Raw genomic sequence first — 226,182 nt, forward strand, 5'->3', positions numbered from 1 at the left:
CCGCCGCACGGTGAGGATCTGCACGAGGTTGCCCATGTGCATGCTCGGCGCGGTGGGGTCGAAGCCGCAGTAGAGCGTGATCGGCCCGGCGGCCGCGTCTGCGCGCAGCGCCTCGAGGTCGGTCGAGGTCGCGATGAGGCCGCGCCAGGCGAGGTCGTCGAGGACGGCGACGCGTCGGGCGGCGGCGGGGTCGAGATCGGTCAGCTCGGTCACGGGCCACATCCTCGCGCACGGGAGCACGGCGGCTCGAACCGGTTGCGGCTCACGGGCGCGGGGCGCTGACCGTGGGCTCGCCCGGGATGGTGAACCGCCAGGGGACGTCGACCGCACGCGTGATGCCCACGCGCGGACCAGCCGAGACCTCGAGCGGCGGTGTCCCGGCTCGGACGCGGAGCCGCCCTGCGGCGCGGGTGACGTCGGCGCCGTGCCATGCGCCGTCGAGGCCGAGCGCCCGCGCCAGGTTGGCCGGGCCCGACGCCAGGCGGCGCCCCGGCGGCTTCGCGCCCCGGCGCTCGCGGGCCAGCGGCTCGCCCACCACGACCTCCCCCGCACGCAGGAGCACCGCGGCGGCGACGCCGTCGGACGCGCACACGAGGTTGGCGCACCAGTGCATGCCGTAGGTGAAGTAGACGTAGACGTGCCCGGGCGGGCCGAACATCACCTCGGTGCGCGGAGTGGGTCCGCGCCAGGCGTGCGATGCGGCGTCGTCCTCCCCCGCGTACGCCTCGACCTCGGTGAGCCGCACGGAGACAAGGCCTTCCGCGGTCTCGGCCTCGACGACGCAGCCCAGCAGCTCGGGTGCGACGACGTCCGCCGGGCGCGCGTAGAACGAGCGCGGCAGCACCCCGGCCACGGTGCCTACTCGTGGGCGCCGCGGGCGCCGGGTGCGGTGGCGGCCCAGACGGCGGCGACCTCGACCACGCGCGTGACGTCGGCCAGCTGCTCGCGCACCCGCGCGGGCGCGGTGCCGCCGTACGCCGACCGCGAGTCGAGCGCGCCGCGCACGGACAGCACTCCGCGCACCGCCGGGGTGAGGTGGTCGCTGATGTCGCGCATCTCGTCGTCGCTGAGGTCCCAGAGCTCGACCCCGCGCGCCTCGGCCCGGCGGACGCAGCCACCGGCGACCTCGTGCGCCTCGCGGAACGGCACGCCCTGGCGCACCAGCCACTCGGCGATGTCGGTGGCGAGCGCGAAGCCCTGCGGTGCGGAAGCCGCCATCCGGTCGGCGTCGAAGCGCAAGGTGGCGACGCAGCCCGTCATCGCGGGCAGCACCAGGAGCAGCGTGTCGATCGCGTCGAACACCGACTCCTTGTCCTCCTGCAGGTCGCGGTTGTAGGCGAACGGCAGGCCCTTCAGGACCGTGAGGACGGCCATGAGGTCGCCGATGAGCCGACCGGCCTTGCCGCGCGCGAGCTCGGCGACGTCCGGGTTCTTCTTCTGCGGCATGATCGACGAGCCCGTCGACCACGCGTCGTCGAGCTGCGCCCAGCCGAACTCGCGCGAGGTCCACAGGCAGATCTCCTCGCCGAGCCGCGAGAGGTGCACGCCGACCATCGCGAGCACGAAGCAGAGCTCGGCCACGAAGTCGCGGTCGCTCACGGCGTCGATGGAGTTGGCCACGGCGCCGCGGAAACCGAGCTCTGCGGCCACGGCCTGCGGGTCGAGCGGCAGGGAGGAACCGGCGAGAGCGCCTGCGCCCATGGGCGAGAGCGCCGCACGGTGGTCCCAGTCCATGACCCGGTCGACGTCGCGCGCGAGGGCGTGCACGTGCTTGGCGAGCTCGTGCCCGAACGACACAGGCTGCGCGTGCTGCAGGTGCGTGAAGCCCGGGGCTGCCGTGTCGACATGCCGTTGGGCCTGCGCGAGCAGGGCGCGCTGCAGGTCGGCCACGGCCAGGGCGACGAACCGGGCGTGGTCGCGCAGGAAGAGCCGGAGATCGGTCGCCACCTGGTCGTTGCGCGACCGGCCGGCCCGGAGCTTCCCGCCGAGGACGCCGAGCCTCTCGGTCAGGCCCCGCTCGAGCGCCGTGTGCACGTCCTCGTCGGCGGGCTGCGGCAGGAACTCGCCGGAGGCGACGTCGGCCTCGAGCGAGTCGAGCGCACCCAGCATCTCGGCGAGCTCGTCGTCGGTCAGGAGCCCCGCGCGGTTGAGCACGCGCGCGTGGGCGCGGGACTGCGCGAGGTCGTACGGTGCGAGCCTCCAGTCGAAGTGCACCGACAGGCTGAGGGCCGCCATCGCGTCGGAGGGGCCGCTGCCGAAGCGTCCGCCCCACAGTCGCTGTCCGCCTGCGGGCTGCTGCTCGGTCACGCTGGTCCTTCTCTCGGTGCTGGTGGTGCCTGACGGGCGGGCGTGCAGGTGCAGCCTGTCATCGACCGTTCTCGGCGAGGCTCAGCATCGCAGCGGCGACGTCCGCGCCGCCGTCGGGGTCCCGGGCCACGAGGAGCACGGTGTCGTCGCCCGCGACGGTGCCGATGACGGTCGGGAGCACGCTGTGGTCGATCACCGAGGCGAGGTACTGCGCCGCCCCCGGGGGCGTCCGGAGGACGACCAGGTTGGCCGACGCCTCGGCCGACACGAGCACCTCGCCCGCGACGCGCGCGAGCCGTGCGACGGCGGCGTCCTCGCCGAGCGCCGCGACGGGGCTCGGGTCTCCGCCCTCACCGGGCACCGCATAGACGGACCGGCCGTCCGCGGTGACGACCTTCACCGCGCCGAGCTCGTCGAGGTCGCGCGAGAGCGTGGCCTGGGTGACGGCGACGCCCTCCATCTCGAGCAGCTCGGCCAGGCGCGCCTGGTTCGGGACGGCGTTGTGCTCGAGGAGGTCGGCGATGCGCGCGAGGCGCGCAGCCTTGGTGTTGGGCGCCGTCACGGCGCACCTGCCGCGGCGTCGAGCAGCGCAGGGAGCGCGTCGCTGAACATGTCGGCCTGCTCGTCCGTGAGGATCAGCGGTGGTGCGAGCCGGATGGTGGTGGGGCGCACGGCGTTCACGAGGAAGCCGGCGTCGCGGGCGGCGACCTCGAACGCCCCCGCGACCGGCTGCAACAGCTCGAGCGCACGCCACAGCCCGACGCCGCGGTGCGACGCGAGCAGCGGGTGGTCGATCCGGTCGAACGACGCCGCCCACCGGTCGCCGAGCCGGGTCACGTGCTCGAGCAGGCCGTCGGACTCGATGGTGTCGAGCACGGCGAGGGCCGCAGCGCAGGAGACGGGGTTGCCGCCGAAGGTGGTGCCGTGGTCGCCGGGCACCAGCACGTCGCAGGCCTCACCGGTCGCGATCACCGCGCCGATCGGCATCCCCGAGGCCAGCCCCTTGGCGAGGGTGACGACGTCGGGCACGACGCCCTGCTGCACCGACATGAGCCAGGTGCCGGCTCGGCCGATGCCCGACTGCACCTCGTCGCAGACCATGAGGGCACCCACCTCGTCGCAGAGCGCCCGGACAGCTGCGAGGTAGCCCGGCGGCGGGAGGACGACGCCGCCCTCGCCCTGCACCGGCTCGACGATGACGGCCGCGGTGCGCGGACCCACCGCGGCCCGGAGCGCCTCGACGTCGCCGAAATCGACGAACACGACCCCGCCGGGCAGCGGCTCGAACGGCGTCCGCTTGGCGGGGGTGCCGGTGACCGCGAGCGCACCCGCGGTGCGTCCGTGGAAACCGCCGTGGGTCGACACGATCTCGTCGCGGCCCTGCAGGTTCCCGCGCTTGCGCGCGATCTTCAGGGCTGCCTCGTTGGCGGTCGCGCCGTCCTGGCACAGGAAGACCCGCGCTCGCGCCGGCACGAGCGAGGCGAGCCGCTCGGCCAGCGCGATGCCGGGCACGTGCATCGCGAGGTTGCTCGTGTGCACGAGGATCGACACCTGGCGGCTGACCGCCTCGACCACGGCGGGATGGGCGTGGCCGAGCGACGACACCGCGATGCCGCCGAGCAGGTCGAGGTAGCGGGTGCCGTCGACGTCCCACACCCAGGCGCCCTCGCCCCGCGCGAGCGCGACCGGCGGCACGCCGTAGTTGCCGAGCATGACCTCGGACCAGCGGGCCTGCAGCGCAGCGGTCGCGGCCCCGGTGGTGGTCGGCGCGGTCACGACGACGGCTCCTCGTCGAAGAGCTCGGCGTCGTCGGGCAGCACCATCGTGCCGACGCCGGACGACGTGACGATCTCGAGCAGGACGCCGTGCGGCAGCCGACCGTCGATCACGTGCGCCCGGGGCACCCCGCCGCGGACGGCGTGCACGCACGCCGCCATCTTCGGGACCATCCCGCTCGACAGCGCGGGGAGCATCCGCTCGAGCTCGCCGACGGCGATCGTGCGGATGACCTCGTCGCTGGTGGGCCAGTCGGCGTACAGCCCCTCGACGTCCGTGAGCACCACGAGCTTGTCGGCGCCGAGCGCGACTGCGAGCGCGGCGGCGGCGGTGTCGGCGTTCACGTTGTAGACGTTGCCGTCCTCGCCCCGCGCGACCGACGAGACGACCGGCACGAGACCGTCGTCGAGCAGCTGCTTCACGAAGTCCGGGCGGACGTCGACGACCTCGCCGACCAGGCCGACGTCGACAGGCTCGCCGTCGACGAGCACGTCGCGACGCTCCGCGGTGAAGAGGTGCGCATCCTCGCCCGACAGCCCGACGGCGTACGGGCCGTGCGCGTTGATCAGGCCGACGACCTCGCGCTGCACCTGGCCGGTGAGCACCATGCGGACGACGTCCATCGCCTCGGGGCTGGTGACGCGGTAGCCGCCACGGAACTCCCCCGGGATGCCGAGCCTCTCGAGCATCGACGAGATCTGCGGACCGCCTCCGTGGACGACGACGGGCCGGAGCCCGGCCATGCGCAGGAACATCACGTCGGCGGCGAAGGCCTTGCCGAGCGCCTCGTCGACCATGGCGTTGCCGCCGTACTTCAGCACGATCGTCGCGCCGTGGAAGCGCTCGAGCCACGGCAGCGCCTCGGCGAGGACGGCCGCCTTCTCGAGAGCCGCCTCGCGCTCCCCCGCGGGCCGGGTCACCGTGCCGCTCATGAGGAGTACGCCGAGTTCTCGTGGACGTACGCCGCTGTCAGGTCGTTGGTCCAGACCGTGGCGCTCGCGTCGCCACTGCGGAGGTCGATGGTGATGACCACCTCGCGACCGCTCATGTCGACGAGGTCGCGGTCGTCGCCGGTGGCGCCGTCGCGGCACACCCAGACGCCGTTGATGGCGACATCGACGGCGTCGGGCTCGAACCGCGCGTCGGTCATGCCCAGCTCGGCGAGGATGCGCCCCCAGTTGGGGTCCTCGCCGTGGATCGCGCACTTCACGAGGTTGGCGCGGGAGACGGCGCGGCCCGCGTTGACGGCGTCGTCCTCCGACACCGCGTTGACGACGTCGATGCGGACGTCCTTGCTCGCGCCCTCGGCGTCGGTGACGAGCTGACGGGCGAGGGAGGCGCAGACGTCTGTGACCGCCTCGACGAGCTCGGAGTACGACGGCGTCACGCCCGAGGCCCCTGATGCCAGCAGCAGCACGGTGTCGTTGGTGGACGTGCAGCCGTCGCTGTCGACGCGGTCGAACGTGACGCGCGTGGCCGCGCGCAGCACGGCGTCCAGGGTGGCGGCATCGGCGACGGCATCGGTGGTGACGACGACGAGCATCGTGGCGAGCGACGGCGCGAGCATGCCCGCGCCCTTGGCCATGCCGCCGACGACGAAGCCGTCGCCCTGCGCCAGTGCGGTCTTCGGCACGGAGTCGGTGGTCATGATCGCGCGCGCGGCGTCGTCGCCGCCCTCGGCGTCGAGCGCGGCCTGGGCGGCGTCGAGACCCGCGAAGAGCCTGTCGGTGGGAAGGCGTACGCCGATGAGGCCGGTGGAGCAGACCGCGACGTCGCCCGCACCGATGCCGAGGAGCGAGCCGACGTGCTCGGCCGTGCGATGGGTGTCGAGGAAGCCGTCGGGGCCCGTGCAGGCGTTGGCACCACCGGAGTTGAGCGCGACGGCGCGCACGACGCCCGCCGCGAGCACCTGCTGCGACCAGAGGACGGGCGCGGCCTTCACGCGGTTGCGGGTGAAGACCCCCGCCGCCGCGAACTGCGGACCCTCGTTGACCACGAGCGCGACATCCGGTGCGCCCGTGGACTTCAGGCCGGCCGCGACGCCTGCGGCGCGGAACCCTGCGGGGGCGGTGACGGTCACGGCGCGACTCCGATAGCGGTGAGGCCTGCGGTCTCCGGGAGGCCGAGGGCGATGTTGGCGTTCTGCAGCGCCTGGCCTGCAGCGCCCTTGGTGAGGTTGTCGATCGCCGACACGACGACCGCGCGGCCGGAGTGCCGGTCGGCCGCCACCTGCAGGTGCACGGAGTTCGCGCCGAGCGTGGCACCGGTCTGCGGCCATGAGCCGCTCGGCAGGACCGTGACGAAGGGCTCGCCGGCGTACGCCGCGTGGAGGGCCTCGTGCAGCACCTCCGTGGTGACGCCGTCGGCGAGCCTCGCGGTGGTGGTCGCGAGGATCCCGCGCGGCATCGGCGCGAGCAGCGGGGTGAAGGAGACCGTCACCCGCTCGCCCGCAGCGCCCGTGAGCGCCTGCTCGATCTCCGGCGTGTGCTGGTGGGTGCCCCCGACCTTGTACGCCGACAGCTGCCCCATCACGGTGCTCGCGAGCAGCGCGTCGCTGGGCTTGCGCCCCGCACCCGTGGTGCCGCTCGCCGCCACCACGACGACGTCGTCGGGCTCGACGAGCCCGGCGGCGAGCAGCGGAGCGAGACCGAGGATCACGCCGGTCGGGTAGCAGCCGGGGTTCGCGATGCGCCGGGCCGTCGCGATCTCCGCTCGCTGGTCGCCGAGCTCGGGCATGCCGTAGGTCCAGGTGCCCGCGTGGTTGCCGCCGTAGTACCGCGACCACGCCTCGGCGTCCGCGAGCCGGTGGTCGGCACCGAGGTCGACCACCAGCGTGCCCGCCGGGAGCGCGGCGGCGATCGCGCCCGACTCGCCGTGCGGGAGCGCGAGGAACACGACATCGGCCTCGATGAGCGCGTCGACGTCGGTGCCGATGAACGTGCGGTCGGCGAGCGCCGTGAGGTGCGGGTGCAGCTCGGTCACGCGCTTGCCGGCGCTGCTGCCGGCCGCGAGCGGGCCCACCTCGAACGACGGGTGGGCGAGCAGCAGGCGCAGGAGCTCTCCGCCGGCGTACCCGGAGGCGCCGACGACGGCCGCGACGAGCGGTGAGGAGGTCACCGCTCGACTATACACATATGCGGATACTCCTCAGCCGCGCGGGTCGTCCCGCCACGCCGGGGCGAGGCGCAGGGTCCGCGCCCGCGTGTCGCCGGGACCGATCTCGGCCAGCAGCCGGTCGCGGTCGTCGCGGGCGTGCACGAACCGGCCGGCGAGCGGGTCGAGCCGGCCGGTGGCGATCTCGTCGACGAGACCGAGCAGGAGATCGACCGGCGTGTACCGGTCGTCCGGGATGTCGGCCAACTCCGGGACATGGCGGGTCAGCTCGACGGGGAAGCGCGTCATGTCCGTCTTCACCATGCCGGGGCTCACGGGGAACACGTGGACCCCGGTGCCGGCCAGCTCGGCCTCGACCGTGGTGACCAGGTGCAGCACCGCGGCCTTGCTCGCTCCGTAGCCAGAGTCGTACGGCGACGGCTCGGTGCCGATGCCGCTCGCGAGCACGACCACCCGGCCGCTCCCCCGCGCGATCATCCCCGGCAGCACCGCGCGCAGCGTCAGGTAGACGCCGCGCAGGTTGACCTCGACCCCCGACCACCACGCGTCGGGATCGCTCGCCCAGAGCGGGCCCGCCCCGAGCAGCGCGCCCGCGTTGGCCACGACGAGGTCGAGGTCGCCTGCCGCCGTGGCCACCTCCGCGAGACGCGGACCATCGGTGACGTCGGCGGCGTACGGCGTGACCCGCTCGCCCCAGGCGGGCGCGAGGGACCGGAGCGCGATCTCGTCGCGGGCGACCGCCGCGACCTCCCAGCCACCGGCGGCCAGGTGCTCGACCAGGCTGCGGCCGATCCCCCGGGTGACGCCGGTGACGAGGGCCTTCACGCGCGCTGGACCGCCCCGTGCGCGGCGGCGGCGGCCGCGACGGCGGAGTCGCGCGCGGCCCCGACCTCCTCCACCGTGAGCGTGCGGTCGGGAGCCCTGAAGCGCAGCGCGAACGCGAGGGACTTGCTGCCCTCGCCGACCTGCTCGCCCGTGTAGACGTCGAACAGGCGCACCGACTCCAGCAGCGGCCCGGCGCCCGAGACCAGCGCGGCCTCGACGTCGCTCACCGCGACGTCGGACGCCACCACGAGGGCGACGTCCTCCTTCGCGACCGGGAACGTGAGGACTCCGGTGGCCGTGACGACGGGCGTGGCAGCGGCGATGACAGCGTCGAGGTCGAGCTCCATCGCGCTGGTGCGCTTGGGAAGGCCCGCGTCCTCGCACACGCGGGGTGCGAGCTCACCGGCGAAACCGACGACCGCACCGGCGACGACGAGCTCGGCGACCCGGCCGGGGTGCCACGGTGCGGGGGCGGCGCCCTTGCGCACCTGCAGGTCTGCGCCGACGGCGCCGGCCACGGTGCGCGCGGCCTCGACGGCATCGGCCCACACAGCGGGCTGCGCGCCGCCCCACCAGCCGGCAGGGGCGACGTTGCCCGCGAGGACGACGCCGACGTGCAGAGGCTGCTCGGGCAGCAGGCCGGTCAGCGCGGTGAGGTCGTCGTGCGAGGGGCGACCGGCGACCGACGGCCGGGGCGGGGCGGTGACGCCGCGGGGCTGCTGGCCCTCGCGGAGGTGGAAGACCGAGCCGGCCTCGAAGAGCGCGACGTCGGACGTGCCGCGGCCGACGTTGCGGCGCAGCGTGGCGACCAGGCCGGGGAGCAGCGTGGTGCGCATGCCGGGCTGCTCGTCGGACAGCGGGTTGGCCAGCAGCAGCAGGCGCCGTCGCTCGTCGTCGGCGGGGATGCCGAGCGCATCGAGATCCGCGTCTCCCACGAACGGGTAGGCGAGCGCCTCGACATAGCCGGCAGCCGCCAGCGCACGGCCCACGCGCCGGCGTGCGCGCTGGGACTCCGTGAGCCCGTACCCCGCGCGGGCCTGCGGCAGGGTCGGCGGGATGGCGTCGTACCCCCCGAGGCGCAGCACCTCCTCGACGAGGTCCGCCGGGTCGGTGATGTCGGGCCGCCAGGTGGGCGCGGTGACGACCAGGACGTCGGCGTCGGGGTCCGCGACGGTGGCGCCGACGGCCTCGAGGCGCTCGACGACGACCGCGCGCGGCACGTCGATGCCGGCGACGCGTGCCGGGAGGTCCGCCGCCATCTCCACGGTGACGGGCTCGCGCGGAGCCTCGACTCCGGTCATCCCCACGTAGCGACCGCCGCCGTGGGCGAGCAGCAGGCCGGCGGCGCGGGCCGAGGCGTACGGCGCGAGCACGGTGTCGACGCCGCGCTCGAACCGGCGCGACGCCTCGCTCGAGAGCTTGTGGCGGCGCGACATCCGCGCGACGACCGCGGGAGTGAAGTGCGCGGCCTCGAGCGCGATGTCGACGGTGTCGTCGTCGATCTCGGTGTCGAGGCCGCCCATCGTGCCGGCGAGGCCGATGGGTCCGCGGTCGTCGGTGATGAGGAGGTCGTCGGCGGACAGCGTGCGCACCACGTGGTCGAGCGTCTCGAGCTTCTCCCCCGCGCGCGCACGGCGTACGACGATCGCGCCCTGCAGCTTGCGCTGGTCGAACGCATGCAGCGGCTGGCCCGTCTCGAGCATCACGTAGTTGGTGACGTCGACGGCGAGCGAGACCGGTCGCATGCCGCTCATGACGAGCCGGCGGCGCATCCAGTACGGCGACGGGGCCGTCGGGTCGAAGCCCACGATCGTGCGCAGCGTGAAGAGGCTGCAGCCGTCGAGGTCGTCGATGGCGCACTCGTGCGGCGTGCCGGCGTCCGGCGCCGGCAGGTCGTCGATCTCGGCCGGGTCGCGCAGCGGCACGCCGTACTGGTGGGCGAGCTCGCGCGCGACGCCGCGCATCGACAGGCAGAAGCCCATGTCGGGCGTGACCGCGACGTCGAGCACGACGTCGCCGAGGCCGATGACGGGGCCGGCGTCGTCGCCGATCTCGGCCGTGCCCTCGGGCAGCACCATGATCCCGTTGTGGTCGTCGCCGAGGCCGAGCTCGCGCTCGGAGCAGATCATGCCGTCGGAGACCTTGCCGTAGGTCTCGCGGCTGGCGATGCGGAAGTCGCCGGGCAGCACGGCGCCGGGCAGGGCCACGACGACGACGTCGCCCGCGACGAAGTTGCGTGCGCCGCAGACGATGCCGCGGACTCCCGGCGTGTCGGGGTGGCCGTGCTCGGGCCCGACCTCGACCCGGCAGAAGCGGATGGGCTTCTTGAACTCGGTGAGCTCCTCGACCTCGAGGACGCGACCGATCACGAGCGGGCCGGTGACCTCGCCGCCCACGGTGACGATCTCCTCGAGCTCGAGACCGACGGCGACGAGGCGCTCACCGATCCGCTCGGGAGTCTCGTCGGCCGGGACGTCGACGTACTCGCGCAGCCACGAGAGGGGGATGCGCACCGGTCAGACCTCCATGCCGAACTGGGTGGTGAAGCGGATGTCGCCCTCGACCATGTCGCGCATGTCGGTGACGTCGTGGCGGAACATCAGCGTGCGCTCGATGCCCATGCCGAACGCGAAGCCCGAGTAGCGATCGGGGTCGATGCCGCTCGCGCGCAGCACGCGCGGGTTGACCATGCCGCAGCCGCCCCACTCGATCCAGCGCGGCCCGCCCTTGGCCTGCGGGAACCACAGGTCGAGCTCGGCGCTCGGCTCGGTGAACGGGAAGTACGACGGGCGCAGGCGAGTCTTGGCCTCGGGCCCGAACATCGCCGTCGCGAAGTGGTCGAGCGTGCCCTTGAGGTCCCCCATGGTGATGCCCTCGTCGACGACGAGGCCCTCGACCTGGTGGAAGACGGGCGTGTGCGTGGAGTCGAGCTCGTCGGTGCGGTAGACGCGGCCCGGGCAGACGACGTAGATCGGCACGGGCCGGTCGAGCATCGAGCGCACCTGGACCGGGCTGGTGTGCGTGCGCAGCACGACGCCCGAGTCCTCGGTGCCGACGAAGAAGGTGTCCTGCATCGAGCGGGCAGGGTGGTCCGGGCCGAGGTTGAGGGCGTCGAAGTTGAGCCACTCGGCCTCGACCTCGGGCCCCTCGGCGACCTCCCAGCCCATGGCGACGAAGACGTCCTCGATGCGCTCCTGGATGGTGGTGAGCGGATGGCGCGCGCCGACGGGGCGGCGGTCGTACGGCAGCGTGACGTCGACGGCCTCCTCGACGAGCACGCGGGCGTCGCGCTCGGCCTCGAGCTCGACCTGGCGCGTCTTCAGCGCCTCGTTGACCGCGCCGCGGGCGATGCCCATGCGCTTGCCGGCCTCGGCCTTGGCCTGCGGCGGAAGAGCCCCGATCTCGCGGTTGGCGAGCGCGAGCGGGCTGCGGTCCCCGGCGTGGGCGAGGCGCGCCTCCTTGAGGGCGTCCAGGTCGGTGGCGGCGGCGATCGCGGCCAGGGCGTCGCTCACCGCGGCGTCGACGGCCTCGGCCTTCAGCGCGGTGACCTCGACGGGGTCGAACGACTTGTTCGGGGCGGACATGCTCGCTCTTCTCGGGTCTGACCCGCGAGAGGCGGGCGCGACGAGTCTAGGGAACGCGGAGAGCGCCGACCGTCGCGGGCCCGAGGGCGAGCAGCGCGGTCAGCGCCGCGGAAATCGACCGCAGGCGCCCAGGGTCGTCCGGCCGGGCGTGCTGCCGGCGTACGACGTGGAACGGGCGCGGGTCATGGCGTGAAGCCTAGGCCGACGCCCGGACCCCGTCGAACGCGTTCATGAAGGCCGACTGTGCTGCGCTCATAGCAATGAAGTCCCCTACCGGGCGAGGGCTCCGCCCAGTCTCGCCCGGCGGGGGCCCACCCTTCATCGCCAAGCGAGGCCGCCTTCATCGGAGACGGTCAGGCTTCGGAGAGCTGCTCGGTCTCCATGCCGGTGGCGCTGTCCATGGAGTCCATGCCGCCCATCTGCTCCTCGAGGACGCGCAGGGTGCCGTCGCCGAAGCGCGGGTCCTGGCCGCGGGCGGCGAGCGCCGCGGCGCGTGCGTCGCGCTTGGCCTGGGCGAGAGCCTCGCCGGCGGCGAGCTCCTCGTCGGTGAGCGGATACGACTCGACGTACGAGACGCCGTGGTACTTCTCGATGTAGGCGTCGAGCTCGGGGCCGGACTCCCACGAGGTGATGAGGCAGTAGCGCGGTGCATCGCCCTGGTGCCAGACGGCGTGGTACAGCCGCTGGGTGTCGACGATGAGCTGGGCGCCGGCCGGCAGCGCGATGCGCGTCTCGGTGGACGGGTCGTCCTTGTCGGCGCGCAGCACCATGACCGAGTCGGGGTTGTGGGTGAGGTTGAAGAAGCCGCGGACGATCCAGCCGGTGCCCTCGGGGTTGAGGCGGTTGTTGTCGTCGCGGTGGAAGTTGTAGAGCGTCTCGCCGTACTGGTTGGGCAGGAGCTCGATGATGCGGCAGCGGCCGATGTTGGCGCCCGGCTCCTTCGCGCGCTCGACCAGCGTGGGTGCCAGCGCGACCTGGCTGTCGACCCAGACGCCGTCCTTGTCCGTCTTCGGCGGGGTGTGGTTCCAGAAGCCGTCGCACTCGAGGTCGCCGTACGCCGAGGCGAGCGGCGCGAAGCGGGTCTCGCCCGAGGACTTCCAGTCGACGTACGTGACGTCGAGCCACTCCTTCGGGTCGATCTCGCCCTGGTACATGTCGAGGACGACGTAGCCGTTGGCACGGAACGCCTCGAGCTTGGTGTAGCCGTTCTCCTGGTACTGCGTCATGACCCGTCCTCGCACTGCTCAAGGGGAAGCTGACCGGTATCCATCATGCCGCACGCCCCCCGCAACTTAGGTAACCCTAACCAGGGGTGTGTCCGACGTCTCGCCCGCTCGACCGGTGTCCGGACGCACCGAGGGCGCGCACCCGGAGGTGCGCGCCCTCGGTACGTCCCTCCGGCTCTCAGGCCTCCGACATCACCATCGTGGGGTCGTAGCCGTAGTACGCGGTGCGGGCCGAGCGACGCTCCTGCGCGATGGTCTCGCCACGGAACGCCTCGCCCTGGTCGAGGAACGCGCTCTCGACCTTCGTGCGCGGGCTGTTCTCGAACACCCACTTCTCGAGCGCCGGGCCGCTCTCGACGGAGGTGATGAGGCAGTGGCGCGCCTCGCCAGCAGAGTCCTGGTGCCACACCGAGTGCCACATGCGCTCGGAGTCCACGAGCAGCTGGGCGCCCGCGGGCAGCGAGATGCGGGTCTCGGTCGACGGGTCGTTGATGTCCTCGCGGAGGATCATCACGGAGTCGGGGTTGTGCGTGAGCTGCATGAACAGGCGCAGCACCCAGCCCTCGCCCTCGGGGTTGAGCCGGTTGTTGTCGTCGAGGTGGCTGTTGTAGAGCGCGTCGGCGTACGAGTTGGGCTGCAGCTCGATGATGCGGCAGCGGCCGACGTTGGCGCCGATCTCCTGCACGCGGCGCGTCAGCGTGGGGGCGATCGCCGTCTGGCTGTCGATCCAGACACCGTCCTTGTCGGCCTTCGGCGGGTCGAAGTGCCAGAAGCCGTTGCACTCGATCTGGCCGTACGCCGAGGCGAGCGGCGCGAACCGGGTGTCGCCGCTGGACTTCCAGTCGACGTACTCGAGGTCCTTCCACTCAGCGGGGTCGATCGGCTGCTGGTAGCTGTCGAGGACGACGTAGCCCGTCTCCTCGAGGATGGGCAACGTCAGATGGCGCGGCATGGGCCCTCCCGAAAGGCGTACCACCGCGGGGAGACGGTGGATCGACGCCCAGTGTGCCTCACCCGACGCTCGGCCCGAAGCGTCCAAAGCCCTTGCGCCCCTAAGGTTTTCGTCACATGCCCTGGTTAGGTGAGCCTTGCCGAAGAAGCCGCGGCAGACGGACCGACCTGCGGGATCACCTGCACCGCAGCCGGTTACGGCGTACGGCGACGCTGGGCGCGGGCGGAGGCGTACAGGCAGACCGCAGCGGCGGTGGCGAGGTTGAGACTCTCGGCACGTCCGTGGATCGGCACGCGCACGACCTGGTCGGCGAGGGCGCGCGTCGGCTCGGGGAGGCCCCACGCCTCGTTGCCGAACAACCAGGCGGTGGGAGCACCGAGCGTGCCGTCGTCCTCGAGGTCGTCGAGGTCGCGCGCGCCCGCGCCGTCGGCGGCGAGCACCTGCAGCCCTGCGGCGTGCATCCGGGCGACGAGGTCGGCCACCGTGGGCCCGGTGACCACCGGCAGGTGGAAGAGCGAGCCGGCGCTCGCGCGCACGGCCTTCGGGTTGAGCGGGTCGACGCTGGCCTCGGTGAGCACCACCCCCCCGGCGCCTGCGGCGTCCGAGCAGCGGATCACCGTGCCGACGTTGCCGGGGTCGCGCGCGTGCGCCAGCACCGTGACGAGGCGCTGCGGGCCCGACAGCAGCGAGTCGAGGCTCGAGGTGACCGGGCCGGTGGCGCAGACGCCGACCATGCCCTGCGGCGTGACCGTTCCCGACAGCGAGCCGACCACCTCGCCCGACGCGCGCACGACCTCGGCGCCGGCGGCACGGGCAGCGGCCACGATCTCGGGGTGCCGGTCGGCAGCTTCCGCGGTGACGTACAGCTCGAGCAGGGCCCCGGGGACGCCGGCCGCCTCGCGGCAGGCCTGCGGCCCCTCGGCAAGAAAACGACCGTCCCGGTCGCGGAACGCACGCTTCACCAGGCGCCGGGCTGCCGTCACCCGCGGTGAGCGGGTGGAGGTCAGCTCGGTGGTGGAGCTCATGCGTCGCGACCGGGACGGTCGGAGGTGCTGGGCGTCGTCAGGCCGAGGCAGGCGCGTTGACGTCGGCCGGGAGGGCCTTCTTCGCGGTCTCGACGAGGACGGCGAAGGCCGCGGCGTCGTTGACGGCGAGCTCGGCCAGCATGCGACGGTCGACCTCGACACCCGCGGCCTTGAGGCCCTGGATGAAGCGGTTGTAGGTCATGCCGTTGGCGCGGGCACCGGCGTTGATGCGCTGGATCCAGAGCTGACGGAAGTCGCCCTTGCGCTTACGACGGTCGTTGAAGGCGTAGACCTCCGAGTGGAGGATCTGCTCCTTCGCCTTGCGGTAGAGGCGCGAGCGCTGCCCGCGATAGCCGCTGGCCTGCTCGAGGACCTCGCGGCGCTTCTTGTGGGCGTTCACTGCCCGCTTCACGCGTGCCATGGGTGTTCTCCTGCTGGATGGACGGGCCTGACCGGCCCGGCGATGGACGTCGGGGGTCGGTCAGATGCCGAGGAGCTTCTTCACGCGCTTGGTGTCGGCGGGCGAGAGCTCCTTGGGGACCGAGAGTCGGCGGGTGCGCTTGCTCGACTTGACCTCGAGGAGGTGGCGCTTGTTGGTGCGCTCGCGCATGAGCTTGCCCGAGCCGGTCACCTTGATGCGCTTCTTGGTGCCGCTGTGGGTCTTCTGCTTCGGCATGTCGCCGTTCTCCTCGTGAGTGTGATGGTGCGTGGTGCTGTCGGGGTGGTGCTCAGGCGTCGGCCTGCGCCGCCTCGGTGGCCTCTACGGTCTCTGCGGTCTCTGCGGTCTCTGCGGTCTCGACGGTCTCGACCTCCGCGGGAGCGGGCTCGGTCACGTCGGTCGTGGTCTCGGTGGTGCCCCCGGTCGCCTCGAGCTCGCCGTCGGCCTCGTCGTGCCGGCGTCCCTTCTTGGCGTCCTTCTCGGCCTGGGCCTCGGCCATGGCCTCGGCCTTCTTCCGGACCGGCCCGAGGACCATGATCATGTTGCGGCCGTCCTGCTTCGGCGAGTACTCGACGAACGCGATGTCCGCGACGTCGTCCGCGAGCTTCTTCAGCAGGCGGAAGCCGAGCTCGGGTCGCGACTGCTCGCGACCGCGGAACATGATCGTGATCTTGACCTTGTCGCCCGCCTTGAGGAAGCGGACCACGTGGCCCTTCTTCGTCTCGTAGTCGTGCGCGTCGATCTTCGGGCGGAGCTTCATCTCCTTGATGACGGTGTTGACCTGCTTCTTGCGGTCCTCACGCGCCTTCAGGGCCGACTCGTACTTGAACTTGCCGTAGTCCATGAGCTTGCAGACCGGCGGCTTGGACATCGGTGCGACCTCGACCAGATCGAGATCGGCCTCCGCGGCCAGGCGCAGCGCATCCTCGATGCGCACAATGCCTACCTGCTCCCCGTTGGGCCCGACAAGCCGGACCTCGGGGACTCGGATCCGCTCGTTGATGCGGGGCTCGGCGCTGATGTGCACTCCTTGGTTCGTCCGATGGTTCGTGGTCGCACCGGCCCTCGACATGGATCGAGGCCCCGCGCACGCGCGCGAGGCCTCGCAGTCGTCGGCGTCCTCCGCCCGGGGGCGGGACGCCGCCGGATCCCCCCGTCGGGGGTTCCGCGACCTGGACCCGACGACCCGGAGGTCGTGCGGGTGGGAGCGAGGGCTCCGCTTGCGTGGTCCGCCCCCACGTTCGGGGAGGACCGGTCCGGGGCGAACTGTACCGGGTGGGCCGCCGAACGCCCAAAACGGACGCGGCCGCCCCGGAGGGCGGCCGCGTCGTCGAGCAGGATCAGGCGGCGTCGGCCTGGCCGACGGCCTCCACCACGTGGGCGCGCGTCAACGGGTAGACCACCGCGGCGATCACGCCGCCGAGCAGCGGCGCCAGGATGAACAGCCACAGCTGGGACAGTGCCGTGCCGCCCTCGAACAGGGCCGGGCCGATCGAGCGGGCCGGGTTCACCGAGGTGCCGGTGTTGGGGATGCCGACCAGGTGGACGACGGTGAGCGCGACGCCGATGGCGAGGCCCGCGGTCGTGCCGTTGGCCGCGCGGTCGGTCACCATCAGGATCACCAGGACGAACGCGAAGGTCAGCAGCATCTCGAGGATGAACGCCCCACCCATCGTGAGCGGGTCGGCCCAGCCGTTGGTGCCGAGACCGCCGGTCTCGTCCACGACGCCGAAGCTCGAGACGAGCAGCTTGAGCACGCCGGCGCCGACGATGGCACCCGCGATCTGGGCGCCCCAGTAGCCGGCCGCCTCGGCGATCGGCATCTTGCGGGCCACGACCATGGCGATGGTGACCGCCGGGTTGACGTGCGCGCCGCTCACCGGGCCGAAGGCGTAGGCGACGAACACCAGCACGAAGCCGAAGGCTGTCGCCACGGCGAGGATGCCTGCGCTCTTGAGGCCCATGACCGCGGCACCGACCGCGAGGAAGACGAGGAGGAACGTGCCGAGGAACTCGGCGACGTACTTACGGGACGACATGGCGGCACCTCGGGGTGAGTCGGGATGGGGGACGTACGGGGAAGATCCCGAACCCGTCCATGAAAGCGGTATCGCGGGGCGAGATCACGCCGACACGCTCACGACCTGCTCGGATACCGGCTGGTAACGGGACGAGCCGGGACTCAGCCGGGGTCGACGAGGCCGATCGCGATCCCGCCCGGGCAGGCCGCCACCAGCACGGGATGGCCGGCGAGACGGTCGGCGGCGGCGGCGGCGACCCCCGCGCCGTCGGCCCCGGGCTCGGGGACCAGAGCCACCAGCAGGTCGCCCGCACCCGTCGGCGCGGGTGCGGCCTCGTGCCCGGCGAGTCCGGCGAGCCCCGCGAGCGCCTCGGCCACTGCGGCCAGGACCGCCGGATCCTCGGGCACCGGGACGAACGGCCTGCCCTCCGCCACGGCGAGCAGGGCCTCGCCCTGGAGCGCGAGCCGCACCGGGCCGCCGAGGTCGAGCAGCACGGCGTCGGCGCCCTCCTCCAGTGCCGCTCCCGCCACCCGCGCGGCCGACGCCGGGATCCCCCGCGCAGAGGGGTCCCAGGCGACCATCGAGGCCACCGAGGTGAAGGCGAGCAGGCCGCGTCGGCCGTCCGGGCTGACGAGGCTGACGGTCGCCATGTGCGAGTCCTTCTCGCCTGGCCCGGGGGCGCCTGCTGCCACGTCGTCCGTCACGGAGTCGAGCACGGCCATGAGCGGGGCCATGAGGCGCTTGCCGTGGAGGAGCCGGACGACGTCGGAGAGGCGAGCCTCGCCGAGCGCGTGCAGGGCCAGCACCTCGGCCAGCTCCGGGTCGGGCGTGCCGTCGTCGTCGGCGAACTCGGGCTCCGGGATGTCCATCCCGCCGAACCGCTGCTCGCCCGGACGCTGGTGCTCCCCCGCGCCGTGCCCGTGCCCCATCGCGGCTAGAGCCGGCAGGCGTGGATGTCGGTGACGAGGATCCCGCGGCCGCCCATGTCGTACAGCTCGTCCATCACGCGGTGGACGTCGCGGCGCGGCACCATCGCCCGCACGGCGGACCAGGCGGAGTCGTGCAGGGAGGACACCGTGGGCGACTCGATCCCCGGGGTGATCCGGCAGGCGCGCTCGACGAGCTCGGTGCGGATGTCGTAGTCGACGAGGACGTAGGCGCGGGCGACGATCACGCCCTGCAGGCGCCGGACGAACGTGTCGACCACGGGGCTCTGGGCCGCGCCCGCCCGCTGGACGAGGAGGGCCTGGCTCACGAGCAGCGGCTCGCCGAGCACCGTGAGGCCCGCCTGCTTCAACGTGGTGCCGGTGGCCACGACGTCGGCGACCGCGTCCGCGACGCCGAGGCGCACGGAGTTCTCCACGGCGCCGTCGAGCTTCACGACGGTCGCGTCGATGCCGAGCTCGGCGAGCCGCGTCGCGAGGAGGCCTGCGTACGACGTGGCGATCCGCTTGCCGGCGAGGTCGTGCACCGTGGTCGCGGTGCCGGCGGGCGCGGCGAAGCGGAACGTCGACGGCGCGAAGCCGAGCTCGAGCAGGGTCTCGGTCTGCACGCCGGAGTCGAGCACGAGGTCGAGCCCGGTGATGCCGATGTCGAGCTGCCCGCTGGCGACGTAGATCGCGATGTCGCGGGGCCGCAGGAAGAAGAACTCGACGTCGTTCTCCGGGTCCTGCACCACGAGCTCGCGGGCGCTGTGCGCCGCGGGGTAGCCCGCCTCGCGCAGCATCTCGCGGGCGGGGTCGGACAACTGACCCTTGTTGGGGAGGGCGACACGCAGCATGAGGCTGCTCCTAGCGGCTGGGATGGGATCGGGCGCGGGGCACGATCACAGATGCCGGTAGACGTCCTCGAGCGAGACGTCGGCGGCCAGCATGAGCACCTGGGTGAAGAAGATCAGCTGCGAGATCTCCACAGCTGCCCGCTCCTTGCCCTCGAACTCCGCGGCCATCCAGGCCTCGGCGGCCTCCTCGACGACCTTCTTGCCGGCTCCGTGCACGCCGTCCTCGAGGAGGCGGGTGACGGTGCCGGAGGACGGGTCCTTCTCGGCCCACTTGGTCACGAGCTCGGTGTGCAGCTCCTCAAAGGTCTTCATGAGGCAAAGCCTACGGAACCCTTGGGCGACATCCCACGCAGGGTGAGGACCACGGCGATCGCCGCCTCGACGGCCTCGCGTCCCTTGTCCTCCTCCGAGCCCGGGAGGCCCGCCCGGGCGAGCGCCTGCTCCTCGGTGTCGCAGGTCAGCAGGCCGAACCCGACGGGCACTCCGGTCTGCAGGGCGACGTGGGCGAGTCCGTCCGTGGCCGCCTGGCACACGTACTCGAAGTGCGGTGTGCCGCCACGGATGACGACGCCGAGGGCGACCACGGCGTCGTAGCCCCCGGAGGTGGCGGCCTTCGCCACGACCGGGAGCTCGAAGGCACCCGGGACGCGGATCACCTCGTAGGCGGCACCGAGCTCGTCGAGCGCGCGGGTCGCCCCGCCGACGAGTCCGCCCATCACCTGCTCGTGCCAGGAGGCGGCCACGACCGCGACACGGAGGTCGGCCGTTCCGGGCAGGTCCAGCCGGGGTGCTCCGTGGCCGCTCATGTGGGGTTCCCTTCGGGGACGTCGAGGTCGTCGGGCAGGTCGTGGCCCATGCGGTCGCGCTTGGTCTGGAGGTAGCCGAGGTTCTCCACGTTCGGGACGACCTCGATCGGGACGCGCTCGATGATCGACAGGCCGTAGCCCTCGAGCCCTGCGCGCTTGGCCGGGTTGTTCGTGAGCAGCCGCATGCTGCGCACACCGAGGTCCGCGAGGATCTGCGCGCCCGTGCCGTAGTCGCGGGAGTCGGCGGGAAGGCCGAGGTTGAGGTTGGCGTCGACGGTGTCGGCGCCGTCGTCCTGCAGCGCGTAGGCGCGCAGCTTGTGCAGCAGGCCGATCCCCCGGCCCTCGTGGCCGCGCATGTACAGCACGATGCCGCGGTCCTCGGAGGCGACGCGGCGCAGCGCCGCCTGCAGCTGCGGGCCGCAGTCGCAGCGGCGCGAGCCGAAGACGTCGCCCGTGAGGCACTCGGAGTGCACCCGCACGAGGATGCCCTCGCCGTCGCCGATGTCGCCGTGCACGAGGGCCACGTGCTCCACGCCGTCGAGCCGCGAGCGGTACCCGACCGCGCGGAAGTCGCCGAACTCGGTGGGCAGCCGGGTCTCGGTGACCCGCTCGACCTGCAGCTCGGTGTGCCGGATGTACGAGATGAGGTCGGCGATCGAGATCATGACGAGGCCGTGCGCGTCGGCGAACTCCCGGCACTGCGGCGCACGCATCATCGAGCCGTCCTCGTTGACGAGCTCGCAGAGGGCGCCGGCCGAGGTGAGGCCGGCCAGCCGGGCGAGGTCGACCGCGGCCTCGGTGTGGCCGGCGCGGCGGAGCACTCCGCCGTCCATGGCGCGCAGCGGCACGACGTGGCCGGGCCGGGTGAGCTCCCACGGCTCCGTGGCGGAGTCCGAGAGGACCTTGATCGTGCGCGCGCGGTCCTCGGCCGAGATGCCGGTGGCCTTCACGTCGCGCGCGTCGACGGTGACGGCGTACGCCGTGCCCTTCTTGTCCTCGTTCACCTGCGTCATCGGCGGCAGGCCGAGGCGGTCGAGGTCCTTGCCGGGCATGGCCACGCAGATGTAGCCGGAGGTCCAGCGGATCATGAAGCCGGTGACCTCGGGCGTCGCCTTCTGGGCGGCGAAGATGAGGTCGCCCTCGTTCTCCCGGTCCTCGTCGTCGACGACGACCACGGCCCGACCGGCGCGGATCGCGGCCACTGCCTCCTCGACGGGGTCGAGGCGGATGCCGGCGCGATCGGTCCCGGCCGCGGTCCCGATGGTCATGAGGTCCTCCACTGCAGCATGCGCTCGACGTACTTGGCGACGACGTCGACCTCGAGGTTGACCGGGTCGCCCACCTGCTTGGTGCCGAGCGTCGTGAGCTCGAGGGTCGTCGGGATCAGCGAGATGCTGAACCAGTCGTCGTGGGCCTCGACGACCGTGAGCGACACGCCGTCCACGGTGATCGAGCCCTTCTCCACGACGTACTTGCCGAGGTCGTCGGGGAGCGAGACGCGCACGACCTCCCAGTGCTCGCTCGGCGAGCGCTCGAGGATCGTCCCGGTGCCGTCGACGTGGCCCTGGACGAGGTGGCCCCCGAGCCGCGCCGCGAGGGTGACCGGGCGCTCGAGGTTGACCGGCGAGCCCGGAGCCACGGCACCGAGGGACGACCGGTCGAGCGTCTCCTGCATCACGTCGGCGGTGAACTCGCCGTCGCCGAGCTCCACGACGGTGAGGCAGACGCCGTTGACCGCGATGGACGCACCGTGGACGGCGTCCGAGGTGACGAGCGGCCCCCGGATCCGCAGCCTCGCGGCGTCGACCATCGGCTCGACGGCGACGACGCTGCCGAGCTCTTCGACGATGCCCGTGAACACTCAGTCCTCCTCGGCCCGGAGCACCCGGGCGTCGATGCGCACGTCGTCACCGACGCGTGCGACCTCGGTGATCCGCAGACGCAACGCATCCGCGATCGAGTTGATGCCCGCGGAGCCCAGTGCAGAGGCCCCTGCCCCGAGGAGGGCCGGGGCGACGTACCAGCGCACGGCGTCGACGAGGCCCGCCCGCACGAACGCCGCGGCGAGGGTGGGGCCACCCTCGAGCAGCACGTGCTGGACGTCGAGGTCGCGCAGGGCCACCAGGACCGTCGCCGGGTCGTGCTCGCGGACCTGCAGCGTGGGCGCGGCACCGTCGAGGACGCGGGCACGCTCGGGGATGTCGCGCCGTCCGACGACGACGCGCAGCGGCTGGACCTCCCGCGGGAGGACGACGCCGCCCCGGCGGACCGCGAGGTGCGGGTCGTCCTCGAGCACGGTGCCGATGCCGACGATCACGGCGTCGACCCCGGCCCGGAACCGGTGCACCTCGGCGCGGGCCTCGGCCGAGGTGATCCACCGGCTGCTGCCGTCGGCCGCGGCGACGCGGCCGTCGAGGGTGGAGGCCGCCTTCCAGGTGACGAACGGGCGACCGTGGGTGACCGCGAAGGTCCAGGCGGGGTTGAGCGCCTCGGCCTCGGCCGCGAGGACTCCCCCGACGACCTCCACGCCCGCACCGGCGAGGCGCCGCGCGCCCCCCGCCGCGACGGGGTTCGGGTCGGACTGGCCGTGCACGACCCGCGCCACGCCTGCGTCGAGCAGGGCGACGCTGCACGGGCCGGTGCGCCCCGTGTGGTCGCAGGGCTCGAGGGTGACGACCGCGGTGGCTCCGCGGGCGCGGCCGCCCGCGGCGCGCAGGGCCTCGACCTCGGCGTGGGGGTGGCCGGCGCCGTGGTGGTAGCCCTCGCCCACGACCTCGCCGTCCGGGGACAGGAGGACGCAGCCGACCCGCGGGTTGGGGCCGGTGCGGGCGTCCGGGCTGGCGGCCAGGGCGAGCGCGCGACGCATCGCGTCGGTCTCGCGCTCGGTGGCTGGTGCGGTGCTCACGTCTGCCCTTCGCCTGCTCGGGCCCGCACGACCCGGTCGGCGGACAGCGCAGGCGGCGCACCCGGCGACGGCCGGGCGCTGCCTCGCGGCCACGTCGGACGACGCACGGCGGCCTTCCGCGCGCGTCGCCTCCCATCCGGACTCTCACCGTCGGCTCCGGATGGCTCGCGACCGTCGGACGACGGACGCGGGTCGACCGGATCAACCGACCGCTGGATGCGGCCGGGTCGCGGGCTCTCACCGCCGGCTCGGAATTGCACCGACCCCGGGACGCGCGAGCAGGTTCGCTCGTACGGGGGCAGCCTACCCGTGCGTGCACCACCAGCTGGCGTCGGTCGCCGCCTGCGCCTGTGCGGCGAGCGACCGGACGGCGGCCGCGGGGTCGGCGGCGCCGTACACGGCCGACCCGGCCACGAAGACGTCCGCACCGGCGTCGGCGCAGATCTCGATCGTCTCGGCGGACACCCCGCCGTCGACCTGGATCCAGAGATCGAGGTCGCGGCCCTTGACGAGCTCGCGGGCGCGACGGATCTTCGGGACGACGACGTCGAGGAACCTCTGGCCGCCGAAGCCGGGCTCGACGGTCATGACCAGCAGCATGTCGAGCTCGGGAAGCAGGTCGGCGTACCCCTCGAGGGGCGTCGCGGGGCGCAGGGCCATCCCCGCCCGGGCGCCGGCGGCCCGGATGTCGCGCGCGAGCTTGATGGGGGCCGTGGCCGCCTCGACGTGGAAGGTGACGGACCCGGCTCCGGCCTCGGCGAAGCCCGGGGCCCAGCGGTCCGGGTCCTCGATCATGAGGTGGCAGTCGATCGGGGTGCGCACCGCACCGACGAGCCGCTCGACCACGGGGAGGCCGAGGGTCAGGTTGGGCACGAAGTGGTTGTCCATGACGTCGACGTGCAGCCAGTCGGCCGCGCCCGCCACGCGCTCGCACTCCTCGGCGAGATGCGCGAAGTCGGCCGACAGGATGCTCGGGGAGATCTGGACGCCCATGCGCGCAAGGCTAGCGACCCGGAGGTGGGGCGGGACGCGACGCGACCGTCAGAGCCGGTGTGGGACGATCCAGCCCGAGCGGAAGCGAGGAGGAGACGGTGCGAGGTGGTTCCGAGGAGCCCACGCCGTTGCCGGGCTGGCTCCGCGTGGACGTGGCCGACTCCCAGGAGCGCACCCGCGCGGTGAACGCCCTCGTGGTCCTGTACGGCGTGGCTGTCGTCGGGGCCGTCGCCACGCTCCCCCTGGTCCTCGTCGCCGGTGGTGTCGTGGCAGGTCTGACCTGCGTGGCCGTGACGCTGACGGCGGTGATCTCCGCCCTGCTGGTCCGCTCCGGACGCCTCTCCGCCGGGTTGGGCCTCTTCTTCGCCGTGGTCATGGTCGGCAACATCGTCGCCGTCATGCTGACGGACGACGCCCGCCTGACCGCCGTCTACTGCGTGATCCCCGTCGCGATCGCCGGGGTCACGCTCACGATGCGGTGGGCGCTGGTGGTGACCGGGACCGCCGCGCTCATCGGAGTCGTCGGCACCTGGATGTTCCCGCCGGGTCAGGGCGGCAGCCCGCCGATCACGCGGGACGAGATCATCACGACGTCGCTCATCCTGATGGCCGCGGTCCTCGTCACGACCTCGCTCGGCAGCTGGGGCCAGAAGCGGGAAGGCCTGCGCGCCGACCTCGAGGCGCACCGCGCCACCGAGCTCGCCCAGAGCCTGCGCAGCGCCAACGCCGAGCTGGAGCGGCGCGTGGAGGAGCGCACGGAGGAGCTGCAGCGCGCCCTGTCGCAGCAGGAGCGGCTGGTCGGCGAGCTCGCCGAGCTCACGATGCGCGATCCGTTGACCGGCCTGCACAACCGACGGCACGCCGAGCACGAGCTGCCGCGCATGACCGCGACCGCCCAGCGCTACGACCAGCCGCTCGCCATGGCCCTGCTCGACCTCGACCACTTCAAGCAGGTCAACGACCGGCACAGCTACGCCGTCGGCGACGAGGTGCTGATGCGGTTCACCGCGATCCTGCGCGAGAACGCCCGCGCCTCCGACGTCGTCGTGCGGTACGGCGGCGAGGAGTTCCTCCTCGTCATGCCGCAGACCACGCTGCCGCAGGCCCTCGTGCTCTGCGAGCGCCTCCGCGCAGCGGTCGAGGCGTACGCGTGGCGGGACGTCCACCCCGACCTGCGGCTCACTGTGAGCATCGGCGTCGCCGACAGCGACCAGCGCGACCTGCGGGGCGTCACCGCCGCCATGGACGCGGCCCTGCACGACGCCAAGCGGGACGGCCGCAACCGCGTGGTCGCCGCCCCCGCTGCGCTGCCCCGCCGGCCCGTCCAGGGCAGCGCGGCACCGGGGCTCGTGGAACTGGACGCAACGGCCGCGGAGCAACCGGCCGAGAGCTAGTCCGTACGCCGCAGCAGCGCGAGGTACATGCCGTCGGTGCCGTGCACGTGCGGCCAGAGGCGCAGGTCGGGACCGTCGCCGAGGTCGTCGACCTCGGGCAGGAGCGGCCGCACGTCCAGCCGCTCCACTCCCCCGCGCGCCACCGCGTCGGCCACCACCTCGGTGGTCTCGGCGAGGTGCGGCGAGCAGGTGGCGTAGCCGACCACTCCGCCGACGCGCACGGCTGCGAGCGCTGATGCCAGCAGCCGCCGCTGCAGCGCGGCGAGCTCCGCCACGTCCTCCGGCGTACGCCGCCAGCGCGACTCCGGGCGTCGGCGCAGGACGCCGAGACCCGTGCACGGGGCATCGAGCAGGACACGGTCGAACGATCCGGGCCGCCACGGACCCTGGGTGCCGTCGGCGGTGACGACCAGGTGGTGCCCGGGCGCGCGGCCCAGCGCCTGGGCCACGAGCCCGGCACGGTGATGCGTGCGGTCGACGGCGAGCAGGGTCGCGCCGCGCTCGAGGCCGAGACCGGCGAGCAGCGCCGCCTTGCCGCCGGGGCCCGCGGCCATGTCGAGCCACGCGGTGTCGGGGCCGTCGATCTCCGCTCGGGCGAGGGCGATCGCGACGAGCTGGCTCCCCTCGTCCTGCACCCCGACGTCGCCCGAGCGCACGCCCGCGATCTCGCCGGGCGCACCGCCCTCGAGCGCCACGGCGTACGGAGACCAGCGGCCGGCATGGGTGTGCGGCAGCTCGAGCAGGTCGTCCACCGTGCCGCGGCCGGGGCGGGCCACGAGGGTGACCGACGCGTTCTCGTTGTCGGCGGTGAGGAGGTCCTCGGTGTCAGCCCAGGACGCCGAGCCGCGCCAGGACGACAGCGAGTCGTGCAGGGCCTGCACGATCCAGCGCGGGTGCGACTGCACCACCGCGAGGTGGCCGACGGGGTCCGTCCCTGCGTCCGGCGCGACGATCTCGACCCACTCGTCGAGGTCGTGCCGACCGACCTTGCGCAGCACCGCGTTGACGAACCGCGAGCGCGACTCGCCGCCCACGAGGCGGGCGAGCTGCACGGTCTCGCCGACGGCCGCGTGCGGCGGGGTGCGCAGGAACAGCAGCTGCTGGGCGCCGAGCCGCAGCACGTCGAGCACCGGCTCGTCGACCTCCGCGAGCGGACGGTCGACGCACGCTGCGAGGACCGCGTCGAGGAAGCCGCGGCGGCGCAGCGTGCCGTAGGCGAGGGTCGTGGTGAAGGCGGCGTCGCGACCGTGCAGCTCGGCCTCGGCGATCACCTGCGGGGCGACGAGGTTGGCGTACGCCTCGTCGGCCTGCACGGCGCGGAGGATGTCGTACGCCGCGAGCCGCGACGGGTCGGTGGGGCGGCGGTCGCCTCGCCACTGGACGGGACGGCTGTGGTGCCCGCGGTCCTCGCCCATCAGGCCGGCACCTCCGCGCCGAGCAGCACGCCCGGCTCCGGGCGCACGCCGCGTGCCCAGTCGGCCGCGGCCATCGCCTTCTTGCCCTGCGCGCGGACCTCGCCGAGCACGACCGCATGGGTCGCCGTCCCCACGCGGACGCGGTTCTTGTCGACGGCGACCTCGCCCGGCGCGAGCGAGGTGTCGTCGGCGAGCAGCGCGACGGGGCCGAGCTTGAGCCGCTCGCCGGCGTACGTCGTCCAGGCGCCGGGGGCCGGCGTGCACGCGCGGACCTGGCGGTCGACCCGCACGGCGGGCTGCGACCAGTCGACGCGGGCGTCGTCCACGGTGATCTTCGGAGCCAGCGAGACGCCGTCGGGCGGCTGCGGCGCGCCGACGAGGGCACCGGCCTCGAGGCCGTCCATCGTCGCGACCAGCAGGCCTGCACCCGACTCCGCCAGGCGGCCGAGGAGGTCGCCGCTGGTGTCGGTGGGGCGGACCGACTCGGTGACGACGCCGTACACCGGGCCGGTGTCGAGGCCCTCCTCCAGCAGGAAGGTCGACGCGCCCGTGACGTCGTCGCCGTGCCACACGGCGTGCTGCACCGGCGCGGCGCCGCGCCAGGCCGGCAGGAGCGAGAAGTGGAGGTTGACCCAGCCGAGCCGCGGGATGTCGAGCGCTGCGCGCGGCACGAGGGCGCCGTACGCCACGACGGGGCAGCAGTCGGGGGCGATCTCGGCAAGCCGGGCGAGGAAGTCAGGGTCGCGCGGCTTCTCGGGCTTGAGCACCTCGATGCCGTGCTCGACCGCGAGGCCGGCGACCGGTGAGGCCTGCAACGACCGGCCACGCCCTGCGGGCGCGTCGGGGCGCGTGACGACCGCGACCACCTCGTGGTGGGAGGCGATGAGGGCGGCGAGGGACGGGAGGGCGACCTCGGGGGTGCCGGCGAAGACCAGGCGCACGGTGCGGCAGCCCGCCTAGAGCCAGCGCGACGAGATCGAGTGCGGCGAGATCTTCACCTGGGGCGCCTGCTGGCCGAACCACTCCGCCTCGCGGATGGCCTTCATGGCCTCCTTGCGGGTCTCGGCGTCGAGCCGGTCGACGAACATGATGCCGTCGAGGTGGTCGGTCTCGTGCTGGATGCAGCGGGCGAGGAGCTCGGAGCCCTCGAGCACGACCGGCTCGCCGTGCATGGTCATGCCCTTGGCCACGACGCGCATCGAGCGACGGGTGTTGAACGCGAGGTCGGGCACCGACAGGCACCCCTCGTCGCCCTCCTGCATCTCGTCCGACAGGTCGAGCACCGGGTTGACGAGGTGGCCGATCTCGTCGTCGACGTCGTAGGTGAAGACGCGGAGGCTGACGCCGAGCTGCGGTGCGGCGAGGCCCGCGCCGGGTGCGTCGAGCATCGTCTCGGTGAGGTCCTTGACGAGCTTGCGCAGCTCCTTGTCGAACGTCGTCACCTCGGCGGCGGGGGTCGTGAGCACCGGGTCGCCGAAGAGGCGGATGGGCTTGACGGCCACGGACGAGCTCCTGATGTCGACGCGGGAGGGTGTGAAGCGGGGACCAGTCTACGTACCGGCTGCCCGCACCCACGCCGCGCGTGGCTGCCCGCGATCTACCCGAGCGCGACCGGGTCGACCCGGACCGAGACGGGCCCGCCCTCCTTGCGCGCGCTGCGGACCGACACCGCGGCCTTGAGCGCGGCCGCGAGCGCGGCGCCGCCGCCGTCGGTGCGCGGGGCCACGAGCAGGGCGCGCGAGCGAGGGTCGCCCTCGTCGGCCCGCCCGGGGCGCCTGGCCGGGCTGATCGGCACCGGGCCCAGCACCAGGGCGCCCTCGGGCAGGTGCAGGTGCCCGAGCAGGTCGTCGACGTCGCCGGGGGCGCCGACCGCCTCGGCGACGCGCCACGCGGGCGGGAGGTGGAGCAGCTCGCGCTCGGCCAGCTCGCGGGCGGCGAAGCCGGCCGGGTCGCTGCGCACGACCGCCTGCACGGGCGCGAGCGCGGGGTCGGCGACCAGCACGACGACACCGCCGTCGGCTGCGGGGCGCACCAGGCTCACCGCGGCTGTCCATCGGCGCACGGCCTCCTCGGCCGCCCGCAGGTCGGGCCGGTCGAGGGCGACCCTGCCGTCGAGCAGCAGCGCCGCGGCGTAGCCGCCGTCGGCCCGCGGCTCGGCGCCGGGCGTCGCGACCACGAGGGCCGGCCTGCTGCCCACCTGGTCGAGCACGCCCTTCCCCGACGGGTCTCGGCCCGAGGTGCGGACCGGCACGCCGGGGAATGCCCGGCCGAGCTCCTCCGCCGTACGCCGCTCCCCCACGGACACCGCGCGCAGCCTCGTGCCCCGGCACGAGTCGCACGACCAGCCGCCGGCGAGCCGTCCGCACCAGCCGCACACGGGGACGGCGTGCCCGCTCGAGACGCCGAGCGGCCCGTGGCAGTGACCGCACCGGGCGAGCTGTCGGCAGGTCTGGCACGCGAGCGCCGGGACGTAGCCGCGGCGCGGCACCTGCACCAGGACCGGGCCGCGGGCCAGGGCCTCGCGCGCCGTCTCCCACGCGATGTGCGGCAGCCGCGCGGACTTCGCCGCCTCGTCCCGCGCGAGGTCGTCGTCGCCGACGGTGACCACGCGGGGCGCGCGGCGCCGCACCTCGGTGCGGGGGGCGACCACCTCGCGCGCCCACCCCTGCTCGACGAGGGCCTGGGCCTCGACCGAGCGTGAGGTGGATCCGAGGACGAGCGCCGCACCGGTGCTCGTGGCGCGCAGGGCGAGCACCTCGCGCGCGTGCCAGTAGGGCGCGTGCGGCTCGGCGAGGCTGTCGTCGCCGTCGTCCCAGAGCACGACCAGGCCGAGGTCGGCGACCGGCGCGAACACCGCGGCCCGGGTGCCGAGCACCACCGACACGTGTCCGCGGCGCACCTCCAGGAAGGCGCGGTAGCGCGCGGCGGGGCCGAGGTCGGCGGTGAGCGTGCGGAAGGCCTCGGCTCCGAGGCGCTCGGCGAGCGCGGCCTCGAGACGGGCGACGTCGCGGGCGTCCGGTGCCACGACCACGACGCCGCGACCGGCGCCGGCTGCGGCAGCCACCACATGGGCGATCTCCTGCACCGGGTCGGAGCCCGGCACCGCCGTCCAGACCGCGCGCGGCCCGGGCTGGCCGGCCGTGAAGGCGACCGACGGGTCGGCGACCCGACGGACGAGCGCGGGGCCGCCGGAGTAGGCGGCCCACGGGCCGGGGTCGTCAGGGGCGATCTGCTCGACGAGCGGGCGGTCGGGAGTGCCCAGAGCGTCGATCGCAGCCTCGGTGGCGGCGTGCCGCGGGGGCACGGCCGAGCGCAGGACGTCGGCGAGCGAGCCCGCCCACCGGTCGGCCACGGCGCGGGCGAGGTCCGCAACCTCCGGCGCGAGCACCGGGTCGGGGCTCACGACCTTGGCGATGCGCTCGATCCGTCCTGTGTGGTCGCTGGCCGCGACCCGCTCGAGCACCCAGCCGTCGACGAGCTGCCCGGAGAACCGCACGCGCACCCGGGTGCCCGGCACCGCCTTCGCGGCGAGAGGCTCGGGCACGAGGTAGTCGAACGGGCGGTCGAGGTGCGGCAGCGCGACGTCGACGCACACCCGCGCGACCGGGTCGACCTCGGCCGGGCCGGGGGCGGTGCGCACCCGTGCCGTGCGCACTGTGCTCGCCACGAGGGCGAGCTGCTCCGGCTCGGTCACGGGGACGTTCTACCGGACGCCTCTGTCCGCGCGCGCCAGGCGTCCACCTCCAGCCGGTAGAGGACGTGCTGCGCCCACCAGTCGGAGCGCTCCGCGCCTGGGTGGGTGAAGACGCCGTCGTACCGCAGGCCGAGCTTCTGCATGACGCGCTGCGAGGCGAGGTTGGGCGGCACCGTGAACGACACGACCTCGGTGAGGCCGAGGTCGCCGAACCCCTGCCGGAGCACCTCGCGAGCTCCCTCGGTGGCGAGGCCGAGGCCCCACCAGGGGCGCGCGAGCCGCCAGCCGATCTCCACGCACGGGTCGGTCGCGGCGAACGGGGGCTCGAAGCGCGGCACTGCCAGGCCCACGAAGCCGACGAAGGGTGCAGGCCCGCGCTCGGACGCCAGCACCTCGACCGCCCAGAGCCCGAAGCCACGGTCGGCCCAGTGGGTCTCGATGCGCCCGACCATGGCGTCCGACCCCTCGCGGTCGAGCGCGGACGGGAACCAGCGCATCACCTCGGGGTCGGCGTTCATCGCCGCGAACGGCTCGAGGTCGGTGGTGCGCCAGCGCCGCAACGACAACCGGGGTGTCCGCAGACCGTCGTCAGTCATGCGGGCACCCCGGTGGTGTCGTGCGCGGTCAGATGCCGGCTGCGGCCTTGAGCGCGTCGGCGCGGTCGGTGCGCTCCCACGAGAAGTCCGGCAGCTCGCGGCCGAAGTGGCCGTACGCCGCGGTCGGCGCGTAGATCGGGCGCAGGAGGTCGAGGTCGCGGATGATCGCGGCCGGACGGAGGTCGAACACCTCGAGCACGGCTGCCTGGATGTCGCTGTCGGCCTTCACCCCGGTGCCGAAGGTCTCCACGAACACGCCGACCGGGTGCGCCTTGCCGATCGCGTACGCGACCTGCACCTCGCAACGGCGGGCGAGCCCGGCGGCCACGACGTTCTTCGCGACCCAGCGCATCGCGTACGCCGCCGAACGGTCGACCTTGCTCGGGTCCTTGCCGGAGAACGCGCCGCCGCCGTGACGGGCCATGCCGCCGTAGGTGTCGACGATGATCTTGCGGCCGGTGAGGCCGGCGTCGCCCATCGGGCCGCCGATCTCGAAGCGGCCGGTCGGGTTGACGAGCAGGCGGTAGCCCTCGGTGTCGATGCCGAGGCCCTCGAGCTCGGGCGCGACGACGAGCTCGGCGATGTCCGGGGTCAGCAGCGTGGCGAGGTCGATGTCGGCCGCGTGCTGCGACGACACGACGACGGTGTCGAGACGGACCGCCTTGTCGTCCTCGTCGTACTCGATAGTGACCTGGGTCTTGCCGTCCGGGCGGAGGTACGGGATCGCGCCGTCCTTGCGGACCTGCGAGAGGCGCTGGGCCAGGCGGTGCGCGAGGTGGATCGGGAGGGGCATGAGCTCGGGCGTGTCGTCGCACGCGTAGCCGAACATCAGGCCCTGGTCGCCCGCGCCCTGCTTGTCGAGGTCGTCGGTGGCGGTGCCCTCGCGGTCCTCGATCGCGTCGTCGACGCCCTGCGCGATGTCGGGGCTCTGCGCGCCGATCGCCACGTTGACGCCGCACGAGGCGCCGTCGAAGCCCTTCTTGCTGGAGTCGTAGCCGATCTCGAGGATCCGCTCGCGCACGATGGTCGGGATGTCGACCCAGCCGGTGGTGGTCACCTCGCCTGCGACGTGCACCTGGCCCGTGGTGATGAGGGTCTCCACGGCGACACGGCTGCGGGGGTCCTCCTTCAGCATCGCGTCGAGGATCGAGTCGCTGATCTGGTCAGCGATCTTGTCCGGGTGTCCCTCGGTGACGGACTCGGACGTGAACAGGCGACGGGCCACGGCTCGTGCTCCAGTGCGGGTGCGGAGGATCGGTCGGCGACACCCTATCTGCCCCGCCGACGCCGCCGAGACGCGCGACGCCGGGCAGGAGCCAGTGGCGGCGACGCCGTCCGCTCAGGGGTGCAGCAACGGGACGACGGAATCCCAGACGGCCTCGGCGACGGCGCGCTTGGAGCCCTCGGGCACCTCGATGAACGAGCCGTCGGCGCCGAGCACCACGACCTCGTTGTGGTCGACCTCGAAGGCCTTGCCGTCGCCGACCTCGTTGACCACGAGGAGGTCGCAGCCCTTGCGCGCGAGCTTGGCCCGCCCGTGGTCGAGGACCGATCCGCTGGCGTCGCCGGTCTCTGCCGCGAATCCGACGACGACCTGACGCCGCCCCTCGGCAGCACGCGCGGCGACGACCTCGGCGAGCACATCGGCGGTGCGCTCGAGGGCGATCGGGTCGGGCACTCCGCCCGCGTCGTCCTTCTTGATCTTGTGGCTCGCGACGGCCACCGGACGGAAGTCGGCCACGGCCGCTGCCATCACCACGACATCGGCGCCGGGTGCGTGCTGGAGGACGGCGCGGCGCAGGTCCTCGGCGCTCGTGACGCGCACGACGGTGGCGCCGGCGGGGTCGGGCAGGGCGACGTTGGCGCTCACCAGGACCACGCGCGCGCCCCGCGCGGCGGCGACCTCGGCGAGGGCGTACCCCTGCTTGCCGCTGCTGCGGTTGCCGAGGAAGCGGACGGGGTCGAGGTGCTCGCGGGTGCCGCCCGCAGACACCACCACCGTGCGGCCGAGCAGGTCGGGCTCCTCGCCCCGGCGGCGCAGGACGTCGAGGCAGGCCTCGAAGATCGCGCCGGGCTCGGGCAGCCGGCCGGGGCCGGTGTCCTTGCCGGTGAGGCGGCCGACGGCGGGGTCCAGCACGATCACGCCGCGGGCGCGCAGGGCCGCGACGTTGGCTCGGGTGGCCGCGTGCTCCCACATCTCGGTGTGCATCGCGGGGACCATCACGACCGGGCAGTGCGCGGTGAGCAGCACGTTGGCGAGCAGGTCGTCGGCGAGACCGGCGGCCGCGCGCGCGAGCAGGTCGGCGGTGGCGGGGGCGACGACGACGAGGTCGGCCTGCTGCCCGAGCCGCACGTGCGGCACCTCGGTGATGTCGTCCCACACCTCGGCCGACACCGGCTTGCCCGAGAGCGCCTCCCAGGTGGCCGCACCGACGAACTTCAGCGCCGCGCGGGTGGGCACCACCGTGACGTCGTGGCCGCTCTCGGTGAAGGCGCGGAGCAGCTCGGCCGCCTTGTACGCAGCGATGCCGCCGCCCACGCCCAGGACCACGCGGGGTCGGGCAGGGGCGGCGGCATCGAGAGTCGTCACGGGCACAGCCTGCCAGCAGGCGGTACCGCGGCGCGTGCGGCCGGGCGGTTCGGTCGGGCCAGGATCAGAAGGTCGCGGCCGGCTCCGGGGCCGGCTCGGCCTCGGGGTCGTACGGCTCGGCGGTGAGCAGTCCGGCGTTGATCTCGCGGAGCGCGATCGACAGCGGCTTCTCCTGCACGTGGGTCTCCACGAGCGGGCCGACGTACTCGAGCAGGCCCTCGCCCAGCTGGGAGTAGTAGGCGTTGATCTGGCGCGCGCGCTTGGACGCGTACAGCACCAGCGAGTACTTCGAGTCGGTGGCCTCGAGGAGCTCGTCGATCGGCGGGTTGGTGATGCCCTCGGGGGCAGAGGCGGTGCCGGACACGCGGGCGCCTTTCCTTCGGTACTGCGGGACGGAGCGCGCGCCGGGGTGCCGACGCGCACGTGGAACGGGCCTTCGAGAGGGCGTTCGCCCTGGTCAGGAGCCTGCGGCCGGGTCACCCGGGGCGTGCAGACCCATCAAGTCTAGCAAGGACGCGACCGCACCCTCGACCGACGCGTTCACGACGGTCGCGTCGAACTCCGACTCGGCCGCCAGCTCGACCTTCGCGGTCTCCAGCCGACGGGCGATGACCTCGGCAGGCTCGGTGCCGCGCCCGACCAGCCGGCGCACCAGCTCGTCCCAGGACGGGGGCGCCAGGAACACCAGCAGGGCCTCGGGCATCGAGGCCCGGACCTGGCGCGCGCCCTGCAGCTCGATCTCCAGGAGGACGGCCACGCCGGCCTCGAGCCGCTCGATCACCGGGCGCCGGGGCGTGCCGTAGAAGTTGCCCGCGAACTCGGCGTACTCGAGGAGCTCGCCGTGCTCGACCATCCGCGCGAACTCGGCGTGATCGACGAAGAAGTAGTTGACCCCGTGCGTCTCCCCCGGCCGCGGGCGGCGGGTGGTGGCGGACACCGACAGCCAGACGTCGGGCCGCGCGGCGCGCAGGCCCTGGACGACCGTGCTCTTGCCGACCCCGGACGGGCCCGACAGGACGGTGAGCCGTGCGGTCAGGAGGAGAACTCCTTCTCCAGGGCCGCGATCTGGTGCGTGCCGAGGCCGCGAACCCGGCGGTTCTCGGCGATCTGCAGCCGCTCCATGATCTCGGCGGCGCGCACCTTGCCGACGCCGGGCATGGACTCGAGCAGCGCCGAGACCTTCATCTTCCCGATGATGTCGTCGGTCTGCCCGGCGGCGATGACCTCGCCGATCGAGGCGCCCGAGCGCTTGAGGCGGTTCTTCACCTCGGCACGCACACGGCGCGCCTCGGCCGCCTTCTCCAGCGCGGCGGCGCGCTGCTCAGGGGTCAGGGGCGGAAGGGCCACAGCCGTCCTCTCGTCGGGAACGAAGGTGACCCTAGCGATCTTCGAGCCCTGTGGTGAAGCGAACGGGGCCGGGCGTGAGGTGAGGCCGTCCGGACGGCGTCACCGCAGGTCAGGGCATCGTGTCGGGCTGAACGTCGAACTCGACGGTGCCGGGCATCTCGAGCTGCTGCGCTCGCAGCCCCACGCGGTAGGTGGCGGTCGCAGGCCCGATCGCCAACGGCTCGGTCGTGAGCGGCTCGGCCAGGAGCAGGACCTGCTGGGTGGCGAGGTCGACGGCCTGCCCCTGCACGAACGGGGTGATGCTCGAGCAGATGTCGCCGTAGCCGCTGGCGCCGGTGACGAGGGCCGAACCGATGCGGCCGTTGCCCGCGAGGTCGCACACCGGCCACCCATGCCATCCCCCGCGATGCCGGCCGCAGGGCCCCGCGCTCGGAGCCCTGCGGCCAGAATGCCTTACGCGGACAAGGGAATGCGGCTGATCGTGAAGGTCGACGCGGCCGGGTGGCTGTCGGAGTCGCCGAGGTGGATCCTCATCGGGTCGATGGGCCTGCCGTTGACGGTGAGGGTGAAGGTCACGCGCTCGGAGCAGCGCGGCGTGAAGTCGAGCCCGTCGATGCCGCCGTAGTTGACGAGCGTGAACGCGGTGGTCTTGCGGTCGGCGCTGCGCCACACGCGGTCACGTGCCTCGTTGCGGACGCCGATGACGGTCGTCTGCGCCGAGGTGCGGATGGTGCCGGCGTACACGGCGCGCGTGCCGGGCTTGTGCGTCACCCGCAGGTGCCAGCCGTTGGAGTCCTTCCAGATCCAGTAGCCGCTCGAGAGACCGGCCGTGAAGTCGGCCGGGCGGCCGGTGATCTCGTCGGGCAGCGTGCCGGTGGCGCATCCCGTGGTCGTGGTGGGCGTGGTGGTGGACGCCTGCGCGGCCGGCGTCGCGACGACGGCGAGCGACGTGCCGAGCGCGAGCGCGCCCAGCACGGCGGTGGTGCGGCGGACGATGGTGGTCATGGTGCCCCCTTGCTGTGCGGTCGGGTCCCTCCCGGCCTGACGCGAGGACTCTCGACCGCGGAGGTTGTGGGGGCGTGGGCGTCGTGTCAGAGGCGTGTAAGGGCTACGCCGGTCACATGCCGATCGCGGCGGGGGTGATGTCGAGGCTCACGCTGCTCACGATCAGCCAGGCGATACCAGCGGCGAGGCCGGCACCGAGAAGCGCCGCGAGCAGCGGCAGGACGAGGTACCCGCGCCCCCGAAGGACGACCGTCGTCCCGGTGGTCGGTGTGGGGACGACGTGCTCGGTGGTCCTGTCGGTGGTCGGTGTGCTCATGGCGGGTCTCCCCTGAACGGGGCCGCACCCGGTCGGCGCGGCTCGCTCCCCCGACAGTCGCCGGGTCATGTTGCGCGCACGTGGTCAGCACGTTCGGGGGCGGTAAACCCCGCGTGGCACACGGGTGACGAGGACCACTAGCGTCCGGCTCATGAGCCACGAGATACGGCGCGCGACCCACGGCGACGTGCCCTCGCTCGCGGCAGTCCTCCTCGGGGTGGTGCGTGGTGGCGCGAGCGTCGGCTTCATGGCCGACGTGACCCCGGCCGACGCCGAGCAGTTCTGGTCGGCGCACCTGGCCAACCCGTCCAACGTCGTGCTCGTCGCGACCGACGGACGCGCGGTGATCGGTACCGGCACCCTGGCGCTGGCGGGGCTTCCGAACGGCCGGCACCGGGCCGAGGTCGCCAAGCTGCTGGTGCGGCCGGACGCGCAGGGCCACGGCGTCGGGCGCGAGCTGCTCGCGGCGCTCGAGGCCGAGGCGCGGTCGCACGGACGGCGCACCCTCGTGCTCGACACGGTGACCGGGTCGCCCGCGCAGCGGCTCTACGAGAGCGCAGGCTGGACCGTGGTGGGCGTGATCGACGACTACGCCGACCTGCCCGACGGCACGCCCTCGCCAACGACGTACCTCACCAAGCGCCTCGTCTGATGGCGGACTTGGTAGTGACATCTCGCGCTCTGCCGCGAGATTCCACTACCGAATCGTCAGCGAGGCGGCTATCTGGGCGGCAGCAGCGGCGACGTCGGGGGCGCCGGTGATCGGGCGGCCGATCACGAGGAGGTCGGCGCCGTCGGCGAGCGCCTGCTCGGGCGTGGCGACGCGCTGCTGGTCGCCGAGCGCGGCGCCGGCCGGGCGGACACCGGGCGTGATGAGCACGACGTCGCGCGGAACCTCGGCGCGGATCGCCGCGACCTCCTGCGGCGAGCAGACGATCGCGCGCGCGCCGGCGCCCACCGCGAGCAGCGCGAGGCGGCGGGCGGCATCGATCGCCGGACCGAGCAGACCGACGGCGGCGAGATCGTCCTCGCTCATCGACGTGAGCACGGTGACGGCGGTGACGCGGGTGTCGGGCAGCGCATCGGCGGCCGCGCGCACCATCGCCGCTCCCCCGGACGCGTGGACGGTGAGGTACGTCGGCGCCAGGTGCGCCACCGAGCGCGCCGCTCCGCCGACGGTGTTGGGGATGTCGTGCAGCTTGAGGTCGAGGAACACGTCGCGACCGCCGGACGCGTCGCGCGCGGCGTGCACCGCGGCGTCGCCGTCGCGGAGGTAGGTCTCGAGACCGACCTTCATCGTCGAGACGTACGGGCCGGCCGCTGCCGCCCAGCCGGTGATGGTCGCGAGGTCTGGCCCGTCGAGCGCGACGGCCACCGGCGCGAGGGTCACCCCTCCACCCCCGCCTCGATCGCGTCGTCCGCGGTGCCGGTCTCGTCGTGGTCGACCACGGGGCCGCCGGGCGAGGGAGCGGGGTCGGGCAGGCGGTGCGCGTAGCCGACGGCGTCCGAGAGGCTGTCGAAGCCCCGGTCGGCGAGGGCCACCGCGAGCTCGCGCGAGACGCGCAGCGGTGCCGACGGGTCGTGGAAGGTCACGGTGCCGACCGACACGGCCGAGGCGCCGGCGAGGATGAACTCGAGGGCGTCGAGCCCGGTGCGGATGCCGCCCATCCCCAGGATCGGGATGTCGGGCATGGCTGCGCGCACCTGGTAGACGCAGCGGACGGCCACGGGGCGGATCGCCGGGCCGGACAGGCCGCCGGTGACTCCGGCGAGTGCCGGGCGCATCGTGTCGGTGTCGATCACCATTCCGAGCAGCGTGTTGATCATCGACAGGCCGTCGGCGCCGGCCTTCACCACGGCCTGGGCGATCTCGACGATGTCGGTGACATCGGGAGAGAGCTTGGCGAGCACCGGGATCCCCGGGTTGGTGTTGCGGCGGACCGCGGTGATGACCTCGGCGGCCGACACCGGGTGGCAGGCGAAGACCTGACCGCGGCTCTCGACGTTGGGGCACGAGATGTTGACCTCGATGGCCGCGATGTCGGTGACGTGCCGCAGCTTGGAGGCGATGCGGGTGTACTCGTCGACCGAGCCGCCGGCGATCGACACGATCGCGCGGGCGCCACGCTCGCGCAGCCACGCGAGGTCCTTGTCGAGGAACGCCTCGAGGCCCGGGCCCTGCAGGCCGATCGAGTTGAGCATCCCGCTCGGCGTCTCGGCCATGCGCGGGGTGGGGCGCCCCGAGCGCGGGTTGAGCATGATGCTCTTGGTGACGATCCCACCGATCTCGGTGATGTCGAAGAACTGGTCGAGCTCCTTGCCCGCGGCCGAGCAGCCGGACGCCGTCAGCACCGGCGACGGCAGCGCGAGGCCGGCGAGGTCGGTGCTCATGTCGATGTCGGGCAGGTCGGTGAACGAGCCCGGACGGGGCCCGTGGGTGATCACGGCGCGCGTCATCAGTGGCCTCCGACCTGGGGTGCGCCCAGCGTGTCGGGCGGGATGGTGCCCACCTCGTCCCAGCGCACGCGGTCGCCGCGGAAGACCGGGCCCTCGACGCACGAGCGCAGCATGCGGGTGACGCCGTCGTCGCCGATCACCGGCAGGACGCACGTCATGCAGATGCCGATCCCGCAGGCCATGGCCTCCTCGACCGCGCACTGCGAGTGCGCGCCCTGTGCCGCCGCGACCTCGGCCACCGAGCGCAGCATCGCCATGGGGCCGCAGGCGTACACGACGTCGGCGTCCACCCGCTCCATGACGGCGGGCAGGACGTCGGTCACGCGGCCCTTCTCGCCGAGCGAACCGTCGTCGGTGGTGATGGTGAGGGTGGCGGCGATGCGCTTGGCGTCGAGGACGCCGAACAGCTTGCTCTCGGTCGAGGCGCCGAGCACGACGTCGACGCGGCAGCCGCGGGCGCGCAGCTGGTCGGCGAGCATGAACATCGGGGCCGAGCCGTAGCCGCCGGCGACGAGCACGCACGACACCGGCTGCTTCGGCAGTGCGAACGGACGGCCCAGCGGGCCGACGACGTCGACCTGGTCGCCGCGGTGCAGCTTGGACAGCCACTCGGTGCCCTTGCCGTGGGTCGCGAACACGACCTCGACCGTGCCGCCGTACACGCCGCGGCTCTGCACCGAGTGGATGGAGAACGCACGACGCAGCAGCATCGACGAGCTGGGCCCGCCCACCGCCAGCGCCACGAAGTGGCCGGGGCGCGTCGCCTCGGGGATGCCCGGGGCGGTCAGGGTGAGCACCTGGTACTCCCCCACGCGGCGGAGCCCGAGCACCTCGCCCATGACCTGGACCGGGCCCGTCTTCGCCTGTGCCGTCGTCATCGCGTCGTGTTCCCGTCGCTGCTCGTCCCGGACTCGGTCAGGGCGGCCGCGCGCAGTGCGTGCAGGTCGGCGGCGTGCTCCTGCAGCGACCGTACGCCCACCTCGCCCGCGAGCAGCGCCTCGATGCCCTGGACCGTCGCCGCGAGTCCCTGCACGGTCGTGATGCACGGGACGCCACGGGTCACCGCGGCGGTGCGGATCTCGTAGCCGTCCAGGCGCGAGCCCACGCCGTAGGGCGTGTTGACGATGAGGTCGATGTCGCCCGCGAGGATCGCGTCGACCGTGGTGGGCTCGCCGTTCGGGCCCGGCCCGTCGTGCTGCTTGCGCAGCACCGTGGCCTTCAGTCCGTTGCGGCGCAGCACCTCGGCGGTGCCGCCCGTCGCGCAGATCTCGAAGCCGAGGTCGGCGAGGCGCTTGACCGGGAAGATCATCGAGCGCTTGTCGCGGTTGGCGACCGAGACGAACGCGCGGCCGCTGGTCGGCAGGCCGGACGAGTACGCCGCGGTCTGCGACTTCGCGAACGCGGTGCCGAAGTCGGAGTCGATGCCCATGACCTCGCCGGTCGAGCGCATCTCCGGGCCGAGCACGGTGTCGACCCCGTGGAAGCGGCCGAACGGGAGCACCGCCTCCTTCACGGCGATCGCCGCGCCGATCGGCAGGTCTCCGCCGTCACCCTCGACCGGGAGGATGCCCTCGGCCCTGAGCTCGGCGATCCTGGTGCCCATGGTGACGCGGGCCGCCGCCTTGGCGAGCGGCACCGCCGTCGCCTTGGAGACGAACGGCACCGTGCGCGACGCGCGCGGGTTGGCCTCGAGCACGTAGAGGATGTCGCCGGCGAGGGCGTACTGGACGTTGATCAGGCCGCGCACCCCCACGCCGCGGGCGATCGCCTCGGTGCTGCGGCGGATGCGGTCGATGTCGCCCTTGCCGAGAGTGATCGGCGGCAGCGCGCACGCGGAGTCGCCGGAGTGGATGCCGGCCTCCTCGATGTGCTCCATGACGCCGCCGAGGTAGAGCTCGTGGCCGTCGTAGAGCGCATCGACGTCGATCTCGACCGCGTCGTCGAGGAAGCGGTCGACGAGCACCGGGTGCTCGGGAGTCGCCTCGGTGGCACGCGCGATGTAGTCGTGCAGCATCGCCTCGTCGTACACGATCTCCATCCCGCGGCCGCCGAGCACGTACGACGGGCGCACGAGCACGGGGTAGCCGACGCGGTCCGCGACCTCGACGGCCTCGGCGTACGACGTGGCCATGCCGTGCGCGGGCGCGGGCAGCTCGGCTTCTGCGAGGACGCGGCCGAACGCACCGCGCTCCTCCGCGAGGTGGATCGCCTCGGGGCTCGTGCCCACGATCGGCACACCGTTGTCCTTGAGCGCCTGCGCCAGGCCGAGCGGCGTCTGGCCGCCGAGCTGCACGATGACGCCGGCGATCGGACCGACGGCGAGCTCGGCGTGGTAGACCTCGAGCACGTCCTCGAGCGTGAGCGGCTCGAAGTACAGGCGGCTCGAGGTGTCGTAGTCGGTCGAGACCGTCTCGGGGTTGCAGTTGATCATCACGGTGTCGTAGCCGACCTCGCGCAGCGTGAGGCTGGCGTGCACGCACGAGTAGTCGAACTCGATGCCCTGGCCGATGCGGTTGGGGCCGCTGCCGAGGATGAGGACCGCCGGCGTGGTGCGCGGCTCGACCTCGGTCTCCTCGTCGTACGCCGAGTAGTGGTACGGCGTCTTCGCGGCGAACTCGGCCGCGCAGGTGTCGACGGTCTTGTAGACCGGGCGGATGCCGAGCGCGTGGCGCACGCCGCGCACGACGTCCTCGGTGAGGCCTCGGATCGCGCCGATCTGCACGTCGGAGAAGCCGTGCCGCTTGGCGAGGCGCAGCAGGTCCGGGCTGAGCTCGGGGGCCGCGCGCAGCGCGTCGCCGATCTCGTTGAGCAGCACGATCTGGTCGAGGAACCAGGGGTCGATGTTGGTGGCCTCGTGCAGCTGCTCGTTCGTGGCACCGGCCCAGAGCGCCTGCTGCACCTTGCGCAGCCGGCCGTCGTGCGGCACCTTCACGGCCTCGATGATCCCGGCGACGTCGACGTCGGACTTCTCGCCGACCCAGGTGAACGGCGCGTCCTTGCGCTCGATCGAGCGCAGGGCCTTCTGCAGCGCCTCGGTGAAGTTGCGGCCGATGGCCATGGCCTCGCCGACGCTCTTCATCGTGGTCGTGAGGGTCTGGTCGGCCGAGGGGAACTTCTCGAACGCGAACCGCGGCACCTTGACCACGACGTAGTCGAGCGCGGGCTCGAAGGACGCCGGCGTCTCGCGCGTGATGTCGTTCGGGATCTCGTCGAGGGTGTAGCCGACGGCGAGCTTCGCCGCGATCTTCGCGATCGGGAAGCCGGTGGCCTTCGACGCGAGGGCCGAGGAGCGCGAGACGCGGGGGTTCATCTCGATGACGACCATGCGGCCGTCGTCGGGGTTGATGGCGAACTGGATGTTGCAGCCGCCGGTGTCGACGCCGACCTCGCGGATGACGGCGATGCCGACGTCGCGCAGGTGCTGGTACTCGCGGTCGGTGAGGGTGAGCGCGGGAGCGACCGTGATCGAGTCGCCCGTGTGGACACCCATCGGGTCGACGTTCTCGATCGAGCAGATGACCACGACGTTGTCGTTCTTGTCGCGCATCAGCTCGAGCTCGTACTCCTTCCAGCCGATGATCGACTCCTCGAGGAGCACCTCGGTGGTCGGCGAGGCCTGCAGGCCCTGGCCCGCGATGCGGTGCAGGCCGGCCTCGTCGTAGGCGATGCCCGAGCCGGCGCCGCCCATGGTGAAGGACGGGCGCACGACGACGGGGTAGCCCAGGTCGTCGACCGCGGCGAGGCAGTCGGCCATCGTGTGGCAGACGGCGCTGCGCGCGGACTCGGCCGCGAGGCCGGAGTCGTTGATGAGCGCGACGATGTCCTTGAACTTCTCGCGGTTCTCGCCGGCCTCGATCGCCTCGACGTTGGCACCGATGAGCTCGACGCCGTACTTCTCGAGGACGCCGTTGGCGTGCAGGGCCATCGCGCAGTTGAGCGCGGTCTGGCCGCCGAGCGTGGCGAGCAGGGCGTCGGGGCGCTCCTTGGCGATGATCTTCTCGACGTACTCCGGCGTGATCGGCTCGACGTACGTGGCGTCGGCGAACTCCGGGTCGGTCATGATCGTGGCCGGGTTGCTGTTGACCAGGACCACGCGCAGCCCCTCGGCCTTGAGCACCCGGCACGCCTGGGTGCCCGAGTAGTCGAACTCGCAGGCCTGGCCGATGACGATCGGGCCGGACCCGATCACCATGACCGACTTCAGGTCGTCACGCCTCGGCACGAGCGGCCTCCATCAGGTCGCAGAAACGGTCGAACAGGTACGCCGAGTCGTGCGGACCGGCGGCGGCCTCCGGGTGGTACTGCACCGAGAAGGCGGGGAGGTCGAGCGCGCGCAGGCCCTCGACGACGTCGTCGTTGAGGCACACGTGGCTGACCTCGACCCGGCCGTACGGCGTGTCGCTCACGCGGTCGGTCGGCGCGTCGACGGCGAAGCCGTGGTTCTGCGCGGTGATCTCGACCTTGCCGGTGGTGCGGTCCATCACCGGCACGTTGATGCCGCGGTGGCCGTAGCGCAGCTTGTAGGTGCCGAAGCCGAAGGCGCGGCCGAGCACCTGGTTGCCGAAGCAGATCCCGAACACCGGGCGGCGCGCGTCGAGCGCGGCCTTCACGAGGTCGACCGCGTGGTCGGCGGTGGCCGGGTCGCCGGGGCCGTTGCTGAAGAAGACGCCGTCGACCCCGACCTCGAGCAGCCGCTCGGGCGTGATGGTGGAGGGCACGACGTGCACCTCGATGCCGCGCTCGGCCATGTGCCGCGGGGTCGCGCCCTTGATGCCGAGGTCGACCGCCGCGACGGTGAAGCGCTTCTCCCCCACCGCAGGGATGACCTCGTCGACGTCGGTGCTGACCTCGTCGGCCAGCGCCGCACCGACCATCTGCGGGCTCGCGTGCACCTGGGCGAGCAGCTCGTCGACGGGGCGCTCGGCGGCCGCGCCGCTGAAGACGCCGACGCGCATCGCGCCGCGCTCGCGCAGGTGGCGGGTGAGCGCGCGGGTGTCGACGTCGCTGATGCCGACGATCCCCTGCGCCTCGAGCTCCTCGTCGAGGGTGCGCTCGCTGCGCCAGTTCGACGCGATGCGGGAGGGGTCGCGCACGACGTACCCGGCCACCCAGATCCGCCGCGACTCGGCGTCGGCGTCGTTCACGCCGTAGTTGCCGATGTGCGGAGAGGTCTGCACGACCACCTGGCGGTGGTACGACGGGTCGGTGATCGTCTCCTGGTAGCCGGACATGCCCGTGGTGAACACGGCCTCGCCGAACGTCTCGCCGACGGCGCCGTACGAGCGGCCGCGGAAGACCCGGCCGTCCTCGAGCACCAGCAGCGCCGGTGCGGCATCGAGCACCCCGGTCATGAACCCACCACCTCGGTCTTCGCGGACCGCACGGCCCCGTCGAGCAACGTCGGGCGGCCGCGCAGGAACGTGGCGACCACCGAGGCCGGCAGCGTGATGCCGGCGTAGGGCGTGTTGCGGCTGCGGCTCTGCAGCGCGGTCGCCTCGACCACGTGCTCGCGCGCCGGGTCGACCAGTACGAGGTTGGCCGGCTCCCCTGCGGCGAGCGGCCGCCCGTGGCCGGCGAGCCGGCCGATCCGCGCGGGCGCGATCGACATGCGGTCGGCGACCCCGGCCCAGTCGAGCAGCCCCGTCTCGACCATGGCGGAGGCGACGACGCCGAGCGCGGTCTCGAGGCCGAGCATGCCCATGGCAGCCTCGGCCCACTCGCAGTCCTTGTCCTCGACCGGGTGCGGGGCGTGGTCGGTGGCGACGATGTCGATCGTGCCGTCGGCCAGCGCCTCGCGCAGGGCGAGCACGTCGCGCTCGGAGCGCAGCGGCGGGTTGACCTTGTAGACCGGGTCGTACGACCGCACGAGCTCCTCGGTGAGCAGCAGGTGGTGCGGCGTGACCTCGGCCGTGACGTCGATGCCCCGGGACTTGGCCCAGCGCACGATCTCGACCGATCCCGCGGTGGAGACGTGGCACACGTGCAGGCGCGACCCGACGTGCTCGGCGAGCAGCACGTCGCGGGCGATGATCGCCTCCTCGGCGACCGCCGGCCATCCGCGCAGGCCGAGGATCCCGGAGAGCGGGCCCTCGTTCATCTGCGCGTCCTCGGTGAGCCGCGGCTCCTGCGCGTGCTGCGCGACGACGCCGTCGAACGCCTTCACGTACTCCAGCGCGCGGCGCATGATCACGGCGTCGTGCACGCACTTGCCGTCGTCGCTGAAGACGCGGACCTGCGCGGCGCTGTCGGCCATCGCGCCGAGCTCGGAGAGCGCGGTGCCCCCCAGGCCCACGGTGACCGCGCCGATCGGCTGGACGTCGACGTAGCCGGCGGCGCGGCCGAGGTGCCACACCTGCTCGACCGTGCCGGCGGTGTCGGCGACCGGATCGGTGTTGGCCATGGCGAACACCGCGGTGAACCCGCCGGCCGCGGCGGCTCGCGAGCCGCTCTCGACCGTCTCGGCGTCCTCGCGGCCCGGCTCGCGCAGGTGGGTGTGCAGGTCGACGAGCCCCGGCAGGGCGATGAGGCCCTCGGCCTCGACGACGATCGCGCCCTCGGCGTTCGCGGCACCGGCGGCGGTCACCTCGGCGATGACGCCGTCGCGGAGGACGAGGTCGGCGGGCTCCCCGCCCAGGATCCGCGCGTTGCGGACGACGTAGGTCTCGGGCATCTCAGGCCTCCGCGGCGTCGGTGAGGTCGGTACCGGCGCCGAGCTGCGCGCCGCCCAGGAGCAGGTAGAGCACGGCCATGCGGACGCTGACGCCGTTGCCCACCTGCTCGACGATCACCGAGCGCGGGGCGTCGGCGACGTCGGCCGCGATCTCCATGCCGCGGTTCATCGGGCCGGGGTGCATGACGATCGCGTGGTCGGGCAGCAGCGCCATCCGGCGGGCGTCGAGGCCGTAGCGGCGGCTGTACTCGCGCGCGCTCGGGAAGAACGCGGCGTTCATCCGTTCGCGCTGGACCCTCAGCATCATCACGGCGTCGGCGTGCTTCAGGTGGGGGTCGAGCTCGTACGACGTGGCGCACGGCCAGGTCTCGACGCCGACCGGCAGCAGCGTGGGCGGAGCGACGAGCGTGACCTCCGCGCCGAGCGTGGCGAGGAGCAGCACGTTGCTGCGGGCCACGCGGCTGTGCAGGACGTCGCCGACGATCGTGACGCGACGGCCCTCGAGGTCGCCCTCGCCGCCGGCGAGGTGGCGGCGCATCGTGAAGGCGTCGAGCAGAGCCTGGGTCGGGTGCTCGTGCGTGCCGTCGCCGGCGTTGACGACCGAGCCGCCGATCCAGCCGGAGTTGGCGAGGCGGTGCGGGGCGCCGCTCGCGCCGTGGCGGATGACCACGGCGTCGGCGCCCATCGCCTCGAGGGTGAGCGCGGTGTCCTTGAGGCTCTCGCCCTTGGAGACGCTGGAGCCCTTGGCGCTGAAGTTGATGACGTCGGCCGACAGCCGCTTGGCAGCGGCCTCGAACGAGATGCGGGTGCGGGTGGAGTCCTCGAAGAAGAGGTTGACCACCGTCCGGCCGCGCAGCGTCGGCAGCTTCTTCACCGCGCGGTCGGTGAGCGAGGCGAGCTCGGCTGCGGTGTCGAGGACGAGCAGCGCGTCGTCGCGGTCGAGGTCGGCGGCCGACAGGAGGTGACGCTTCACTTCGACTCCTCAGCAGTGGGGTGGCCGGTACCGCCGGAGATGAGGACGGCGTCCTCACCGTCGAGCTCGGCGACGAGGACCAGCACCTTCTCGGAGGTGGAGGTCGGGATGTTCTTGCCGACGTAGTCGGCGCGGATCGGCAGCTCGCGGTGGCCGCGGTCGACGAGGACTGCGAGCTGCACCGCGCGCGGGCGGCCGATGTCGTTCATGGCGTCGAGCGCCGCGCGGATCGTGCGGCCGCTGTAGAGGACGTCGTCCACGAGGACCACGACCTTGTCGTCGATGCCGCCGGCAGGGATCTCGGTCGGGAGCAGCGCGCGGGCCGGGGCGCGACGCAGGTCGTCGCGGTACATGGTGATGTCGAGCGAGCCGACGGGGATGTCGCGCCCCTCGATCTCGCGGATGCGCTCGGCCACGCGTCGGGCCAGGAACGCGCCTCTCGTGGGGATGCCCAGCAGCACCAGGTCATCGGCGCCCTTGGCGCGTTCGACGATCTCGTGGGCCACGCGCGTGAGCGCTCGGGCGATCTCCGCAGCGTCGAGGACAGTGCGTGCGTCGTCAGGAGTCCGGGCAGCGGACATCTCGGCGACCCTCCTTCCCCGCCTCACAGGACGGACTTAAAGGACTTGGTCTGCGGCGACCCTACCCGACCCCCGGCGGGTCGCGGCGGGGCGCACCGAGGAGTGAGACAGCCCACGCCCGGCGGGCCCCGGCGGCGACAGCGCGTCACATTGCCGCAGAGGTGTAACAGAACCGCCCCGACACGCTCGGTGTGCGATCCGGGGGGCGTCCGCACCTCGACCACACCCTAAGAGCCTCGCCCGAACGGCCGATGGAACCACCAGGCACGGGACGCGTTACGCTGCGTAACATCACCCGCGGGGTGGGAACACTCGACGCCCGGGACGCAACGGGGATCGACGGAGGGACACGTCACTCATGGCTACCGACTACGCCAAGGCGCTCGGCGCACGCCTCAGGGCCATCCGCCAGCAGCAGGGCCTCTCGCTCCATGGCGTGGAGGAGAAGTCGCAGGGCCGCTGGAAGGCGGTCGTGGTGGGCTCGTACGAGCGCGGCGACCGTGCCGTCACCGTCCAGAAGCTGGCCGAGCTCGCGGACTTCTACTCGGTGCCCGTCTCCGAGCTGCTGCCCGACTCGTCGCCGTCCGTCGCGGCCGAGGCGCCCAAGCGGCTCGTCATCGACCTCGAGCGCCTCGGCCAGGTGCCGGCGGAGAAGGCCGGCCCGCTGGCCCGCTACGCCGCCGCCATCCAGGCCCAGCGCGGCGACTACAACGGCCGCGTGCTCTCCATCCGCCAGGACGACCTGCGCACCCTCGCGGTCATCTACGACGAGGCCCCGAGCCAGCTCGCCGAGCAGCTCATCGGCTGGGGCGTGCTCAACCCCGAGGCCCGCGGCGCGATCGACTAGCGCACGTATGACGAAGGCCCCCGGCAGCGTGAGCGCCGGGGGCCTTCGTCGTACGTGCTAGATGCCGCTGGGGATCTGGGTTCCCATGCGGTGCACGCGCATGCCGTTGGTCGTGCCGGGGACGCCCGGCGGCACGCCCGCGATGATGACGAGCAGCTCGCCGACGGTGGCGCGGCCGTTCTCCTGGAGCGCGGCGTCGACAATGCTCACCATCTCGTCGGTGCTGACGACCTTGGGCACGAGGTAGGTCTCGACGCCCCACGAGAGCGCGAGCTGGCTGCGCACGCGCGGGTTCGGCGTGAAGGCCATGAGCGGCATCGCCGGGCGGTAGCGAGAGACGAGGCGGGCCGAGCGGCCGGTCTCGGTGAAGGCGATGACGCCGGAGGCGTGCACGTCCTGCGCCACACGGACAGCGGCGCGCGTGATGGACCGCGAGGTGGAGTCGTTGGGGTCGGTGACGACGGGCAGCTGGTCGAGCGCCTCGCCCTCGACCTCCTCGATGATGCGGCTCATCGTGCGCACGACGTGCGCAGGGTGCGAGCCGACCGAGGTCTCGCCCGAGAGCATGAGGGCGTCGGTGCCGTCGAGGACGGCGTTGGCGACGTCGCTGGCCTCGGCGCGCGTGGGGCGCGTCATCGAGACCATCGAGTCGAGCATCTGGGTCGCCACGATGACCGGCTTGGCGCGGCGGCGGGCGAGGGTGATCGCGCGCTTCTGCACCAGCGGCACCTGCTCGAGCGGCAGCTCCACGCCCAGGTCGCCGCGGGCGACCATGATCCCGTCGAACGCGTCGATGATCGACTCGAGGTTGGCAACGGCCTGCGGCTTCTCGATCTTGGCGATGACCGGCAGCCGCACGCCCTCGTCGTCCATGATCTTCTGCACGTCGAGGAGGTCGTCGGCGCTGCGGACGAACGACAGCGCGATGATGTCGACGCCGAGGCGCAGGGCCCAGCGGAGGTCGGCGACGTCCTTGTCGGACATTGCAGGGACGCTGACGGCGACGCCGGGGAGGTTGATCCCCTTGTTGTCGCTGACGCGGCCGCCCTCGACGACCTCGGTCACGACCGACCGCTCGTCGACCTCGATCGCGCGCAGCGCCACCTTGCCGTCGTCGATCAGGATCATGTCGCCGGGGTGGACGTCGCCGGGCAGGCCCTTGTAGGTCGTGCCGCACATGTCGACGTCGCCCGGCACGTCGTCGATGGTGATCGTGAAGCGGGCGCCGGGCTCGAGCACCACCGGTCCGTTGGCGAAGGTCGCCAGCCGGATCTTGGGGCCTTGGAGGTCGACGAGGATGCCGATCCCCCGCCCGGCGGTGTCTCCAGCAGCACGGACCCACCCGTAGACCCGCTCGTGGTCGGCGTAGGAGCCGTGCGAGAGGTTCATGCGGGCGACGTCCATGCCGGCGTCGACGAGGGACTGGATGCCCTCCTGGCTCGCTACAGCGGGCCCGAGGGTGCAGACGATCTTGGCGCGGCGCACGTAGGTAACCCTATCCCTGCCGGAGTGTGGTTGAAAGCGGTTGCAGTTCAGCACGGGCTCACGGCCCCCGCACCTCGGGTGCGGGAGCCGTGCCGCGGCTCAGACGACGAGCGGTCGGGCCGTCGGAGGGATCGGCGCCGGGAGCGTGGTGCTGCCCGACAGCCAGGTGTCGACCCCCGCCGCGGCCGAACGGCCCTCGGCGATGGCCCACACGATGAGCGACTGTCCGCGGCCGGCGTCCCCGGCGACGAAGACGCCCGGGACGGTGCTCATGTAGGAGCGGTCGCGCACGATGTTGCCGCGCTCGTCGAGCTCGACGCCGAGCTGCTCGAGCAGCGGGCCGCGCTCCGGGCCGGTGAAGCCCATCGCGAGGAACACGTAGTCGGCCGGCAGCTCCCGCTCGCTGCCGGGCACCGGCTCGAAGCGGCCGTCCTTGAACTCGACCTCGACGATCTCGAGCGCCCGCACCCGGCCGTTGCCGTCATCGACGAAGCGCTGGGTGTTGACGGCGTAGACGCGCTCGCCGCCCTCCTCGTGGGCGCTCGTGACCTTGTACGACATCGGGTACGTCGGCCAGGGCTGGCCCTTCGGCCGCGACTCCGGAGGCATGGGCATGATCTCGAGCTGGGTGACCGAGGCCGCGCCCTGGCGGTGCGAGGTGCCGAGGCAGTCGGCCCCGGTGTCGCCGCCGCCGATGATGACGACGTGCTTGCCGGCGACGTCGATCGGCGCGACATCGAGGTCGCCCTCCTGCACGCGGTTCGCACCGGGCAGGAACTCCATCGCCTGGTGCACGCCCGCGAGCTCGCGGCCCGGGACGGGCAGGTCGCGCCACTGGGTCGCGCCGACCGAGAGCACGACGGCGTCGTACCGCTTGCGTAGGTCGGTGCCCGTGACGTCGGTGCCGACGTCGACGCCCGCGCGGAACTTCACGCCCTCGGCCTGCATCTGCGCGAGGCGGCGGTCGAGGTGGCGCTTCTCCATCTTGAACTCGGGGATGCCGTAGCGCAGCAGGCCGCCGACGCGGTCGGCGCGCTCGAACACGGCGACCGTGTGGCCGGCGCGGGCGAGCTGCTGGGCCGCGGCGAGACCGGCCGGGCCGGAGCCGATGACCGCGATGGTCCTGCCCGACTGGCGAGGTGCGGGCTGCGGCGTGATCCAGCCCTCGTCCCAGGCGGCGTCGACGATCTCGACCTCGACCTGCTTGATGGAGACCGGGTCCTGGTTGATGCCGAGCACGCAAGCGGTCTCGCACGGCGCAGGGCACAGCCGGCCGGTGAACTCCGGGAAGTTGTTGGTCGCGTGCAGTCGCTCGGACGCGAGGCGCCAGTCGCCCCGCCAGACCAGGTCGTTCCACTCCGGGATGAGGTTCCCGAGCGGGCAGCCGTTGTGGCAGAACGGGATGCCGCAGTCCATGCAGCGCCCGGCCTGCTTCTCCAGCGTCTCGGTCGGGAAGGGCTCGTAGACCTCGCGCCAGTCACGGATGCGGATGTCGACCGGACGGCGCGTGGGGCCCTCGCGACCGGTGGTGAGAAAGCCCTTCGGGTCAGCCATGGTTCGACTCCATCACTGCGAGCAGGACGTCACGGCCCTCGCGCTCGGCTGCGGCCTGGGCCGCCAGCACGCGCGCGTAGTCGCGGGGCATGACCTTGGTGAAGCGGCCGGCGACCTCGCCCTGCTCGAGCAGTGCGGACGCGACCGTGGAACCGGTCTCCTCGTGGTGACGACGCAGGAGCTCGGTGACGCGGGCGACGTCGTCGTCGTCCAGCGGCAGGAGGTCGACCAGCTCGGGGTTGACCCGGCCGGCGTCGGCGTCGAGCAGGTAGGCCACGCCGCCCGACATGCCCGCCGCGAAGTTGCGGCCGGTCGGGCCGGCGATGACGACCGTGCCGCCCGTCATGTACTCGCAGCCGTGGTCGCCCACCCCCTCGACGACGGTGCTGGCGCCGGAGTTGCGGACGCAGAAGCGCTCGCCCACCCGGCCGCGGAGGTAGATCTCCCCCGACGTCGCGCCGTACCCGATCACGTTGCCCGCGATCACGTTGGCCTCGGCGTCGAACTGGGCTGCGCGGTCGGGGCGGACGATGACGCGACCGCCCGACAGGCCCTTGCCGACGTAGTCGTTGCTGTCGCCCTCGAGCCGCAGCGTGATGCCCCGCGGCAGGAACGCGCCGAACGACTGACCGGCCGACCCGGTGAAGGTGAGGTCGATCGTGCCGTCGGGAAGGCCGTCAGCGCCGTACCGTCGGCTGACCTCCGAGCCGAGCATCGTGCCGACCGTGCGGTTGACGTTGCGCACCACGACCTGGGCCCGGACGGGCTCGCCGCGCTCGAGAGCGTCTGCGGCGAGCGCGATCAGCTCGTTGTCGAGGGCGCGGTCGATGCCGTGGTCCTGCGTCACCGTCTGGTGCAGCGAGGCGCCCTCGGCGATCGCGGGCACGTGCAGGATGGGCGTCAGGTCGAGACCCTCGGCCTTCCAGTGGTCGACGGCCCTGGTCGGGTCGATGAGCTCGGCGTGGCCGACAGCCTCGAGCAGGGTGCGGAAGCCCAGGCTCGCCAGGATCTCGCGCACCTCCTCGGCGAGGAAGGTGAAGAAGTTCTCCACGAACTCGGGCTGGCCGTTGAAGCGCTCGCGCAGGACGGGGTTCTGCGTCGCGACGCCGACGGGGCAGGTGTCGAGGTGGCAGACGCGCATCATGACGCAGCCCATCACCACGAGCGGCGCGGTCGCGAAGCCGAACTCCTCGGCGCCGAGCAGCGCCGCGATGACGACGTCGCGACCGGTCTTGAGCTGGCCGTCGGTCTGCACGACCACGCGGTCGCGCAGGCCGTTGAGCAGCAGCGTCTGCTGGGTCTCGGCCAGGCCGAGCTCCCACGGACCGCCCGCGTGCTTGAGCGAGGTGAGCGGCGAGGCGCCGGTGCCGCCGTCGTGGCCCGAGACCAGCACGACGTCGGCGTGCGCCTTGGCGACGCCGGCCGCGACGGTGCCCACGCCGACCTCGGACACCAGCTTCACGTGCACGCGGGCACGCGGGTTGGAGTTCTTGAGGTCGTGGATGAGCTGGGCGAGGTCCTCGATCGAGTAGATGTCGTGGTGCGGCGGCGGCGAGATGAGACCGACGCCCGGGGTCGAATGACGCGTCTTGGCGATCCACGGGTAGACCTTGTGGCCGGGCAGCTGGCCGCCCTCGCCGGGCTTGGCGCCCTGCGCCATCTTGATCTGCAGGTCGTCGGCGTTCACGAGGTAGTGGCTCGTTACTCCGAAGCGGCCGGACGCGATCTGCTTGATGGCAGACCGCTTCGAGTCGCCGTTCGGCAGGGGCTCGAAGCGCTCCGCGTCCTCGCCGCCCTCACCCGTGTTGGACTTCGCGCCGATGCGGTTCATCGCGATGGCGAGGGTCTCGTGCGCCTCGCCGGAGATGGAGCCGTACGACATCGCACCGGTCGAGAACCGCTTGACGATCTCGCTGACCGGCTCGACCTCGTCGATGCTGATCGGCTCGCGCGCGCCGTCCTTGAAGGCGAAGAGGCCGCGCAGCGTCATGAGGCGCTCGGCCTGGTCGTTGACGCGCGAGGTGTACTGCTTGAAGACGTCGTACCGACCCTCGCGCGTGGCGTGCTGGAGGCGGAAGACGGTCTCGGGGTCGAACAGGTGCGGCTCGCCCTCGCGGCGCCACTGGTACTCGCCGCCGACGTTGAGGCGGCGGTGGGCCGGCGAGATGCCGTTCGGCGGGTAGGCCACGGCGTGCCGGCGCGCGGTCTCCTCGGCGATGACGTCGAGGCCGACGCCGCCGAGGCGCGAGGTGGTGCCGGTGAACCAGGCATCGACGACGTCCTGCGAGAGGCCGATCGCCTCGAACACCTGGGCACCGCGGTACGACGCCACGGTGGAGATGCCCATCTTGCTCATCACCTTGAGGACGCCCTTGCCGAGCGCCTTCACGAGGTTGCGCACGGCCTTCTCGGGCGCGATGTCGGTGATGATGCCGCGACGGACGAGGTCCTCGACCGACTCCATCGCGAGGTACGGGTTGACCGCCGCCGCGCCGTAGCCGATCAGCAGTGCGACGTGGTGGACCTCGCGGACGTCTCCTGCCTCGACGATGAGCCCCGCCATCGTGCGCTCCTTCTGGCGCACGAGGTGGTGGTGCACGGCCGAGGTGAGCAGCAGCGAGGGGATCGGCGCCTTGTCGGCGTCCGAGTCGCGGTCCGACAGCACGATGAAGCGCTTGCCGTCCGCGATGTGCCCGGAGACCTCGGCGCAGATCTCGCGGAGGCGCGCCTCGAGGGCCGCTCCCCCGCCGTCGACGTCGTACAGGCCGGAGACCTTGGCGGCCGAGAAGCCGGGGAGGTCGCCGTCCTTGTTGACGTACAGGATCTTGGCGAGCTCGTCGTTGTCGATCACCGGGAACGGCAGGACGAGCTGGCGGCAGTGGGCCGGCGTGGCCTCGAGGATGTTGACCTCGGGGCCGATGTGGCTCGAGAGCGACGTGACGAGCTCCTCGCGGATCGCGTCGAGCGGCGGGTTGGTGACCTGCGCGAAGAGCTGCGAGAAGTAGTCGAACAGCATGCGCGGGCGCTCGGACAGCACCGCGATGGGCGTGTCGGTGCCCATCGAGCCGATGGCCTCGGCGCCGGACTTCGCCATCGGCGCGACGAGGATGCGGAGCTCCTCCTCGGTGTAGCCGAAGGTCTGCTGACGACGGAGCACTGACTCGGTGGTGTGCACGATGTGCTCGCGCTCGGGCAGCGAGTCGAGGTGCATGACGCCGGCGTGCAGCCACTCGTCGTACGGCGCGGCCGCGGCCAGCTCGGCCTTGATCTCGTCGTCCTCGACGATGCGGTGCTGCTCGGTGTCGACGAGGAACATGTGCCCGGGCTGCAGGCGGCCCTTGCGCACGATCGTGGACTGGTCGATGTCGAGGACGCCCGCCTCGGAGGCCAGCACCACGAGACCGTCGTCCGTGACCCAGAAGCGGCCCGGGCGCAGGCCGTTGCGGTCGAGGACCGCGCCGATCACGGTGCCGTCGGTGAAGCAGACGTCGGCGGGGCCGTCCCACGGCTCGGTGAGCGTGGCGTGGAACTCGTAGAACGCCCTGCGCGCGGGGTCCATCTCGGTGTGGTTCTGCCACGCCTCGGGGATCATCATGAGCACGGCGTGGGGCAGGCTGCGACCACCGAGGTGCAGGAGCTCCAGCACCTCGTCGAAGGACGCGGAGTCCGAGCCCCCGTCCGTGCAGATCGGGAACAGGCGCGACAGGTCGCCGGGGAGCAGGTCGCTCGTCAGCTGTGCCTCGCGCGCCTTCATCCAGTTGCGGTTGCCCTTGACGGTGTTGATCTCGCCGTTGTGCGCGATGAGGCGGTACGGGTGCGCGAGCGGCCAGCTCGGGAAGGTGTTCGTGGAGAACCGCGAGTGCACGAGGGCGAGGGCCGAGGTGTAGCGCTCGTCGACGAGGTCGGGGAAGAACTCCTTGAGCTGCCCGGTCGTGAGCATGCCCTTGTAGACGATCGTGCGCGAGGACAGCGACGGGAAGTAGACGTCGGCCTCGTGCTCGGCGCGCTTGCGCAGGCAGAACGCCATCCGCTCCAGGGCCATGCCCATCACGCGGTGGCCGGGTGCCTGGACGAACAGCTGCTTGAAGCGCGGCATCACGCTGCGGGCGGTCGCGCCCACCGACGAGGCGTCCACGGGGAGCTCGCGCCACGTGACGACCTCGAGGCCCTCCTCGATGGCGATCGCCTCGATCTGCTTCATCGCGGCCTGCTCGGCCTCGTCCTCGTCCGGGAGGAAGGCGATGCCGACGGCGTACGAGCGGCGCGGGGGCAGGGTGACGCCCTGCTCGGCCAGGACGGCGTGGAAGAACTGGTCCGGGAGCTGGGTGAGGATGCCTGCGCCGTCGCCGGAGTCGGGCTCGGAGCCCGAGGCGCCACGGTGCTCGAGGTTCTCGAGCGCAGTCACGGCCTTGCGCACGACGTCGTGCGACTTGTCCCCCGACATCTGCGCGACGAAGGCGACACCGCAGGCGTCGCGCTCGTGCTCGGGGTGGTACAGGCCCTGGGGGGCGGGGATGGCCGACCGCATGGTCACTCCCGGTGGCTCGCCGATACCGGTCCGCGCGCTGGGAGCGGGATCCGGTGGGGTCGAGCAGGGGGACGACATTGGCCGCGCTGCTGTGCGCAGACTGTAACGCGCCGGGTGTACCGACGTGCAACAGGGGCGCGTGTGTCCCATCCCACGAGATCCCGCGTCTCACATGCTGGGAGCTACCGCGACCCAGCGGATCAGGAGATGGACGTCCCCACGAGGGAGCCGACGCCGAAGGTGACCGCGGCGGCGGCGGCGCCCACGAACAGCTGGCGCAGGCCGGAGAACCACCAGGAGCGGGCGGTGACGCGCGAGACGACCGCGCCGGCCGCGAACAGGCCCATGAGCGACAGCACGAGCGACCAGGTGAGCGTGGTGGCGCCGAAGGCGTAGGGCAGCACCGGGATCATCGCGCCCGCCACGAACGACAGGAACGACGAGCCGGCGGCGAGCCACGGGTTGGGCAGCTCGCCCGGGGCCATGCCGAGCTCCTCGCGGGCGTGCACCTCGAGCGCCGCATCGGGGTTCTTCGCCAGCTGGCTCGCCATCTCCACCGCGAGCTCGCGGTCGATGCCGCGGGAGACCCAGATCTCGGCGAGCTCCTTGGCCTCGGCGTCGGGGTTGCGCGACAGCTCGCGGCGCTCGTTCTCGAACTCCTGCTCGGCGAGCTCGGACTGCGACGCCACCGAGGTGTACTCCCCCGCGGCCATCGAGAACGCGCCCGCCGCGAGGCCCGCGAGCCCGGCGAGCACGACCGCGCTGCGGTTGCCGTCGGCGAGGCCCGCCGTACCCCCGGCCACGCCTGCCATGAGCGCGAAGTTGGAGACGAGGCCGTCCATGGCTCCGAAGACGGCCGGTCGCAGCCAGCCGCCCGTGACGTCGCGGTGGTGCTCGAGGGGGATGCTCACGGGGTCGAACCTACCGGCGGGTCGCCGGGCTCGCTCTCAGCGAGGGCACCCTCACCTGCGGCGGGGACGTCGTCGGCGCCGTCGGCGTCGGCGGATTCGTCGTCGGCGGCAGCGTCGTCGGCGGGCTCGGCGTCGCGTCCGCGCAACGACGCAGGGTCCTCGCGGCCCGGTCGGAGCCGCGCGCTCAGGACGATGTAGAGGATCCCGCCGACGATCACCACCAGGGAGGTGAAGACGTTGAGGCGGATCCCGAAGAACTGGTTGGCATCGTCGATCCGCATCGTCTCGATGATGCCGCGGCCGACGGAGTAGAGCGTGATGTAGAGCGCGAACACCCGGCCGTGGCCCATGCGCCAGCGGCGGTCGGCCCACACGAGCACGATCGCGACGAGCACGCACCAGATCGACTCGTACAGGAAGGTCGGGTGGAAGGTGGCGTACTGCTCGTAGCCCTCGGGGCGGTTGACCGGATCGATCTGCAGGCCCCACGGCAGGTCGGTGGGCGCGCCGAAGAGCTCCTGGTTGAACCAGTTGCCCCAGCGTCCGATCGCCTGCGCCAGGACGATGCCCGGGGCGATGGCGTCGGCGAACGGCGGCAGCGGGATGCCCCTGCGGCGTACGCCGATCCACGCGCCGACGCCGCCGAGGATGACCGCGCCCCAGATGCCGAGGCCGCCGTCCCAGATGCGGAACGCCGCGAGCAGGCCCTTGCCGTTCTCGCCGAAGTAGATCTGGTTGTCCGTGATCACGTGGTACAGCCGGCCGCCGACGATCCCGAAGGGCACGGCCCAGATCGCGACGTCGGCCACGGTGCCGGGCAAGCCTCCGCGCTCGACCCAGCGCTTCCCGCCGTACCAGATCGCCACGACGATCCCGAGCAGGATGATGAGCGCGTAGGCGCGGATCGGCAGCGGGCCGAGGTACCAGACGCCCTGGCTCGGGCTCGGGATGGATGCCAGGACGCCCGACGTCCCCGGCGCCGCAAGGGCGCCGGGGACGTGGAGGCCGAAGAAGGTCGTCACTTGTTGTCGGCGATGTACTTCTTGAGGGCGTCGATCGTGGCGTATGCGTCGTTCGGGACCTCCTGGCCGTCCAGGAACAGCGACGGCGTGCCGGGCACGTTCGAGTCGCGGAAGACCGTGTACGAGTTGACCGTCCACTGCTTGTACTTCTGGTCGGTGACGCAGGTCTCGTACGTGGTCGCCGCGTCGCCCGTGATTCCGGCGTCCTTGCCGAACTGGATCAGCTGCTCGTCGGTCCAGCCGTCGCCCTCGTTCTCGGGAGCAGGCTGGTTGGCGAAGATGATGTCCTTCACCTCGGCACCCTTTCCGGCGTCGACGGCGCAGCCGTAGGCGTTCGCGGCGCGGGTCGAGGAGTTGGGGTTCGGGCTCTTCGGGAAGTTCTTCTCGATGAAGGTCGTCGGGCGGTAGACGAGCTGGATCGTGCCGTCGTCCGCGAGCTTCTGGATGTCGGCACCGAGCCGGGCCTCGAACGCGGCGCACGCCGGGCAGCCGAAGTCCTCCCAGATCGAGAGCACCGGCACGTCGGCCTTGTCGTTGTACGGCACGCCCCAGGCGTAGTCACCGCTCGTGAAGGTGCCCTGGGGCACGGCCGCGTCGGCCACGACGCCGGTGCTGTCGCCGCTGCTGCCCCTCGACCCGATCACACCGACGGCGATGATGCCGGCGACGAGCACGGCGATCACGGCACCGCCGATGATCTGGATCCGGCGGTCGCGCTTCTTCTGCTCGGCCTCGGCGGCGGCACGCGCAGCGGCGGCCTTCTCCTTGGTCGACTTCTTGCTCTCAACCATCGTCGTGCTCCTCGGGCGGCGCGGACGCCGTGTCGTGGGGGCTGTGCAGGTCGTGGTGCGGGGCGATCAGGCCGTGCTGTCGGTGCCGACGAGGTCGGCCTCGTCCTCGTCGTCGTACGCGGAGACGTCGACCGGGTCCCGGTCGAGCGAGAACTTCGTGCGGGGCCAGGCGACGAGCCACGTCGCCATGCCGACGAACAGGAAGTCGCGCAGCAGGTAGCTGGCGTACCGCAGCGTCTTGCCGTCGGCGCTGATGTCGCCGCCACCGCCGAAGCAGCCGCACTCGATGGAGTAGCCGCGCACCCAGACGCTCACCACGCCGATCATGAAGCCGACCATCAGCAGCGCGGTGCCGAGGGCGGCCCAGCGCGTGAACAGCCCGACGAGCAGCAGGACGGCGAGCAGGATCTCGAAGGCGGGCAGCGCCCACGAGAGCAGCGGCACGAGCGCGTCGGGCACGAGGCGGTAGGCGATGATCACCGACCGGGCGCCGTCAGACTCGAACAGCTTGGGCACGGCGGCGAACAGCAGGATGCCGGCGAGCGCGACGCGCAGGAGCGTGCCGATCCAGGCGCGGACCTCGGAGTTCACGGGCTGATCATCCCTCATGACGACGTGGCGGGCCGGGACCGACCCCCTGGAGGGACGCTCGCACGGCCGTGGATGTTCCCCGATTCAACCAACCGATGCCCGGATGTGACCGGACGGCTCAGACGTGCGCGTGTCGGCGCACGCCCTCGGCCAGCTCGGCCGCCAGCCTTCCCACCGCCGCGACCCCGGCCGCAGGTGTCTCGGCGTCGAGCAGCAGGCGCACGAAGGCTGAACCCACGATGACACCGTCGGCGTATGCCGCGACGTCGGCGGCCTGGTCGGGTGTCGACACGCCGAGACCGACCGCGATCGGCAGGCTCGTGCGCGGACGGGTGCGCGCGACGAGCTCGGGGGCCGCGGCCGACACCGACTTCACGCCGGTCACACCCATGAGGGAGGCGGCGTAGACGAAGCCGGAGGTGATCCCGCAGACGACGTCGATCCGCTCGTCGGAGCTGCTCGGGGCCACGAGGAAGACCCGGTCGAGCCCGGCCTCGTCGGTGGCCGCGATCCAGGGGCCGGCCTCCTCGGGCGTGAGGTCGGGCGTGATCACGCCCGTGCCGCCGGCGGAGGCGAGGTCGCGCGCGAACCGCTCGATCCCGTACCTCTCGATGGGGTTCCAGTAGGTCATCACGAGCGTCGGCGCGCCGGTGCGGGCGACGGCCTCGGCCGTCGCGAGCACGTCCCTGGTGGTCGTGCCCTGACGCAGGGACTGCTCGGCGGCGGCCTGGATGGTCGGGCCGTCCATGAGCGGGTCGGAGTACGGCAGCCCGATCTCGACGACGTCGACGCCGTTCTCGACCATCACGCGGATGGCGTCGACGGCGCCGTCGACCGACGGGAAGCCGGCGGGCAGGTAGCCGACGAGGGCGGCCCGGTCCTCGGCCCGTGCGGCCGCGAAGGCCTCGTGGAGCGTGCTCACGCGCGTCCCTCCGGGGCTCGCTCGCCCTCGAGGATCCCGAACCAGCGGCTCGCGGTCTCGACGTCCTTGTCGCCACGGCCGGAGCAGTTGATGAGGATGATGCCGTCCGGGCCGAGCTCCTTGCCCAGGCGGATCGCCCCGGCGAGCGCGTGCGCGGTCTCGATCGCGGGGATGATCCCCTCCGTGCGGCACAGGAGGCGGAACGCCTCCATCGCCTCGGTATCGGTGACCGCCTCGTAGGTCGCCCGCCCGGTCTCGGCCAGGAACGCGTGCTCCGGGCCGACGCCCGGGTAGTCGAGCCCCGCGCTGATCGAGTGCGACTCGACGGTCTGGCCGTCCTCGTCCTGCAGGACGAAGGACCGCTGGCCGTGCAGGACGCCGACGCTGCCGCCGGTGATGGCCGCGGCGTGGCGGCCGGTGTCGACGCCGTCGCCGCCGGCCTCGTAGCCGCGCAGCTGCACCGACGGGTCGTCGTAGAAGCCGGAGAAGATGCCGATCGCGTTGGACCCGCCGCCGACGCACGCGACCACGGCGTCCGGGAGGCGGCCCGTGAGGGCGAGCACCTGCTCGCGCGACTCGACTCCGATGATGCGGTGGAACTCGCGCACCATCTCCGGGAACGGGGCAGGGCCGGCGACGGTGCCGATGATGTAGTGCGTGTCGTCGACGTTCGTGACCCAGTCGCGCATGGCCTCGTTCATCGCGTCCTTGAGCGTGCGGCTCCCGGACATGACCGGCACGACCTCGGCGCCGAGGAGCTTCATCCGCGCGACGTTGAGGGCCTGGCGGCGGGTGTCCTCCTCGCCCATGTAGACCACGCACTCGAGACCGAACAGCGCTGCCGCCGTGGCGGTGGCGACGCCGTGCTGGCCGGCGCCGGTCTCGGCGATGACGCGGGTCTTCCCCATCTTCAGCGTGAGCAGCGCCTGGCCCAGCACGTTGTTGATCTTGTGCGAGCCGGTGTGGTTGAGGTCCTCGCGCTTGAGCAGGATCCGCGCGCCGCCCGCGTGGGCGCCGAAGCGGACGCACTCGGTGACGGGGTTGGGCCGACCCGTGTAGTTCGCCTGCAGCGAGGCGAGCTCGGCCTGGAACTCGGGGTCGACCTTGGCCGCGCGGAACGCGGCGTCGAGCTGGTCGAGGGCGACGATCAGCGCCTCGGGCACGAACCGCCCGCCGAAGCGGCCGTAGTGGCCGGTCGTGTCAGGGAACGCGGTGGTGTCGGGGGTGCTCTCGGTCGCGGTCATGCGGGAAGTCTCTCAGTGGTCGGGCGAGTCAGCCACGCGCGTTCTTGACGGCAGGGTGGGCCCCCGCCGCGACGAGGTCCTGGACCGCCGTGCGCGGGTCGCCGCCGGTGACGAGGGACTCCCCCACGAGGACGGCGTCGGCCCCGGCGTGGGCGTAGGCGATGAGGTCGTGCGGCCCGCGCACGCCCGACTCGGCGATGCGCACGCAGCTCTCGGGGATCGAGGGCGCGACACGGGCGAAGGTCTCGCGGTCGACCTCGAGGGTCTTGAGGTTGCGGACGTTGACACCGATGACCGTGGCGCCGGCGTCCACCGCGCGGGCCACCTCGAGCTCGTCGTGCACCTCGACCAGCGGGGTGAGCCCGAGCGAGCGCGCGCGCTCGATCAACGAGACCAGCGCCTCCTGCTCGAGGGCGGCCACGATGAGCAGCGCGACGTCGGCGCCGTACGCCCGCGCCTCCCAGAGCTGGTAGCTGGAGACGATGAAGTCCTTGCGCAGCACGGGGATGTCGACGGCGGCACGGACGGCGGCGAGGTCGTCGAGCGAGCCGCCGAACCGGCGCTGCTCGGTGAGCACGCTGATGATGTGCGCGCCGCCGGCCTCGTAGTCGCGGGCGAGCGCCGCGGGGTCGGCGATGGCAGCCAGCTGGCCCTTGCTGGGGCTCGAGCGCTTGACCTCGGCGATGACGGCGACGCCGTCCTGGCGCAGGACCGCCTCGGCGTCGATCGCCGCGGGGCGGGCGGCGGCGAGCCGCTTGAGCTCGTCGAGGCTCGTGGCCTCCTGCCGTGCGGCGAGGTCTTCGCGCACGCCGGCCAGGATGTCGTCGAGCACCGTCATGCGGTGAGGCTATCCGTTGCGGTGCCGCGGTCGACCCGCCGGGTGGGCGTCAGGCCGCCGCTCCTGATCCCAGCCACGCCAGCACCTCCACTCCCCCGACGTTGCGGACGACGGTGAACACCGCCAGCGCTCCGACCACGGGCCAGAGGACCGCCGGGCGCAGCAGCGCGTCGGACACCGCCTGGACGGGGTGCGCGCGCTCTCCGTCGGGGTCGCCGATCCACTCCCGGCGCAGCCAGGCCACCCAGAGCAGGACGACCGGGACCACGAGGACGACGGTGAGCAGGTTGTGGTCGGCGGCACCGAGGAGGTCTCCGCGCGCCAGCGCGTGGGTGGCGCGCAGACCGCCGCAGAACGGGCAGTCGAGGCCGGTCAGCGCCTTGGTCGGGCAGAGCGGGTAGTGCCCCGGCTCGTTGGGGTCGACGAGCCCGACGTAGGCGACGCCGACCAGCGCAGCCGCGCCGACGGCGAGCGGCGCACGCGCGGCAGTGGGGATCACGGCACCAGGGTAGGCGCCGGGCCCGGCAGCACCACGCCGATCCGCGCGCCACCCTCCGGCGCGGTGCCCGCGAAGGCCCGCCCGCCCAGCCTCTCCGCGAGCCGGCCGACGAGGGCGAGCCCCACTCCGGTGCCGACGGTCCGGACGCCTCGGTAGCGCTCGTAGAGGGCCGCGGGCTCGAACGCCACCGCGACGTCGTCCGGCGTGAGCCCCGGTCCGCCGTCCCGCACCTCGAGGACCGCCGATCCGGGCTGCGCATGCAGCGCGATGACGAGCGGCCCTCCCGTCGGCGTGACCCGCAGGGCGTTCTCGCACAGGTTGTCGACGACCTGCCGCACCCGGAGCGGATCGGTGCGGACGACGAGCGTCGCCGGGAGCTCGGCGGAGAACCGGACGCCGACCTTCTCGCAGCGCGCCGACCAGACACCGGCCGCCTCGTGGCACACCGTCACGAGGTCGACGTCGACGAGCGACAGGCGCAGGTCGGCGGCCCCCAGCCGGGCGAGGTCGAGCAGGTCCGCCACGAGCCGCTCCAGCCGCTGCGCCTCCGTCAGCATGAGCGCGCCGGTCGCCGGCACCTGCTCCGGACCGACGACACCGTCGGCGAGGGCCTCGGCGTACCCCGTGATCCCGGTGAGCGGCGTGCGCAGCTCGTGGCTCACGGTCAGGAGGAAGTCGCGCTGCCTCCCCTCGCTCTGCGCGAGGGCCGACGACAGGCGGTTGAGCGACTCCGAGACGCTCGCCACCTCCTCCGGGCCGTCGACGGGGAGCGCGACGTCGCGCGCACCCGTCGACATGCGCTCGGCCGCATCGGCCGCACGGCGCAGCGGGCGGACGAGGCGCCGGGCCGCGAGCAGCCCCACGCCCGCGGCCACCACGAGCCCGATCAGGCCCGCCAGGAGGAGCCTGCGCAGCGCGACGGTGCCCTGCGAGGCGGCCGCGGCGGAGTCCTGGACGAGGAACACGGACCGGCCCGACCCCGTGGGGCGCCCCTCGATGAGCACCGTGCCCCCGGACCCCGTGCTGCGGACGTCGCTGACCGTGCCGCCCGCGCGGGTGACCGCCAGGTCTGCCTCGGTGACGGGCGGGGAGGCGACGCCCTTCGGACGCACGACGTCGACCGAGATGCCCTGCGCCGCCAGCACCTGGCGCAGCCGCGCGCCGTTCATCATCTGGCCCATCACGCCGTCGTCCTGGCGGTCGATCACCTCGGCGAGCAGGTCCGCCTGGGTGCCGAGCTGCTGGCGCGCCTGGGTCTGGGCAGCCGCGCTGATGAGCGGGTACGACACGACACCGGCGACCAGCACCGCCACGACGGCCACGAGCGCGGTGACGAGGGCGAGCTGCGCGCCCAGGGTCGTGCGCCCGGACGACGCCGCGGGGGCGCTCACGGCGTCTCGGCGCTGTAGCCGACGCCGCGCACGGTGCGGATCGGGCTCGCGTCGCCGAGCTTGGCGCGCACCTGGGCCACGTGGACGTCGACCGTGCGGGTGCCTGCGGCGGCGGCGTAGCCCCAGACCTCCGAGAGCAGCTGCTCGCGCGAGAGCACCCGGCCGGGGCTCTTCATGAGGTGCACGAGGAGGTCGAACTCGGTTGCCGTCAGCTCCACCTCGGCGCCGTCGACACGCACCTTGTGCGCATCCCGGTCGACCTCGACGCGTCCGAGCACGAGGTGCGGCGAGGCGGTCACCACGCCGCTGCGGCGGACGGCGGCCTTCACCCGGGCCACGACCTCGCGCGGCGAGAACGGCTTGGTGATGTAGTCGTCGGCACCGAGCTCGAGGCCCAGCACACGGTCGATCTCGTCGTCGCGCGCCGTGCAGAACAGGATCGGCACCCAGTCGCCGTCCGCGCGCAGCCTGCGGCAGACCTCGGTGCCGTCGATCTCGGGGAGCCCCACGTCCAGGACGACGGCCACGGGGTGCAGGGCCCGCGCCGAGGCGAGCCCGCCGCGGCCGTCGCGCTCGACATGGACGCCGAAGCCCTCGCGGGACAGGTAGAGGCGGAGCAGGTCGGCGATGGCCGCCTCGTCCTCGACGACGAGGACCAGGCCCTTCTGCTCGGTGCTCACGCGCTCAGCGTGGCAGAGCCGGAGGCACGCTCACGTGAGCGTGATGTTCGGGTCGTGCAAAGAGTCCGTAGGACCCGGGAGATCAGTGCTCGGCGGGGGCGGTGCCCTGGCCGTAGCCCATCATCGACATGACCTTGCCGACGACGCCGCCGACGACGAAGAGGCCGACGCCGCCGATCCAGAACAGCGCCCAGTTGGCCGCGAGGACCCCGACCGCGCCGATGACGAAGGCGACCATGCAGATGGTCACCGCGGTCCACGCTGCGGGCGTGTTGCCGTGGGAGTTGAACGGGCGCTCGCTCATGGGGTGTCCTCCGGTGCGTCGGTCGGCGTCATTGTGCCAGTCGCGGGGCCGGGAGACCTGCCCCGGGTCGGCTCCGGCTGCGTGTCGGGCGCGGGGTCCGCTGTCGGGTCGACGGTCGGGTCGACGCCCTGGTCGAGCTGCTCCCACGCGCTCGCCGGACCGGTCGGGGCGCCGGCAGCAGCCGAGGACCCGTCGCCGTCGGCCCTCTCGTACTTCCGTCCCATCACCGGCCAGGTGCCGCCGCGCAGCGCGGCCAGGACCCCGACGACCACGAGGAGCGCTCCCCCGACGGCGACGACAACCCACCAGGGGCGCACCGACAGCTCGACGTCGACGTCGATCCCGGCCTTCTCGGAGACGAGCCGGACGACGTCGGCGCGGTTGCCCGCTCCGGTGCCGAACCAGAGCGCGCCCACCAGCGCGACGAGCCCCTCGAGGACGAGCAGCACGCCGGTGACGGCGCGGCCGAAGCGGCGGGTGGCCACAAGCCCGGCGATCCCGGCGAGGGCGAGGATCGCCGAGGCCGAGCCGGCCGGCTGGATCTCGCGGCCCTTCAGCTCGACCGCCAGCGAGGGCAGGCCCTCCTGCAGGACGACCGCGCTGGCCCACACCTGGGCGTACCCGACGAACAGCAGCGCGGCGCCGACGGCCAGCAGGAGGAGCGCCCGGCGGTAGCCCCTGCGGTCCGGGGCGACGGCCTCGGCGAGCAGGCCCGCGTCGTCGCTCATGCGCTGCCGGCCGGGCGCATCGTGGCGGCCATGGCCACGGCGCGCAGCACGGCCGCGGCCTTGTTGCCGCACTCCTCGTGCTCGGTCGCGGGCACCGAGTCGGCCACGAGCCCCGCACCCGCCTGCACGTGGGCGACCCCGTCCTTGATGACGGCCGTACGGATCGCGATGGCGGTGTCGAGGTCGCCGGCGAAGTCGAGGTAGCCGACGCACCCGGCGTAGACGCCACGGCGCACCGGCTCGAGCTCGTCGATGATCTCCATCGCCCGCGGCTTCGGCGCCCCCGAGAGCGTGCCCGCCGGGAACGTCGCCGCCAGCACGTCGTACGCCGTGCGCCCCTCGGCGAGGGTGCCGACGACGGTCGAGACGATGTGCATGATGTGGCTGTAGCGCTCGACCTTCATGAACTCCACGACCTCGACCGAGCCCGGCGCGCAGACGCGGCCGAGGTCGTTGCGGCCGAGGTCGACGAGCATGAGGTGCTCGGCCCGCTCCTTCTCGTCGGCGAGGAGCTCCACCGCGAGCGCGTTGTCCGCCTCGGGGGTGGCGCCGCGGGGACGCGAGCCCGCGATCGGGTGCAGCAGCGCGCGACCGCCCTCGACCTTCACCAGCGCCTCCGGCGAGGAGCCCACGATGTCGAAGGCCACCTCGTCCGACAGCGAGCCGTCGTCGGTCACGACGGGCACGCGCAGCAGGTACATGTACGGGCTCGGGTTGGTGACGCGCAGGACGCGGTACACGTCCAACGAGGTGGCGGGGCTCGGGGCGCTGAACCGCTGCGACAGCACGATCTGGAAGGCGTCGCCGGCGCGGATGTACTCCCTGCAGGCCTCGACGCCGGCCATGTAGGTCGCGGCGTCGGTGCGCGAGGAGACCTCGCCGACCGCGGCGACGTCGTACGTCACGGCCGAGGCGGACGAGTGGGTGGCGAGGTCGGACTGCATGGCGTCGAGCCGGCGCACGGCGTCGGCCCAGGCGTCGTCGACCCGCTCGTCGGTGGCGTCGTAGTTGATCGCGTTGGCGATCAGGAGCACCGAGCCGTCGTGGTGGTCGAGGACTGCGAGGTCCGTGGCGAGCAGCATCGCGAGCTCGGGCACGCCGATCTCGTCCGGGTTGGTGTCCGGCAGGCGCTCCCACCGGCGGACGACGTCGTACGAGAGGTAGCCGACCATCCCACCTGTCAGCGGGGGCAGGCCGGGGAGCCGCTCGGTGTGCAGCGCGGCGATCGTGTCGCGCAGCGCCTCGACCGGGTTGCCGCTCGTGGGCAGGCCCACGGGGGCGTTGCCGAACCAGCGGGCCTCGCCGCCGACCTCGGTGAGCATGGCCGCGCAGCGCACCCCCACGAACGAGTAGCGCGACCACGATCGGCCGTGCTCGGCGGACTCGAGCAGGAACGTGCCGGCGCGCTCCCCCGCGAGCTTGCGGTAGAGGCCGGTAGGCGTCTCGCCGTCGGCGAGCAGACGTCGTACGACGGGGATGACGCGCCGCTCACGGGCGAGGGCGCGGAAGGTCTCGAGGTCGGGCGCTGCCGACCCGGCGAACCCGCCGGGGTACGGCGACTGCTCGGCGGCGGGGCTCATGCGGTCACCAGGCGGTCCGCGTCGAAGCAGGTGCGGTCGCCGGTGTGGCAGGCGCCGCCCACCTGGTCGACCTTGACGAGGACGGTGTCGCCGTCGCAGTCCAGGCGCACCTCGCGCACGTGCTGCACGTGGCCCGAGGTGTCGCCCTTGACCCACAGCGACTGCCGCGACCGCGACCAGTACGTGGCCCGTCCGCTCGTCAGCGTGAGGCGGAGCGCCTCGGCGTCCATCCACGCGACCATGAGCACCTCGCCGGAGTCCCACTGCTGCGCCACCGCGGTGACGAGGCCGCGGTCGTCGAAGCGGACGCGGGCGAGCAGGTCGTCGGCTGGTGTCTCGGTCACGCGCGCCATTCTGCCGTGACACCGGCCCGGTGCAGTCCCGGGTTACGGCGGGTCGGCGTGGCAGGATCTGCATCGCGGTCGAGGGGCGGCCGTGACGGCCGGTGACGCAGGGGGATCCGATGACCGACCAGCCGCGGGACCCGTTCGCGCCACCGGACTCTGCCGGTTCGTTCCGTCCGACCGGCTTCCCGCCGCCCGCGCCGCCGGTGCCGGCGTTCCCGCCGCCCACCGGCGCGCCGCTGCCCCCGCCTCCGTGGTCCGGCGACCCCTTCGGTGCGGCCGTCCCGCCGAAGCCGCGACGCAGGGGACGCGGCCTGATCATCGCCGGTGCGGTGGCGGCCGGCGTGCTCCTGCTCGGGGCAGCCGGCATCGGGGCCGTGCAGATGCTCGACGGCGCGCTCAGCTCGTCCCGGGCGGGGCTGTCGACCACGGGCACGGGCGGCGACGTCTGGATCAGCGACGTCGGCGCCGGGGACTGCTACGTGCTCGACGCCGAGGAGCGGCGCGAAGCGAGGGCGGGCTACGTGACCCTCGTCGACTGCACCGAGCCGCACGACGGCCAGGTGTACGCCGTCGTCCCGGTCGACTTCGACAGCTGGCCCGGCAAGCGCGAGGTCAACGACGCCGCCGAGAAGGGCTGCAGGGCGAAGGACGTGCTGCTCGACGACGCCATCTGGGACGCCACCGGGCTCGCGGGGAACTGGTACCTGCCGTTCGAGGAGGACTGGGACGTCGAGGACCACACCGCGCAGTGCGTGGTGGAGGCGGACGACGCGCTCGGCCTGCGCCGGTCGTGGCTCGCCAGCGACTCCGGCACCTCGACCGAGGCCGCCTGACCCTGGTCAGGCGCGGCGCAGCCAGCGCCCGCCCTCGCCGATCGTGAGCAGCAGGAGCATGGCGGCCGTCGCGGCGATGGCGAGCCAGTTGCCCAGGCTCACGCTCGCCGAGACCCCTGCCCCGTCGACGCCGGTCGTGCGCTGGTAGAGCGAGCCGAGCAGGCTCAGCGCGGAGAGGACGACGAGCGTCCACCCTGCCCAGCGGTGCCCGCGCACGGTCATCACCCCCATCACGAGGTAGAGGCACGAGGCCGCGGCCATCACCAGCCCCACGACCAGGACGGTTCCGAGGATCGCGGAGGCGAACTCGTCCAGCCCCTGGATATCCGGGTTCGCCGCCACCGCCTGCTCGATCTCGGACTTGGCCGCGAGGTAGCCGACGAGCGTGAGTGCCGCTCCCAGTGCCGCGAGGACTCCGAACACGATCGAGATCACGCCGGCGGCGAGCACGGAACCGGGCCGCACGTCGGCGGGGGCCGCCGCCGCGCGGCGGTGGGCGTGCGCCGCCGTCGACGCCGTGGGGTCCCAGACGGTCGGAGCGTCGTCGTACCCGGCGGCGATGCTGTTGTGCACGGGCACGGCGCCGTAGCCCGGAGCCGCGTGCGGTCCGGTGGGCACGGCCGCGTCCACCGGGAGGCCGAACTGGTTGACCGCGGGGGCGGGCTGCGTCGCCGCGTACTGCTGCTGCACGGGCGCCTGCGGCGCCGCGGGCATGCCGAAACGGTCCGTCGCCGAGCCGGGCGGCGGCGTCGACCGGGGGCCGGTGGCGAAGAAGTCGTACTCCGGTGCAGCCATGGCGAGAACCCTCCCCGGGGCAGGAGGGACCTCCCACCCCACTATCGACCTCGGCAGGGGTGGACCTGCCCTTGAGCGCCGTACGGCTGACCGAGCGACCCCGACGTAGGCTGCGAGCACGAGCCGCAGGGACGTGCGGCAGGTCTGGAGGACCCGGTGGCCAGCAACTCCGTCGCGCGTGCCGAGCGCGCCGCGCTCGCCGAGCTGATGACCGAGGTGGGCCCGGACGCGCCCACGCTGTGCGGCACCTGGACGACGCGCGACCTCGCTGCGCACCTGGTGCTGCGCGAGCGCCGCCCCGAGGCCCTGGGCCTCGTGATCCCGGCGCTGCGCGGGCGGATGGAGTCGGTGCAGGACGGCATCGCGGCGCGGCCGTACGACGAGGTCGTGGCCGAGGTGCGGCAGGGTCCGCCCTTCTGGAACCCGATGGGGATCGGGCCGTTCGACGCCCAGGCCAACACCGTGGAGTTCTTCGTCCACCACGAGGACGTGCGCCGCGCCGCGACCGGGTGGACCCCGCGCGAGCTCGACGCGGCGACGACCGAAGCGCTCTGGAAGGTCGTCGGGACGACCCTGCGCGCGATCGCCCAGCGCTCGCCCGTCGGGATCGACGTCGCACCCTCCGACGGCCCTGCTGCCGGCACGACGACGACGCTCAAGGGCGGCACGCCGTCGGTGACGCTGGTGGGGCCGGTCGGCGAGATCGTGCTCGCGGTCTACGGCCGCGTGACGTCGCTCCTCGAGGTCGTGGGCGATCCGGCGGTGGCCGAGGCGTTCGCGTCGTTCCCGCGCTGAGGGACGGCTACCGGACCGGGTGCCCGGCCTCGCGCAGCGCCGCCTTGACCTCGCCGATCGTGAGGTCGCCGAAGTGGAAGACGCTGGCTGCGAGGACCGCGTCGGCACCGGCGTCGACGGCGGGTGCGAAGTGGGCGAGCCTGCCCGCGCCGCCGCTCGCGATCACCGGCACTGTCACGCGCGCACGGACGGCGCGCAGCAGCGGCAGGTCGTAGCCGTCCTTGGTGCCGTCGGCGTCCATCGAGTTGAGCAGGATCTCGCCGGCGCCGAGCTCGGCTGCCAGCACGGCCCAGCCGACGGCGTCGATCCCGGTGGATCGGCGTCCGCCGTGGGTCGTGACCTCCCAGCCCGACTCCGTCGTGACGCCCTCGGGGCAGCGCCGTGCGTCGACCGACAGCACGACGCACTGGGCGCCGAAGCGCTCGGCAGCCTCGCGCAGCAGCTCCGGCCGCGCGATCGCGGCGGTGTTGACGCCGACCTTGTCGGCACCGGCCCGCAGCAGGCGGTCGATGTCGTCGACCGTGCGGACGCCGCCACCGACGGTGAGGGGGATGAAGACCTGCTCGGCGGTGCGGCGGACGACGTCGTACGTCGTGGCGCGGTCGCCGCTGCTCGCGGTGATGTCGAGGAAGACCAGCTCGTCGGCTCCCTGGGCGTCGTACGCACGGGCGAGCTCGACCGGGTCGCCTGCGTCGCGGAGGTCGACGAAGTTCACACCCTTGACGACGCGGCCTGCGTCGACGTCGAGGCACGGGATGACACGGACGGCGACCGACACGACGCACAGCCTAGGCGGGCGTGCTCGACGGGCCTTCATCGGTTCTCTGCCTTACCGTCGTCGGATGACCGAGCACCCGGGCGGAGCGCAGTCCATCGAGGAGACGCAGCGGCTCGCGGCCAGCGCGTACCTGTCGTTGACGACGTACCGGAAGGACGGCACCGCAGTGCCGACACCGGTGTGGGCGAGCACCGACGGCACCCGGCTCTACGTGTGGACCCAGGCCGACTCCGGCAAGGTGAAGCGGGTGCGCCACCGCGGCCACGTGCAGGTGGCGCCGTGCGACGCGCGCGGTTCGCTGCAGGGCGCCCCGGTCGACGCCAGCGCCCGGGTCGTCGACGCACCCGAGGAGCTCGCCAGGATCGAGGGACGGCACAGGGCGAAGTACGGCGTGCAGTTCACGCTGTTCCGCCTCGCCGGCAAGGTCTTCCGCCGCGGCCGCCCTTACGCCGGCCTCGAGATCACCGTCGTCTGACCCTCGCCCCCCCACGTGTGCGATGGAGTCCGGGCCCCCGCCGGGCGACGATGGCCGAAGGCCTCGCCCGGTAGGGGGCTTCATCCGATAGAGCCGAACGATCGAGGCATTCGTCGGGACGGCTGCCCTGAGGCTCAGGGTGCGGCCGGGGCGTCCGTACGGCGCTCTCCCCCGGCCCAGCGCAGCGCAGCGCCGGCGGCGAGCATGACCGCGATCGCCGCCGCGGCGTTGAGCGGCAGCCCGGTGTACTCGATCGTGCGGGTCGGGAACCCGCCGAGCCCCGTCGCGGAGATCACGAGCGTCGAGGCGCCGATGCCGAACGTCGCCACCGCCGCGACGACCGCGGCGGTCCGCGGCGAGGGACGCCGCCCGCGCAGCGGCGCGTCCCACCAGACCAGGGGGGCGTGCTCGAGCGGCCAGAGCAGGCGTACGACGGCCCACACGCCGACGCCGTACGCCGCGATGAACACGACGCTGCCGAGCAGGTAGCCCCAGCCGTCCGGCACGGGGTAGCCGTCCGAACCGATCGTGACCGGCCGGTCGAGACCCAGTGCGTGCGCGGTCGTCGCCACGGCGATGAGCACGGGCAGGTGCCAGAGGTACAGCGTCATCGCCACGAGGTTGACGCCGGTCACCGGGCGCCAGATGCGCGGCCGCTCGAGGAGGCGGCGCAACGGCGCATCCAGCAGCGTGACCAGCGCTGCCAGCACGACGGAGTGGATCGCGAGCACGATCGTGGGCGGCGCCATGTTGCTCACGGGCTCGCCCGGCATGCCGACCATCGAGACGGGGTACGGGCCGAAGCGGATGAGCACGGCGTTCGCCGCGAAGCCGAGCGCCACGGCGGCGACCATGACCGGCCACGGGTAGGCGCCGAGGGTGCCGTGCGAGCGCAGCGCGCCGAGGTAGGCGGGGACGGCCCACGCGAGCACGAAGTTGAGCAGCGCCACCGCCTCGGGGAGGCCGAGGGCGAACCGCGCGAGGTCGACGAGCGCGACGAGGCCGAGCAGGAGCAGGAGCCCCAGCACTCCCCCGACGAGGCTCGTACGGCGGAACAGCGGCGCGAGCGCCGTCACCAGCAGGTAGGCGCCGAGGAACCACAGCAGCTGCGTGGTCAGCATCATGAGCGGCTCGGCAGTCTCGGCCGGCGCGAGCAGGGTGACCACCGTCGCGATCACGGCCATGAGCGCGAGGTAGATCCAGGCCGGCCTCAGAAGCCGTCGTCCGCGCCCCCACAGCCAGCTCGCGTAGTCGCCGCCGCGCGCGTGGTGCCGCTCGTACGACAGGGCATTGGCCGCGCCGCCTGCGAAGAAGAACAGCGGCATGATCTGCAGGAGCCAGGTGAGCGCCTGCGTCCAGGGGTACGCCGCGAGCACGTTGCCCAGCACCGGTACGCCGCCCGGCCAGACCACGACGGCCATGACCACGTGACCGGCCACGACGACCAGCAGCGCCGCCGCGCGGGCGCCGTCCACGACACGGTCGCGGTCAGGGGGCGTCTCGGCCGCAGCCCGCGCCGTCGGCACCGCCGCGAACACCCGCACGCTCACGCCCTCAGCGTGGCACGGGGTTTGCGATGAAGGAATGGGCCCCGCCAGGCGACACTGGGCGAAGCCCTCGCCCGGTAGGGGACTTCGTTGCTCAGAGCGCAACGAAGTCGGCCTTCATCCGCGAGCGTCGAGACGGCTCAGGTGGCGTGGCGGTCGGTGAAGTCGAGGATGCGGGTCCACGCGTCGGCGCAGGCCTCGGCGTGGTCGGCGAAGCTGCGGTCGAAGAAGGAGTGCGGCGCACCGTCGTACACGTGCCGCTCAGCGTCGACGCCGCGGGCGGTGAGCCCCGCGATGAGGTCGTCGAAGCTCTCGGGCGCGATGCTCTGGTCTGCGCCCGCGAGCAGCATGAGGATCGGCGCCCGCACCTGGTCGGCCACGGGGTCGACGGTGTCGACGCTGCCGTAGAAGCCGATCGCGCCGTCGAGGCCGGGCTGGTCGGCCGCCTGGCGGTAGGAGTTGCGGCCGCCGAAGCAGAAGCCGACGGTGAACACCGACTCGGCACCGTCGGCGCGGAGCTTGTCGATGCACGCGGCGACGTCGGCCGCGATGCCGGGCTGGGTGGTCTGCGGGATGTGCGTCTGCCAGTCGAAGCCCTCGGCGCGGTCGTCGGAGTCCGCCGTACGGCCGAACCAGTCGAAGGCGACGGCGTGGAAGCCGGCCTCGGCGAACCGCTCGGCGAGGTGCTTGTAGTAGTGGTGCAGGCCGCGGATGTCGGGGAGGATCACGATCCCCTTCGTCGACGGCGCGGCCGGGTGCGCCTCGTACGCCAGGAAGCTGTTGCCGTCGGCGGCGGTGAGGCGCAGGTCGCCGTGGGCGCCGACCTCCCCCTGGCGCGGCGGTGCGGGCGGGCGGGACTCGTCGCTGTGGCACATGGCTCGGACCCTACGTCGGCTGGGCACACCCTGGACCGAGGAACCGCGCGATCAGTGAAGGCCGGATGTGTTGCGCTCTGAGCAACGAAGTCCCTACCGGGCGAGGGCTTCGTCCAGTGTCGCCCGGCGGGGGCCCGTTCCTTCATCGCGACCGATCGGGTTAGGGCATGACGCCGGGGATGCCGCCGTCGAGGCGGAACTCGCTGCGCTCGATGCGCGGCGAGACCGCGGCGAGGGCCTCGGGGAGCGTGAAGGCGCCGGCGTACAGCGCCTTGCCGACGATCGCGCCCTCGACGCCGATGCCGACGAGCTCGGCGATCGCGTGCAGGTCGGCCAGCGACGAGACGCCGCCGGAGGCCACGACCGGCTTGTCGGTGCGCTCGCACACCTCGCGCAGCAGGTCGAGGTTGGGGCCGGTGAGCGTGCCGTCCTTGCGGACGTCGGTCACCACGTAGCGAGCGCACCCCTCGGAGTCCAGGCGTGCCAGCACCTCCCAGAGGTCGCCGCCGTCCTCCGTCCAGCCTCGCGCGGCGAGGGTCGTGCCGCGTACGTCGAGACCCACGGCGACGCGGTCGCCGTGCTCCGCGATCGCACGTGCGCACCACTCGGGGTTCTCGAGCGCCGCGGTGCCGATGTTGACACGCGTGCACCCGGTGGCGAGCGCGGCGCGCAGCGACTCGTCGTCGCGGATGCCGCCGCTCATCTCGACCTTGATGTCCATGCGGCCGACCACCTCGGCGAGCAGCGCGGCGTTCGAGCCGCGGCCGAAGGCGGCGTCGAGGTCGACGAGGTGGATCCACTCGGCGCCCTGCTCCTGCCACGCGAGCGCGGCCTCGAGCGGATCGCCGTACGACGTCTCGCTGCCGGCCTCCCCCTGCACGAGACGGACGGCCTGACCGTCGGCGACGTCGACTGCGGGGAGGAGCTCGAGGTAGGTCATGCCCTCAGCCTAACGAGCGCCTCCGAGGCCGGGCCGCGTCGGTAGCCACGCCCGCGCTACTCCGGGATAGAGGTCGGGACGTGCAGTTGAACTGACGTGATCGACCCTCAGGGCCCAGAAGTGCAGGTCAGACGGCGCGGTCGTAGAGCAGGACGCGGACGACGGGGAGGATCAGGAGCGAGAGCAGGAAGACCCAGAGGCGCGCCGACCAGTCGGGCAGGAACCACCAGACCACGGCCTGCACCGCGACGAAGAGCACGAGCAGCACGAGGAAGCGACGCCGACGGCGGGGTGCCAGCGGGTCGTTCGGCGGGAACTTGCGGCGCCACCACCGGCCGAACCGCGTGCGGGCCTTGCCGACCGGCTCGGTCACCGTGCCCGCGACCGCTGCCCGCTGGGCGGCACGCCTGCGGCTGCGGTCGCGCTTGTCGCGCTCCGCCGCCGCCGCGGCCTCGCGCTCGGCGCGACGACGCGCCCGCTCCTTGCTCATGAGCGCAGGGTGGCGACCCAGTTGGCCAGCACGCGCGCGCCGGCGTCCCCGGACTTCTCGGGGTGGAACTGGGTGGCGGCCAACGGGCCGTTCTCGACCGCGGCCACGAACGGCTCGCCGTGCGTCGCCCAGGTGACGAGGGGCGCGCGCAGCTTGTCGTTCGTGGGCTCGAGCTCCCACCGGCGTACGCCGTAGGAGTGCACGAAGTAGAAGCGCTCGCCCTCGACGCCCTCGAACAGGGTCGAGCCGGACGGCACGTCGACCGTGTTCCAGCCCATGTGCGGGAGCACGGGCGCGTGCAGCTCCTCGACGACGCCGGGCCACTCCCCCATGCCCTCGGTGTCCACGCCATGCTCGACGCCGTGCTCGAACAGCACCTGCATGCCGACGCAGATGCCGAGCACGGGCCGGCCGCCGGAGAGGCGGCGCCCGACGATCTCGTGGCCCTTGACCGCGCGGATGCCGGCCATGCACGCGGCGAACGCGCCCACGCCGGGGACGACGAGACCGTCGCACTCCAGCGCGGCCTCGCGGTCGGCCGTGACGGTGACCTCGGCGCCCGCCCGCACGAGCGCGCGCTCGGCCGAGAGGATGTTGCCCGACCCGTAGTCGAGCACCACGACGCTGGGGCTCATGGGATCAGCCCTGCTTCGGGAGCCACGCCATGGCGGCTGCGAACGACAGCGCGGCGCCGCTGGCGAGCACCATCGCGGGCAGCCAGCGACGGTTGCGCGCGAACGAGATCACACCGCCGACGAGGACCCCGGCGAGCACGAGCATGGCGACCCACACGGGACTACAGCGATCCCTTCGTGCTCGGCACACCGACCACGCGCGGGTCGATCTCGACGGCGGTGCGCAGCGCGCGCGCGAACGCCTTGAACTGCGTCTCGACGACGTGGTGCGCGTTGCGGCCGGCGAGCACCTTGACGTGCAGCGTGATGCGCGACTCCGCGACGATCGACTCGAAGATGTGCTTGGTCAGCGTGGTGTCGTACGAGCCGATGAGCTCGACGATCTCCGGCTCGTCGTGCACGAGGTAGGGGCGGCCGGAGAGGTCGACGGCGACCTGCACGAGAGCCTCGTCGAGCGGCACGAGCGAGTCGCCGTAGCGACGGATGCCCGCCTTGTCGCCGAGCGCCTCGCGCAGGGCCTGGCCGAGGGCCAGCGACGTGTCCTCGACGGTGTGGTGCGCATCGACCTCGAGGTCGCCCTTCGTGCGCACGACGAGGTCGAAGCCTCCGTGCTTCCCGATCTGGGCGAGCATGTGGTCGAAGAAGGGCACGCCCGTCTCGACGTCGGCAGTGCCGCTGCCGTCGATCTCGAGCTCGACGAGGACGTCGCTCTCCTTGGTCGTGCGCTGCACGCGCGCGGACCTGCTCATGCCGTGACCTCCTCCAGCGCGGCGCGGAACGCCGCGTTCTCCTCGGGTGTGCCGACGCTCACCCGCAAGTACGACTCGGGACCGGTCTCCCGGATCAGGACGCCGCGCTCGAGCAGCCCCTGCCAGATCGCGTGCCGGTCCTCGAAGTGCCCGAACAGCACGAAGTTCGCGTCGCTGTCCGGTACGGCGTGGCCGCGCGCTCGAAGCCACGCGACGAGTGCGTCGCGCTCGGACCGCAGCAGAGCCACCTGCGCCTGCAGCTCGTCCGCGTGCGCGAGCGCCGTGCGCGCGACGGCCTGCGTGACGGCGGACAGGTGGTACGGCAGGCGCACGAGCTGCACCGCCTGCACCACCGCGGGCGACGCGGCGAGGTAGCCGAGGCGCGCTCCGGCGAGGCCGAACGCCTTGCTCATCGTGCGGGTGACGACCAGGCGCGGGTGGTCGGCGAGCAGCTCGAGCGAGCTCGGGGTGCCGTCGCGGCGGAACTCGGCGTACGCCTCATCGACGACGACCATGCCGGGTGCGGCATCGAGCACGGCTCGGACGACGTCGAGCCCCAGCGGGGTGCCCGTGGGGTTGTTGGGCGAGGCGAGCAGCACGATGTCGGGCCGGTGCGCCTCGATCGCGAACACCGCGGCGACGGGGTCGACGCGGAAGTCGGCGTCGCGCGGGATGGTCACGTAGCGCGTGAACGTGTCGCGGCAGTACTCCGGGTACATCGAGTACGTCGGCGTGAAGCCCAGCGCCGTCCGGCCCGGGCCGCCGAACGCGAGCATCAGCTGGTGCATGACCTCGTTGCTGCCGTTGGCGGGCCAGAGCTGGTCGCCCGTGAGGGCCACGCCGCTCTCGCGCCCGAGGTACGTCGCGAGGTCCGCGCGCAGCGCCACGGCGTCGCGGTCGGGGTAGCGGTTGAGGCCTCGCGTGGCATCGGCGACGGCGGCGGCGACGTCTGCGACGAGCGACTCGGACGGCGCGAACGGGTTCTCGTTCACGTTGAGGCGCGCCGCGACGTCGAGCTGCGGGGCGCCGTACGGCACCTGACCTCGCAGGTCGTCACGCACCGGGAGGTCGTCGAGGTGGGTCATCTCAGCCGCCGCTCGGACGGTTGACGCGCACCTCGACGGCCGCTGCGTGGCCGGGGAGGTCCTCGGCGTTGGCGAGCGCGATGACGTGGTGGGCGACGTCGCGCAGCGCGTCGGCGTCGTAGTCGATCACGTGGATCCCGCGCAGGAACGTCTGCACGGACAGGCCCGACGAGTGGCACGCGCATCCGCCGGTGGGCAGGACGTGGTTGGAGCCGGCGGCGTAGTCGCCGAGGGAGACGGGTGCGTGCGCGCCCACGAAGATCGCACCCGCGTTGCGCACGCGGAGCGCCACCTCGCGCGCGTCGCGCGTCTGGATCTCGAGGTGCTCGGCGGCGTACGCGTCGACGACCGCGAGCCCGGCGTCGAGCGTGTCGACGAGCACGATCCCGCTCTGCGACCCGGCGAGCGCCTCGGCGATGCGCTCGCTGTGCTTGGTGGCCGGCACCTGGATCGCCAGCTCGGCCTCGACTGCGTCGGCGAGCTCGATGCTCGTGGTGACGAGCACGCTGGCTGCGATGACGTCGTGCTCGGCCTGGCTGATGAGGTCGGCGGCGACGTACGCGGCGTCGGCGGTGTCGTCGGCGAGGACTGCGATCTCGGTGGGGCCGGCCTCGGAGTCGATGCCGATACGGCCCTTGAGCAGTCGCTTGGCCGCGGTGACGTAGATGTTGCCCGGGCCGGTGACCATGTAGACGGGGGCGACGTCCTCGGTGCCGTAGGCGAACATCGCGACCGCCTGGGCCCCGCCGGCGGCGTACACCTCGTGCACGTCGAGCAGCGCGCACGCGGCGAGGATCGTGGGGTGGGGCAGGCCGCCGAAGTCCTTCTGCGGCGGGCTGGCGACGGCGAACGATGCGACGCCGGCGACCTGGGCCGGGACGACGTTCATGACCACCGAGCTCGGGTAGACCGCGCGACCCCCGGGCACGTAGAGGCCGACGCGCTCCACGGGGAGCCACCGCTCGGTGACCGAGCCGCCGGGGACGACCTGAGTCGTGGTGTCGGTGCGCCGCTGGTCCTCGTGCACCAGCCGAGCGCGACGGATCGCCTCCTCGAGGGCCGCCCGGACCGCCGGATCGAGGTTCGCGAGCGCGGAGTCGAGCGCCGCCTGCGGGACGCGCAGGCTCGGGGGGCGGACGCCGTCGAGCTTCTCGCCCCACTCGAGCACCGCCTCGGTGCCGCGCTGGCGCACGTCCTCGACGATGGGCCGCACGGTGTGGAGCACGCTCTCGACGTCGACGGCCGCGCGCGGCAGCACGTCACGGGGGTCGACGGACGAGCCCCTGAGGTCGATGCGGCGGATCACGCCGGCCAGTCTACGGAGGGCGGCCTCCGCGACCCACCCGAGTACTGGCCGGAGTCCGCCCCCTGAGATGCCGGGCGGGGGCGGGGATGCGCCGCACCGGCACGTGCGCCACGCTGGGACCGTGACGAGCAGGCGGGTGGGCGAGCGCGCTGTCATCCCGCTGTTCCCCCTCGGCACGGTGCTGGTGCCCGGTCTCGTGCTCCCGCTGCACGTCTTCGAGCCCCGCTACCGCCGGCTGCTGGCCGACCTCGCCGAGCGCCCGGAGGACGAGCGCGGCTTCGGCGTCGTGGCCATCCGCGAGGGCCACGAGGTGGGCGAGGACGGCGCGAAGGCGCTGCACGAGGTCGGCACGCTGGCGCTGCTGCGCTCGGTCGTGCCGTGGCCCGACGGTCGCGCGGACATCATGACCAACGGCGACGCCCGCTTCCGCGTGCTCCGCCTGGCCGACGAGGGCACGCCGTACACCTGCGCCGAGATCGAGTGGCTGGGCGAGGAGGACGGCGACGCCGACACCCACCTCGTGGCGCAGGCCGTGAGCGACCGGTTCGACGAGTACCGCGCCGCGGTGGCGGGCGCGGGGGCCGTCGAGGCGGCGCAGATGCTCGCCCTCTCGGAGGACCCGCGCATGCTGTCGTACCTCGTCGCCGCCGCGATGGTGCTCGACCTCCGCGACCGCCAGCGGCTGCTCGAGCTCCCGACCACGAGCGAGCGGCTCCGGGCCGAGATGGCGCTGCTCGCGCGCGAGAACGTGATGATGCGCGAGCTGCCCTCCCTCCCGGCGATCGACCTCGCGCGCACATCGAGCGGCATGAACTGACACCCTGGCCAGATGACCCCCGTCGACGGCGAGCAGGCACGGCTCGCCCTCGCGGCGGCCACGAGCGCCGAGGCGGTGCTCCCGTTCTTCGAGGAGGCCTCCCCGGGCGACCACCGCCCGGCCGACGCGATCGAGGCGGCGCGGGCGTGGGCCCGGGGCGAGATCACCGTCGACTCCGCCCGCCAGGCGGCGTACGGCGCCCACACCGCGGCCCGCGAGGCGCACACCGCGGCTGCGGTGGCCGCAGCACGTTCTGCCGGCCATGCCGCCGCGACGGCGGAGAACGCGGGCCATGCGCCGCACGCCCAGCAGTACGCCGACCGCGCGGCCGCCGAGCAGGCGCGCGTCGACGGGAGCCTGTCGTCTCCGTGAGCACGGAGTCCGCGATGATGCGGGCGTGAGCAAGAAGCCCTCCCCCGGCGGCACGCCCGCCACCGTGGCCCTGAGCGCCGCCGGTGTCGCCTTCACCGCCCACGCGTACGAGCACGACCCCTCGGCGCCGTCGTACGGCCTCGAGGCGGCCGAGGTGCTCGGGCTCCCGGCCGAGCAGGTGTTCAAGACGCTGCTGGCCGACGTCGACGGCTCCCTGGTGGTCGCGATCGTGCCGGTCGCCGGCAAGCTCGACCTCAAGGCCCTGGCCGCAGCCGTCGGCGGCAAGAAGGCCGCGATGGCTGACCCGCACCTCGCCGAGCGCACCACCGGCTACGTGGTCGGCGGCATCAGCCCGCTCGGGCAGAGGAAGCTGCTGCCGACGGTGCTGGACGAGACGGCGATCCTCTACGACACCGTCTACGTCAGCGGCGGGCGCCGCGGCTTCGACCTCGGCCTCGCACCCGACGACCTCGTCGCGCTCACGTCCGCGATCACGGCCGACATCGCCCGCGGCTGACGGCGACGCCGGCTGCCCAGCCAGGCGCGCGCCCGCCCGCCGGCGGACGCAGCCCGTCGACCGGGATGCCCGAGCTGACCAGCAGCCAGGCGACGAGCGAGTTGGAGTTCCACATCTCCCCCACCCGCTGCTCGTCGCGACCCCAGACGCAGGTCGGGAACGATGGAGCCAGGTCGAGGATCCGTGCGGCCACCCGTTCGTCCTCGCTGACGCGGTGCGCCCCGCCGACGGCGTAAGCGCGGTCCGGGATGACGCCGTCCCGCCAGCAGTGCACCTCGTAGCGGAAGTACTTCGAGCGGCCAAGGACGCGCAGGCCCACCGGACCCGATGTCACGGCCCCGACGTCGCTGTGGCCCGGGCCCCAGGCCGGGGTCATCTCGACGACGTAGCGCACCCCGCCGGCGACCACCTCGAGGGCGGCGTGGAAGAGGTCGGTCCGTGGTCGGCGTTGGCGCCAGGCGCTGATCGCCTCGTACGCAAGTCCGTTCCAGCGCACCACGGGAACCCGGGAACCTGCGCCGAGCGGGATCCAGAGCAGGTCGACGCCGGATGTGGTGCGGTCCATCACGTCCAACCCCCTGCCGTCAGAGCCCGCGCTCGCGCGCCTCGCGCTCGAGCCGGTCGAGCGCCTCGTCTACGGCCTCCGTGTCGTAAGCGTGCCGGGACACCGTGGCGAACCGCGCCCCGCGGATCGCGGACGCCGACAGCCCCCGTGCATTGGCCATGAACCGGTCGACCTCCGCCGCGTCGTAGCCGGGCCCGGCAGCCTTCGGGAAGGCCCCGCCGGCGCGCACGCCGGGGGGCAGCGCCGACGCCGGCCCGTGCGGCAGCAGCGGCGCCGAGCCGCCGTGGCTCCGCGCGAGCTCCTCGGCCGCACCCTCGGCCGCCGGCCGTGGCCACCACGAGGTGAAGTCGGGGATCAGAAGCCTCCGATGATCGGGGCGAGGACGACCTTGACGATCATCGCCACCGGGTAGACGAGCGCGTAGCCGAGGTTCACACGCGGATCGGCGCGTGTCACGTCGTTGGCGTAGGCCAGCACCGCGGGCTGGGTCTGGGTGCCCGCCATGACACCGGCCAGCGTCGCCCCGTACGCCGCCGACACGCGCCGGGTGGCGATCAGGCCGACGGCGACGAGCAGGGTGACCACCGCGCCGGTCGCGAGCAGCCGCGGGCCGAGGTCGCTCGCCAGCGCGTCGGCGAGCGCGGCACCGGCGTTGGATCCGGCGTAGGCGAGGAACATGAGCATGCCGAGCTGGGTCAGCGTGGCCGAGACCGAGTGCGGCAGCGACCAGAGCACCGGTCCGGTGCGCTGGAGGCGACCCACGACGAGCCCGACCAGCAGCGGGCCGCCCGCGATGCCGAGGGACACCACGGCGCCTCCGGGCAGCGGCACGTGGATCAGGCCGACGAGCAGACCGATGCCGAGGCCGAGGAAGAGACCGACCGGGTTGATGTCGGTCGCGCCGCGCTCGGAGTCGCCGAGGTGCTTGGCGACCTTCGCGATGGCCTCGGTCGGGCCGACGACGCGGACGCGGTCCCCCAGGGCGAGCACGAAGTCGTCGGTGGCGAGGATGTCGATGTCGCCGCGGCGCACACGGGTCGCCGTCACATGGAACTGGCCGGGGAGGTCGAGCTCGCCGATGGTGCGGCCGGCGATCGCGCGGTTCGACAGCGCGATGCGGCGGTAGTCCAGCGCCGTCCGGTCGGCGACCAGCCGCACCGTCGACAGGTGGCCGAGGTCGGAGACCACGCGCTGCACTGTCGGGCCGTCGCCGACCACGGTGATGATGTCGCCGCGCTGCGGGCGGTAGGTCGACACCGGCAGGTCGAGGGTGCCCGGGTGCCCGGGCTCGTCGCCGGTCATCAGCCGCGAGAACACCACGTGATGCTCGTAGCGCTCGGCGAGCGCGTCGAGGTCGGGCAGGTCGTCGAGGTCGACGCGCACCGACGCGCGCTCGAGCTGGGGCGGAGGGGCGCTGCGGTCGGCGGTGTCGGCCGGGGCCTTGGTCCGGGCCGCGATGCCCGCGGCGACGAGCATGCCGAGGACGCCGAAGAGGTAGGTCACCGAGTAGCCGACGATGGGCTGCTCGGACTGCAGCCGCTCGGTGCTCGCCGCGAGCGCAGGGGTGTTGGTGAGCGCACCGGCGTACACGCCGGACAGCACCGGGCCGGACAGCCCGAAGAGCGTGCCCGCCGCGATGGTGACGCCCGCACCCGCCACGAGGAGCGCCGCGACGACCACGATCGTGCGACCGCCCGTGCGCAGCGCCGAGAAGAACGACGGGCCCGCCGCGACGCCGATGGCGTAGGCGAACAGCACGAGGCCGAAGGTGCCGACGATCTGCGGGAGCTTCAGCCGGTCGTCGTACGCCGAGAGCGCGAGCGCCAGGAAGAGCACCGCGGCGGGGCCGAGCGAGAAGCGCTTGAACGACAGCGCGCCGACGGCGCTCCCGACCGCCAGCAGCAGACACAGCAGGACGAGCGGGTTGTCGGCCAGGAGGTCTGCAAACGCTTTCACGACTCGAGCCTAGGCCGCAGAGGGGACGGATCGCCCGGGGCGCGGTGCGGAGTTGCCCATGTCTCACTCGATCCTCTGGCCGTGCGGATCCCCCACCCTAGGCCCGCGCGCCGGCCTCAGTGCTGCAGGCAGCTCGGGCCGAGCAGCGCCTTGAGGTCGCCGTAGAGCGCCGGTGACGGCGTGACGCGGAGGCGGTCGTCGAGACGGACCACCGTCGTGCGCGGGCCGTTGGCGAGGGCGAGCCGGACCTCGGTGACCCCGGGGTGGGCGGCCAGCACCTCCTTGAACCGGTCGATCACGGGCGGGATGCACCGGGACGCCGGGATCGTGACCACGACCGGGCCCTGCTCGCCGGTCGAGAGGTCGGGGACGCTCACCTCCATCGCGATGAACTTGGGGGCCTCCTCCTCGCTCTTGTCCAGGCGGCCCTTCACGAGCAGGACGGCGTCGGGCACGACGTGCGGCCCGACGAGCTGGTAGGTCTGCGGGAACACCATGACGTCGATCGAGGCCTCGAGGTCCTCCAGCGTCGCGATCGCCCAGACGTTGCCCTGCTTGGTGACCTTGCGCTGCACGCTCGTGACGAGGCCGCCGACGACCAGGACCCGGCCGTCGTGCACGTCGTCGGTGTGCAGCGCCGAGATGGGCGCGTCGCTCGCGGCCGAGAGCACGTGCTCGACGCCGTTGAGGGGGTGGTCGGACACGTAGAGGCCGAGCATCTCCCGCTCGTAGCCGAGGAGCGTGGCCTTGTCCCACTCCCCCGTCGGGATCGGCGGCGGCGCGAAGAGCGCGGTGCTGCCGGCGGAGTCGTCGTCGCCGAAGCCGCCGAAGAGGGAGTCCTGCCCGATCGCCTCGTTGCGCTTGATGTCGGCGATCGAGTCGATCCGCGCCTCGTGCACCACGAGCAGGCCCTTGCGGCTCTCGCCCAGGCTGTCGAACGCGCCGGACTTGATGAGCGACTCGACGACGCGCTTGTTGACGACGCCGATCGGCACCTTCTCGAGGAAGTCGTCGAACCCGCCGAACCGGCCCTGGCTCGTCCGCGCCTCGATCAGGCCGTCGACCACGTTGCCGCCGACGTTGCGCACGGCCGAGAGGCCGAAGCGGATGTCGGTGCCACGCGGGGTGAAGTCGGAGTCGGACTCGTTGACGTCCGGCGGCAGCACCTTGATGCCCATGCGGCGGCACTCGTTGAGGTAGACGGCCGACTTGTCCTTGTCGTCCTTCACCGAGGTGAGCAGCGCGGCCATGTACTCCGAGGGGTAGTTGGCCTTGAGGTACGCCGTCCAGAACGACACGAGGCCGTAGCCGGCGGTGTGCGCCTTGTTGAAGGCGTAGTCGGAGAACGGGACGAGGATGTCCCACAGCGTCTTGATGGCGGCGTCGGAGTAGCCGTTGGCGCGCATGCCCTCGCTGAAGGGGACGTACTCCTTGTCGAGGATCTCCTTCTTCTTCTTGCCCATCGCGCGGCGCAGGAGGTCTGCGGCGCCGAGCGAGTAGCCGGCGAGCTTCTGGGCGATCGCCATGACCTGCTCCTGGTAGACGATCAACCCGTAGGTGTCGCCCAGGATCTCGGCCAGCGGCTCGGCGAGCTCGGGGTGGATCGGCTCGACCGGCTTGCGGCCGTTCTTGCGGTCGGCGTAGTCGTTGTGCGCGTTCGCGCCCATCGGGCCCGGGCGGTAGAGCGCGAGCACGGCGGAGATGTCCTCGAAGTTGTCGGGGGCCATCGAGCGCAGGAGCGCGCGCATCGGGCCGCCGTCGAGCTGGAAGACGCCGAGGGTGTCGCCGCGGGTGAGCAGCTCGTACGTCGGGCCGTCCTCGAGCGGCAGGGTCTCGAGGACGACGGTCTGGCCGCGGTTGTTGGCGATGTGCATGAGGCAGTCGTCGAGCACCGTGAGGTTGCGCAGGCCCAGGAAGTCCATCTTGAGCAGGCCCAGGGTCTCGCACACGCCCATGTCGAACTGCGTGATGATCGCGCCGTCCTGGTCGCGCCGCCAGATCGGGATGACGTCGAGCAGCGGCTCGGAGCAGAGGATCACGCCGGCTGCGTGCACGCCCGGCTGGCGCTTGAGGCCCTCGAGGCCCTTGGCGGTGTCGACGACCTTGCGGACGTCGGCGTCGCCGTCGTACAGCGCACGGAACTCGCCGGCCTCGTTGTAGCGCGGGTGCTTGGGGTCGAAGATGCCCGAGAGCGGGACGTCCTTGCCCATCACCGCCGGCGGCATCGCCTTGGTGATCCGCTCGCCGACGACGAACGGGTAGCCGAGCGCACGCGCGGAGTCCTTGATCGCGGCCTTGGCCTTGATCGAGCCGTACGTGATGATCTGGGCGACCCGCTCCTCGCCGTACTTCTCGGTGGCGTAGCGGATCATGTCGCCGCGCTTGCGCTCGTCGAAGTCCATGTCGATGTCGGGCATCGAGACGCGCTCGGGGTTGAGGAAGCGCTCGAACAGCAAGCCGTGCTTGATGGGGTCCAGCTCGGTGATGCCCATCGCGTAGGCGATGAGCGCGCCCGCCGCCGAGCCGCGGCCCGGGCCGACGCGGATGCCGTTGTCCTTCGCGTGCTGCACGAGGTCGGCGGTGACGAGGAAGTAGCCGGGGAAGCCCATCTGGATGATGACGCCGACCTCGTACGCCGCCTGCGCGCGGTGGGTGTCGGGGACGCCGTCCGGGAAGCGCACGGCGAGGCCGCGCTCGACCTCCTTGACGAGCCAGCTCTCCTCGGACTCGCCCTCGGGCACCGGGAAGCGCGGCATGAGGTTGGCGCCCTCGTTGAACGAGACGTTGCAGCGCTCGGCGATGAGCAGGGTGTTGTCGCACGCCTCGGGCAGCTCGCTCCAGACGCCGCGCATCTCGCCGGAGGTCTTGAGGTAGAAGTCGCGGGCGTCGAAGCGGAACCTCTTGGGGTCGTCCATGGTGGTGCGCGTGCCGATGCACAGCAGCACGTCGTGGCTCTCGGCGTCCCCGGGGTAGACGTAGTGCAGGTCGTTGGTGGCCACGAGCGGGATGTCGAGGCTGCGCGCGATCCTCAGCAGGTCTTCACGGTGCTTGCGCTCGATGCCGAGCCCGTGGTCCATGAGCTCGCAGAAGTAGTTGTCCTTGCCGAGGATGTCGCGGTAGTCGGCGGCCGCTGCCAGCGCGCGGTCGTAGTTGCCCGCCTGCAGCCAGCGGTTGACCTCGCCCGACGGGCAGCCGGTGGTGCCGATGATCCCCTTGCCGTACGTCTGGAGCAGGTCGCGGTCCATGCGCGGCTTGCGGTAGAAGCCCTCGAGGCTCGACAGCGACGAGAGCCGGAAGAGGTTGTGCAGGCCCTCGTTGTCCTCGGCCCACAGGGTCATGTGGGTGTACGCCTGGCGGCCCTTGCCCGTGGACTCGCCGTCCTCGCCCGTGCCCTCGTCGTACCCGCCGCCGAAGTCGAACGGCGACCGCTCGAAGCGGCCCTGCGGGGCGTAGTAGCCCTCGATGCCGATGATCGGCTTCACGCCGGCGGCCTTGCCGCGCTTGTAGAAGTCGTAGGCGCCGTAGAGGTTGCCGTGGTCGCTCATGGCGAGCGCGGGCATCTCGAGGCGCGCGGCCTCGGTGAACAGGTCGCCGAGCCGGGCGGCGCCGTCGAGCATGGAGTACTCGGTGTGCACGTGCAGGTGCACGAACGAGTCGCTCGACACGGGCGCGCCCTCCACTTCTCACCGACGACGGCGACCCCTCGGCCCCTGCTTGGAGGCAGGCCGCGGATCGCCCTCCGGGTGGGACCGTGCTGCGCAGGGCAGGGGGAAGGCGGCGTCCCGGAGGGCTCTCACCCTAACCCGCGGCACCGACGGCTCCGGGGCCGCCCGGACGGATCCCAGGTGGCTCGGCGTGTCGGTGATCTTGCTCGGGTCAGGGGGCGCCGAGGGCGTCCAGCTCGGCGTAGGTGGGGTCGTCCAGGACGAGCTCGGCCGCGCGGCAGTTGTCCTCGACGTGCGCGAGCGACTTGGTCCCGGGGATCGGCAGCATCACGGGGCTGCGGCGCAGGAGCCATGCCAGCGACAGCTGAGCCGGGCTCGCGCCCGTGCGCTCCGCGATCGCCCCGAGCGGTCCGTCGGGCGCCGCGATCTGGCCGCTCGCCACGGGGAACCACGGGATGAAGCCGATGCCGTGCGCCTCGCAGTGCGAGAGCAGCGCCTCGCTCTGACGGTTGGCGACGTTGTAGAGGTTCTGCACCGTGGCGATGGGCACGATCTCCTGCGCCGCCTGCAGCTCCTCGACCGTCACCTCGGACAGCCCCACGTGGCGGACCTTCCCCTCCTCCACGAGGGCTGCGAAGACGCCGAGCTGGTCCTCCAGCGGCACGTCCGGGTCGATCCGGTGGAGCTGGTAGAGGTCGATCGTCTCGACGCCGAGGCGGCGCAGCGACATCTCCGCGCACTGGCGGAGGTAGGCCGGGTGCCCGACGACGGTCCACTGGTCCGGCCCCTGCCGGGTGAAGCCGGCCTTGGTCGCGATCCGCACGTGGCCGTACGGGTGCAGGGCCTCGCGGATGAGGTCCTCGGACACGAACGGGCCGTACGAGTCCGCGGTGTCGATGAAGTCGACACCGAGCTCGACCGCGCGGCGCAGCACCGCGACGGCGCCGGCGTGGTCGTCCGGCTCGCCCCAGCGGCCGGCGCCCAGGATCTGCATCGCGCCGTACCCGAGCCGGTGGACCGGGAGGTCGCCCCCGATCGCGAACGTGCCGGAGGCGTGGACGGGCTGGGCGCTGCGCTCGGGGCTCATACCGGCATCCAACCGGATTCTGCGGCCCGCGCATTCCCCCGGCGTGGCGGGCACAGGTGCACCACGATGTCGGGGGAGGACGACATGGCCGCGACGCCGATAGACGAGTTCGTCACGCTGTACGAGGACCTGCACCGCAACCCCGAGCTCCGCTTCCAGGAGACGCGCACCGCGGGGATCGTGGCCGACCGGCTCCGCGCCCTCGGGTACGACGTCACCACCGGCGTCGGGCGCACCGGCGTCGTCGGCGTCCTCAGCAACGGCGACGGGCCCACGGTGATGCTGCGTGCCGACATGGACGCCCTTCCCGTGGAGGAGAAGACCGGGCTGCCCTACGCCAGCAGCGTCCGCGCGGTCGGCGAGGACGGCACCGAGGTGCCGGTCATGCACGCGTGCGGGCACGACGTCCACGTCACGTGCCTGCTCGCCGCCCTCGAGCGCATCGTGCGGGGCGAGGCGGCCGCGGCCGGCGCGCCTAGCGAGCCCGAGATCATCCCCGTGATGTCGGCCCCCGCGGTGGTCAACGACCCCGACGCGGTCGCGCGCACGTCAGCGGTCCTGGCATCGGTGGCGATGGTGGTCGACCCCGGGGTGGTCACGGGCAGCGAGGACGTGGGCATGTTCGCCACGGCCGCCGGTGCGCCGTGCGTCTACTGGCTGCTCGGCGGCGCCGACCCCGCGCTGTCCACCGCTCCCCCGCTCTCGGAGGAGTCCATGGCCCAGCTGCGCTCGGTGCCGTCCAACCACTCGCCGATGTATGCGCCGGCACCCGTCCCGACCCTCGCGATCGGCCGCGACGCCCTGGTCGCGGCCGCGCAGGAGTGGCTGGCACCGTGACCCCTGATGTCAGGGTCCGCCCGGCCCGGGCCGACGACGTCGCGGACCTGCTGACGATCTGCCTGCAGACGGGCGACGCCGGACGCGACGCCTCGTCGCTGCACTCGGACCCCGAGCTGCTCGGCCGGGTGTGGGCCGTGCCCTACCTCGACCTCGAGCCCGCGCACGCCTTCGTCGCGACTGTGGACGGCACGGTCGTCGGCTACGTGCTCGGAACGCCGGACACCCGCGTGTTCGAGGACCGCGCCGAGCGCCTCTACTGGCCCCAGCTGCGCCTCCGGTACCCGCTCGGCCCCGTCACGGGACGCACCGCGGCCGACGAGGACCTCGTCGCGCTCGTCCACGCGCCGCCGACGGCGCCTGCCGCAGTGGTCGAGCGCTGGCCGGGGCACCTGCACGTCGACCTCCTGCCGTCGGCGCAGGGGTACGGGCTGGGTCGGCGGCTGGTCGGTCGCGTGCGCGGGTCGCTGGCCCGGGACGGCTGCTCCGGCATCCATGTCGGCGTCGACCCGCACAACGAGGCCGCGCTCGGCTTCTACCGGCACCTGGGGTTCGCGGACCTGCCGGCGACCCCAGGGGTCGCGTACCTCGGCGTACAGATGCCGCCCGGGCGGGAATAGGGGGCGGGGCATCGTCGTTGAGCCTTCAACCATCGACGACGACGAACCCAGGGGCAGCACATGAGCGACTTCCACGACTGGAACCAGCGGATCATCGCGGAGTTCCGCGCCAACAGCGGCAAGGTCGGGGGCCAGTTCGAGGGCGCCCCCGTCGTCCTCATGCACGGCGTCGGGCGCAAGTCCGGCAAGGAGACCATCCACCCCGTGATGTACCTCGCCGACGAGAGCGACCCGGCGACGATCTATGTGTTCGCCTCCAAGGCCGGGATGCCCACGCACCCGGACTGGTACTGGAACCTCACGACCGCCGGTCGCCTCACGGTCGAGGTCGGCACCGAGACGTACGAGGCGACGGTGACCGAGCTGCAGGACGACGACCGTGACCGCGTCTACGCGACCCAGGCCGAGCGCTACCCGGGCTTCGCGGAGTACGAGGTGAAGACCGCCGGCCTCCGTACGATCCCGGTGCTCGCCCTCACCCGCGCCTGACGGCGACGGACCGGGTCAGCCCTGGCTGATGATGTCGAGCGCGGTCTGCAGGTCGGCAGGGTAGGTCGAGGAGAGCTCGACCCACGCGCCCGTTCCTGGATGCTCGAAACCGAGCCGCGTGGCGTGCAGCCACTGGCGGCCGAGCCCGAGCCGCTTGGAGAGCACCGGGTCGGCGCCGTACGTCAGGTCGCCGACGCAGGGGTGGCGCATCGCCGAGGTGTGCACGCGGATCTGGTGGGTGCGACCGGTCTCGAGGTGGATCTCGAGCAGCGACGCGTGCCGGAACGCCTCGAGCGTGTCGTAGTGCGTGACGCTCGGCTTCCCCTCGGCCACGACCGCCCAGCGCCACTCGTGCTGCGGGTGGCGGTCGATCGGCGCGTCGATCGTGCCGCGGAGAGGATCCATCACGCCCTGCACCATCGCGTGATAGATCTTCTCGACCGTGCGCTCCTTGAACTGGCGCTTGAGCGAGGTGTACGCGCGCTCGCTCTTGGCCACGACCATGAGCCCCGAGGTGCCGACGTCGAGCCGGTGCACGACGCCCTGGCGCTCTGCGGCGCCCGAGGTGGAGACGCGGTAGCCCGCGCCGGCGAGGCCGCCGACGACGGTGGGGCCGGTCCAGCCCGGGGACGGATGCGCTGCGACGCCCACGGGCTTGTCGACCACCACGACGTCGTCGTCGTCGAGCACGACCCGCAGCCCCGCGACGACCTCGGGCACGATCTGCACCGCGACCGGCTCGCCGGGCATGACGACCTCGAGCCACTGCCCGGCCGACACGCGCGCGGACTTGCCCACGACGTCGCCGTCGAGCGTCACCTGGCCGTCGGCCGCGAGGTCGGCGGCCTTCGTGCGCGAGAAGCCGAACAGCCGCGCGAGCGCGGCATCGACCCTCTCTCCCTCGAGGCCGTCGGGGACGGGGAGCGTGCGGACCTCAGCCATGCGTCCTCACGCCCGCGAGCCGTCGAGCTCGACGCCGCGCAGCGCCAGCAGCACCATGAGCGCGCTCGAGCAGACGATCGAGGCGTCGGCGAGGTTGAACACGGCGAAGTTCGGGAACGTGATCCAGTCGACGACGTGCCCCTGGAACAGCCCGGGCTCGCGGAACACGCGGTCGATCAGGTTGCCCACCGCACCGCCGAGCAGGCCGCCGAGCGCGACCGCCCAGCCGATGCTGCCGATCTGGCGCGACTTGCGGATGATGAACACCGCGACGGCCGTGGCGATGGCCGTGAAGACGAAGGTGTAGCCGGTGCCGAAGCTGAACGCCGCGCCGGGGTTGCGCAGGAACGTCAGCGTGACGAGCCCGCCGAGCAGCTCGATCGGGTCCTGACCCTCGAGGTAGCGGATCGCCAGCAGCTTGGTCACCTGGTCGAGCACCACCACGGACACGGCGATGCTGAAGGTGAGCCGGACGAGGTGGCCCTGGCGCGGGGACGGAGTTCGCGCGGGGACGTCGACGGCCTCCGCCTCGGCGGGTGCTGGCTGCTGATCGTCCTCCACGGGACGCGAGCCTATGCGGAGCCCACCGATCCCGACGAACCGGACGAGCTAGCGGCGCTCCTCGAGCTGCTTGCACGACACGCAGAGCGTCGCCCGCGGGAAGGCCTGCAGGCGCAGCTTGCCGATCGGCCTGCCGCACCGCTCGCAGACGCCGTACGTGCCATCGGCGAGACGCGCCAGCGCGCGCTCGTTCTGCAGCAGCAGCTCGCGGGCGTTGTTGGCCAGCGACATCTCGTGCTCGCGCTCGAAGGTCTTGGTGCCGGCGTCGGCCTGGTCGTCGCCGGCTCCGTCGCCGGAGTCGCGCAGCAGGTCGGCGATGCCCTCCTCGGCGTCGCTGATCTGGTGGTTGAGCCGGACGATCTCCTGCTCGAGCTCGGCGCGCACCTCGGACAGCTCGGACTTGGTCCACGGCGACTCGTCCTCGCGGACGGCGAGCTTGGGGGCGGCCGGCTTGGTGGGCCGCTGGGGCACCCGCGGCGCCAGCTTGGGCGAGGGGGGCTTGGGTGCGGGCGCCGCCTTGGCGGCCTTGGCGGCCTTGGGTGCCTTGGCAGGGGCGGCCGCGACCGGCGTCGCGGCAGCGGCCTTCGCGGGCGGAGCGGCCTTGACCGGTGCGGCCTTCGTGGCCGGCGCAGCCTTCGTGGCCGGTGCAGCCTTCTTCGCGGGCGCGGCCTTCGCGGGTGCAGCCTTCTTCGCGGGCGCGGCCTTCGCGGGTGCAGCCTTCTTCGCGGGCGCAGCCTTCGCGGGCGCAGCCTTCTTCGCGGGCGCAGCCTTGACGGGCGCGGCCTTCTTCGCGGGTGCAGCGGCCTTCGCGGGCGCTGCCTTCTTGGCCGATGCGGCCTTGGCGGGCGCGGCCTTCTTGGCCGGCGCGGCCTTCTTGGCGGGCGCAGCCTTCTTGGCCGGCGCGGCCTTCTTGGCGGGCGCAGCCTTCTTGGCGGGCGCAGCCTTGGTGGGTGCGGCCTTCTTCGCGGGCGCGGCCATGGCCGCCTCCTTCGGTTCCGGAGCGGACCCCCGCCCGCCGGGTCACCGTCCGACCAGCCTGGTGGAGCGCTCGTCGCCGGTGCACTCGCCCAGCCGGTCCGGACAAGTCACGTGAGGGTAGGTGCGAGCCGGTTCATGATCAAGACGGCGCGCCGTTCGGACCCGCACGGTGACCAACGTCGCAGGTCAGCGGGCCGTTCCCGCACCGAGCACGGCGATCCGGGCGGTCAGATCGGCCGGAGGTTGCCGGATTTCGAGCAGTTTGTCCCGACTTGTCGCTCCGCGCAGCAGGGACACCTGGTGGGGGCGTACGCCGAGGGCCGCCGCGACCGCCCGCAGGACCGCGTCGGTGGCCGCGCCGTCGACCGCGCGGGCGCTCACCGCCACCACGAGCGGTGCGTCCGGGCCGTCGCCGTACCTGCCGCCGACCCGGGTGCGCGAGGCCCCGGGCCGCACCCGGACGGCCAGGGTGACGCGCTCGGGATCCATACCTGCAAGCCTGGCACCTCCCGCGCCCGTTACCCTTCACCTCGAGGTCCAGGCACGGCGACGACGGGGACGAGTAGTCCCGCACGCAGCCACGAGCGACCCGGGGACGGTGCGAGCCCGGGGGTGTGCGCGGGGTGAAGATCACCCCTGAGCTGCCGGAGGATCCGCAGGCACGCCCTGCGGGGTAGAACCGGCCGCCTGGAGCGACGCGAGCGGGCGCTGCACGTCCCACGAGGACGAGCGGCGCCAAGGAGGGTGGTACCGCGGGGCCGCCGGCGCAACGAGCCGGGAGCCTCGTCCCTCCGTCGAGACAGCCCGTCCGGGCAGACGTACGACGGAGGACGCCATGTACCGCCCTGTGCCGCCGCAGGTCGACCTCGCCGCGGTCGACCACGAGGTGCTCGCCTTCTGGCGCGACCACGACGTCTTCGACCGCTCCCTCGCCCAGAGCGAGGGCCGCCCGCTCTGGGTGTTCAACGAGGGCCCCCCGACCGCCAACGGCATGCCCGGCACCCACCACGTCGAGGCGCGCGTCTTCAAGGACGTCTTCCCGCGGTACCGGACGATGAAGGGCTACCACGTCCCCCGCAAGGCCGGCTGGGACTGCCACGGCCTCCCCGTCGAGCTCGCGGTGGAGAAGGAGCTCGGCTTCTCGGGCAAGAAGGACATCGAGGCGTTCGGCATCGCGGAGTTCAACGCGACGTGCCGCGAGTCGGTGCTGCGCCACGTCGGCGCCTTCGCCGACCTCACCGAGCGCATGGGCTACTGGGTCGACATGGGCGACGCCTACTGGACCATGGACCCGCAGTACGTCGAGTCGGTCTGGTGGTCGCTCAAGCAGATCTTCGACAAGGGCCTGCTCGTGCAGGACCACCGGGTCTCGCCGTACTGCCCCCGCTGCGGCACGGGGCTGTCCGACCACGAGCTTGCCCAGGGCTACGAGACGGTCGTCGACCCGTCGGTCTACGTGCGGTTCCCCGTCACGGGCGGCCCGGTCGCCGAGGCGGTCGAGGGTGCCGCGCTGCTGATCTGGACGACGACGCCGTGGACCCTCGTGTCCAACACGGCCGTCGCGGTCCACCCCACCGTCGACTACGTCGCTGCGCGCACGGCGGACGGCGAGACGCTCGTCGTCGCGGAGCCGCTGCTCGCCCAGCTCGGCGACGGCGCCGAGGTCGTCGCCCGCTGGACCGGCACCGAGCTCGCGGGCACGACGTACTCGCGGCCGTTCGACCTCGTCGACATCCCGGACGCGCACTACGTCGTCACCGCCGACTACGTGACCACCGAGGACGGATCCGGCCTCGTGCACCTCGCGCCGGCGTTCGGTGCCGACGACCTCCTCGTCGGTCGGGCCAACGGCCTCCCGGTCGTCAATCCCGTGCGGCCCGACGGCACCTTCGAGGAGGGCATCCCCCTCGTCGGCGGCATGTTCTTCAAGAAGGCCGACGCGCCGCTGGTCGACGACCTGCAGGCACGGGGGCTGCTGTTCAAGCACGTGCCCTACGAGCACGCCTACCCGCACTGCTGGCGCTGCCACACGCCGCTCGTCTACTACGCGCAGCCCTCCTGGTACATCCGCACCACCGCGGTGAAGGACGCCCTGCTGCGCGAGAACGAGGGCACCGACTGGCACCCCAGGACGATCCAGTGGGGGCGGTACGGCGACTGGCTCCACAACAACATCGACTGGGCCCTCTCGCGCAGCCGCTACTGGGGCACACCGCTGCCGATCTGGCGCTGCGACGCCGGCCACCTGACGTGCGTCGAGTCGTTGGCAGACCTCGGATCCCGTGCCGGGCAAGAGCTCTCGAGCCTCGACCCGCACCGCCCGTTCGTCGACGACGTCACGTTCCCGTGCAGCGACTGCGACGGCACGATGACGCGCGTGCCCGAGGTGATCGACGCCTGGTACGACAGCGGAGCCATGCCGTTCGCGCAGTTCGGCTACCCGCACACCGGGCAGCAGGAGTTCGCCGATCGCTACCCGGCCGACTTCATCTGCGAGGCGATCGACCAGACGCGCGGGTGGTTCTACACGCTCATGGCGGTGGGCACGCTGGTCTTCGACAGGTCGTCGTACAAGACGGTGCTCTGCCTCGGCCACATCCTCGACGAGGAGGGCCGGAAGATGAGCAAGCACCTCGGCAACGTCCTCGAGCCCATCCCGCTGATGGACGAGCACGGCGCCGACGCCGTGCGCTGGTTCATGCTCGCCGGCGGATCCCCGTGGCAGGCACGACGTGTCGGCCACGGCACGATCCAGGAGGTCGTGCGCAAGACGCTGCTGACCTACTGGAACACCGTGTCGTTCCAGGCGCTGTACGCACGCGAGTCGGGCTTCGAGCCGACCACCACGGCGGCTCCCCCGGCTGCCGAGCGCCCCGCGCTCGACCGGTGGGCGCTGTCGGAGGCGCACCGGCTCGCGCGCGACGTCGACGCCGCGCTCGAGTCGTACGACACCCAGAAGGCCGGACGCCTGCTGTCGGCGTACGTCGACGACCTGTCGAACTGGTACGTCCGCCGCTCGCGCCGTCGCTTCTGGGCGGGCGACCCGTCGGCCCTCGCCACGCTGCACGAGTGCCTGTACGTCGTGACGCTGCTGATGGCGCCGTTCACGCCGTTCATCACCGAGCGGGTCTGGCAGGACCTGTTCGCCTCGACCAGCGACGAGCTGCCCGACTCCGTGCACCTGTCCGCGTGGCCGGCCGTCGACGGCGCGCTCGTCGACGACGACCTCGCGGTGCAGATGGCGACCGTGCGGCGTCTGGTCGAGCTCGGCCGGGCCGCACGTGCGACGTCCGGCGTCCGCACGCGTCAGCCGCTCGGCCGTGCGCTCGTCGCGTCGCCCGGGTGGGACAGGCTCTCCCCCGCACTGCGCGCGGAGGTGTCCGAGGAGCTCAACTGCGGCGACCTGCTGCCGCTCGGCGAGATGGCCGGCCACCTGGTCGACGTGAGCGTGAAGGCCAACTTCCGCGCGCTCGGCAAGCGGTTCGGCAAGGGCACTCCTCCGGTGGCGGAGGCGATCGCGGCGGCCGACGCCGCGGCGCTCGTGGCCTCGCTGCGCTCGAGCGGCAGCGCGGGCGTCGTCGTCGACGGCGAGGACGTCTCCCTCACCGAGGAGGACGTCGTGATCACCGAGACGCCGGTGCAGGGCTGGGCCGTGGCCTCGGACGGCGGAGAGACGGTGGCGCTCGACCTCGAGCTCACGCCCGAGCTGCGCCGTGCCGGGCTCGCCCGCGAGTCGGTGCGGCTCGTCCAGGACGCACGCAAGTCGTCCGGCTTCGCCGTGAGCGACCGCATCGACCTCTGGTGGGTCGCGACCGACGACGAGCTCGGCGAGGCGTTGCGCGAGCACGGCAGCACCGTGGCCGACGAGGTGCTCGCGACGTGCTTCACCGAGGGCGAGCCCGCCGAGGCCGCGGGCCTGTTCGCCGGCGAGGACCTCGAGCTCGGCCTGCGCTTCTGGGTCCGCACCGTCTAGTCGACGTACGAGGAGGCCCCGACCGCGTGCTGCGGTCGGGGCCTCGTCGTACGTCGGTGCTCAGCCCTGGTGCGGCGGCGTGCTCTCGCCGGGCACGGCGAACGGAGAGGCCGGCGGGGGCTGCGTCGCCGGAGCGCCCTGGGTCACCGGAGGGCCTTGGGGGGCGAGGCCCGGGGTGGGCGGTGCCGGGGGTGCGGTCGGAGGTGCCGGCGGGGCGGCCTGGGCCGGGGGCGCGGTCGGCACGCCGCCGGCAGCGGGCGCCGCGGGCGCAGCCGGAGCGGCGGGGCTGCCGTCGGTGCCGCGGTGGTCGAGATCCTTGAGCGCCGCCTCGTGGTGCTGGCGCAGGCGGGTGCGGTACTCGCGCTCGAAGGCGCGCAGCTCCTCGACGCGGCGCTCGAGGTTCTGCCGCTCGGCGGCGGCGGACTGCTCGAGCGCGGCGGCCTTGGCCCGCGCGTCCGCGAGCAGCGCGTCTGCCTCGGCCTTGGCCTTGGCGGTGTGCTCGCTCGCGGTCTTCTGGGCGAGGGCGAGCATCGCGACGGCCTCGGCGTTGTGGTCCGGCGCAGGAGCGGCCGGGGCGGGCGCGGCCGGGGCAGCCGCTGCCGCCTGCTCGGCGGCGCTGACGCGGCCCTTGAGCTCGGCGTTCTCGCGGGCCAGCGAGCCGATCTCGACCTCGACCTGGTCGAGGAACGAGTCGACCTCATCCATCTCGTAGCCCTTGCGCTTGGCAGTCGAGAACTGCTTGTTGCGCACGTCCTCGGGAGTGAGAGCCATGGGGGTCACCTCGGTGTCAGGAGCGGGTCGGGCTACGGGTCTGGCCTGGGGTCGGGCGCTTCGGGTCGGAGTCTAGAACGGGAACAGCCGCTGATTCGCATCGCTGCGCGCGCGTCACGCCGAAGGTCCGGCGTCAGAACATGAGCACGATGCCCGACAGGATGCGGATCAGGATGAACAGGATGAGAAAGACGACGGTCAGCTGGAAGTCGAACATGCCCACACGGATCGACGGGATGACGCGCTGGAGCAGCTTGATCGGCGGATCGGTGACCGTGTAGATGAGCTCGACGAGCACCAGGACCGGCCCCGAGGGGCGCCAGTCGCGGGCGAAGATGAACACGTAGTCGACGACGATGCGGGCGATCAGCACGATGAGGTACGCCTGCAGCACGAAGAAGAGCGTGCTCCCGACGATGGTGGTGCCGATGGTCACGCTGGTCCTGTCGGTCGGGAGCGGAGCGGTGCTCAGCTCTGGTTGAAGAAGCCGTCCTGGGCGAGGCGCTTGGCCTCGGCCGCGACGTCGACGTTGGCGGGCGAGAGCAGGAACACCTTGTTGGTGACGCGCTCGATGGTGCCGCGGCAGCCGAAGACGAGACCCGCCGCGAAGTCGACGATGCGCTTGGCGTCGGTGTCGTCCATCTCGGTGAGGTTCATGATGACCGGCACGCCCTCGCGGAACTCCTCGCCGATGCGGCGGGCGTCGTTGTAGGTGCGCGGGTGCAGCGTGGTGATCCGGTAGAAGTCGCTCACGCCGAAGGCGTCGACGCTGGACTCCGAGGCGCGCGGCGCGGACGCCGCCGGGGTCTCGACCGGCCGCGACGTGCGGACGGCCGGCTCGACCGTGCGTGTGGCTGCCCGCGGCTCGGGCCGCACCTCGCGGACGGAGGAGTACTGCTGGGTGTCGCGCGCCGGGCGTGCGTCGGCGTAGTCGTCGTCGGCTGCATACTCGAGGGCCTCGTCCTCGACCAGGCCGAGGTAGACCGCCATCTTGCGCATCGCGCCCATGCCTGCTCCTCTGCCGTCCCGGCGGTGGTGCCGGTTCGTCGTGCTCGTGTGGTCCTCGGGAGGCGGCAGATCACCGCACACCCGTACGGGAACGCTACCTGAGCCCGGCGCGTCCTCCGAGCACCGCCGTCCCCACCCGCACGTGTGTCGCGCCTGCGGCGACGGCCTCCTCGAGGTCGCCGGACATCCCCGCGGACACCACGGTGGCGGACGGATGCGCCGCGCGCACCTCGGCGGCCAGCGCGGCCAGGCGGGCGAAGGCCGGCCGGGGGTCGACCGGGCTGCCGTCCGGGCCGAGCGGTGCGACCGCCATGACGCCGCCGAGGCGCAGCGACGAGCAGCCCGCCACCACGTCGGCGAGGGCGAGGACCTCGCGCGGGTCGGCACCGCCCCGGTGCGCGGGCGGCGAGCCGTCGGGGACGTCGGCGAGCCCCACCTGCACGAGCACCTCGAGCACCCGGCCGTGCTCCCCCGCGGCCCTGTCGAGGGCGGTGACGAGCTCGGGCCGGTCTACCGACTCCACGACGTCGGCGTACGCCGCCACCGAGCGGGCCTTGTTGCGCTGCAGCTGCCCGACGAAGTGCCAGCGGACCCCGAGGTCGGCGCACTCCTCGTGCTTGGGCCTCGCCTCCTGGTCGCGGTTCTCCGCGACGTCGGTGACACCGAGCGCCGCGAGCAGACGGACGTCGGACGCCGGCCAGGTCTTGGTGACGGCGACGAGGGTCACGTCGTCCGGCGCGCGACCTGCGGCTGCCGCGGCCAGGCCGATCCGCGCATGCACCTCCGCCAGGTTGGCGGCGAGCTCGGCCGACCGCTGCGCGGGCGTCAGCGTCACGACTGCTCCGGCTCGAGGCTGACCACGCCGCCGTGCCGGCCCGTGAGCCTGTCGCGGCGGAAGGAGTAGAGCGCGTCGGACTCCTGGGTGCACCCGCCGTGGAGCGTCACGTGGGCACCGGCCCCGCGCAGCCTGTCGACGGCGGCCGCGCGCAGGTCGAGCCCGTACGCGCCGTCGCGCGCGACCGAGGCGGCGGACGGCGCGATCGCGACGACCTGGTCGTACCTCTCGCGCGGGACGTCGTAGCAGAGGCCGCACACAGCCGGTCCGACCACGGCGCGGATGCGGGCGGGGTCGGCGCCGAGGTCGACCATCGAGGTGAGCGTGCTGCCGACGACGTCGGACGCGATGCCGCGCCAGCCCGCGTGCACGACGGCGACCACGCCCGCGTCGCTGTCGCCGAGCAGCACGGGCACGCAGTCGGCCGCGACGGTGAGCAGCGCGATCCCGGGCACGCGCGTGACGAGGGCATCGACCTCGGGCACGGGCTCGGGCTGGGGAGCACCGACCTCGCCGACGTCGTTGCCGTGCACCGGCGCCATCGACACGAGGCGGTGGCCCTCGACGCCGACCGCGGCGGCGAGGGCGTCCCGGTGGGCGCGCACACGGTCGGGGTCGTCACCGACGTGGTCGGCGACGTTGAAGGCGTCGTACGGCGGCGCGCTCGACGGCACGCCGTCGACCGCGAGCCGGTCGGAGAAGGCCCAGCGGATCCGCGGGCCGAGGTGTCCCTGCGCGAGCGTCACACCCCCACCCCACCATCGGGGCGGGGGCGCGTGCCACCCGGGGTCGTGACTACTTCAGGAAGTCGGGGACGTCGAGGTCGTCGTCGTCGCCGGCGTCGTCGAAGACGATCCGGCGCGGCTCCTTCTTCGGCTCCTCCTCGACGGGCACCTGGCTGACCGGGAGGACCGGCGCCTGGCCGGGCTCCGCGGTGGCGCGCGCGGTGTCGACGGCGAGCGGCGTCTCGTCGAAGTCACCCTTGGTCACAGCCTTGGTCCCGGTGCGACGCGCTGGGGGAAGACCGCCGTCGAAGCCGGCCGCGATGACCGTGACGCGCACCTCGTCGCCGAGGGTGTCGTCGATGACGGCGCCGAAGATGATGTTGGCCTCGGGGTGGGCCGCGTCCGCGACGAGGCGCGCGGCCTCGTTGATCTCGAACAGGCCGAGGTCGGAGCCGCCGGAGATCGAGAGCAGGACGCCGTGGGCGCCGTCGATGCTCGCCTCGAGGAGCGGGCTGGAGATCGCCGACTCCGCGGCGGAGACGGCGCGGTCGTCACCGCGGGCCGAGCCGATGCCCATGAGGGCGCTGCCCGCGCCCGCCATGATGCTCTTCACGTCGGCGAAGTCGAGGTTGATCAGGCCGGGCGTGGTGATGAGGTCGGTGATGCCGCTGACGCCCTGCAGGAGCACCTGGTCGGCCTGACGGAACGCGTCGAGCATCGAGATGCTGCGGTCCGACAGCGAGAGCAGGCGGTCGTTCGGGATGACGATGAGGGTGTCGACCTCGGCGCGCAGCGAGTCGACGCCGGTGTCGGCCTGGACCCCGCGGCGCTTGCCCTCGAAGCCGAACGGACGGGTGACGACGCCGATGGTGAGCGCGCCGAGCTTGCGGGCGATGCTGGCCACGACGGGGGCGCCGCCGGTGCCGGTGCCGCCGCCCTCGCCGGCCGTCACGAAGACCATGTCGGCGCCCTTGAGCACCTCTTCGATGTCCTCGGCGTGGTCCATCGCGGCCTGGCGGCCGACCTCGGGGTCGGCGCCGGCGCCGAGCCCGCGGGTCAGCTCGCGGCCGATGTCGAGCTTGACGTCGGCGTCGCTCATGAGCAGCGCCTGGGCGTCGGTGTTGACGGCGATGAACTCCACGCCCTTGAGGCCCACCTCGATCATCCGGTTGACGGCGTTGACGCCGCCTCCGCCGATCCCGACGACCTTGATGACCGCGAGGTAGTTCTGGGGAGCCGCCACGGCACGTGCCTTCCACTCGTCGTCGTCCGGACGCCCGAACTCTCACCCTCAGGTAGAGGTGAATAGTTATGTCATCCTGTGGTTAGGGGTGAACCTACGGCGCGTCACCCGCGTGGCGCAAGATCGAGGTGCGCCACATCGCCGGACGCCGCCGGGGCCGGGGCCGTGATCGCTTGCGGCGCAAGGGATGCCCGGCGTCCAGAAAGCCGGTCAGGAACCGGAGAGGGTCCCGCGGGTGGTCGGCAGGTCCGGCGCGCTGACGTCGTAGTACGCCGCCTTCAGCGGCAGCAGGGCGGCGAGCACGGCGATCTTGGCCTCGGCCTGCTCGGCGCTCCCCCACTGCACGAGCGCGCCTCCGCGGAGGCTGAGGACGACGTCGTCGCGACTGCGGGCCACCACGGCCACGACCCGCGCGCGCAGGTCGGCGGGCAGCGAGTCGACCACCTGGACGCCGGCGAGCAGCGAGGTCTCGTCCGACGGACGCACGACCGGCAGGGCCGCGGGGCGCGTCGATGCCGAGCCGAAGCGCGCGCCGGTGGCATCGACGTAGGCGAACCCCGGGCCCGCGCGCACCACGCCGACCGGCGTGCGCTCGGTGACGACCACGACGAGGACGTCCGGCCAGCCGCGGCGCACCTCGACCGCGCCGACCTCCGGGATCGCGCCGACGCGCTCGGCGACGCCGTCGGCGTCCACCCGCGCGAGCGGGGTGCCGACGCGCACCGACGCCGCGGTGCGCACCTGGTCGACGGGGACGCCCGTGGCGCCGACGACGCGGACCTCCTGCACCGACAGGACCGAGGAGAACCAGACGAGCCAGACCGCGACGCCCGCGATCATGGCCACGAGCGCGAGGGCGAGCCACGTCCTCCAGCCGCCCTGCCGACGCGCGGCGGTGAAGCGCTCGGTCGACTCCAGGACCGTCATGACGACGAGCCCTCGCGGGCGCGCAGGAGGTCGAGCACCTCGGTGCCGATCATCGCGATGTCGCCCGCGCCGAGGGTCATGACGACGTCGCCGGGGCGGGCGCGCTCGACGAGGTGCGACGCGACACGGCTCCACGAGGGCTCGAACACGACCTGCTCCGGCGGGAGCGGCACGTGCGAGGCCATCGAGACGCCCGACGCTCCCGGGATCGGCTCCTCCCCCGGCGCGAAGACCTCGAGGACGACGACCTGGTCGGCGAGCCCGAGCGACTCGCCGAACTCCTTCACGAACATGGCCGTGCGGTAGTAGTGGTGGGCCTGGAACGCGACGACGAGCTGGCTGTCGCCCACGACCTCGCGCATCGCCCGAAGCGTCGCGGCGATCTCGGTCGGGTGGTGCGCGTAGTCGTCGTAGACCTTCACGCCGGCAGCCGCGCCCTTGAAGTCGAAGCGCCGACGCGTGCCGCTGAAGGACTCCAGCCCCTCGCGCAGAGCGGCCGAGGAGTGACCCAGGCCGAGCCCGGTCACGAACGCCGCCGTCGCGTTCAGCACGTTGTGCCGGCCCGGCACCGCGAGCTCGGTACGCCCGTGCCGCACCCCGCGCTCGAGGACGTCGAAGACCCAGCCGGTGGTGCCGACCTCGACCAGCTCGACGCGGAAGTCTGCGTCGGCCGCCTCGCCGTAGGTGCGGACGTCGACCCCAGCAGCCCGCGCCCGCTCGGCCAGGCGGCGCCCGCCCTCGTCGTCGATGCAGACCGTCACGAATCCGCCGCGGTCGCGGATCCCGGTGCAGAAGTCGAGGAAGCCCTGCTCGATGGCCTCGAACGTGCCCCAGTGGTCGAGGTGGTCGGGCTCGACGTTCGTCACGATCCCGGCCCATGCGGGCAGCGCCAGGAAGGCGCCGTCGCTCTCGTCGGCCTCGGCCACGAAGTCTGCGCCGGTGCCATGGTGGGCGTTGCTGCCGCTCTCGTTGAGCTCGCTGCCGATCGCGAACGACGGGTCGGCGCCGCAGTGCTGCAGCGCGACCGTGAGCATCGAGGTCGTCGTGGTCTTGCCGTGCGTGCCCGCGACAGCGACGCCGCGATGGCCCGCCATCACCGCCGCCAGCGCCTCGGCCCTGCCCATCACGCGCAGCCCGCGCTCGCGGGCGGCGCTCAGCTCGGCGTTGCCCTCCTTGATCGCCGTCGACACGATCACGGTGTCGACGCCGTCGACCTGCTCGGCCGCGTGGCCGACGTACGCCTCGACGCCGATCGCGCGCAGGGCCGCGAGCCGGCGGGAGTCCTTCGCGTCGCTGCCGCTCACGGTGACGCCGCGGGCGACCAGGATGCGGGCGATGCCGGACATCCCCGCGCCGCCGATGCCGACGACGTGCACGCGCCCGAGGGCGGAGAGGTCGGCGGTGGCGTCGGTGCCCGGGGTCACGAGGTTCCTCCAGCGGTCGTGGCGCCCGTGACGGCCTCGAGCACCAGTGCCCTCAGTCTCTCGTCCGCATCGCGCTGACCGTGGGAGGCGGCCGCGTCCTCCATGGCGTGGCGCTGGTCGGCGTCGAGCAGGAGCGGCGCGACGAGGGCCACGAGCCGGTCGGCATCGAGATCGGCGTCGTCCACCAGCAGCCCTCCCCCGGCGTTGACGACGGGCAGCGCGTTGAGGCGCTGCTCGCCGTTGCCGATCGGCAGCGGGACGTAGATCGCGGGCAGCCCGACGGCGGCGAGCTCGGCGCAGGTCATGGCACCCGCGCGGCAGAGCGCGACGTCGGCAGCGGCGTACGCGAGGTCCATGCGGTCCACGTAGGGCAGCGGCACGTACGGCGCCGGGCCGGTGGGGCCCGACGGCCGCTGGTCGTCGTTCTTCAGGCCCGCCGCGTGCAGCACCTGGATGCCCTGCGCGGTGAGTCGCTCGACGGCGCCCACGGTGGCGGCGTTGAGGCTGCGGGCGCCCTGAGACCCGCCGAAGACCAGCAGCGTGGGGCGGTCCTGGTCGAGACCGAAGGCCGCCCGTGCCTCGGCCTGCACCATCGCCCGGTCGAGCCGCGCGATCGCGGGGCGCAGCGGCATGCCGATGTGGCGCGATCCGGGGATGGCGTCCGGCACCGCGCTGCCGACGTACGACGTGAAGCGCGCACCCACCTTGTTGGCCAGCCCCGGCCGCGCGTTGGCCTCGTGGATCACGATGGGGACGCGCCCGCGGGCTGCGAGGTACGCCGGCAGCGCGACGTAGCCGCCGAACCCGACCAGGACGTCCGCGCCGGTGTCGTCGAGCACGGCGCGCACCTCGCGCACCGAGCGGCGCACCGCGGTGGGCAGCCGCACCAGCTCGCCGGAGGGCCGTCGCGGCATCGGCGTCGGCGTGATGAGCCTGAGGTCGTAGCCGCGCTCGGGGACGAGGCGGGTCTCGAGTCCGCGCTCGGTGCCGAGGAGCGTGATGCCGACGGCGGGGTCGTGCCGCCGCAGGCAGTCGGCCGTGTTGAGCGCGGGCTCGACGTGGCCCGCCGTGCCGCCTCCGGCGAGGACGACGTGCACGGTCACTTCCCCTTGAGCGGGTGCGGCGCCGGACGTCCGGCCTCCGCGCGTGCGAAGGCCATGAGCATGCCGAGGGCCACGAGCGTGGGGATGAGCGAGGAACCGCCGTACGACACGAGCGGGAGCGGCACGCCCGTGATGGGGATGAGCCCGAGGACCGCGCCCATGTTGAGCAGCGCCTGGGTCAGGATCCAGGCGACCACGGCTGCCGAGGCGCTGCGCACGAACGGGTCCACGGTGGTCCGCGCGAGGCGGAGCCCCGCGATGCCGATCGCGGTGAAGAGGCCGAGCACGATCAGCGACCCGAGGATGCCGAGCTCCTCGCCGACGACGGCGTAGATGAAGTCGGTGTGCGCCTCGGGCAGCCAGTCCCACTTCTCGCGGGAGGCTCCGAGGCCGACGCCGAACCAGCCGCCGCCGCTCATGGCGTTCTGGCCGCGCAGCAGCTGCCATCCGCTGTTCAGCGGGTCGGCGGACGGGTCGAGCCACGCGGAGAAGCGCTTGAGCCGGTAGGCCTGGGCGTAGCTCAGCACGGCCACGCCGGCGAGCAGCACGATCCCGCCGCCGAAGAAGAGCCGGAACGGTGCCCCGTTGACCCAGAGCATGGCGGCCACCATCGGCACGAGGATGAGCGCCGTGCCGAAGTCGCCCTCGAGCAGGACGAGGCCGATGATCGTGAGCGACACCGGCATCAGCGGCACGAGCAGGTGCTTCCACTGGTCGAGGAGCGGCTGCTTGCGCGCGAGCAGGTCGCTGGCCCACAGCACGAGCGCGAGCTTGGCGAACTCGCTGGGCTGGAAGCGGAACGGCCCGCCGATGTCGATCCAGTTCCTCTGGCCCGCCACCTCGTGACCGATGATCAGCACGAGCACCAGCGCGACGAGCGCCACCATGAGCGCCGGGTAGGCGATGCGGCGGTAGAACACCACCGGCAGCCGCGACGCCACGACCATCGCGGCCAGGCCCACCACCGCGAACAGCACCTGGCGCGACCACAGCGTGTACGCCGATCCGAAGACGCGGTAGCTCTCGACCGTCGACGCCGACAGCACCATCGCGACGCCCAGCACGAGCAGCAGCAGCGTGGATCCGAGCAGCACGTGGTACGTCGCCATGGGGTGCTCGGAGCGCGGCCGGTCGGCCGAGCCGACGCGCCGCTCGTCCTGCTGGGTCACGAGCTCACCCGCCCAGGTGGCGCAGGACGGAGGCGGCGAACTCGTCGCCGCGGTGGCCGTAGTCGCGGAACATGTCCCACGACGCGCACCCGGGTGCGAGCAGGACGGTGTCGCCCGGGCGCGCCATGGCGGCGGCGGCGTTCACGACGTCGTCCATGGCTCCAGTGTCGGTGCGCCCGACCTCGACCACGGGGACATCCGGCGCGTGTCGCGCGAGAGCCTCGCGGATCCGCGCGCGGTCGACGCCGAGGAGCACGGCGCCGCGCATGCGGTCGCGCGTGCGCTGCACGAGGTCGTCGTACTCCTGGCCCTTGGCCATGCCGCCCGCGATCCACACCACGGACTCGTACGCGAGCAGCGAGGTGAGCGCCGCATGGCCGTTGGTGGCCTTGGAGTCGTCGACCCACGTGACGCCGTCGCGCTCGGCGACCTGCGCGATGCGGTGGCCGGCGGGCTCGAACGAGCGCAGGCCCTCGCGCACCGCGGAGGCCGGCACCCCTGCGGCACGGGCCAGGGCCGCGGCTGCGAGCGCGTTGAAGACGTTGTGCGGCGCGAACGGGTGCACGTCGTGCACCGAGGCGAGCTCCAGCGCGCTGTCGGCGCGGTTGTCGATGAACGCCCGGTCGACGAGCAGGTCGTCCACCACGCCCACCATCGAGCGGCCGGGAGTGCCCAGGGTGATGCCGATCGCCCGGCAGCCCTCGACGACGTCGGCCTCCTCCACCAGGCGCTCGGTCACGGGGTCGGCCACGTTGTAGACCGCGGCGACCTGGGTGTTGGCGTAGATCCGTCCCTTGGCCGCGACGTACGCCTCCATCGAGCCGAAGTGGTCGACGTGGTCCTCGGCGATGTTGAGGCACACCGAGGCCAGGGGGCTCGCGGTGAGCAGGAACGGCAGCTGCGGCGCACCGACCTCGACGGCGAGGACGTCGAAGCCCTCCGGGTCCATCACCGCGTCGACGAGCGAGACCCCGATGTTGCCGACGGCGGCGGTGCGCAGGCCGGCCGCGCGCAGCATCGACTCGAGCATGAGCGTCACCGTGGTCTTGCCGTTCGTCCCGGTCACCACGAGCCAGGGGGCGGCGTCGGGGCCGCGCAGCCGCCAGGCCAGCTCGAGCTCGCCCCACACGGGCACCCCGCGCTCCTGCGCCGCCACGATCACGGGCGCGTAGGGCGGCAGCCCCGGCGACACCACGAGCACGTCCGCGTCGTCCGGCAGCGTGTCGCCGTCACCGAGGCGGACGGCTGCCCCGACCACCTCGAGCACGTCGGCGCGCTCGCGCTGGCGCGCGCCGTCGCCGGAGTCGACGACCGTCACCCGCGCACCGAGGTGGACGAGCTGGTCGGCGCAGGCGAATCCGGCGACGCCGATGCCCGCGACGACCGCGTGCACGGCGCCCCAGTCGGACGACCTGCCGTACGCCGTGACGTCCGTACGGCTCACTGACGGACCCACTCGGCGTAGAAGATGCCGAGGCCGAGCGCCACGAACAGGCCCTGGACGATCCAGAACCGCACCACGATCTGGATCTCGGCCCAGCCCAGCATCTCGAAGTGGTGATGCAAGGGGGCCATCCGGAACATGCGTCTGCCGGTGAGCTTGTAGCTGCCCACCTGGCCGATCACCGAGAGCACGACGATGAGGAAGAGCCCGGCGAGCATCGGCAGGAGGAGCTCGGTGCGCGACAGGATCGCGAGGGCGGCGATCGCACCGCCGAGCGCCAGCGACCCGGTGTCGCCCATGAAGATCCCGGCCGGCGCGGTGTTCCACCAGAGGAACCCGAAGCAGGCTCCTGCCGCGGCAGCCGCGAACACGGCGAGATCGAGCGGATCCCGTACGTCGTAGCAGCGCGCGAACTCGCCGAACTGGCAGTTCTGCCCGTACTGCCAGACCGAGAGCAGCGTGTAGGCCCCCAGCGTCATGACCGAGGCGCCCGCCGCGAGACCGTCGAGGCCGTCGGTGAGGTTGACCGCGTTGGTGGTCGCCGTGACGAGGAACCAGATCCACACGATGAACAGGGCGGTCGGCAGGACGAGGCTGGTGTCGCGGAACAGCGAGACCGCGCGCGAGGCCGGCGTGCGCCCGTCGGCGTCCGGGAACTGCAGCGAGAGGAAGGCGAAGATGATCGCCACGGTCGCCTGGCCGAGCAGCTTGGTGCGCGCCCGCACACCCGTGCTGCGCTGCTTGAAGATCTTCAGGTAGTCGTCCGCGATGCCCACGCAGCCGAGCCCGACGGTGAGGAAGAGCGCGAGGACGCCCGACCAGCTCGGCGGCCGCCAGGCGACGACGTGCGCACCGAGGTATCCGACGAGCAGCCCCGCCAGGATGATGAGGCCGCCCATCGACGGGGTGCCGCGCTTGCCCTCGTGCTCGGGGTAGGGCTCGCCGGCCGTCGACACGCGGATGGCCTGCGCCAGGTGGTGGCGGCGCAGGAACTTGATGAGCAGCGGCGTGCCGAGCAGCGACACGAACAGGCCGAGGCCGGCAGCGATGAGCACGAGCCTCATGCGGGGACCTCCGTCAGGGCCAGTGCGAGCCGTTCGAGACCGGCGGCGCGCGAGGCCTTCACCAGGACGACGTCGCCGGGCGCGACATCACCGGCGACGATCTCGACCGCCCGAGGCACGTCGGCCGCCACCATGACGACGGTGGCACCTCCGACCCCCTTCGCGCCCCTCGCCACGCCGGACGCGCCCTCGCCCACTGCGACGACCCGGTCGACACCGCGCTCGGCGGCGGCACGGCCGACGGCCTCGTGCGCAGCCTCGGCGCCGGCTCCCAGCTCGCGCATCTCGCCGAGGACGGCCCACGACCGGCGGGCGGGGCGCGTGGCCGTCGCCGCGCTCATGGCCACGAGGGCGTCGAGCGCCGCAACCACGGACTCGGGGTTGGCGTTGTACGCGTCGTTGACGACGGTGACGCCGGACGCCGTCGTCGACACCTCCATGCGCCAGCGGCTCTCCGCCGTCGCGCCGGAGAGGCGGCGGGCGACGATGTCCCCGGGGATGCCGAGCTCGAGGGCCACGGCCGCGACTGCGAGCGCGTTGGAGACCTGGTGCGCTCCGAAGAGCCGCAGCGAGACGGGCTCGCGGACGCCCGGCGCCACCAGGGTGAATCCCGGTCGCCCCTCGTCGTCCATCGTCTCGTCCACGGCCCGGACCTGCGCCGCGGCGGAGCGGCCGTAGAGCACGACCCTGCCCCGCGTGCGCGGAGCCATCGCGGCGACGAGGTCGTCGTCGGCGTTGAGGACGGCGACCCCGCCGTCGGCCGCCGGGGGCACGGCCTCGACCAGCTCGCCCTTGGTCACGGCGATGTTCTCCCGCGAGCCGAACTCGCCGACGTGGGCCGACCCGACGTTGAGCACCACACCGATCCGGGGCGGGGTCACGGTGCAGAGGTACGCGATGTGCCCGAGCCCGCGCGCGCCCATCTCGGAGACGAGCACGCGCGTGCTCTCGTCGACCTGCAGCGCGGTGAGCGGCAGGCCGACCTCGGTGTTGAACGAGCCCTGGGGTGCCACGACCGGGCCGAGCTCGACCACGACCTGGGCCATGAGGTCCTTGGTGCTGGTCTTGCCCGAGGAGCCGGTGATCCCGACGACCACGAGATCCGGCATCCGGCCCACCACCCACCGGGCGAGGCGGCCGAGTGCGAGCACGGCGTCGTCGTCGACGACCACCGAGGGGACGTCGAGGGCTCGGGACGCGAGCGCCGCCACGGCACCGCCCGCGACGGCCTGGCCCGCGAAGTCGTGCGCGTCGTGGTGCTCCCCCACGACGGCCACGAACAGGTCGCCGTCGTGCGCGCTGCGCGAGTCGGTGGAGAAGCCCGTGACCCTTGTCGCAGGCTCGGCACCGCCGACGAGACGGCCTCCGACGGCAGCCGCGACGTCGCCCAGGGTGAGCGCGATCATGTGGCGTCCTCGTCGTCGGTCGGCAGGTCGGCGGGCACGATCAGGCCGGGCTCCAGCGCCTCGGCCAGAGCGACCCGGTCGTCGAACGGCGTGACCGTACCCGCGACCTCCTGCCCCTGCTCGTGGCCCTTGCCCAGGACGAGAACCACGTCACCCCTGCCCGCGAGCGCGACCGCCATGCGCAGGGCTCGCCGTCGGTCGGCCACCTCGATCCGCCGCGTGCCGGTGATGGTGCGTGCGCCGCGCAGGACCTCGCGGCGGATGAGGGCGGGGTCCTCGCTGCGGGGGTTGTCGTCGGTCACGATGACGACATCGGCGCCCTCGACCGCCGCACGCCCCATGTCGTACCGCTTGTGCGGGTCGCGGTCGCCGCCCGCGCCGAGCACGACGAGGATGCGCGAACGGCGCCCGGAGCGTGCCGTCGCCACCTCGCGCGCAGCGGCCAGCGCCCGCTCGACGGCGTCGGGCGTGTGCGCGTAGTCGACGTACGCGTAGATGCCGCGCCCGAGGTCGGGGTCGGGCACCCTCTCCATCCGTCCGGGCACGCCCTCGCACGCGGCGATGCCGTCCGACGCGGTCAGCGGGTCGACGCCTGCCGCGACGAGCAGGGCCAGCGCCCCGAGCGCGTTGCTGACGTTGAACTCCCCCGGCAGACGCACCTCGAGCGGCACGTCCACGCCGTCGGGGCCGAGCGCGCGCATCACCGAGCCGCCGGGCACCGCGACCACGCCCTCGACCATCCACGTGGCCGGGCCGACGGTCGAGTACGTCGACACCTCAAGACCTTGCGCCGCAGCCGATCCCGCCATCCGTACGCCGTACCCGCCGTCGACGCACACGACGGCGGCCGCCGTGCGACGCGCGGTGAACAGCGACGCCTTGGCCGCGAAGTAGTCGTCCATGTCCGCGTGGAAATCGAGGTGGTCCTCGGTCAGGTTGGTGAAGCCGCCGACGGCGAACCGCACGCCGTCGACCCGTCCGAGGACGAGCGCGTGGCTCGACACCTCCATGGTCACGGCGGTCACCCCGCGCTCGCGCATGACCGCCAGCAGCGCATGCACGTCGGTGGCCTCGGGGGTGGTCCGCTGGCTGGGTACCGTCTCGTCGCCGATGCGCGTGCCCACCGTGCCGATGAGCCCGGTCACGTGGCCGGCCGCCCGGAACCCGCCGTCGACGAGGTACGACGTGGTCGTCTTGCCGTTCGTGCCGGTGATCCCGACGACGAGGACGTCGCGGGACGGGTGGTCGTAGACGTCCGCTGCGACCTCGCCGAGGACGGCCCGGGGATCCTCGACGACGAGGACCGGGAGCCCGGCGGCGGCGCAGCGCTCCGCACCGGACGGATCGGTGAGGACGGCGACGGCGCCGGAGGCGGCGGCCTGGGCGACGTACTCGGCCCCGTGCGTCACGAAGCCCGGCAGGGCGGCGTACAGGTCACCGGGACGGACGTCGCGGGAGTCGTGGGTGACCCCGGTGACGAGGACGTCGGCGGATGCGGGGACGTCGGCACCCGCCACCCGCGCGAGCTCCCCGAGGGGACGCGGCGGCGTGCTCGGTCGAGGTCCGGCAGGCACCTCGCGACCCTATCCCGCGCTCACCACTCGACCGGGATGCGCGGGCGCTGCGAACCGGTCGGCGGCGTGCGCTCCTGCTGGAGCGCGAAGGAGGTCACGCGCTTGAACACCGGGCCGGCGAGGACGCCGCCGTAGTGGCCGTTGCGCGGGTTCTGCAGGAAGACCGCGACCACGAGGCTCGGGTTGTCGGCCGGCGCGATCCCGATGAACGAGGCGGTGTAGCCGCGGTAGCAGCCGCAGCTGTCGTCGATGCGGTTGGCGGTGCCCGTCTTGCCCGCCACGCGGTAGCCGGGGATCGCCGCGTTGGGCGCGGTGCCGTCCGCGGAGACGACCGACTCGAGCATCGAGCGGACGGTCCTGGCGGTCTTGGTGCTGACGACACGCGTCTCGCTCGCCTGCGGCGCCGCCTGGTAGGTGCCGTCCGGCAGCGTGTAGCCCTCGACCAGGCTCGGCGTGACGCGGACGCCGTCGTTGGCGATCGTCGCGAAGACCGAGGCCGCCTGCACCGCGTTGACCGACAGGCCCTGGCCGAAGGCCAGCGTGCCGAACGTGGTGTCGGACCACTGAGACGGTGCGGGCACGTAGCCCTTGCTCTCGCCGGGGAAGTTGAGGCCCGTCTTCTCGCCGATCCCGAACTTCTTCAGGTAGCGGTAGAGCGTGTCGCCGCCGATCCTCTCCGCCGCCATGATCGTGCCGATGTTGCTGGACTTGGCGAGGACGCCGTTCAGCGTGAGCTTGAGGGTGCCGTGCGGGCTGTGGTCGTGCCAGGTCTTCGCGGGCCGCTTGAGCACCGGCGGGATGACGAGCTGGGTGGTCGGCCCCGCCGCCTTCTCCTCGATGACCGCCGCCATCGTCATGACCTTGCTCGTCGAGCCGGGCTCGAAGACGTCGGACACCGCGCGATTGCCGATGTCCGCGGAAACGGCCTCGGCCGGACGGTTCGGGTCGAAGGTGGGCACGGTGGCGAGCGCGAGGATCTTGCCGGTGCGCGGGTCCATCACGACGACGGTGCCGCTGTCGGCCTTGGCGTAGGCGACCTGCTTCGCGATCGCGTCCTGCGCCACCCACTGGATGTCGCGGTCGATCGTGAGCCGCACCGTCTTCCCGGGGATGGCCGAGGTGCCCGCGGCCTCGACCGTCGGGATCTCGGTGCCGCGGGCCGAGCTCTCGAAGATCTCCGAACCGGCCACGCCCGCGAGCTGGTCGTCGAGGCCGTGCTCGAGGCCCGAGCCGCCGGTGCCGTCGGCCCGGACGTGGCCCACGACGTTGGCCGCGACCTCGCCCGCCGGGTAGACGCGCGTCGACGTCGGCTCGCTGAACACGCCCGCGAGCTTGAGCGCCTTCACCGAGGCCCAGGTCTCCGGCGTCACGTTCTTGGCGATGTAGACGAAGCGCCGCTCCCCCGCAAGGCGCGGGGCGTACGCCGAGGCGTCGCCCCCGAGCACCGAGGCGAGCGCTGCGGCGGTGCCCTCGACGTCCTCGACCAGGGTCTGGTCGACCGTCACGTTGCGGGCGGCCACGGTGGTGGCGAGGGGCACGCCGTTGGCGTCGGTGATGTCGCCGCGCGTCGCGGGGATCACGACCTCGCGCATGCGGCTCTTCTCGGCCGCCGCCGCGAGGGTCGGCCCCTGGATGACCTGGAGGTCGACGACCCGGCCGGCGACGATCGTCACGAGGATGAGCAGGCCAAGCTGCCAGAGGCGCAGGCGGCGCACGTGGTCGCCCTGACGGAACGTGCGCGGCGCGGGGCGTGCCGCGGGCCGCGGTGCGGGACGCGACGAGGGACGGCGGGGCGGCGGGGCGAGCGTCGTCATCGGTTCTCCCGGCTGGGCTGGGCGGGAGCGTCGAGGACGGCGCCGTCGGTCACGGGCGGGGGGTCGGCGACCGCGGCGTCCCCGGTGGGCGTCGCGGCGGCGGTCGGCGGCGCGCTGCTGGGCGCGGGTGTGGCGGCGGCGGCCGGCGACGCGGAGGTCGACGGCGCGGTGCCGGTGCCGCCCGTGGCGGGGATGCGCGTCGTGGGGTCAGCCTGGGCCGGGCGCGGGCTGCCGAGGACGGCGCCGTCGGAGAGCCGGAGGAAGACCGGGGCCGCGACCGGCACCATGCCGAGCTCCTGAGCCTTCTGCTGCAAGGACTCCGGGGCCTCGGCCCGCGCGACGTCCTGCACGAGCCGCTGCTCGCGCACCGCGAGGTCGCGCTGCTCGGACGACAGGTCGTTGATCTCGAAGGCGCCCGAGGCCAGCGAGGTGTTGAGCACGAGCAGCATGACCATCCCGAGCACGAGGATGCCCACGACCACGAGCGAGAAGACGCCGGTGCCCGCCACAGCGGGTGCCGGCGGGGGCACCTCCTTCAGCGGGGTGCGGCGCGGGCGGCCCGCCTTCGGCGCGGTGGGCTTCGGGTGGCCGGCGGGACGCGTCGTCGCGCGGGCGGTCGCGCTCACGCCGCGGCCCGCTGACGCTCGACCGCACGCAGCCGCGCCGAGGCTGCGCGCGGGTTCTCCGCGATCTCGGCGGCCGAGGCCTTCTCCGAGGAACGGGTGATCATGCGCAGCTCGGGCTCGTGGCCGGCAGGGACGAAGGGCAGGTCGTCCGGCACGTCGCTCCTGGCGCGGGAGACCATGGCGCGCTTGGTGATCCGGTCCTCGAGCGACTGGTACGACATCACCACGAGGCGCCCCCCGACCGACAGCGCGTCGATCGCGGCGGGGATCGCCCGCTCGAGCACCTCGAGCTCGCCGTTCACCTCGATGCGCAGGGCCTGGAAGGTGCGCTTGGCCGGGTTGCCGCCCGTGCGGCGTGCGGGCGCGGGGATCGAGTCGCGGATGATCTCGACGAGCCGCGCGCTGGTGGTGAAGGGCTCGCGGGCCCGCTCGCGGATCACGGAGTCGGCGATGCGCCCGGCGAACTTCTCCTCGCCGTACTCGCGCAGGACCCGCGCGATCTCCTTGCCGCTGTATGTGTTCAGGACGTCGGCGGCGGTGATCCCGCGCGACTGGTCCATGCGCATGTCGAGCGGGGCGTCCTGCGAGTAGGCGAACCCGCGCTCGGCCTCGTCGAGCTGCATGGACGAGACGCCGAGATCGAACAGGATGCCGTCGACGCTCGGGATGCCCGCATCGGCAAGCACCTGCGGCAGCTCGTCGTACACGGCGTGCACGAGGAGCGTGCGGCCCGAGAACTCCGCGAGACGGCGGCCGGCCAGCTCGAGCGCGGCGGTGTCGCGGTCGAGGCCGACGAGCCGGACCTCGGGGTACCGGGTGAGCAGGGCCTCGCTGTGGCCGCCGAGACCGAGGGTGGCGTCGACGACGACGGAGCCGGGGCGCTCGATCGCCGGGCCCAGCAGGGCGAGGCAGCGCTCGAGCAGCACCGGGACGTGACGGGGGTGGTCGGCGGCGCCCGGGTTCTGCGCGTCGACAGGGGTGCTCATGCTCAGCCCAGCCGCTCGACGAGGTCGGACAGGGCGACGAGCAGGACCGCGGAGAGCACGCAGGCGCCGCCGAAGGCGGCGACCGGGACCACCGCGCCGCGGAGTGCGCGGGCGCGAGCGCCACGGTGCTGCCGCTGCAGGGTGAGGTCCATCTGTCGTCGCCTCCTCGCCCTCTCGGGCGCTCGCGGTGGGGGCCGGTCGTGCGGTGCGGTTCTGCTCTGGTGAGGCCGTGCTGCGGTGCCGCTGTGCTCGCGGATCTGCGGGGGCTTCGTGCCTTCGTGGTTCCAGGTCCCCGTCCGTCGTCCGGGGTGGGGTCCGCCTGGCACCGGGGAAGGTGCGCCAGGTGGCCGGGCGACGGATCGGAGGCCTGATGCCACGACGGGGTCAGCCGGAGGGCACCACCGCCGAGTCCATCTCGGCGAACGAGGCGTCCGCCTCGGCGCTGTAGGACTCCCACGCGGCGGGGTCCCAGATCTCGATGAACTCGTTCTGGCCGATGACGACGCACTCGCGGGTGAGGCCGGCGTACTCCCGGAGGGAGGACGGGATCGTGATGCGGCCCTGCTTGTCCGGGGTGTCGTCGTAGGCGCTGGCGAACAGCACGCGGGTGTAGCGGCGGATGTCCGCGACCGTGTGCTTGCCCTGGGCGAGCTCCTCGGCGTACTTCGCGAAGCCGACCTTGGTCCAGACCACGACGCAGCGGTCCTGGCCCTTGCTCATGACGAGGCCGTCGGCGAGGAAGTCGCGGTAGCGCGCGGGAAGGATCACGCGGTTCTTGTCGTCCAGGCGGGGCGAGTGGGTCCCGAGGAACACCGTCACCACCTCCTGCCGCTCCCCCGAGCCCGCTGCTCTGGGTGTGCGCGCCAACATACTCCACTTCACTCCACCGTCAACCACATCAGGTCGTCCGAACGGCTCATGTCGCGCAATTCCTGCTCACGCCCGTTCATCGCCGCAGGTCAGAGCGGTGGTGGGAAATGGAGGAGAAAGGTCGGAAACGGGCTGGAAACGCCGGCATGAGTGGGGACCGGGCGCGTGGCGCCCGCGGGCGCGCAGGGCATCGCCGCAGGTCAGGGGCCTGACGAGCATCGTCAGCCGACGGGCAGGGCCCGGAGTGGAGCGATGTGGGGGCTCCCGGGAGCGCTCCGGGGAGGCTGACTAGAGGTCGGAGCGGGAGCCGACGTCGGTGACGCGGAACTGCTTGCGCACGGGCCAGTCGTGGATCACCGAGGTGCGCAGCAGGACGTCCTGCACCGATCGGTTCTCCCGGCTCACCACGCACCAGAAGAGTGCGACGGGCACCAGCGTGCACAGCGAGGCGCGCAGGAACGCGAGCGGCCAGGACAGCTTGGCACCCTTGCGCCCGACGACCCGGAGGCCGAGGATCCGCGACCCGATGCTGCGACCGGCCGTGGCCCAGCCCGCCGTGAGGTACAGGACCATGTAGCAGTAGCCGAGCACCACGAAGTAGAAGAAGGGCCAGACCGGCACCTCGAAGGTGCGCGGGTCGATGAGGAACTTCAGGACTGCGATCGCGAGCCAGGTGCCGAGGGTCAGCGAGGCCATGATCGCGTAGTCGATCGCACCGGCGAGGGTGCGCGTGACGACGCCTGCCCGCAGACCCTGGAACGCGCGCGCCTCGGGACGGATGGGGTCGAGCAGGTGCTGCGGGCGGTCGTCGTCCTGGGGCACCGCGGTTGCGTCAGTCATCGGACCCCCGCCTCGACTGCGGCTCCCCGGGGGCGTCGGTATGACGCGCCTTGCGGCGCAGCAGGATCCGGTCGACCCACCGGTTCACCAGCTCGTCGCCGGACACGGCCGACAGGCGCGCGGAGTCGACGACGACCGTGGCGACGCCGGAGGTCGAGCCGCGGATGATCTCGGGCAGGTCGACGTCGTCGATGACCTCCTCGGCGAGGCCCGCGACGTCCACCTGCGTGCGGATGAGGGTGTTGAGGTCGACGCCCTCGACGGCGGAGTTGACGACGGTCGCGAGGTCGACCCGCTCGAGCACGAGCTCGGTGAGGTCGAGCCGGTCGAGCACCTCGGTCACGATGCGCTCGAGGTCGACGCGCGAAAGCACCAGCTGGGTGAGGTCGATGCGGTCGAGCACCCGGGTGAGCACCTCGGGCACGACGTAGTCGAGGGTGTCGTCGGAGATGACCGTGAGGTCCTCCCCCGCGGCGAAGCGCACCGCCCGTCCGCGCTCGGCGAGCCGGTCGACGACGTAGCCGGCCGTGAACCTCTCGGGGACCAGGGGCGGACGCGAGACCAGCCCCCACACGCTGCGCGCCACGGGGGCCAACGACTGCGCGACGGCCGAGGTCACCGCCACGGCCGGTCGGGTGACGATGACCGCGGCGCCCACGGCGATGTCGAGCGGCGCCTCGACCGCGGCGGGCAGGCGGGGCGCGCGCTGACGGACCACGGGCAGGGCGCGGGGCTGCTCGTCGCCAGGGCGGGGTGCCCCCGTCTCGTCGGTCACCGGGTCAGTGTGACGCAGAGCCGTCGCCCGTGGCCGAGCGATCCTCCTACCGGTGGAGGTTCTCGACGGTGCGCAGGCGCGAGCAGAGGACGCGGAGCATCGGCACCGCGACCTCCGGGTGCTTGTCGAGGAGGTCCTCGAACGTCCACCGAGACAGCGCGAAGGTCGTGAGGCCGCCGGCGTCGGCGATGATGTCGGCCGACCGCGGACGTCCGTCGATCAGCGAGAGCTCGCCGAAGTAGTCGCCCTCGGTGAGCCGGTTGACCTGCTCGCCGTTGACCAGCACCCGCGCGGCGCCGTCGAGCACGACGTGCATCTCGACGCCGGCCGGCGAGAATGCCTTGAAGCCCGTGACGCTGTCGCCCTGCACGATCACCGTCGTGCCCTCGACGTACTCCGCCGTGTTTCCGGCGTCGGCGATGTGGCTCAGCACCCGGTGCGACAGACCGCGGAAGAGGTCGACCTCGCCGAGCGTGGCGGTGAGTTCCCTGTTACCCATGGCCGGAGGCTAGGCCAGCGGCGGGCGCTGTGCGAGCCGATCGCGAGGACTCGTCCGCCGTGGCTCCGTGCACCGCGCGTCGGCACGGCGTACGGCGGGCGCGTCCCTAGCCTGGGCCCATGGCCGTCGCCCGCACCCGCAAGGCCCGCGCGTCGCGCAAGCGCGCGCGACGGATGAGCGCGGTGGAGCACGACCTCTCGGTCGAGCAGTGGACGGCGCTGCAGGAGGCCTGGGGCGGCTGCGCGTACTGCGGCGCGACCGGCGTGCCCCTGCAGAAGGACTGCGTGCAGGCGCTCTCGCGCGGCGGGCGCTACACCCTCGACAACATCGCGCCGGCCTGCCGGTCGTGCAACGCGAGCAAGTGCAACGACGAGGTCACCGGCTGGATGCGCCGCAAGCGCCTCGACGAGCGCACGTTCCTGCTGCGCCACGTCGAGATCCGCACGGCGCTCCTCGACCGCTTCGCCGACGAGCCCGCGTCCTAGCCGGTCAGGCGGGGGTGAGGGGCCCGGTCTTGGCCTCGGGGAAGTAGTCCTGCCCGATGCCGGTCTCGCGCTTGGGGACCATGACCGAACGGGTCCACGACACGATCACGTCGCCGTCCTGGTTGAGGCCGCGCGTGATCATCGTGACGATGCCGAACCCCGGGCGCGAGGAGCTCTCGCGCAGGTCGGTGCAGATGCTCTCGGCGTAGATCGTGTCGCCGATGTAGACGGGGTGCGTGAGCTTGATGGCGTCCCACCCGAGGTTGGCCACGGCGTTCTGGCTCATGTCGATCACCGAGAGGCCGAGCACGAGCGCGACCGTGAGCCCGGAGTTCACGATGATGCGGCCGCCGGTGATCGGGTTCGACTGCGCCAGGTGGGCGTTGAAGTGGTTCTGGTTGGTGTTGCAGGTGAGCTGGGTGAACCACGTGGAGTCGGCCTCGGAGATCGTGCGGCCGAAGGGGTGCTGGTAGACGTCGCCCACGACGAAGTCGTCGAAGAACCGGCCGAGCTCGGCCTTGTGCACGGTCATGGGGAGTCCTCCCGGTCGCGGTCCACGGCGCCACGATGCGCCGACTGCTCGACTGTACGAAGCCGGTGTACCGCGACGCAGCGCAGGTCTACCAGCGCTGGAGCGGCGCCACCTCGGGGTGGTCGGCGCGCAGGGGCGGCATGCCGTACAGGCCGGGGGGCAGCGCACCCGTGTGCAGCGACAGTGCCGAGAGCATCGACGAGGTGTCGGCGTACGCATCGGCCGCGAGCTGCTCGGTGAAGCGGAAGTCGAGCATCGACGACGCGATCTGCTCGGGCGCGGGCAGGTAGACGAGCGGGATCTCCTCGGCCACCTGCAGGTCGCGGACCACCTGTTGACGGGAGGCGATCTGCACAGCCTGGATGACGACGGCGATGAGGCTCTCGGCCCAGCGACCCTCCATGCCGAAGCGCCCGCAGTCCAGCACCACCACCGACTTCGCGCCGCGCGAGTAGGCCACCTCGATGGGCACGTTCGACACGAGTGCCCCGTCGACCAGCCGCCGGCCGTCCCGCTCGACCCACGGGAAGACGCCGGGGATGGCCGACGACGCGAGCAGCGCGCTGCGGACGTCGCCGGAGTCCATCTCCACGCGCTCGCCGGTGTCGAGGTCGGTCGCGACCGCGACGTACGGCATCGGCAGGTCCTCGATGCGGCTCACCGGGACGTGCGCCGCGAGCAGCTCGGTCAACGGCCCGGGGTTGAAGAGGTACGGGCGGTTGGCACCGGCCGAGATGGCCTGGGTGAACATGTTGCCGGGGAAGACGTCGCGGCGCTCGATCTGCGGCCAGAGGTCGGCGAGCACCTGCGGGCCGTGGTCGGGGTCGGCCGCGATCATGATGCCGTTGAGCGAGCCGACGCTCGTGCCGACGACGAGGTCGGGCCGCAGGTCGGTCTCGTGCAGGGCACGGATCATGCCCATCTGCACCGCGCCGTACGCGCCTCCCCCGCCGAACACGTAGGCGAGCGGACGGGGCAGGAGCCGGGCGAGGGCCAGCGGCATCGCCACCGACGGCGCCAGCGGGGCGGGCGGCTCGTCGACGTGCTCGGGCAGGCCACCGGCGACCGCGGAGGCGCGCTGCTGCGCGCGGAGCTCGGACCGGCTCGTGTGCTCGTCGTTCGTGCCCGGCATGGTCCGGCCTCCTCCGACGGCGGTGCGACGCCGTCGGATCGATCCTCGCAGCCGAGCGGGGGCCAGGCCACCGAAGCGGCCCTAGGGTGACGACGTGGAGCCCCCGGAGCTGTTCACCCTCGACCACGTGTCGCTCGAGGTCGACGGCCGCCTGCTGCTCGACGACCTCGACGAGCACCTCCACACGGGCTCGGTGACCGCGGTCTGCGGGCCCAGCGGCTCGGGCAAGTCGACCCTGCTGCGCCTGCTCAACCGCCTCGCGGACCCCACCTCCGGCCGGGTCCTGTTCCAGGGCACCGACGTCCGCGACCTGGATGTGCGCGCGCTGCGTCGTCGTGCGGTGCTCGTCCCCCAGCGCGCCGTCGCCCTCACCGACGACGTCGCGGCCGAGGTCCGCGTCGCTGCCCCGGCCCTCTCCGACCGCGAGGTCGCCGCGCTCCTCGAGCGGGTCGCCCTCGACCCGGGCGACGTGCTGGGCCGGTCGCCGCAGAGCCTGTCGGGCGGCGAGCTGCAGCGCCTCGCCCTCGCGCGCGCCCTCGCCGTCGGCCCCGAGGTGCTGCTGCTCGACGAGCCCACCTCGGCGCTGGACCCGCGGGCCGCGGACGCCGTCGACGCCGTGATCCGGTCGCTCGTCGACGGCGGCCTGTCGGTGGTGCTGGTCAGCCACGACGTCGCACGGGCCGAGCGCGTGGCCGACTCGGTCCGCGTGCTGCACGACGGTCGGGTCACGGCCCGCGGCGCGGTGACCGACCTCGACCTCGTGCACGAGATGACCTTCCCGCCCGACGACGGGCACGAGCACCCCGACGACGACCCTCGTGCGCACGGGCCCGCGCACGCGCCGCACCTCCACGAGCCGCCGGACACGTCCTGGGAGCACGGATGACCACGATCCCGAGCTGGAGCGCGGTCGCGGTCTCCGGCCTGCTCGTCCTCGTCGCGGTCGGCATCGCCTCCTGGCAGCGCCTCGGCATCAGCCGGGACGTCGTCGTCGCGGCCGTGCGTGCGCTCGTCCAGCTGGTCGCCGTCGGCGCGGTGCTCGCGTGGCTCTTCCTGCACGCCGGGCTCCTGGGGGCGCTGGCCTGGATCGCGGCCATGACCGTGATCGCGGCGTTCGAGTCGCGGCGGCGCGGCGCCGGCCTCCCCCGGGCTCTGCTCGCGGCCTGGCTCGGCATCGCGATCGGCACCCTCGGCACGCTGGGCGTGCTCGTGGTGGGCGGCGTCGTGTCGACCGAGCCGCAGGTGCTCATCCCGATCGGCGGCATGGTCGTGAGCGGCGCGATGCAGGCGTCGTCCCTGACCCTCGCCTCGCTTCGGCGGTCGGCCGCCGACCGGCGCCCCGCCGTCGAGACCGCCCTCAGCCTGGGGCTCGGACCTCGCGAGGCGTTCGCGGGCGAGCTGCGCACCGCCGTGCGCACGGCGCTCGTGCCCTCGGTCGACTCGACCAAGGTGGTGGGCCTCATCGCCCTCCCGGGCACGATGACGGGCCTCATCATCGCGGGCGTCGAGCCGCTCGAGGCGATCCGCTACCAGATCATCGTCATGTACATGCTGCTCGCGGCGTGGGCGGTGGCCTCGCTCGTGACCGCTCGGGCCGCCGAGCGGTGGATGTTCGACGACGCCGAGCGCCTCGTCCGCGTGTCAACCTGAGCCGTTCCCGGACGTCCTCTCCGTGAAGGGGCGCGCGGGGAACTCCGCCACTCCCCCGCGCGTCGGAGCGGTCCGGGGCAGTCTCTCGTGCGGGGACCGTGCGCGCAGGGCCGTTGCGGGTGACAATCGGATCCGGCGGGGGTCTCCCCCTGCGGACGAGGACGACACGAGGAGACCGCGTGACCATCGAAACCACCGGGCACACCGACCCGGGAGAGGTCTCCGAGCTCGTGCACTCCGCCGCCGCCATCCGCGCGGCGGTCGAGACCGTCATCGAGGGCAAGGGCGACGTCATCCGCGTGGCGCTCACCGTGCTGCTCGCCGAGGGCCACCTGCTCATCGAGGACGTCCCCGGCACCGGCAAGACGATGCTGGCCAAGACCCTCGCGAAGTCGCTCGACTGCTCGGTGCGGCGCATCCAGTTCACGCCCGACCTGCTCCCCGGCGACGTCACCGGCGTCAGCGTCTTCAACCAGGAGACCCGCGACTTCGAGTTCCGCCCCGGCGCCGTGTTCGCCAACATCGTGCTCGGCGACGAGATCAACCGTGCCTCGCCCAAGACGCAGTCGGCGCTCCTCGAGTGCATGGAGGAGCGGCAGGTGACCGTCGACGGCACGACGTACGAGCTCGCCGCGCCGTTCATGGTGATGGCGACCCAGAACCCGGTCGAGATGGAGGGCACCTACCCGCTGCCCGAGGCCCAGCGCGACCGCTTCATGGCGCGCGTCTCGATGGGCTACCCCGACACCCGGTCCGAGATGGACATGCTCGCCGAGCATGCCTCGACCAACCCGCTCGACGCCGTCCAGCACGTCGCCGACGCGGCGCACGTCTCGCGCCTCGTCGACGTCGTCCGCGGCATCCACGTCGCAGCGCCCATCCGCCAGTACGCCGTCGACATCGCGAACGCGACGCGCACGCACCCCGACGTGCGGCTCGGCGCCTCGCCGCGCGCCACGCTGCACCTCGTGCGCGCGGCCAAAGCGGCAGCTGCGCTCGACGACCGCGACCACGTGCTGCCGGACGACCTGCAGACCCTCGCCGCCCCGGTGCTCGCGCACCGGCTCATCCTCACCGCGGACGCCCAGATCGCCGGGCGCACCACGGAGACCGTGATCGCCGACGTCCTGCGTCGCGTCGCCGTCCCCGCCGCCGCCCGGGCCTGACGGAGGTCTGCCCGTGCGTGCGGCGTTGCGTCAGCTCACCGGTCGGGGGCGGTTCCTGCTCGCCCTCGGCGGCATCGGGCTGATCGCGTCGCTCGTGCTCGAGCAGCGCGACCTGCTGCGCTTCGGCGTGCTCCTGGTCGCCCTTCCGCTGCTCTCGGCCGCACTGGTCTCGCGCACCCGCTACCGCCTCGCCTCGGCCCGCGGCCTGCGGCCCACCCGCGTGACCGTCGACGCCCCGACCACCGCCGTCGTGCGCCTCGAGAACGTCTCGCGGCTGCCGAGCGGCCTGCTGCTCGTCGAGGACGCGGTGCCGTGGCAGCTCGGCCGCTCGCAGCGCTTCGTCATCGACCGGCTCGAGTCGGGCGGGCGGCGCGACGTCCGGTACGAGCTGCGCAGCCCGGTGCGCGGCCGCTACACCGTCGGCCCCGTGAGCGTGCAGCTCGTCGACCCGTTCGGCCTGTGCCGCGCCACCCGGCAGTTCGCGACCACCGACACCCTCACGGTCGTGCCGTCGACCGTGCCGCTGCCCGGCATCCCGCTCGGCGGCGACTGGTCCGGACTCGGCGAGGCGCGAGCGCGCGCGGTGGCCTCGGCCGGCGAGGACGACGTGATCCCGCGCGAGTACCGCATCGGAGACGACCTGCGCCGTGTGCACTGGAAGTCGACGGCCAAGAGCGGCGAGCTCATGGTGCGCCGCGAGGAGCAGCCGTGGCGCACGCGCGCGACGGTCTTCCTCGACACCCGAGCGGTCGCGCACCGCGGCGACGGGCCGGCCAGCTCGTTCGAGTGGGCCGTGTCGGCCGCGGCGTCGGTCGCGGTGCACCTCGCCCGGCGGGGCTACGCCGTCCGCATCCTCGACGCCGACGGCACCCTGCTCACGCCGGGCGCAACGGTCGAGGAGGGCTTCTCCGGGGCCGAGGCCGAGGGCCCGCTGCTCGACACGCTGGCGCTCGCCACGCTCACCGAGGGCATCGCACCCGGCGTCGGTGACGCCCGCGGGCGGTCGCGGGTGCGCGACGGCCTGCTCGTGGCGATCCTCGGCGACCTCGAGATCGGCCACGCCGAGGCCGTCGCCGCCCTGCGCAGCGGCCACTCGAGCGCGGCGGCCCTGGTGCTCGACACGTCGGGCTGGGCCTCGCGCGCCACGATGCCGGAGGACGGCCGCACCACCCGCACCGCCGCCCTGCTCACCGCGGCCGGCTGGCGGGTGGCCGTGTGCGGCCCGCAGACCGACCTCGCCGACACCTGGCGCCATCTCGCCGGCAGCGGCTCGGTCGCCGGAGGTGCCCGATGAGCGCGACCGACACCCGACCGGCAGCCGATGCCTCGGGCGCACTCGATCGGGCCCGCCCGGGTGCACCCGTCCCCCGCTCGCTCACCGTCCCGGGCGTGCTCCTGCCGACGATCGCGGTGTGGGTGGCCGTCATGCTCTCGGCCCTGTGCCTCGGCTCGCTGTACGTCGAGTCCGGCTGGATCGGCGCCACGATGCTCACGGTCACCGCCGTCGTCGCGGCGGGCGGCCTCGCCACCTGGCTGCGCGTCCCGATGGTGCTCGTCCCGGTGCTGTGCGCGCTGGCGATGTTCTCCGCGCTGACGCTGCGGTTCGTGACCGACGCGCCCTGGGGGTTCGTGCCGTCGCCGTACGCCCTGGGCGAGCTGCGCGACCTCCTCGCCGTCGGCACCACCGACATCAGCCGCTTCGCCCCGCCCGTGCCCGTGACCGAGGGCCTCACGGCGGTGACCGCGCTCGGGATCGGCAGCGTCGCGCTCGTGGTGTTCGTGCTCCAGGTCGTCCTCCGACTGCCCGCGGTCGCCGGCCTCCCGCTCGTCGCCCTGTACGTCGTCCCCTCGGCCGTGCTGACGGTCGGCGCCCCCTGGTGGGCGTTCGTCTGCGTGGGCGCCGGCTGGCTGCTGCTGCTCGTGGCCGACGAGCGGCTGACCCTCATCAGCTGGGGCAAGCTGCTCAAGCGCAGCGACGGCCTCGGCGGCTCCGTGGCGCTGTCGGGCCTGTCGTCGGCCGCCTTCCGGCTCGGTGCGGTCGCCGTCGCGCTGGCGCTCGTGCTGCCTGTGGTGATCCCGGGACTGACCGACGCCGTCATGGGCCGCAGCGTGACCGGTGGAGGCGAGGGCGAGGGCGGCGGCGAGGGCGGCGACCCGGCGTCGATCGGGCTCGACCCGATCGTGGGCCTGCAGCGCAACCTGCTCAACAACCCCGACGTCACGGTGCTCACCTACCGCACCACCGACCGCACCCCGGGCTACCTCCGGGCCGTGGTGCTCGAGAACTTCGACGGCGACTCGTGGAAGCCGCGTGCCTTCTCCCCGGACGCGGGGGCCACGCCGCTCGCCGACGGCGTCTACTCCCTCGACGGCCTGCCCGCCGAGGTGCCCCGTCAGGAGTACCGCTACGACCTCGCCGCGGACAAGCTCGACAGCCGGTTCCTCCCGCTGCCCGAGGAGCCGCTGACGGTCGGCCTGGACGGCGACTGGTTCGTCGACCAGGCGACCAGCACGGTCTTCGGCGCCGACGAGTCCACGACCACGGCCGGACGCAGCTGGGGCGTCGACGCCGTCGAGGTCTCGCCCACCCCCGAGCAGCTCCGCGCCGCGGCGCCGCTCACCGGGCTCGAGCGCGCGGCGGTGCAGGGCTCGGTCGAGATCCCCGACTCCCTGGCCGAGACCGCGCGGCAGCTGACGGCGGATTCGGCCACCGACTTCGACTCCGCCCGGGCCCTCGAGCAGTGGTTCCAGAGGGAGTTCACGTACTCCACCAACGTGCAGTCGGACTCCTCCGCGTCGTACCTCGAGCAGTTCCTGCGCGACAAGACGGGCTACTGCGAGCAGTTCTCCGCGACGATGGCGCTGATGGCGACCTCGCTCGGGATCCGGTCGCGGGTCGTCGTCGGCTACACCAGCGGCACCGCCGTCGCGGGCGACGAGGGCGCGTGGCGGGTCTCGGGCAAGAACGCCCACGCGTGGCCCGAGCTCTACTTCACCGGCCTCGGCTGGGTGCGGTTCGAGCCGACGCCCGCCACGGGCGGCGCCGGGATCACCACGCCGCCGTACACCGGGCCTGCGGCCGACAACCCCACGCCGACGCCGAGCGGCAGCGCGAGCTCGCGTCCGGCGGGCAACCGTGCCGAGCAGGACCTCGCCGACATCCGGGGCGACAAGGGCCTCGTCGTCGACCTGCCGTCGTCCGCCTCGGGCCTGCCAGCCGACTGGTGGCGCGCCTGGGTCTTCGGCGGGCTGGTCGTGCTCGCCCTGCTCGCCGCGCTCATCCCGGCCGCACGGCGCGTGCTGCGCCGGCGCCGGCGCCTCGGCGCCGAGGCCGACGCCGAGGCCGCCTGGTCCGAGCTGCGCGACAGCGCCATCGACGTGGGCGCCGAGTGGTCGGACTCCCGCACGCCGCGCCAGGCCGTGGCGGCGCTCGTGGACGACCAGCGTCTCTCCGGTGCCGCAGCCGACGCCGCGACCCGGCTCGGACGGGCGGTCGAGCGCGCCCGCTACGCCCCCACTCCCCCGGACCTGACCCTCGTGACCGACGACGTGACGACGGTGCGCTCGGCGATGCTCCACCGGCTCGACCGGCGTCGACGGGCCCGGGCGACCCTCGCCCCCGCGTCGCTGCGCGCGTCGCGCGAGGACGTGCGGGTCTGAGGGAGTCCGCCACCGGACGGCGGTCACGTAGCACAGACAGCGGCCGCGGACCCTGACGGGTCCGCGGCCGGTTGCTGTGCTGGGGGGCTACTCGCCGCCGTCGCCCTCGCGACGCTTGCGGAAGCGCTCGTCCATCTTGTCCATGAAGCCCGACTTGGGCGCCTGCGCCTTGGCCTTCTTGGTGGCGGGGGCGGCGGCCGGGGCGGCGGCCTCGGGCTCGGCGCGCAGCGTCTGGATCACCACGAAGGTGCCGCCGAGCATCCCGAGGAAGCCGACGACGCCGAGCGGGATGATCGAGGTGGCGGCACCGGCGATGAGCAGCGCGACACCGACGAGGGCGACGAGCACGCCGATCGCGGCTTTGCGGCGGCTGCCCGGACGAGGACCGGCGGAGCGCAGGCTGGAGGCGAACTTCGGGTCCTCGGCGTAGAGGGCCCGCTCCATCTGCTCGAGCAGTCGCTGCTCGTGCTCGGAGAGCGGCACGGCTCCTCCTCAGGTGTCGGGCACGGGGTGCGCCCATGTTCTACACGTCTGAGGATAGGCAGCACGGGCCGATGTGGAAACCCAGAGTCCCCAAGTGGTCCCCGGAGTGTCGATCGGGCGGCGTGCCGGCACCGTCCTCAGGTGGTCCATCGGCACCGTCCCGGGTCCACCTGAGGCGAACGGGATCGGCCGATCGGATCCACTGTGCACGACGAACCGGGCCCTCCGGGCGTTCCCGGCTGGGTCGGCTCAGCCCCGGCCGGGCCTCGGCGCGGTGGGCTGGATCCCGCCGAATCCCCCGTGATCGTCCGGCTCCTCGGGGCCGGGCACGAGGCGGGCAGGGCGCACCGACCCCCGCCCGAACCGGGCCTCGGCCCGGTCGACGGCCTGCTCGGCCTCGCGCCAGCCGAGCTCGGGCTCGTCGAAGAGCATCTGGCGCGTGGCATCGGCCGCCTCGACGAGCCCCTCGACCTTCACCCCGACCAGGCGCAGCCGGGCCCGCTGCAGGCCCAGCGCGTCGTAGAGGTCGCGAGCCGTGGAGTAGACCTCGCGGCCGACATCGGTGTGCGAGCGCAGGGTTCGCGACCGGGTGATGGTGGAGAAGTCGGCGAAGCGCACCTTGATCGACACCGTCCGGCCGGCGACCCCGGCCCTGCGCAGCCGCGAGGCCACCTTCTCCGACAGGCGCAGGAGCTCGCGGTGGATCACCTCGGGGTCGTCGACGTCGCGCGGGAAGGTCTCCTCGTTGCTGATGCTCTTCTCGCCCTCGGGCACCTCGACGCCGCGCGGGTCGCGGCCCCAGGCGAGCGCCGCGAGGTGCTGCCCCGCGGCCGGCCCGAGGGCGCGGACGAGGGTGTCGACCGGCGTGTGGGCGATGTCGCCGACGGTGCGGAGCCCGAGCCTCGTCAGCTGCTCCTCCGTCTTCTCCCCCACGCCCCAGAGCGCGCCGACAGGGAGGGGGTGCAGGAAGGCCACGACGCGGTCGGCGGGCACCACGAGCAGGCCGTCGGGCTTGGCCTGGGTGGAGGCGAGCTTGGCGACGAACTTGGTCGAGGCGACGCCGACGGTGCAGGTGATGCCCTGCTCGTCGTGCACCCGCGCCCGGATCTGCTCGGCGATGACCGCGGGCGGCCCGAGCCGTCGGATGCTCCCGGAGACGTCGAGGAACGCCTCGTCGAGCGAGAGCGGCTCGACGAGCGGCGTGATGTCGCGGAACACCGCCATCACGCCGGCCGACACCGCGGTGTAGAGCTCGAAGTCCGGCGGCAGCACGACGAGCTGCGGGCAGAGCCGCTTGGCGCGCGACATCGGCATGGCTGAGTGGACGCCGTACTTCCGGGCCTCGTACGTGGCGGCGGTGACGACGCCGCGCGAGCCCTCGCCGCCGACGATGACGGGCTTGCCGCGCAGCTCGGGGCGGCTGCGCAGCTCGCAGGACGCGTAGAAGGCGTCCATGTCGACGTGCAGGATCGGGCAGCCGTCGTCCTCGCGCCGGCCGTCGTGGGCGACACGGGAGTCGCCGCTGGCCGAGACGTCGGCCTGGGTGATGCGCGCGCCCCGGGTGATCTGGCTGCGGCTCACCGCCCCTGCCTCCGGCTCTGCTCGTGCTGCACGGGCCCATCATGCGCCCTCGCACCGACCATGCCGCGGCGCCTCACGCTGTGCTGCCTCACGCTGTGCTGCCTCACGCTGTGCTGCCTCACCATCCCGAGCTGCCCGGGCTCGAGTGCCACAGCTTGCTCGGGGCCTCCTTCTTCTCCTTCGCCCGCTCCTTCTCCGTGCCCGCCTGGCCGCGGGTGTCGGCGGCGTCGACGCCCTGGGGCTTGATGTCGGCGTACGGCGACTGCCGGAACCCGCTGGCGTGCACGAGCACGCGGCGCACGCGCTCGTCGCCCGAGAGCTCCGACCCGCGCTGGCCCATGCCGCCGGCGGCCGGTCCGGCGCCACCCGACGACGCTGCCGCGCCGAGCCCGCCCGGACCGCCGTACTGCGCGCCCTGGGCGGCGGCCGGCACCACCGCGACCGGCCGGGTCGACCGGCTGCCCGCACGCCCGGCGACCGCGGCCTCGTCGGAGTCGTCGCGGGTGCCGCCGTCGTCGAGGATCGCGGCCACCGCGGGGAGGCCGCCCGCCCGCCAGGCGTCGTGCACGACGCCGAGCTCCCAGGCGCCGGTGGCGCGCAGCGAGATGCCGCGCGGGCCGGTGCGCCGGATCACCCCGCGTACGAGCAGCAGCCACGACCCGAACACCGTGGCCGCGTAGGGGCCCTGGGCGTCCTCGAAGAAGGTGGCGTCGACCGGGCCGGTGGAGTCGTCGAGGGTGAGGAACACGACGCGCCGGCCCGAGCGCACCGGCGGGGTCTGGGTGGCCACCTTCACCCCGGCCACGAGCACCTCGGACTGGCTGCGGCGCCCGAGCAGGTCGCGCGAGCGCGCGACGCCGAGGGCATCGAGCATCGGGGCGTAGAAGTCCACGAGGTGCCGGCTGGCGTCGAGGCCGAGCACCTCGAGCTCGGCGCGCACCCGCTCGGCGTCGGTCATCTCGGGCAGGCCGCTCGCGGCCACCTCCCCCGGCGCGTCGCCGAGGTCGAGGGCGAGCTGCACGTCGAGGTCGGCGGCGGTGGTCGCGGCGGCCGGGCCCTGGGCCTGGCGCCGGGCGGCGCGCACGGTGTCGCGGTCGGCGTCCACGGTGACGCCGAGCGGGATGCCGGTGGGCCCGAGCGGGAGGTCGCGCCGCTTGCCCGCCGACCGGGGGGCGGCGGCCTTGGCCGCGCGCGTGGTGGCCCGGGTGTGCCGGTCGAGGTCGGCCACCTGCAGCAGGAGGTCGCGTCGGGTCACCCGGCCGCGGCGGCGCACCGGGCTCGACAGGCCGATGCCGTAGAGGGAGTCGAACCCGCCCGCGACCACGAGCCGCTCGACCACCGGGCGGGAGACCCGGGCGCGGGTCCAGAAGTCCGACAGCGAGCCGTACGGCCGGCCCGCCACGATCCGCTCGACCTCGGCGTCGGTGATGCCCTTGACGTCGGCGAGCGAGAGCCGGATGCCGTACGCCGACCCGTCGGGCAGGCCGGGCACATCGGGGCCGCGGCGCGGGCGCTCGTCGAGGATCTCCGGCGGCGGCTCGTCGTACGGCGAGACCTTCTCGACGGAGTAGGTGCCCACCGACGCGTTGACGTCGAGGCTGAGCACCGCGATGCCGAGGTTGCGCGCGTCGTCGAGGATCAGCCGCTTCGGGTACATGCCCGGGTCGTGGGTGAGCACGCCGGCGAGGAACGCCGCCGGGTGGTGGGCCTTCAGCCACGCCGAGTGGTACGTCGGCAGCGCGAACGCGGCGGCGTGCGCCTTGCAGAAGCCGAACGACGCGAACGCCTTGAGGACGTCCCAGACCTTCTCGATCGTCGCGAGCTCGTAGCCCTCGGCGCGGGAGGCGGGGTAGAACCACGCGCGGACGTCCTGCTGCCCCTCGGGCGAGCCCATGCTGCGGCGCACCTCGTCGGCCTCGGCGAGCGAGCAGCCCGTCATCACCGCGACGAGACGCAGCACCTGCTCGTGGAAGACCACGACGCCGTAGGTCTCCTCGAGGGCAGGGCGGAGCGCGGGGTGCAGGTAGACGGGGTCGTTCCAGCCCTGCCGCGCGCGCAGGAACGGCGTGACCATGTCGGACTTCACCGGCCCCGGGCGGAACAGCGAGATGTCGGTGATGAGGTCGCCGAAGGTCTCGGGCGCGAACTTGCCGACGAGCTCGCGCTGGCCGGGCGACTCGATCTGGAAGCAGCCGAGGGTGTGCGCGGACTTGATGAGCGCGAACGTCGCCTCGTCGTCGTGCGGCACGGCGTCGAGGTCGACCGTCTCGCCGTCGACGCGCTCGATCTCGGTGAGGGCGTAGGCCATCGACGACTGCATACGGATACCGAGGACGTCGAGCTTGAGCAGGCCGAGCTCCTCGACGTCGTCCTTGTCGAACTGGCTCATGGGGAAGCCCATCCAGCTGGCCTCGACCGGGGTGCGGTCGAGCAGCGTGGCGTCCGAGAGCAGCACGCCGCACGGGTGCAGGGCGATGTGCCGCGGCAGGCCGTCGAGCGCCTCGACGAGGGTGAGGAACCCGTCGAGCTCGCCGCGGGCGGCGAGGCGCCCGAGGCCCGAGGCCCGCAGCTCGGGCAGCTCCTGCAGCGCGTTGCGCGCATCGCGCGCGCGGATGTGCGGGAACGCGGTGGCGAACGCGTCGATCTCGCCGGGCGGCATCCCGAGGGCGGCGCCGACGTCGCGGACGGCGTGCCGCACGCGGTAGGTGTCGCGCATCGACACGCAGGCGCACCGCTCGCCGCCGAAGCGCTCGAGGATCCGCTCGTACACCTCGGTGCGGCGGGCGGACTCGACGTCGACGTCGATGTCGGGCAGCGCGCGGCGCAACGGCGAGAGGAACCGCTCCATGAGCAGGCCGTGGGCGAGCGGGTCGACGCCGGAGATGCCGAGCAGGTGGTTGACGAGGCTGCCCGCGCCCGACCCGCGCGCGGTGACGCGGACGTCCATGCCCTTGATGAGGTCGACGACCTCGCCGACGGTGAGGAAGTAGCCCGCGAACCCGAGCACCCCGATCGTCTCGAGCTCGGCGTCGAGCCGCTCGCGCGCCTGCCGCGCGCGGTCGGCGCGGGTGCGGCGGGTGCGCGGGAGGTAGTCGGTGAGCGCGGCCTCGCACCGGGCTCGCAGGTGCCGGTCGGCCTCGAGCGCCTCGGCCGCGAGCGCCGTCGGGCCGCGGTCGCGGACGGCGCTGCTGCTGCCTGCCGTGCGCGCGGGCAGCAGGAGGTCGAGCTCGGGCACGTGCACCTCGCCGATCCCGAGGTCGGCGACGGGGTCGAGCCGGCAGGCCTCGGCGAGGGTGCGGGTGTCGGCGAGCAGGCGGTCGACCTCGCGCTGCTCGCTGCTGCCCGAGGCCGTGCCCGACATCCGCACCACCTCGCGGGCCACCTGCTCCATCCGCAGGCCGTCGGCGAGGTGCCCCTCGCCGTTGGCGCGGTCGAGGTGGCGGGAGTCGAGCGGCACGAGTCGGCGGATGGCGTCGAGGACGTCGACCACCGGCGCCTGGTCGCGCTCGGCGTGCCGCACGGCGTTGGTGAGCACCGCGGGCAGGTCGTGCTCGCGGGCGAAGGCGAGCATCCGGGCGGCGAACGCCGAGGAGTAGGGCAGACCGCGGGTGCGGGCGCCGGACAGGTCGGTGGTCGCCGTCGCGGAGTCGCGGGCGCGGTGGCTCACCACCTCGATCGCGAGCCGTCGCCCGAACGCCGCGCGCCACGGGGCGAGGGCGGTGAGGGCGAGGTCGGGACGTCGTCGCGCGAGCGCCCGGCCGACCTCGGACTCCGGGCCGAGCAGCACGACGAGGCCGTCGCTGTGCCGGGCGACGACCTCGGGCGTGGTGACGGGCGCACCGCGCACCGCCTGCTCCCCCGGCAGGGCGTCCGAGCCGAGGCCGAGGTGCGCGGCGGACACGAGCCGGCACAGCGACGCCCAGCCGGTGCGTCCGCGTGCGAGCAGCACGACCCGCGGGTGCCGCGGGTCGACCTCGGCACCGCCGCGCGCGGGGGTGCGGCGCGCGGGCTGGGCCCGTGTGCTGCTCGTGCGCTCGGCGAGGGTCGGGCCGGCGCCGAGCCGGCCGGCCGCGGTGCGCTGCACCCGGGACCCGAGCCCGGCACGCCCGGTGCCGCCGGTGACCGAGCCGAGCGTCGGAACCTCGAGACCAGCGCGGACCGCGAGGTCGAGGCCGAGGATCGGGGCGATCCCGGCGTCGCGGCAGGCGAGGACGAACCGCACCGCGCCGTACAGGCCGTCGCGGTCGGTGAGGGCGAGGGAGTCCTGCCCGAGGTCGGCCGCCCGCGCCACGAGCGCAGCCGGGCTGCTCGCGCCGTGGCGCAGGGAGTAGCCCGAGGCGACGTGGAGGTGGACGAAGGGGTCGTCGGCCACGGCCTTACGACACTGCTGCGGAGGGACCGCCGAGCAGCGGCTGGTGCGGCACGCCGAGCAGCCGGGCGACCCGGGCGAGGAAGGCCTCGGCGTCGCGGACGAGGTCGTCGGCCTCGCGCTCGCTGACGACGCCGCGCAGCCCTGCCTCGGCCGCGGCGCGCTTGCCCGCGCCGGCCGCGAAGAACTGCGCCCACTCGCCGAGCTCGGGGGCCACCTCGGCGAGCAGCACCCAGGCGCTGCGCAGCCGGGCCGAGCGCTTGCCGCGCGGACGGGCCCGGGCCGCGAGCACCGCGGCGGCGGCACGCAGCGCCGAGAGATGGGCGCGGGCGTAGCGCAGCCCGGTGTCGTCGGTGGAGCCGGCGGCGAGCAGCTCGCGCGCGGCCCCGGCGAGCAGGTCGCGGCTCGCGGCCGGGACCGAGGGCACCGGGGTGGCGGGCAGCGCGTCGGGCGGCACCGGGGTGAGCCCGACCTCGAGGTCGGGCCGGGGCCGGGTCTCGGCGGTGGCGGTCATGGCGGCTCCTCCCGGGGTCGGTGCGTCAGAGGCGGGTGCGGGGACGTCGGCGGGCTCGGGCAGCAGCGGCTCGGTGAGGACGAGCTGCAGCCCCCGGACGGGCGGGCGGAGGCGGACCGGGCGGCCCGGTGCCGGGCTGCGTCGGCCATGAACGCCGCTGCGGGTGCGGGTGCTGGACATCGGGACCTCCGATCAGTCGAGGGTGCGCGCGAGGCGCCACCGGGTGGGGACGGGCGGGCGGACCGTGGGGTCGTCGAGCAGGGCGGCCGCGGCGGCGGGGACGTCGCGCACGAGGTCGTACACGCCGACCGAGGACGAGCGGCCCGCCCGTGCCTCGACCCGCCAGACCTCGCGCTCCACCGCACCGACGTCGAAGGCGACCGAGCGCCGCGGGGCCTCCCGGGCCTCCGCCGCCTCGGGGTCCTCGGGTGCCTGCGACCCGGCCGTCGCACCGACGGCGACGGGACGGCGACGGCGGGAGCCGGAGCCGACCCACCACGTGCCGAGCTCGATCCAGTGGGCGAGCACCGCGCGGACGACGTAGAGCCGGCCGCGCCACAGGAACTGCGCCGGGGCCACCTCGAGGGTGTCGAGGCTCACCGGTGCCGTGCGGACCTGCACGGCCTCGCCGTAGCTGCGCATGACGGTCTCCCTCCCCGGCTCGTGGCCGGGTGCTCGTCCGGCGCGCGCCCGGACGGGCGGCGCGACCGGCCGGGGGAAGGCGACCGGCGGGCACCCGGCCCCGCCCGTCGGACCCGGCGCTTCCCCACGCCGAGGCCCGACTGCGGGACCGACGGTGGGCCCGTGGGGACCGCGAGCTCCCCACGGGCCCACCGCGCCCCGCCCGCGGCAGCCGCGAATCCGCCGCGTGCGAGAGCTGGTGGTGCCCGTCGCCCGAACCGGTGGCCCGACCCTCCCGCGAGAGAGGATCGAACACCTGTTCGAACACGACCTACCGTAGCCCCCACCCCCGACAGCGCGTCAAGCCCTGGTCCGTCCGGCGTGCGGGCGCTGTCCGCCCCTACGCTCTGGCCATGGATCCCCACGGCAGCGAGACCGACGACGGCGTCCACGACGCCGGGCCCCCGCACGCGGGGGTCAACGCCGACGGCACGCTCGCCGTCGCGGCGCCCGACCTCACGGGCCTGCACCCCAACGCCGTGACCGTCGCCCAGGCCCTTGCCGGGCTCGGCGTCGCGGGCACCGTGCGCGCGCTGCCCGAGCCCGCGCCCACGGCCGCCACCGCGGCCGCCCAGCTCGGCTGCGAGGTCGGCGCGATCGCCAACTCGCTCGTGTTCGACGCCGACGGCAGGCCGCTGCTCGTGCTCACCTCCGGCGCGCACCGCGCCGACACCTTCGCGCTCGCCAGCCTCGTCGGCGCGTCGCAGGTGAAGCGCGCGACGCCGGAGTTCGTCCGCCAGCACACCGGCCAGCCCATCGGCGGCGTCGCGCCCGTGGGGCACCCGCACCCGCTGCGCACGGTGGTCGACGTCGAGCTCTCCCGCCACGACGTCGTCTGGGCGGCCGGCGGCCACCCGCACTACGTCTTCCCCACGACCTACGACGAGCTGCTGCGCATCACCGCCGGCGAGGCCGCCGAGGTCGGCGAGGGCAAGGCCTGACCCCCACCTCACGCACGGGAGTGCCAGAAAACCCCTGCTGTTTCTGGCACTTCCATACGTGAGGCGCTACTCGCCGGCGTACGCCGCCTCGAGGGTCGCGACGTCGAGACGGCTCATCGCGAGCATCGCCACCATCGCGCGCTGCGCGCCGTCCGGGTCGGCACCCCCGAGCAGCTCGTAGAGGCGCGTCGGCACGATCTGCCAGCTGATCCCCCACCGGTCGACGAGCCAGCCGCACTGGCTCTCGCGGCCCCCGCCGGCCAGCAGCCCGTCCCAGTAGTGGTCGACCTCCTCCTGCGAGCCGCACGACACGAGGAACGACGTCGCCTCGCTGTGCGCGAACTGCGCCGGCCCGCCGTTGAGGCCCATGAGCTCGCGCCCGTGCAGCGACACCGTCATCGTCAGCACCTGGCCGGCCGCTATGCCCGGCACGCCCTCTCCCGCATGCGACGCGCCCAGCACGGAGGCCTCGCCGTACGCCGAGAAGAGCTCGACGTAGCGCGTGAGCGCGTCCTCCGCGTCACCCTCGAAGAACCACAGGCACGGCGTGAAGCCCGACATGTGCGATCCCTTCATCGACCGGCCCCCGGACCCAGCGAGCGTAGGCCGCGGGACCGACGGCCGTCCCGGATCACATGCACCGGCCCGGGAGGGGAGGATGGGCCGGTGACGACTCCCGAGCCCCGCACGCCGCACGGCTACTCCGTGCGCGACGGCGGCAGCGCGCGCGAGCCCGTGCCCGCGGTCGTGAGCCTGCACCTGTACGGCGTCCGCGGTCGCGGGATCGGCAGCGCGCTCGTGCACATGGGCCTCGACCGCGGCCGCGTGCGACGCATGCCGGGCGCCACGTTCGTGAAGCTGCTCGGCACGGGCGACGGGACGACGTTCACGATGCGCGACGCCGACCTCGGCCACTGGGGCGTGCTCGCCTGCTGGTCCGACGACGACGGCCCCGCGCGGTACGAGGCCTCCGCGGCCCACCGGTCCTGGACCGGCGTCGCGCACGAGGAGGCCCGGTTCCTCCTGCGCCCGTTGGTCTCCCGCGGCACCTGGGCCGGGCGGCAGCCCTTCGGCGACCCCGTGCCCGACCGGTGGGACGGACCCGTCGCGGCCATCACGCGCGCCCGCATCAAGCCCTCGCAGTGGCGCACGTTCTGGGGCTCGGTGCCCCCCGTGTCCGCCGACCTGCGCCAGGTCGACGGCCTGCGCGTCGCGCTCGGGATCGGCGAGGCGCCGGTGGGGCTGCAGGGGACCTTCAGCGTGTGGGACTCCGGCCGCGCCGTCACCGAGTTCGCGCAGCGCAGGTCGCCGCACCTCGAGGTGATGCGCCGCACGCACGAGACCGGCTGGTACTCCGAGGAGCTGTTCGCGCGGTTCGCCGTCGTCGACGCCCGGGGCGCGTACGACGGCACCGAGATCACGGCGTCGTAGCGTCCGGCGGCCGCACGTGCGGGTCGAGCACGTCGTCGGAGGCCGGCGGCGTGAACAGGTCCCGCGCGACCACGCGCGGTCCGACGCCCACGTGCGTGGGCTCCGGCGCCTTGCGCCAGTTGTCCTTCAGGAACCAGACCAGCGCCGGGACGGCGGGCACGAGGAACAACGCGAAGGGACCCGCGTCCAGCATCCACAGGACGAAGAGCACGACCAGGCCCGTGACCACCAGGCGCCCGACGAGGCCGAACGTCACGTGGCTCCCCCGCAGGCGCTGCGCCCTCGGCTGGTCCCACTGCGGCCGGGGGGTGGTGCGGCGGCGCCGTCGTGAAGCCCACGGGCTCGGCCGGGCAGCGGGTCGGCAGGTAGGCCGCAGGCCCGGCCTCGGCCTCGCGGCCGTGCCCCCCGGAGAGGGGCGTGGCACGGGCGGCGGGGCCGGTGCGAACACCCAGCCGTGGGCAAGCGCACCCGGAACCGCCGGCTGCTCGTGCGCTCCCATGCCTCAGGAATCGGCCTCCGCGCGGCCCGCCTCAACCGGCGCTCACGGCACCACCCGGTCGGAGCAGCCGGTGCCGTCGCGTAGGGTCGCCCCGCTATGAGCGTTCGCGTCTACTCGGGCCCCCACGCCGACCGCCGCCGAGGCGGAGGCGGAGCCCTGCGCGCCCTCCCGTGGATCCTCGCGGCGCTCACGGTGCTCGCGCAGATCGCCTGGCCGCTCACCTCGGACGGCACGCGCGACGTCCTCACCGCGGTCACCGTGGTGCTGTTCTTCCTCGCGAGCGCGTCGCACGCGCTGCTGTCGCGCGGCTTCTTCTGGGCCCTCGGCTGGTTCGTCGTCAGCGCCGGCATCGGCCTCGGCGTCGAGGTCCTCGGCACCCGCACCGGCCTCCCGTTCGGCAGCTACGAGTACGCCGACCGCCTCGGCCCGATGATCCTCGGCGTCCCCGCGGTCATCCCGCTGGCCTGGGCGATGATGAGCTACCCCGCGCTGCTCGCCGCCCGCCGCCTCACCACCGGCCCGCTGCTCACACCGATCGTCGGAGCGGTCGCGCTGGCGAGCTGGGACCTCTTCCTCGACCCGCAGATGGTCGGCGAGGGCCACTGGACGTGGGCCCAGGAGGGGCCGCGGCTGCCAGGGATCGACGCCATCCCCGCGCAGAACTTCGTGGCCTGGCTGCTGGTCTCGCTGGTCATGATGCTGATCCTCGACCGACTGCCGCGACGTCGCACCGACGGCGCCGAGGGCGACGGCGTGCCGGCGCTGCTCTTCCTCTGGACCTACTTCTCCTCGGTGCTGCTCAACGCGGCGTTCGAGCACCGCACCGGCGTCGCGATCTGGGGCGGGGTCGCCATGGGCCTCGTCGCGCTCCCCTACGCGTGGTCGCTGTGGACCGGTCGGGACTGACCCGCACGACCGAGGCGCTCGTGACGGCCGGAGCCCTCGGCGCGGTCGTCGCCACCGCGCACACAGCGCTCAACCTGCGCCTCCTGCGTCGTCCCTCCGACACCCCGCCCGTCGTCGCCGAGCGCGTCAGCGTGCTCGTGCCCGCCCGTGACGAGGCGGCCCGTATCGCGCCGTGCATCGCCTCGATCCTGGCGTCCGAGGGCGTGCGCGACCTCGAGGTGCTGGTGCTCGACGACGGCTCCACCGACGGCACCGCCGACGTCGTGACCGCCGCGGCCGCAAGCGATCCCCGGCTCGAGCTGCTCGACGGCGGCAGCGACGACCCGCCTGCCGGCTGGCTCGGCAAGACGTGGGCCTGCCACCGGCTCGCAGCCCGGGCGACGGGCTCGGTGCTGCTGTTCGTCGACGCCGACGTGGTCCTCGCGCCGCACGCGGTCGCGGCGACCGTGGCCCTGCTGCGCGGCGGCAGGCTCGACCTCGTGTCGCCGTACCCCCGGCAGCTCGCCGACGGCCCGCTCCCCCGTCTCGTGCAGCCGCTGCTGCAGTGGTCGTGGGCCACGCTGCTGCCGCTGCGCGTCGCCGAGACCTCCCCGCGCGTCTCGCTGTCCGCCGCCAACGGCCAGCTCCTCGCCATCGACGCACGCGCCTACGCGCGCTGCGGCGGGCACGGCTCGATCCGCGGCGAGGTGCTCGACGACGTCGCCCTGCTGCGCGCGGTGAAGCGCACCGGCGGGCGCGGCGTGGTCGTCGACGGCACCGACGTCGCCACCTGCCGCATGTACGACGACGGCGCGGCGCTGGTCGAGGGCTACACCAAGTCGCTGTGGTCGGCGTTCGGGTCGCCCGCCGGATCGGCGGGGGTCGTCTCCCTGCTGACCCTGCTGTACGTCGTTCCGCCGGCGGCTGCCGTGCTCGGCCCGTCGCGTCGCGCCCGCGCGGCCGGCGCGCTCGGCTATGCCGCAGGCGTCACCGGCCGGGTGATCGTGGCCCGGCGTACCGGCGGGCGGCCGGTCGACGCCCTCGCCCACCCGGCCTCGGTCGCAGTGCTCTGCGCGCTCGTCGGGGAGTCGTGGCGGCGCAAGCGCGCGGGCACCCTGCGCTGGCGGGGTCGCGGGCTCACCTAGGCTCTCGAACCGTGGCACGCGTCGTGGTCGTCGGAGCAGGCATGGGCGGCATGGCCGCGGCCGCGCGGCTCGCGGTGAAGCGCCACCAGGTCACCGTCGTCGAGCAGGCGGCGACGTACGGCGGCAAGCTCGGCTCGTTCGAGCGCGACGGCTTCGTCTTCGACACCGGCCCGTCGCTGCTCACGATCCCGGCCGTCTACCGCGATCTGTTCAACAAGACCGGCGGCCCGCTCGAGGGCGCGGTCGGCGAGCTCGTCGACCTCGACCCGGCGTTCGGCTACCGCTTCCCCGATGGCGTCACGGTCGACATGCCGGGCGTCGACCCGGGCGTGTGCGCGCACGTCCTCGGCCAGGCCCTCGGCGGCACGGCGGAGGCCGACTGGCGCGCGTTCATGGCGCGGGCGGCGTCCATCTGGCAGGTCACGCGCCGGCCGTTCCTCGAGGCACCCCTCACCGGCGCGCGCGACCTGCTGCCGCTCGCGCGCAACCTCGGCGACGTGCGCACGGTCGCGCCCTTCACGTCGCTGCGCGGCCTCGCGCGCCATTACCTGTCCGACCCGCGGCTGCGCATGCTGGTCGACCGCTATGCGACGTACACCGGCTCCGACCCGCGCCGGGCGCCCGCCGCGCTCGCGACGGTGCCGTACGTCGAGCAGATGTTCGGCGCGTACCACGTGGCCGGCGGCATCCGGAAGCTCGCCGACGCGCTCTACGAGCGGACGCTGGAACGCGGTGTGGCGTACCGGTTCTCGGCCGACGTCGCCGAGGTGCTCACGACCGATGCGGGCGTCACCGGCGTGCGCCTGGGCGACGGCGAGGTGCTCGAGGCCGACGTCGTCGTCGCGAACGCCGATGCCACGCACCTCTACCGCGACCTGCTGCACGACCCGCGCGGCGCCGAGCCGTTGAAGCGCCTGCGCCGTACGACTCCCTCGCTGTCGGGCTTCGTGCTGCTGCTCGCGGTGAAGGGCCGTACACCGGGCCTGCGCCACCACAACGTGTGGTTCACCGGCGACTACGACGCCGAGTTCGACTCGATCTTCGGCCGCGACGCGAAGCCCGTGCACGACCCGACCATCTACGTGTGCGCGCCGGACGACGACGCCATGCGCCCCGACGCCGACCACGAGTCGTGGTTCGTCCTGGTGAACGCGCCGCGCCACGGCACCACGGGCGAGCGAGGCACCGTCGACTGGACGGCTCCGGGCCTGGCCGAGCCGTACCGCGACCGGGTGCTGCAGGTGATGGCTGACCGCGGGTACGACGTACGCGACCGGCTGCTGTGGTCGGAGGTGCGCACGCCGGCCGACCTCGAGGCGGGCACCCGCGCCCCCGGCGGATCGATCTACGGCACCTCGAGCAACGGCGCGCGGGCGGCGTTCCTGCGCCCGGCCAACGCCTCGCCCGTGCCCGGCCTCTACCTCGTCGGCGGCTCGTCGCACCCGGGCGGCGGCCTGCCGCTCGTCGGCATGTCCGCCGAGATCGTCGCCGACCTCATCGGCCGCGCCTGACCGATTCGGTAGTGGAATCTCGCGCTCTGCTGCGACATTCCACTACCGAATCCGGGTCTGCTGACTGCACACGGCAAGATGTGCCGGTGCCTCCCGATGCCTGCCCGACCTGCGGCCTCCCGCTGGAGAACCACGACCGCGACGTGCTCTTCACCCTGCCCGACCCCGTGCTCGGGCTCGTCGACGCCGGCGGCCTCCCCGAGGGCACGTGGCTCAGCCACGACCACCCCGACGAGTCGGTGATGCTGCTCGTCCCGGAGCTCGGCGCGTTCGTGCGCTGCCTGCTCCCGCTGCGCCTCGCCGGCGGCCACACCATCACGTTCGCGGTCTGGGTGGGCGTGAGCTCGGACGACCTGCAGCACGCGTGGAAGGTCTGGTGGGAGCCGGAGTACGCCGATCTCGAGCTCACGGGCGTGCTCGCCAACGCGCTGCCCGGCGTCGACGTGCTCGCGGCGCCCGTGGTGGTGCGCGTCCGCGACGCCGAGGAGACGCCGTACGTCGACAGCAGCAGCGACCCGCTCCTCGCCAAGGTGCTGGCCGACGAGTGGCCGCACGAGCAGGTGCTCGACCTGCTGCAGTAGCGCACGGATGTCGTCGGGCGTGCCTACCCTGGCGCGCATGACGCAGATCTGGCTCGACCGGCCCGAGCCGCCCATGGACGGCGACGAGACGGCCTCGCTGCTCGGCTCGCTCGAGCGGATGCGGCTGACCTTCTGGTGGAAGTGCTCCGGGCTGTCACCTGAGGGTGCACGGCTGCACATCGGCAGCTCGGCGCTGTCGCTCGGCGGGCTGCTCCGGCACCTCGCGCTGGTCGAGGAGAACACGTTCTCCCACAAGCTCTGGGGCCGTCCGCTGCGCGAGCCCTGGGCGTCGGTCGACTGGGACTCCGACCCGGAGTTCGAGTTCCGCACCGGAGAAGAGCTGCCGCCCGAACAGCTCGTCTCCGAGTACGAGGAGGCCGTGCAGCGAGCGCGCGCCGACCTCGAGGCGGCGCTCGCCGAGGGCGGCCTCGACTTCCCGGCACGCTTCTCCTGGCCGGACGGCTCCAGGCCCACGCTGCGCCGGCTGCTGCTCGACCAGATCGAGGAGTACGGCCGGCACACCGGTCACGCCGACCTCCTGCGCGAGGCGGTCGACGGCCGCACCGGCGAGGACGCACCCTGGCCGCCCGACGCCCCCACCCGCCTCTGGTCCGCCGCCTGAGAACCGCGCGTCGGCTCTTGACCTCCCGATGATCGGCCGCAAGCATCGGAGTCCGCAGGGCGGCGAGACCCCGGGTCTCGCCGAGCGGTGTTCTGAAGCAGCAGCATCGGCACGCCTGCTGGTTGCGCGGTCTCCCAGCACAGGAGGGCGATCGGATGACCACGTCAGAGCCCATCGGCGACATCATTGGCGACTACCGGGCGTTTGCCGAGCTGCAGCGCCACCGTCTGCTGGACAGAGGCGTCGACATCGCGGGCTACCCCCTCAGCCACCTCGCGGTCCGCGTGGCGGACTGGGACCTGTACGTGCATCAGCGCGCACTTCTCGAGCGTCACGCGACGGCGAACAGCGAGAACCTCTGGAACGGGCGGCCGATCTCCTTGATCGTGCTCGCCGAGCCGCTCACTGTTCTTGACGGTGCACCGCTGTCGGTCATCGAGCTCATCCCGCCGGTGCATCAACGCGTCTATCGCATGGGCCTCGAGCACCTGGGGGTCGTGGTCGGTGACGACGTGGACGACTTCGCACGGACTCACAGGGCAGCGCTGAGCGGCCAGCAGTTCCAGAGCGCCGAGGTGGAGCCGTACTACGTCCTCTTCGAGGACTTCACCCATGTGAAGTTCTATCGCCGTTCCCTGTACGAAGGTGCTCTGAGCCAGGGGGCGCGCTTCGAGGGCTTCACCCACGTCGAGAACTGGGTCCCACAGCGTCTGGTCACCGCCACCGGGCCGAACCCGTTGCCTCGGTGAGCGGAATCTGCTGTCCCGCCGTACTGCTTGCGGGCGAGGTGTCCCTTCGACATGGCCGACTGATGGAGGAAGGTTCCGATGCAGACCCGATCGTTCCCTACCGCCCCCGAGGCCCGCTCGCCCGCCGGAGCCGAGATCCGTTTCCTCATCGAAGGCGACGCCGGCGGGGTCATCCACTCGACCGTCCCGCCGGGCCAGGTGAACCGAGCGACCGTCCACGCCACCGTGAGCGAGCTGTGGCACGTCCTGTCGGGCGAAGGACGGCTGTGGCGCCGTGACGCCAATGAGGAGGAGCTGACCCCGCTCCGCAGAGGGGTATCGATCGACATCCCCGTCGGGACGGAGTTCCAGTACCGCTGCGACGGGGCGGAACCTCTCCGGTTCGTATGCATCACGATGCCGCCCTGGCCCGGCAGCGGCGAAGCGACCTTCGTCGAGGGGCCGTGGGAGCCGAACGCCCCCGCCGGGGGCTGGAGCTGACTCCGCCGAAACTCCGTCCGCGGCCCCCGGCCCGATCGGAGGCCCCGTCCACGATCAGGTGAGGCGGCGGCGTACGACGATGAGCAGCTGCACCAGCGCCACAGCACCGATGCCGACGGAGGCCCACGCCCCGAGCGAGGCCCAGAACGAGGCGGACGCCGGGTAGATCCCTGCCGCGAGAAGGAACATCGCCACCACGATCACCCGCGTCGGCCGTTCGCCGATCGTGACGACTCCGACGTCGTCCATGCCGATGGCGGTCGCACGGGCGCGCGCGTACTCCTGCGTGAACAGCAGCACGCCCGCGAGCAGGCACGCGACCGGTGGCGCACCCACGACCCACAGCGCCACGAGAAACACGACGTCGGAGACCCGGTCGACCACGGAGTCGAGCACAGCGCCCCAGCGCGTCTCGCGGCCGGTCATCACCGCGACCGCGCCGTCGAGGGAGTCGGTCAGGCCCGAGAGGCCGACCACGACGGCGGCGAGAATCACCCAGCGGTCGCCGAGCGTGCAGAGCCACACCGCGAGCACCGAGACGAGGCCGCCCAGCAGCGTGACGACGTCCGGCGGCACCCTGAGCCGGGCGAACGGCGTCGCCACGGCGTGCACCACCGTGAGCCACGGACCGACGATGCGCGAGGTGCGCGGGTCGTAGCCGCCGTGCAGCGTCGACCAGCGGTCGAGGTACTCCTCGCGCGACAGGACGCTGCGGCTCACGCGTCGCAACCTAGCGCCGTCCGCCCCACGCCGCCCTCACCCACCCGCTGAGCCTGATCAATCCGCGGCTTCCCGGCCCCGGAAACGACGGATCGATCAGTGTGAGCGAGAAGGGGCTAGACCGAGGGGCCGAGCGCCCACGTGACGGTGACGACGGCGTTCACACTGCCCTCGCCGCCGTCCACCGGCATGCCGCCGCCGGAGTCGGCTGCGGCCATCGCCATCATCCGCCTCGGCATGCCGCCGCCGCCGATCTCGGCCTCGGCGATGTGCCGCACCTCGCCGAGCGCCTGGCCCGCGAGCCCTGCGTACTGCTCGGCCTTGGCCCGGGCGTTCGCGTACGCGGCATCGCGCGCGGCCGACTCGAGCCCGGCAGCGTCGTCGTGCGAGAACGAGATGCCGTCGACCCGGGCGCCGTCGCCGCCTGCCTGCACCGCGGCGACGAGCATCGAGCCGACGTGCTCGAGGTCGGTCGTGCGCACGGCGAGCGACAGCGAGGCCTCGTACGCCACCACGGTCGGCCACGGGTCGTGCACGGGGTTCAGCGAGACGCTGGTCGTGGCCAGCGTGCGCTCGTCGGCGCCGCCGCGTACGACGGCCTCACGCATCGCCTGCATCGCGTACGACGCGCGCGCGGTGGCGTCGGACGGGTTCGCCGCCCGAGCGGACGCCGCGAGGTTGAGGGTGGCGACGTCGTACGGCGCGCTCGCGCGCCCACGACCGGTGACGGTGACGGATCGGCCCATGCCCCGATCCTGCCCCACCCGGGACGTCAGGCGGAGGCGGAGGCGCCGAGACCGAGGCCGGTGTAGATCTCGCGCGCGGAGGTCGATCGGTTGAGCGTGAAGAAGTGCAGACCGGGCGCACCGCCGTCGAGCAGCTCCTGGCACAGGTCGGACGCCGCCTCGACGCCGAGCGCGTGCACCGCGTCCGGGTCGTCGGCGACGGCGCGGAACCGAGCGGCGAGGTCGTCGGGAAACGCCGTGCCCGACAGGATCGCGAACCGCTCGAGCTGGTTGATGTTGGTGAGCGGCATGATCCCGGGCAGGACGGGGATGGTGCACCCGAGGGCACGGGCGCGCTCGATCATCGCGAAGTAGTGGGACGCCTCGAAGAACATCTGGGTGACGGCGAACTCCGCGCCGGCCTCCTGCTTGGCCAGCAGCACGCGCGCGTCGTCGTCGAGGGACGCCGACTCCGGGTGACGCTCGGGGAACGCCGCGACTCCGACCGAGAAGTCGCCGAGCGACCGCACGAGGGTCACGAGCTCGTCGGCGTGGGCGAGGCCCTCGGGGTGCTGCTCCCACGGCGAGCCGGGACCGCCGGGCGGGTCGCCGCGCAGCGCGAGCACGTTGCGCACGCCGGCATCGGCGTACGACCCGATCACCGACCGCAGCTCCGCCACGCTCGACCCCACGCAGGTGAGGTGCCCCATCGGCAGCAGGGTCGTCTCCTCGGCGATCCGCTGCGTGATGCGCACCGTGCGGTCGCGGGTGGAGCCGCCGGCGCCGTACGTGACCGACACGAAGGTCGGCCGCAGGCCCTCGAGCTCGCGGATCGCCTGCCAGAGCAGGCGCTCGCCGTCGTCGGTCTTGGGCGGGAAGAACTCGAACGAGAACGAGTGCCCGCCGGCCGCCAGCAGTGCGCCCACGGTGGGGGGCGACGGCGTGCCGGGCGTGGTGGCGGACATGCGACGAGGGTACGGCGTGCCCACGCCTCGGACCCCCGCGGTCCGCATGGTGAACGACCGGTGAGGTAGGTGCGGCCTCTGGTGGTGCCCGGACGGGCCGCTCCCTCTACGCTTCGAGGCATGACCACGGGGACCTCGCCGCTCGACGCGGAGGACCTGCGCGTCCGTGTCCAGAAGCGGCTCGACGACTTCCTCGCCCAGCAGCTGCCGGTGCTCGACGACGTGAGCCCCGACCTCGCCCCGCTCTCCGAGGCCCTCACCGACCTGCTGCGCGGCGGCAAGCGCCTGCGCCCGGCCTTCGCCTACTGGGGCTGGCGCGGGGCCGGCGGCGCCGACTGCGAGGAGGCCATGGCTGCGGCCACCTCGCTCGAGCTGCTCCAGGCCTGCGCCCTGATCCACGACGACGTCATGGACGGCAGCGACACGCGTCGCGGTCTCCCCGCGGCCCACCGCCGCTTCGCGACGCTGCACCGGGGCAACGAGTGGCTCGGCTCGCCGGAGGCGTTCGGCGTCGGGGCGGCGATCCTTCTCGGCGACCTGTGCCTGTCGTGGGCCGACGAGCTCCTCATGTCGTGCGGCCTCCCGACCGACGCCGTGATGCGCGGCAAACGGGTGTACGACGTGATGCGCACCGAGCTCATGGCCGGCCAGTACCTCGACCTGCTCGAGCAGGCTATGGGCGGCGGGTCGGAGGCGCGCGCGATGCGCGTGGTGCGTTTCAAGTCCGCGAAGTACACGATCGAGCGACCGCTGCACCTCGGTGCCGCGCTCGCCGGCGCGCCCGAGGAGACCTTCGTCGCCTACTCCGGGTACGGCCTGCCGCTCGGCGAGGCGTTCCAGCTGCGCGACGACGTGCTCGGTGTCTTCGGCGACCCCGCCCAGACGGGCAAGCCCGCCGGCGACGACCTGCGCGAGGGCAAGCGCACGGTGCTGGTAGCCGCGGCTGTCGAGGCGTCGAGCCCGGCCCAGGCTGCATTGATCCGACGGCACCTCGGCGATCCGGCCCTCGACGCGACGGGCGTGGCCGCCCTGCGCGAGGTCATCACCGACACGGGTGCGCTCGGGCACGTGGAGCGGCTCATCGACGCGCTCACCGACCAGTGCTTCCGGGCGCTCGGCTCGGCCGACATCGACGACGACGCACGCGAAGTCCTCCGCGGACTCGCCCACGCGGCGACCTCGCGCTCTATGTAGCAGGATGGGCGGTGCTCGAGACCCGGCCAGCGCGACATCCCCCTGCTTCGTCCATCTTCGCCCCGCTGCAACGTGCTCCCCAGGCGTTGCGTCGCGAGTCACAAGCGCCCTTCTCAGCAGGCTGAAACTGGCGTCCGTCCTTAGGGTTGACCCATGTCCCTGCTCAACCGCTCGCCCCGCACCGTCACCGGACCGACCGACCACGTGGTCGTGGTGGGGGCGGGCCTCGCGGGGCTCTCGGCGGCCCTGCGCCTCGCCGCCGCCGGCCGCCAGGTGACGGTCCTCGAGCGCGAGTCGGTGCCCGGGGGCCGGGCCGGGCTGATCGAGGACTCCGGCTACCGTTTCGACACCGGCCCGACCGTCCTCACGATGCCCGACCTCATCCACGACGCCTTCGCGGCCGTCGGCGAGAACATGGACGACTGGCTCGACCTCGTGCCGGTCGAGCCGCTGTACCGCGCGTTCTACCCGGACGGCTCGCAGCTCGACGTGCACTCGGACGTCGACGCCATGGCGGCCGAGATCGAGCAGGTCATCTCGCCCGCCGAGGCTGCGGGCTACCGCAGGTACGTCGACTTCGTCTCCAAGCTCTACCGCTACGAGATGAAGGACTTCATCGACACCAACATCGACTCCCCCGTCGACCTGCTCACGGAGAACCTCGCCAAGCTGGTGGCGATCGGCGGCTTCCGCAAGCTCACGCCGAAGGTGCGGCAGTACCTCAACGACCCGCGCACCGAGCGGCTCTTCAGCTTCCAGGCCATGTACGCCGGTCTCTCCCCGCAGGACGCCCTCGCCATCTACGCGATCATCGCCTACATGGACTCCGTCGCCGGGGTCTACTTCCCCAAGGGCGGCATGCACGCCCTGCCCCGCGGCCTTGCCGGCGCGGCGGAGAAGCACGGGGTCGTGTTCCGCTACAACACCGAGGTCACGCGCGTCGAGATGCACGGCGACCGCGCCGTGGCCGTGCACACGGCGGACGGCGAGCGCATCGCCGCCGACGTCGTCGTCCTCAACCCCGACCTGCCCGTGGCGTACAAGCAGCTGCTCGGGCGCGAGCCGTGGAACGTCCGCCGTCTCACCTACTCGCCGTCGTGCTTCCTGCTCCTCGCCGGGTCGTCGGCGACGTACACGAAGACGGCGCACCACAACATCCACTTCGGGCGCAGCTGGAACGGCGTCTTCCGCGAGCTGATCGACGAGAAGCGGCTCATGACCGACCCCAGCATCCTCGTGACGAACCCGACCTACTCCGACCCGGGCCTCGCCCCGGACGGCAAGCAGATCTACTACGTGCTGTTCCCGACACCCAACCTCGACGCCGGCATCGACTGGCGCACCGAAGGGCCCCGCTACCGGGACGAGATCGTGCGCACGCTCGAGGAGCGCGGCTACATCGGCTTCGGCGACGGCATCGAGCTCGAGCACGTCACGACACCGCTCGACTGGCAGGCCCGCGGGATGGAGCGCGGCGCCCCCTTCGCGGCCGCGCACTCGTTCCAGCAGACCGGGCCGTTCCGCCCGTCGAACCTCTTCGGCGAGAACGTCGTGTTCACCGGGTCGGGCACCCAGCCCGGCGTGGGCGTGCCCATGGTGCTGGTGTCCGGTCGCCTCGCGGCCGAACGCATCACCGGGCTCGACCGGTCGTACAAGCCCACGTACCTGCACTAACCCGGGGCGGTGCCCGCACGGGCACCCAGAGTGACCTCGGTCCGCATACTGGGACGTAACGCCCGCGCGCGACGCAGATCACCCGCACACCGGACACATCGCGTTCGGACGTGGGCGTGATGCGCTTGTACCCTCGTGATCATGGCCGGTGGTGACGTGTACGGGGGCGCGTCCGAGGACACGCGCCTGCACTTCGCCCTGCGGTACGCCCTCGGCGGCTTCGTCGCCTCGACGGTGCTCGCGATCGGGTCGATCGGTGTGGGCTGGCTGCCCCTCGAGGGCGTCGCCACCATCCCCTTCGTCGAGGCGATGCGGCACGAGGGCGTCGGGCTCCTCGTGTCCCGCGCCTGCGTGATCGTCGGCGGCGCCCTGCTCCTGCAGGCGTGGCTGGTGCTCGGCGCCGACATCCTCGGCGGCCACGTGCGCGACGTACGCCGGCTGTGGAAGGTGCTCGCCCTCTGGTGCGCGCCTCTGCTGTTCGCGCCGCCGCTGTTCAGCCGTGACGCGTACTCGTACTTCATGCAGGGCAAGCTCGTGCTCGCCGGCGGCGACCCCTACACGCAGGGCGTCGAGTCGATCCCGGGCTGGTTCACCAGCGGCGTCGACCCGCTCTGGCGCGACACCCCCACGCCGTACGGCCCCGTGTTCGTCACCCTGTCGCGCGGCGTGGCGGCGCTCGTCGGCGACAACGCGTACCTCGCGGTCGTGGTGTTCCGCGTGCTCGCCCTCGCCGGTGTGGCGCTCATGGCCTACTACATCCCGCGGCTCGCGTTCCACAGCGGCATCGACGGGTCGAAGGCTCTGTGGCTCGGTGTCATGAACCCGCTCGTGCTGATGCACTTCGTGGCCGGAGTGCACAACGACGCGATCATGGTGGGCTTCATCGTGGCGGGCCTCTGCCTCGTGATCGAGGGCAGGGGCATCACCGGCATCGTGCTGGTCACGATCGCCGCGATGGTCAAGCCCATCGCGTTCCTGGCGATCCCGTTCGTCGCGATCGCCTGGGCCGGCACGACCCAGGACTTCCGTGCCCGGCTCTGGGCGTGGACCAAGGCGTTCGGCGTCGTCGTGCTGACGTACGGCGTCATCGCGCTCTCGGTGGGAGCGAGTCTCGGCTGGATCCGCGCCCTCACCACCCCGGGCGAGGTGCGCACGTGGCTGTCGCCCGCGACGGCGCTCGGCATGGCGAGCGGCAACCTGCTGTCGTGGGTGGGCCTCGGCGACCACCACGACCTCACGGTGGGCATCTTCCGGGCGATCGGGATGCTCGCGGCCGTGGCGATCGTGGCCTACCTCCTGCTGAAGCCCGAGGGCCGCTCGGTGCCGCGCGGGATGATGCTCGCGTTCCTCGCCGTCGTCGCGCTGGGCCCGGTCGTGCAGCCCTGGTACCTCCTCTGGGTGCTTCCGCTCGCGGCGGCATCCGGCCTGTCGGCGCGCGAGCTGCGCGTCGTCCTGCTGCTGGTGGCGGGCTTCACGATCTACGGGCTGTGGGAGACCAGCGCGTCCGCGGACACCTACTTCGACCTCGGTGACGGGCTCGCGATGATCGCCGCCGCGGTCGCCGTCGCCATCGCCGTGGCGATCTCGCCGCGCGAGCGTGCCCTGCTCTTCGGCGGCCCTGTCGCGCACGGGCTCGTGCCCGAGGACGCCCCGGCCGCGGCCCGCCGCGAGCGGCTCGTCGTGCGGGCACCGGAGCACGCATGACCGAGCCGGCAACGCCGCCCGCGGAGGAGCCCAGCACCCCGCACGGCGCGGATCTCGACGACCTCGTCGCAGTGGTCGACAGCCCGACGACGCAGCAGCCCGGTGTCCGGGCGAGCCTGACCCGGCGACTGGTGTGGTTCATCGACCACGTCGCGCCCTGGATCGATCGGCTCGTGGGGCACGGCGCGCTGTGGAGCGGTCTGCGCCCCGGACGACGCGTGGCCGTCGGCTGGATCATCACCCGGCTCGTGATGCTCGCGCTGCTCGCCCTGCCCGAGCGGACGATCATCAACGACGTCCTCTACTACGCCGACAACCTCGACAAGCTCAACGACGGCTCGCCCCTGACCGAGGTGCTCAAGGAGTACCCGCTGCCGGTCCTGCTGCTCCTCGGACTGCCGTGGGTGCTCTCGTTCGGCAACCACGTCGTCTACGCCACGCTGTTCGTGGGCATGATGCTGGCGCTCGACGCCGCCTTCTGCCGCCTGCTCTACGTGCGGGCGGGCAAGCAGCAGAGCCCCGCGGTCACTCTCTGGCTCGCGTCCGCGCCGATGATGGGCCCGCTCATGGTCACGCGGTTCGACATCGTGCCCGGGATCCTCGCCGGCGCGTCGGTGCTGCTGCTCGAGCGGCGCCCGCGCCTGGCCACGGTGCTCATCGCGGCCGGAGCGGCCATCAAGCTCTGGCCGGCCGTGCTTCTCCCAGCGCTGGCGGCGCCGGCCGCCACCCGGTGGCGGGTGGTCCGCACCACGGTCGTGTCGGGCCTCGTGATCGCCGGCGCGATCGTGTGGGCCGGCGGGCTCGACCGCCTGCTCACCCCGCTCACCTGGCAGGGCGACCGCGGGCTGCAGATCGAGTCCGTGCCCGCCCTTCCGCTCATGATCGCGTGGGCCTTCACGCACGACCCGTGGGTCGTGGACTTCACCCGCTTCATCACCTCCGAGGTCTGGGGGCCGGGCGACCGGTTCCTCATCACGCTCGCGACCATCGCCACGGCCGCGTCGCTCGTGGCGATGGCGGCGCTGTGGCTCCGGGCCTGGAAGCGCGGAGCGACGATCAGCGCCGAGACGGTCGGCTGGATCATGCTCACGACCACCGGCCTGCTGATCCTCACCAACAAGGTGTTCAGCCCGCAGTACCTGCTGTGGCTCTCCCCCGTGGCGATCGCGATGGTGGCCGTCGCACCGCGGGGCGACACCGGAGTTCGCCGCTTCGTCGTGCTCCTGCTGACGGTCGGGATCCTGACCCAGGTGATCTACCCGATCCTCTACCTCTGGGTGTCCGAGATCTACTGGGCCAACATCCCGGGCGTCATGCTGCTCGCCCTGCGCGACCTGTTCCTCGTCGGGTTCGTCGTCTATGCCTGGCGACGTGCGTGGAGCGAGACGTCTGCGGCGGCGGCGGAGACAGCCGCCGCCTGATCGCTCTGCTACGGCCGGAGCGTCGCGCACCGCGCCGCGAAGCACGGCTGGGAGACTTCCGCACATGTCCGCGACCAGGTCCGACTCGCTCGGCCGGGCGGCGGCGGCCCTCGAACGCGGCACCACGTTCGTGCTGCGCGGCCGTACCGACCCCGAGGCGCCGTGGCGGGGCATCCGGCTGCTCATCGTCTGGCTGCTGACCCGGCTCGTCGTCGTGACGTTCGTGCCGCTGGCGCCGTACGTCGTCAACGACGTGAACTACTACGCCACGGTCATCACCGGGCAGGCCGACCCGGGCTTCCCCGGCTCGTTGCGCGAGTACCCCGTGCCGGCGATCTGGTGGCTCACGATCCCGTCGATCCTTGCGGGCGGGGAGATCAAGCCGTACGGCTGGTGGTTCGTCTTCCTGATGCTGTGCATCGACGGCGGACTCCTGGTGGTGCTGCGGCGGATCGGCCGCTCCCCCCGGGCGATCACCGCCTGGCTCGCGGCCGGGCTCGCGATCGGACCGATCCTTCTGCTGCGCTTCGACCTGCTCACGGGCGCGATGGTCGCGACCGCGCTGCTCGTGGCCGTGCCGCGACCTCGTCTGGCCGCGGCGCTCATGGTCGTCGCTGCGTCGGTGAAGCTCTGGCCCGGCGTGTTCGTCGGCCTCGTCGCCGCGGCGGGGCCGCGCCGCCGACCGGCGCTGGTCGCGGCCGGCATCACGTCGGTCGTGCTGGTCGTCGCCGCGACCGCCACGTCCGGGTGGGACCGCCTCCTCACCCCGCTCGCCTATCAGACCGACCGCGGTCTGCAGATCGAGTCGCTCTTCGCGCTGCCCGCGATGATGCTCTGGTCTCTCGGCGTCGAGGGCTATGTCGTGGACTACCCGGCATCGCTGTCGTTCGAGGTGAGCGGCCCCGGCACGACGCTGCTGGGGATGCTGGCGACTCTCGCGACGGTCGCGGCGCTGGCGTGGGTGCTCGGGACGACCGCGGCGGTGTGGCGCCGTGCCTCACGGCCCGACCTGCTCACGGTCGCCGCCTGGGCGCTGCTGTCCGGCGTATGCCTCCTCGTCCTGTCGAACAAGGTCTTCAGCCCGCAGTACATGGCGTGGATGCTGCCCATCGCGGTGGCGCTGCTTGCCGTCACCGGCGAGGCCCGCGCCCGCACCAGCACCTACCTGATGATGTGTGCGGCCGTCGCGGCGCAGCTCCTCTACCCCTGGCTGTACGACGCCGTCACGTCGCCGTACGCCACGGCGCTGAGCCCCGTCGCGGTCGTACTCATCGCCGTGCGGCTCGCGCTCGTGTGCGTGGTCGCCGCGATCGCGACGCAGCGCACGTGGCAGCTCCTTCGGGCGGACGAGCCTCTGGCTGCGGCGCGCTAGGGCTCCGACCTGGCCCCAGCCCGGTGGTCCTAGAGCTCGTCGACGTCGATCTCGGGGCCGTCGCCGAGCAGCACGACTCCCCCGCGCACGCCGTCCTGCGCCCAGCCGCGCACCGCCCCGCCGAGGATGTCGAGCGCGGTGGCGAACGCCTTCGGCTCGGCCTCGGCCAACAGGCCCCACGACGCCCACACGACGAGCACGCCCTCGTCCTCGCCGAGGTCGAGGTCGAGCAGGCACTCCTCGAGCGCGTCCCAGTTCATGCCGAACCAGTCGGGCAGGCCGAACGCCTCGTCGCACATCTGCAGGAACGACTCGCGGTCCTCGACCTCCGCCCCGTCGAGGACGACGCAGCGCCACTCGATCTTCTCGGCTTCGGCCTCGAGCTCCTCGATGGTCGAGTCCTCGAGCCGTCGTACGCCGGACAACCGACCGAGCACGCCGCTCATGAGCCTTCTCCTGACACGACCTCGCGGAACGAGGAGTAGTGGTCGTCGGTGTAGAAGCGGGAGCCGTCGTCGCCCCCGATGATGCGCCGGGCGCCGCGGTCGTCCGACCCCGGCGTCTCCACGGTGTACTCCGCGTAGAAGCCCTTCGACTGCTGGGGCAGGATCCCCTCGCGGTTCTGGAACGTGCTGCCGTCCTTGGAGTACGGGAACGGGCCGCCGTCCATGATCAGGCGCAGGGTCTCGATGCCCTCCGGCGGGAGCTCGGCGACGGTCATCGTGTCGAGGTTCGTCGTCGCGGACGCCGGAGCCAGTCCCTGCTCGACCACGCCTGGCGCCGTGGCCGGCGCGGTCTTCCCGCCGCAGGCGGTCAGCAGCGCCAGGGCGAGGACGGCGAGGAGGAGCAGCAGCGGCGTACGCCGCGTCACGCTGCGCGTCAGGAGGAGGGATCCGGGCACGGACCGAATCGTGGCAGAACGGCCGCGCGGGCGTCAGGCGGGTCCGCGATTGGACACCGGGAGGTGACGCGCAGCACGGGATGGGAGGATCGCCGTCATGAGCAGCCGCGACCTCGACCGCGCCGGGATCACCGATCCCGAGATGCGGGCGTCGTACGAGCGCTGCCGCGAGCTCAACGCCCAGCACGGCAAGACCTACTACCTCGCCACGCTGCTGCTGCCGCCGGCGAAGCGCCCGTACGTCCACGCGCTCTACGGCTTCGCGCGGTACGCCGACGAGATCGTCGACGACCTCGCCTCGACGCTGTCGGACGAGCAGAAGGCCGACTGGCTGCGCTCGTGGGGCGAGCAGTTCTTCGCCGACCTGCGCCGGGGTGCCTCCGACGACCCGGTCTGCAAGGCCGTCGTCGACACCGTGCAGCGCTGGGACATCCCGGTCGAGCACTTCGAGGCGTTCCTGCACTCGATGACGATGGACCTCACCATCACCGAGTACGCGACGTACGACGACCTGTACGAGTACGTCTACGGCTCGGCCGCGGTGATCGGCCTGCAGATGGTGCCGATCCTCGAGCCGTCGGCGCCCGAGGCGTACGAGCGGGCCAAGGATCTCGGGGTCGCGTTCCAGCTCGCGAACTTCGTGCGCGACGTCGGCGAGGACCTCGACCGCGGCCGCGTCTACCTGCCGCTCGACGACCTCGCGCGCTTCGGCGTCACCCGCGCCGACCTCGAGAAGCGCATGCTGACGCCGTCGATCCGGTCGGCGCTGGAGTTCCAGATCGCGCGGGTGCGTGCGCTCGAGGAGGAGTCGCGCGCCGGCATCGCTCTGCTGCACCCGTCGTCGCAGCCCTGCATCGAGGCCGCCCGCATCCTCTACTGCGGCATCGTCGACGCCGTCGAGGAGATCGACTACGAGGTCTTCACCCGCCGGGCGACGGTGTCGCAGCGACGCCGCCTCGCGGTGGCGCTGCCCGCGTGGAACCAGGCGCGCCGCGCCCGCAGGAAGTACGGCGAGGGCCACCCGCACGGCCTGCACTCCCCCGCCTCCGCCTGACTCGATCGTCGGCGGCACGTCGCGCACGACTGCATGGCCGCCACGGACTTCAGGCTGTGTTCGCTTGCAGCGGAACGACTATCGGGGGTTCCACCCCTCCGAGGCAGCTGCACTGTCAGACCCCCTCGACATGATTCTCCTGTCGCGGAGGGAGGTGACCATGTCTGTCGATCTGACGACCGACCCGTTCGGTTCGGCGTACCCGTTCGAGCTGCCGGTGGACGAGTCGTGGTCGCCGTTCCCGACCGCGGACGACGTCGCGGTGCTGGCCGAGCTCGAGCGGCAGTTCCCTCCGGACCTGGATCGCCCGGTGCACCCCGACGACCTCGCGCCGTGGGATCGCGACGACGCCCTGCACTTCTGCGTCGAGGCCGGGTTGGAGCCGGTGGACTCGGCAGCGGCGTCCGAGATCGTCGCGGCGGCTGAGCGGCCGCAGGCGTGCGGTGCGTCGGATCTGGCGTTGCTGGAGGCCACGGACCCGGCGTCGTTGGACGACCCGCTCGCCCGGATCGCGTACGTGAAGGTGCTGAACCGGGTCGAGGCCGCCGTCGCAGCGCGCCGCTACGACGCGGTGCTGTCCCTGGTGCCGGTGCTCCCCCACGACCACGACTACCTCGAAGAGGCGCACTGGGAGGTGGAGCTCGCCCAGGCGTGCCGGTCCTCGTTCCGGGCAGCGCGGCAGATGATCGACGCCGCGCGCGCCAACCGGATGGTGTTCCCCGGCATGCAGGAGGCGCTGGCCGCCGGGCGGGTGTCGGACAAGCACGTGCGGGTCCTGCTCGAGCGCACCCGGGTCATCGCCGATGCCGCCACCCTGGTCTTGATCGGGGAGCAGGCCCTGCCCCTCGCGCTCACCCTGACCCCGCCCCGGTTCACCGACGCGTTGGAGCAGGTGATCCTGCGGTTCGACCCCGACGCCCCCGCCCGCCGCACGAAGGCCATCGAGAACCGCGACGTGTGGACCCGCCGGCTGCCCGACGGCATGGCCATGCTCGGCATCAAGACCGACGCCGCCACCGTCGCCGCCATGCACGACCGCATCCGCGCCGCCGCGAAGGACCTGCACGCCGCCCGCGGCGGCGCCGCTGCGGTGCGGGCCGGGGACACCGACGCCTCGATGCACGCCTGCGCCGCGGACGCCGCGGCCGCGATCATCCTGGGCACCACGGCCCAGGACGGGTCGGCCGTGTTCGACCCCGCCGCCCAGACCGTCGTGCACGTCCAGCTCGTCATCGACCTCGCCACCCTGCGCCACGAGGCCGACAACCCGGTCCTGCTCGACGGATGCCCCATCCCCGCCCGGATGGGCCGCGACATCGCCGCCCACGCCCGCGCGTTCCGGCGGATCGTCACCGACCCCGTCACCGGGCACCTGCTCGACTACGGCCGCGAGACCTACCTCCCCGCACCGCTGCGCGACCACGTCCTGCACCGCGACGGCGGCTGCCGCATCCCCGGCTGCGGATGCCGACGCATCACCGCCCTGCAGATGGACCACGCCCTGCGCTACCCCGACGGCCCGTCGGACCCCGCCAACACCGGCGCCCTGTCCACCCGCTGCCACCAGCTCAAGACCGCCGGCTACCTCCACCTCGAACACGGCCACGCCGACGGATCGGTCACCCTCATCACCCTCCTCGGCCAACGCATCCACATACCCCCACGCCCCTACACCGGCTGGCAACCACCACCCGACCCAGCCGACGACATCCCGCCGTTCTAGCCCTCCAGCAGCCGTCGATCCGCCGTGCCCGCACACCCGAGCACGGCGCATCGGCATGCCCCGGCACCGGCTGACGACCCGAGCTCGATCGGCACTTCGTCAGCGATCGCGCTCGCGGTCGAGCAGGTCGGGCGACCACAGGCGAGCCGTCGAGGCGCGTGCCACAGCTCATCGGGTACGCCCTGCGCGGGCTAGGACCGTCTCCGGAAACGGGGCAGCAGGAAGGGTGTGCGCTCCCGGTAGGCCCGGTACTCGTCGCCGAATCTCAGCACCATCTCGGCTTCCTCGATTCGCCTGACATAGACCAGCAGCGCGCAGGCGGCCAGCAGCACCAGCACCAACGCGCCGAAGGAGCCGAAGAGGACTGCGACACCGAGATACAGGCCCATGGCCCCTAGCACCATGGGATTGCGGCAGTACGTGTAGGGAGGCACCACGACGATCTGCTGCGTCGCCATGAGCGGCACAGGCGTACCCCGCCCGATGGTGAACAGTCCGTACATGGACCAGACGGCGAGTGACCAACCGAGAAGGATGAGGAGACACCCGACCAACACGTTGGACGGCGGGGAAAGGATTGACGGCCACTCCAGCCACGCGTCGAGCCACGCCCCGAACACGACGAAGATGCACGGCATCAGAAACAGGAACACCGGCGCGAGGAGCACGAGCGCGACGGCCCGTTGCCCGGGGCCGTACTCACGCCTCGCCTGCTTCAGGAAACGGTCCTTCATCCTCGGGAACCCCTTGCGTCCCGGCGAGTCCTCCCCTCCGGTCTGCTTCCGACGCTAGCCCGGATCAGGCGCCGTACGCCCATCGAGAGCAGCCGAACCATCCTTGCTGCCGGTTCTTTCTCGGTTGTGAGCGCCGAATCGTCGGAGCTGCGTCAAGCGCGGGGGTCGTCGGCCTGGCCGGGCATGGGGATGCGCGGCGGGCCGGAGTACGGCGTGCGCTGGACACCGCGGCGTCCGAGCCAGACCCACAGCACCTGGGTCAGCACGACGAGTGCGAACCCGAACATGAGGTCCTCGACCGGCGCGAACGCGATGCGGCCGTCGCCGAGGAACGGCGGCGGGCCGTCGACGGGTGTGGTCGAGCCGATGATCTGCTCGCCGTCGTACCGCACGACGCGCAGGCCGGTGAGGATGCCGTTCGTGACGAGCTGGAAGAACACGACGATGGCGTACGCCGCCCAGAAGGCACGACGCCGCAGCAGCCGCGTGCGGAACACGAACAGGTCGAGCAGCACGACCACGACGATGCCGAGCAGCGCGAGCTGGGTGTAGCTCATGCGTCGTCCCGCCGAACGCCGTCCACCACGGTGCCCGGGGGCTCGTCGCCGACCTCCCACCGCTTCACCGACCGCACGGCCTCGAGCGTGAGGAGCGCGGCGATCGGGATCACGACGAAGAACAGCAGCTCGTCGAGCGGGAGGTTGCCCGGCAGGATCACGCCGGTCGTCTGCTCGGGGTCGAACGTCCAGTGGCCCGAGGCGATCGCGTAGAGGTCCCAGACCACGAACACCGCGACGACCGGCAGCAGGGTGAGGAAGAGGCGGCGCCAACGGCGGTAGACGCGGGCGCGCAGCAGCACCTCGAGCCAGGCGGTGCCGACGACGACGAACAGCAGCACGCCGAGGTAGACGAACCGGCTCACGCGCCCGCCTGCTTCCCGTGGTCCCACGACACCACGCGCGTCACGTCGAGGCGCAGGGCACGCTGCTTGGGCGCGCGCTCGAGGTACGCCGCCTTCACGGAGTCGACGTGGGCGGGGTCGAGGCCCTCGTACTTCACCATCAGCCCGGCGAACACCTCGCAGATGCGGTCGACGTCGTCCACGAGCGCGACCGTGCCGGTGAGCTGGACGCCGCGGAGCTCGGAGTAGCGCTCGCCGTCCTCGACCAGGGCGGAGAACCGCGGGTCGCGCTCGAGGTTCACGATCTTCTGGCTCTTGGCGTACGTGCGCATCCAGACCACGCCGTCGTCGTCCACGACGTACCACATGGGCACGGGGTCGGGCGCTCCGTCGGGGCCGAGCGTGACGAGGACGAGGGTGCGCCCGGCGCGCAGGAACGCGTCCGCCTCGGCGTCGGTCAGCGCGATGGACGCGCGGCTGTTGGCCACGTCGACATCCTGCCTGCGCGCGCGTCCCGCCGCGACGCGGGACCGGTCGAACAGCACCCGCGGCGACCGGAATCCGGTCGCGCAGAGCGGGGATCGAGCACGGATCGCACCACGGGCGCCCGGCGCGCCAGCACGGAGCATCTCGGAACCGAACGTAGACTCGCCGACTGTGGAGACGTCTGCCGGAACGCGCTCGACCGACGCACTCGTCGGTCGGGTCATCGACGGGCGCTACCGGGTCGACGCACGGCTCGCCCGCGGCGGCATGGCCACGGTGTACGAGGCCCTCGACCTCCGGCTCGACCGCGTCGTCGCGCTCAAGGTGATGCACGCGAGCCTCGCCGACGACGCCACCTTCGTCTCCCGGTTCCAGCGCGAGGCGAAGTCGGCCGCGCGCCTGTCGGACCCGCACGTCGTCGCGGTCTACGACCAGGGCGAGGACGGCGACCTCGTCTACCTCGCGATGGAGTACGTCCCCGGGCGCACGGTGCGCGACGTGCTGCGCGAGCACGGCAAGCTCTCGGCCGAGCAGGCGCTCACGATCCTCGACCCGGTGCTGCAGGCCCTCGAGGCCGCGCACCGCGCCGGCTTCGTGCACCGCGACGTCAAGCCCGAGAACGTCCTGCTCACCGACGACGGCCGCGTGAAGGTCGCCGACTTCGGCCTCGCCCGCGCGATCTCCGCCGCGACGTCGAGCGCCGCCACCCAGGGCCTGCTCATCGGCACCGTCGCCTACCTCTCCCCCGAGCAGGTCGAGCGCGGCGTCGCCGACGCCCGCAGCGACGTCTACGGCGCCGGCATCCTGCTCTACGAGATGGTGACCGGCACGGTGCCGTTCGCCGGCGAGACCCCGCTCTCGGTGGCGTACCAGCACGTGAACGCCGCCGTGCCCGTGCCGTCGAGCATCCGCGCGGGCATCGCACCGGCGATCGACGCTCTCGTCGCGCGGAGCACCGCCCGCGACCCCGACAACCGGTACGCCGATGCGGCCGGGTTCCTGCAGGACGTCCGCGAGGCCAAGCGCGCGCTGCCCGTCCCCCGCCCGTTCGGCGTGGTCGACGACTCCGCGTCGGCCGCCACGCTGATCGTCCCCCTCGCCACGGACGCCCTCCCGGGCGAGTACGCGCCTGCCGGTGCGCAGGCGGCGTACCGCGGCGACACCCCGCCGCCGGACAAGCCCGCCAAGGCCAAGGGCCCGAAGCGCAAGCGGCGCAAGGGCCCGATCGCGCTCCTGATCGTGCTGCTGCTCGCCGCCGGCGTCGCCGGCGGCGCGTGGTACCTCGGCGTCGGCAAGACCGTGCAGGTGCCCACCGTCGCGGGCCTGACCGAGAAGCAGGCCCAGGCCAAGCTCGCCCCGCTCGGGCTCACCCTCGCCGTGGGCGACGAGGCGTTCAGCGAGACCGTCGCCGCCGGCGACATCATCGCGACCGATCCGGACGTCGGCACCGACGTCCGGGAGGGCAGCACCGTCACCGCCGTCGTGTCCAAGGGCCCGGAGCGGTACGAGGTGCCGCAGGTCGCGGGCATGTCGCTGACGGAGGCCACCGCCGCGATCGAGGACTCCTCGCTCGTCGTCGGCACGGTCACGAAGGACTGGTCCGAGAAGGTCAAGAAGGACCTCGTCATCTCCTCGTCGCCGAAGTCGACCACGTCGCTGAAGAAGGGCCAGGAGATCGACCTGGTCCTGTCCAAGGGCCCGGCACCGGTCAAGATCCCGAGCCTCTCGGGTCAGACCAAGGACGCCGCGACCTCGGCGCTGACGGGCGCCGGCCTCAAGGTGAAGTACGCCGAGGACTACAGCAAGAAGGTCGCCGAGGGCAGAGTGATCTCCTCGAACCCGAAGTCCGGCACCACGGTGCCCAAGGGCTCGACCGTCACGCTCGTCATCAGCAAGGGCCCGCCGCTGGTCGAGATGCCGGACCTGTTCCGCACCGACGAGCAGGAGGCCGTGAAGGCGCTCAAGGCGCTCGGCCTCAAGGTCACGGTCACCTACCCGATCGGCTTCACGCCGTTCGGACGCGTCGTCGAGCAGTCGGTGAAGGCCGGCACCCAGATCCCGTGGGGCACCACGGTCCAGATCAACGTCGTCTAGACCGCGCGTCTCACCTGCCGGAACCCTCGTCCAGCAGCCGGACACGCGTGTGTACCCTCGACCCGTGCGCATCTCGCGGAACGCGTTTTATGGCTACCGGCCCGGGGCTCCCCGGGTGGGTCGCCGTCGCACTGCCTGACGCGCACCACCCCGACACGAAGCCCCGCGCCGCACCGGCCGGGGCTTCTTCCGTCCCCGGCGGGCGGCACCCGAACGAGAGGCACGAACCCACATGGTCATCGTCATGGCGCCCGGCGCCACCGACGCGCAGATCGATGCCGTCATCACCCGCGTGACCACCGCGGGCGGCGAGGCGTTCGTCAGCCGCGGCGACACCCGCACGATCGTGGGTCTCGTCGGCGACGTCGACAAGTTCCACGGCCTCAACCTGCGCACGCTGCCCGGCGTCGCGGAGGTCGTGCGGATCTCGACTCCGTTCAAGCTCGTCAGCCGCCAGCACCACCCCGACATGTCGACCGTGTACGTCGGCGAGACGCGCGTGCCGATCGGCCCGGACACCTTCACCCTCATCGCCGGCCCGTGCGCGGTCGAGACGCCCGAGCAGACCCTCGAGGCCGCGCAGATGGCCCTCGCCGCCGGCGCCACGCTGCTGCGCGGCGGCGCGTTCAAGCCGCGCTCCTCGCCGTACGCGTTCCAGGGCCTCGGCGAGCGCGGCCTGCAGATCCTGGCCGACGTGCGCGCCGAGACCGGCCTGCCCGTGGTCACCGAGGTCGTCGACGTGGCCGACGTCGAGCTCGTCGCGTCGTACGCCGACATGCTGCAGATCGGCACGCGCAACGCCCAGAACTTCACGCTCCTGCAGGCGGTCGGCGACATCGGCAAGCCGGTGATGCTCAAGCGCGGCATGAGCTCCACGATCGAGGAGTGGCTCATGGCCGCGGAGTACATCGCTCAGCGCGGGAACCTCGACATCGTGCTGTGCGAGCGCGGCATCCGGACCTTCGAGAAGGCCACCCGCAACACCCTCGACATCGCGGCCGTGCCGGTGGCGCACGACCTGTCGCACCTGCCGATCGTCGTCGACCCGTCGCACTCGGGCGGCCGGCGCGACCTCGTCGTGCCCCTCTCGCGCGCCGCGATCGCCGTCGGTGCGGACGGCATCATCGTCGACGTGCACCCGCACCCGGAGAGCGCGCTCTGCGACGGGCCCCAGGCGCTCGTCGACAGCGACCTCCGCGCACTGGCCACCGCCGTCCGCCAGCTCGCGCCGCTCTCCGACCGCCGCCCCGCCGCGCCCCTCGGCCGCTGACCGGCGATCTGCCCCCGGATCCGTCGCTTCCCTCGGCGTTCTGTCGTGAAGTCACGACAGAACCGGGGGCAGATCCCCGGCGCTAGGCCGGGTCGTGGACGTGCGGCAGGAGGCGGTCGAGCCAGGCCGGCAGCCACCAGTTCCAGTCGCCGAGCAGCGTCATGGTCGACGGCACGAGCAGACCGCGCACGATGGTCGCGTCGACGGCCACAGCGGCCGCCATGCCCACGCCCATCATCTTGATGACCGGGTCGCTGCTCATCGTGAAGCTGAGGAAGACGCAGATCATGATGAGCGCCGCCGAGGTGATCACCCGACCGGTCTTGGCCATGCCGCTCGCCACCGAGGCGCGCCCGTCGCCGGTCGCCACCCACTCCTCGCGCACCGCGGTGAGCACGAAGACCTCGTAGTCGGTCGAGAGCCCGAACAGCACGGCGAACATCAGCAGCGGCACATAGCTCTCGATCGGCACCGGCGCCTCGAGCCCGAGGAGCCCCGCGCCCCAGCCCCAGGTGAAGACCGCGACGAGGATGCCGTACGCCGCCCCGACCGATAGCAGGTTCATGAGCGCCGCCTTGAGCGCCACGATCGGCGCGCGGAACGCCACGAGCAGCAGCAGCGTCGCCACGAGCACGACCGCCCCGACGACGAGCACCATGCGGCTGGAGATCCGGTCGGTGAGATCGCCCTTGCCCGCGGTGAACCCGCCCACGTGCGTCTCCGCTTCGGGCGCAGCGGCAGGCAGCACGTCGGAGCGCAGCGAGGCGACGAGGTCCTGCGTGGCCGGGTCGGACGGCGCGGTGGTCGGCTGAGCCGAGAGCCGCACCACGAGCCCGTCGTCCGACACCTGCGGCGGCGTCACCGCGGCAACGCCGTCGGCCCCCTGCACCGCCTTGGCGAGCGCAAGGGCGGCGGGGTCGGTGGGGCCCGACAGGGCCGAGGGGTACGTCGCCGTCACGAGCAACGGTCCGTTCGCGCCCGGCCCGAAGCCGTCCGAGAGCAGGTCGTACGACTGACGCTGCTCGGTCGAGGTGGGCCACGACCCGGCGTCGAGCTGCCCGAGGCGAAGGTCGAGCGCGGGCGCGGCGAGCAGGCCCAGCACGACCGTGCTGCCGAGCAGCACCGCCCACGGCCGACGGGCCACGCGGCGTGCGAGCCGCGCCCATCCGCCGGCCTCGCCGAGCGACTCAGGCTTGCGGGTCGCGAGCCGCGGGCCGAGCCACGCGAGCATCGCGGGCAGCAGCGTCACCGCGGCGACGCACGCCACCAGCACCGCGAGGCCCGACGCGATCGCCAGGCTCCGCATCAGCGGCATGCCGACCAGGGCGAGCCCGGACAGCGCCGCGATCACCGAGAACCCGGCGAACAGCACCGCGCGGCCGGCCGTCGCCGTGGTCGTCGTCGCGGCCCGCACCGGGTCCTGGCCGTCGACGAGGGCGCGTTGGAACCGGTTGAGACCGAACAGCGCGTAGTCGATGCCGACTCCGAGCCCGATCATCGAGGCGAGCGACGGCGCCACGGCCGGGATGTCGACGGCGTACCCGAGCAGGCCGAGCGCGAGGATCGACACGGCGAGGCCGACGATCGCGGTGCCGAGCGGCAGCAGCGCGGCTGCGACCGAGCCGAACGCGACGAGCAGGATCACGAGCGCCGCCACGAGTCCGATGAGCTCGGCGCGACGGTTGGTCTCACGGTCGAGCACGGCGGCGAGCTGGTCGGCGGGCGCCACCGAGATGCCTGCCTCGGCGACCGCATCGGTGACGCTCGAGGTCAGCTGCTCGGCCAGCGGGCGCGTGATGTCCTTGCCCGAGACGGTGAGCACCACCGAGATCGTGCCGATGGTGCCGTCGTCCGAGAGCTGCCCGTTCCTCGCCGTCGGGGCGGTCGCGCTCGCCACCTCGGGCAGCGTCTCGAGCGCCGTCACCGCATCGTCGAGAGCGGCCTTCTGCTCGGCGCCGGTGAGGGCGTCGGCCGTCACCACGATGCGCTGGGCCGGGTTGGGCGCGTCGGGGAACGCCGCGCGGGAGACGTCGATCGCCGCCTGGCTGTCGGCGCCGGGAATGGTGAGGTCGTCGGTGGTCGCGGGGCCGAACCGGCCGATGAGCAGGCCCAGCACGACCGCCAGCAGGAGCCACGCCGCGACCACGCGTCGCGGGTGCTGGGCGCACCGACGTCCGAGCCGCGCGGTCCAGCCGAGGGGCACATCGGTCGCGTGGGCGGCGGTGGGCACCCGCGCACCCTACGGGCGGGGGCACCCGGTCGCCCTACGGACGGTCGAGCAGGCCCTCGAGGGCGACGACCTCCGCGGCGAGCCGGTGCGACCGCTCGCTGCTGCCGTACACAGCCATGGCCGACCTGCGCTCGCTGATCTCGACGCGAACCAGCGCGGCGACGTCGTCGTCGGTCAGGACGCGCCGCTCCGCCTCGGCGGCGCCCACCCCGGCTGCCGCGCCCGCGACGTGCTCGGACTGCAGGGTCCCCGCGTCGCTGCCGGCGGGCAGAGGGACGGCCTCGGCGTTGCCGATCGCACCGAGGAGGCTGCGCAGCGCCGACACGGTGACGGCGTCGTGCGAACGGACGGCTTCGCTCAGCCAGGTGCGGGCGCGGTTCTCGATCGCCGTCGTGTGGTCGTTCACGGCCCGATCCTGTCAGGGATCGCCGTCAGTCGAAGAGGGTGCCCTCGTCGGCGGGTCGGGCCCCCTCGTGCGCGAGCAGCGCCGCCTTGACCCGCAGGCCGTAGGCGTAGCCGCCGAGGGTGCCGTCGGTGCGCAGGATGCGGTGGCAGGGGACGAACGGCGCGACCTTGTTGCGGGCACAGGCCTGGCCGGCGGCGCGGACGGCGGCCGGGCTGCCGGCGCGCTCGGCGAGGCCGGCGTAGGAATCGGTCTCCCCCGCCTTCACCCCGCGCAGCTCGTCCCACGCGCGCTGCAGGAACGGCCCTCCGGGCTGGCTCACGAGGACGTCGTCGAGCGCGTCGACGTCGCCGCCGGCGTACCGCTCGAGCGCGTCGACGGCCGCCTTCGTGGCGCCACCGCCGCGCGGCGCCGGGTGGTGGCCACGCGCCTGCTCGGCCTCGGTCAGGAACGCGAACGTCGCGTCGAGGCTCTTCCAGCCCGAGGCCACCACGGCGCCCGTGACCGGGTCGGCGACGACGACCACCGAGCCGCCCGGGAGGGCGACCTCGGCCGTCTCGTACGGCGGCAGCGTGTCGACGGTCATGACGGCTCCTTCACGGGGGCGGGGGCGAGCGAGGTCCAGAGGTGCTGGGCGGCGTACGAGCGCCACGGGCTCCAGGCCGAGACGTGGGCGCCGAGGGCACGGGCGGCCTCGGGCAGGCCGAGCGCGCCGGCGGCGTGCCGCAGGCCGAGGTCGGACGCCGGGAACGCGTCGGGGTCGGCCAGAGCGCGCAGCCGCACGTAGCCGGTGGTCCACGGGCCGGCCCCCGGGATCGCGAGCAGCGCGGCCTCGACCTCGTCGAGGTCGGGCGAGCCGAGCGCCACGCTGCCGTCGGCGACGGCGGCCGCGAGCGCCACCAGCGTGCGCGCCCGCGACCCGGGCATCCCGGTGATGGCAGCGGGGTCGAGCGCGGCGATCGCCGCCGGCCGCGGGAACGCGCGCAGGCCGCTCTCCCCCGCCACCTCGGTGCCGTGCGCGGCCACCAGCCGTGCGAGCAGCGTCCCGGCCGCCGCGACGGACACCTGCTGCCCGACGACAGCGCGGACGACGGTCTCCCACGGGTCGACCGTGGTGGGCACGCGCAGACCGGGGTGGGCGCCGACGAGCGGCGCCAGCGCGGGGTCCAGACCGAGCGCGGCGTCGACGGTCGCTGGGTCGGCGTCGAGGTCGAGCCACCGGCGTACCCGGCGCACGAGCGCCGCGGTGTCGCGCACGTCTGCCCCCGAGCGCACCACCACGTGGTCTCCGTGCACGGTCACCTCGGTGACCGCCGCACGGGTCGGCAGCGGTACCACGCGGCGGTGGGTCCAGCGTCGGCCCGGCACGTGCTCCTCGAGGCCCGCGACCGTCCGGGCGGCGAGGAACGCCCCGAGCGCGTCGGCGTCGTACGGCGGCCGCAGGCGCAGGCGCAGCACGAGGGCCGGGTCGGCCGACGGGATCCGCTCGGACGGCGTACGCCGCAGGCCCGACGGCGCGATGCCGAACTCCCGGCGCATCACGTCGTTGAACTGCCGGACGCTCGAGAAGCCGGACGCGAACGCGATCTCCGCGAGCGACAGGTCGGTCTGCTCGACGAGCAGCTTCGCGGTCTGCGCTCGACGGCTGACCGCCAGCTGCAGCGGGCCGGCGCCGACCTCGGCGACGAGGCTGCGGTGCAGGTGCCGCTCGCTCACGTGCAGCGTGCGGGCGAGCCCCGCGACGCCGCCGTCGTCGATGGCACCGTCGGCGATCAGCCGCAGCGCCCGGCCGACGAGGTCGCCGCGGTGGTCCCAGTGCCGCGACCCGGGTGCGGAGTCGGGCCGGCAGCGTCGGCAGGCGCGGAAGCCCGCGCTGACCGCCGCGGCCGGTGCGGCGAAGAAGCGGACGTTCTGCGCCTTCGGGGTCTGCGCCGGGCACACCGGTCGGCAGTACACGCCGGTGCTCGTGACGCCGAACCAGATGCGGCCGTCGAAGCGGCGATCACGCGCGGCGAGGGCGGCGTACGCGGCGTCGGGGTCGAGCCCCGCCGGGGCCAGGCCCGGCTGCTCGACGACCTGCACGCGGCTGCTCATGCGGATGATCCTGCCCCATGCCGTCGCCATACGACTGGCGGAAATCGGACCCCACCGCCGCACGCCCCCGTGCGGGAGGTCAGGGACGCGGACGGTCGAGCAGGAAGTCGGCGACGTCGAACGCGAGCTCGAGGCTCTGCACGCGGTTCAGCCGCGGGTCGCACGCGGTCTCGTAGCGGTCGCCGAGCTGGTCCTCGGTGACGCCCTCGGTGCCGCCGACGCACTCGGTGACGTCGTCGCCCGTGAGCTCGACGTGGATGCCGCCCGGGAACGTGCCGAGCTGCTTGTGCACCTCGAAGAAGCCGCGGACCTCGTCGGCGACGTCGTCGTACGACCGGGTCTTGTGGCCGGACGCCGCCTCGCGCGTGTTGCCGTGCATCGGGTCGCAGACCCAGACGACGGGGTGGCCGCTCGCGGTGACCTTCTCGACGATCGGGGGCAGCGCCTCGCGGATCGTGCCCGCGCCCATGCGGGTGATGAGCGTGAGGCGGCCGGGGACGCGCTCGGGGTTGAGCCGCTCGCAGAGCTCGACGGCGAACTCCGGCGTAGTGGTCGGGCCGAGCTTCACGCCGACCGGGTTGCTGATGCGCGCGGCGAAGTCGACGTGGGCGCCGTCGAGCTGACGGGTGCGCTCGCCGATCCACACGAAGTGGCCGGAGACGTCGTAGAGGTCGCCGGTGCGCGAGTCGATGCGCGTCATGGCCTTCTCGTAGTCGAGCACGAGCGCCTCGTGGCCGGCGTAGAACTCGACCCGCCTGAACTCCTCGGGGTCGGCGCCGCACGCCGCCATGAACGAGAGCGCGCGGTCGATCTCGCCCGCGACCTTCTCGTACCGGTCGCCCGCGGGCGTCTCGGCCACGAAGTCCTGGTTCCACGCGTGGACCTGCCGCAGGTCGGCGTACCCGCCCTGGGTGAACGCACGGACGAGGTTCAGCGTGGCCGAGGCGGTGTGATAGCTGCGGACGAGCCGCTGCGGGTCGGGCACGCGGCCGTCGACCTGGAAGGGCAGTGCGTTGACGCCGTCGCCGTAGTACGACGTCATCTCGACGCCGTCGCGCGACTCGACCGCCTTGCTGCGCGGCTTGAAGTACTGGCCGGCCATGCGGCCGACCTTGACGACCGGGAGCGAGGCGCCGTACGTCAGCACGATCGCCATCTGCAGGACGGTCTTGAGCTTGGCGCGGATGTCCTCGGCGGTCGCGGTGTCGAACGTCTCCGCGCAGTCGCCGCCCATGAGCACGAACGCCTCGCCGCGGGCGGCCTGGGCCAGTCGGCCGGTCAGGTTGTCGCACTCGCCCGCGAACACGAGCGGCGGCAGCGTGCGCAGCTGCGCCACGGCCGTGCCGAGGGCGTCGACGTCCGGCCACACGGGCTGCTGCGCCGCGGGCAGGTCCGGCCAGGAGATGTGGTCCACCATGCGTCCAGGGTAGTTGCGCGCCGCCGGCCCGCTGTACGGAGGCCTCGCCGTGGCGTCGATGAAGGCCGGGAGTGTTGCGCTCTTGGCGACGAAGGCCCCCTTCATCGCGGACGAAGGGGGCCGTTCGTGGTGTGCGTGCGGTGGCTCAGCCGAAGAACGGCCGGGCCTCCTCGTAGCGCTCGAGCGGGACGGTCTTGAGCTCGCCGGTCGCCTCGATGAAGGGGACGCGGACGATGTTCGTGCTCTGCAGCGCGACCATCTTGCCGAAGTCCTTGGCCGCGATCGCGTCGATGGCCGAGAGGCCGAAGCGGGTGGCGAGGACGCGGTCGAACGCGGTCGGCGTACCACCGCGCTGGATGTGCCCGAGCACGACGGCGCGGGCCTCCTTGCCGGTGCGCGCCTCGAGGCCCGAGGCCAGCCAGTCGCCGATGCCGGACAGGCGCACGTGCCCGAAGGCGTCGAGCGACTGGTCCTTGGTGACCATCTCGCCGTCCGCGGGCAGCGCGCCCTCGGACACCACGATGATCGGCGAGTAGTTGGTCTGGAAGCGGCTCTCGACCCAGCCGACCACCTCGTCGAGGTGGAACGGCACCTCGGGGATGAGGATGCCGTTCGCGCCGCCGGACATCCCCGCGTGCAGGGCGATCCAGCCGGCGTGACGGCCCATGACCTCGACGACGAGCACGCGGTGGTGCGACTCGGCCGTGGTGTGGAGGCGGTCGATGGCCTCGGACGCGATGTTCACGGCGGTGTCGAACCCGAACGTGTAGTCGGTCGCGTTGAGGTCGTTGTCGATCGTCTTCGGCACGCCGACGACCGGCACGCCGAGCTCGTCGAGCTTGGTCGCGACGCCGAGGGTGTCCTCGCCGCCGATGGCGATGAGGGCGTCGACGCCGGCCTGGTCCATGTTGGCCTTGATCCGATCGACACCCCCCTCGATCTTGATGGGGTTGGTGCGGCTCGAGCCGAGGATCGTGCCGCCGCGCGGCAGGATGCCGCGGACCTGCGGGATGCCGAGCGGCATGGTGAGGCCCTCGAGGGGGCCCTTCCAGCCGTCACGGAACCCGACGAACTCGAAGCCGTACTCGGTCACGCCCTTACGGACGGCCGCTCGGATGACTGCGTTGAGACCGGGGCAGTCGCCGCCACCGGTCAGCACACCGACGCGCATGGTTCTCCTCATGCGGTTGGGAACAGGGCTGGGAGGCATGACCGCACTGTCATCGCCTGACCTGACCTATCCAACCGCACCCATGGCAGCGTGTGCACGCTCCCCCTCGGACCGGTGGCGAGTCGCTCGACACACCGCGCTCGGGGCGCGCTCGCGCTACCGTGCGCGGACCAGGGCCGCGGGACGGCGGCCCGCGCCCCAGCCGGAGGTCCTCCCCCGTGAGCGTGCTCGCCCTCGACGCCGGAACGACCGGTGTCACCGCCCTCATCGTCTCGGCCGACGCGCAGATCGTCGCGCGGGGCTACTCCGAGTTCCCGCAGCACTTCCCCACCGAGGGGTGGGTCGAGCACGAGCCGCGCGAGATCTGGGAAGCGGCGCTCGTGGCCGTCCGGGCCGCGCTCGACGCGCTCGGGCCGGACGGCGACCAGCCGACCGCGGTCGGCATCACCAACCAGCGCGAGACCGCCGTCCTCTGGGACCGCGAGACCCTCGGCTCGCCGCGCCGCGCGATCGTCTGGCAGGACCGTCGTACGGCGGGGCTGTGCGACCAGCTGCGCGAGGACGGTCACGAGCCGCGCGTGGCCGCCCTCACCGGCCTGCGCCTGGACTCCTACTTCACCGCGACAAAGCTGGCCTGGATCGCGCTGAACGAGCCGCACGTGTGGGCGAGCGTGACCTCGGGGCGCACCGCGGTCGGCACGGTCGACTCCTACCTCGTCGCCCGGATGACCCGCGGCCTGCACCACGTCACCGACGCGTCGAACGCGTCGCGCACGCTGCTGTACGACATCCACGCCGGCGCCTGGAGCCAGGAGCTGTGCGACATCTTCCACGTGCCGATCGACGCGCTGCCGGAGGTCGTCCCGTCGTACGGCGTCATCGGGCGCACCGACCCGTCCACGTTCCTCGGCCTCGACCTCCCGATCGCCGGCATCGCGGGCGACCAGCAGGCCGCGCTCTTCGGCCAGGCCTGCTACGAGGTCGGCACCAGCAAGTGCACCTACGGCACGGGGTCGTTCGTGCTGGTCAACACCGGCGAGAGGCCCGTGGCGTCCTCCACCGGCCTGCTGACCACCGTGGCCTGGCAGCACCCCGACGGCCGGCTCGAGTACGCCCTCGAGGGCTCGGTCTTCGTCACGGGCGCCGCGATCCAGTGGCTCCGGGACGGGCTGGAGATCATCGCGAGCGCGTCCGAGACCGAGGCGCTCGCCCAGAGCGTGCCCGACTCGGGCGGCGTCGTCTTCGTCCCCGCCCTCACCGGCCTGGGCGCACCCGACTGGGACCCGCACGCCCGGGGCACGATCCTCGGCATCAGCCGCGGCACGACCCGCGCGCACATCGTCCGCGCGACCCTCGAGGCGATCGCGTGGGAGGTCCGCGACGTCGTCGATCTCATGGTCCGCGAGGGAGGGCTCGAGCTCGCCGTGCTCTCGGTCGACGGCGGCGCCTCGGCCAACGGCTTCCTCTGCCAGCTGCAGGCCGACGCCCTCCAGGCACCCGTGGCGCGCGCCGCGCAGCTCGAGACCACGGGGCTCGGCGCGGCGTTCCTCGCGGGCCTCGCGACCGGCGTGTGGGCGAGCCAGGAGGAGATCGCGCGGACGGTCAAGCACGACGCCCAGTTCGAGCCCGGGCCGCGCGACGACCGGGCGCACCGGCGCTGGCGCGTCGCGGTCGAGCGCAGCAAGTCCTGGGCCGTGCTCTAGTTCCCGGACTTGGTAGTGAGAACTCGCAGCAGAGCGCGAGAACTCACTACCGAATCGGGTCAGGCGGCGGACGAGGAGGCGCGGAGCGCGTCGGGGTCGGGCTGCTCCACCTCGAGCGCCGCGTCGGCCGACATCGTCTTGGCCTTGGCGGCGTACATGTCGACGTACTCCTGGCCCGAGAGCTGCATGAGCTCGTACATGATCTCGTCGGTCATCGAGCGGAGCACGAAGCGGTCGTTGGCCATGCCCTCGTAGCGCGAGAAGTCCAGCGGTGCGCCGATCGCGATCTTGACCCGCATGATCCTCGGGCGCACGCGCCCGGGCGGCTGGATGAGGTGCGTGTTGACCATCGCGCACGGGATGACGGGCACGCCGGCCTCGAGCGCCATCCGCGCGACACCGGTCTTGCCCCGGTAGAGACGGCCGTCGGGCGAGCGGGTGCCCTCGGGGTAGATGCCGAGCAGCGCACCGCCGTCGAGCACGCGCAGCCCGGTGCGCAGCGCAGCCTCCGACGCCTTGCCGCCCGAGCGGTCCACGGGCACCTGGCCGACGGCGGACATGAAGAGCTTGGTCAGCCAGCCCTTGAAGCCGGGCGTGTGGAAGTAGTCGCTCTTGGCCAGGAACGTGATCTTCCGCTTGCACACCATCGGAAGGAAGATCGAGTCGGAGAACGACAGGTGGTTGCCGGCGAGGATCGCCGCGCCGTCCTCGGGCAGGTGCTCGAGGCCCACGACCTGGGGGCGGAACAGGAGGCGGAGCAGCGGACCGATGAGGATGTACTTGCACACCCAGTAGAACACCGGCCGTCTCCTCCTCCCCGTCTCGATCGATCTGGGGCCGCGACCCGTGGGGCCCGCGTCCCTGCTGGTCAGGGCCGCGACGCCGACAGTACGGCGCTGACCTGCCCCCGAGCAACGCAACCCGGCGGTAGCGTCACCCTCGCACCCTCTCGAGCCGATCGCCGACGGCCCCGGCCGCCCCGTCCCCCAGGAGTCCCCCTGTGCCGCTGATCCCCGGAGCCGAGCCCCTCTCGCACGACGGCGGCCCCATCGGCGTGCTCGTGATCCACGGCTTCACCTCGTCGCCGAAGTCGATGCGCCCGTGGGCCGAGCACCTGGTCGAGGCAGGCTTCACGGTGGAGATGCCACGCCTCCCCGGCCACGGCACCACGTGGCAGGACATGTCCGTCACCCGCTGGGAGGACTGGTACGCCGAGGTCGACCGCGTGCTCACCTCGCTCCTGTCGCGCTGCGAGCAGGTCTTCGTCATGGGCCTGTCGATGGGCGGGTCCCTCGCCCTGCGTCTCGCGGAGCGCCGGGGCGCCGACATCGCAGGCATCGTGCTCGTGAACCCCGCGGTGCACACCGAGCGCAAGGAAGCCGTGCTGCTGCCTGTCCTGCGTCACCTCGTGAAGGCGTTCCCCGGCATCCGCAACGACATCAAGAAGCCCGGGGTCGACGAGGGCGCCTACGAGAAGATGCCGCTGCAGTGCTTCTACTCCCTGCAGAGCGCCTGGAAGGACATCCGGGCCGACATCCGCTCGGTCACCGTGCCGGTCGTGCTCCTGCGCTCGCGCGAGGACCACGTCGTCGAGCCCAGCAACGCCGCGTGGATCCTCGCCAACGTCGCGAGCACGGACGTCACCGAGGTGGTCCTCGAGAACAGCTATCACGTGGCCACGATCGACCACGACGCCGAGCTGATCTTCACGACGTCCGTGGACTTCGTGCACCGGGTCGCGGGCTCCGCCGCCCAGGCGTGACACTGGTCCCATGACGCCGACCGGTCGCGACAACGGGCTGCCCCGCGCCGCCCGCTACGACGCGCTCGTCGACGTCGACCCGCCGGTCGCCGACCACGTGCTCGAGCTCCTGCGCGACGCCGGTGTCACGGCGCTCGCCGAGCCGGTGGTGGGCGACGTCGGGACGGCATCGCGCGCCACGACCCCTCCGAAGCGGCCGACCGAGCGCGTCCACGTCGACCACGATCACCTGCTGCTCGCGCAGTCCGTGGTCGCGCGCGCCCTGCCGGCCCTGCGTGCCGACTTCCACGCCGACGCGGCACGCCGCGAGGACGCCGAGGACGCCCGCGCCGCGGCCGACGCCGAGCGCGACCGGCAGCGAGCCGACGAGCTCGGCGCAGACGAGGTCGACTCGCTCTTCGCCGGGATCGTCGCCGGGTGGGGCACCGCCACCAGCGACCCGGTGCCGCGCTGGTCGGTGCTCGAGGACGCCCCGGACGACGAGAAGGCCGACGAGGCGGGCGACCCGGCCCCGCGGCCCCCGCTCTCCTCGCGTCTTGCGCGCCGCTCCCCCGAGCCCGCCGAGCCCGCTCCCGCCGTGGACCCCTACGACGACAACGAGGGCCACTTCGTGCCGCCGCCTCCTCCGCCGCTGCCCGAGGCGGACCGCGTCACCCGCCTGGCCTGGGCGGCGCTGATCGGCGGACCGACGCTGATGATCCTTGCGGCTCTGTTCGGCATCGGTCTCGAGAGCTGGGTCAGCCTGCTCGCGATCATGAGCTTCCTCGGCGGGTTCGCGACCCTCGTGGCGCGCATGCACGACCGGCCGCGCAACGACGACGGCTGGGACGACGGCGCGGTCCTGTAGCGACGTCGATCGGCGATTCTCGCTACGCAGAGTGACTCCCCCGCACGCACGGTCGTGCCGGGGCTGAAAAGATCGCCCGAATGGCTGCACCCTGCAACGTGAGCTGGTGACGCAGCGTCCCTACTATGGCGAAGTACGTCGTAGCGCACGCTGCGCGGCGTCCGCGCCACCCCGCCGCCCGGCGGGACCACGACCGAAGGGGGCCTCATGAGGCGACTTGCTCCGACGCGCGCCCGACGTCGCTCCCTCGCGGGCGACGACTCCGGCGCAGCCGCCGTCGAGTTCGCGCTCGTCGTGCCCCTCCTGCTGCTCATCGTCTTCGGGATCATCAACTTCGGCGTGCTGTTCAGCCAGCAGGTCTCGATCAACAACGCCGTCCGCGAGGGCGCACGACGTGCTGTCGTCGGCGACCCGTCTGCGCCCCGCACCTGCGACGGCATCCTGGCGAGCGTGCGCAACGAGCTGTCGGGCCTCGCGCTCAACCCCGCCGACGTCCAGATCAAGGTCACCCAGGACTGGGGCACGGGCAGCGACTCCAACGGGTGCGGCAGCGCGTTCGTGCTGGCCAGCTTCGGGGCCAACGCGGGGAAGGTGCCCTGCAAGGGCAGCTACGACGCGACGACCAACACGGCGCGATCGCTGATCGTGGAGGCCAAGCTCGTCTCGACGATCCCGGTCTCGTTCCCGCCGTTCCCGACGACGATCACGCTCACCTCCAAGGCGGTGTACCGATGCGAGTTCTCGGTCTGACCCGGGCGACGGGCGAACGGGACGGCGACAGCGGAGCCGTCGCAGTCCTGGTCGCGATCCTCGCGACGGTGTTCCTCGTGATGGCGGCGTTCGCCGTCGACATCGCCAACGCCTATGCCAACGCACGGCAGCTCTCCGTCGCGGTCGACTCGGCCGCACTCTCCGCCGCGGCCAAGGTCGGCGGCGCCTTCCCCACCGGAACGCCGTGCACCCCGGCAGCTCTCACCGCGATCAACGCGACCCAGATCGCGCGCACCGAGGCCACGCGCATCAACGGTGACAACACCAAGGTGGGTGCCGACGAGGCCGTCGACACGGTCACCGTCTCCTGCGTCGGCACCACGGCCATCGACGTCACGATCACCAACAGCCGTACCGTCAAGACCGCGATCGCGGGCGTGATCGGCATCGGCTCGATGTCGCCCAACTCCTACGCCACGGCGCGCTTCCAGCGCATGCCCACCGGGGGCGGCCTTCGACCCTGGGCCATCTGCAACAACGTCGTGCAGGCCTCGTCGCAGAGCCTGAACACCACGTACTGGACCGGGCTGGACAACCAGGAGGTCGGCGTCTGCGGGACGACCGCACCGGGCAACTGGGGCGGCGTCGACTTCAACGGCGGCAACAACGCAGCCGGCGACCTCGCCGACTGGACCCTCAACGGCTACCCCGGCGTCGTCAACATCCCCGACCCGGTCCTGCCCGCCGACCCCGGCGTGAGCAACTCCAACGCGCTCGGCAACGCGTTCACCAGCCTCATCGGCCAGGTGGTCCTGCTCCCCAGCGTCAGCGGCTTCAACACCGGCGGCGGCAACAACGCCAGCTTCAACGCGGTGGGCGTCGCCTCGGTCAAGATCTGCGGGATCCTGTACGCCAACACCACGTACAACACCGACACGACCACGGGCGCCACCAGCACGTGCTGGGTCAATCCCGCCGGAACCACCCAGACCGTGCCGTTCGCGGCCACCGTCATCGGGTCGATGGCCAACAACGCCAACGTCATCACGAGCGCCACGGCGGTCTACGACGCGGCCTGGGTGGGGCTCTCGGTGTCCGTCCCCGGCGCAGGCAACGGCGGCAACGCCCTGACGGGCACGATCGTCTCGGTCGGCGCCGACCTGAAGTCGCTCACCCTGCGGAACGGTGACAAGGCCAAGGCTGCGGTCAACAACGTGTCGGTGGCGGTGAGCGGCAACCTCACGACCACCACGCCGGGCTTCGTGCCGCTCGGCAACGGCAACCAGCCGATCGACCACATCCAGTTCCAGTACGTGAACTACGTCAGCAGCTACAGCACGGGCACCACGGCCGCGCCCTGCACGCTCACGCGCGCGGACTGCGTCGGCACCGTCCAGCTCTGGCGCTGACCCGTACGACCCGAGCGGTGACGCCGCCCTCGACGACGGACTAGTCGTCGAGGGTGCGGGCGAGGTCGGCGGCGCCGACCACGCCGGCGTCGTTCCCGAGTTGCGCCATGACCACCGACGCCAGCGGGCGGTGCTTGCGTGCGACGAGGCTCGACTCGAACGCGGCCCGGGTGGGCAGCAGCAGCAGGTCGCCGGCCTCGGACACGCCGCCGCCGATCACGAACATGGCCGGGTCGAGCAGGGCCGCGACGTCGGCGAGCCCGGTACCGAGCCACCGGCCGATGTGGTCGAAGGCCTCGAGGGCCACCGGGTCGCCCTGCCGGGCGGCCGATGTCACGTGCTTGCCCTTCACGCCCTCCGGCGTCCCGTCCCCGAGCGAGAGGAGCAGGGACGCCCGGTCGCGCTGGTCGGCCGCGAGCTCGCGCGCCTCGCGCAGCAGGGCGTTGCCGCTCGCGTACTGCTCCCAGCAGCCCCGCTTGCCGCAGCCGCACAGGCGTCCGTCGGGCACGCGGCCGAGGTGGCCGAACTCCGCGGCCATGCCGTACGCCCCCCCGGACGAGGTGGTTGCGCAGGACGATGCCGCCGCCGATGCCCGTGCCGACCGTGACCATGACGAGCGAGTGCTCCGCGCGGCCCGCCCCGAAGCGGAACTCCCCCCAGGCCGCTGCGTTGGCATCGTTCTCCACCACCACGGGGAGGCCGCAGCCTGCGCTCACCTGTGCCGCGAGCGGCTCCTCGGCCCAGCTGAGGTTCGGGGCGAAGCGCACGATCTGACGCGTCTCGTCCACGAGCCCGGCCGCGCCGAGACCGACCGACTCCACGGCACCGAGCCCGCTCGTCGTGGCCAGCGCCGCGAGCTCGACGGCCACCTCGACGATCGCCTCCGCGATGGCCGACGTCGACCGCGCGGGAGTGTCGCGGCGCGCCCGGTGCAGGATCGTGCCGGCCTCGTCGACCAGGCCGCCGGCGATCTTGGTACCGCCGATGTCGACCCCGATGGTCAGGGACATGGCTCATTCCTCCCGAGCGGTCTGCGGGCGTGCTGGCGCTGCTGTGCCGGGCTCGTCGAGAGGGACTCGGCGGACCCTGCGGGACGTCGGCGCACCGTGCCCGGCGCCGTCGTCCCCGGCGTCATCGTGCCGTGCGTCCTCGTGCGGCTCCTCGCCGGGCCCGGCGTCGGACGCGTCCGTCGCCGTCGCCGCGGCCGGGGCCCTTCCTGCGGCGGCCTCGGACACGACGTGCTCGAAGGCCGCGACCGCTCCGTCCACCCACCGCGCCACGGTGTCGGGGTCGCCCTCGCGCAGCCGGGCGATGCCACGGCACACCGGGCAGGAGCAGGTGCGCCCGTCGTCGTCCACGGGGGCGAGGTGCGGCGCCGCGGTGCGGAGCCACTCCTGGGCCGCCGCCACCAGCCGGGCGGCCTCGGCCCCGGCGCGAGGGGCGTCGTCGCTCATGCGGTGCCTCCGAGGGTCGACGACCACTGGTCGGCATCGGGCCGGAACCGCACCCGCAGCACGCTGCCCTGGTCGGTGAGGTCGAGCGAGGCGCCGTCGAGCTCGCAGCGCTGCAGCAGCGGCGGAAGCGTCACCACCCGCCGGTGCGGGCCGAGGTCGACGACGAGGTCCCCCTCCTCGGTGACGGACAGGTCGACGTCGTCGATGCGGGCACCGGGCATCGGGAGGTCGAAGCGCCAGAGGTCGTCGTCGCTCACCAGGCCCGCGACGGCTCGGACCGCGCCGAGGTCGAGCGGGTCGGAGCCGGAGAGCACGACGTCGGCGACGGCCAGCAGCGCCTCGACCCCGACCGGCTCGGCCTCGGTGTACGGCGCGTGCCGCACCGGCAGCGCCGCGAACCGGTCGCGGGCCGCGAGCAGGGCGTCGCGGTGACGCTCGACGAGCGCCGGGGGCCAGGCCGGGCCCGAGGCGACGCGGTTGACCACGACGCTCTCGACGTGGTGGCCGAGGAGCGCGAGGGTGGTGCGCGCCCGGGCGGTCTCGGCGAGGACGACCTTCTCGGGCGTCGTCACGAGGCGCACCGCGGCCTCGGGACCGGTGAGGAGCTCGCGCACGGCCATGAGCCTCGCGGCGAGGTCGTCGAGGGCGTCGAGGGCCGCGGCCGTCTCGGGCGCGAAGCCCTGACCGGTCAGCAGGCGCACGATGCGGTTCTCGACCGGGAGCCCGCGGCGCACCAGCCGGTCGAGCGCCTCGGGCAGCGCGAGGAGCCGCAGGGTCTCGGCGGTCGGTGCGCAGTCGACCACGACGGCGTCGTACGACGGGGCGTGCGCAGCGACGTCGAGCAGGGCGAGCACGTCCTCGATGCCCGGGACGGTCGCGATCTCCTCCGCGACCAGCGGGTCGACGCCGGCGCCGGCCAGCAGGCCGCCGACGACGCGGCGCACCGCGGTCCACGACTCGTCGACCCGGGCGCGCGCGTCGATCTGCAGGACGTCCAGCTGGCCGGGGGCTCCCGGCACCGGCGCCGGCACGCCGGCCGCACGCCAGTCGCGCACCTGCGCCGGGCCGGCCACGAGACCGAGGGCATCGGCGAGGGAGTGCGCGGGATCGGTGCTCACCACCAGGGTGCGGCGCCCGGCACGGGCTGCCGCGAGCGCCGTCGCGGCGGCGACGGTCGTCTTGCCGACACCGCCCTTGCCTGCGACCAGGAGTACGCGCACGGCACGAACCTACCCGGTCCGGCGCGGGTCCCTCGCGGGACCGCCGCGTCAGCCCGAGCCCTCGACCCGCTCCTTGAGGCCGCGCAGCGCGGTGTCGACGATGACCTTCTCGGCCTTGCGCTTGATCATCCCGATCATCGGGATGCTCACGTCGACCGAGAGCTTGTAGACGACGGTGGTGGTGCCGTCGCCGTTGCCGGTCAGCTCGTAGACGCCGTCGAGGGCCTTGAGCATCTGCCCGGTGGTGAGCGCCCAGGCGACTGACGAGTCGTCGTCGGCCCAGTCGTACTCCAGCTCGTAGGTGTCCTTGATCGCTCCCGCGTCCACCACGAAGCGCGCGTCGGCGGGACGTCCGTCCTCGTACTCGGTGAGCACGGTCACGGACTTCACGCCGTCGCTCCACTCGGGGTACTTCCTGAGGTCCGCGATCACGGCCATGACGGCGGCGGGGGCGGCGGCGATGACGATGCTCGACTCGGTGCGGTCAGCCATGGCGCGGACCTTACCCCGCGCGGCGCGCCACGGAGCAGGGACGCGCGAAGGTCACCAGCTGAGCGCGAACGGGGTGCGTCCGGCCCGGAAGTGCCCGACGTTGACGCACTCGGTCCTGCCGATCCGCGCGCGGCGCGCGAGCGGCTGGTGGACGTGCCCGAACAGGACCGCGCGGGGCTGGGTGCGCCGCACGTGCTCGAGGATCGCCCGGCTCCCCACCTCGAACCGCCGCGCGACCACGTCGTAGCAGAGCTCGGGGAGCGCCGGCGGGATGTGCGCGCAGAGCACGTCGACCTCGCCGAGCGCCTCGACCTTGGCGGCGAACGAATCCTCGTCGAGCTCGTACGGCGTGCGCATGGGACTCAGCAGCCCGCCGCCGACGAAGCCGAACCGCAGCCCGCCGATGTCGGCCACCTCGCCGTCGAGCACGGTGTGCCCAGGACGGAGGTGCCGGGCCCAGAGCGCCGGGAGGTCGACGTTGCCGTACGTGAGGTACGCCGGCGTCGGCATCGCGGCGAACATCTCGGCGTACTGCGCGTCGACGAGCTCCTGCACCAGCGTGTGCCGCTCGCGACCCTCGGCCGCGATCACCTGGTCCCACCAGCCGGAGGCGAGCGAGCGGGCGTCCTCGAACCGGCCCGCGGTCCGGAGCTCGACGAAGGTGCGCGTGCGCTCGGCGCCGAAGAGGGTCGGGAAGATCCCCTGGTGGAAGTCCTCGTAGTCGAGGAAGAGCACGAGGTCGCCGAGGCAGATCAGGGCGTCGGCGCCGTCGCCGGAACGGGCGAGGGCATCGGTCCGCGCGTGGACGTCGCTCACCACGTGGACCCGCACAGGGACGACCCTACGAGCACGCGGACGAGGGCGCCCGACGGCCTCAGCGGCTGAGCAGGGCTCCGAGGACCGCGAAGACCGACAGCATCAGCAGCAGCGTGAGCGTGCCGCCCACGAGCGCCACGGTCCACCGGCCGCCCGGGACGTCGTCGGGGTCGAACATCCGCTGGCGGCGCTCGGTGACGGCGAGCCGCGCCAGCATCTGGTCCGCGAGCTCGTCCACCTGCTCCGGACGGACCTCGCCGGTCGGGATGTCGAGGCCCTCGAGGTCCGCGGAACGATCGATCGTGTCCACCCGGGCGCCGGCCTGGCGACGGCCGACGGGCGCCGGCTGCTTCGCGTGCCTGCCCGCCTCGCGACGGCCGACGGGCTCGTCGCCCTCCGTGCCGCCGGAGCGGGTGGCACCGGTCAGGTCGGGGAGGACGTCGTCGACCGGATGCGCCGCAGCGCGCGGCTCACGGCGCGCGCGCAGGTCGGCGTGGCACAGCGAGCACCACGCCGCGCCCGTGGGGACGGCGGCTGCGCACGAGGGGCAGCGTGACTGGATCGGCACGATCACGTCATCGGCAGCGCAGCGGGTCGGCTTGACCTCCCGTCCGCGGCTTCTGCGCTCCGTCAGGAGGCTCGCGCCTGCCCCGGGCGCCGGTCGCGCTCGAGGCGGTCCTTCAGCTCCCACACCGACTGCTTCCAGCGCCGCGCCCTGCGGGCCCGTGCCCGGGCCGCGCGACGCCGGCCCCGGGGATCGGCCGGGAGCGGGAGCGGGCCGCCCGTGGCCCGGTCGACCGGGTCGAGGCGCGCGTAGTGGTGCACGAGGACGCCGTCGCCCATCGGTTCGAGCCAGATCTCGAGGGAGCCGCACCACGCCTCGCCGGACACCGACCACCGGATCCCGTCGAGGCCGCGGTCCATGAACACCGTGAGCGCGAGCTCGGGCCACCAGCGGGCCCAGGACGCCGGGTCGGCGACCTCGGCCGCCAGCACGGCCCGGTCGGCCACCACGAACGTCTCGTCCACCAGATCCACGGCCGGCACGGGCCGATCCTGGCACGCTGCGCGCATCCGCCGTGTCGCGTGGCGTGGATCACACGGACAACTTAGGGTGTCCTTAGTTACTCACGCGTCCCCCCAGGAGGAGATCGTGCGCGAGCACCACGAACCGGCCCTTGTCCCCGTCCCCTTGTCGGTACGGCTGACCGACGACGTCGTGCGGCACGCCGCCGAGGCGCCGGACGGGGTGGCGCTGTCCCGACGCGTCGGCGGCACCTGGATCCCGGTGACGGCCGCCCGCTTCGCCGAGGAGGTGCGCGCGGTCGCCCGCGGACTGGTCGCGACCGGGGTGTCGCCCGGCGACCGGGTCGCCATCATGAGCCGCACCCGCTACGAGTGGACCGTCGCCGACTACGCCGTGTGGTGGGCCGGGGCCGTCGTCGTGCCGATCTACGAGACGTCCTCGGCGGAGCAGGTCGAGTGGATCCTGTCCGACTCCGGGGCGGTGGCGGTGTTCCTCGAGTCGTCACGACACGTCGACCTCTTCGCCGAGGTGTCCGACCGGCTGCCGGGCGTGCGCGACGTGCACGTGTTCGACGACGGCGGCCTCGACACCCTCGCCAGCCAGGGCACCGGCATCGCCGACGACGAGCTCGAGGCTCGGCGCACCTCCGCCGGCGCCGACGACCTGGCGACGATCATCTACACCTCGGGCACCACGGGCCGCCCGAAGGGCTGCGAGCTGACCCACGGCAACTTCGCGTTCGAGGCCGAGAACGTCGTCGCCGCCACGCCGGAGGTCTTCAAGCAGCCCGGGGCCTCCACGCTGCTGTTCCTCCCGCTCGCGCACGTGTTCGGCCGCATCATCGAGGTGGCGTGCATCCACGGCCGGGTCAACCTCGGGCACGCGCCCGACCCGACCAAGCTCACCGAGGACCTGCCCGGCTTCCGCCCCACGTTCCTGCTCGCCGTGCCGCGCGTGTTCGAGAAGGTGTTCAACGGCGCCCAGCAGAAGGCCATCGCGGCGGGCAAGGGCTCGATCTTCGACAAGGCCGCGCACACGGCCGAGGAGTACAGCCGTGCGCTCGACTCCGGCTCCGTCGGCGTCGGTCTGCGCGTGCGGCACGCGCTGTTCGACCGGCTCGTCTACTCCAAGCTGCGCACTGCCCTCGGCGGACGCGTGCAGTGGGCGGTGTCGGGCGGGGCGCCGCTCGGCGACCGGCTCGGCCACTTCTTCCGCGGGATCGGCGTCACGATCCTGGAGGGGTACGGCCTCACCGAGACGGCCGGGGCGACCACCGTCAACCGGCCGACCATGCTGCGCGTCGGCTCGGTGGGCCGGCCGTTCCCCGGGGCCGGGGTGGCGATCGCCGACGACGGCGAGGTGCTGCTGCGCGGACCGCACGTGTTCCGCGGCTACTACAACAACCCCACGGCGAGCGCCGAGGTGCTGCAGGAGGACGGCTGGTTCCGTACCGGCGATCTCGGCGAGCTCGACGCCGACGGATACCTGTCGATCACCGGGCGCAAGAAGGAGCTGCTCGTCACCGCCGGGGGCAAGAACGTGGCTCCGGCCGTCCTCGAGGACCGCGTCCGGGCCCACTGGCTCGTGAGCCAGTGCATGGTCGTCGGCGACAACAAGCCCTACATCGGCGCGCTCATCACCCTCGACCCCGAGTCCCTCCCCTCGTGGGTCGCGCAGAACGGGAAGGACCCCTCGCTGACCGCGGCCGAGCTCGCCTCCGACCCTGACCTCGTCGCCGAGCTCCAGCGGGCGGTGGACGAGGCCAACAAAGCCGTCTCGCAGGCCGAGTCGATCCGCCGCTTCCGGGTGCTCACCGTCGACTGGACCGAGGCCACGGGCGAGCTCACGCCGTCGATGAAGCTGCGCCGAGGGGTCGTGATGAAGGAGTTCGGCGGTGAGGTGGAGTCGCTCTACGTGTAGGCGACGCCTAGCCCGTACGCACCACACCGACGCGCCCCGCGGCCGCGACCGGTGCAGGATCCTCCTATGACCGAGACGGGGGCCGCGGCTGCGGCCGTGGACGTGCGCGGCCTGTCGGTGTCGTTCGCCTCCGTGCACGCCGTCGACGGGCTCGACCTGCGCGTGCCCGCAGGCGGCGCGGTCGCGCTCGTCGGCCGCAACGGGGCCGGCAAGTCCACCACCCTCCGCGTGCTGGGCGGGGTCCTGCCTCCGAGCAGCGGGACGGTGGTCGTCGCCGGCGTGGACGCCGTCCTCGAGCCGAGGCGCGCCCGCGAGGTGGTGGGCTACTGCCCCGACGTCGGCGGCCTCATCCCCCGCGCCACCCCCTGGGAGCACCTGCAGCTCGCGGCGCGGCTGCGCGGGCTCGACCGCTGGGAGGAGCGCGCCCGCGAGCTGCTGGAGCGCTTCGACCTCGCGGGCGCATCGGACCGGGTGACCGCCGGCTTCTCGCACGGCATGAGCCGCCGCCTGTCCGTGCTCCTGGCGGCGTTCCACGAGCCGGCCGTGCTCCTGCTCGACGAGCCGTTCGACGGCGTCGACCCGCTCGGCGTCGAGGCCACGCTCGAGGAGATCCGTCGCGCCCGCATGCGCGGCGCCGCCGTCCTCGTCTCGACCCATCTGCTCGGCCTCGCGGTGCAGGCGTGCGAGGAGGCGGTGGTCCTGCGCGGGGGACGCGTGGTCTCCGCCGCGCCCGCCGCCGACCTCGCCGGCGACGAGGGCGCGGCGCGCTACCGGGCCCTGCTCTCGTGAGCGCGGGTCAGGTCGGCCCGCTGTTCGCCCTGCGCTGGCGGATGATCCGCTCGCGCGCGGTCCAGTCCGGCCTGGCCGTGCTCGGCGTCTCGGCGCTCGGGCTCATCGTCCTCGGCGTCGTGGGCGGGGCCGCGTCGCGGCTCGGACGCGCGACGGCGTCCGACATCGGGCTCGGCGACCTCGGCGGCGCGGTCGACCGCACCGGCGAGGTCGCGGCCCTGCTGCCCTCGGCGATGCTCGCGTTCGCGCTGCTGTGCATCGTGGCGCCGCTCGCGGCGGGTGGCGGCCAGGAGCTGATCCCGGAATCGCAGCTCGTGGCCTACCCCGTCCGCATCGCGACGCTGGTGCGCATCGGGTTCCTGCTCTCGCCGCTCAACATCGCGTGGTACCTCCAGGTGCTGCTGCTCACCGCCGCCACCGGGTACGCCGTCCGCGGCGACGCCGGGCCGCTCCCACCGGTCGGGGTCCTCGTCGCCTACCTGATCGCCTGCACGGCGGTCGGGCAGGCCCTCGGCTGGGGCATCGTGGGTGTGCGCCGCACCCGGAGCGGCCGCCGGTCCACCTGGGCCCTGCTCGGAGTGCTGGTCGCGATCGGCGGCTGGGTCGTCGTCACGGACCGGGGGGCGGCTCTGCTCGACAAGAGCCCCACGTTGAGCGTGCTCGGGGCCCAGCTCCAGGCCGCGGCGCTGGTCCCCTCCGGCTTTGTGCCGTTCGTGGTCGGCTGCCTGGTCGTCACCGCCCTCGGCTACCTGGTGGCCGTACGCGTCGCCGCCTGGGCGCTGCGCAGGCCCGGCGACCAGGGCGTCGACGGCCCGCTCGCCCGCCCGGTCGCACGGCGCCCGTTCGAGTCCGCGCCGACGGCGTACCGGATGCTCCTGCGCGTCGACCGCGCCTCGCTGTGGCGCTCTCCCCCGCTCCGGCGAGGGCTGCTCGTGCTCGGCGTCCTCCCGGTCGCGGCGGCCGCGCTCGCCTCGCTGCCGTGGTCGTCCATCGCCCTGCTCCCCGCGCTCGTCGCGTCCGGTGCCGCGCTCCTGTTCGGAGTCAACGCGATGTGCCTCGACGGCTCGGGGGCGCTGTGGATCTCGACGCTGCCGCACGACGCCGAGGTCGTGCTCCGCAGCAAGGCGCGGGTCGTGGCCGAGGTCTGCAGCGCGCCCGTCGCGCTCGTCCTCGTGGGCGCGGGCCTACGGGCGAGCGCCCCGCCCGACCTCGTCGACATCGTCGCCACGGTCGGCGCAGCGGTGAGCTGCACGGCGCTCGTCGTCGCCACGGCGATGCGCCTGTCCGTCACCCGCCCGCACCGCGCCGACCTGCGCGGGCCGCGCGACACGCCCGCCCCGCCGGGCACCATGGCCGTGTACTCGGCGCGCCTCGCCCTCGTCACGACCACCATCGGGCTCGGCTTCTCCGCCGCCACCATCGGCGACTCGATCCTGCCTCCCCTGCTCCTCACCCTCGGGCTCCTGGCCTGGGCGGCCTACTCGTGGTCCCGCACCCGACGCCTCTGGAGCGACCCGGTGCGGCGCGCCCACGTGGTCACCACGGTCGCGGCGGGCTGACCGGGCGCCCGTTCCGGGCCGCGTCTCACCTCAGGTGACGGTCCGATGGCCGCACGGTCACAAAGGGTCATACGTTCGGACGATCCGGCGTACCGATCGGCGCAACCGACGTTGCGCAGCGTTCGCACGCACCGCGCGACCGCTAGCGTACGTGCGGGGCCATCGTCAGGGTGGTGGCGCCCACCGGGGGGTTCGTCCTCGAGCCGCCCGGTGTCCGCAGAGCCGCGCACGTCGTGGTCGCACCGCGAGAGGTCCTCATGGGTCGTCGCACGATTCTGCTCATCGCCGCACTGCTGGCCGCCGTCCTCGGCGTCGTCCTGGTGTTCCTCTACGCGGACAACGCGCGCAAGGAAGGCTTCGAGAACCAGACCCTCGTCAAGGTCATCGTGGCCAAGTCCGAGATCGCGGCCGGCACCACCGGCGCGGCCGCCTCGGGCGCGGGCGCCTTCGAGGAGAAGGAGATCCCGCAGGAGGCGGCCGCAGCCACCGCGCTGTCCGACGCCACTCCGCTGCAGGACCTCGTCGCGCTCACGACCATCTTCCCCGGCCAGCAGATCATCAGCCAGCAGTGGGGCACCGCCGGCCAGCTGACGCGCCTGCCCCTCCCCGAGGGCAAGATCGCGCTCTCGCTGCAGCTCGGCGACCCCGAGCGCGTCGCCGGCTTCGTCTCCCCCGGGTCGACCGTCGCCATCTTCGCGACGGGTGGCCCCCGCGTCCGGACCCTGCTGGCCGGAGTGACCGTCATCGGCGTCGGCGCGACGGGCCTCAACTCGGCCCCCACGCCCGAGGGGGAGCAGCAGACCTCGTCCGCGATCCTCACCCTCGCCCTGACCCAGGCCGAGGCCGAGAAGATCATCTACGCCCAGGGTGGAGCGGCCGGATCGACGTACACCGGCCTCTACTTCGCCCTCATGGACGACAAGTCCGAGGTCACCCCGAACGACCCGGGCGTCGACGACACCAACCTGTTCCGCTGAGCGCGGCCCGCACCACCGAAGCCGACAGCACGAGGGAACGAGGGCACGCAACATGACCGCGATCGTCGAGTTCGACCCGGTGGGCGTCGACTCCATCAAGGGCGCCCTGGGCGCGGACGCCCTCGTGCTGCCGAGCCTCGACATCCTGCGGACGCATCTCGACACCAACCCGTTCGAGGACTGCATCGTGCTCGGGCCGAGTGTCGACCAGCAGGACGTCTTCGCCCTGGCCGAGTCGTTGCGCGTCACTCGGCCGAGCCTCGGCGTGGTCATGGTCCGGCGGCGCATCGACACCGCGGTGCTCTCGGACTCGCTCCGGGCGGGCGTGCGCGAGGTGGTGCAGGAGCGCGATCTCGCGGGTCTCGCGATGGCAGTACGGCGCCAGCGCGACATCGCATCACGGCTTCGCCACCAGCTCGAGCGCGGTGACGAGGTCGTCAGCTCGAGCACGCACGGCCGCGTCGTCACGGTGTTCTCGGCGAAGGGTGGCTGCGGGAAGACCACCCTCGCCACCAACATCGCCACCGCCATCGCCGCCAGCGGCAAGGGCACGGTGGCCCTCCTCGACCTCGACCTCGCGTTCGGCGACGTCGCGATCGCGCTGCAGCTCTTCCCCACCCACACGATCGGGGACGCGGTCGCGATCGGCGAGGACCTCGACGGCGAAGCCGTGCGGGGCCTCCTCACGGCGCACCGCAGCGGTGTTCAGGCGCTCGTCGCACCGATGGAGCCGAGCACCGCCGACACCATCAGCGTCGGGCTCGTCACCAGCATCATCGACGTGCTGCGCGACGAGTTCGACTACGTCATCATCGACACGCCCCCGGCGCTCGACGACAACGTGCTGTCGGCGTTCGACCGCAGCGATGTGGTGGCCCTGCTCGCCACCCTCGACATCCCGGCGCTGAAGAACCTCAAGCTGACGCTGGAGACCCTCGACCTCATCGGGTACCCCCGCGACCGGCTCAAGGTCGTCCTCAACCGCGCCGACTCCAAGGTGGGTCTCGCGCTGTCCGAGGTGGAGAAGACCCTCAAGGCACCGATCGTCGCGCAGATCCCCTCGAGCAGGGACGTCCCCGCCTCGACCAACCGTGGCGTCGCCATCGTCGTCGACGAACCGAAGAACCCCGTCAGCCTCGCCATCAAGGCCTTCGTGGACGAGAACATCCTCGTGACGGCGAGCAACGACGACACCATCCCGCCCCAGCTCCGAGCAGACAGGCGCTCCGGCCGCCTGTGGAGGAGGTAGTCGTGAGCCTCGCCGATCGTCTGGCCCAGGCACGTCGCAGCCGTTCGGGCACGCTTCCCGAAGGTGAGCCCGAGGGCGGCCCGCGCTCGCGTCGTACCGCGAGCGTCGATCCGTACAGCGAGCTCAAGCGTGCCGTGCACGCCAGCCTGCTCGAGAGCCTCGGGCCGCAGCTCTACGACTCGCGCCTCACCGAGAACGAGCTCGAGTCCAAGGTTCGCGCCACCCTGCAGGAGGTCCTCGCCAACGAGGACACCCCGCTGACGGTCCAGGACCGCGCCCGGCTCTCGCAGGAGATCGCCGACGACATCCTCGGCTACGGCCCGCTTGAGCCCTTCCTGCGCGACGCCGAGGTCACCGAGGTCATGGTGAACGGCCCGTCGATGATCTACGTCGAGCGCGCCGGACGTCTCCACGCTGTCGACGGGCACTTCAACGACGACGCGCACCTCCGACGCACGATCGAGAAGATCGTGGCCCGCGTCGGTCGGCGCATCGACGAGGCCTCACCGATGGTCGACGCACGCCTGCCCGACGGCTCGCGCGTCAACGCGATCGTGCCGCCGCTGTCGATCGACGGACCGATGCTCACGATCCGCAAGTTCGCCGCGGACCCCTACGGCGCCGAGGACCTCATCTCCTTCGGCACGATGACGAACGCCGTCGCGGAGTTCCTCGCGGACTGCGTGCGCGGGCGCCTGAACGTGATGGTCTCCGGCGGAACCGGCGCCGGAAAGACCACCACCCTCAACGTCCTCTCCTCGTTCATCCCGGACGACGAGCGGATCATCACCATCGAGGACGCCGCCGAGCTCCAGCTGCACCAGGAGCACGTCGTGCGCCTCGAGTCGCGGCCGCCGAACATCGAGGGCAAGGGCGAGATCAAGATCCGCGACCTGGTCCGCAACTCGCTTCGTATGCGCCCCGACCGCATCGTGGTCGGCGAGATCCGCGACGCCGCGGCCCTGGACATGCTCCAGGCCATGAACACCGGCCACGACGGCTCCATTTGCACCGCGCACTCCAACGGCCCCCGCGACACGCTCTCCCGGGTCGAGACCATGGTGCTCATGGCCGGTGCCGACCTGCCGCTCAAGGCCATCCGCGAGCAGGTCTCGAGCGCCCTGGACCTCATCGTGCACCAGTCCCGCTTCCGCGACGGTTCGCGGCGCATCACCCACGTGACCGAGGTCGTGGGCATGGAGGGCGACGTCGTCACGCTGCAGGACATCTTCGTGTTCGACCACAGCGCCGGCTACGGGGAGACCGGACAGGCCCTGGGGCAGCTCCGCTCGACCGGGCTGCGCCCCAAGTTCCTGGACAAGCTCGCCGCGAGCGGAGTCATCGTCGACCCGTCGATCTTCGCCTTCGAGAAGTTCGGAGCCTGACCCATGCTCGTGTCGGGACATCGTCGACGCCGGTGGCGCGCGGCAGCGGCTGCCGGCGCGCTGCTGGCCGTCGCGTTCGGGGTCGCGCCCGCGGCCGCCTCGACGACGGGCGGCATCGTCGGGCGCATCGACGGGTTCGAGCCCGGCAGCAGCGGGACGCTCACGATCGGCTTCTCCGCGCTCGGTCTGACGGCCGGCCAGTCGGTGGACCAGGGCTCGGTGAAGGTCACCATCGGCGGCCAGCCGGTGGAGGCCACCACGCAGCTCGCCTCCGACTCCGACTCCCTGCCCAAGCGCACCACCGTGCTCACGATCGACACCAGCGGCAGCATGGCGGAGCAGGGCTTCGTCGAGCCGGCGAAGCAGGCCGCGCGCGCCTACCTCGACGCCGTGCCCGCCGACGTGCTCGTGGGCCTCGTCTCGTTCAACTCCCAGCCGGCGATCGTCGTGCAGCCGACCACCGATCACGATGCCGTCGCGGCCGCGCTGGACACCCTGCAGTTCCGGGGCGGCACGGCACTGTTCGACGCCGTCATCCAGGCCAACCGCCTGCTCGGCGACGAGGGCATCCGCAGCCAGCTGCTGCTGTCCGACGGCCGGGACACCGAGTCGTCCAACAGCGGGGAGAACGCCGCCAAGTCGCTGGTCGACTCGGACGTGACCCTCGACGCCGTGGCCCTCGGCCCGCAGGTCGACCTCACGCAGCTGCAGGCGCTCGCCACGGCCGGCAACGGCGTCGTGGTGGAGGCGGGAGACTCCCAGCAGCTTACGGACGTCTTCACCTCGGCCGCCGCGGCCCAGGCCGGCGCCGTCGCGATCACGGCGGTGGTTCCCGAGCCCCTGCGCGGCACCTCGGTCAACGTGGTCGTCAACGCGACGGCCGGCGGCCAGGCGGTGACCGACGAGGCCCTGTACATCGGCGGTGCCGAGCCCACTGCGGCGCCGACGCAGGACTTCGGCCCCGTGCCGGTCCCGCCTGCCGATCCGGGGATCTTCGGCACCACCTGGATCCTGCCCGTCTCGCTCGCGGTCATCGGCCTCGGGCTGTTCGTGCTCCTCGCCGTCGCGTTCCTGTCGACGGACCGCGAGTCGCAGCAGGCCGGCCGACTGCGCCGTCGGCTGTCGCGCTACTCCCTGACCCCGCGCCAGGAGAGCGCGGCGGCGACCTCCGGCGCCCTCGGCGACAGCGGGGTCGCCCGCTCGGCCGTGGAGCTCGCCGGCCGCGTCGTCCAGCGGAGGGACATCGACACCGCTCTGGGCACCAAGCTCGAGGCGGCAGGGGTTCCCCTGCGGCCCGCCGAGTGGCTCCTGATCCACATCGGCATCGCCGTCGGCCTCGCGATCCTGTTCACGCTCCTCAGCGGGTTCAGCGTCCTGGCCACGCTCATCGGCCTCGCCATCGGGCTCCTGCTGCCGTACGCCTACCTGGCGATCAAGGACGAGCGGCGCAAGTCGCGGTTCGCCGCCCAGCTCCCCGACACGCTGCAGCTGCTGTCCGGGTCGCTGGCGGCCGGCTACTCGCTCCCCCAGGCCATCGACACCGTCGTGCGCGAGACCGACGGGCCCATGGCCGCCGAGCTCAACCGGGCCATCGTCGAGGCCCGGCTCGGCGTCCCGATCGAGGACGCGCTCGAGACCGTCGCCCGCCGGATGAACTCCGTCGACTTCGCGTGGGTGGTGATGGCCATCCGCATCCAGCGCGAGGTGGGTGGCAACCTCGCCGAGGTGCTGAGCAACGTCGCGGCCACCATGCGTGAGCGCGAGCGGCTGCGCCGCCAGGTCGAGGTCCTGTCCGCGGAGGGCCGGCTCTCCGCAGTGATCCTGGCGCTGCTCCCGATCCTCTTCATCGTCTACCTGGTCATCGCCCGGCCCGACTACCTGAGCGTCCTCTACACCACGCCCCTCGGCATCCTCATGATCATCGTCGGCGTCATCCTGCTCATCGGCGGCTCGTTCTGGCTCCGCAAGGTCGTCAAGGTGGAGGTCTGACATGGGCGACGCATTCCTCTGGGTCGGGCTGGCGGCCGTCTTCCTCGGCATCGTCGGCGTCTTCCTCGCCTTCGCGGGCGGCCGGGAGCAGACGGGCGTGGCCCGCTCCCTCGCAGCGGTCGAGGCCATCCGCGCCGCGCCGAAGAGCATGCGCGACGACCTCGACAAGCCGTTCGGCGAGCGCGTCGGCCAGCCCTTCTTCGCGGGGCTCACCCGCCTCGGCCGCCGGTTCACGCCGAGCGACCAGACCGCGCGCATGCGTCGGCGGCTCGATCTCGCCGGCAACCCGCCCGGGTGGGACAGCGACCGCATCATCGCGTTCAAGATGCTCGGACTCATCGTCGGCGGCGCGCTCGGCTTCTTCCTGCCGCTCCTCCTCGGGAGCCCCCTGTGGGCGGTCGTCCTCGGCATCGGCCTGGCGTTGCTGGGCTTCTGGGTTCCGAACATCGTCCTGTACCAGACCGCCTACAACCGGTCGGAGCGGATCCTCAAGGACCTCCCCGACGCGCTCGACCTGCTCGTGATCTCGGTCGAGTCCGGCCTCGGGTTCGACGCCGCGCTCTCCCAGGTGGCCCGCAATACCGAGGGTCCGCTCGCGGAGGAGTTCTTCCGTGTGCTCCAGGAGATGCAGCTCGGCACCTCCCGGGCGGACTCGCTCCGGGCCCTCGGTGAGCGCAGCGACGTCTCGGACCTCCGCGGCTTCATCACGGCCATGGTGCAGGCCGACAGCTTCGGCATCCCGGTCGCGAACGTCCTGCGCATCCAGGCGCGCGAGATGCGGACCCGGCGCTCTCAGCGCGCCGAGGAGGCCGCGCAGAAGGTGCCGGTCAAGATCCTGTTCCCGCTGATCTTCTGCATCCTGCCCGTGCTGTTCATCGCCATCCTCGGGCCGGCCGTCATCCAGATCGCCGACGCCTTCAGCGAGTTCTAGCAGCTCTGGTCCCCGCCGCCCGGGTCGACCGCACGGTCGTGCGGGGTGGCTACTCCACGAACAGTCGCGCGTCGACCAGCTGCTCGGTGACGAGCTCTCCTGCGCGCTCGTACCTCGCCTGCTCGAAGCGCTTGCGGAACTCGAGGTCGACGCCGGCCATGCCGCCGCGGTTCTTCTCGATGGTCAGCACCGCGAACTGGTGGAAGCGCTCGACGTTCGCGGCGCCGTAGACCAGGTGGTGCCGGGCCACGACGTCGTACTTCTCGTTGAGCACGAGCACGACGTCGGCCTCGTAGGCGAGGCTCGAGGCGCCGCGGAGGTTCTGCGTCCGCAGCCGCTTGCCCTCGGAGATGCCGGCCGCGTCGCTCGCGGAGATCGCGAGCACAGGCACGGACTCGGTCAGCGCGAGGTCCTTGAGCCCTCCCGCGACGTGCGCCATGCGGCGCTCCTCGTCGACCGCGCGCTCGCCCTCCATCGCGATCTTCTGCACGTAGTCGACGACCACGAGCGGGCGCAGCCCGCCCGTCCTCGCCACCTCGCGCACAGCGGCCTCGATGTCGGTGACCGACGTGTCGACGCCGCCGCGCAGCACGTGCAGGCGGTCGAGGCCGACCGAGACCGCAGCCAGCGCCTCGGCGCCTCCCGGCGTCTCCGCGAGCTTGTCCGACAGCGACATCGACGTGCCGTCGCCCTCGAGCAGTGCCCGCACCGAGCGCAGCGGCACGGCGTCGACCCCGGCGCGCTCCCCCGCCTCGGCCGCAACGAGGCGTTCGAGGAGGTTGACCGAGTCGTGCTCGTACGACACGTAGAGGACGGCGTGGCCGCCCGCGATGGCCTGCCGGGCGATCTGAAGCGCGAACGTGGTCTTGCCCATGCCCTGGGGGCCGCCGAGCAGGATCAGCTCGCCGGGGCGCAGACCGCCCGACAGGTAGCTGTCGAGCGGCATGAAACCCGTCGACCAGGGGGCCTGGGTCGCAGCCTCGCCCCGTCGGAGACGCGCGTCCGTCTCATCGAGCACGTCCGAGAGCCGCGCGAGCCGGCTGAACTGCGGGGTGTCTGCGGTCATCCTCCTATGCTGGCAGAACCCGCCGTCCCAGGAGGCGGGCACGGCGATGACCGTCGGCGTGGCGCCGCCCCCCGACGGGTCGAGGCACGCGCCGGTGTGCCACCGTCAGCACTGATGAGCACGAGCAGCCCGGGCGGACCCGGATGGGCGCCCGAACCCGCAGAGTCCACGAGCACCGTGGTGCGCTTCGGCGTGCTCGCCCTGGTCGGGCTGCTGTGCTACCTCAACGGGCTGGCCGGAGCGACGGTGCCGGTGCGGGACCTCGCCCTGCTCGCAGGCATCGCGGTGCTCGCCAGCCTCCCCCTCCCGCGCGGCTGGACGATCCTGCGGTGGCGGCCCCTGGCCGAGGCGGTGGCTGCGGGAGCGGTCATCGGGCTCACCGACCCGCTCCAGACCGCGCTGCTGCCGTATCTGATCGTCCCGCCGCTCGCTGCCGGCCTCGTCTCCGGCATCAGCTTCGCCCTGCTCGCGTCGGCGCTGTCGGTGGCCGCGCTCGCGGGTGGTCGCGCCGCCGTGGGCGACCTGCTCACCGGCACGGCGTCGGTGACGGCCATCGCGCCCTGGGTCGGCATCGGCGTGGCGACCGGCGTGATCGGCGGGTGGGCGCGCCGGGTGACGGCCCGCGAGCGCGAGGCGACGTCGACCTACGTCACGGCGCACGGCCTGCTGACACGGCTGCGCGAGGTCGCCCGTGCCCTGCCGACCGGCCTCGACGAGGTGGCGCTCGCCCAGCAGGTCCTCACCGCGATGAGCGACGAGGTCGAGTTCGACCGGGGCGCTCTGTACGGATCGGCCGGCGGCGGCGTGCTCATGCCGTTGGCGTACTACGGCGCCGATCACATCGAGTGGGTGCCCGACGTCGACGAGGGCGTCTGGGCGCGGGTCTGGTCCTCCGGCCGGGCGCTGCAGCAGAGCGGCACCTTCTCCGACCCGTCCACCGGGCACTCGGCCGTGCTCGCCCTCAGCCTGGGCGACAGGCGCGTGGGTCTCGTGGGCATGGAGCGGGCGGGCGGCCCGTGGGGCCGGCGCGAGATCGCCCGCGCCCAGCAGCTCGTGGACGAGGCCGCGCTCCGGATCGACACGGGCCAGCTGTTCAGCGAGGTCCGCGCGCTGGCAACGGTCGAGGAACGGCGACGGCTCGCTCGCGAGATCCACGACGGCGTGGCCCAGGAGGTCGCCGCCCTGGGGTTCGTCGTGGACGACCTGACGGCCCGCACGACCGATGTCGAGATCCGCGAGGACCTCCGTGGACTGCGCGACGAGCTGACCCGGATCGTGAGCGAGCTGCGCCTGTCGATCTTCGACCTGCGCAGCGACGTCCAGCCCTCCGCCGGCCTTGGCGCCGCCCTCACGGGCTACGTCCGGAGCGTCGGCGCCGGCTCCGGCCTCACGGTGCACCTGGTGCTCGACGAGTCCCCGTACCGCCTGCCGATCGAGGCGGAGACCGAGATCCTGCGCGTCGCGCAGGAGGCGATCACCAACGCGCGCAAGCACGCGCGGGCGCGCAACCTGTGGGTCACCTGCCGGGTCGATCCGCCCCGTGCGTTCCTGCGGGTGGCCGACGACGGCCGCGGCATGGGGACCGCGCGCACGGACTCGTTCGGCCTCGACGTCATGCGCGAACGGACCGCGCGCCTCGGCGCGAGCCTGACCATCCGGCAGCGGGTGGGCGGTGGGACGGTCGTCGAGGTCACGCTCGGGGGCAGTGCCGACACCCGTCGCACGAGGTCCACCGCCTGACACGGGTGCGTCCCCGTCCCACCCGCAATGGCCGCATGACATGATCGGCGGGACACCGAGGGGGCCGGCTCCGATGACGATCAGCGTGCTGCTCGTGGACGACCACGAGCTCATCCGCCAGGGCCTGCGTCGCGCGTTCGAGCGCGACGGTGACTTCACCGTCGCAGGCGAGGCGGGCTCGCTCGCGGACGCCCGCCGCCTCATCGCGCTCATGCACCCGGACGTCGTGATCCTCGACGTACGGCTCCCCGACGGCAACGGGATCGAGGCCTGCCGGACGCTGCGCAACGACGACCCCGAGCTCGGCATCGTCATCCTCACGATGTACGCCGGCGACGACACCCTCTTCGACGCCCTCGAGGCCGGCGCCTCGGCCTTCGTGCCGAAGAACGCGCCGTCCGAGGACGTCGTTGCTGCAGCGCGGCACGCGTCCAGCGCACCGCGCTCGTTCACCTCGGCCGACCTCAACGAGGCCATGCGCCGCAAGATGTCGCCGACCGGGCCGCAACTGAGCCCGCGTGAGAAGGAGGTCCTGGGCCTGCTCGCCGACGGCCTCGGCGTCGCCCAGATCAGCCGCCAGCTGTTCATCAGCGAGTCCACGACCAAGACGCACATCAGCAAGCTCTACGACAAGCTCGGAGCGGGCAACAGGGCTCAGGCGCTCATGACGGCCCTGCGCCTCGGGCTCCTCAAGCGCGACGAGCCCGGCCTCTGAGCCTCGGGCGGCTCCAGCCCGTCGTCACAGCGTGACGCGGCGACCGGTCACTAGTTCCAATGGGTGACCAGATGATCACGAATCGTCCGAACGACCGACCCCCATCCGGCTTGACGAGGGAGTCCGCGGTCACGCTCCGCTGCGATAGTGAACTCAGCGCCCCGGGCATCGGGGGGAACCACGCAACTGGAGGGGCACTCCCATGATCACTCGAATCCGCACCACGCTTCGTCGCGACGAGGGCGCCTCGGCAGTGGAGTACGGCCTGCTCGTGGCCGCCATCGCCGCGATCATCGTCGCCGTCGTCTTCCTGCTCGGCAACCGCGTGAACTCGGCCTTCAGCAAGACCAACTCCTGCATCTCGACCACGGGCGTTGGCTGCTGACGCAGCACTGACCACCGAGGGGGTCGTCGGGCAGCCGCCCGGCGGCCCCCTCGATCATGTCCGTGACCGCGAGGCCGCGGGCGCACAGGCACCGGACGAGGAGACAGGGACGACGATGAGCGAGACCGCTCCGGAGCAGACCCTCGAGCGCGCCGCCGCCAGCCGGCCCGCACCGTTCCTCCTGCTCGCCGCGGTCGTCGCCGTGCTCGTCCCCGCCCGCGCCGCGGCGCGGCCCCTCGAGGACATCGACCTCTACTGGCACATCCTCATCGGCCGCGAGATCCTCGACGGCACCCCGGTGGCCGAGGCCGGCCGCGGCTGGTCGTTCGCGCCCGTGCCGGACACCTGGATCAGCACCCAGTGGCTCGCGGAGATCCTGTTCGCCTGGCTCCACGACACGTTCGGGTTCCAGTCGATCGTGGTCTACCGCACGGTCACCGTGATCCTCGCGCTCGTCACGCTCGCCCTCGTCACCCTCTACCGTCGCCCCGCCCGCGCGGGCGCGTGGCCCTTCGCCGTCGCCGGCCTCGCACTGGCGATCACGAGCCAGGACCGCAGCCAGCAGCTGACCTACATCCTCGCCCCCCTCGTCGGCTGGTGGGCGCTGCGGCTCCTCAGGGAGGGGCGCCTCCCCCGCTGGTGGGTGGTGCTCCCGCTCGTCGTGGTGTGGGCCAATTTCCACGGCGGCTGGCTGATCCTCCCGATGGCGCTCGGCTTCGCCGTGGTCGCACGCGTGCTCGAGGTCGGCATCCGCGACCGCGCCGTGATCGGGGGCGTCCTGCTCGCCGCCGGGTGCGGCCTCGCCGCCGCCGTATCGCCGTCTGGTCTCGACAACGCCCTCTCGCTGCTGCGCTTCTCCTCGAGCACCGGGCAGATCGGCGAGTGGGGCACCGTCCGGCTCATCGACTGGCAGTCGATGGCCATCGGGCTGATGCTCGTCACGGTCGTGGTGGCCTGGGCTCTCGGGCGTCATCGCCCCTCCCGCGGCGAGGTGGTGTACGTCGTGCTGCTCTTCGCCTTCGGCTACTCGGCGTGGCGGTCCTCGACACCTGCCTGCCTCATGCTGGCCCCCGCCGTCACCGGCATCCTGGCGAGAGCACTCGGCGACCCCGATCCGCTGCCGGAGGGCACCGAGCAGCCGCTGGCCCGCGTGGCAGCGGGCATCGCCGTGGTCGGCGTCCTGCTCAGCGGCGTCCTCGCCGTGACCCAGACCCCGGTCCTGGACCCCGACATCCCCCAGGACCTGCTCGGCCAGGTGCGCGAGCACCCCGAGCCGCAGCGGGTGCTGAACACCTACAACGTCGCGGGGCCGCTGCTGTTCTTCGGCGGGCCGCCGCCGCAGGTCCTCGTGGCCGTCGACGGCAGGGCCGACCGGTACGGCGGCGAGTACATCGACGAGTACGTCGACACCCTCCTGCTCGCCCGCCCGGGCTGGGAGGAGATGGTGGCCGACCTCGACCCCACCTCCGCCGTCCTGCGCGACGACGAGCCGTTGGCGGGCGCCCTGGTGGCCCAGCTCGGATGGGTCGAGGTCGCCCGCGAGGGTCGCACGGTGCTGCTGCGCCCGGCCGACGCGACCGGCTGGCCGGCGGGCTGATCAGGCCGTCGGACGCAGGTCCGGCACCGACGGCGCTCCGTGGCGGGCAGCCCACGACCGAGCCGCCTCGATCCGCTCCGGGGACGTCGGGTGGGTGCCGAACCACAGGTGCAGGACGCGCACGGGCCGCAGCGGCGCCAGGTTGGTGACCGCGAGCGCACGGTGCATCGACGCGACGGCGGCCGGGTCGCGTGCGAGGTCGAGGCAGAAGCCGTCCGCGCGCCGTTCGACCCGCCGCGACAGCGCGCTGGCGGCGGGTGAGCCGAGGAACCCCGCCCACGCCCCGAGCGCGAGGAGCAGCCCGGACACCGCCGGATCGGCCGCCCCCGTGCTGCCCGACGCCGACAGGAGCGGCGGCCACGCGACAAGCGCAGCTGCGACGAGCACGCCGACAGAGGCACCCGCCGCGCCGAGCAGCGTGCCGGTGCGGACGTCGTGCGCCACCACGTGGCCGAGCTCGTGCGCCACCACCGTCGCCGCCTCGTCGTCCCGGCCTCGGGTGAGCAGCGTGTCGTGCACGACGATGCGCCGTGTGGGGCCGAGGCCCGAGACGTAGGCGTTCAGCGCCGTCGTACGACGCGACGCGTCGGCCACGAGCACGTCCCGCACCGGCACCCCCGCCTCGGCTGCGAGGGCCAGCAGCCGCTCCCGCAGCGCGCCGTCCGGCATAGGCTCGAACCGGGCGAACAGCGGTTCGACGAGCACGGGCACCGCGAACGACATCAGGACGACCAGCAGCGCTGCCGCGGCCGCCACCACCCACCACCACGACCCGGGCAGCAGCCGGGCGGCCAGCACCCAGCCGATGACGGCCGGCGCCGTGAGCGCCAGGCCCAGCAGCCACGCCACCGCGAGGTCGCGCCACCAGCGGCCCCAACCTCCCGTCGCGAGCCCCACCCGCAGGGACTCCCGGCGCACGGCCACCGCACCCGGGAGCGTCGCCATGCGCGTCACCGCCTGCACCACGACGACCACGGCGACGATGCCCAGCCACCAGGTCTCTCCCGCGGCGCGGGCGACCGCGGCCGTCGCGCCGGTCAGCACCAGGACGGTGGGGACGAGGAGGCCGAGTGCGACGCCTGCCAGGCCCCAGGGGCGGACACGGCTGCGGAACGCGCGCTCGCGCCGTTGCTCGTCCGCCGTGAAGTCGCGGTCGAGGTCCAGGTCCGGCGGCACGGGCACGATCGTGCCCGATCAGCGGGCCAGAGCGGTGGCCCGGGCCCGCCAGTCGGCGGTGAGGCCGGCGAGGCCGCGCCCGGTGACCTCGCGCAGGGCCCGCTCGAGGTTGCGCGCAGGCGTGTCGTCACCCGTGGCCGTCAGCCGGTAGACCCGACGCAGCCCGGCCTCCCCCCACCCCTCGGCGATCAGGTCGCAGGCGAGCTGCCCGCCGGCGTACGCCATCCCGGCCCGCTCGTCGGCGAAGGCCGCGTTGGACGGGAGCGCCGCCGGAGCTCCGCTGCGCCGGACGACGTCGAGCAGCTCGACGAGCGCCTGCCGGTCGGGCACGTCCGAGCCCGTATAGCCCACGTGGTTGGCGTAGCCCTCCTCGAGCCACAGCGGCACCGACGCGCTGAACGTCGCCCGGGTGGCCACGTGGGTGATCTCGTGGCGGAGAAGGACGAGCAGGAACCGGTCCGGCAGCCGGTCCCACACCGCTGCGCGGGTCCAGACCCGGTCGGCCGGCGCCGTGGCCGACGGGACCGACCCCACCGAGGTCGTGACCGCGCCGAACCGGCGGACGTGCGCGACCGACCAGTCGAGCCCCTCGGCCATCTGCTCGTCGGTGCCGGTGAGCACCAGCACGGCCCGCTTCTGCCAGTCCTTGCCGTAGACCTTGCTGACTCCGAGCACCGCGGAGTCGACGAGGCGCGCAGCCGCCCGCGCCCTGCTCGACGCCTCGCCCACGGCGATCACGATGCTGCGCTTGCCGCGCACGACGGTCAGCGGGCCGAGCTCCCACGGCGGCGCGGAGTCCGACACCGAGCGCTCGGACGCCACGAGCCACCGGCCGCCTGACCAGCGCAGCGCGAGCCGCTGGTCGACCTCGCTGCCGGACGACTCGCCCTCGACCCGCCAGGTGAGCCGCGCGCGGACGTCGAGCAGGCCCGACCTCTCGCTGGATGCCGTGACCTCGTACGCCCAGCTCGCCAGCGGCAGGCGCACGATCCGCACGGTCGTGGGGATCGCCGCGCCGGAAACCTGGGTGGCGCGGGCGGCCGCGAGGTCGGCGGTGACGAACGCCGTCGCGCGCGCCTCCAGCACCGCACGGACGGCGGCGGCGCGCGCCTTGGGATCGGTGCGCGCATCGGCCGTGGGGCTGGCCGTGGGCGAGGGCGCCACGACCGACGCGGAGAGCCCGCCACCCGGCTCGACGGTCGAGCAGGCGGCGAGCAGGAGCCCCGCGGCCACTGCGCAGACGACGACGCCGCGCCCTCGACGGAGGGCGCGGCGGTCGGGTGCTGCGGTGGGGCGGAGCGAGGCGGATCCGGTCAGACGACGCGGCCGGCGCCGCTGTAGCGCTCGCCGTACCACGGGCTCCAGACGCCGATGAGCTCGACGCCGTCACGCGGGTTGGAGGCGCTGACCATCATGCCGCCGCCGACATACATGCCGACGTGGTGGGCGCCGCCGCCGAAGTAGAAGACGAGGTCGCCGGGACGCAGCTCGCCGCGGCTGACGCGGGCGGTCGCGCTCCACTGCGCCTTGGAGTAGTGCGGCAGGTAGGCACCGGCCTGGGCCCAGGCGGCCAGGGTCAGGCCCGAGCAGTCGAACGCGTTGGGCCCGGACGCCGCCGCGACGTAGCGCTTGCCGACCTGCGCGAGGGCGTAGGCCACGGCGATGCGCGCACGGCCCGAGGCGTAGTTGGGGGCGTCGCTGCCGCCGTCGTTGCTGCTGCTCGACGTGCCGCTGGTGGACGTCGACTCCTGGCGGGGGGTGTCGCGGCTGGCGCGGATCTGGGCGGTCGCCCGGGCCGCGGCGCGGGCGGACGCCTGACGGCGGGCCTCCTGCAGGCGGGCGAGGCGGGCGCGCTCCTCGGCCTTGAGCCCGGCGAGGATGCGCTGGGCCTTGTCGAGGCGCTCGGTGACCGTGGCCTTGGCGGCCTTGGCCTCGGCGGCCGCGGCGTCGGCCTTCTCCTGCTTCTGGACCAGCTGGGCCTCGAGCTGGGCGAGGGCGAGCCGGGCGGCCTGGGTGCGGCGCAGCGAGGTGCCCTGCGAGCGGGCGACCTGGTCGAGCGCGGCGCTCTGCTCGAGGAACTGCTCGGGGTCGTCGGCGAGGAGGGCCTGCAGGCTCGGCTCCATGCCGCCGGACGCGTAGGCGGCGCGCGCGATCGCGTCGACGCCGGCGGCGGTCTTCTCGTAGGTCTTCTTCGCCACCGCGATGCGGGTCGTCAGTTTCGCGATCTGGGCGTCGATCTGGTTCTGGCGGGTGCGGGCCTCGTTCCAGGCCTCGGCGGCGTTGGCGGCGTCGGCCTCGAGGGCGTCGATCTCGGCCTGGACCTGCTCGATGGTCTTGGTCGGCTGGGCGGACGCCGGGGCCGACGCCAGGGCGACACCGCTCACGAGGAGCGCGAAGGCCGCCACGGGGGCGGCGATGCGGGCGGCACGGGTGCCGCGCACGCGTACGAGCGCAGTGGTGCTGGTCGCCACGAAGGCGGCCTCCCTCTCCCACGACCGTCTACCGGGTGAGCTGACGGGCTCGGGCTGGAAGATCGCCCTACGACGGCTCGCGCCCGGTCGCTGCCGGTCGTCTGCCGCCGATTCGCCCCGGGGGAAGTGGGTCCCCGGCTCCGATCCACGGACCCTGGTGGGGCCGCTTCTCGAACTCGACGGGGTGCTCGCTGCCGTCGGATGACGGCGGCTCACGAACACCTGCGGGCGACACTAACACCCCGGGACGCCACCTCCCAGTCGCCCGGCCGACACCCGGACGTGACCCGACCGAGATCGATCCGTGATCGGCTTCACACCGCGCGGTGCACCCCCCGGTCGTCGGCCTCCGGCGCCGGGTCGGGACCCCGCGGAACCAGCCGGAGCGGGGGCACCAGGCCGGAGTCGGCGAGCACGGCGAGGGCGGCCATCTCCTCCCCCGGCAGGCCGTCGCCCGCGAGCCAGTCGGGCGGGCCGAGCAGGAACGTGACGACGCAGTCGCCGCACGCGGGGCCGCGCACAGCACAGGAGTCGCAGTCGACGATCACGGTCTTCACCTCAGGACGGGTACGGGCCGGAGAGGGGAACTCCGACCACCTGCGGACGACGGTAGGAACCAGGTCCGACAGTCGCCCTCGGCCACCGTTAGCCGAGCAGGCCCGGATCCAGGCCGATCGCGCGCAGCACCTCGTCCGTGTGCTCGCCGAGGGCGGGCGCGGCCAGGGCCCGGCCGTCGGCCGGCAGCCAGGCCACCGGTCGCGCGGCGGTCGTGGTGCGGCCGTCGGCGAGGACGACGTCCTCGAACGCGCCGCGGGCCTGCAGGTCCGGGTCCGCGAGCGCCTCGGCAGACGTGCGTACCGGCGTCACGCAGGTCTGGTCGTGCTCCAGCAGCGCCAGCCACTCCTCGCGCGGGCGCGTCGCGAACAGCAGGGTGAGCCGGCCGCGCAGGGCGTCCTGGCCGGTGATGTCGTACTGCGCGTCGGCCAGCGTCGGGTCGCCCGCGAGCTCAGCCACCCGCGCGAAGAACTTGGGCTCGAGCGCGCCGAGGGCGAGCTCGGTGCCGTCGGCGCAGCGGTAGACGCCGTAGCAGGCGAGCGCGCCGGTGAGGACGTCCGGCACCGGCGGCGCCTCGCCGGTGGCCATGACCGTGCCCTGGCCGATGGCGGTGAGCGACATCGCGGAGTCGAGCATCGTGACGTCGGCGCGGAACGCCGGGGCCTCGGTCGACGGCGAGTCCTGCGCCTCGGCGACGCGCAGGCCGGCGACGACGGCGAGCGCGGCCTGCAGCCCCGAGGCCATGTCCGCGATGGGGAACGGCGGCATCGCGGTGGCGCCGTCGATGCCGCGGGAGAGGCCGAGGATCCCGGCGTACCCCTCGACGTTGAGGTCGTGGCCGGGGAGCGCCGCGCGCCCGCCGTCGCCGTACGCCGTCATCGACACGTGGACGAGCGCGGGGTTGGCCGCAGCGAGCTCGGCCGGGCCGAGTCCGAGGCGGTCGAGCACCCCGGGGCGGAACGAGTCGATGACGACGTGCGAGACGGACACGAGGCGCAGCAGCGCGTCGCGGGCCACGTCGGTCTTGAGGTCGAGGGCCACCGAGCGCTTCCCGCGGCAGAGCGCGAGGAAGAGCCCCGACTCCCCCGTCTCGCTGTACGGCGGTGAGACGCGCAGGCCGTCGCCGCCGCGCGGATCCTCGATCTTGACGACGTCGGCGCCCATGCCGAGCAGCAGCGAGGTGGCGTAGGCGCCGGGGAGCAGCCTGGTGAGGTCGACGACGCGGACGCCGTCGAGGGGACGCTCCGAGGTGGTCACGGGCGCGGCGGCGTCAGGAGCCGGTCGGGTCGTCGCTCGGGCCTCCGGCCTCGGGCCGGGGCACCAGCTCGACGGCGTCGACCGCGCCGCACCAGCGGCAGGACACCGACTCGACGACCTCGCCGAGCACCTCGGTCTCCTCGACCTTCGGCACGCCGCCGAGGTCGAGGTGCCAGAACTCGCGCACCCGGCTCGAGCGGACGACGTCGAAGCGGGTCAGGTTCCCGCACTGGCTGCAGCGCCAGCGGGTGTCGTCGTCGGGCAGGGCGATGGCCACGGCGGATCCTTCGGTTCGGTGCTGCTGGGCAGGCCACGACCCTACGGCGGCGCGCCTCCGGGTCGCCGTCGTACCCCCCGCCTAGCGTCATCGGCATGAGGTCGTCGGCACGGGCGCAGCGCGCGGGAGCACCGCCCGCCGTGCTGCGCGTCGACCCGCGGCCGGTCCCGGCGCACGCCGAGGCCCAGACCACGTTCGACGACCTCGGCACCCCGCTGGCCGACGTCACCTTCGTCGTGGTCGACCTCGAGACCACGGGCGGCTCGCCCGCCGACGCCGGGATCACCGAGATCGGTGCCGTGAAGGTGCGCGGCGGCGAGGTGGTCGGGGAGTTCCAGACCCTGGTGCAGCCGGGCATCCCGGTGCCCGCCTTCATCGCGGTCCTCACCGGCATCACCGACTCGATGCTCCTCGACGCGCCGCGCCTCGCGGTGGCCTTGCCGGCGTTCCTCGACTTCGCGGCCGGCTGCGTTCTGGTCGCGCACAACGCGCCGTACGACGTCGGCTTCCTCAAGGGGGCGTGCGCGAAGCTCGGCCGGCCGTGGCCCGACCACGTGGTGCTCGACACCGCCAAGCTCGCCCGCGCCGTGCTGATGAAGGACGAGGTGCCCAACTGCAAGCTCTCGACCCTCGCGCCGTTCTTCCGGTCGACCACCAGCCCCAACCACCGCGCGCTGTCGGATGCGCGCGCCACGGTCGACGTGCTGCACGGCCTCATCGGCCGGGTCGGGTCGCTCGGCGTGCACTCGCTCGAGGAGCTGGCCACCTACACCTCCCGCGTCACCCCGGCGCAGCGCAGGAAGCGGCACCTGGCCGAGGGCCTGCCCGACTCCCCCGGCGTGTACGTGTTCCGCGACGACCGCGGTCGCGCCCTGTACGTCGGGAAGTCCGGCCGGGTGCGGTCGCGCGTCCGCACGTACTTCACGGCGTCCGAGACCCGCTCGCGCATGGCCGAGATGGTCGGCGTCGCCGCGCGGGTCGACGCCGTCGTCACCGCCACCCCGCTCGAGGCCGAGGTGCGCGAGCTGCGGCTCATCGCCGAGCTGTCGCCGCGCTACAACCGGCGCAGCCGCAACCCCGAGCGGTCGGTGTGGGTCAAGCTCACCGTGGAGCCGTTCCCGCGGCTGTCGGTCGTGCGCACGGTGAAGGACGACGTCGACGCGGGCGCGGCCTACCTCGGCCCGTTCGGGTCGCGACGTGGCGCGCTCGAGGCTGTCGAGGCGCTGCAGGCGGCGATCCCGTTGCGCACCTGCACGTCGCGCATGCCGGCCCTCGGCACCGGATCCGCCTGCGTGCTGGCCGAGATGGGACGGTGCCCGGCGCCGTGCGTGGGCGCGGTCGACGTCGCGGGCTACGCCATCCACGTCGAGGCCGCGCGTCATGCGCTGCTCGACGACGTGCGCCACGTCGAGGCCGTGCTGGTCGGTCGGCTCCGCGCTCTCGCCGACGACCTGCGCTACGAGGAGGCCGCGCTCTGGCGCGACCGGCTCGAGACGTTCGCGCGCGGAGCCGCTCGGGCGCAGGAGATCGCGTCGCTGGCCGCGCTGCCCGAGCTCGTCGCCGCACGGCCCACGGCGGACCGCGGGTGGGAGGTGCACGTGGTGCGCCACGGCCGCCTCGCCGGCGCGGTCACCGTGCGCCCCGGCGTCGACCCGCGACCCGCGGTCGCAGCACTCGTCAGCACCGCCGAGCAGGTCGACCCGCCCGTGGGCCCGGTGCCGGCCGCACTGGTCGAGGAGACCCTGCGGATCCTGCGCTGGCTCGAGCAGGACGGCGTCCGCCTCGTCCCCGGCCCCGAGCCCCTCGCCTGGTCGTTGCCCGCGCACGGGGCGGGCGGGCTGCTCTCGCGCCTCGCCGCCTCCCGCGCGGCCGACGTCGTCGCCCGGCCCACCGTCGAGCGGCACCTGCGCCCCGCCGGCTGACCCGGCGCCGTGACGCCGCCACTTGGATGCCGGATGCCGGGCCCCGTCCCGGAATCCGGCATCCAACCCACCGCGCGGCCTAGGGTGGCGCCATGGTCACCGCCATCGTGTTCATCCGTACCGACGTCGACGCCGTGAACGCCGTCGCCGAGACCATCGCCGCGATCGACGGCGTCGCCGAGGTCTACTCGGTCACCGGCGACCTCGACCTCGTCGCGATGGTGCGCGTCCGCGACCTCGACGACGTGAGCCGCGTCGTCACCGACGGCATCGGCGGTGTGCCCGGGATCCTCGCCACCGAGACCCACATCGCGTTCCGCACCTACAGCAAGCACGACCTCGAGTCCGCCTTCGCCATCGGCCTCGACTGACCCTCGCTGGTGTGGATGAAGGCGACCTTCATCCAATAGAGCCGAACAATCCCGGCATTCACGGACGCTGCTGTCCGCAGGACCTCCATCTGGTGCCGGTGGCCGTGCAGCGTTTCGACGTCCTCGTCCCGTGTACGGGGTGAGGACGGCACCGCGCCGGGGAGGATGGCCGCATGGCACGGCAGGGGGACGCCGACTTCCTGGGCTGGGTGTCGACCAGCCGGGACGGACTGCGCACGACCGCCTTCCTCCTGTGCGGCGACTGGCACCTCGCCGATGACCTCGTCCAGGACGCCCTCACCCGGGTCTTCGGCGTCTGGGGACGCGTGAGCGGCTCGGGCGATCCGGGGCCGTACGCCCGCAAGGTGCTCGTCAACCTCTACCTCGACCACCGGCGTCGACCGTCCCGGCGGGAGACGCCGACCGCCGACCTTCCCGACCGCGCGCTCGAGCAGCCGCTCACGGTGGACGGCGGCGAGGTGCCTGTCCGGGTCGTACCCGGGCCGGTGCCTCAAGCGGTCGCCGGCTCCTGATCGACCCTGCGTACGCCCTCAGCGGGCGGCGAGGCTTGACGAGACGTCGATCCAGCGGGTGAGCAGCGCGCCGGCTGCACCGGAGTCGACGGCGTCGGCCGCGCGCGGCAGCGCCTTCGACAGCCGGTCGCCGATCGAGACCGACGACGGGCCCGCCCCCACCGAGTCGTGGGCGACGAGCGCCGCGGCCGCGCCGAGCAGGACGGCGTCGCGCACGGGGTCGAGCCCCGCCGAGCGCTCGCCCGAGAGCATCGCCCGCGCGACCTCGGCGTTGTAGGCGGCGTCGGCACCGCGCAGCGCGTCGACGCCGGCCCGCGCGATTCCGAGATCCGCCGCGTCGACGAGCGACTCGACCACCGCTGACCCCGTCGCGTCCCAGATCCGCGTGGGCGCGGACGTCGACAGCTCGTCGAGACCGTCCTCCCCGCGTACGACGAGAGCGCGCGTGCCGCGGTCGAGCAGCGCCTGTGCCATCACGGGCGCGAGCCGCAGGTCGGCGCAGCCCACGACCTGGGCGGCCGGTCGGGCCGGGTTGGCCAGCGGGCCGAGGATGTTGAACACCGTGGGTACGCCGAGCTCGCGGCGCGACACCGCCGCGTGCCGCATGCCCGGGTGGAACACCGGAGCGAAGAAGAACGTGACGCCGGTGCGCTCGAGCACCTCGGCCACACCTGCCGGGGGCAGGTCGACGGCGACGCCGAGCGCCTCGAGCACGTCGGCCGATCCGGCAGCCGAGCTCGCGGCGCGGTTGCCGTGCTTGGCCACCGGCGCGCCGGCGGCAGCCACGACCACCGCGGCCATCGTCGAGATGTTGACCGTGTGCGAGCGGTCGCCGCCGGTGCCGCAGGTGTCGACGGTCGCACCGATCGAGGGCGCGAGGTCGACGGCAGCGGCGTGCGACAGCATCGCGCTCACGAGACCGGACACCTCGGCGGCGCTCTCGCCCTTGGCCCGCAGCGCCACGAGGAAGCCCGCGAGCTGCACGGGGGTGGCGTCGCCCGCCATCACACCGCTCATCGCCCACTCGGCGTCCGCGGCGGTGAGGTCCTCGCGGCGCAGCAGAGCGCTGATGAGGTCGGCCCACGAGCGGGAGCCGGGGTCAGGAGCGGCCGGGGACGCGGGTGCCGAGGTCACGCACGCACCCTAGCCGCGTCCCGGTGCGGTGCCCGGGGTGGTTCCGGGCGTCGGATCAGGAGGTGAGCGCTGCGCGCGGGCGCAGGAGGCCGGCGGCGGTCTCGGCGAGCACGACCGGGTCGATCGGGTGGGGTACGACGGCCTCGGCCTGCGACCAGGTGGCGAGCCAGGCGTCCTGCGGGCGGCCGATGAGCAGCAGCACCGGCGGCGCCTGGTAGATCTCGTTGCGCATGCGGCGGGTGATGCCCATGCCGCCCGACGGGCGGGCCTCGCCGTCGAGGATGCACAGGTCGATGCCGCCCTCCTCGAGCCGGCGGATGAGCGCGGGCTCGGTGGCGAACTCGACGTACTCGATGCGCGGGAGGTCGGCTGCGGGGCGGCGACCGAGGGCCTGGCGCACCGCCGTCCGCACGGGTGCCTCGGAGGAGTAGACGAGGACGGTCTGGGTGCGCTCGGCAGTGCTCATGGCACCGAATCGTAGCGACCGTGCGCCCGGCCACGGCACCGCGCACCGTGCCCGCAGCGACCGATTGTCGGACCCCTGCCCAGATGAGGCTTACCTCACTTCCGCGGGCGTGCATCGTGCCAGGTCAGCGGGCGTGGGGGCCGCTGGCGGGCCCCAGGGTCACAGCCGCGACACGGAGTCGGGGGGTGGACGGGTGCAAGGGCCCCGGACCTGCCACAATCCTCCCCGTGGCGACCGCAACCGTGATCGAGAACGCACCCGCCCACGCGCCTGCCAACCGACCCAACATGGTGTCGGTCGGCACGATCGTGTGGCTGTCCAGCGAGCTGATGTTCTTCGCGGCTCTGTTCGCGATGTACTTCACCCTCCGGGCGGTGAACATCGACGAGTGGTCGACGTTCACCGAGATCCTGAACATCCCGTTCGCGACGGTGAACACGATCATCCTCGTGCTGTCGTCGGTCACCTGCCAGCTCGGCGTGTTCGCGGCGGAGCGCGGTGACGTCCGCAAGCTGCGGATGTGGTTCATCATCACGTTCGTCATGGGCGCGGTCTTCGTCGCCGGCCAGGTCACGGAGTACGCCGAGCTCGTGAAGGAGGGCGTCACCCTCGCCTCGAGCGCGTACGGCTCGGTCTTCTACCTCACCACCGGCTTCCACGGCATGCACGTGACCGGCGGCCTCGTGGCCTTCCTCTTCGTCCTCGGACGCACCTACGTCTCGCGGCGCTTCACGCACCGTCAGGCGACCACGGCCATCGTCGTGTCGTACTACTGGCACTTCGTCGACGTGGTCTGGATCGGCCTGTTCACCATGATCTACCTCATCAAGTAGCCCGGCTCCGCCGCTGATCTCCATCCCGCACGACGACACGTGAAGGCTCACTCGTGACCAGCAGCTCAGTCCGACGGCACAAGGCCACCGGCCTCGCCGTCCTCATGGTGGGGCTCCTGACCACCGGGATCGGCTACGCAGCCGTGACCGGATCGGCAGAGGCCTCGGCGCCCACGGCGTCGCAGTCCCAGGTCGAGGAGGGCAAGAAGCTCTACCTCGAGGGGTGCGCGACCTGCCACGGCCTCGCCGCCCAGGGCGCGACCGACGGCCCCTCCCTCATCGGCGTCGGCGCGGCCGCCGTCGACTTCCAGGTGAGCACGGGCCGCATGCCGCTGGCAGTGCCGGCCAACCAGGCTCCGGCCAAGCCGTACTCCTACTCCGCGGAGGAGGTGGCCGCGCTCGCCGCGTTCGTCGCCTCCCTCGCCCCCGGGCCGGCCATCCCCACCGAGGCCGACCTCGACACCTCCGAGGCCAGCCTGGCCGAGGGCGGCGAGCTCTTCCGCACCAACTGCGCCCAGTGCCACAACTTCGCCGGCAAGGGCGGCGCGCTGTCCGAGGGCAAGTACGCACCGACCCTCATGGACTCCGACGCCAGGATCATCTGGGAGGCCATGGCCACCGGCCCCCAGAGCATGCCGAACTTCCCGGACACCACCATGCCGGCGGAGCAGAAGCAGGCGATCATCAAGTACATCGAGAACCTGCAGAGCGGTGACGCCCCTGGCGGCCTCGCGCTCGGCTCCTTCGGCCCCGTGACCGAGGGCGTGTTCATCTGGACGGCGGGCCTCGGCGCTCTGCTGGCTGCGGCCGTGTGGATCGGGGCGAAGGTTCGATGAGCGACACCACGAGCACCGACCTCGTCACCCACGGGCACGGCGAGGAGGCGCAGTTCCCGCTGCCGCCGCACCACCTGCGCATCACCGACACCGACCCGCGCGCCGCGCGCAGGGCCGAGCGCCAGGTCGCGATCATGTTCGCGCTCTCCGCGCTCCTCGTCATCGCCTTCGTCGTCGTCTACTTCACCGTGCCGGTGGAGAACTTCGTCAACCTCGGCCCCATCGGCATCGTCAACGCATCCAACCTGCTGCTCGGCCTCACGTTCGGCGGCGCGATCTTCCTGATCGGCGCCGGCGCCATCCACTGGGCCAAGAAGCTCATGGCCGACGAGGAGATCGCCGACGAGCGCCACCCCGTCGGCTCGCCGCAGGAGGACAAGGACGCTGCGCTCGAGGCGTTCCAGGCCGGTCTCGCCGAGTCGGGCTTCGCCGAGCGCAAGCTCGTGCGGCGCACGCTCATCGGCGCCCTCGCGCTCTTCCCGGTGCCGCTCATCATCTTCCTGAAGGACATGGGCCCGCCCCCGGGCACTGTGCTGCGCGAGACCGTGTGGAAGAAGGGCGACCGCATCGTCGTCGACGTGACGCTGCAGCCCATCCGCCCGGAGGACCTCCGCGTCGGCACGCTCGTCTCGGCGTCTCCCGAGGGGCTCACCGAGCTCCAGGAGGAGCAGGGCACGATGAACGCCCGCGCCAAGGCCTCGATCATCCTGGTGCGCATGCGCCCCGAGGAGATCCGGTCGCAGCAGAACGACGGCTGGGACTTCAACGGAATCCTGGCGTTCTCCAAGATCTGCACGCACGTGGGCTGCCCCATCGCCCTCTACCAGCAGCGCACGCACCACCTGCTGTGCCCCTGCCATCAGTCAACGTTCGATCTCGCCGACTCGGGCAACGTCGTGTTCGGACCTGCTGCGCGCCGCATGCCGCAGCTGCCCATCACCGTCGACGACGAGGGGTACCTGGTGGCCGCTGACGGCTTCCAGGAGCCCGTCGGCCCGAGCTTCTGGGAGCGTGGCGCATGAGCCTCATCGTGAAGGAGGCCGGCAAGGCCATCAGCCGTGCAGACGAGCGGGCCCCGATCAGCTCGCTGCTCAAGGCGAACATGCGCAAGATCTTCCCCGACCACTGGTCGTTCATGCTGGGTGAGATCGCGCTCTACTCGTTCATCATCCTGCTGCTCACCGGCGTCTACCTGACGATCTGGTTCAAGCCCTCGATGACCGAGATCGTCTACAACGGCTCGTACACCCCGCTCGTCGGCATCCACATGTCCGAGGCCTACGCCTCCACGCTGGACATCAGCTTCGACGTCCGCGGCGGCCTGCTCCTGCGCCAGATCCACCACTGGGCGGCGCTGTTCTTCATGGCCGCGATGATGGTCCACATGTTCCGGATCTTCTTCACCGGAGCGTTCCGCCGACCGCGCGAGTTCAACTGGGTCATCGGCGGATCGATGATCCTCATCGGCCTGCTCGAGGGCTTCGCCGGCTACTCGCTGCCGGACGACCTGCTGTCCGGCGTCGGGGTCCGCATCGTCGCGGGCATCGTCGAGTCGATCCCCGTGATCGGCACCTACCTGATGTTCTTCATCTTCGGTGGCGAGTTCCCGGGCAACGACTTCATCCCACGCCTGTACACGTTCCACGTGCTGCTCGTGCCAGGGATCCTGCTGGCCCTCATCGGCCTGCACCTGATCCTGATCTTCTACCACAAGCACACGCAGTACCCCGGGCCCGGCCGCACCAACTCCAACGTCGTCGGCTTCCCGCTCTTCCCGGTGTACGTCGCCAAGGCCGGTGGCTTCTTCTTCATCGTCTTCGGCGTCACCGCGCTGATGGGTGCGCTGGTCACGATCAACCCGATCTGGGCGTACGGCCCCTACGTGCCCGACCAGGTCACAGCAGGCTCGCAGCCCGACTGGTACATCGGATTCCTCGACGGCATGCTCCGCGCGATGCCGCCCTGGGAGACCGTCCTGTTCGGCCAGTGGACGATCAGCTGGAACGTGTTCATCCCAGCGGCGGTCATGCCGGGCATCCTCGTCGGGCTGCTCCTGGCCTACCCGTTCCTCGAGGCCTGGGTCACCGGCGACAAGCGCGAGCACCACCTGCTCGACCGCCCGCGCAACAACCCCACGCGCACGGCGATCGGCGTCATGGTCATCTCGTTCTACGGGATCCTGGTCATCAACGGTGCGAACGACGTCATCGCGATCACGTTCAACCTGTCGATCAACCAGCTGATCTGGTTCACCCGTATCGGGATCTTCATCATCCCGCCGCTGGCGTTCATCGCCACGCGGCGCTGGTGCCTGGCGCTGCAGCGGCGCGACCGCGACCTGCTGCTGCACGGTCGGGAGAGCGGCCAGATCCTGCGCCTCCCGCACGGCGAGTTCATCGAGATCCACACGCCGGTCTCGGACGACGTCAAGGCGGTCATCCTCTCCAAGGAGGACGTCGCGCCGATCGAGGCTCCCCCGGCCACCGACGAGAACGGCGTCAAGACGCCGGGCCTGCGCGGCAAGCGCTGGCGGGCCAAGCTGTCCCGGGCGTACTTCGGCGACAACGTCGCCAAGCCCTCGGCGGCCGAGCTCGAGGAGGCCGCGCACCACGGGCACGAGCTCCACGACCACGAGGTCGCCGAGCTCGAGGCGGCCGGCAAGCACGCACCGTCGACGCTCACGCCCGACTCGCACTGAGTCACCAGCACCATCGAAGGCCCGGTCCGCGAGGACCGGGCCTTCGTGCGTCGGCGGCCTGCACGCGCTGGCAGGCTGGTCCCGTGGACACCACCCCGCTCCCCCGCCCGGACGGCGACCCGGTCGCGCCGGAGCCCCGTCGGGTCGACACCGGCTGCCGTCGCGGCCACACCGGCCGCAGCGGGCCCGGCGAGAACCGCGAGCTGGGGCAGGTGCCCGGCCGCGTGTCGGCGTGGTTCGGCGCGGTGCTGCTGGCACTGGTCTGCGCGGCGCTGTGGGCCTGGCTGCCCGTCACCCGGCCGTGGCTGCCCGTGGTGCTCGGCACCTGGTACGTCGTCGTCCTCGCCGTCCAGGCCGCCCTGGGCCACCGGGGCACGTGCCTGGTCCGCCGCACCGGCCGGTGGTACTTCGGGCCCGCAGGGGCCCTCCTGGGCCCCTCCGAGGACTGACTCAGCCCGCGGCCACCGGCACTCGCCCCCTCCGAGCGCGCTGCCTCAGGCGAACGCCGAGCCCGCCTTCCACTCGTCGTACGGCGTGTTCCAGAGGCCGATGCCGTTCCACGGCTGCATCTCGCGGTTGCTGCCGGTGTAGACGACGACGTCGCCGATCCGGGATCGGTCGTAGAGCCACTTCGCGTTCGCGTCGCTCATGCCGGTGCAGCCGTGCGAGACGTTCTCCTTGCCCTGCTCGGCGACCGACCAGGGCGCGGCGTGGATGAACTCGCCGGAGTTGGTGAGCCGCATCGCCCACTTCACCTCGAGGCGGTAGTACTCGGGGTCGTTCACGAGCGTGCCGCCGGTGGAGGCGTCCATCAGGCGCGTGGGCTCCTTGGTGGAGATCACCTTCACGCCGCTGCGCGTGGTGAACCCCTCCTTCCCGGTGGTGATCGGGATCCGCTTCACGGTCTTGCCGTCACGGGTCACGCGCATCGTGTGCTTCTGGATGTCGACGTACGACACCATCGCGGCGCCGGTGGCGAAGGTCAGGGTGCGGTCGGCCTGGCCCCAGATCTTCGAGGTGAACCGCTGCCCTTTGAGCCGGGCGGTGACCGTGACAGTCGCGTGGCCGGGCCAGTACTCGGCGGGGCGGTAGCTGACGACGTTCGAGGAGTCCCAGCTCCAGGAGCCGTCGACCTTCTCGCCGTCCACGCGCACGGCGAGAGTGCGCTCGAACGCCCTGCGCGCGGAGTTGGTGGGCAGGCCCTGGTCGAGGGTGAGCCGGATCGGCAGGCCCACGCCGACCACAGCCCCCTCGCGCGGGCTCATCGTGAACCCGAGGAAGGAGGACGGCGCGACCGTCTGCAGGATCGTGGTGCTGCGGGTGGGGACGCCGACGCGGTCGACCGCCTCGGCCTCGACGGTGTACGACGAGTCGTAGTCGAGCTTGCCGCCCGCCACCATGAACGTGCGCCCGTCCACCGAGAGCACGCCCTCGACCGGCCCGTCCGGACCGACCACGCGCACCGCGGTGAGACGGCCGGCATCGGCCTTCACCACGAGCCGGGCAGCGGGGGCCACGGGCTCGCCGGTGGGCGCGGGGGTGATGACGATCGAGGCGGCCGAGGCGGGCTCGACCGAGCCCGCGCGGATCTGGAGGCCGCCGGCGCCGCAGCCGCTCAGCACGAGCGCAGTGGCCGTGCCGAGCACGACCAGCAGCGCCTTCGGGGCGCGCGAACCAGTGCTCACGTCACACCCCCGTCCGCTCCCGTGCTCAGGTCCTGCCCACAGTGTCGGCAGGCGCGGGCCGTCGGTCCACCTCTCCAGGATGACGGATGGGTGACGGTTGGCCCGTTCGGGGGTCCCGGGAGCACGACGAGGGGGCCGGACCCAGCTGGGTCCGGCCCCCTCGGGCAGTGCGGGGTGCTCAGTCGGCGAACTCGCCGACGTAGTACTCGAACACGAAGCCCACGATGCTGAGCAGGAGCAGGCCGACGCCCAGGATCAGCAGCCAGACGGCGAACACCAGGCCCATGACCGTGATGCCGGTGGCGATCGCGACGGCGATGGGCCACCACGAGTGCGGGCTGAAGAAGCCGTAGTCGGGCTCGGCGTCCTCGATGACGGCGAGCGGGTCGTCCTCGGGGCGGGTGCCCACGCGGCGAGCCGTGAAGAGCAGGTAGAAGCCGACGAGGAAGGCCAGACCGCCGGTCAGCGCGAGCGCCGTGGTGCCGACGATCTCCTTCGTGATGAACCAGTAGGCGATCGCGACCACGCCGAAGAAGGCGGTGCCGATCGCGAAGAGCGCGCCCTCGATCTTCACGACTCAACACCCTTCGACTCGGCGCCGACGAGCGCGTCGACGACCTGTGCGTGCCCGTGGTCGGCCAGCTCCGGGTGGTGCAGGTCGAACGCCGGGGACTCCGACCGGATGACCGGGATGGAGGTGAAGTTGTGCCGCGGAGGCGGGCAGGACGTCGCCCACTCGAGCGAGCGGCTCCAGCCCCACGGGTCGTCCTCGGTCACCCGCGGAGCGGTGCGGGCGGTCTTCCACACGTTGTAGAAGAACGGCAGCATCGAGATGGCCAGGATCGCCGACCCGACGGTGCTCACCACGTTGAGCTCGGTGAAGCCGTCCGACTCGAGGTAGTCCGCGTAGCGGCGGGGCATGCCCTCGGCGCCGAGCCAGTGCTGGACGAGGAACGTCGTGTGGAAGCCGACGAACAGCAGCCAGAAGTGCACCTTGCCGAGGCTCTCGTCGAGCATCTTGCCGGTCCACTTCGGCCACCAGAAGTAGAAGCCGGCGAACATCGCGAACACGACCGTGCCGAACACGACGTAGTGGAAGTGCGCCACCACGAAGTAGGAGTCGGACACCTGGAAGTCGACCGGCGGGGCCGAGAGCAGGATGCCCGTGAGACCGCCGAAGAGGAACGTGACGAGGAAGCCGAGGGTCCAGAGCATCGGCGTCTCGAACGAGACCGAGCCGCGCCACATCGTGCCGATCCAGTTGAAGAACTTCACACCGGTCGGGATCGCGATGAGCATCGTCATGAACGAGAAGAACGGCAGGTTGACCGCGCCGGTGACGTACATGTGGTGAGCCCACACCGCGACCGAGAGGGCGGCGATCGCCGCGGTGGCGAACACCAGGCCCTTGTAGCCGAAGATCGGCTTGCGGCTGAACACCGGGAGGATCTCCGAGGCGATGCCGAAGAACGGCAGCGCCAGGATGTAGACCTCGGGGTGCCCGAAGAACCAGAACAGGTGCTGCCACAGGATCGCGCCGCCGTTGGCGGCGTCGAACACCTGCGCGCCGAACATGCGGTCGGCCTCGAGCACCAGGAACGCTGCGGCGAGGACCGGGAAGGCCATCAGCACGAGGACGCTGGTGAAGAGCACGTTCCACGTGAAGATCGGCATGCGGAACATCGTCATGCCGGGCGCGCGCATGCAGAAGATCGTGGTGATGAAGTTGACCGCGCCGAGGATGGACCCGAGGCCACCGAGGGTGAAGCCGAGGATCCAGAGGTCGGAGCCGACGTTCGGCGAGTTGATCGCGTTCGACAGCGGCGTGTAGGCGAACCAGCCGAAGTCGGCGGCGCCGCCGGGGGTCAGGAAGCCGAAGCAGACGATCACGCCGCCGACGACGAAGAACCAGAAGGCGAGTGCGTTCAGGCGCGGGAAGGCGACGTCGGGGGCGCCGATCTGCAGCGGCATGAGCGCGTTGGCGAAGCCGGCGAACAGCGGCGTCGCGAACAGCAGCAGCATGATCGAGCCGTGCATCGTGAACAGCTGGTTGTACTGCGCGTTCGACACGATCTGCAGGCCCGGCTGCGCGAGCTCGGCGCGGATGACCAGGGCCATCACGCCGCCGAACACGAAGAACGAGAACGAGACGATCATGTACATGTAGCCGATGACCTTGTGGTCGGTGGAGGTGATCCACTTGACCAGCGTGCGGCCGAACTTGCGGCGCGAGGGATCGGTCGTCGTCATGCCCTCGGGGTCGGGCGCGGGCACGACCGGGCGGTCGTTGAGCAGCGTCACTGGGAACTCCCCGAGTCGTCGATGCGTCCGGTGTTGCCGCCGGCGTCACCGGTGGTGATGACGCGGCCGGTCTCGAGCGAGCCGCCCTGGCCGCGGGCCTTGAGCTCGGCGATGTGCGCGTCGTACTCGGCGCGCGAGACGACGCGGACGTTGAAGAGCATCCGCGAGTGGTCGGTGCCGCAGAGCTCGGCGCACTTGCCCGCGAACACGCCCTCCTTGTTCGGCGTGAGCTCGAACTGGTTGAGGCGGCCGGGCACGACGTCCATCTTGAAGAGGAACTGCGGCACCCAGAACGAGTGGATCACGTCGGGCGAGGTCAGCTCGAAGCGGGTGCGCTCGTTGACGGGGAGCCAGAGGTCGGCCGGCCTGGCCGGTGTGCCGACGTCGTACGCCCCCTCCTCGTAGTTGAAGCCCCAGTTCCACTTGAACCCGACGACGCCCACCGTGTTGGAGGGGTCGGGCGTGAGCTTGGTGAGCTCGGCCTGGTCGCGGGCGGTCACGACGAAGAGCGCGGCGATCATGACGGCCGGGGCCACCGTGTAGAGGATCTCGAGCGGCGCGTTGTAGCGCGTCTGCACCGGAGCGCCGGAGTTGGCCCGCTTCCGGTAGGCGATGATCGCCCAGAAGATCAGGCCCCAGGTCAGGACGCCGACCGCGAAGGCCGCGATCCAGGCGTTCTGCCAGAACGAGAGCAGGAGCGGCCCCTGCTCGGTGGCCGGCTCGGGGTAGCCGAGGCGACCCCATTCGGTGTCGGCGGAGCACCCTGCGGTGCCGGCCAGCACGAGGGCCGCGCCAGCGGCCAGTGCGACGCGGCGTGCCCGCGAGGGGCGCTGCGAGCGGGTCGAGCCCACGGATCGCCATCCCTTGGTGAGGTCGTGCCCCCCGGAACGACAGCGGGCCGCCGGGTGGGCGGCTCGCAGCGACCCGGGGGACGGGTCCGACGTACGCGCCGAGACTAGCGCAGCAACCCTCCGACGACCCCCTGGGGTGGGGCATTACCGTCAGGGCGTGGCGCAGCACCTGACCAGCGACGATACCGACGCGGGCGGACCTGCCGACGGTGTGAGGCAAGCCTCACCGAAGAAGTCGGCAGCACCCCCGCGCGGCTACCTCGACGCGGCCTCCGGCGAGCCCCTGCGGCCCGCCGCCAGGGCCGCGCTCGAGGCCGCCCTCGACCAGGGCTGGGCCGACCCGACGCGCCGGTACCACGACGCCCGGAGGGCCCGCCTGCTGCTCGACGCGGCCCGGGAGTCGGTCGCCGCGCACCTGGGCGCGCGCCCGGACGAGGTCTCGTTCACGGCGTCCGGCACCCAGGCAGCGCATCTCGGGGTCGCGGGCCTCGCCCACGGTCGCGTGCGCACCGGCGCCCGCGTCGTCGCGACGGCGGTCGAGCACTCGAGCGTCCTGCACGCGGCCCGCGCCGCGGGCGAGCCCGTGCTCGTGCCCGTCGACGCCCTCGGACGCCTCGATCTCGACGCGTTCGCCCGTGCCGTCGGCGGCGGGGGCGTGGCCCTCGCCGCCGTGCAGAGCGCGAACCACGAGGTCGGCACCCGTCAGCCCGTCGCCGCGGTGGCCGACCTCGCCCGCCAGCACGACGTGCCTCTGCTCGTCGACGCCGCCCTGTCGGTGGGCCGGGACGCCCTCCCCGGCGGGTGGTCCGTCCTCACCGCCAGCGCGCACAAGTGGGGAGGCCCTGCCGGCGTCGGCGTGCTCGCGGTGCGCACGGGCGTCCGCTGGCGGTCGCCCTCCCCCGACGACCCGCGCGAGGGCGGCCGCGTGCCGGGCTTCGTGCCGGTGCCGCTGGTGGTGGCTGCAGCAGCGGCCCTCGAGGCGGCCGAGTCCGAGCGCGCCGCCGAGGGCGTGCGGCTGCGTCGTCTCGTCGACGTCGTGCGCGCCCGTGTGCCGGAGCTCGTGCCGGACGTCGTCGTGCTCGGCGACCCCGCCGACCGGCTCCCGCACGTGGTCACGTTCTCCTGCCTGTACGTGGACGGCGAGTCGCTCCTCGACGGCCTCGACCGCGAGGGGTTCGCCGCCTCCTCCGGGTCGTCGTGCGTCGCCGACGCGCTCGAGCCGAGCCACGTCCTCGCCGCCATGGGCGCGCTCACGCAGGGCAACCTGCGGGTGTCGCTGCCTGCCGGGGTGCGTGAGGACGATGTCGCGCGGTTCCTGGAGGTGCTGCCTCGTGTCGTCGCGGACGTGCGTGCCACCCTGGGGGCGGAGGACCTGTGACCGACGCACCGGCGTACGACCGCATCGTGGACGAGCGGGGCAAGCGCTGCCCGATGCCCGTGATCTCCCTGGCGCGCAGGGTCTCTGTCGAGCCGGACGCCCGGCTCCTGCTCCTGGCCGACGATCCGGCGGCCGAGACCGACGTGCCCGCCTGGTGCGCCCTCCGCGGCCGCACGCTCGCCTGGGTGGGCGCCGCGCCCGACGGCGTGGGGCGCGGCTACCTCGTCATCCCCCGGAGCGACGACCCTCCGGAGCTGTGAAGGCGGGCGGCAGCGCGAGCGCCGCATCGAGCAGCTCGAGGTAGTCGAGCCGGTCGACCTCGACGACGCCCAGCGTGGCGAGGTGGTCCGTGCACCACTGGACGTCGAGCAGCCGCCCCGGGCCGGGCGCCGCGACGAGGGCGTCGACCAGTGCCACGAGCGCCACCTTCGACGCATCCCGCTCGCGGCTGAACATCGACTCGCCCGCGAACAGACCGCCGATCTCCACGCCGTACAGGCCGCCCACGAGGTCGCCCTCGGCTGTGCGCGTCTCGACCGAGTGCGCCCATCCGAGGCGGTGCAGCTCGACGTAGGCCTGCACGAACTGCTCGGTGATCCAGCCGGACGGCCGCCGGGGGTCGCCGCAGGCGCGCATGACCTCCTCGAACGCGGTGTCGACCGTGGTCGTGAAGCGCCGGCAGGACTTCCGCAGCGACCGGGTCACGCGCAGGCCGTCCAGCGGCAGCACCCCGCGCGGGTCGGGCGACCACCAGCCGAGGGGGCCGGCGCGGTCGAGCGGCATGGGGAACAGTCCGCTGCGGTACGCCGCGAGCAGCGTGCCGGGCTCGAGGTCGGCGCCGACTCCGAGCACCTCCTCGCCCGGCTCGCCGAGGGCAGGGTCCGGCAGGACCCATCCGGTCGGCGCCGGCTCCTCTCGGCTCACGGCCTCCCCCTCGTCGTCACGGCGTCAGGGGCGCGGGCACCGGATGTTGCTGCCGACCTCGTCCGCGGCCTCGGCGCCGTAGGTGCCGGCGAAGCGCGCGAGGAAGTGCTGCTGGGCGAGGTCGTACTCCTGGGTGCCCACCGTCTCGATGACGTACGTCGCGAGCAGCGACCCGATCTGGGCGCAGCGCTCGTGCGAGAGCCCCCAGGCGAGACCGGCGAGGAACCCGGCGCGGAACGCGTCGCCGACACCGGTCGGGTCGGCCTTGAGCTCCTCGGGCGGGCACGGCACGAACACCGTCTCCTCGCCCTTCACCTCCACGCGGGCGCCGTCCTTGCCGAGCGTGGTGACGCGAACGCCGACGCGGTGGAGCACCTCGTCGGATGTCCAGCCCGTCTTCTGCTCGATGAGGCCGGCCTCGTAGTCGTTGCTGAAGAGGTACGCCGCGCCGTCGACGAGCTGCTTGATGCCGTCGCCGTCGAGCCACGCGAGCTGCTGGCTGGGGTCGGCCACGAACGGGATCTCGCGGAAGCGGCACTCGTCGGTGTGCCGGGTCATCGCCTCGGGGTCGTTCGCCCCGACGAGGACGAGGTCGACGCCGCCGAGCCGGTCGGCGATCGGGCCGAGCTCGATCTCGCGCGCCTCGGACATCGCGCCGGGGTAGAACGACGCGATCTGGCACTGCTCGGTGTCCGTCGTGCACACGAACCGCGCGGTGTGACGGACGTCGGAGACCTTGACCGACGCGGTGTCGACGCCGTGCCGGTCGAGCCAGGACCGGTAGTCGGCGAAGTCCTGGCCGACGGCGCCCACGAGCGTCGGGCGCAGCCCGAGCACGGCCATGCCGAACGCGATGTTGGCGGCCACTCCCCCGCGCCGGACATCGAGGTCGTCGACGAGGAACGACAGCGAGACGCGGTCGAGCTTGTCGGCGACGAGCGAGTCGGAGAACTTGCCCGGGAAGGTCATGAGGTGGTCGGTCGCGATCGACCCCGTCACGCAGACGCGCACGGCCCCTCTTCTCTGTGGTGGTCGTGGGTGGGAGCTCGCGTTTCGGATGCGCAGAACCTTATCCGCCGCACGGAACCGCGATGCGGTGACCGGCGTCACAGCACCGTAGGACACCGGGGCGGCACCCGAGGGACGATGAGGTGCCACGGCAGGGAGGTACGGCGATGACCACCAGCACGGGCACCCGGCGCGCCGGGCGGTCATCCACCCGCAGCAGCTCGGCCCTCGCGGTCGGCGGCCTCGTGGCCGCCCTCGCCCTCGCCGCGTGCGGCACCGAGGTGGCGGGCGGCTCCGCCTCGGGCCTCGCCCCGCTGCGCATCGGTAGCGCGGCAGGCGCGCAGCCGGCCGCAGACTCCAGCGGCGGCAAGCTCGCCTCGGGCTGGACGCTCGACGGCACGCTCCCCGCCGGCCCCGGCAGCGGACCGGTGCTCCGGTTCACCGGCGCGCCCGGCGAGGACGACGTGCGCGCCCTGGCGGCCGCGCTCGGTCTCACGGCAGCGCCTGACAAGCGCGCGCACGGCTGGGTGGTCGACGGGCCCACCGGCGAGCTGCGCGTCCGCAGCGACGCCTCCGGCCAGTGGTCGTTCGCCCGCACCATCGACTGCCCGACGTACTACGTCGACGTGGACTCCAGCGACGGCAACACCGGCGTCTCCTGCGCGGTGGCCGAGTCTCCGGGCGCGGCGTCCGACCTTCCCCTGCTGACCGACGACGCGGCGCTCGCCGCGGCCGCCCCGGTGCTCGCAGCCGCGGGCGTCTCCGCCTCGCCGCGGGTGCTCGCCGGTGCGGGCGGGCAGAGCGGCACCGTGGCCGTCGTCGTCGCCGACCCGACCGTCGCCGACCTGCCCACCTCGGGCCTGCGCAGCGTCGTCGACGTCGACGCGCAGGGCGTGCTCGGAGCGACGGGCTGGCTCGGCGACCTCAGCACCGACGGCGACTACCCCGTCGTGTCGGCGCGGACGGCGTTCGACCGGCTCGACGCGATGCCGCGGGCGCTCGCCGACATCGGCTGCCCCGAGATCGCGCCCGGGCCGATGGAGTCGCCGGCCGACGACCCGATGCCCATCCCCTGCAAGGTCGATCCGCTCGTGATCACGGGCGCAACCTTCGGCCTCATGCTCAACTGGGAGGACCGGACCCCGATCCTCGTGCCGGCGTGGCTGTTCGACGTGACGGGCTGGGACGACCCCATGGCGCAGGTGGCTGTGGCCGACCAGTACCTCGCCGACCCGACGCCGCTCCCGGAGCCCTCGACCGGCACCGGCGGCGGCAGTGCCATCCCGCCCGACCCCGGCACCCCGGAGACCCCGGTGGCACCGCCGACCGAGGAGCCCGGCGTCGAGCCCGGTGGCAGCGGCGGCGGCAGCGACCCGTCCACGGGCCCCGGCGGAGGCGGCCAGCCGGGAGTCGAGACCCCCGCGGTGGAGAAAGCGTTCCTCGACACCAACGGCACCACGATGGCGCTGACCGGCTGGGGCGGCGTGTGCGCGGAGTACTCCGCCGTCGTCGACGAGAGCTCCACGACCGTGAAGGTGCAGATCGTCGGCCGCTCGACCCTCGGCCCCGACGAGGCGTGCATCGAGATCGCGCAGGAGCTCAAGGTGCTGGTCGAGCTCGACTCGCCGCTCGGCAGCCGCACTGTGGTCGACGCCACGACCGGTCTCCCCGTCCCCGTCACCCGCACCTGACCCCTCGCCGCCCACCCAGGTCGATCCGTGGTCTCCCGGGCTGGGAGACGACGGATCGATCAGGCTCGGCGAGGTGGGTGGACGACGAAGGGCCGCACCCTCGCGGGTGCGGCCCTTCGTGATGTCTGGCGGTCTAGCTGAACGAGTCGCCGCAGGCGCAGGATCCGCCGGCGTTCGGGTTGTCGATGGTGAAGCCCTGCTTCTCGATCGTGTCGACGAAGTCGACCGTGGCGCCGGTGAGGTACGGGGCGCTCATGCGGTCGGTGACGACCTTGACGGTGCCGAACTCCTTGACGATGTCGCCGTCGAGCGAGCGGTCGTCGAAGAAGAGCTGGTAGCGCAGGCCCGAGCAGCCACCGGGCTGGACGGCGACGCGCAGCGAGAGGTCCTCGCGGCCCTCCTGCGCGAGCAGGGCGGCCACCTTGGACGACGCGGTGTCGGTGAGCAGGATGCCGTCGGAGACGGGGGTCGAGGTCTCGATCGTGACGTCGGCGGTCATGCGGCGGTCCTCCGTGATGCGACTGGTCGTACCGGTACGTCAGGGCCAACCGGGCCACCCGGCGTCGTATTCCCGCCGGGTGAGGGCACCCTCACCGGACCCATGGTGCCATGCCGGGGGCCGGTCAGCCCGTTCCGCCCCAGGTGCGGGCCGCCCGCTCGGCCAGCGCGGCGAGATGGTCCGCCGGCCGGACGAACGCGTCCGACTCCGGGAGACCCCGCTCGCGCAGGTCGTCGACGACGGCGAATGCGCCGCTGACGCCCGTCGCGGCGTACTCCCGGCGTCCGACCTCGACCCTGCCCGCGAGCACGACGCAGGCCCGGCCGTGGGCGAGCGCAGCCTCCGCGACGCCCGCGACGACCTTGCCCCGCAGGCTCTGCCAGTCGAACGAGCCCTCCCCCGTCACCACGAGGTCGGCGTCGGCGGCCAGCGCCTCGAACCCGACCGTCTCCAGCACGGTCGCGATCCCGGGCACCCGGCTCGCGTCGAGGTGCAGCAGCCCGTAGCCGAGCCCGCCGGCGGCACCCGCACCGAGCGCGACGGCCGGGTCCTTGCCGTCGGGGCGCCGTCCGACCACCTCGACGAGGTGCTCGAGCGTGCCCTCGAGCTCCATCACCGCGCCGTCGTCCGCGCCCTTCTGCCGGGCGAACCCGTTGGCCGCCCCGCGCAGGCCGAGCAGGGGGTTGTCGACGTCCGACGCCAGGAAGAGCTCGACGCCGTGGACGGACGCCCGGGCAGGAGCGAGGTCGACCGACAGCACCGACCGCAGGGCGGAGGCCCCCTCGGCCAGCAGCGCGGTCACGTCGTTGCCCTCGGCGCCCTCGGCGGTGGCGCCGAGAGCGGCCAGCATGCCGATGCCGGCGTCGTTCGTCGCACTGCCGCCGAGCCCGACGACCACCCGCGACACGCCCTCGCGCACCGCGGCGGCGATGAGCTCGCCCACGCCGTACGTCGTGGCGCGCACGGGATCGCGGAGCTCGACCGGCACGAGGTGCAGACCGCAGGCCTCCGCGGACTCGACGTACGCCGTGCCGCCCACCACGAGGATCGACGCGTCCACCGGCAGGCCGAGCGGGCCGGTGACCTCGAGCCGGACGCGGCGGCCGCCGAGCGCCGCGGCGAGCGCGTCGAGGAAGCCGGGTCCGCCGTCCGCCAGGGGCAGCTGGGTGATCTCGTCGTGGGGCGCGGTGCGCAGCCACCCGGCGGTGATGGCGGCGGCCGCCTCGACCGCGGAGAGGGTGCCGGCGAACTTGTCGGGCGCGACGAGGACCTTCACGCGATCGACCGTACCGGGGCGGAAGCAGCGAGTCGTCGGCGGTGTTGAGGAGTGCAGCGGATCGGGCGGCGCCCCGCACCGGCCGAGGCACGTCTGGGAGGATGACCCCGTGAGCACCGAGAGCTTCGTAGAGCCCACCCCGACCCCGCTCGCCCTCCTCCTGCTCGGCCGCGGCGCCGACCCGGACTCCGAGCGCGGCGTCGAGTGCCCGGGCGACCTCCCCGCCGCCAGCGACCCCGGCCTCGTGGACCGCGCCCGTGCGGCCAAGGCTGCGCTCGGCGACCGCGTGTTCGTCCTCGGTCACCACTACCAGCGCGACGAGGTGATCCAGTTCGCCGACGTCACCGGCGACTCGTTCAAGCTCGCCCGCGACGCCGCGGCCCGCCCCGACGCCGAGTTCGTCGTCTTCTGCGGCGTGCACTTCATGGCCGAGAGCGCGGACATCCTCACCGGGCCGGACCAGGCCGTGATCCTCCCCGACCTCGCCGCGGGCTGCTCGATGGCGGACATGGCCGCGATCGGGCAGGTCGAGGACGCGTGGGACGTGCTCGCCGACGCCGGCATCACCGACGTGACGATCCCGATCACTTACATGAACTCCACCGCCGCGATCAAGGCGTTCACCGGTCGCAACCGCGGTGCCGTGTGCACGTCGTCCAACGCGCAGCGTGCGCTCGAGTGGGCCTTCGAGCAGGGCGAGAAGGTCTTCTTCCTGCCCGATCAGCACCTCGGCCGCAACACCGCGGTGCTCGAGCTCGGGCTCTCGCTCGACGACTGCGTGCTCTACGACCCGCACAAGCCGCAGGGCGGCCTCACCGCCGACGAGCTGCGCGCCGCGAAGGTGATCCTCTGGAAGGGCCACTGCTCGGTGCACGGCCGCTTCGCCCTCGAGTCCGTCGTCGACGTCCGCGAGCGCATCCCCGGCGTCAACGTGCTCGTGCACCCCGAGTGCAAGCACGAGGTGGTCACCGCCGCCGACTACGTGGGCTCGACCGAGTTCATCATCAAGACCCTCGACGCCGCCCCCGCGGGCAGCGCCTGGGCGATCGGCACCGAGCTCAACCTCGTGAAGCGCCTCGCCCTCGCGCACCCCGACAAGCAGGTGGTCTTCCTCGACAAGACCGTCTGCTTCTGCGCGACGATGAACCGCATCGACCTGCCGCACCTGGTGTGGGCGCTCGAGAACCTCGTCGAGGGCAACGTCGTCAACCGGATCGAGGTCGATCCGGACGTGGCGCACTGGGCCAAGGTCGCGCTCGACCGCATGCTCGCGCTGCCCGGCGTCGGCGCAACCCCCGCTCACGCCCAGGACTGACCCGCAGCTCTCACGTCATGATTGCCGCCTTTGTTCGGCTCTATTGGATGAAGGTCGCCTTCATCCAATAGAGCCGAACAAATCCGGCCTTCATCAAGACGCGCTGCTAGAGGCCGGGGGCGCCCCAGACGGCGAACCAGCGGCCGGTGTCGCGCTCCATGCGCAGGTCGTCCGCCAGCAGGTCGCGCAGCTGGATCTCGAGCAGGTTGTCGCGCTGCTGCACGGGCGCGCCCTCGATCGTCCGGCCGGTGCCCACCATCGGCGCGAACGGGTAGAACGTGCCCTGCTTGAAGAGGTACACGAGCCCGAGCGTGCGGGCGCCGTCGGTGAACGTGACCAGCGAGCACAGCAGCGTCGAGCCGAAGCCGGAGTCCTGCAGCGTCGTGTTGACCGCGTGCAGGTCGGTCACGAGCGACGACACGTCCGGCGGGTCGGTGCGTACGACGAGCCACGTGTAGCCGTACGAGTCGACGTCCACCTCCACCTTCGGCCCGCCGCCGGCGTCGAGCAGCTGCTGCACCTCGGCCTGGATGTCGGCGAAGGCGCGCCCCTCGGGCGCGCGGAACGCGACGGCTCCGGACCCGACGGCGTGGAACCCCAACGAGGCCTCGAGCGTGACGGCCGCCGACGGCAGCCCGAAGAGGTTGTCGAGGTCGGGCTTGGCCGGCTTGCTGCGCCCGAGGATCGAGTCGAACAGTCCCATGCCCCCACTCTCCCCCATCCGTCGGCGCGGCACAGTTCGGCGTGCGCCGGGACGCGCACGGCTCGGGTCCGTCCCCGGCGGCGGCGCCGGCGTCGGTGATACTTCCTACGTGAAGCGCATCCTTCCCGTGACCGTGGCGATGTCCGTCCTGCTGCTCACCGCCTGCGCATCGGGATCGGCCGACCTCGGCACCTCCGCGACGCCGGCCGCGTCGTCGTCGCAGGAGTCGGGGGCACCGAGCACGGCACCGGCCGCGGGCACCGTGGTCACCGGCGAGCGCACGTACTCCGGGCTGGCGCAGGACCACGTCGACGGCACGGTCGACTACCCGCAGTCCCCGCCGGTCGGCGGGGCGCACAGCCCGGTGTGGGCCGCCTGCGACGGACGGGTCTACGACGCGGCGATCCCGAACGAGAAGGCGGTGCACTCGCTCGAGCACGGCGCGGTCTGGGTCACCTGGGCGCCGACGCTCGCACCCGCGGACGCGGAGACGCTGCACGCGCTGATCGAGGGCGTGGACTACCGCCTCGGCTCGCCCTACCCGGGCCTCACGGCCACGATCACCGTCACGGCGTGGGGCCACCAGATGGACGCCGACAGCGTCGACGACCCGCGGATCGCGACCTTCCTGGAGGCGTACACCAACGGCCCCCAGACCCCCGAGCCCGGCGCGACCTGCGCCGACCCCACCGGCGCCAGCCCGGACGTGCACTCGGGCTGAGAGGTCAGCGCTGGCCGAGCTGGGCGGCGACCTTGGCGAGCTCCTCGAGGCGCTTCTCCAGGGGCGGGTGCGTCATGAAGAGCGACGACAGCGACGCCTTGCTGGTGACGGCCGGGGCGAAGGCGAACGCCGACACCGCCTCCATCGACCGCAGGTCGCGGTCGGGGATCGAGGCGATGTCGCCGGAGATCTTGGTCAACGCCGACGCCAGCGCGCTCGGACGCCCGGTGAGCAGCGCGCCCGTGCGGTCGGCCGACAGCTCGCGGTAGCGCGAGAGCGCACGCGTGAGCAGGAACGACACGACGTACACGACGATCGACACCACGAACACGGCCAGCGCCATGAGCGCGGCGTTCTGGTCGCGGTTGTTGCGGCCCATGCCGCTCCACATGACCATGCGCGTGAGCAGGCCGGCGACGATGCCCGCGAACGACGCGACCGTCATCACCGTGACGTCGCGGTGGGCGATGTGCGAGAGCTCGTGCGACAGCACGCCCTCGAGCTCGTCGGCCTCGAGGCGGCGCACGATGCCCGTGGTGACGCAGACGACCGAGCGGCTCGGTGTGCGGCCGGTGGCGAACGCGTTCGGCACGTCGGTGTCGGCGATCGCGATGCGCGGCTTGGGCATGTCGGCCATCGCGCAGAGGCGGTCGACCATCGCGTGCAGCTGCGGAGCCTGCTCCGGCGTGACGACTTTGGCGCGCATGGCTGCCAGCGCCATGGTGTCCGAGAAGTACCACTGCCCGAACAGCATGACCCCGGAGACCACCAGCACGAAGAGAGCGCTGAAGCCGAGCGCGATGAGGGCGGCGGCGAGCACGACGTAGAGCAGGCCCAGCCCGAACACCGTCCCGACCATCCGTCGGGTCAGTCCCTTGTCGCTGGCGTACCGCGTGGCGGCCACAGCCGTCATCCTCCTTCGTCGTCGTACCGGGTAGGTCCCTGCAGGTGGAACGCGAACGGGCCGGGGATACGTTCCCCGGCCCGCGCGACGTACATCGAACTCACGGCCGGATCAGTCCGGCACGAGGCCTTCCTCGGTGAGCATGCTGCGGATGTCGTCCTCGCTCGCGTCGGCGAACGGCAGGATCACGTCGGACTCGCGGGCCTCGTGGTCCGGCGGCCGTACGCCGTTCGTGCGGACGAAGTCGAGCAGCGCGTCGAGCGCCGGCGTGACGTCGGGCTCGGGCGACCTGAGCGCCGACTCGAGCTCGGCGTCGAGGCGGTTGAGCTCGGCAAGAGCGGACTCGGGCATCTCGTACTGGCCCTCGCCCAGGATGCGGATGAGCACGTGCCTACCCCTCTCGGGACGTGACGACGATGGATCAGGCCTGCGGCTTGTCGGCCGACTCGATGGCGGGAGCAGGGGC

225 protein-coding genes, 1 pseudogene and 1 riboswitch (2 of these 227 cut by a window edge) are annotated in these 226,182 nt (G+C 73.0%); of the genes and pseudogenes, 67 read left to right on the forward strand and 159 right to left on the reverse strand.

The features are described from left to right. From tyrS to rpe, 26 genes are all read right to left on the reverse strand, one after another. On the reverse strand, positions 1-222 hold the 5' portion of the coding sequence (tyrS, locus tag ACFQGU_RS12050) for a tyrosine--tRNA ligase (RefSeq protein ID WP_386766962.1). 1,107 nt of this gene lie to the left of the window's left edge; the window shows 222 of its 1,329 coding nt (coding positions 1-222); the start codon lies at positions 220-222; the stop codon falls past the left edge of the window. Between the two features lie 40 nt (positions 223-262). Beyond that, positions 263-853 carry a DNA-3-methyladenine glycosylase gene (locus ACFQGU_RS12055; protein ID WP_386766964.1) on the reverse strand — a complete coding sequence of 197 codons (591 nt, stop codon included), beginning with the start codon at positions 851-853 and terminating at the stop codon, positions 263-265. 5 nt (positions 854-858) lie between these two features. Next, on the reverse strand, positions 859-2,307 hold the full coding sequence (gene argH / locus ACFQGU_RS12060; protein ID WP_386766966.1) for an argininosuccinate lyase: 1,449 nt from the start codon (positions 2,305-2,307) through the stop codon (positions 859-861). A gap of 58 nt (positions 2,308-2,365) precedes the next feature. Then, positions 2,366-2,869 carry an arginine repressor gene (locus ACFQGU_RS12065; protein WP_386766968.1) on the reverse strand — a complete coding sequence of 168 codons (504 nt, stop codon included), beginning with the start codon at positions 2,867-2,869 and terminating at the stop codon, positions 2,366-2,368. Further along, positions 2,866-4,083: an acetylornithine transaminase gene (locus ACFQGU_RS12070; protein ID WP_386766970.1), complete on the reverse strand. Its 1,218-nt coding sequence runs from the start codon at positions 4,081-4,083 to the stop codon at positions 2,866-2,868. Before ACFQGU_RS12070 ends, ACFQGU_RS12065 begins: the two co-directional genes overlap by 4 nt. Further along, positions 4,080-5,015: an acetylglutamate kinase gene (argB, locus tag ACFQGU_RS12075; protein ID WP_386766972.1), complete on the reverse strand. Its 936-nt coding sequence runs from the start codon at positions 5,013-5,015 to the stop codon at positions 4,080-4,082. Before argB ends, ACFQGU_RS12070 begins: the two co-directional genes overlap by 4 nt. After that, on the reverse strand, positions 5,012-6,163 hold the full coding sequence (argJ, locus tag ACFQGU_RS12080) for a bifunctional glutamate N-acetyltransferase/amino-acid acetyltransferase ArgJ (RefSeq protein ID WP_386766974.1): 1,152 nt from the start codon (positions 6,161-6,163) through the stop codon (positions 5,012-5,014). Before argJ ends, argB begins: the two co-directional genes overlap by 4 nt. Continuing rightward, positions 6,160-7,200: an N-acetyl-gamma-glutamyl-phosphate reductase gene (argC, locus tag ACFQGU_RS12085; protein WP_386766976.1), complete on the reverse strand. Its 1,041-nt coding sequence runs from the start codon at positions 7,198-7,200 to the stop codon at positions 6,160-6,162. Before argC ends, argJ begins: the two co-directional genes overlap by 4 nt. 30 nt (positions 7,201-7,230) lie before the next feature. After that, positions 7,231-8,022 carry an SDR family oxidoreductase gene (locus ACFQGU_RS12090; RefSeq protein WP_386766978.1) on the reverse strand — a complete coding sequence of 264 codons (792 nt, stop codon included), beginning with the start codon at positions 8,020-8,022 and terminating at the stop codon, positions 7,231-7,233. Then, on the reverse strand, positions 8,019-10,535 hold the full coding sequence (gene pheT, locus ACFQGU_RS12095; protein WP_386766980.1) for a phenylalanine--tRNA ligase subunit beta: 2,517 nt from the start codon (positions 10,533-10,535) through the stop codon (positions 8,019-8,021). Before pheT ends, ACFQGU_RS12090 begins: the two co-directional genes overlap by 4 nt. A gap of 3 nt (positions 10,536-10,538) precedes the next feature. Further along, complete coding sequence (gene pheS / locus ACFQGU_RS12100; protein ID WP_386766982.1) at positions 10,539-11,606, reverse strand: phenylalanine--tRNA ligase subunit alpha; 1,068 nt, start codon at positions 11,604-11,606, stop codon at positions 10,539-10,541. Positions 11,607-11,959: 353 nt separating this feature from the next. Further along, positions 11,960-12,832 (reverse strand): hypothetical protein, encoded by an 873-nt coding sequence (locus ACFQGU_RS12105; RefSeq protein WP_386766984.1) that lies wholly within the window; start codon positions 12,830-12,832, stop codon positions 11,960-11,962. A 178-nt stretch (positions 12,833-13,010) separates the two neighbouring features. Next, entirely contained in the window at positions 13,011-13,784 is a 774-nt protein-coding gene (locus tag ACFQGU_RS12110; RefSeq protein ID WP_386766986.1) for a hypothetical protein, read from the reverse strand. Positions 13,785-13,978: 194 nt separating this feature from the next. Then, complete coding sequence (locus ACFQGU_RS12115) at positions 13,979-14,809, reverse strand: TrmH family RNA methyltransferase (protein ID WP_386766988.1); 831 nt, start codon at positions 14,807-14,809, stop codon at positions 13,979-13,981. A 37-nt stretch (positions 14,810-14,846) separates the two neighbouring features. After that, complete coding sequence (gene rplT / locus ACFQGU_RS12120; protein ID WP_386766990.1) at positions 14,847-15,230, reverse strand: 50S ribosomal protein L20; 384 nt, start codon at positions 15,228-15,230, stop codon at positions 14,847-14,849. Between the two features lie 60 nt (positions 15,231-15,290). Further along, on the reverse strand, positions 15,291-15,485 hold the full coding sequence (gene rpmI / locus ACFQGU_RS12125; RefSeq protein WP_386766992.1) for a 50S ribosomal protein L35: 195 nt from the start codon (positions 15,483-15,485) through the stop codon (positions 15,291-15,293). 52 nt (positions 15,486-15,537) lie between these two features. After that, positions 15,538-16,320, reverse strand: coding sequence for a translation initiation factor IF-3 (infC, locus tag ACFQGU_RS12130; RefSeq protein ID WP_386766994.1), 783 nt, complete (start codon positions 16,318-16,320; stop codon positions 15,538-15,540). Between the two features lie 268 nt (positions 16,321-16,588). After that, positions 16,589-17,287 carry an MIP family channel protein gene (locus ACFQGU_RS12135; RefSeq protein WP_386766996.1) on the reverse strand — a complete coding sequence of 233 codons (699 nt, stop codon included), beginning with the start codon at positions 17,285-17,287 and terminating at the stop codon, positions 16,589-16,591. Between the two features lie 143 nt (positions 17,288-17,430). Beyond that, positions 17,431-18,198: an SseB family protein gene (locus tag ACFQGU_RS12140; protein ID WP_386766998.1), complete on the reverse strand. Its 768-nt coding sequence runs from the start codon at positions 18,196-18,198 to the stop codon at positions 17,431-17,433. 5 nt (positions 18,199-18,203) lie between these two features. Further along, a complete protein-coding gene (gene hisG, locus ACFQGU_RS12145) occupies positions 18,204-19,049 on the reverse strand; it encodes an ATP phosphoribosyltransferase (protein ID WP_386767000.1) in 846 nt (281 codons plus the stop codon). Between the two features lie 45 nt (positions 19,050-19,094). Next, the gene (locus ACFQGU_RS12150) at positions 19,095-19,361 is read right to left on the reverse strand and encodes a phosphoribosyl-ATP diphosphatase (protein WP_386767002.1); all 267 of its coding nucleotides are present in this window, start codon (positions 19,359-19,361) and stop codon (positions 19,095-19,097) included. After that, complete coding sequence (gene ribH, locus ACFQGU_RS12155; RefSeq protein ID WP_386767004.1) at positions 19,358-19,855, reverse strand: 6,7-dimethyl-8-ribityllumazine synthase; 498 nt, start codon at positions 19,853-19,855, stop codon at positions 19,358-19,360. Before ribH ends, ACFQGU_RS12150 begins: the two co-directional genes overlap by 4 nt. After that, a complete protein-coding gene (locus ACFQGU_RS12160; RefSeq protein WP_386767006.1) occupies positions 19,852-21,123 on the reverse strand; it encodes a bifunctional 3,4-dihydroxy-2-butanone-4-phosphate synthase/GTP cyclohydrolase II in 1,272 nt (423 codons plus the stop codon). The genes ribH and ACFQGU_RS12160 overlap by 4 nt, the downstream gene beginning before the upstream one ends. Then, the gene (locus tag ACFQGU_RS12165) at positions 21,120-21,716 is read right to left on the reverse strand and encodes a riboflavin synthase (protein WP_386767008.1); all 597 of its coding nucleotides are present in this window, start codon (positions 21,714-21,716) and stop codon (positions 21,120-21,122) included. Before ACFQGU_RS12165 ends, ACFQGU_RS12160 begins: the two co-directional genes overlap by 4 nt. Continuing rightward, positions 21,717-22,721 carry a bifunctional diaminohydroxyphosphoribosylaminopyrimidine deaminase/5-amino-6-(5-phosphoribosylamino)uracil reductase RibD gene (gene ribD / locus ACFQGU_RS12170; RefSeq protein WP_386768271.1) on the reverse strand — a complete coding sequence of 335 codons (1,005 nt, stop codon included), beginning with the start codon at positions 22,719-22,721 and terminating at the stop codon, positions 21,717-21,719. Positions 22,722-23,063: 342 nt separating this feature from the next. Next, positions 23,064-23,753 (reverse strand): ribulose-phosphate 3-epimerase, encoded by a 690-nt coding sequence (gene rpe, locus ACFQGU_RS12175; RefSeq protein ID WP_386767010.1) that lies wholly within the window; start codon positions 23,751-23,753, stop codon positions 23,064-23,066. 98 nt (positions 23,754-23,851) lie between these two features. Between rpe and ACFQGU_RS12180 the strand changes: the two genes are divergently transcribed. Further along, entirely contained in the window at positions 23,852-25,147 is a 1,296-nt protein-coding gene (locus ACFQGU_RS12180) for a GGDEF domain-containing protein (RefSeq protein WP_386767012.1), read from the forward strand. Here the strand turns inward: ACFQGU_RS12180 and ACFQGU_RS12185 are convergent. The 13 genes from ACFQGU_RS12185 to ACFQGU_RS12245 form a co-directional block, all read right to left on the reverse strand. Beyond that, positions 25,144-26,562 (reverse strand): RsmB/NOP family class I SAM-dependent RNA methyltransferase, encoded by a 1,419-nt coding sequence (locus ACFQGU_RS12185; RefSeq protein WP_386767014.1) that lies wholly within the window; start codon positions 26,560-26,562, stop codon positions 25,144-25,146. The two genes, ACFQGU_RS12180 and ACFQGU_RS12185, sit on opposite strands and share 4 nt — an antisense overlap. Further along, the gene (gene fmt, locus ACFQGU_RS12190; protein WP_386767016.1) at positions 26,562-27,503 is read right to left on the reverse strand and encodes a methionyl-tRNA formyltransferase; all 942 of its coding nucleotides are present in this window, start codon (positions 27,501-27,503) and stop codon (positions 26,562-26,564) included. The genes ACFQGU_RS12185 and fmt overlap by 1 nt, the downstream gene beginning before the upstream one ends. A gap of 15 nt (positions 27,504-27,518) precedes the next feature. Beyond that, a complete protein-coding gene (gene def, locus ACFQGU_RS12195; RefSeq protein ID WP_386767018.1) occupies positions 27,519-28,064 on the reverse strand; it encodes a peptide deformylase in 546 nt (181 codons plus the stop codon). A gap of 95 nt (positions 28,065-28,159) precedes the next feature. Continuing rightward, the gene (locus tag ACFQGU_RS12200) at positions 28,160-30,256 is read right to left on the reverse strand and encodes a primosomal protein N' (RefSeq protein ID WP_386767020.1); all 2,097 of its coding nucleotides are present in this window, start codon (positions 30,254-30,256) and stop codon (positions 28,160-28,162) included. Then, entirely contained in the window at positions 30,253-30,852 is a 600-nt protein-coding gene (locus ACFQGU_RS12205) for a GNAT family N-acetyltransferase (RefSeq protein ID WP_386767022.1), read from the reverse strand. The genes ACFQGU_RS12200 and ACFQGU_RS12205 overlap by 4 nt, the downstream gene beginning before the upstream one ends. Before the next feature lie 28 nt (positions 30,853-30,880). Continuing rightward, positions 30,881-32,077 (reverse strand): methionine adenosyltransferase, encoded by a 1,197-nt coding sequence (metK, locus tag ACFQGU_RS12210; RefSeq protein WP_386767024.1) that lies wholly within the window; start codon positions 32,075-32,077, stop codon positions 30,881-30,883. Between the two features lie 114 nt (positions 32,078-32,191). Beyond that, positions 32,192-33,442, reverse strand: a complete 1,251-nt coding sequence (gene coaBC / locus ACFQGU_RS12215; RefSeq protein ID WP_386767026.1) for a bifunctional phosphopantothenoylcysteine decarboxylase/phosphopantothenate--cysteine ligase CoaBC — start codon at positions 33,440-33,442, stop codon at positions 32,192-32,194. A 64-nt stretch (positions 33,443-33,506) separates the two neighbouring features. Then, positions 33,507-33,806 carry a DNA-directed RNA polymerase subunit omega gene (rpoZ, locus tag ACFQGU_RS12220; protein ID WP_386767028.1) on the reverse strand — a complete coding sequence of 100 codons (300 nt, stop codon included), beginning with the start codon at positions 33,804-33,806 and terminating at the stop codon, positions 33,507-33,509. Between the two features lie 93 nt (positions 33,807-33,899). Then, positions 33,900-34,478: a guanylate kinase gene (gene gmk / locus ACFQGU_RS12225; protein ID WP_386768273.1), complete on the reverse strand. Its 579-nt coding sequence runs from the start codon at positions 34,476-34,478 to the stop codon at positions 33,900-33,902. Next, positions 34,475-34,789: an integration host factor, actinobacterial type gene (gene mihF / locus ACFQGU_RS12230; protein WP_386767031.1), complete on the reverse strand. Its 315-nt coding sequence runs from the start codon at positions 34,787-34,789 to the stop codon at positions 34,475-34,477. The genes gmk and mihF overlap by 4 nt, the downstream gene beginning before the upstream one ends. 109 nt (positions 34,790-34,898) lie before the next feature. Further along, positions 34,899-35,171, reverse strand: coding sequence for a hypothetical protein (locus tag ACFQGU_RS12235; RefSeq protein WP_386767033.1), 273 nt, complete (start codon positions 35,169-35,171; stop codon positions 34,899-34,901). 71 nt (positions 35,172-35,242) lie between these two features. Continuing rightward, positions 35,243-35,794, reverse strand: a complete 552-nt coding sequence (locus tag ACFQGU_RS12240; RefSeq protein WP_386767035.1) for a hypothetical protein — start codon at positions 35,792-35,794, stop codon at positions 35,243-35,245. 112 nt (positions 35,795-35,906) lie between these two features. Next, positions 35,907-36,110: a hypothetical protein gene (locus ACFQGU_RS12245; RefSeq protein WP_386767037.1), complete on the reverse strand. Its 204-nt coding sequence runs from the start codon at positions 36,108-36,110 to the stop codon at positions 35,907-35,909. A 151-nt stretch (positions 36,111-36,261) separates the two neighbouring features. Between ACFQGU_RS12245 and ACFQGU_RS12250 the strand changes: the two genes are divergently transcribed. After that, positions 36,262-36,762, forward strand: coding sequence for a GNAT family N-acetyltransferase (locus ACFQGU_RS12250; RefSeq protein ID WP_386767039.1), 501 nt, complete (start codon positions 36,262-36,264; stop codon positions 36,760-36,762). 45 nt (positions 36,763-36,807) lie between these two features. Here the strand turns inward: ACFQGU_RS12250 and pyrF are convergent, their stop codons facing one another. From pyrF to pyrR, 8 genes are read right to left on the reverse strand one after another with little or no spacing between them, the layout of a single operon-like run. After that, positions 36,808-37,500, reverse strand: a complete 693-nt coding sequence (pyrF, locus tag ACFQGU_RS12255; RefSeq protein WP_386767041.1) for an orotidine-5'-phosphate decarboxylase — start codon at positions 37,498-37,500, stop codon at positions 36,808-36,810. Beyond that, positions 37,497-38,567, reverse strand: a complete 1,071-nt coding sequence (locus ACFQGU_RS12260) for a dihydroorotate dehydrogenase (protein WP_386767043.1) — start codon at positions 38,565-38,567, stop codon at positions 37,497-37,499. The genes pyrF and ACFQGU_RS12260 overlap by 4 nt, the downstream gene beginning before the upstream one ends. Then, positions 38,567-39,445, reverse strand: a complete 879-nt coding sequence (locus ACFQGU_RS12265; protein WP_386767045.1) for a dihydroorotate dehydrogenase electron transfer subunit — start codon at positions 39,443-39,445, stop codon at positions 38,567-38,569. The genes ACFQGU_RS12260 and ACFQGU_RS12265 overlap by 1 nt, the downstream gene beginning before the upstream one ends. Beyond that, positions 39,442-42,789: a carbamoyl-phosphate synthase large subunit gene (gene carB, locus ACFQGU_RS12270; protein WP_386767047.1), complete on the reverse strand. Its 3,348-nt coding sequence runs from the start codon at positions 42,787-42,789 to the stop codon at positions 39,442-39,444. Before carB ends, ACFQGU_RS12265 begins: the two co-directional genes overlap by 4 nt. Beyond that, positions 42,776-43,918 (reverse strand): glutamine-hydrolyzing carbamoyl-phosphate synthase small subunit, encoded by a 1,143-nt coding sequence (carA, locus tag ACFQGU_RS12275; RefSeq protein ID WP_386767049.1) that lies wholly within the window; start codon positions 43,916-43,918, stop codon positions 42,776-42,778. The genes carB and carA overlap by 14 nt, the downstream gene beginning before the upstream one ends. Next, positions 43,915-45,237 (reverse strand): dihydroorotase, encoded by a 1,323-nt coding sequence (locus ACFQGU_RS12280; protein ID WP_386767051.1) that lies wholly within the window; start codon positions 45,235-45,237, stop codon positions 43,915-43,917. The genes carA and ACFQGU_RS12280 overlap by 4 nt, the downstream gene beginning before the upstream one ends. Position 45,238: 1 nt before the next feature. Next, positions 45,239-46,210: an aspartate carbamoyltransferase catalytic subunit gene (locus ACFQGU_RS12285; RefSeq protein ID WP_386767053.1), complete on the reverse strand. Its 972-nt coding sequence runs from the start codon at positions 46,208-46,210 to the stop codon at positions 45,239-45,241. Next, the gene (gene pyrR / locus ACFQGU_RS12290) at positions 46,207-46,791 is read right to left on the reverse strand and encodes a bifunctional pyr operon transcriptional regulator/uracil phosphoribosyltransferase PyrR (protein WP_386767055.1); all 585 of its coding nucleotides are present in this window, start codon (positions 46,789-46,791) and stop codon (positions 46,207-46,209) included. Before pyrR ends, ACFQGU_RS12285 begins: the two co-directional genes overlap by 4 nt. Before the next feature lie 358 nt (positions 46,792-47,149). Here pyrR and bldD point away from each other — a divergent pair, with 358 nt between their 5' ends. Beyond that, positions 47,150-47,638, forward strand: a complete 489-nt coding sequence (gene bldD / locus ACFQGU_RS12295) for a transcriptional regulator BldD (protein WP_386767057.1) — start codon at positions 47,150-47,152, stop codon at positions 47,636-47,638. 57 nt (positions 47,639-47,695) lie between these two features. Here the strand turns inward: bldD and pyk are convergent, their stop codons facing one another. The 17 genes from pyk to hisI all read right to left on the reverse strand — a co-directional run bounded on the left by pyk (position 47,696) and on the right by hisI (position 67,059). Then, positions 47,696-49,123, reverse strand: a complete 1,428-nt coding sequence (gene pyk / locus ACFQGU_RS12300) for a pyruvate kinase (protein WP_386767059.1) — start codon at positions 49,121-49,123, stop codon at positions 47,696-47,698. A gap of 99 nt (positions 49,124-49,222) precedes the next feature. After that, entirely contained in the window at positions 49,223-50,677 is a 1,455-nt protein-coding gene (locus ACFQGU_RS12305; protein WP_386767061.1) for a glutamate synthase subunit beta, read from the reverse strand. Further along, positions 50,670-55,205 carry a glutamate synthase large subunit gene (gene gltB / locus ACFQGU_RS12310; RefSeq protein ID WP_386767063.1) on the reverse strand — a complete coding sequence of 1,512 codons (4,536 nt, stop codon included), beginning with the start codon at positions 55,203-55,205 and terminating at the stop codon, positions 50,670-50,672. Before gltB ends, ACFQGU_RS12305 begins: the two co-directional genes overlap by 8 nt. A gap of 200 nt (positions 55,206-55,405) precedes the next feature. Continuing rightward, positions 55,406-56,116, reverse strand: coding sequence for a VIT1/CCC1 transporter family protein (locus ACFQGU_RS12315; protein ID WP_386767065.1), 711 nt, complete (start codon positions 56,114-56,116; stop codon positions 55,406-55,408). After that, entirely contained in the window at positions 56,113-57,075 is a 963-nt protein-coding gene (gene lgt, locus ACFQGU_RS12320) for a prolipoprotein diacylglyceryl transferase (RefSeq protein ID WP_386768275.1), read from the reverse strand. The genes ACFQGU_RS12315 and lgt overlap by 4 nt, the downstream gene beginning before the upstream one ends. Before the next feature lie 59 nt (positions 57,076-57,134). Then, positions 57,135-57,929 carry a DsbA family protein gene (locus ACFQGU_RS12325; protein WP_386767066.1) on the reverse strand — a complete coding sequence of 265 codons (795 nt, stop codon included), beginning with the start codon at positions 57,927-57,929 and terminating at the stop codon, positions 57,135-57,137. A gap of 66 nt (positions 57,930-57,995) precedes the next feature. Beyond that, the gene (locus ACFQGU_RS12330) at positions 57,996-58,520 is read right to left on the reverse strand and encodes a MauE/DoxX family redox-associated membrane protein (RefSeq protein ID WP_386767068.1); all 525 of its coding nucleotides are present in this window, start codon (positions 58,518-58,520) and stop codon (positions 57,996-57,998) included. Between the two features lie 118 nt (positions 58,521-58,638). Continuing rightward, positions 58,639-59,442, reverse strand: a complete 804-nt coding sequence (gene trpA, locus ACFQGU_RS12335) for a tryptophan synthase subunit alpha (RefSeq protein ID WP_386767070.1) — start codon at positions 59,440-59,442, stop codon at positions 58,639-58,641. Next, a complete protein-coding gene (gene trpB / locus ACFQGU_RS12340) occupies positions 59,439-60,686 on the reverse strand; it encodes a tryptophan synthase subunit beta (protein ID WP_386767072.1) in 1,248 nt (415 codons plus the stop codon). Before trpB ends, trpA begins: the two co-directional genes overlap by 4 nt. Positions 60,687-60,714: 28 nt before the next feature. After that, positions 60,715-61,524, reverse strand: a complete 810-nt coding sequence (trpC, locus tag ACFQGU_RS12345) for an indole-3-glycerol phosphate synthase TrpC (protein ID WP_386767074.1) — start codon at positions 61,522-61,524, stop codon at positions 60,715-60,717. Between the two features lie 49 nt (positions 61,525-61,573). Beyond that, the gene (locus ACFQGU_RS12350; RefSeq protein ID WP_386767076.1) at positions 61,574-62,023 is read right to left on the reverse strand and encodes a DUF2752 domain-containing protein; all 450 of its coding nucleotides are present in this window, start codon (positions 62,021-62,023) and stop codon (positions 61,574-61,576) included. Then, a complete protein-coding gene (locus tag ACFQGU_RS12355) occupies positions 62,020-63,414 on the reverse strand; it encodes a HAMP domain-containing sensor histidine kinase (RefSeq protein WP_386767078.1) in 1,395 nt (464 codons plus the stop codon). Before ACFQGU_RS12355 ends, ACFQGU_RS12350 begins: the two co-directional genes overlap by 4 nt. After that, complete coding sequence (locus ACFQGU_RS12360) at positions 63,411-64,094, reverse strand: response regulator transcription factor (RefSeq protein ID WP_386767080.1); 684 nt, start codon at positions 64,092-64,094, stop codon at positions 63,411-63,413. The genes ACFQGU_RS12355 and ACFQGU_RS12360 overlap by 4 nt, the downstream gene beginning before the upstream one ends. Positions 64,095-64,176: 82 nt before the next feature. Beyond that, positions 64,177-64,398: an HGxxPAAW family protein gene (locus ACFQGU_RS12365; protein ID WP_386767082.1), complete on the reverse strand. Its 222-nt coding sequence runs from the start codon at positions 64,396-64,398 to the stop codon at positions 64,177-64,179. After that, complete coding sequence (locus tag ACFQGU_RS12370; protein WP_386767084.1) at positions 64,395-65,126, reverse strand: Trp biosynthesis-associated membrane protein; 732 nt, start codon at positions 65,124-65,126, stop codon at positions 64,395-64,397. The genes ACFQGU_RS12365 and ACFQGU_RS12370 overlap by 4 nt, the downstream gene beginning before the upstream one ends. Next, positions 65,123-66,706 (reverse strand): anthranilate synthase component I, encoded by a 1,584-nt coding sequence (locus tag ACFQGU_RS12375; protein ID WP_386767086.1) that lies wholly within the window; start codon positions 66,704-66,706, stop codon positions 65,123-65,125. Before ACFQGU_RS12375 ends, ACFQGU_RS12370 begins: the two co-directional genes overlap by 4 nt. Further along, positions 66,703-67,059, reverse strand: coding sequence for a phosphoribosyl-AMP cyclohydrolase (gene hisI / locus ACFQGU_RS12380; protein ID WP_386767088.1), 357 nt, complete (start codon positions 67,057-67,059; stop codon positions 66,703-66,705). The genes ACFQGU_RS12375 and hisI overlap by 4 nt, the downstream gene beginning before the upstream one ends. 110 nt (positions 67,060-67,169) lie before the next feature. On the opposite strand from hisI, the gene ACFQGU_RS12385 reads away from it, so the two are divergent. Next, the gene (locus tag ACFQGU_RS12385; RefSeq protein WP_386767089.1) at positions 67,170-67,886 is read left to right on the forward strand and encodes a hypothetical protein; all 717 of its coding nucleotides are present in this window, start codon (positions 67,170-67,172) and stop codon (positions 67,884-67,886) included. A gap of 6 nt (positions 67,887-67,892) precedes the next feature. Here the strand turns inward: ACFQGU_RS12385 and ACFQGU_RS12390 are convergent, their stop codons facing one another. After that, entirely contained in the window at positions 67,893-68,681 is a 789-nt protein-coding gene (locus ACFQGU_RS12390; RefSeq protein ID WP_386767091.1) for a hypothetical protein, read from the reverse strand. Between the two features lie 156 nt (positions 68,682-68,837). Here ACFQGU_RS12390 and ACFQGU_RS12395 point away from each other — a divergent pair, with 156 nt between their 5' ends. After that, positions 68,838-69,476: a TIGR03085 family metal-binding protein gene (locus tag ACFQGU_RS12395; protein WP_386767093.1), complete on the forward strand. Its 639-nt coding sequence runs from the start codon at positions 68,838-68,840 to the stop codon at positions 69,474-69,476. A 7-nt stretch (positions 69,477-69,483) separates the two neighbouring features. Here the strand turns inward: ACFQGU_RS12395 and hisF are convergent, their stop codons facing one another. Beyond that, positions 69,484-70,254: an imidazole glycerol phosphate synthase subunit HisF gene (gene hisF / locus ACFQGU_RS12400; RefSeq protein WP_386767095.1), complete on the reverse strand. Its 771-nt coding sequence runs from the start codon at positions 70,252-70,254 to the stop codon at positions 69,484-69,486. 64 nt (positions 70,255-70,318) lie between these two features. On the opposite strand from hisF, the gene ACFQGU_RS12405 reads away from it, so the two are divergent. After that, entirely contained in the window at positions 70,319-70,729 is a 411-nt protein-coding gene (locus ACFQGU_RS12405; RefSeq protein WP_386767097.1) for a PPOX class F420-dependent oxidoreductase, read from the forward strand. 134 nt (positions 70,730-70,863) lie between these two features. Here the strand turns inward: ACFQGU_RS12405 and ACFQGU_RS12410 are convergent, their stop codons facing one another. The 9 genes from ACFQGU_RS12410 to hisD form a co-directional block, all read right to left on the reverse strand. Further along, entirely contained in the window at positions 70,864-72,279 is a 1,416-nt protein-coding gene (locus ACFQGU_RS12410; RefSeq protein ID WP_386767099.1) for an acyltransferase family protein, read from the reverse strand. Positions 72,280-72,416: 137 nt separating this feature from the next. Continuing rightward, positions 72,417-73,151: a dienelactone hydrolase family protein gene (locus tag ACFQGU_RS12415; RefSeq protein ID WP_386767101.1), complete on the reverse strand. Its 735-nt coding sequence runs from the start codon at positions 73,149-73,151 to the stop codon at positions 72,417-72,419. Between the two features lie 160 nt (positions 73,152-73,311). Further along, the gene (gene priA / locus ACFQGU_RS12420) at positions 73,312-74,091 is read right to left on the reverse strand and encodes a bifunctional 1-(5-phosphoribosyl)-5-((5-phosphoribosylamino)methylideneamino)imidazole-4-carboxamide isomerase/phosphoribosylanthranilate isomerase PriA (protein ID WP_386767103.1); all 780 of its coding nucleotides are present in this window, start codon (positions 74,089-74,091) and stop codon (positions 73,312-73,314) included. 127 nt (positions 74,092-74,218) lie between these two features. Continuing rightward, positions 74,219-74,581: a hypothetical protein gene (locus tag ACFQGU_RS12425; protein ID WP_386767105.1), complete on the reverse strand. Its 363-nt coding sequence runs from the start codon at positions 74,579-74,581 to the stop codon at positions 74,219-74,221. Continuing rightward, a complete protein-coding gene (gene hisH / locus ACFQGU_RS12430) occupies positions 74,578-75,216 on the reverse strand; it encodes an imidazole glycerol phosphate synthase subunit HisH (protein WP_386767107.1) in 639 nt (212 codons plus the stop codon). The genes ACFQGU_RS12425 and hisH overlap by 4 nt, the downstream gene beginning before the upstream one ends. A gap of 4 nt (positions 75,217-75,220) precedes the next feature. Beyond that, a complete protein-coding gene (locus ACFQGU_RS12435; protein WP_386767109.1) occupies positions 75,221-75,373 on the reverse strand; it encodes a hypothetical protein in 153 nt (50 codons plus the stop codon). Between the two features lie 4 nt (positions 75,374-75,377). Then, entirely contained in the window at positions 75,378-75,965 is a 588-nt protein-coding gene (hisB, locus tag ACFQGU_RS12440; protein WP_386767111.1) for an imidazoleglycerol-phosphate dehydratase HisB, read from the reverse strand. Next, positions 75,962-77,050: a histidinol-phosphate transaminase gene (locus ACFQGU_RS12445; protein WP_386767113.1), complete on the reverse strand. Its 1,089-nt coding sequence runs from the start codon at positions 77,048-77,050 to the stop codon at positions 75,962-75,964. The genes hisB and ACFQGU_RS12445 overlap by 4 nt, the downstream gene beginning before the upstream one ends. Position 77,051: 1 nt before the next feature. Beyond that, positions 77,052-78,356, reverse strand: a complete 1,305-nt coding sequence (gene hisD, locus ACFQGU_RS12450) for a histidinol dehydrogenase (RefSeq protein ID WP_386767115.1) — start codon at positions 78,354-78,356, stop codon at positions 77,052-77,054. Positions 78,357-78,477: 121 nt separating this feature from the next. Here hisD and ACFQGU_RS12455 point away from each other — a divergent pair, with 121 nt between their 5' ends. From ACFQGU_RS12455 to ybaK, 3 genes are read left to right on the forward strand one after another with little or no spacing between them, the layout of a single operon-like run. Then, entirely contained in the window at positions 78,478-79,173 is a 696-nt protein-coding gene (locus ACFQGU_RS12455) for an LON peptidase substrate-binding domain-containing protein (protein WP_386767117.1), read from the forward strand. Between the two features lie 12 nt (positions 79,174-79,185). Next, entirely contained in the window at positions 79,186-79,545 is a 360-nt protein-coding gene (locus ACFQGU_RS12460) for a putative immunity protein (protein ID WP_386767119.1), read from the forward strand. A gap of 25 nt (positions 79,546-79,570) precedes the next feature. Beyond that, positions 79,571-80,062 (forward strand): Cys-tRNA(Pro) deacylase, encoded by a 492-nt coding sequence (gene ybaK, locus ACFQGU_RS12465; RefSeq protein ID WP_386767121.1) that lies wholly within the window; start codon positions 79,571-79,573, stop codon positions 80,060-80,062. Here ybaK and ACFQGU_RS12470 read toward each other — a convergent pair. The 5 genes from ACFQGU_RS12470 to ACFQGU_RS12490 all read right to left on the reverse strand — a co-directional run bounded on the left by ACFQGU_RS12470 (position 80,037) and on the right by ACFQGU_RS12490 (position 87,335). Continuing rightward, a complete protein-coding gene (locus ACFQGU_RS12470) occupies positions 80,037-80,627 on the reverse strand; it encodes a hypothetical protein (protein ID WP_386767123.1) in 591 nt (196 codons plus the stop codon). The genes ybaK and ACFQGU_RS12470 overlap by 26 nt on opposite strands. A gap of 19 nt (positions 80,628-80,646) precedes the next feature. Next, a complete protein-coding gene (locus ACFQGU_RS12475) occupies positions 80,647-80,856 on the reverse strand; it encodes a DivIVA domain-containing protein (RefSeq protein ID WP_386767125.1) in 210 nt (69 codons plus the stop codon). 125 nt (positions 80,857-80,981) lie between these two features. After that, positions 80,982-82,583, reverse strand: coding sequence for an aspartate:alanine exchanger family transporter (locus ACFQGU_RS12480; RefSeq protein ID WP_386767127.1), 1,602 nt, complete (start codon positions 82,581-82,583; stop codon positions 80,982-80,984). A 116-nt stretch (positions 82,584-82,699) separates the two neighbouring features. Then, positions 82,700-86,248, reverse strand: coding sequence for a DNA polymerase III subunit alpha (gene dnaE / locus ACFQGU_RS12485; RefSeq protein WP_386767129.1), 3,549 nt, complete (start codon positions 86,246-86,248; stop codon positions 82,700-82,702). 211 nt (positions 86,249-86,459) lie between these two features. Further along, a complete protein-coding gene (locus tag ACFQGU_RS12490; protein WP_386767131.1) occupies positions 86,460-87,335 on the reverse strand; it encodes an aldo/keto reductase in 876 nt (291 codons plus the stop codon). 84 nt (positions 87,336-87,419) lie between these two features. Between ACFQGU_RS12490 and ACFQGU_RS12495 the strand changes: the two genes are divergently transcribed. Genes ACFQGU_RS12495 through ACFQGU_RS12505 form a run of 3 tightly spaced genes read left to right on the forward strand, consistent with a single transcriptional unit; the run spans position 87,420 to position 89,281 of the window. Further along, the gene (locus tag ACFQGU_RS12495; RefSeq protein WP_386767133.1) at positions 87,420-88,172 is read left to right on the forward strand and encodes a M20/M25/M40 family metallo-hydrolase; all 753 of its coding nucleotides are present in this window, start codon (positions 87,420-87,422) and stop codon (positions 88,170-88,172) included. Further along, a complete protein-coding gene (locus ACFQGU_RS12500; protein WP_386767135.1) occupies positions 88,169-88,792 on the forward strand; it encodes a GNAT family N-acetyltransferase in 624 nt (207 codons plus the stop codon). The genes ACFQGU_RS12495 and ACFQGU_RS12500 overlap by 4 nt, the downstream gene beginning before the upstream one ends. Before the next feature lie 60 nt (positions 88,793-88,852). After that, positions 88,853-89,281, forward strand: a complete 429-nt coding sequence (locus tag ACFQGU_RS12505) for a nitroreductase family deazaflavin-dependent oxidoreductase (protein ID WP_386767137.1) — start codon at positions 88,853-88,855, stop codon at positions 89,279-89,281. Positions 89,282-89,296: 15 nt separating this feature from the next. On the opposite strand, the gene ACFQGU_RS12510 is transcribed toward ACFQGU_RS12505, so the two are convergent. The 4 genes from ACFQGU_RS12510 to ACFQGU_RS12525 all read right to left on the reverse strand — a co-directional run bounded on the left by ACFQGU_RS12510 (position 89,297) and on the right by ACFQGU_RS12525 (position 92,251). Next, a complete protein-coding gene (locus ACFQGU_RS12510; RefSeq protein WP_386767139.1) occupies positions 89,297-90,223 on the reverse strand; it encodes an RluA family pseudouridine synthase in 927 nt (308 codons plus the stop codon). Between the two features lie 6 nt (positions 90,224-90,229). Continuing rightward, positions 90,230-90,784, reverse strand: a complete 555-nt coding sequence (lspA, locus tag ACFQGU_RS12515; RefSeq protein WP_386767141.1) for a signal peptidase II — start codon at positions 90,782-90,784, stop codon at positions 90,230-90,232. Positions 90,785-90,832: 48 nt separating this feature from the next. Continuing rightward, a complete protein-coding gene (locus ACFQGU_RS12520) occupies positions 90,833-91,762 on the reverse strand; it encodes a TraR/DksA family transcriptional regulator (RefSeq protein WP_386767143.1) in 930 nt (309 codons plus the stop codon). Between the two features lie 186 nt (positions 91,763-91,948). After that, a complete protein-coding gene (locus tag ACFQGU_RS12525) occupies positions 91,949-92,251 on the reverse strand; it encodes a DUF167 domain-containing protein (RefSeq protein WP_386767145.1) in 303 nt (100 codons plus the stop codon). 346 nt (positions 92,252-92,597) lie between these two features. Between ACFQGU_RS12525 and ileS the strand changes: the two genes are divergently transcribed. Continuing rightward, positions 92,598-95,735, forward strand: a complete 3,138-nt coding sequence (ileS, locus tag ACFQGU_RS12530; RefSeq protein WP_386767147.1) for an isoleucine--tRNA ligase — start codon at positions 92,598-92,600, stop codon at positions 95,733-95,735. A 60-nt stretch (positions 95,736-95,795) separates the two neighbouring features. On the opposite strand, the gene ACFQGU_RS12535 is transcribed toward ileS, so the two are convergent. From ACFQGU_RS12535 to ACFQGU_RS12640, 22 genes are all read right to left on the reverse strand, one after another. Continuing rightward, positions 95,796-96,506 (reverse strand): DivIVA domain-containing protein, encoded by a 711-nt coding sequence (locus ACFQGU_RS12535; protein ID WP_386767149.1) that lies wholly within the window; start codon positions 96,504-96,506, stop codon positions 95,796-95,798. A 133-nt stretch (positions 96,507-96,639) separates the two neighbouring features. Then, positions 96,640-96,942 (reverse strand): YggT family protein, encoded by a 303-nt coding sequence (locus tag ACFQGU_RS12540; RefSeq protein ID WP_386767151.1) that lies wholly within the window; start codon positions 96,940-96,942, stop codon positions 96,640-96,642. A 32-nt stretch (positions 96,943-96,974) separates the two neighbouring features. Further along, positions 96,975-97,514, reverse strand: a complete 540-nt coding sequence (locus ACFQGU_RS12545; RefSeq protein WP_386767153.1) for a cell division protein SepF — start codon at positions 97,512-97,514, stop codon at positions 96,975-96,977. 94 nt (positions 97,515-97,608) lie between these two features. Next, positions 97,609-98,343, reverse strand: coding sequence for a YggS family pyridoxal phosphate-dependent enzyme (locus tag ACFQGU_RS12550; RefSeq protein WP_386768277.1), 735 nt, complete (start codon positions 98,341-98,343; stop codon positions 97,609-97,611). Positions 98,344-98,345: 2 nt separating this feature from the next. Then, positions 98,346-99,095, reverse strand: a complete 750-nt coding sequence (pgeF, locus tag ACFQGU_RS12555; RefSeq protein ID WP_386767155.1) for a peptidoglycan editing factor PgeF — start codon at positions 99,093-99,095, stop codon at positions 98,346-98,348. A gap of 49 nt (positions 99,096-99,144) precedes the next feature. Next, entirely contained in the window at positions 99,145-100,317 is a 1,173-nt protein-coding gene (ftsZ, locus tag ACFQGU_RS12560; protein ID WP_386767157.1) for a cell division protein FtsZ, read from the reverse strand. A 210-nt stretch (positions 100,318-100,527) separates the two neighbouring features. Continuing rightward, entirely contained in the window at positions 100,528-101,244 is a 717-nt protein-coding gene (locus tag ACFQGU_RS12565) for a cell division protein FtsQ/DivIB (RefSeq protein ID WP_386767159.1), read from the reverse strand. Continuing rightward, on the reverse strand, positions 101,241-102,668 hold the full coding sequence (gene murC, locus ACFQGU_RS12570; RefSeq protein ID WP_386767161.1) for a UDP-N-acetylmuramate--L-alanine ligase: 1,428 nt from the start codon (positions 102,666-102,668) through the stop codon (positions 101,241-101,243). Before murC ends, ACFQGU_RS12565 begins: the two co-directional genes overlap by 4 nt. After that, on the reverse strand, positions 102,665-103,765 hold the full coding sequence (gene murG / locus ACFQGU_RS12575; protein WP_386767163.1) for an undecaprenyldiphospho-muramoylpentapeptide beta-N-acetylglucosaminyltransferase: 1,101 nt from the start codon (positions 103,763-103,765) through the stop codon (positions 102,665-102,667). Before murG ends, murC begins: the two co-directional genes overlap by 4 nt. Before the next feature lie 2 nt (positions 103,766-103,767). Continuing rightward, complete coding sequence (gene ftsW / locus ACFQGU_RS12580) at positions 103,768-104,940, reverse strand: putative lipid II flippase FtsW (RefSeq protein ID WP_386767165.1); 1,173 nt, start codon at positions 104,938-104,940, stop codon at positions 103,768-103,770. Positions 104,941-104,944: 4 nt separating this feature from the next. Next, positions 104,945-106,384 carry a UDP-N-acetylmuramoyl-L-alanine--D-glutamate ligase gene (murD, locus tag ACFQGU_RS12585; RefSeq protein ID WP_386767167.1) on the reverse strand — a complete coding sequence of 480 codons (1,440 nt, stop codon included), beginning with the start codon at positions 106,382-106,384 and terminating at the stop codon, positions 104,945-104,947. Further along, the gene (mraY, locus tag ACFQGU_RS12590) at positions 106,381-107,448 is read right to left on the reverse strand and encodes a phospho-N-acetylmuramoyl-pentapeptide-transferase (protein ID WP_386767169.1); all 1,068 of its coding nucleotides are present in this window, start codon (positions 107,446-107,448) and stop codon (positions 106,381-106,383) included. Before mraY ends, murD begins: the two co-directional genes overlap by 4 nt. Further along, the gene (locus ACFQGU_RS12595; RefSeq protein WP_386767171.1) at positions 107,445-108,854 is read right to left on the reverse strand and encodes a UDP-N-acetylmuramoyl-tripeptide--D-alanyl-D-alanine ligase; all 1,410 of its coding nucleotides are present in this window, start codon (positions 108,852-108,854) and stop codon (positions 107,445-107,447) included. The genes mraY and ACFQGU_RS12595 overlap by 4 nt, the downstream gene beginning before the upstream one ends. Then, on the reverse strand, positions 108,851-110,428 hold the full coding sequence (locus ACFQGU_RS12600; protein WP_386767173.1) for a UDP-N-acetylmuramoyl-L-alanyl-D-glutamate--2,6-diaminopimelate ligase: 1,578 nt from the start codon (positions 110,426-110,428) through the stop codon (positions 108,851-108,853). The genes ACFQGU_RS12595 and ACFQGU_RS12600 overlap by 4 nt, the downstream gene beginning before the upstream one ends. Positions 110,429-110,448: 20 nt before the next feature. Then, a complete protein-coding gene (locus ACFQGU_RS12605; protein ID WP_386767175.1) occupies positions 110,449-112,242 on the reverse strand; it encodes a peptidoglycan D,D-transpeptidase FtsI family protein in 1,794 nt (597 codons plus the stop codon). Further along, complete coding sequence (locus ACFQGU_RS12610) at positions 112,239-112,868, reverse strand: hypothetical protein (RefSeq protein ID WP_386767177.1); 630 nt, start codon at positions 112,866-112,868, stop codon at positions 112,239-112,241. Before ACFQGU_RS12610 ends, ACFQGU_RS12605 begins: the two co-directional genes overlap by 4 nt. After that, entirely contained in the window at positions 112,865-113,854 is a 990-nt protein-coding gene (rsmH, locus tag ACFQGU_RS12615) for a 16S rRNA (cytosine(1402)-N(4))-methyltransferase RsmH (RefSeq protein ID WP_386767179.1), read from the reverse strand. Before rsmH ends, ACFQGU_RS12610 begins: the two co-directional genes overlap by 4 nt. Positions 113,855-113,856: 2 nt before the next feature. Next, a complete protein-coding gene (locus tag ACFQGU_RS12620; protein ID WP_386767181.1) occupies positions 113,857-114,006 on the reverse strand; it encodes a hypothetical protein in 150 nt (49 codons plus the stop codon). 232 nt (positions 114,007-114,238) lie between these two features. Beyond that, positions 114,239-114,667, reverse strand: coding sequence for a division/cell wall cluster transcriptional repressor MraZ (gene mraZ / locus ACFQGU_RS12625; RefSeq protein ID WP_386767183.1), 429 nt, complete (start codon positions 114,665-114,667; stop codon positions 114,239-114,241). A 345-nt stretch (positions 114,668-115,012) separates the two neighbouring features. After that, a complete protein-coding gene (locus ACFQGU_RS12630) occupies positions 115,013-115,564 on the reverse strand; it encodes an RDD family protein (RefSeq protein ID WP_386767185.1) in 552 nt (183 codons plus the stop codon). Then, complete coding sequence (locus tag ACFQGU_RS12635; RefSeq protein WP_386767187.1) at positions 115,557-116,339, reverse strand: hypothetical protein; 783 nt, start codon at positions 116,337-116,339, stop codon at positions 115,557-115,559. Before ACFQGU_RS12635 ends, ACFQGU_RS12630 begins: the two co-directional genes overlap by 8 nt. Positions 116,340-116,385: 46 nt before the next feature. Next, a complete protein-coding gene (locus tag ACFQGU_RS12640; protein ID WP_386767189.1) occupies positions 116,386-116,838 on the reverse strand; it encodes a cyclic nucleotide-binding domain-containing protein in 453 nt (150 codons plus the stop codon). A 119-nt stretch (positions 116,839-116,957) separates the two neighbouring features. Between ACFQGU_RS12640 and ACFQGU_RS12645 the strand changes: the two genes are divergently transcribed. After that, positions 116,958-117,323: an HNH endonuclease gene (locus ACFQGU_RS12645; RefSeq protein ID WP_386767191.1), complete on the forward strand. Its 366-nt coding sequence runs from the start codon at positions 116,958-116,960 to the stop codon at positions 117,321-117,323. 4 nt (positions 117,324-117,327) lie between these two features. Here ACFQGU_RS12645 and ACFQGU_RS12650 read toward each other — a convergent pair whose 3' ends face one another. Both ACFQGU_RS12650 and ACFQGU_RS12655 read right to left on the reverse strand, forming a co-directional pair. Then, positions 117,328-117,855 carry a MaoC family dehydratase gene (locus ACFQGU_RS12650; RefSeq protein WP_386767193.1) on the reverse strand — a complete coding sequence of 176 codons (528 nt, stop codon included), beginning with the start codon at positions 117,853-117,855 and terminating at the stop codon, positions 117,328-117,330. 88 nt (positions 117,856-117,943) lie between these two features. After that, positions 117,944-118,987 carry a patatin-like phospholipase family protein gene (locus ACFQGU_RS12655; protein WP_386767195.1) on the reverse strand — a complete coding sequence of 348 codons (1,044 nt, stop codon included), beginning with the start codon at positions 118,985-118,987 and terminating at the stop codon, positions 117,944-117,946. 193 nt (positions 118,988-119,180) lie between these two features. On the opposite strand from ACFQGU_RS12655, the gene ACFQGU_RS12660 reads away from it, so the two are divergent. From ACFQGU_RS12660 to ACFQGU_RS12680, 5 genes are all read left to right on the forward strand, one after another. Next, positions 119,181-119,873: an ABC transporter ATP-binding protein gene (locus tag ACFQGU_RS12660; RefSeq protein ID WP_449280328.1), complete on the forward strand. Its 693-nt coding sequence runs from the start codon at positions 119,181-119,183 to the stop codon at positions 119,871-119,873. Next, the gene (locus tag ACFQGU_RS12665) at positions 119,870-120,637 is read left to right on the forward strand and encodes an ABC transporter permease (protein ID WP_386767199.1); all 768 of its coding nucleotides are present in this window, start codon (positions 119,870-119,872) and stop codon (positions 120,635-120,637) included. Before ACFQGU_RS12660 ends, ACFQGU_RS12665 begins: the two co-directional genes overlap by 4 nt. Positions 120,638-120,816: 179 nt before the next feature. Continuing rightward, positions 120,817-121,803: an AAA family ATPase gene (locus ACFQGU_RS12670; protein WP_386767201.1), complete on the forward strand. Its 987-nt coding sequence runs from the start codon at positions 120,817-120,819 to the stop codon at positions 121,801-121,803. A 13-nt stretch (positions 121,804-121,816) separates the two neighbouring features. Continuing rightward, on the forward strand, positions 121,817-123,097 hold the full coding sequence (locus ACFQGU_RS12675; protein ID WP_386767203.1) for a DUF58 domain-containing protein: 1,281 nt from the start codon (positions 121,817-121,819) through the stop codon (positions 123,095-123,097). Positions 123,098-123,192: 95 nt separating this feature from the next. Continuing rightward, positions 123,193-125,463, forward strand: coding sequence for a transglutaminase TgpA family protein (locus tag ACFQGU_RS12680; RefSeq protein WP_386767205.1), 2,271 nt, complete (start codon positions 123,193-123,195; stop codon positions 125,461-125,463). Between the two features lie 87 nt (positions 125,464-125,550). Here the strand turns inward: ACFQGU_RS12680 and ACFQGU_RS12685 are convergent, their stop codons facing one another. The 5 genes from ACFQGU_RS12685 to ACFQGU_RS12705 all read right to left on the reverse strand — a co-directional run bounded on the left by ACFQGU_RS12685 (position 125,551) and on the right by ACFQGU_RS12705 (position 133,052). Beyond that, positions 125,551-125,946, reverse strand: a complete 396-nt coding sequence (locus ACFQGU_RS12685; protein ID WP_386767207.1) for a DUF3040 domain-containing protein — start codon at positions 125,944-125,946, stop codon at positions 125,551-125,553. Between the two features lie 249 nt (positions 125,947-126,195). Further along, positions 126,196-127,494 carry a DNA polymerase IV gene (locus ACFQGU_RS12690; RefSeq protein WP_386768279.1) on the reverse strand — a complete coding sequence of 433 codons (1,299 nt, stop codon included), beginning with the start codon at positions 127,492-127,494 and terminating at the stop codon, positions 126,196-126,198. A 151-nt stretch (positions 127,495-127,645) separates the two neighbouring features. Further along, positions 127,646-131,899, reverse strand: a complete 4,254-nt coding sequence (locus ACFQGU_RS12695) for a DNA polymerase III subunit alpha (RefSeq protein WP_386767209.1) — start codon at positions 131,897-131,899, stop codon at positions 127,646-127,648. Between the two features lie 4 nt (positions 131,900-131,903). Beyond that, entirely contained in the window at positions 131,904-132,410 is a 507-nt protein-coding gene (locus ACFQGU_RS12700) for an SAV_6107 family HEPN domain-containing protein (RefSeq protein WP_386767211.1), read from the reverse strand. A gap of 192 nt (positions 132,411-132,602) precedes the next feature. After that, entirely contained in the window at positions 132,603-133,052 is a 450-nt protein-coding gene (locus ACFQGU_RS12705) for a DUF6504 family protein (RefSeq protein ID WP_386767212.1), read from the reverse strand. 503 nt (positions 133,053-133,555) lie between these two features. Here ACFQGU_RS12705 and ACFQGU_RS12710 point away from each other — a divergent pair. Continuing rightward, positions 133,556-134,032 (forward strand): YbaK/EbsC family protein, encoded by a 477-nt coding sequence (locus ACFQGU_RS12710; protein ID WP_386768281.1) that lies wholly within the window; start codon positions 133,556-133,558, stop codon positions 134,030-134,032. Positions 134,033-134,098: 66 nt separating this feature from the next. Here the strand turns inward: ACFQGU_RS12710 and ACFQGU_RS12715 are convergent, their stop codons facing one another. Then, positions 134,099-134,593 (reverse strand): VOC family protein, encoded by a 495-nt coding sequence (locus ACFQGU_RS12715; RefSeq protein ID WP_386767214.1) that lies wholly within the window; start codon positions 134,591-134,593, stop codon positions 134,099-134,101. Between the two features lie 105 nt (positions 134,594-134,698). On the opposite strand from ACFQGU_RS12715, the gene ACFQGU_RS12720 reads away from it, so the two are divergent. Continuing rightward, positions 134,699-135,463, forward strand: a complete 765-nt coding sequence (locus tag ACFQGU_RS12720) for a monooxygenase (RefSeq protein WP_386767216.1) — start codon at positions 134,699-134,701, stop codon at positions 135,461-135,463. Here ACFQGU_RS12720 and ACFQGU_RS12725 read toward each other — a convergent pair. Further along, complete coding sequence (locus ACFQGU_RS12725) at positions 135,450-135,719, reverse strand: hypothetical protein (protein ID WP_386767218.1); 270 nt, start codon at positions 135,717-135,719, stop codon at positions 135,450-135,452. The genes ACFQGU_RS12720 and ACFQGU_RS12725 overlap by 14 nt on opposite strands. A gap of 339 nt (positions 135,720-136,058) precedes the next feature. Between ACFQGU_RS12725 and ACFQGU_RS12730 the strand changes: the two genes are divergently transcribed. The 7 genes from ACFQGU_RS12730 (at position 136,059) to ACFQGU_RS12760 (ending at position 141,935) form a co-directional block, all read left to right on the forward strand. Then, the gene (locus ACFQGU_RS12730; RefSeq protein WP_386767220.1) at positions 136,059-136,868 is read left to right on the forward strand and encodes a carotenoid biosynthesis protein; all 810 of its coding nucleotides are present in this window, start codon (positions 136,059-136,061) and stop codon (positions 136,866-136,868) included. Continuing rightward, positions 136,841-137,992: a glycosyltransferase gene (locus ACFQGU_RS12735; RefSeq protein ID WP_386767222.1), complete on the forward strand. Its 1,152-nt coding sequence runs from the start codon at positions 136,841-136,843 to the stop codon at positions 137,990-137,992. Before ACFQGU_RS12730 ends, ACFQGU_RS12735 begins: the two co-directional genes overlap by 28 nt. An 11-nt stretch (positions 137,993-138,003) precedes the next feature. Next, complete coding sequence (locus ACFQGU_RS12740; protein WP_386767224.1) at positions 138,004-139,503, forward strand: phytoene desaturase family protein; 1,500 nt, start codon at positions 138,004-138,006, stop codon at positions 139,501-139,503. Positions 139,504-139,589: 86 nt separating this feature from the next. Continuing rightward, entirely contained in the window at positions 139,590-140,084 is a 495-nt protein-coding gene (locus ACFQGU_RS12745; RefSeq protein WP_386767226.1) for a DUF2199 domain-containing protein, read from the forward strand. 37 nt (positions 140,085-140,121) lie between these two features. Then, positions 140,122-140,706 (forward strand): mycothiol transferase, encoded by a 585-nt coding sequence (locus tag ACFQGU_RS12750; protein WP_386767228.1) that lies wholly within the window; start codon positions 140,122-140,124, stop codon positions 140,704-140,706. Positions 140,707-140,861: 155 nt separating this feature from the next. Next, the gene (locus ACFQGU_RS12755) at positions 140,862-141,455 is read left to right on the forward strand and encodes a VOC family protein (protein ID WP_386767230.1); all 594 of its coding nucleotides are present in this window, start codon (positions 140,862-140,864) and stop codon (positions 141,453-141,455) included. A 78-nt stretch (positions 141,456-141,533) separates the two neighbouring features. Further along, on the forward strand, positions 141,534-141,935 hold the full coding sequence (locus ACFQGU_RS12760; RefSeq protein ID WP_386767232.1) for a cupin domain-containing protein: 402 nt from the start codon (positions 141,534-141,536) through the stop codon (positions 141,933-141,935). A 54-nt stretch (positions 141,936-141,989) separates the two neighbouring features. Here the strand turns inward: ACFQGU_RS12760 and ACFQGU_RS12765 are convergent, their stop codons facing one another. The 3 genes from ACFQGU_RS12765 to metF form a co-directional block, all read right to left on the reverse strand. Next, a complete protein-coding gene (locus ACFQGU_RS12765; protein WP_386767234.1) occupies positions 141,990-142,655 on the reverse strand; it encodes a CDP-alcohol phosphatidyltransferase family protein in 666 nt (221 codons plus the stop codon). A gap of 116 nt (positions 142,656-142,771) precedes the next feature. Then, positions 142,772-143,401, reverse strand: a complete 630-nt coding sequence (locus ACFQGU_RS12770) for an SIMPL domain-containing protein (RefSeq protein ID WP_386767236.1) — start codon at positions 143,399-143,401, stop codon at positions 142,772-142,774. A gap of 26 nt (positions 143,402-143,427) precedes the next feature. Next, positions 143,428-144,345 (reverse strand): methylenetetrahydrofolate reductase [NAD(P)H], encoded by a 918-nt coding sequence (metF, locus tag ACFQGU_RS12775; protein WP_386767238.1) that lies wholly within the window; start codon positions 144,343-144,345, stop codon positions 143,428-143,430. Positions 144,346-144,465: 120 nt separating this feature from the next. Between metF and ACFQGU_RS12780 the strand changes: the two genes are divergently transcribed. The 5 genes from ACFQGU_RS12780 to ACFQGU_RS12800 all read left to right on the forward strand — a co-directional run bounded on the left by ACFQGU_RS12780 (position 144,466) and on the right by ACFQGU_RS12800 (position 151,710). Next, entirely contained in the window at positions 144,466-145,539 is a 1,074-nt protein-coding gene (locus ACFQGU_RS12780; protein WP_386767240.1) for a polyprenyl synthetase family protein, read from the forward strand. A gap of 153 nt (positions 145,540-145,692) precedes the next feature. Continuing rightward, a complete protein-coding gene (crtI, locus tag ACFQGU_RS12785) occupies positions 145,693-147,213 on the forward strand; it encodes a phytoene desaturase family protein (protein WP_386767242.1) in 1,521 nt (506 codons plus the stop codon). Between the two features lie 141 nt (positions 147,214-147,354). After that, a complete protein-coding gene (gene mptB / locus ACFQGU_RS12790) occupies positions 147,355-148,917 on the forward strand; it encodes a polyprenol phosphomannose-dependent alpha 1,6 mannosyltransferase MptB (RefSeq protein WP_386767243.1) in 1,563 nt (520 codons plus the stop codon). Then, positions 148,914-150,338: a glycosyltransferase 87 family protein gene (locus ACFQGU_RS12795; RefSeq protein ID WP_386767245.1), complete on the forward strand. Its 1,425-nt coding sequence runs from the start codon at positions 148,914-148,916 to the stop codon at positions 150,336-150,338. Before mptB ends, ACFQGU_RS12795 begins: the two co-directional genes overlap by 4 nt. Positions 150,339-150,402: 64 nt before the next feature. Beyond that, entirely contained in the window at positions 150,403-151,710 is a 1,308-nt protein-coding gene (locus tag ACFQGU_RS12800; protein ID WP_386767247.1) for a hypothetical protein, read from the forward strand. Between the two features lie 29 nt (positions 151,711-151,739). Here ACFQGU_RS12800 and ACFQGU_RS12805 read toward each other — a convergent pair whose 3' ends face one another. Together ACFQGU_RS12805 and ACFQGU_RS12810 are read right to left on the reverse strand one after the other, a co-directional pair. After that, positions 151,740-152,156: a barstar family protein gene (locus ACFQGU_RS12805; RefSeq protein ID WP_386767249.1), complete on the reverse strand. Its 417-nt coding sequence runs from the start codon at positions 152,154-152,156 to the stop codon at positions 151,740-151,742. Beyond that, positions 152,153-152,611 (reverse strand): ribonuclease domain-containing protein, encoded by a 459-nt coding sequence (locus tag ACFQGU_RS12810; protein WP_386767251.1) that lies wholly within the window; start codon positions 152,609-152,611, stop codon positions 152,153-152,155. The genes ACFQGU_RS12805 and ACFQGU_RS12810 overlap by 4 nt, the downstream gene beginning before the upstream one ends. A gap of 97 nt (positions 152,612-152,708) precedes the next feature. Here ACFQGU_RS12810 and ACFQGU_RS12815 point away from each other — a divergent pair, with 97 nt between their 5' ends. Together ACFQGU_RS12815 and ACFQGU_RS12820 are read left to right on the forward strand one after the other, a co-directional pair. Next, positions 152,709-153,665 carry a phytoene/squalene synthase family protein gene (locus ACFQGU_RS12815; protein WP_386767253.1) on the forward strand — a complete coding sequence of 319 codons (957 nt, stop codon included), beginning with the start codon at positions 152,709-152,711 and terminating at the stop codon, positions 153,663-153,665. Positions 153,666-153,825: 160 nt separating this feature from the next. Continuing rightward, on the forward strand, positions 153,826-155,388 hold the full coding sequence (locus ACFQGU_RS12820) for a DUF222 domain-containing protein (protein WP_386767255.1): 1,563 nt from the start codon (positions 153,826-153,828) through the stop codon (positions 155,386-155,388). Positions 155,389-155,579: 191 nt separating this feature from the next. On the opposite strand, the gene ACFQGU_RS12825 is transcribed toward ACFQGU_RS12820, so the two are convergent. The 4 genes from ACFQGU_RS12825 to ACFQGU_RS12840 all read right to left on the reverse strand — a co-directional run bounded on the left by ACFQGU_RS12825 (position 155,580) and on the right by ACFQGU_RS12840 (position 157,511). Beyond that, on the reverse strand, positions 155,580-156,122 hold the full coding sequence (locus ACFQGU_RS12825) for a methyltransferase family protein (protein ID WP_386767257.1): 543 nt from the start codon (positions 156,120-156,122) through the stop codon (positions 155,580-155,582). Positions 156,123-156,274: 152 nt separating this feature from the next. Then, positions 156,275-156,679: a lycopene cyclase domain-containing protein gene (locus tag ACFQGU_RS12830; RefSeq protein WP_386767259.1), complete on the reverse strand. Its 405-nt coding sequence runs from the start codon at positions 156,677-156,679 to the stop codon at positions 156,275-156,277. After that, entirely contained in the window at positions 156,676-157,044 is a 369-nt protein-coding gene (locus ACFQGU_RS12835) for a lycopene cyclase domain-containing protein (RefSeq protein ID WP_386767261.1), read from the reverse strand. The genes ACFQGU_RS12830 and ACFQGU_RS12835 overlap by 4 nt, the downstream gene beginning before the upstream one ends. Continuing rightward, the gene (locus ACFQGU_RS12840) at positions 157,041-157,511 is read right to left on the reverse strand and encodes a pyridoxamine 5'-phosphate oxidase family protein (RefSeq protein WP_386767263.1); all 471 of its coding nucleotides are present in this window, start codon (positions 157,509-157,511) and stop codon (positions 157,041-157,043) included. Before ACFQGU_RS12840 ends, ACFQGU_RS12835 begins: the two co-directional genes overlap by 4 nt. Before the next feature lie 169 nt (positions 157,512-157,680). Here ACFQGU_RS12840 and pknB point away from each other — a divergent pair, with 169 nt between their 5' ends. Continuing rightward, complete coding sequence (gene pknB / locus ACFQGU_RS12845; protein WP_386767265.1) at positions 157,681-159,603, forward strand: Stk1 family PASTA domain-containing Ser/Thr kinase; 1,923 nt, start codon at positions 157,681-157,683, stop codon at positions 159,601-159,603. Between the two features lie 232 nt (positions 159,604-159,835). Continuing rightward, on the forward strand, positions 159,836-160,873 hold the full coding sequence (gene aroF, locus ACFQGU_RS12850) for a 3-deoxy-7-phosphoheptulonate synthase (RefSeq protein ID WP_386767267.1): 1,038 nt from the start codon (positions 159,836-159,838) through the stop codon (positions 160,871-160,873). A gap of 82 nt (positions 160,874-160,955) precedes the next feature. Here aroF and ACFQGU_RS12855 read toward each other — a convergent pair whose 3' ends face one another. The 6 genes from ACFQGU_RS12855 to ACFQGU_RS12880 form a co-directional block, all read right to left on the reverse strand. Continuing rightward, positions 160,956-163,103, reverse strand: a complete 2,148-nt coding sequence (locus ACFQGU_RS12855) for an MMPL family transporter (RefSeq protein ID WP_386767269.1) — start codon at positions 163,101-163,103, stop codon at positions 160,956-160,958. 34 nt (positions 163,104-163,137) lie between these two features. Continuing rightward, entirely contained in the window at positions 163,138-163,509 is a 372-nt protein-coding gene (locus ACFQGU_RS12860; RefSeq protein WP_386767271.1) for a hypothetical protein, read from the reverse strand. 25 nt (positions 163,510-163,534) lie between these two features. After that, positions 163,535-164,092 (reverse strand): methylated-DNA--[protein]-cysteine S-methyltransferase, encoded by a 558-nt coding sequence (locus tag ACFQGU_RS12865; protein WP_386767273.1) that lies wholly within the window; start codon positions 164,090-164,092, stop codon positions 163,535-163,537. Further along, positions 164,089-165,600: a DNA-3-methyladenine glycosylase 2 family protein gene (locus ACFQGU_RS12870; protein ID WP_386767275.1), complete on the reverse strand. Its 1,512-nt coding sequence runs from the start codon at positions 165,598-165,600 to the stop codon at positions 164,089-164,091. The genes ACFQGU_RS12865 and ACFQGU_RS12870 overlap by 4 nt, the downstream gene beginning before the upstream one ends. Before the next feature lie 79 nt (positions 165,601-165,679). Further along, a complete protein-coding gene (locus ACFQGU_RS12875; RefSeq protein ID WP_386767277.1) occupies positions 165,680-167,017 on the reverse strand; it encodes a class II 3-deoxy-7-phosphoheptulonate synthase in 1,338 nt (445 codons plus the stop codon). A 145-nt stretch (positions 167,018-167,162) separates the two neighbouring features. Next, on the reverse strand, positions 167,163-168,188 hold the full coding sequence (locus ACFQGU_RS12880) for a 6-phosphofructokinase (RefSeq protein WP_386767279.1): 1,026 nt from the start codon (positions 168,186-168,188) through the stop codon (positions 167,163-167,165). 218 nt (positions 168,189-168,406) lie between these two features. On the opposite strand from ACFQGU_RS12880, the gene glpK reads away from it, so the two are divergent. Beyond that, on the forward strand, positions 168,407-169,891 hold the full coding sequence (gene glpK / locus ACFQGU_RS12885; protein ID WP_386767281.1) for a glycerol kinase GlpK: 1,485 nt from the start codon (positions 168,407-168,409) through the stop codon (positions 169,889-169,891). Between the two features lie 59 nt (positions 169,892-169,950). Here glpK and ACFQGU_RS12890 read toward each other — a convergent pair whose 3' ends face one another. Then, a complete protein-coding gene (locus ACFQGU_RS12890) occupies positions 169,951-170,691 on the reverse strand; it encodes a lysophospholipid acyltransferase family protein (RefSeq protein ID WP_386767283.1) in 741 nt (246 codons plus the stop codon). Between the two features lie 200 nt (positions 170,692-170,891). Here ACFQGU_RS12890 and ACFQGU_RS12895 point away from each other — a divergent pair, with 200 nt between their 5' ends. From ACFQGU_RS12895 to ACFQGU_RS12910, 4 genes are all read left to right on the forward strand, one after another. Next, entirely contained in the window at positions 170,892-171,653 is a 762-nt protein-coding gene (locus tag ACFQGU_RS12895) for an alpha/beta hydrolase (protein WP_386767285.1), read from the forward strand. 10 nt (positions 171,654-171,663) lie between these two features. Beyond that, on the forward strand, positions 171,664-172,500 hold the full coding sequence (locus tag ACFQGU_RS12900; protein ID WP_386767287.1) for a hypothetical protein: 837 nt from the start codon (positions 171,664-171,666) through the stop codon (positions 172,498-172,500). Between the two features lie 207 nt (positions 172,501-172,707). Continuing rightward, on the forward strand, positions 172,708-173,250 hold the full coding sequence (locus tag ACFQGU_RS12905; RefSeq protein WP_386767289.1) for a TadE/TadG family type IV pilus assembly protein: 543 nt from the start codon (positions 172,708-172,710) through the stop codon (positions 173,248-173,250). After that, complete coding sequence (locus ACFQGU_RS12910; RefSeq protein ID WP_386767291.1) at positions 173,232-174,620, forward strand: TadE/TadG family type IV pilus assembly protein; 1,389 nt, start codon at positions 173,232-173,234, stop codon at positions 174,618-174,620. Before ACFQGU_RS12905 ends, ACFQGU_RS12910 begins: the two co-directional genes overlap by 19 nt. A 40-nt stretch (positions 174,621-174,660) precedes the next feature. Here the strand turns inward: ACFQGU_RS12910 and ACFQGU_RS12915 are convergent. The 7 genes and pseudogenes from ACFQGU_RS12915 to ACFQGU_RS12945 all read right to left on the reverse strand — a co-directional run bounded on the left by ACFQGU_RS12915 (position 174,661) and on the right by ACFQGU_RS12945 (position 179,649). Continuing rightward, positions 174,661-175,630: pseudogene (locus ACFQGU_RS12915) on the reverse strand (ROK family glucokinase). Positions 175,631-175,633: 3 nt separating this feature from the next. Then, the gene (locus ACFQGU_RS12920) at positions 175,634-176,074 is read right to left on the reverse strand and encodes a hypothetical protein (protein ID WP_386767293.1); all 441 of its coding nucleotides are present in this window, start codon (positions 176,072-176,074) and stop codon (positions 175,634-175,636) included. After that, positions 176,071-177,294 carry an ArsA family ATPase gene (locus ACFQGU_RS12925; protein ID WP_386767295.1) on the reverse strand — a complete coding sequence of 408 codons (1,224 nt, stop codon included), beginning with the start codon at positions 177,292-177,294 and terminating at the stop codon, positions 176,071-176,073. The genes ACFQGU_RS12920 and ACFQGU_RS12925 overlap by 4 nt, the downstream gene beginning before the upstream one ends. A 48-nt stretch (positions 177,295-177,342) precedes the next feature. Further along, positions 177,343-177,786, reverse strand: a complete 444-nt coding sequence (locus ACFQGU_RS12930) for an SRPBCC family protein (protein WP_386767297.1) — start codon at positions 177,784-177,786, stop codon at positions 177,343-177,345. 51 nt (positions 177,787-177,837) lie between these two features. Beyond that, positions 177,838-178,617 carry a metallophosphoesterase family protein gene (locus ACFQGU_RS12935; protein WP_386767299.1) on the reverse strand — a complete coding sequence of 260 codons (780 nt, stop codon included), beginning with the start codon at positions 178,615-178,617 and terminating at the stop codon, positions 177,838-177,840. A 43-nt stretch (positions 178,618-178,660) separates the two neighbouring features. Beyond that, positions 178,661-179,170 (reverse strand): hypothetical protein, encoded by a 510-nt coding sequence (locus tag ACFQGU_RS12940; protein ID WP_386767301.1) that lies wholly within the window; start codon positions 179,168-179,170, stop codon positions 178,661-178,663. 62 nt (positions 179,171-179,232) lie between these two features. Beyond that, the gene (locus tag ACFQGU_RS12945) at positions 179,233-179,649 is read right to left on the reverse strand and encodes a polyketide cyclase / dehydrase and lipid transport (protein ID WP_386767303.1); all 417 of its coding nucleotides are present in this window, start codon (positions 179,647-179,649) and stop codon (positions 179,233-179,235) included. A 106-nt stretch (positions 179,650-179,755) separates the two neighbouring features. Between ACFQGU_RS12945 and ACFQGU_RS12950 the strand changes: the two genes are divergently transcribed. The 8 genes from ACFQGU_RS12950 (at position 179,756) to ACFQGU_RS12985 (ending at position 190,428) form a co-directional block, all read left to right on the forward strand. Further along, positions 179,756-181,549: an AMP-dependent synthetase/ligase gene (locus ACFQGU_RS12950; protein WP_386767305.1), complete on the forward strand. Its 1,794-nt coding sequence runs from the start codon at positions 179,756-179,758 to the stop codon at positions 181,547-181,549. A gap of 66 nt (positions 181,550-181,615) precedes the next feature. Further along, entirely contained in the window at positions 181,616-182,338 is a 723-nt protein-coding gene (locus tag ACFQGU_RS12955) for an ABC transporter ATP-binding protein (protein ID WP_386767307.1), read from the forward strand. Then, the gene (locus tag ACFQGU_RS12960; RefSeq protein WP_386767309.1) at positions 182,335-183,897 is read left to right on the forward strand and encodes a hypothetical protein; all 1,563 of its coding nucleotides are present in this window, start codon (positions 182,335-182,337) and stop codon (positions 183,895-183,897) included. The genes ACFQGU_RS12955 and ACFQGU_RS12960 overlap by 4 nt, the downstream gene beginning before the upstream one ends. 173 nt (positions 183,898-184,070) lie before the next feature. Beyond that, positions 184,071-184,874, forward strand: a complete 804-nt coding sequence (locus ACFQGU_RS12965) for an RcpC/CpaB family pilus assembly protein (protein ID WP_386767311.1) — start codon at positions 184,071-184,073, stop codon at positions 184,872-184,874. Between the two features lie 52 nt (positions 184,875-184,926). Then, positions 184,927-186,123 carry an AAA family ATPase gene (locus ACFQGU_RS12970; RefSeq protein ID WP_386767313.1) on the forward strand — a complete coding sequence of 399 codons (1,197 nt, stop codon included), beginning with the start codon at positions 184,927-184,929 and terminating at the stop codon, positions 186,121-186,123. Between the two features lie 2 nt (positions 186,124-186,125). After that, positions 186,126-187,508: a CpaF family protein gene (locus ACFQGU_RS12975; protein ID WP_386767315.1), complete on the forward strand. Its 1,383-nt coding sequence runs from the start codon at positions 186,126-186,128 to the stop codon at positions 187,506-187,508. A gap of 3 nt (positions 187,509-187,511) precedes the next feature. Then, a complete protein-coding gene (locus tag ACFQGU_RS12980) occupies positions 187,512-189,497 on the forward strand; it encodes a type II secretion system F family protein (protein ID WP_386767317.1) in 1,986 nt (661 codons plus the stop codon). A gap of 1 nt (position 189,498) precedes the next feature. Further along, complete coding sequence (locus ACFQGU_RS12985; RefSeq protein WP_386767319.1) at positions 189,499-190,428, forward strand: type II secretion system F family protein; 930 nt, start codon at positions 189,499-189,501, stop codon at positions 190,426-190,428. 49 nt (positions 190,429-190,477) lie between these two features. Here the strand turns inward: ACFQGU_RS12985 and ACFQGU_RS12990 are convergent, their stop codons facing one another. After that, on the reverse strand, positions 190,478-191,494 hold the full coding sequence (locus ACFQGU_RS12990) for a DnaB-like helicase C-terminal domain-containing protein (RefSeq protein ID WP_386767321.1): 1,017 nt from the start codon (positions 191,492-191,494) through the stop codon (positions 190,478-190,480). A 114-nt stretch (positions 191,495-191,608) separates the two neighbouring features. Here ACFQGU_RS12990 and ACFQGU_RS12995 point away from each other — a divergent pair, with 114 nt between their 5' ends. The 4 genes from ACFQGU_RS12995 (at position 191,609) to ACFQGU_RS13010 (ending at position 195,931) form a co-directional block, all read left to right on the forward strand. Further along, positions 191,609-193,234 (forward strand): sensor histidine kinase, encoded by a 1,626-nt coding sequence (locus ACFQGU_RS12995; protein WP_386767323.1) that lies wholly within the window; start codon positions 191,609-191,611, stop codon positions 193,232-193,234. A 73-nt stretch (positions 193,235-193,307) separates the two neighbouring features. Next, the gene (locus tag ACFQGU_RS13000) at positions 193,308-193,949 is read left to right on the forward strand and encodes a response regulator transcription factor (RefSeq protein ID WP_386767325.1); all 642 of its coding nucleotides are present in this window, start codon (positions 193,308-193,310) and stop codon (positions 193,947-193,949) included. A 202-nt stretch (positions 193,950-194,151) separates the two neighbouring features. Next, positions 194,152-194,334, forward strand: a complete 183-nt coding sequence (locus ACFQGU_RS13005; protein WP_386767327.1) for a Flp family type IVb pilin — start codon at positions 194,152-194,154, stop codon at positions 194,332-194,334. Between the two features lie 115 nt (positions 194,335-194,449). Further along, entirely contained in the window at positions 194,450-195,931 is a 1,482-nt protein-coding gene (locus tag ACFQGU_RS13010; RefSeq protein WP_386767329.1) for a hypothetical protein, read from the forward strand. Here ACFQGU_RS13010 and ACFQGU_RS13015 read toward each other — a convergent pair whose 3' ends face one another. The 6 genes from ACFQGU_RS13015 to ACFQGU_RS13040 all read right to left on the reverse strand — a co-directional run bounded on the left by ACFQGU_RS13015 (position 195,932) and on the right by ACFQGU_RS13040 (position 201,667). Next, positions 195,932-197,107 carry a M48 family metalloprotease gene (locus ACFQGU_RS13015; RefSeq protein WP_386767331.1) on the reverse strand — a complete coding sequence of 392 codons (1,176 nt, stop codon included), beginning with the start codon at positions 197,105-197,107 and terminating at the stop codon, positions 195,932-195,934. 18 nt (positions 197,108-197,125) lie between these two features. After that, positions 197,126-198,340: a hypothetical protein gene (locus tag ACFQGU_RS13020; RefSeq protein ID WP_386767333.1), complete on the reverse strand. Its 1,215-nt coding sequence runs from the start codon at positions 198,338-198,340 to the stop codon at positions 197,126-197,128. A gap of 80 nt (positions 198,341-198,420) precedes the next feature. Then, on the reverse strand, positions 198,421-199,578 hold the full coding sequence (locus ACFQGU_RS13025) for a C40 family peptidase (RefSeq protein ID WP_386767335.1): 1,158 nt from the start codon (positions 199,576-199,578) through the stop codon (positions 198,421-198,423). Positions 199,579-199,588: 10 nt separating this feature from the next. Then, a riboswitch (cyclic di-AMP (ydaO/yuaA leader) is annotated at positions 199,589-199,754 on the reverse strand. 138 nt (positions 199,755-199,892) lie between these two features. Further along, a complete protein-coding gene (locus ACFQGU_RS13030; protein ID WP_386767337.1) occupies positions 199,893-200,135 on the reverse strand; it encodes a hypothetical protein in 243 nt (80 codons plus the stop codon). Positions 200,136-200,223: 88 nt separating this feature from the next. Further along, positions 200,224-201,390, reverse strand: a complete 1,167-nt coding sequence (locus ACFQGU_RS13035) for a CaiB/BaiF CoA transferase family protein (protein ID WP_386767339.1) — start codon at positions 201,388-201,390, stop codon at positions 200,224-200,226. A gap of 13 nt (positions 201,391-201,403) precedes the next feature. Then, entirely contained in the window at positions 201,404-201,667 is a 264-nt protein-coding gene (locus ACFQGU_RS13040) for a hypothetical protein (protein WP_386767341.1), read from the reverse strand. Positions 201,668-201,762: 95 nt separating this feature from the next. Here ACFQGU_RS13040 and ACFQGU_RS13045 point away from each other — a divergent pair, with 95 nt between their 5' ends. The 3 genes from ACFQGU_RS13045 to ACFQGU_RS13055 all read left to right on the forward strand — a co-directional run bounded on the left by ACFQGU_RS13045 (position 201,763) and on the right by ACFQGU_RS13055 (position 204,493). Then, entirely contained in the window at positions 201,763-203,589 is a 1,827-nt protein-coding gene (locus ACFQGU_RS13045) for a DEDD exonuclease domain-containing protein (protein WP_386767343.1), read from the forward strand. 92 nt (positions 203,590-203,681) lie between these two features. Further along, the gene (locus ACFQGU_RS13050; protein WP_386767345.1) at positions 203,682-203,960 is read left to right on the forward strand and encodes an Lrp/AsnC family transcriptional regulator; all 279 of its coding nucleotides are present in this window, start codon (positions 203,682-203,684) and stop codon (positions 203,958-203,960) included. Positions 203,961-204,133: 173 nt separating this feature from the next. After that, positions 204,134-204,493 (forward strand): sigma factor, encoded by a 360-nt coding sequence (locus ACFQGU_RS13055; protein ID WP_386767347.1) that lies wholly within the window; start codon positions 204,134-204,136, stop codon positions 204,491-204,493. An 18-nt stretch (positions 204,494-204,511) separates the two neighbouring features. Here ACFQGU_RS13055 and trpD read toward each other — a convergent pair whose 3' ends face one another. Together trpD and ACFQGU_RS13065 are read right to left on the reverse strand one after the other, a co-directional pair. Next, positions 204,512-205,627, reverse strand: a complete 1,116-nt coding sequence (gene trpD / locus ACFQGU_RS13060) for an anthranilate phosphoribosyltransferase (protein WP_386767349.1) — start codon at positions 205,625-205,627, stop codon at positions 204,512-204,514. A 55-nt stretch (positions 205,628-205,682) separates the two neighbouring features. Beyond that, the gene (locus ACFQGU_RS13065; RefSeq protein WP_386767351.1) at positions 205,683-206,093 is read right to left on the reverse strand and encodes a hypothetical protein; all 411 of its coding nucleotides are present in this window, start codon (positions 206,091-206,093) and stop codon (positions 205,683-205,685) included. 218 nt (positions 206,094-206,311) lie between these two features. Here ACFQGU_RS13065 and ctaE point away from each other — a divergent pair, with 218 nt between their 5' ends. The 5 genes from ctaE to ACFQGU_RS13090 all read left to right on the forward strand — a co-directional run bounded on the left by ctaE (position 206,312) and on the right by ACFQGU_RS13090 (position 210,909). Then, positions 206,312-206,926, forward strand: coding sequence for an aa3-type cytochrome oxidase subunit III (gene ctaE, locus ACFQGU_RS13070; RefSeq protein ID WP_386768283.1), 615 nt, complete (start codon positions 206,312-206,314; stop codon positions 206,924-206,926). A gap of 104 nt (positions 206,927-207,030) precedes the next feature. Beyond that, positions 207,031-207,762: a cytochrome bc1 complex diheme cytochrome c subunit gene (gene qcrC, locus ACFQGU_RS13075; RefSeq protein ID WP_386768285.1), complete on the forward strand. Its 732-nt coding sequence runs from the start codon at positions 207,031-207,033 to the stop codon at positions 207,760-207,762. Then, the gene (gene qcrA / locus ACFQGU_RS13080) at positions 207,759-208,784 is read left to right on the forward strand and encodes a cytochrome bc1 complex Rieske iron-sulfur subunit (protein ID WP_386767353.1); all 1,026 of its coding nucleotides are present in this window, start codon (positions 207,759-207,761) and stop codon (positions 208,782-208,784) included. The genes qcrC and qcrA overlap by 4 nt, the downstream gene beginning before the upstream one ends. After that, on the forward strand, positions 208,781-210,460 hold the full coding sequence (qcrB, locus tag ACFQGU_RS13085; protein ID WP_386767355.1) for a cytochrome bc1 complex cytochrome b subunit: 1,680 nt from the start codon (positions 208,781-208,783) through the stop codon (positions 210,458-210,460). The genes qcrA and qcrB overlap by 4 nt, the downstream gene beginning before the upstream one ends. Before the next feature lie 83 nt (positions 210,461-210,543). Further along, on the forward strand, positions 210,544-210,909 hold the full coding sequence (locus ACFQGU_RS13090; RefSeq protein WP_386767357.1) for a hypothetical protein: 366 nt from the start codon (positions 210,544-210,546) through the stop codon (positions 210,907-210,909). Between the two features lie 45 nt (positions 210,910-210,954). Here ACFQGU_RS13090 and ACFQGU_RS13095 read toward each other — a convergent pair whose 3' ends face one another. The 4 genes from ACFQGU_RS13095 to ctaC all read right to left on the reverse strand — a co-directional run bounded on the left by ACFQGU_RS13095 (position 210,955) and on the right by ctaC (position 215,297). Further along, positions 210,955-212,145 carry a L,D-transpeptidase gene (locus ACFQGU_RS13095; protein ID WP_386767359.1) on the reverse strand — a complete coding sequence of 397 codons (1,191 nt, stop codon included), beginning with the start codon at positions 212,143-212,145 and terminating at the stop codon, positions 210,955-210,957. Positions 212,146-212,323: 178 nt separating this feature from the next. Beyond that, on the reverse strand, positions 212,324-212,719 hold the full coding sequence (locus ACFQGU_RS13100) for a cytochrome c oxidase subunit 4 (protein WP_386767361.1): 396 nt from the start codon (positions 212,717-212,719) through the stop codon (positions 212,324-212,326). Beyond that, complete coding sequence (gene ctaD / locus ACFQGU_RS13105) at positions 212,716-214,446, reverse strand: aa3-type cytochrome oxidase subunit I (protein ID WP_386767363.1); 1,731 nt, start codon at positions 214,444-214,446, stop codon at positions 212,716-212,718. Before ctaD ends, ACFQGU_RS13100 begins: the two co-directional genes overlap by 4 nt. After that, positions 214,443-215,297, reverse strand: coding sequence for an aa3-type cytochrome oxidase subunit II (ctaC, locus tag ACFQGU_RS13110; protein ID WP_386767365.1), 855 nt, complete (start codon positions 215,295-215,297; stop codon positions 214,443-214,445). Before ctaC ends, ctaD begins: the two co-directional genes overlap by 4 nt. A 157-nt stretch (positions 215,298-215,454) precedes the next feature. Here ctaC and ACFQGU_RS13115 point away from each other — a divergent pair, with 157 nt between their 5' ends. Both ACFQGU_RS13115 and ACFQGU_RS13120 read left to right on the forward strand, forming a co-directional pair. Further along, a complete protein-coding gene (locus ACFQGU_RS13115) occupies positions 215,455-216,675 on the forward strand; it encodes a cysteine desulfurase family protein (RefSeq protein WP_386767367.1) in 1,221 nt (406 codons plus the stop codon). Positions 216,676-216,728: 53 nt separating this feature from the next. Next, a complete protein-coding gene (locus ACFQGU_RS13120; protein WP_386768287.1) occupies positions 216,729-216,935 on the forward strand; it encodes a sulfurtransferase TusA family protein in 207 nt (68 codons plus the stop codon). Here the strand turns inward: ACFQGU_RS13120 and aat are convergent. Continuing rightward, on the reverse strand, positions 216,901-217,599 hold the full coding sequence (aat, locus tag ACFQGU_RS13125; RefSeq protein ID WP_386767369.1) for a leucyl/phenylalanyl-tRNA--protein transferase: 699 nt from the start codon (positions 217,597-217,599) through the stop codon (positions 216,901-216,903). The two genes, ACFQGU_RS13120 and aat, sit on opposite strands and share 35 nt — an antisense overlap. 24 nt (positions 217,600-217,623) lie before the next feature. Continuing rightward, positions 217,624-218,610, reverse strand: a complete 987-nt coding sequence (locus tag ACFQGU_RS13130; RefSeq protein ID WP_386767371.1) for a carbohydrate kinase family protein — start codon at positions 218,608-218,610, stop codon at positions 217,624-217,626. Positions 218,611-218,774: 164 nt separating this feature from the next. Here ACFQGU_RS13130 and ACFQGU_RS13135 point away from each other — a divergent pair, with 164 nt between their 5' ends. Further along, positions 218,775-220,298, forward strand: a complete 1,524-nt coding sequence (locus tag ACFQGU_RS13135) for a hypothetical protein (RefSeq protein ID WP_386767373.1) — start codon at positions 218,775-218,777, stop codon at positions 220,296-220,298. A gap of 133 nt (positions 220,299-220,431) precedes the next feature. On the opposite strand, the gene ACFQGU_RS13140 is transcribed toward ACFQGU_RS13135, so the two are convergent. Together ACFQGU_RS13140 and ACFQGU_RS13145 are read right to left on the reverse strand one after the other, a co-directional pair. Beyond that, a complete protein-coding gene (locus ACFQGU_RS13140; RefSeq protein WP_386767374.1) occupies positions 220,432-220,797 on the reverse strand; it encodes a HesB/IscA family protein in 366 nt (121 codons plus the stop codon). Between the two features lie 124 nt (positions 220,798-220,921). Beyond that, positions 220,922-222,073, reverse strand: coding sequence for a glycerate kinase family protein (locus ACFQGU_RS13145; RefSeq protein ID WP_386767376.1), 1,152 nt, complete (start codon positions 222,071-222,073; stop codon positions 220,922-220,924). 109 nt (positions 222,074-222,182) lie between these two features. On the opposite strand from ACFQGU_RS13145, the gene nadA reads away from it, so the two are divergent. Continuing rightward, a complete protein-coding gene (gene nadA, locus ACFQGU_RS13150; protein ID WP_386767378.1) occupies positions 222,183-223,388 on the forward strand; it encodes a quinolinate synthase NadA in 1,206 nt (401 codons plus the stop codon). A 106-nt stretch (positions 223,389-223,494) separates the two neighbouring features. Here the strand turns inward: nadA and pspAB are convergent, their stop codons facing one another. Further along, positions 223,495-224,091: a PspA-associated protein PspAB gene (gene pspAB, locus ACFQGU_RS13155; RefSeq protein WP_386767380.1), complete on the reverse strand. Its 597-nt coding sequence runs from the start codon at positions 224,089-224,091 to the stop codon at positions 223,495-223,497. 109 nt (positions 224,092-224,200) lie between these two features. Here pspAB and ACFQGU_RS13160 point away from each other — a divergent pair, with 109 nt between their 5' ends. Beyond that, complete coding sequence (locus ACFQGU_RS13160; RefSeq protein ID WP_386767382.1) at positions 224,201-224,812, forward strand: DUF3105 domain-containing protein; 612 nt, start codon at positions 224,201-224,203, stop codon at positions 224,810-224,812. A gap of 4 nt (positions 224,813-224,816) precedes the next feature. Here the strand turns inward: ACFQGU_RS13160 and htpX are convergent, their stop codons facing one another. The 3 genes from htpX to ACFQGU_RS13175 form a co-directional block, all read right to left on the reverse strand. Next, positions 224,817-225,716 (reverse strand): zinc metalloprotease HtpX, encoded by a 900-nt coding sequence (htpX, locus tag ACFQGU_RS13165; protein ID WP_386767384.1) that lies wholly within the window; start codon positions 225,714-225,716, stop codon positions 224,817-224,819. A gap of 111 nt (positions 225,717-225,827) precedes the next feature. After that, positions 225,828-226,103, reverse strand: coding sequence for a PspA-associated protein PspAA (gene pspAA, locus ACFQGU_RS13170; protein WP_386767386.1), 276 nt, complete (start codon positions 226,101-226,103; stop codon positions 225,828-225,830). Positions 226,104-226,137: 34 nt separating this feature from the next. Beyond that, positions 226,138-226,182: the final stretch of a PspA/IM30 family protein gene (locus ACFQGU_RS13175; RefSeq protein WP_386767388.1), read on the reverse strand. It continues 702 nt past the right edge of the window; 45 of the gene's 747 nt are visible here — the last part of the coding sequence; the start codon falls outside the window, past its right edge; the stop codon is at positions 226,138-226,140.

Source organism: Longivirga aurantiaca (assembly GCF_042660085.1).
GTDB classification, from domain to species: Bacteria; Actinomycetota; Actinomycetes; order S36-B12; family CAIYMF01; genus Longivirga; species Longivirga aurantiaca.

What these genes read in the sequence shown, in the direction of transcription:
- ACFQGU_RS12645 (WP_386767191.1), top strand. Translation starts at nt 116,958, where the DNA reads ATGGCCGTCGCCCGCACCCGCAAGGCCCGCGCGTCGCGCAAGCGCGCG.
- ACFQGU_RS12780 (WP_386767240.1), top strand. Translation starts at nt 144,466, where the DNA reads ATGACCACGGGGACCTCGCCGCTCGACGCGGAGGACCTGCGCGTCCGT.
- ACFQGU_RS12705 (WP_386767212.1), bottom strand. Translation starts at nt 133,052, where the DNA reads ATGCGCAGCTACGGCGAGGCCGTGCAGGTCCGCACGGCACCGGTGAGC.
- ribH (WP_386767004.1), bottom strand. Translation starts at nt 19,855, where the DNA reads ATGAGCGGCCACGGAGCACCCCGGCTGGACCTGCCCGGAACGGCCGAC.
- infC (WP_386766994.1), bottom strand. Translation starts at nt 16,320, where the DNA reads ATGTCGAGGGCCGGTGCGACCACGAACCATCGGACGAACCAAGGAGTG.
- pyrR (WP_386767055.1), bottom strand. Translation starts at nt 46,791, where the DNA reads ATGTCCGCTGCCCGGACTCCTGACGACGCACGCACTGTCCTCGACGCT.
- ACFQGU_RS12795 (WP_386767245.1), top strand. Translation starts at nt 148,914, where the DNA reads ATGACCGAGCCGGCAACGCCGCCCGCGGAGGAGCCCAGCACCCCGCAC.
- gltB (WP_386767063.1), bottom strand. Translation starts at nt 55,205, where the DNA reads ATGCGGTCGGCCATCCCCGCCCCCCAGGGCCTGTACCACCCCGAGCAC.
- ACFQGU_RS12535 (WP_386767149.1), bottom strand. Translation starts at nt 96,506, where the DNA reads ATGGCTCTCACTCCCGAGGACGTGCGCAACAAGCAGTTCTCGACTGCC.
- ACFQGU_RS12920 (WP_386767293.1), bottom strand. Translation starts at nt 176,074, where the DNA reads ATGAGCGACGACGCCCCTCGCGCCGGGGCCGAGGCCGCCCGGCTGGTG.
- bldD (WP_386767057.1), top strand. Translation starts at nt 47,150, where the DNA reads ATGGCTACCGACTACGCCAAGGCGCTCGGCGCACGCCTCAGGGCCATC.
- ACFQGU_RS12115 (WP_386766988.1), bottom strand. Translation starts at nt 14,809, where the DNA reads ATGAGCTCCACCACCGAGCTGACCTCCACCCGCTCACCGCGGGTGACG.
- ACFQGU_RS12905 (WP_386767289.1), top strand. Translation starts at nt 172,708, where the DNA reads ATGAGGCGACTTGCTCCGACGCGCGCCCGACGTCGCTCCCTCGCGGGC.
- ACFQGU_RS12280 (WP_386767051.1), bottom strand. Translation starts at nt 45,237, where the DNA reads ATGCCCGAGACCTACGTCGTCCGCAACGCGCGGATCCTGGGCGGGGAG.
- ACFQGU_RS12110 (WP_386766986.1), bottom strand. Translation starts at nt 13,784, where the DNA reads ATGCCGCGCCATCTGACGTTGCCCATCCTCGAGGAGACGGGCTACGTC.
- ACFQGU_RS12425 (WP_386767105.1), bottom strand. Translation starts at nt 74,581, where the DNA reads ATGAGCAAGGAGCGGGCGCGTCGTCGCGCCGAGCGCGAGGCCGCGGCG.
- ACFQGU_RS12755 (WP_386767230.1), top strand. Translation starts at nt 140,862, where the DNA reads ATGACCACGTCAGAGCCCATCGGCGACATCATTGGCGACTACCGGGCG.
- hisH (WP_386767107.1), bottom strand. Translation starts at nt 75,216, where the DNA reads ATGAGCCCCAGCGTCGTGGTGCTCGACTACGGGTCGGGCAACATCCTC.
- rpe (WP_386767010.1), bottom strand. Translation starts at nt 23,753, where the DNA reads ATGGGCGTCCAGATCTCCCCGAGCATCCTGTCGGCCGACTTCGCGCAT.
- argB (WP_386766972.1), bottom strand. Translation starts at nt 5,015, where the DNA reads ATGAGCGGCACGGTGACCCGGCCCGCGGGGGAGCGCGAGGCGGCTCTC.
- ACFQGU_RS12990 (WP_386767321.1), bottom strand. Translation starts at nt 191,494, where the DNA reads ATGACCGCAGACACCCCGCAGTTCAGCCGGCTCGCGCGGCTCTCGGAC.
- ACFQGU_RS12985 (WP_386767319.1), top strand. Translation starts at nt 189,499, where the DNA reads ATGGGCGACGCATTCCTCTGGGTCGGGCTGGCGGCCGTCTTCCTCGGC.
- ACFQGU_RS12865 (WP_386767273.1), bottom strand. Translation starts at nt 164,092, where the DNA reads ATGACCGTCGACACGCTGCCGCCGTACGAGACGGCCGAGGTCGCCCTC.
- trpC (WP_386767074.1), bottom strand. Translation starts at nt 61,524, where the DNA reads ATGACGGTGCTCGACGACATCCTGGCCGGCGTGCGCGAAGACCTCGCC.
- ACFQGU_RS12595 (WP_386767171.1), bottom strand. Translation starts at nt 108,854, where the DNA reads ATGATCGCGCTCACCCTGGGCGACGTCGCGGCTGCCGTCGGAGGCCGT.
- ACFQGU_RS12445 (WP_386767113.1), bottom strand. Translation starts at nt 77,050, where the DNA reads ATGACCCACCTCGACGACCTCCCGGTGCGTGACGACCTGCGAGGTCAG.
- ACFQGU_RS12205 (WP_386767022.1), bottom strand. Translation starts at nt 30,852, where the DNA reads ATGACTGACGACGGTCTGCGGACACCCCGGTTGTCGTTGCGGCGCTGG.
- pheS (WP_386766982.1), bottom strand. Translation starts at nt 11,606, where the DNA reads ATGTCCGCCCCGAACAAGTCGTTCGACCCCGTCGAGGTCACCGCGCTG.
- ACFQGU_RS12135 (WP_386766996.1), bottom strand. Translation starts at nt 17,287, where the DNA reads ATGTCGTCCCGTAAGTACGTCGCCGAGTTCCTCGGCACGTTCCTCCTC.
- ACFQGU_RS13050 (WP_386767345.1), top strand. Translation starts at nt 203,682, where the DNA reads ATGGTCACCGCCATCGTGTTCATCCGTACCGACGTCGACGCCGTGAAC.
- ACFQGU_RS13055 (WP_386767347.1), top strand. Translation starts at nt 204,134, where the DNA reads ATGGCACGGCAGGGGGACGCCGACTTCCTGGGCTGGGTGTCGACCAGC.
- carA (WP_386767049.1), bottom strand. Translation starts at nt 43,918, where the DNA reads ATGACCGGGGTGCTCGATGCCGCACCGGCGCTGCTGGTGCTCGAGGAC.
- ACFQGU_RS13000 (WP_386767325.1), top strand. Translation starts at nt 193,308, where the DNA reads ATGACGATCAGCGTGCTGCTCGTGGACGACCACGAGCTCATCCGCCAG.
- ACFQGU_RS13045 (WP_386767343.1), top strand. Translation starts at nt 201,763, where the DNA reads ATGAGGTCGTCGGCACGGGCGCAGCGCGCGGGAGCACCGCCCGCCGTG.
- ACFQGU_RS13140 (WP_386767374.1), bottom strand. Translation starts at nt 220,797, where the DNA reads ATGACCGCCGACGTCACGATCGAGACCTCGACCCCCGTCTCCGACGGC.
- ACFQGU_RS13010 (WP_386767329.1), top strand. Translation starts at nt 194,450, where the DNA reads ATGAGCGAGACCGCTCCGGAGCAGACCCTCGAGCGCGCCGCCGCCAGC.
- ACFQGU_RS12870 (WP_386767275.1), bottom strand. Translation starts at nt 165,600, where the DNA reads ATGAGCAGCCGCGTGCAGGTCGTCGAGCAGCCGGGCCTGGCCCCGGCG.
- ACFQGU_RS12825 (WP_386767257.1), bottom strand. Translation starts at nt 156,122, where the DNA reads ATGAAGGACCGTTTCCTGAAGCAGGCGAGGCGTGAGTACGGCCCCGGG.
- ACFQGU_RS12305 (WP_386767061.1), bottom strand. Translation starts at nt 50,677, where the DNA reads ATGGCTGACCCGAAGGGCTTTCTCACCACCGGTCGCGAGGGCCCCACG.
- ACFQGU_RS12820 (WP_386767255.1), top strand. Translation starts at nt 153,826, where the DNA reads ATGTCTGTCGATCTGACGACCGACCCGTTCGGTTCGGCGTACCCGTTC.
- ACFQGU_RS13005 (WP_386767327.1), top strand. Translation starts at nt 194,152, where the DNA reads ATGATCACTCGAATCCGCACCACGCTTCGTCGCGACGAGGGCGCCTCG.
- rplT (WP_386766990.1), bottom strand. Translation starts at nt 15,230, where the DNA reads ATGGCACGCGTGAAGCGGGCAGTGAACGCCCACAAGAAGCGCCGCGAG.
- ACFQGU_RS12505 (WP_386767137.1), top strand. Translation starts at nt 88,853, where the DNA reads ATGAGCGACTTCCACGACTGGAACCAGCGGATCATCGCGGAGTTCCGC.
- ACFQGU_RS12760 (WP_386767232.1), top strand. Translation starts at nt 141,534, where the DNA reads ATGCAGACCCGATCGTTCCCTACCGCCCCCGAGGCCCGCTCGCCCGCC.
- ACFQGU_RS12185 (WP_386767014.1), bottom strand. Translation starts at nt 26,562, where the DNA reads ATGGGCGAGGACCGCGGGCACCACAGCCGTCCCGTCCAGTGGCGAGGC.
- ACFQGU_RS12405 (WP_386767097.1), top strand. Translation starts at nt 70,319, where the DNA reads ATGACCGAGCACCCGGGCGGAGCGCAGTCCATCGAGGAGACGCAGCGG.
- ribD (WP_386768271.1), bottom strand. Translation starts at nt 22,721, where the DNA reads ATGCGTCGCGCGCTCGCCCTGGCCGCCAGCCCGGACGCCCGCACCGGC.
- priA (WP_386767103.1), bottom strand. Translation starts at nt 74,091, where the DNA reads ATGACCTACCTCGAGCTCCTCCCCGCAGTCGACGTCGCCGACGGTCAG.
- mptB (WP_386767243.1), top strand. Translation starts at nt 147,355, where the DNA reads ATGGCCGGTGGTGACGTGTACGGGGGCGCGTCCGAGGACACGCGCCTG.
- ACFQGU_RS12105 (WP_386766984.1), bottom strand. Translation starts at nt 12,832, where the DNA reads ATGACGCAGTACCAGGAGAACGGCTACACCAAGCTCGAGGCGTTCCGT.
- ACFQGU_RS12730 (WP_386767220.1), top strand. Translation starts at nt 136,059, where the DNA reads ATGAGCGTTCGCGTCTACTCGGGCCCCCACGCCGACCGCCGCCGAGGC.
- ACFQGU_RS12665 (WP_386767199.1), top strand. Translation starts at nt 119,870, where the DNA reads ATGACCACGATCCCGAGCTGGAGCGCGGTCGCGGTCTCCGGCCTGCTC.
- ACFQGU_RS12470 (WP_386767123.1), bottom strand. Translation starts at nt 80,627, where the DNA reads ATGGACCGCACCACATCCGGCGTCGACCTGCTCTGGATCCCGCTCGGC.
- ACFQGU_RS12140 (WP_386766998.1), bottom strand. Translation starts at nt 18,198, where the DNA reads ATGGGGCACGGGCACGGCGCGGGGGAGCACCAGCGTCCGGGCGAGCAG.
- ACFQGU_RS12565 (WP_386767159.1), bottom strand. Translation starts at nt 101,244, where the DNA reads ATGACGGTCCTGGAGTCGACCGAGCGCTTCACCGCCGCGCGTCGGCAG.
- pspAB (WP_386767380.1), bottom strand. Translation starts at nt 224,091, where the DNA reads ATGGGACTGTTCGACTCGATCCTCGGGCGCAGCAAGCCGGCCAAGCCC.
- ACFQGU_RS12385 (WP_386767089.1), top strand. Translation starts at nt 67,170, where the DNA reads ATGACCGACCAGCCGCGGGACCCGTTCGCGCCACCGGACTCTGCCGGT.
- ACFQGU_RS12655 (WP_386767195.1), bottom strand. Translation starts at nt 118,987, where the DNA reads ATGCCGGGCACGAACGACGAGCACACGAGCCGGTCCGAGCTCCGCGCG.
- ACFQGU_RS12880 (WP_386767279.1), bottom strand. Translation starts at nt 168,188, where the DNA reads ATGCGCGTCGGTGTGCTGACCGGTGGCGGCGACTGCCCCGGTCTCAAC.
- hisI (WP_386767088.1), bottom strand. Translation starts at nt 67,059, where the DNA reads ATGGCGCGCGTGACCGAGACACCAGCCGACGACCTGCTCGCCCGCGTC.
- ACFQGU_RS13135 (WP_386767373.1), top strand. Translation starts at nt 218,775, where the DNA reads ATGACCACCAGCACGGGCACCCGGCGCGCCGGGCGGTCATCCACCCGC.
- ACFQGU_RS12525 (WP_386767145.1), bottom strand. Translation starts at nt 92,251, where the DNA reads ATGGATCCCGAGCGCGTCACCCTGGCCGTCCGGGTGCGGCCCGGGGCC.
- ACFQGU_RS12700 (WP_386767211.1), bottom strand. Translation starts at nt 132,410, where the DNA reads ATGACCGCCACCGCCGAGACCCGGCCCCGGCCCGACCTCGAGGTCGGG.
- ACFQGU_RS12545 (WP_386767153.1), bottom strand. Translation starts at nt 97,514, where the DNA reads ATGGGCGCGATGCGCAAGATGGCGGTCTACCTCGGCCTGGTCGAGGAC.
- ACFQGU_RS12995 (WP_386767323.1), top strand. Translation starts at nt 191,609, where the DNA reads ATGAGCACGAGCAGCCCGGGCGGACCCGGATGGGCGCCCGAACCCGCA.
- ACFQGU_RS12510 (WP_386767139.1), bottom strand. Translation starts at nt 90,223, where the DNA reads ATGGCTGAGGTCCGCACGCTCCCCGTCCCCGACGGCCTCGAGGGAGAG.
- ACFQGU_RS13065 (WP_386767351.1), bottom strand. Translation starts at nt 206,093, where the DNA reads ATGAGCACTGCCGAGCGCACCCAGACCGTCCTCGTCTACTCCTCCGAG.
- mraY (WP_386767169.1), bottom strand. Translation starts at nt 107,448, where the DNA reads ATGAGGCTCGTGCTCATCGCTGCCGGCCTCGGCCTGTTCGTGTCGCTG.
- rsmH (WP_386767179.1), bottom strand. Translation starts at nt 113,854, where the DNA reads ATGAGCACCCCTGTCGACGCGCAGAACCCGGGCGCCGCCGACCACCCC.
- ACFQGU_RS12805 (WP_386767249.1), bottom strand. Translation starts at nt 152,156, where the DNA reads ATGAGCGGCGTGCTCGGTCGGTTGTCCGGCGTACGACGGCTCGAGGAC.
- ACFQGU_RS12415 (WP_386767101.1), bottom strand. Translation starts at nt 73,151, where the DNA reads ATGTGCCACAGCGACGAGTCCCGCCCGCCCGCACCGCCGCGCCAGGGG.
- ACFQGU_RS12770 (WP_386767236.1), bottom strand. Translation starts at nt 143,401, where the DNA reads ATGGGCCGATCCGTCACCGTCACCGGTCGTGGGCGCGCGAGCGCGCCG.
- hisB (WP_386767111.1), bottom strand. Translation starts at nt 75,965, where the DNA reads ATGAGCAGGTCCGCGCGCGTGCAGCGCACGACCAAGGAGAGCGACGTC.
- ACFQGU_RS12750 (WP_386767228.1), top strand. Translation starts at nt 140,122, where the DNA reads ATGACGCAGATCTGGCTCGACCGGCCCGAGCCGCCCATGGACGGCGAC.
- crtI (WP_386767242.1), top strand. Translation starts at nt 145,693, where the DNA reads ATGTCCCTGCTCAACCGCTCGCCCCGCACCGTCACCGGACCGACCGAC.
- ACFQGU_RS12375 (WP_386767086.1), bottom strand. Translation starts at nt 66,706, where the DNA reads ATGAGCCCCGCCGCCGAGCAGTCGCCGTACCCCGGCGGGTTCGCCGGG.
- aroF (WP_386767267.1), top strand. Translation starts at nt 159,836, where the DNA reads ATGGTCATCGTCATGGCGCCCGGCGCCACCGACGCGCAGATCGATGCC.
- ACFQGU_RS12245 (WP_386767037.1), bottom strand. Translation starts at nt 36,110, where the DNA reads ATGAGCACACCGACCACCGACAGGACCACCGAGCACGTCGTCCCCACA.
- qcrB (WP_386767355.1), top strand. Translation starts at nt 208,781, where the DNA reads ATGAGCCTCATCGTGAAGGAGGCCGGCAAGGCCATCAGCCGTGCAGAC.
- ACFQGU_RS12830 (WP_386767259.1), bottom strand. Translation starts at nt 156,679, where the DNA reads ATGAGCTACACCCAGCTCGCGCTGCTCGGCATCGTCGTGGTCGTGCTG.
- qcrA (WP_386767353.1), top strand. Translation starts at nt 207,759, where the DNA reads ATGAGCGACACCACGAGCACCGACCTCGTCACCCACGGGCACGGCGAG.
- qcrC (WP_386768285.1), top strand. Translation starts at nt 207,031, where the DNA reads ATGGTGGGGCTCCTGACCACCGGGATCGGCTACGCAGCCGTGACCGGA.
- ACFQGU_RS12495 (WP_386767133.1), top strand. Translation starts at nt 87,420, where the DNA reads ATGGCCGCGACGCCGATAGACGAGTTCGTCACGCTGTACGAGGACCTG.
- ACFQGU_RS12930 (WP_386767297.1), bottom strand. Translation starts at nt 177,786, where the DNA reads ATGGCTGACCGCACCGAGTCGAGCATCGTCATCGCCGCCGCCCCCGCC.
- ACFQGU_RS12955 (WP_386767307.1), top strand. Translation starts at nt 181,616, where the DNA reads ATGACCGAGACGGGGGCCGCGGCTGCGGCCGTGGACGTGCGCGGCCTG.
- ACFQGU_RS12980 (WP_386767317.1), top strand. Translation starts at nt 187,512, where the DNA reads ATGCTCGTGTCGGGACATCGTCGACGCCGGTGGCGCGCGGCAGCGGCT.
- hisG (WP_386767000.1), bottom strand. Translation starts at nt 19,049, where the DNA reads ATGCTGCGTGTCGCCCTCCCCAACAAGGGTCAGTTGTCCGACCCCGCC.
- ACFQGU_RS12910 (WP_386767291.1), top strand. Translation starts at nt 173,232, where the DNA reads ATGCGAGTTCTCGGTCTGACCCGGGCGACGGGCGAACGGGACGGCGAC.
- ACFQGU_RS12325 (WP_386767066.1), bottom strand. Translation starts at nt 57,929, where the DNA reads ATGGTTGAGAGCAAGAAGTCGACCAAGGAGAAGGCCGCCGCTGCGCGT.
- ACFQGU_RS12260 (WP_386767043.1), bottom strand. Translation starts at nt 38,567, where the DNA reads ATGACGCGCGCCGTGATCACCCACGGGCCCCGTCCGGGCTCGTTCACC.
- ACFQGU_RS12640 (WP_386767189.1), bottom strand. Translation starts at nt 116,838, where the DNA reads ATGGGTAACAGGGAACTCACCGCCACGCTCGGCGAGGTCGACCTCTTC.
- ACFQGU_RS12815 (WP_386767253.1), top strand. Translation starts at nt 152,709, where the DNA reads ATGAGCAGCCGCGACCTCGACCGCGCCGGGATCACCGATCCCGAGATG.
- ACFQGU_RS12620 (WP_386767181.1), bottom strand. Translation starts at nt 114,006, where the DNA reads ATGGACCTCACCCTGCAGCGGCAGCACCGTGGCGCTCGCGCCCGCGCA.
- ACFQGU_RS12265 (WP_386767045.1), bottom strand. Translation starts at nt 39,445, where the DNA reads ATGACGACGGCACAGGCGAAGACGGGCCCGGTCCAGGTCATGGGCGAG.
- ACFQGU_RS12650 (WP_386767193.1), bottom strand. Translation starts at nt 117,855, where the DNA reads ATGACCGTGCACAAGGCCGAGCTCGGCCGGTTCTTCGACGACTTCGTC.
- ACFQGU_RS12490 (WP_386767131.1), bottom strand. Translation starts at nt 87,335, where the DNA reads ATGAGCCCCGAGCGCAGCGCCCAGCCCGTCCACGCCTCCGGCACGTTC.
- metF (WP_386767238.1), bottom strand. Translation starts at nt 144,345, where the DNA reads ATGTCCGCCACCACGCCCGGCACGCCGTCGCCCCCCACCGTGGGCGCA.
- ACFQGU_RS12460 (WP_386767119.1), top strand. Translation starts at nt 79,186, where the DNA reads ATGACCCCCGTCGACGGCGAGCAGGCACGGCTCGCCCTCGCGGCGGCC.
- ACFQGU_RS12365 (WP_386767082.1), bottom strand. Translation starts at nt 64,398, where the DNA reads ATGAGCGAGCGCCCGTTCAACTCCCACGGCAACACGCCCGCAGCGTGG.
- ACFQGU_RS12250 (WP_386767039.1), top strand. Translation starts at nt 36,262, where the DNA reads ATGAGCCACGAGATACGGCGCGCGACCCACGGCGACGTGCCCTCGCTC.
- ACFQGU_RS13120 (WP_386768287.1), top strand. Translation starts at nt 216,729, where the DNA reads ATGCCCGTGATCTCCCTGGCGCGCAGGGTCTCTGTCGAGCCGGACGCC.
- ACFQGU_RS12875 (WP_386767277.1), bottom strand. Translation starts at nt 167,017, where the DNA reads ATGGTGGACCACATCTCCTGGCCGGACCTGCCCGCGGCGCAGCAGCCC.
- ACFQGU_RS12160 (WP_386767006.1), bottom strand. Translation starts at nt 21,123, where the DNA reads ATGACCATCGGGACCGCGGCCGGGACCGATCGCGCCGGCATCCGCCTC.
- ileS (WP_386767147.1), top strand. Translation starts at nt 92,598, where the DNA reads ATGTACCGCCCTGTGCCGCCGCAGGTCGACCTCGCCGCGGTCGACCAC.
- ACFQGU_RS12970 (WP_386767313.1), top strand. Translation starts at nt 184,927, where the DNA reads ATGACCGCGATCGTCGAGTTCGACCCGGTGGGCGTCGACTCCATCAAG.
- ACFQGU_RS12800 (WP_386767247.1), top strand. Translation starts at nt 150,403, where the DNA reads ATGTCCGCGACCAGGTCCGACTCGCTCGGCCGGGCGGCGGCGGCCCTC.
- ACFQGU_RS12240 (WP_386767035.1), bottom strand. Translation starts at nt 35,794, where the DNA reads ATGACCACCATCGTCCGCCGCACCACCGCCGTGCTGGGCGCGCTCGCG.
- ACFQGU_RS12715 (WP_386767214.1), bottom strand. Translation starts at nt 134,593, where the DNA reads ATGTCGGGCTTCACGCCGTGCCTGTGGTTCTTCGAGGGTGACGCGGAG.
- ACFQGU_RS12520 (WP_386767143.1), bottom strand. Translation starts at nt 91,762, where the DNA reads ATGGCCGCGCCCGCGAAGAAGGCCGCACCCACCAAGGCTGCGCCCGCC.
- rpmI (WP_386766992.1), bottom strand. Translation starts at nt 15,485, where the DNA reads ATGCCGAAGCAGAAGACCCACAGCGGCACCAAGAAGCGCATCAAGGTG.
- ACFQGU_RS12605 (WP_386767175.1), bottom strand. Translation starts at nt 112,242, where the DNA reads ATGACGACGCTCGCCCCGCCGCCCCGCCGTCCCTCGTCGCGTCCCGCA.
- ACFQGU_RS12370 (WP_386767084.1), bottom strand. Translation starts at nt 65,126, where the DNA reads ATGAGCGACGACGCGGGCCTGCTCGCCGAGGCCGTCGCCCCGGACCGC.
- ACFQGU_RS12630 (WP_386767185.1), bottom strand. Translation starts at nt 115,564, where the DNA reads ATGACTGACGCAACCGCGGTGCCCCAGGACGACGACCGCCCGCAGCAC.
- ACFQGU_RS12150 (WP_386767002.1), bottom strand. Translation starts at nt 19,361, where the DNA reads ATGAAGACCTTTGAGGAGCTGCACACCGAGCTCGTGACCAAGTGGGCC.
- trpB (WP_386767072.1), bottom strand. Translation starts at nt 60,686, where the DNA reads ATGACCGCGACCGAGAGCACCCCCGACACCACCGCGTTCCCTGACACG.
- ACFQGU_RS12900 (WP_386767287.1), top strand. Translation starts at nt 171,664, where the DNA reads ATGACGCCGACCGGTCGCGACAACGGGCTGCCCCGCGCCGCCCGCTAC.
- ACFQGU_RS12390 (WP_386767091.1), bottom strand. Translation starts at nt 68,681, where the DNA reads ATGGCTGCACCGGAGTACGACTTCTTCGCCACCGGCCCCCGGTCGACG.